The sequence below is a fragment of the Advenella sp. FME57 genome (assembly GCF_014897675.1).
Taxonomy (GTDB): Bacteria; Pseudomonadota; Gammaproteobacteria; order Burkholderiales; family Burkholderiaceae_B; genus Advenella.
Map to the genome: position 1 here is coordinate 57,672 of NZ_JABUXU010000008.1, position 163,452 is coordinate 221,123.

Annotated in this window: 138 protein-coding genes, 1 other RNA gene and 4 pseudogenes (1 of these 143 cut by a window edge); 98 read left to right on the top strand and 45 right to left on the bottom strand. The window is 53.7% G+C overall.

The window, feature by feature from the left end; translation table 11 throughout:
• The 5 genes from INT32_RS10865 to recR form a co-directional block, all read left to right on the top strand.
• On the top strand, nucleotides 1-361 hold the 3' portion of the coding sequence (locus INT32_RS10865; protein WP_226816902.1) for an exodeoxyribonuclease V subunit beta. Its footprint begins 2,987 nt before the window's first position; 361 of the gene's 3,348 nt are visible here — the last part of the coding sequence; its start codon lies beyond the left edge, outside the window; it ends in the stop codon at nucleotides 359-361.
• Nucleotides 362-401: 40 nt separating this feature from the next.
• Nucleotides 402-499, top strand: an RNA gene (gene ffs / locus INT32_RS10870) — signal recognition particle sRNA small type.
• 64 nt (nucleotides 500-563) lie between these two features.
• Nucleotides 564-2,921 (top strand): DNA polymerase III subunit gamma/tau, encoded by a 2,358-nt coding sequence (gene dnaX, locus INT32_RS10875; protein WP_193088754.1) that lies wholly within the window; start codon nucleotides 564-566, stop codon nucleotides 2,919-2,921.
• Between the two features lie 42 nt (nucleotides 2,922-2,963).
• The gene (locus INT32_RS10880; RefSeq protein WP_193088755.1) at nucleotides 2,964-3,290 is read left to right on the top strand and encodes a YbaB/EbfC family nucleoid-associated protein; all 327 of its coding nucleotides are present in this window, start codon (nucleotides 2,964-2,966) and stop codon (nucleotides 3,288-3,290) included.
• The gene (gene recR, locus INT32_RS10885; RefSeq protein WP_193088756.1) at nucleotides 3,290-3,901 is read left to right on the top strand and encodes a recombination mediator RecR; all 612 of its coding nucleotides are present in this window, start codon (nucleotides 3,290-3,292) and stop codon (nucleotides 3,899-3,901) included. The genes INT32_RS10880 and recR overlap by 1 nt, the downstream gene beginning before the upstream one ends.
• A 241-nt stretch (nucleotides 3,902-4,142) precedes the next feature.
• On the opposite strand, the gene tal is transcribed toward recR, so the two are convergent.
• Nucleotides 4,143-5,102 (bottom strand): transaldolase, encoded by a 960-nt coding sequence (gene tal, locus INT32_RS10890; protein ID WP_193088757.1) that lies wholly within the window; start codon nucleotides 5,100-5,102, stop codon nucleotides 4,143-4,145.
• Nucleotides 5,103-5,514: 412 nt separating this feature from the next.
• Between tal and INT32_RS10895 the strand changes: the two genes are divergently transcribed.
• The 5 genes from INT32_RS10895 (at nucleotide 5,515) to INT32_RS10915 (ending at nucleotide 12,332) form a co-directional block, all read left to right on the top strand.
• Nucleotides 5,515-6,381, top strand: a complete 867-nt coding sequence (locus tag INT32_RS10895) for a hypothetical protein (protein ID WP_193088758.1) — start codon at nucleotides 5,515-5,517, stop codon at nucleotides 6,379-6,381.
• A gap of 107 nt (nucleotides 6,382-6,488) precedes the next feature.
• Nucleotides 6,489-7,643 carry a glutamine-hydrolyzing carbamoyl-phosphate synthase small subunit gene (carA, locus tag INT32_RS10900; RefSeq protein WP_370540215.1) on the top strand — a complete coding sequence of 385 codons (1,155 nt, stop codon included), beginning with the start codon at nucleotides 6,489-6,491 and terminating at the stop codon, nucleotides 7,641-7,643.
• A 7-nt stretch (nucleotides 7,644-7,650) separates the two neighbouring features.
• Entirely contained in the window at nucleotides 7,651-10,902 is a 3,252-nt protein-coding gene (gene carB / locus INT32_RS10905; protein ID WP_193088759.1) for a carbamoyl-phosphate synthase large subunit, read from the top strand.
• 155 nt (nucleotides 10,903-11,057) lie between these two features.
• Complete coding sequence (gene bfr, locus INT32_RS10910) at nucleotides 11,058-11,522, top strand: bacterioferritin (RefSeq protein WP_193088760.1); 465 nt, start codon at nucleotides 11,058-11,060, stop codon at nucleotides 11,520-11,522.
• A 57-nt stretch (nucleotides 11,523-11,579) separates the two neighbouring features.
• Nucleotides 11,580-12,332 (top strand): SDR family oxidoreductase, encoded by a 753-nt coding sequence (locus tag INT32_RS10915; RefSeq protein ID WP_193088761.1) that lies wholly within the window; start codon nucleotides 11,580-11,582, stop codon nucleotides 12,330-12,332.
• Between the two features lie 84 nt (nucleotides 12,333-12,416).
• Here the strand turns inward: INT32_RS10915 and INT32_RS10920 are convergent, their stop codons facing one another.
• Entirely contained in the window at nucleotides 12,417-13,058 is a 642-nt protein-coding gene (locus INT32_RS10920) for a histidine phosphatase family protein (RefSeq protein ID WP_193088762.1), read from the bottom strand.
• Nucleotides 13,059-13,209: 151 nt separating this feature from the next.
• On the opposite strand from INT32_RS10920, the gene INT32_RS10925 reads away from it, so the two are divergent.
• Entirely contained in the window at nucleotides 13,210-14,571 is a 1,362-nt protein-coding gene (locus INT32_RS10925) for a solute carrier family 23 protein (protein WP_193088763.1), read from the top strand.
• Between the two features lie 255 nt (nucleotides 14,572-14,826).
• Nucleotides 14,827-15,303 (top strand): transcription elongation factor GreA, encoded by a 477-nt coding sequence (greA, locus tag INT32_RS10930; RefSeq protein ID WP_193088879.1) that lies wholly within the window; start codon nucleotides 14,827-14,829, stop codon nucleotides 15,301-15,303.
• 144 nt (nucleotides 15,304-15,447) lie between these two features.
• Here the strand turns inward: greA and INT32_RS10935 are convergent, their stop codons facing one another.
• Entirely contained in the window at nucleotides 15,448-16,038 is a 591-nt protein-coding gene (locus INT32_RS10935; protein WP_193088764.1) for a YhbY family RNA-binding protein, read from the bottom strand.
• A gap of 15 nt (nucleotides 16,039-16,053) precedes the next feature.
• On the opposite strand from INT32_RS10935, the gene INT32_RS10940 reads away from it, so the two are divergent.
• From INT32_RS10940 to INT32_RS10960, 5 genes are all read left to right on the top strand, one after another.
• Entirely contained in the window at nucleotides 16,054-16,707 is a 654-nt protein-coding gene (locus INT32_RS10940; protein ID WP_193088765.1) for an RlmE family RNA methyltransferase, read from the top strand.
• A gap of 450 nt (nucleotides 16,708-17,157) precedes the next feature.
• Complete coding sequence (gene ftsH, locus INT32_RS10945; protein ID WP_193088766.1) at nucleotides 17,158-19,065, top strand: ATP-dependent zinc metalloprotease FtsH; 1,908 nt, start codon at nucleotides 17,158-17,160, stop codon at nucleotides 19,063-19,065.
• Between the two features lie 19 nt (nucleotides 19,066-19,084).
• Nucleotides 19,085-19,936 (top strand): dihydropteroate synthase, encoded by an 852-nt coding sequence (folP, locus tag INT32_RS10950; protein ID WP_193088767.1) that lies wholly within the window; start codon nucleotides 19,085-19,087, stop codon nucleotides 19,934-19,936.
• Entirely contained in the window at nucleotides 19,926-21,266 is a 1,341-nt protein-coding gene (gene glmM / locus INT32_RS10955; RefSeq protein WP_193088768.1) for a phosphoglucosamine mutase, read from the top strand. Before folP ends, glmM begins: the two co-directional genes overlap by 11 nt.
• Nucleotides 21,267-21,419: 153 nt before the next feature.
• Nucleotides 21,420-22,184: a GNAT family N-acetyltransferase gene (locus INT32_RS10960; protein WP_193088769.1), complete on the top strand. Its 765-nt coding sequence runs from the start codon at nucleotides 21,420-21,422 to the stop codon at nucleotides 22,182-22,184.
• Between the two features lie 123 nt (nucleotides 22,185-22,307).
• Here the strand turns inward: INT32_RS10960 and INT32_RS10965 are convergent, their stop codons facing one another.
• Nucleotides 22,308-23,795 (bottom strand): Ppx/GppA phosphatase family protein, encoded by a 1,488-nt coding sequence (locus INT32_RS10965; RefSeq protein WP_193088770.1) that lies wholly within the window; start codon nucleotides 23,793-23,795, stop codon nucleotides 22,308-22,310.
• Nucleotides 23,796-23,963: 168 nt separating this feature from the next.
• Between INT32_RS10965 and ppk1 the strand changes: the two genes are divergently transcribed.
• From ppk1 to INT32_RS10995, 6 genes are all read left to right on the top strand, one after another.
• On the top strand, nucleotides 23,964-26,069 hold the full coding sequence (gene ppk1, locus INT32_RS10970; RefSeq protein ID WP_193088771.1) for a polyphosphate kinase 1: 2,106 nt from the start codon (nucleotides 23,964-23,966) through the stop codon (nucleotides 26,067-26,069).
• A 683-nt stretch (nucleotides 26,070-26,752) separates the two neighbouring features.
• Complete coding sequence (gene pstS, locus INT32_RS10975; RefSeq protein ID WP_193088772.1) at nucleotides 26,753-27,796, top strand: phosphate ABC transporter substrate-binding protein PstS; 1,044 nt, start codon at nucleotides 26,753-26,755, stop codon at nucleotides 27,794-27,796.
• A gap of 148 nt (nucleotides 27,797-27,944) precedes the next feature.
• Nucleotides 27,945-28,904 (top strand): phosphate ABC transporter permease subunit PstC, encoded by a 960-nt coding sequence (gene pstC, locus INT32_RS10980; protein WP_193088880.1) that lies wholly within the window; start codon nucleotides 27,945-27,947, stop codon nucleotides 28,902-28,904.
• Nucleotides 28,905-28,927: 23 nt separating this feature from the next.
• Nucleotides 28,928-29,812, top strand: coding sequence for a phosphate ABC transporter permease PstA (gene pstA, locus INT32_RS10985; protein WP_193088773.1), 885 nt, complete (start codon nucleotides 28,928-28,930; stop codon nucleotides 29,810-29,812).
• 41 nt (nucleotides 29,813-29,853) lie between these two features.
• A complete protein-coding gene (pstB, locus tag INT32_RS10990; protein ID WP_193088774.1) occupies nucleotides 29,854-30,630 on the top strand; it encodes a phosphate ABC transporter ATP-binding protein PstB in 777 nt (258 codons plus the stop codon).
• A gap of 448 nt (nucleotides 30,631-31,078) precedes the next feature.
• On the top strand, nucleotides 31,079-31,366 hold the full coding sequence (locus tag INT32_RS10995) for a DUF1330 domain-containing protein (protein ID WP_193088775.1): 288 nt from the start codon (nucleotides 31,079-31,081) through the stop codon (nucleotides 31,364-31,366).
• Nucleotides 31,367-31,605: 239 nt separating this feature from the next.
• Here the strand turns inward: INT32_RS10995 and cadR are convergent, their stop codons facing one another.
• The gene (gene cadR, locus INT32_RS11000) at nucleotides 31,606-32,037 is read right to left on the bottom strand and encodes a Cd(II)/Pb(II)-responsive transcriptional regulator (RefSeq protein WP_193088776.1); all 432 of its coding nucleotides are present in this window, start codon (nucleotides 32,035-32,037) and stop codon (nucleotides 31,606-31,608) included.
• An 88-nt stretch (nucleotides 32,038-32,125) separates the two neighbouring features.
• On the opposite strand from cadR, the gene INT32_RS11005 reads away from it, so the two are divergent.
• The 8 genes and pseudogenes from INT32_RS11005 (at nucleotide 32,126) to INT32_RS11035 (ending at nucleotide 43,148) form a co-directional block, all read left to right on the top strand.
• The gene (locus tag INT32_RS11005) at nucleotides 32,126-34,489 is read left to right on the top strand and encodes a cation-translocating P-type ATPase (protein ID WP_226816904.1); all 2,364 of its coding nucleotides are present in this window, start codon (nucleotides 32,126-32,128) and stop codon (nucleotides 34,487-34,489) included.
• A gap of 236 nt (nucleotides 34,490-34,725) precedes the next feature.
• Nucleotides 34,726-35,604, top strand: a complete 879-nt coding sequence (locus tag INT32_RS11010) for a TonB-dependent siderophore receptor (RefSeq protein ID WP_193088777.1) — start codon at nucleotides 34,726-34,728, stop codon at nucleotides 35,602-35,604.
• Nucleotides 35,579-36,910 carry a TonB-dependent siderophore receptor gene (locus tag INT32_RS11015; RefSeq protein WP_193088778.1) on the top strand — a complete coding sequence of 444 codons (1,332 nt, stop codon included), beginning with the start codon at nucleotides 35,579-35,581 and terminating at the stop codon, nucleotides 36,908-36,910. The genes INT32_RS11010 and INT32_RS11015 overlap by 26 nt, the downstream gene beginning before the upstream one ends.
• A gap of 19 nt (nucleotides 36,911-36,929) precedes the next feature.
• Complete coding sequence (locus INT32_RS11020) at nucleotides 36,930-38,258, top strand: lysine N(6)-hydroxylase/L-ornithine N(5)-oxygenase family protein (RefSeq protein ID WP_193088779.1); 1,329 nt, start codon at nucleotides 36,930-36,932, stop codon at nucleotides 38,256-38,258.
• Nucleotides 38,255-39,550: an MFS transporter gene (locus INT32_RS11025; RefSeq protein WP_193088780.1), complete on the top strand. Its 1,296-nt coding sequence runs from the start codon at nucleotides 38,255-38,257 to the stop codon at nucleotides 39,548-39,550. Before INT32_RS11020 ends, INT32_RS11025 begins: the two co-directional genes overlap by 4 nt.
• Nucleotides 39,486-39,983, top strand: a pseudogene (locus tag INT32_RS22150) (GNAT family N-acetyltransferase); the annotation flags it as partial. The gene INT32_RS11025 and the pseudogene INT32_RS22150, both read left to right, overlap by 65 nt.
• A gap of 93 nt (nucleotides 39,984-40,076) precedes the next feature.
• A complete protein-coding gene (locus INT32_RS11030; RefSeq protein WP_226816934.1) occupies nucleotides 40,077-41,969 on the top strand; it encodes an IucA/IucC family siderophore biosynthesis protein in 1,893 nt (630 codons plus the stop codon).
• An 18-nt stretch (nucleotides 41,970-41,987) separates the two neighbouring features.
• Nucleotides 41,988-43,148, top strand: a complete 1,161-nt coding sequence (locus INT32_RS11035; RefSeq protein WP_193088782.1) for an aromatic ring-hydroxylating dioxygenase subunit alpha — start codon at nucleotides 41,988-41,990, stop codon at nucleotides 43,146-43,148.
• Nucleotides 43,149-43,524: 376 nt separating this feature from the next.
• Here INT32_RS11035 and INT32_RS11040 read toward each other — a convergent pair whose 3' ends face one another.
• Nucleotides 43,525-43,815 carry a hypothetical protein gene (locus INT32_RS11040; protein ID WP_193088783.1) on the bottom strand — a complete coding sequence of 97 codons (291 nt, stop codon included), beginning with the start codon at nucleotides 43,813-43,815 and terminating at the stop codon, nucleotides 43,525-43,527.
• 170 nt (nucleotides 43,816-43,985) lie between these two features.
• On the opposite strand from INT32_RS11040, the gene INT32_RS11045 reads away from it, so the two are divergent.
• From INT32_RS11045 to INT32_RS11100, 12 genes are all read left to right on the top strand, one after another.
• A complete protein-coding gene (locus tag INT32_RS11045) occupies nucleotides 43,986-44,948 on the top strand; it encodes a LysR substrate-binding domain-containing protein (protein WP_226816906.1) in 963 nt (320 codons plus the stop codon).
• A gap of 189 nt (nucleotides 44,949-45,137) precedes the next feature.
• Nucleotides 45,138-46,367: a S8 family serine peptidase gene (locus tag INT32_RS11050; RefSeq protein ID WP_193088784.1), complete on the top strand. Its 1,230-nt coding sequence runs from the start codon at nucleotides 45,138-45,140 to the stop codon at nucleotides 46,365-46,367.
• Between the two features lie 32 nt (nucleotides 46,368-46,399).
• Nucleotides 46,400-46,621 (top strand): hypothetical protein, encoded by a 222-nt coding sequence (locus tag INT32_RS11055; RefSeq protein ID WP_193088785.1) that lies wholly within the window; start codon nucleotides 46,400-46,402, stop codon nucleotides 46,619-46,621.
• Between the two features lie 199 nt (nucleotides 46,622-46,820).
• Nucleotides 46,821-47,156, top strand: coding sequence for a hypothetical protein (locus INT32_RS11060; RefSeq protein ID WP_226816908.1), 336 nt, complete (start codon nucleotides 46,821-46,823; stop codon nucleotides 47,154-47,156).
• Nucleotides 47,153-47,746 carry a DUF6162 family protein gene (locus INT32_RS11065; RefSeq protein ID WP_193088786.1) on the top strand — a complete coding sequence of 198 codons (594 nt, stop codon included), beginning with the start codon at nucleotides 47,153-47,155 and terminating at the stop codon, nucleotides 47,744-47,746. The genes INT32_RS11060 and INT32_RS11065 overlap by 4 nt, the downstream gene beginning before the upstream one ends.
• A 35-nt stretch (nucleotides 47,747-47,781) precedes the next feature.
• A complete protein-coding gene (locus INT32_RS11070) occupies nucleotides 47,782-48,732 on the top strand; it encodes a metal ABC transporter solute-binding protein, Zn/Mn family (protein ID WP_226816910.1) in 951 nt (316 codons plus the stop codon).
• A complete protein-coding gene (locus INT32_RS11075; protein WP_193088787.1) occupies nucleotides 48,729-49,487 on the top strand; it encodes a metal ABC transporter ATP-binding protein in 759 nt (252 codons plus the stop codon). Before INT32_RS11070 ends, INT32_RS11075 begins: the two co-directional genes overlap by 4 nt.
• A 59-nt stretch (nucleotides 49,488-49,546) precedes the next feature.
• Complete coding sequence (locus INT32_RS11080; RefSeq protein WP_370540219.1) at nucleotides 49,547-50,383, top strand: metal ABC transporter permease; 837 nt, start codon at nucleotides 49,547-49,549, stop codon at nucleotides 50,381-50,383.
• Entirely contained in the window at nucleotides 50,380-51,405 is a 1,026-nt protein-coding gene (locus INT32_RS11085) for a metal ABC transporter solute-binding protein, Zn/Mn family (RefSeq protein WP_226816911.1), read from the top strand. The genes INT32_RS11080 and INT32_RS11085 overlap by 4 nt, the downstream gene beginning before the upstream one ends.
• 64 nt (nucleotides 51,406-51,469) lie before the next feature.
• The gene (locus INT32_RS11090) at nucleotides 51,470-52,711 is read left to right on the top strand and encodes a PepSY domain-containing protein (protein ID WP_193088789.1); all 1,242 of its coding nucleotides are present in this window, start codon (nucleotides 51,470-51,472) and stop codon (nucleotides 52,709-52,711) included.
• Nucleotides 52,708-53,247, top strand: a complete 540-nt coding sequence (locus tag INT32_RS11095; protein WP_193088790.1) for a thiamine pyrophosphate-binding protein — start codon at nucleotides 52,708-52,710, stop codon at nucleotides 53,245-53,247. The genes INT32_RS11090 and INT32_RS11095 overlap by 4 nt, the downstream gene beginning before the upstream one ends.
• A 99-nt stretch (nucleotides 53,248-53,346) precedes the next feature.
• Nucleotides 53,347-55,530, top strand: coding sequence for a TonB-dependent siderophore receptor (locus tag INT32_RS11100; RefSeq protein WP_193088791.1), 2,184 nt, complete (start codon nucleotides 53,347-53,349; stop codon nucleotides 55,528-55,530).
• A gap of 45 nt (nucleotides 55,531-55,575) precedes the next feature.
• On the opposite strand, the gene INT32_RS11105 is transcribed toward INT32_RS11100, so the two are convergent.
• From INT32_RS11105 to INT32_RS11120, 4 genes are all read right to left on the bottom strand, one after another.
• Nucleotides 55,576-56,085, bottom strand: a complete 510-nt coding sequence (locus tag INT32_RS11105) for a GNAT family N-acetyltransferase (RefSeq protein ID WP_193088792.1) — start codon at nucleotides 56,083-56,085, stop codon at nucleotides 55,576-55,578.
• Nucleotides 56,086-56,134: 49 nt separating this feature from the next.
• Complete coding sequence (locus tag INT32_RS11110) at nucleotides 56,135-56,350, bottom strand: hypothetical protein (protein ID WP_193088793.1); 216 nt, start codon at nucleotides 56,348-56,350, stop codon at nucleotides 56,135-56,137.
• Nucleotides 56,351-56,400: 50 nt separating this feature from the next.
• A complete protein-coding gene (locus INT32_RS11115; RefSeq protein ID WP_193088794.1) occupies nucleotides 56,401-57,339 on the bottom strand; it encodes an MBL fold metallo-hydrolase in 939 nt (312 codons plus the stop codon).
• Between the two features lie 355 nt (nucleotides 57,340-57,694).
• On the bottom strand, nucleotides 57,695-58,507 hold the full coding sequence (locus INT32_RS11120) for a phosphatase PAP2 family protein (protein ID WP_193088795.1): 813 nt from the start codon (nucleotides 58,505-58,507) through the stop codon (nucleotides 57,695-57,697).
• 98 nt (nucleotides 58,508-58,605) lie between these two features.
• On the opposite strand from INT32_RS11120, the gene INT32_RS11125 reads away from it, so the two are divergent.
• Nucleotides 58,606-59,052, top strand: a complete 447-nt coding sequence (locus tag INT32_RS11125; protein ID WP_193088796.1) for an Ivy family c-type lysozyme inhibitor — start codon at nucleotides 58,606-58,608, stop codon at nucleotides 59,050-59,052.
• Between the two features lie 303 nt (nucleotides 59,053-59,355).
• On the opposite strand, the gene ampC is transcribed toward INT32_RS11125, so the two are convergent.
• Together ampC and INT32_RS11135 are read right to left on the bottom strand one after the other, a co-directional pair.
• A complete protein-coding gene (gene ampC, locus INT32_RS11130; protein WP_193088886.1) occupies nucleotides 59,356-60,513 on the bottom strand; it encodes a class C beta-lactamase in 1,158 nt (385 codons plus the stop codon).
• 599 nt (nucleotides 60,514-61,112) lie between these two features.
• Complete coding sequence (locus tag INT32_RS11135; protein WP_226816915.1) at nucleotides 61,113-62,021, bottom strand: LysR family transcriptional regulator; 909 nt, start codon at nucleotides 62,019-62,021, stop codon at nucleotides 61,113-61,115.
• A gap of 157 nt (nucleotides 62,022-62,178) precedes the next feature.
• Here INT32_RS11135 and INT32_RS11140 point away from each other — a divergent pair, with 157 nt between their 5' ends.
• The 9 genes from INT32_RS11140 (at nucleotide 62,179) to INT32_RS11180 (ending at nucleotide 70,138) form a co-directional block, all read left to right on the top strand.
• Nucleotides 62,179-63,540, top strand: coding sequence for an acyclic terpene utilization AtuA family protein (locus INT32_RS11140; RefSeq protein WP_370540216.1), 1,362 nt, complete (start codon nucleotides 62,179-62,181; stop codon nucleotides 63,538-63,540).
• A 2-nt stretch (nucleotides 63,541-63,542) separates the two neighbouring features.
• Nucleotides 63,543-63,860 carry a hypothetical protein gene (locus INT32_RS11145; RefSeq protein WP_193088797.1) on the top strand — a complete coding sequence of 106 codons (318 nt, stop codon included), beginning with the start codon at nucleotides 63,543-63,545 and terminating at the stop codon, nucleotides 63,858-63,860.
• Between the two features lie 26 nt (nucleotides 63,861-63,886).
• On the top strand, nucleotides 63,887-64,804 hold the full coding sequence (locus INT32_RS11150; RefSeq protein ID WP_193088798.1) for an SMP-30/gluconolactonase/LRE family protein: 918 nt from the start codon (nucleotides 63,887-63,889) through the stop codon (nucleotides 64,802-64,804).
• 29 nt (nucleotides 64,805-64,833) lie between these two features.
• Nucleotides 64,834-65,814, top strand: a complete 981-nt coding sequence (locus INT32_RS11155; protein WP_193088799.1) for a tripartite tricarboxylate transporter substrate binding protein — start codon at nucleotides 64,834-64,836, stop codon at nucleotides 65,812-65,814.
• Nucleotides 65,815-65,821: 7 nt separating this feature from the next.
• On the top strand, nucleotides 65,822-66,907 hold the full coding sequence (locus INT32_RS11160) for an SDR family oxidoreductase (RefSeq protein ID WP_193088800.1): 1,086 nt from the start codon (nucleotides 65,822-65,824) through the stop codon (nucleotides 66,905-66,907).
• Between the two features lie 369 nt (nucleotides 66,908-67,276).
• On the top strand, nucleotides 67,277-67,591 hold the full coding sequence (locus INT32_RS11165; RefSeq protein WP_193088801.1) for a hypothetical protein: 315 nt from the start codon (nucleotides 67,277-67,279) through the stop codon (nucleotides 67,589-67,591).
• Nucleotides 67,592-68,445: 854 nt separating this feature from the next.
• Nucleotides 68,446-68,847, top strand: coding sequence for a hypothetical protein (locus tag INT32_RS11170; protein ID WP_193088802.1), 402 nt, complete (start codon nucleotides 68,446-68,448; stop codon nucleotides 68,845-68,847).
• A gap of 151 nt (nucleotides 68,848-68,998) precedes the next feature.
• Complete coding sequence (locus INT32_RS11175) at nucleotides 68,999-69,394, top strand: hypothetical protein (RefSeq protein ID WP_193088803.1); 396 nt, start codon at nucleotides 68,999-69,001, stop codon at nucleotides 69,392-69,394.
• Nucleotides 69,395-69,475: 81 nt separating this feature from the next.
• Nucleotides 69,476-70,138 carry a hypothetical protein gene (locus tag INT32_RS11180; RefSeq protein ID WP_193088804.1) on the top strand — a complete coding sequence of 221 codons (663 nt, stop codon included), beginning with the start codon at nucleotides 69,476-69,478 and terminating at the stop codon, nucleotides 70,136-70,138.
• Between the two features lie 558 nt (nucleotides 70,139-70,696).
• Here INT32_RS11180 and INT32_RS11185 read toward each other — a convergent pair.
• A complete protein-coding gene (locus INT32_RS11185; protein WP_226816917.1) occupies nucleotides 70,697-71,752 on the bottom strand; it encodes a nitronate monooxygenase family protein in 1,056 nt (351 codons plus the stop codon).
• The gene (locus INT32_RS11190; protein WP_193088805.1) at nucleotides 71,749-72,567 is read right to left on the bottom strand and encodes an IclR family transcriptional regulator; all 819 of its coding nucleotides are present in this window, start codon (nucleotides 72,565-72,567) and stop codon (nucleotides 71,749-71,751) included. The genes INT32_RS11185 and INT32_RS11190 overlap by 4 nt, the downstream gene beginning before the upstream one ends.
• A 62-nt stretch (nucleotides 72,568-72,629) precedes the next feature.
• Between INT32_RS11190 and INT32_RS11195 the strand changes: the two genes are divergently transcribed.
• The 6 genes from INT32_RS11195 to INT32_RS11220 all read left to right on the top strand — a co-directional run bounded on the left by INT32_RS11195 (nucleotide 72,630) and on the right by INT32_RS11220 (nucleotide 80,574).
• Entirely contained in the window at nucleotides 72,630-73,838 is a 1,209-nt protein-coding gene (locus INT32_RS11195; RefSeq protein WP_193088806.1) for an iron-containing alcohol dehydrogenase family protein, read from the top strand.
• A gap of 10 nt (nucleotides 73,839-73,848) precedes the next feature.
• Nucleotides 73,849-75,312, top strand: a complete 1,464-nt coding sequence (locus INT32_RS11200; protein WP_193088807.1) for an aldehyde dehydrogenase — start codon at nucleotides 73,849-73,851, stop codon at nucleotides 75,310-75,312.
• A gap of 26 nt (nucleotides 75,313-75,338) precedes the next feature.
• Nucleotides 75,339-76,304, top strand: coding sequence for a tripartite tricarboxylate transporter substrate binding protein (locus INT32_RS11205; RefSeq protein WP_193088808.1), 966 nt, complete (start codon nucleotides 75,339-75,341; stop codon nucleotides 76,302-76,304).
• Nucleotides 76,305-76,352: 48 nt separating this feature from the next.
• On the top strand, nucleotides 76,353-77,102 hold the full coding sequence (gene fabG, locus INT32_RS11210) for a 3-oxoacyl-ACP reductase FabG (protein ID WP_193088809.1): 750 nt from the start codon (nucleotides 76,353-76,355) through the stop codon (nucleotides 77,100-77,102).
• A complete protein-coding gene (locus tag INT32_RS11215) occupies nucleotides 77,099-79,747 on the top strand; it encodes an acetate--CoA ligase family protein (RefSeq protein ID WP_193088810.1) in 2,649 nt (882 codons plus the stop codon). The genes fabG and INT32_RS11215 overlap by 4 nt, the downstream gene beginning before the upstream one ends.
• An 83-nt stretch (nucleotides 79,748-79,830) precedes the next feature.
• Nucleotides 79,831-80,574 carry a citryl-CoA lyase gene (locus INT32_RS11220; protein WP_193088811.1) on the top strand — a complete coding sequence of 248 codons (744 nt, stop codon included), beginning with the start codon at nucleotides 79,831-79,833 and terminating at the stop codon, nucleotides 80,572-80,574.
• Between the two features lie 60 nt (nucleotides 80,575-80,634).
• On the opposite strand, the gene INT32_RS11225 is transcribed toward INT32_RS11220, so the two are convergent.
• The 3 genes from INT32_RS11225 to INT32_RS11235 all read right to left on the bottom strand — a co-directional run bounded on the left by INT32_RS11225 (nucleotide 80,635) and on the right by INT32_RS11235 (nucleotide 84,014).
• Nucleotides 80,635-81,846, bottom strand: a complete 1,212-nt coding sequence (locus INT32_RS11225; RefSeq protein ID WP_370540217.1) for an ABC transporter substrate-binding protein — start codon at nucleotides 81,844-81,846, stop codon at nucleotides 80,635-80,637.
• Between the two features lie 300 nt (nucleotides 81,847-82,146).
• Nucleotides 82,147-83,109, bottom strand: a complete 963-nt coding sequence (locus INT32_RS11230; RefSeq protein WP_193088812.1) for a tripartite tricarboxylate transporter substrate binding protein — start codon at nucleotides 83,107-83,109, stop codon at nucleotides 82,147-82,149.
• Nucleotides 83,106-84,014 (bottom strand): TauD/TfdA family dioxygenase, encoded by a 909-nt coding sequence (locus INT32_RS11235; RefSeq protein ID WP_193088813.1) that lies wholly within the window; start codon nucleotides 84,012-84,014, stop codon nucleotides 83,106-83,108. The genes INT32_RS11230 and INT32_RS11235 overlap by 4 nt, the downstream gene beginning before the upstream one ends.
• An 89-nt stretch (nucleotides 84,015-84,103) precedes the next feature.
• Between INT32_RS11235 and INT32_RS11240 the strand changes: the two genes are divergently transcribed.
• Nucleotides 84,104-84,922: an IclR family transcriptional regulator C-terminal domain-containing protein gene (locus tag INT32_RS11240; protein WP_193088814.1), complete on the top strand. Its 819-nt coding sequence runs from the start codon at nucleotides 84,104-84,106 to the stop codon at nucleotides 84,920-84,922.
• A 130-nt stretch (nucleotides 84,923-85,052) separates the two neighbouring features.
• Here the strand turns inward: INT32_RS11240 and INT32_RS11245 are convergent, their stop codons facing one another.
• Both INT32_RS11245 and INT32_RS11250 read right to left on the bottom strand, forming a co-directional pair.
• Nucleotides 85,053-86,030, bottom strand: a complete 978-nt coding sequence (locus tag INT32_RS11245; protein ID WP_193088815.1) for a tripartite tricarboxylate transporter substrate binding protein — start codon at nucleotides 86,028-86,030, stop codon at nucleotides 85,053-85,055.
• 26 nt (nucleotides 86,031-86,056) lie between these two features.
• Nucleotides 86,057-86,884, bottom strand: a complete 828-nt coding sequence (locus INT32_RS11250) for a MurR/RpiR family transcriptional regulator (RefSeq protein WP_226816919.1) — start codon at nucleotides 86,882-86,884, stop codon at nucleotides 86,057-86,059.
• A 146-nt stretch (nucleotides 86,885-87,030) separates the two neighbouring features.
• Between INT32_RS11250 and iolC the strand changes: the two are divergent.
• The 3 genes and pseudogenes from iolC to iolB form a co-directional block, all read left to right on the top strand.
• Nucleotides 87,031-87,978, top strand: a pseudogene (gene iolC, locus INT32_RS22375) (5-dehydro-2-deoxygluconokinase); the annotation flags it as partial.
• Nucleotides 87,979-88,035: 57 nt separating this feature from the next.
• Nucleotides 88,036-88,992 (top strand): annotated as a pseudogene (locus INT32_RS22380) (2-deoxy-5-keto-D-gluconate 6-phosphate aldolase domain-containing protein); the annotation flags it as partial.
• The gene (iolB, locus tag INT32_RS11260) at nucleotides 88,992-89,798 is read left to right on the top strand and encodes a 5-deoxy-glucuronate isomerase (protein WP_193088818.1); all 807 of its coding nucleotides are present in this window, start codon (nucleotides 88,992-88,994) and stop codon (nucleotides 89,796-89,798) included. The pseudogene INT32_RS22380 and the gene iolB, both read left to right, overlap by 1 nt.
• A 211-nt stretch (nucleotides 89,799-90,009) precedes the next feature.
• Here the strand turns inward: iolB and INT32_RS11265 are convergent, their stop codons facing one another.
• Both INT32_RS11265 and INT32_RS11270 read right to left on the bottom strand, forming a co-directional pair.
• The gene (locus tag INT32_RS11265; protein ID WP_193088819.1) at nucleotides 90,010-91,101 is read right to left on the bottom strand and encodes a mandelate racemase/muconate lactonizing enzyme family protein; all 1,092 of its coding nucleotides are present in this window, start codon (nucleotides 91,099-91,101) and stop codon (nucleotides 90,010-90,012) included.
• Nucleotides 91,101-92,072: a tripartite tricarboxylate transporter substrate binding protein gene (locus INT32_RS11270; protein WP_193088820.1), complete on the bottom strand. Its 972-nt coding sequence runs from the start codon at nucleotides 92,070-92,072 to the stop codon at nucleotides 91,101-91,103. The genes INT32_RS11265 and INT32_RS11270 overlap by 1 nt, the downstream gene beginning before the upstream one ends.
• Before the next feature lie 231 nt (nucleotides 92,073-92,303).
• Here INT32_RS11270 and INT32_RS11275 point away from each other — a divergent pair, with 231 nt between their 5' ends.
• The gene (locus INT32_RS11275) at nucleotides 92,304-93,134 is read left to right on the top strand and encodes an alpha/beta fold hydrolase (protein WP_193088821.1); all 831 of its coding nucleotides are present in this window, start codon (nucleotides 92,304-92,306) and stop codon (nucleotides 93,132-93,134) included.
• An 87-nt stretch (nucleotides 93,135-93,221) separates the two neighbouring features.
• Here INT32_RS11275 and INT32_RS11280 read toward each other — a convergent pair whose 3' ends face one another.
• A complete protein-coding gene (locus INT32_RS11280) occupies nucleotides 93,222-94,166 on the bottom strand; it encodes an aromatic alcohol reductase (RefSeq protein ID WP_193088822.1) in 945 nt (314 codons plus the stop codon).
• Between the two features lie 229 nt (nucleotides 94,167-94,395).
• Between INT32_RS11280 and INT32_RS11285 the strand changes: the two are divergent.
• A pseudogene (locus tag INT32_RS11285) lies at nucleotides 94,396-94,551 on the top strand (LysR family transcriptional regulator); the annotation flags it as partial.
• Nucleotides 94,552-94,750: 199 nt separating this feature from the next.
• A complete protein-coding gene (locus tag INT32_RS11290) occupies nucleotides 94,751-95,554 on the top strand; it encodes a LysR substrate-binding domain-containing protein (protein ID WP_193088823.1) in 804 nt (267 codons plus the stop codon).
• A 75-nt stretch (nucleotides 95,555-95,629) separates the two neighbouring features.
• Here the strand turns inward: INT32_RS11290 and INT32_RS11295 are convergent, their stop codons facing one another.
• Together INT32_RS11295 and INT32_RS11300 are read right to left on the bottom strand one after the other, a co-directional pair.
• Complete coding sequence (locus INT32_RS11295; protein WP_193088824.1) at nucleotides 95,630-96,466, bottom strand: NADPH-dependent oxidoreductase; 837 nt, start codon at nucleotides 96,464-96,466, stop codon at nucleotides 95,630-95,632.
• A gap of 49 nt (nucleotides 96,467-96,515) precedes the next feature.
• A complete protein-coding gene (locus INT32_RS11300) occupies nucleotides 96,516-97,502 on the bottom strand; it encodes a tripartite tricarboxylate transporter substrate binding protein (RefSeq protein WP_193088825.1) in 987 nt (328 codons plus the stop codon).
• A gap of 533 nt (nucleotides 97,503-98,035) precedes the next feature.
• Here INT32_RS11300 and INT32_RS11305 point away from each other — a divergent pair.
• Nucleotides 98,036-99,664 carry an amidohydrolase family protein gene (locus tag INT32_RS11305; protein WP_193088826.1) on the top strand — a complete coding sequence of 543 codons (1,629 nt, stop codon included), beginning with the start codon at nucleotides 98,036-98,038 and terminating at the stop codon, nucleotides 99,662-99,664.
• A gap of 237 nt (nucleotides 99,665-99,901) precedes the next feature.
• Here the strand turns inward: INT32_RS11305 and INT32_RS11310 are convergent, their stop codons facing one another.
• Together INT32_RS11310 and INT32_RS11315 are read right to left on the bottom strand one after the other, a co-directional pair.
• Nucleotides 99,902-101,620 carry an amidohydrolase family protein gene (locus tag INT32_RS11310; protein ID WP_193088827.1) on the bottom strand — a complete coding sequence of 573 codons (1,719 nt, stop codon included), beginning with the start codon at nucleotides 101,618-101,620 and terminating at the stop codon, nucleotides 99,902-99,904.
• Between the two features lie 13 nt (nucleotides 101,621-101,633).
• Entirely contained in the window at nucleotides 101,634-102,647 is a 1,014-nt protein-coding gene (locus tag INT32_RS11315) for a tripartite tricarboxylate transporter substrate binding protein (protein WP_193088828.1), read from the bottom strand.
• Between the two features lie 161 nt (nucleotides 102,648-102,808).
• Between INT32_RS11315 and INT32_RS11320 the strand changes: the two genes are divergently transcribed.
• The 10 genes from INT32_RS11320 (at nucleotide 102,809) to INT32_RS11365 (ending at nucleotide 115,797) form a co-directional block, all read left to right on the top strand.
• Nucleotides 102,809-103,717 carry a LysR family transcriptional regulator gene (locus INT32_RS11320; RefSeq protein WP_226816921.1) on the top strand — a complete coding sequence of 303 codons (909 nt, stop codon included), beginning with the start codon at nucleotides 102,809-102,811 and terminating at the stop codon, nucleotides 103,715-103,717.
• A gap of 188 nt (nucleotides 103,718-103,905) precedes the next feature.
• Entirely contained in the window at nucleotides 103,906-105,906 is a 2,001-nt protein-coding gene (locus INT32_RS11325; RefSeq protein WP_226816923.1) for a TonB-dependent receptor domain-containing protein, read from the top strand.
• The gene (cobN, locus tag INT32_RS11330) at nucleotides 105,906-109,835 is read left to right on the top strand and encodes a cobaltochelatase subunit CobN (RefSeq protein WP_193088829.1); all 3,930 of its coding nucleotides are present in this window, start codon (nucleotides 105,906-105,908) and stop codon (nucleotides 109,833-109,835) included. Before INT32_RS11325 ends, cobN begins: the two co-directional genes overlap by 1 nt.
• 52 nt (nucleotides 109,836-109,887) lie before the next feature.
• Nucleotides 109,888-110,397 carry a MotA/TolQ/ExbB proton channel family protein gene (locus INT32_RS11335; RefSeq protein ID WP_193088830.1) on the top strand — a complete coding sequence of 170 codons (510 nt, stop codon included), beginning with the start codon at nucleotides 109,888-109,890 and terminating at the stop codon, nucleotides 110,395-110,397.
• On the top strand, nucleotides 110,397-110,723 hold the full coding sequence (locus tag INT32_RS11340; protein WP_193088831.1) for a DUF2149 domain-containing protein: 327 nt from the start codon (nucleotides 110,397-110,399) through the stop codon (nucleotides 110,721-110,723). The genes INT32_RS11335 and INT32_RS11340 overlap by 1 nt, the downstream gene beginning before the upstream one ends.
• A 113-nt stretch (nucleotides 110,724-110,836) precedes the next feature.
• Entirely contained in the window at nucleotides 110,837-112,156 is a 1,320-nt protein-coding gene (hisD, locus tag INT32_RS11345) for a histidinol dehydrogenase (protein ID WP_193088832.1), read from the top strand.
• Nucleotides 112,153-112,920, top strand: coding sequence for an SDR family NAD(P)-dependent oxidoreductase (locus INT32_RS11350; RefSeq protein WP_193088833.1), 768 nt, complete (start codon nucleotides 112,153-112,155; stop codon nucleotides 112,918-112,920). The genes hisD and INT32_RS11350 overlap by 4 nt, the downstream gene beginning before the upstream one ends.
• On the top strand, nucleotides 112,917-113,933 hold the full coding sequence (locus tag INT32_RS11355; RefSeq protein WP_193088834.1) for a LacI family DNA-binding transcriptional regulator: 1,017 nt from the start codon (nucleotides 112,917-112,919) through the stop codon (nucleotides 113,931-113,933). Before INT32_RS11350 ends, INT32_RS11355 begins: the two co-directional genes overlap by 4 nt.
• A 67-nt stretch (nucleotides 113,934-114,000) precedes the next feature.
• Nucleotides 114,001-114,987, top strand: a complete 987-nt coding sequence (locus tag INT32_RS11360; RefSeq protein ID WP_193088835.1) for a tripartite tricarboxylate transporter substrate binding protein — start codon at nucleotides 114,001-114,003, stop codon at nucleotides 114,985-114,987.
• 24 nt (nucleotides 114,988-115,011) lie between these two features.
• Entirely contained in the window at nucleotides 115,012-115,797 is a 786-nt protein-coding gene (locus INT32_RS11365; protein WP_193088836.1) for an HpcH/HpaI aldolase/citrate lyase family protein, read from the top strand.
• A 227-nt stretch (nucleotides 115,798-116,024) separates the two neighbouring features.
• Here the strand turns inward: INT32_RS11365 and INT32_RS11370 are convergent, their stop codons facing one another.
• Both INT32_RS11370 and INT32_RS11375 read right to left on the bottom strand, forming a co-directional pair.
• Nucleotides 116,025-116,198, bottom strand: a complete 174-nt coding sequence (locus tag INT32_RS11370; RefSeq protein WP_226816924.1) for a hypothetical protein — start codon at nucleotides 116,196-116,198, stop codon at nucleotides 116,025-116,027.
• Nucleotides 116,199-116,209: 11 nt separating this feature from the next.
• Nucleotides 116,210-116,647 carry an Rrf2 family transcriptional regulator gene (locus INT32_RS11375; protein WP_193088838.1) on the bottom strand — a complete coding sequence of 146 codons (438 nt, stop codon included), beginning with the start codon at nucleotides 116,645-116,647 and terminating at the stop codon, nucleotides 116,210-116,212.
• Between the two features lie 84 nt (nucleotides 116,648-116,731).
• On the opposite strand from INT32_RS11375, the gene INT32_RS11380 reads away from it, so the two are divergent.
• Nucleotides 116,732-117,706, top strand: coding sequence for an alpha/beta fold hydrolase (locus tag INT32_RS11380; protein ID WP_193088839.1), 975 nt, complete (start codon nucleotides 116,732-116,734; stop codon nucleotides 117,704-117,706).
• Nucleotides 117,707-117,806: 100 nt separating this feature from the next.
• On the opposite strand, the gene bla is transcribed toward INT32_RS11380, so the two are convergent.
• Together bla and INT32_RS11390 are read right to left on the bottom strand one after the other, a co-directional pair.
• Nucleotides 117,807-118,640, bottom strand: a complete 834-nt coding sequence (gene bla, locus INT32_RS11385) for a class A beta-lactamase (protein WP_226816926.1) — start codon at nucleotides 118,638-118,640, stop codon at nucleotides 117,807-117,809.
• Between the two features lie 302 nt (nucleotides 118,641-118,942).
• Complete coding sequence (locus INT32_RS11390) at nucleotides 118,943-119,431, bottom strand: MarR family winged helix-turn-helix transcriptional regulator (RefSeq protein WP_193088841.1); 489 nt, start codon at nucleotides 119,429-119,431, stop codon at nucleotides 118,943-118,945.
• Nucleotides 119,432-119,475: 44 nt separating this feature from the next.
• On the opposite strand from INT32_RS11390, the gene INT32_RS11395 reads away from it, so the two are divergent.
• Nucleotides 119,476-121,017 carry an FAD-dependent oxidoreductase gene (locus tag INT32_RS11395; RefSeq protein WP_193088842.1) on the top strand — a complete coding sequence of 514 codons (1,542 nt, stop codon included), beginning with the start codon at nucleotides 119,476-119,478 and terminating at the stop codon, nucleotides 121,015-121,017.
• 77 nt (nucleotides 121,018-121,094) lie between these two features.
• Here INT32_RS11395 and INT32_RS11400 read toward each other — a convergent pair whose 3' ends face one another.
• Entirely contained in the window at nucleotides 121,095-121,952 is an 858-nt protein-coding gene (locus INT32_RS11400; protein WP_193088843.1) for a hypothetical protein, read from the bottom strand.
• A gap of 253 nt (nucleotides 121,953-122,205) precedes the next feature.
• Complete coding sequence (locus INT32_RS11405) at nucleotides 122,206-123,495, bottom strand: MFS transporter (protein ID WP_193088844.1); 1,290 nt, start codon at nucleotides 123,493-123,495, stop codon at nucleotides 122,206-122,208.
• Nucleotides 123,496-123,646: 151 nt separating this feature from the next.
• Between INT32_RS11405 and INT32_RS11410 the strand changes: the two genes are divergently transcribed.
• Together INT32_RS11410 and INT32_RS11415 are read left to right on the top strand one after the other, a co-directional pair.
• Nucleotides 123,647-124,384: a helix-turn-helix transcriptional regulator gene (locus tag INT32_RS11410; protein ID WP_193088845.1), complete on the top strand. Its 738-nt coding sequence runs from the start codon at nucleotides 123,647-123,649 to the stop codon at nucleotides 124,382-124,384.
• 253 nt (nucleotides 124,385-124,637) lie between these two features.
• Nucleotides 124,638-125,003, top strand: coding sequence for an SDR family oxidoreductase (locus INT32_RS11415; protein WP_193088893.1), 366 nt, complete (start codon nucleotides 124,638-124,640; stop codon nucleotides 125,001-125,003).
• A 91-nt stretch (nucleotides 125,004-125,094) separates the two neighbouring features.
• Here the strand turns inward: INT32_RS11415 and INT32_RS11420 are convergent, their stop codons facing one another.
• Both INT32_RS11420 and INT32_RS11425 read right to left on the bottom strand, forming a co-directional pair.
• The gene (locus INT32_RS11420; RefSeq protein WP_193088846.1) at nucleotides 125,095-125,373 is read right to left on the bottom strand and encodes a hypothetical protein; all 279 of its coding nucleotides are present in this window, start codon (nucleotides 125,371-125,373) and stop codon (nucleotides 125,095-125,097) included.
• Nucleotides 125,374-125,527: 154 nt separating this feature from the next.
• Nucleotides 125,528-127,024 carry an L-lactate permease gene (locus tag INT32_RS11425; protein WP_193088847.1) on the bottom strand — a complete coding sequence of 499 codons (1,497 nt, stop codon included), beginning with the start codon at nucleotides 127,022-127,024 and terminating at the stop codon, nucleotides 125,528-125,530.
• A 653-nt stretch (nucleotides 127,025-127,677) separates the two neighbouring features.
• On the opposite strand from INT32_RS11425, the gene INT32_RS11430 reads away from it, so the two are divergent.
• Nucleotides 127,678-128,220, top strand: a complete 543-nt coding sequence (locus tag INT32_RS11430; protein WP_193088848.1) for a helix-turn-helix domain-containing protein — start codon at nucleotides 127,678-127,680, stop codon at nucleotides 128,218-128,220.
• A 308-nt stretch (nucleotides 128,221-128,528) separates the two neighbouring features.
• Here INT32_RS11430 and INT32_RS11435 read toward each other — a convergent pair whose 3' ends face one another.
• The 3 genes from INT32_RS11435 to INT32_RS11445 all read right to left on the bottom strand — a co-directional run bounded on the left by INT32_RS11435 (nucleotide 128,529) and on the right by INT32_RS11445 (nucleotide 131,325).
• Nucleotides 128,529-129,335, bottom strand: coding sequence for an aldolase (locus tag INT32_RS11435; RefSeq protein WP_193088849.1), 807 nt, complete (start codon nucleotides 129,333-129,335; stop codon nucleotides 128,529-128,531).
• A 69-nt stretch (nucleotides 129,336-129,404) separates the two neighbouring features.
• Nucleotides 129,405-130,400 carry a tripartite tricarboxylate transporter substrate binding protein gene (locus INT32_RS11440; protein WP_193088850.1) on the bottom strand — a complete coding sequence of 332 codons (996 nt, stop codon included), beginning with the start codon at nucleotides 130,398-130,400 and terminating at the stop codon, nucleotides 129,405-129,407.
• A gap of 310 nt (nucleotides 130,401-130,710) precedes the next feature.
• Complete coding sequence (locus tag INT32_RS11445; RefSeq protein WP_193088851.1) at nucleotides 130,711-131,325, bottom strand: hemolysin III family protein; 615 nt, start codon at nucleotides 131,323-131,325, stop codon at nucleotides 130,711-130,713.
• A 962-nt stretch (nucleotides 131,326-132,287) separates the two neighbouring features.
• Here INT32_RS11445 and INT32_RS11450 point away from each other — a divergent pair.
• Nucleotides 132,288-134,492, top strand: coding sequence for an OsmC domain/YcaO domain-containing protein (locus tag INT32_RS11450; RefSeq protein ID WP_193088852.1), 2,205 nt, complete (start codon nucleotides 132,288-132,290; stop codon nucleotides 134,490-134,492).
• A gap of 176 nt (nucleotides 134,493-134,668) precedes the next feature.
• Here the strand turns inward: INT32_RS11450 and INT32_RS11455 are convergent, their stop codons facing one another.
• Genes INT32_RS11455 through INT32_RS11475 form a run of 5 tightly spaced genes read right to left on the bottom strand, consistent with a single transcriptional unit; the run spans nucleotide 134,669 to nucleotide 140,842 of the window.
• Nucleotides 134,669-135,481 carry an enoyl-CoA hydratase gene (locus INT32_RS11455; protein WP_193088853.1) on the bottom strand — a complete coding sequence of 271 codons (813 nt, stop codon included), beginning with the start codon at nucleotides 135,479-135,481 and terminating at the stop codon, nucleotides 134,669-134,671.
• Between the two features lie 2 nt (nucleotides 135,482-135,483).
• Nucleotides 135,484-136,932 carry an aldehyde dehydrogenase family protein gene (locus INT32_RS11460; protein WP_193088854.1) on the bottom strand — a complete coding sequence of 483 codons (1,449 nt, stop codon included), beginning with the start codon at nucleotides 136,930-136,932 and terminating at the stop codon, nucleotides 135,484-135,486.
• A gap of 6 nt (nucleotides 136,933-136,938) precedes the next feature.
• Nucleotides 136,939-137,733, bottom strand: a complete 795-nt coding sequence (locus tag INT32_RS11465) for an enoyl-CoA hydratase/isomerase family protein (protein WP_193088855.1) — start codon at nucleotides 137,731-137,733, stop codon at nucleotides 136,939-136,941.
• Nucleotides 137,730-139,847, bottom strand: coding sequence for an acetate--CoA ligase family protein (locus INT32_RS11470; RefSeq protein ID WP_193088856.1), 2,118 nt, complete (start codon nucleotides 139,845-139,847; stop codon nucleotides 137,730-137,732). Before INT32_RS11470 ends, INT32_RS11465 begins: the two co-directional genes overlap by 4 nt.
• A gap of 14 nt (nucleotides 139,848-139,861) precedes the next feature.
• Nucleotides 139,862-140,842, bottom strand: coding sequence for a tripartite tricarboxylate transporter substrate binding protein (locus INT32_RS11475; protein ID WP_193088857.1), 981 nt, complete (start codon nucleotides 140,840-140,842; stop codon nucleotides 139,862-139,864).
• A 105-nt stretch (nucleotides 140,843-140,947) separates the two neighbouring features.
• Between INT32_RS11475 and INT32_RS11480 the strand changes: the two genes are divergently transcribed.
• The 7 genes from INT32_RS11480 (at nucleotide 140,948) to INT32_RS11505 (ending at nucleotide 146,515) form a co-directional block, all read left to right on the top strand.
• Entirely contained in the window at nucleotides 140,948-141,859 is a 912-nt protein-coding gene (locus tag INT32_RS11480; RefSeq protein ID WP_193088858.1) for a LysR family transcriptional regulator, read from the top strand.
• Nucleotides 141,860-141,896: 37 nt separating this feature from the next.
• Nucleotides 141,897-142,022 carry a hypothetical protein gene (locus INT32_RS22280; RefSeq protein ID WP_255509702.1) on the top strand — a complete coding sequence of 42 codons (126 nt, stop codon included), beginning with the start codon at nucleotides 141,897-141,899 and terminating at the stop codon, nucleotides 142,020-142,022.
• A gap of 399 nt (nucleotides 142,023-142,421) precedes the next feature.
• Entirely contained in the window at nucleotides 142,422-143,330 is a 909-nt protein-coding gene (locus INT32_RS11485; protein ID WP_193088859.1) for a LysR substrate-binding domain-containing protein, read from the top strand.
• 358 nt (nucleotides 143,331-143,688) lie between these two features.
• Nucleotides 143,689-144,903 (top strand): CaiB/BaiF CoA-transferase family protein, encoded by a 1,215-nt coding sequence (locus INT32_RS11490; protein ID WP_193088860.1) that lies wholly within the window; start codon nucleotides 143,689-143,691, stop codon nucleotides 144,901-144,903.
• Nucleotides 144,887-145,336 (top strand): MaoC family dehydratase N-terminal domain-containing protein, encoded by a 450-nt coding sequence (locus tag INT32_RS11495; RefSeq protein WP_193088861.1) that lies wholly within the window; start codon nucleotides 144,887-144,889, stop codon nucleotides 145,334-145,336. Before INT32_RS11490 ends, INT32_RS11495 begins: the two co-directional genes overlap by 17 nt.
• 47 nt (nucleotides 145,337-145,383) lie before the next feature.
• Nucleotides 145,384-145,731, top strand: coding sequence for a MaoC family dehydratase (locus INT32_RS11500; RefSeq protein ID WP_193088862.1), 348 nt, complete (start codon nucleotides 145,384-145,386; stop codon nucleotides 145,729-145,731).
• Between the two features lie 10 nt (nucleotides 145,732-145,741).
• A complete protein-coding gene (locus tag INT32_RS11505; RefSeq protein WP_193088863.1) occupies nucleotides 145,742-146,515 on the top strand; it encodes a citryl-CoA lyase in 774 nt (257 codons plus the stop codon).
• Nucleotides 146,516-146,558: 43 nt separating this feature from the next.
• On the opposite strand, the gene INT32_RS11510 is transcribed toward INT32_RS11505, so the two are convergent.
• Complete coding sequence (locus INT32_RS11510; protein WP_193088864.1) at nucleotides 146,559-147,593, bottom strand: tripartite tricarboxylate transporter substrate binding protein; 1,035 nt, start codon at nucleotides 147,591-147,593, stop codon at nucleotides 146,559-146,561.
• Between the two features lie 330 nt (nucleotides 147,594-147,923).
• On the opposite strand from INT32_RS11510, the gene INT32_RS11515 reads away from it, so the two are divergent.
• From INT32_RS11515 to INT32_RS11540, 6 genes are all read left to right on the top strand, one after another.
• On the top strand, nucleotides 147,924-151,478 hold the full coding sequence (locus INT32_RS11515) for an ABC transporter ATP-binding protein (RefSeq protein WP_193088865.1): 3,555 nt from the start codon (nucleotides 147,924-147,926) through the stop codon (nucleotides 151,476-151,478).
• 123 nt (nucleotides 151,479-151,601) lie between these two features.
• Entirely contained in the window at nucleotides 151,602-152,243 is a 642-nt protein-coding gene (locus INT32_RS11520) for a class I SAM-dependent methyltransferase (protein WP_193088866.1), read from the top strand.
• Nucleotides 152,244-152,372: 129 nt separating this feature from the next.
• Complete coding sequence (locus tag INT32_RS11525; protein ID WP_193088867.1) at nucleotides 152,373-152,999, top strand: hypothetical protein; 627 nt, start codon at nucleotides 152,373-152,375, stop codon at nucleotides 152,997-152,999.
• 722 nt (nucleotides 153,000-153,721) lie between these two features.
• Nucleotides 153,722-154,543: a tripartite tricarboxylate transporter substrate binding protein gene (locus tag INT32_RS11530; RefSeq protein ID WP_255509703.1), complete on the top strand. Its 822-nt coding sequence runs from the start codon at nucleotides 153,722-153,724 to the stop codon at nucleotides 154,541-154,543.
• Between the two features lie 211 nt (nucleotides 154,544-154,754).
• Entirely contained in the window at nucleotides 154,755-156,359 is a 1,605-nt protein-coding gene (locus tag INT32_RS11535; RefSeq protein ID WP_193088869.1) for a thiamine pyrophosphate-binding protein, read from the top strand.
• A complete protein-coding gene (locus INT32_RS11540; RefSeq protein ID WP_193088870.1) occupies nucleotides 156,304-157,353 on the top strand; it encodes a LysR family transcriptional regulator in 1,050 nt (349 codons plus the stop codon). Before INT32_RS11535 ends, INT32_RS11540 begins: the two co-directional genes overlap by 56 nt.
• A gap of 71 nt (nucleotides 157,354-157,424) precedes the next feature.
• Here the strand turns inward: INT32_RS11540 and INT32_RS11545 are convergent, their stop codons facing one another.
• A complete protein-coding gene (locus INT32_RS11545) occupies nucleotides 157,425-157,976 on the bottom strand; it encodes an NAD(P)H-dependent oxidoreductase (RefSeq protein ID WP_193088871.1) in 552 nt (183 codons plus the stop codon).
• Nucleotides 157,977-158,094: 118 nt separating this feature from the next.
• Here INT32_RS11545 and INT32_RS11550 point away from each other — a divergent pair, with 118 nt between their 5' ends.
• Complete coding sequence (locus INT32_RS11550) at nucleotides 158,095-158,478, top strand: helix-turn-helix domain-containing protein (protein WP_226816928.1); 384 nt, start codon at nucleotides 158,095-158,097, stop codon at nucleotides 158,476-158,478.
• Between the two features lie 336 nt (nucleotides 158,479-158,814).
• Here INT32_RS11550 and INT32_RS11555 read toward each other — a convergent pair whose 3' ends face one another.
• The gene (locus INT32_RS11555) at nucleotides 158,815-160,320 is read right to left on the bottom strand and encodes a DASS family sodium-coupled anion symporter (RefSeq protein ID WP_193088872.1); all 1,506 of its coding nucleotides are present in this window, start codon (nucleotides 160,318-160,320) and stop codon (nucleotides 158,815-158,817) included.
• Nucleotides 160,321-160,820: 500 nt separating this feature from the next.
• Here INT32_RS11555 and INT32_RS11560 point away from each other — a divergent pair, with 500 nt between their 5' ends.
• Entirely contained in the window at nucleotides 160,821-163,109 is a 2,289-nt protein-coding gene (locus tag INT32_RS11560) for a nitric-oxide reductase large subunit (protein ID WP_193088873.1), read from the top strand.
• Nucleotides 163,110-163,452 lie beyond the last annotated feature (343 nt).

Sequence of the window (163,452 nt, forward strand, 5' to 3'; positions counted from 1 at the left end):
CGTTTACGCGTTGCTTAGTCGCTGCGTGGCATCGGAAAAAGGCCGCTGGCTGCTCTCGCATGATCAGGCTCGGCAGGAGTTGCCCTTGACCGGCGTGGATGGAAAACAGCTGATTGTCGACGTGGCGGTCTCCACCGAAACGGGATGGCTGGTCGTGGATTTCAAGACGGGTGTGCGGCGGGAGCACGAGCCGCAGGACGTTTTTGAGACGCGTATGAGAGACACGTATCAACTCCAGTTGCAAGGGTATTGCGAGCGCCTGTCGCAGATGGACGGGCGCGCCGCCACAGCTGTCATTTTTGCGCTGGATACCGGAGACTGGATTGAATTTGATCCGGCGCTCTTGACGCAGGCAAGGTAAATTTCCCACAAGCGGCGCGAAACTTGCTAAAATGCAAAGCGGTGGGTCCCTTCGCATGGGCCGGCGGTGAAACTGGTCAGGTCGGGAACGAAGCAGCCATAGTCGTTCAGGTTCAGTGCCGAAGTAAGGCTCACCCCCGCATTCTTGAACCAACGTCACCCCTTGTGGTGACGTTGGTTTTTTCTGGGCTACAATATTCGGTATGAGTTATCTTGTCCTTGCCCGTAAGTGGCGTCCTCGCTCCTTCGAAACGCTTGTCGGCCAGGACCATGTGGTCCGGGCGCTGACCAACGCACTCAATACTCAGCGTCTTCATCACGCCTGGCTGTTTACAGGTACCAGAGGGGTCGGCAAGACAACGCTCTCACGCATCCTGGCAAAATCACTCAATTGCGAAACCGGTATCACGTCCAAACCCTGCGGCGTATGTCGTGCCTGCGTTGAGATTGACGAAGGGCGCTTTGTCGATTATCTGGAGTTTGACGCAGCATCCAATCGCCGGGTCGAAGAAATGACGCAGCTGCTGGAGCAGGCTGTCTACGCGCCAAGTTCTGGGCGCTATAAAATTTATATGATCGACGAGGTGCACATGCTTTCCGGGCATGCGTTCAACGCCATGCTCAAAACGCTGGAAGAGCCGCCGCCGCATATCAAATTTATTCTTGCGACCACCGACCCGCAGAAAATGCCGGTTACTGTGCTGTCTCGCTGTCTTCAGTTTAACCTGAAGCAAATGCCGCCAGATGCCATAGTCTCGCACCTGAATCACGTGTTGACAGAAGAGGAAGTGGCATTTGAAGTGCCTGGCTTGCGTCAAATCGCCCAGGCCGCAGGCGGTTCCATGCGCGATGCGCTGTCGCTGACCGATCAGGCCATTGCATTTAGTGGTTCCAATATCACCGGCGATGCCGTGCGCGATATGCTTGGCACCATTGATCAGCGCTTTCTGGTCCGTCTGCTTGATTCCCTGAACCAGGGGTCGGCGCAGGGCGTACTCGACATTGCAAATGAATTATATGAACGCGGCTACTCGTTTGGTGGCGCGCTGGCCGATCTGGCTGTTCTGCTGTCGCAGATCGCAATAGAGCAGCGCCTGCCGGGCACAGCCCTTACAGAAGCGTTGTTGCAGGATGATATCGTGCGACTGGCGCGTACCTGCCACCCCGATACGCTGCAGCTGTTTTATAGCATTGCGATTCATGGGCGAAATGAACTGGCACTGTCGCCGGATGAATATGCCGGTTTTGTGATGACCTGCCTGCGCATGTTGTCTCTGGTGACATCCGAGCCGGCTCACAGCACGGCAAGCGAATGGCAGGCCGGGAATGGTCATGCGTCAGGCGGGCAAAAAACGGCTGCTGTCGTGACCGCTGCAGGGCCTGCGCCGGCGCATCACGAAGCCGTGGCTGTGTCGCCTGCGCCTGCTGCTGCGGAGCAGGGCGCACAGCAGGCGCCAGCGACAATGGGTCAGCCAGTGACTGCAAGCGCAACAGACTTGCAAAAAAAAAATCTGAATAACATGCCGATTGCGGCGGCTGCGCAGCCGCCTGAGGCCGAGTCCCAGCCGTCAGCTGCGTTGCCTGCGCAAGCGCAGCCGGCAAACCTAGCTCCCATAGCGCCAGTTGCGCCGGAAACAGCAGAGCAGGTCGTTGCCTCCGATATAAGCACACGCACAACCATCAGCAGCGACGGTGCATTACCGGTCGTTCTGGCGCCGCAGCGCGAGCCGATTGTGGTTCCACCGGTCCAGGCTGCAGAGCAGCGGGTCCAGGAGCGGCCCGCCTGGGAAGAGGATACCGCGACCGGCGCCGTGGGTACCGCATCTGCGCCCGTGGCGGATATGCCTGATTCGGCCGTTGCAGCGGTTGCGCCAGCACCCAACGGGACTGCGGCACAACCTTTTGTCAACGGCAATGGTGCTGATCACGCGCTTCCTGCAAGCGACGCAGGGCAGACTCGTGTCTCAAATTCGCCCGACGCACAGCAGATCACTGAAGAATCCGGGCCACCTGTATGGGAAGATATTCCTCCGGACTGGGATGCTGCTGGTCTGGCTGGCCAGACCGATGATGACGGCGATATTGTACCTGCCGATAATGTGGTGGTTGAGAAAGACCAGACCTGGGTTCCCAGTCATCAGGATCCGCAAGCCCGTCGGCCGCTTTCGGCCATGAATGCCCGCGAATGGGTGCAGCTGGTCGCTGAATTGCCGCTTGCCGGCTATGCTGCCGAAATGGCTCGTCGCTGTGAATGGGTGGCCCACAAACAGAATAAAATCACACTCAGAATTCCGGTCAAGGGGCAGAATGATTTGAACGCCAAGACCAAGCTAGAAACGGCGCTGACCGAATACTTCCACGAAGTAATCCGGGTCGATATGGTTTTTGGCCGTACTGGCGACGATACCCTTCATGCCGTGGAGCAGGCCGAACGTGAGGCATTGCAAAAACGGGTGGAAAAAGCTGTGCAGGAAGATGAATTTATTAATACACTGATTGCGGATCTGGGTGCGCGCGTCGTACCCGGTAGCATAGAGCCGTTCAGGCAAAAAAGCGTATGATGTCAACCGCAAATTATTGCGATTTATAGGAACTTATTCATTATGATGAAGAATCAACTGGCCGGTCTGATGAAGCAGGCCCAGCAAATGCAGGAAAACATGAAAAAGGCGCAGGATGCCCTGGCCGATGTTCTGGTCGACGGTGAGTCGGGCGGCGGCATGGTTAAAATCACCATGTCTTGCCGTCATGATGTCAAACGCGTCACCATTGATCCTGCGCTGCTTGGCGACGACAAGGACATGCTTGAAGATCTGGTTGCTGCAGCATTCAATGACGCCTTGCGCAAGGCTGAGGCAACAACACAGGAAAAAATGTCCGGCGTGACCGCTGGCATGCCCATGCCTCCAGGAATGAAATTCCCCTTCTGATGCGCGACATACTGCCTGAACCCGAGCCGCTGAGTGCACTGATCGAGGCGCTGCGTCGCCTTCCCGGCGTCGGTCAGCGCTCGGCGCGACGCATGGCCTATCATTTGTTGCAATACGATATAGCGGGCGCCGATCAGCTATCGCGCGCACTCAGCACCGCCGTAACCGACATCCGGCACTGTGCTCGCTGCAACTCATTTTCCCAGAATGACATCTGTGAAACCTGTCTGAATCCGAAGCGTAATGCCGCCCAGTTGTGCATTGTAGAGACGCCGGCCGATCAAAATATGATAGAAGCCAGCCATGGATATCAGGGTCTGTATTATGTGCTTATGGGTAGAATCGCGCCTCTTGAAGGCGTCGGGCCAGCCCAGCTGAATTTCGAAAGACTGCTCAAGCGTGCAATGGATGGCGCGGTTACGGAAGTGATCCTGGCGACCAATTTCACGGCAGAAGGGGAGACCACCGCGCATTATCTGACCGAAATTCTGCGTGAAAAAGGCCTGCAGGTCTCACGCATTGCGCGCGGCATACCCACTGGCAGTGAATTGGAATATGTTGATGCCGGCACCATCGCCTGGGCATTTATGGAGCGCCGCGGCGCGCAATAACCGGTACGGTGCCGTCCGGCGCCTCCTACCACAAAGCATCTCGTACCGCGTCGTGTCTGGTATTACAGCGTATCTCTAACCGCGTAGCGTCTCGCACGACACATCGCCCGGCACGCCGATAACGGCCCCGATAAATCGGGGCCGTTATTGTACGGCGGTTTAGAGTACGGTGCTTTATAGCATGGAGCGTTTCAGCAGGTCGCGTTTACCGCCTTTGCCATACAAGGCGCCGCGCTGCTGCCTATCCTTTTTTACGAGACGCGTCGATCAATGTATCCAGACCGATTGCATCTGCCACAAAGGTGCGTATGCCTTCACTGAGCTTTTCGGTGGCCATCGCATCTTCATTGAGCAGGAAGCGGAAGTTTTTTTCTTCCGGCGCAATGGAGTCGATGTTGGCCCTGGCTGCCATTGATTCATGCAGGTGTGCCGTGACGCTGCCGTCGGTTGTGGCCAGTTCGCCCAGCAGTTCCGGACTGATGGTCAGCAGGTCGCAGCCGGCCAGCGCCAGTACCTGCCCGACATTGCGAAAGCTCGCACCCATGATCTCGGTTTTGATGCCATGGCGACGATAGTACTGATATATCCGGGTGACCGATTGCACGCCCGGATCGTTTATTCCACTGTTATCCGCTTCTACCCAGTTGCTGGCTGCTGCCTTTTTATGCCAATCGTAAATACGCCCGACAAAGGGTGAAATCAGCGTCACCCCGGCGTCGGCGCAGACGACTGCCTGGATTAGGGAGAACAGCAGGGTCATATTGCAGGCGATCCCTTCCTTTTGCAGGATGCGCGCAGCGGCAATGCCTTCCCAGGTCGATGCGATCTTGATCAGCACACGCTTGTGATCCACACCGGCTTGATCGTACAGCTCAATAATGCGGCGCGCACGGGCCACCGTGCCTTCCGTGTCGAATGACAGGCGCGCATCCACTTCCGTGGACACCCGCCCCGGCACGATTTCAAGAATCCGTCTGCCGAATTCAACCAGAATATGATCCAGTGTATCTGCGGGCGTTGCCTCGGGGTACCTGGCAAGCGTGTTCTGCAGAATCGGACGGTAGGCGTCCTTAGACAGGGCTTTGAGGATCAGTGAAGGATTGGTGGTTGCATCGGTGGGCTTGAGCTCACGCATGCTTTCGAAGTCACCCGTATCGGCAACCACAGTTGTGAATTTTCTGAGTTGGTCAAGTTGATTCATATGGGAGGTTTCCTGCACGGCCAGTGGTAACATATTTGCCGTTTCCTGCAAACCATTGCTCCTTTCCGGCTCGATGAAAAATTGTAAATTAACGGTTGATTATTTCAAAATCTTACGGATACGTGTATATTACCCGCAATATACAGGCAAGATTCGAATACCGGTCGCCTGACACATATTGTCATCTGGTTTGGCCTGAAAAAACCGGCGGTGGGTGCCCTGCGCTGGCGGTGTCCATAGCTCCGCACCGCAAGCGACGCGGATACAAACGCGCTTGAAAATATTGTAAATGTGATTATTGCGACGGCTTGGGTCGTCCAGTTTTTTTATTCCATTCAAAACTGTACAGGAAAGGGTTAAGGGCAGAATGCTTGTCAAGTGGTGCAGGGCAATATTGCTGACGGGGCTCGCTGTGATGTCAGGTACGTATCTACCAGTCGCATCCAGCCAGATAATCTCGTTCGCAAATCCCTTCGTCGGGGTCGGATCCGCACAACAGGAAATTTCCCTGAATCCCTGTCTGCCTGAAACTGAAGTCCGCAATCAATTTGGCGCCAGTGCGGTCCTGCAATTGCAGCAGGCGGTAAAGCAGTGGCCGGCCCAATTGTGCAAGGATTCAACCGTTGCCCGTAATCTGGCTGATTGGTTTTACAACAGTTCGGCGCTGCTTGCCAAAACCGACAGGCCGTTGGTCATGGCGGACATTATCCACCACCGCACCCGGACGCTGCTTGCCTGCCGCGACCTCAGATGTCTGCGCGATAAACTGCCCTCCATGGTCGATTGGGCTAAAACCAACCTTGACCGCACGCCTGTCTACGGAATAGATGATCAGCCCATCAATGTCGAAGGCGCCTTGCTGTCCCTGCCCAGGCTGTCTCTGCGCGGCCTGGATCTGCCGTTGCCTGGTCAGCAAAAATTCTGTGGCGGTGGCGGTATTGATGATCTTCTTTTTTTCAGCACCAATCTGAAAGTATCGGGCAAGGCCTACGTGCTGGTCAAATGCAAGGCGGACAGCGGAGAGCGCAAAAGCTGGATCCTGGAGAACGACGGCGGCAAGGACTGGCGTGCCGTGGTGGATCTGCGCGCCAGTTCCATGCAGATCGGCAACTTGCGTCGTAATAATCATCCCATCATTTTCAGTTATCTGGAAGAAAATCGCGGTACGCGAGTACGGATCCTGAGCTATCAGGACAACAGCTACCGGGAAATGTTGCGCTTTCTGGTTGTAGAAGATCGCAGCAAGCTTGCGCATGCGTTCGAGGTAGAGAGCCAGTAGTTCGTTCGGTTTTCTTGCGAAATTACCCTTAAGTTTTTTCTATCGTCAAGCCTTACTCTGTATAATAGAAAGGTTTACTTATCGATACCAAATTTTCGGGGTTCTGCGTGCTCACGTCTTCCATATTCGAGGATAATCCTCAATTTCCCACCGCAATTCTGGCTCTGGCAGATGGCACGATTTTCAAGGGAATATCCATCGGGGCAAACGGCCATAGCGTGGCCGAACTGGTGTTTAATACGGCCATGACCGGATACCAGGAAATCCTTACCGATCCCAGCTATACCAACCAGCTTGTCCTGCTGACCTATCCGCATATCGGCAATACGGGTATCAACCCTGAAGATGTCGAGTCTTCAAAGGTCCATGCCGCCGGTCTGGTTGTCCGGGACTGCCCGCGACGTCTTTCCAATTTCCGTGCTACCCAGTCACTGCCCGACTATCTTAAAGAGCAGGGTGTCGTTGCCATCTCCGGCATTGATACCCGCAAACTTACCCGTCGCCTGCGCGAGGGCGGCGCCCAGGGCGCCTGCATTCTTGTCGGCGACGATGAGCAGAAGGCCATCGCCCTGGCAGCCGCCTATGCCGGCATGGCCGGGCAGGACCTGGCCAAGGTGGTCAGTCGCAGCGCACGCGAAGAATGGCGCGAAGGCACCTGGCAGCGCACCATGGGTTATACCCAGCCGCAGCAGGATCGCTTTCATGTTGTCGCTTACGACTTCGGCGTCAAATCCAATATTCTGCGTATCCTGGCTGATCTGGGCTGTCGGCTGACGGTTGTGCCTGCCCAAACGGCGGCCGCCGATGTGCTGGCCCTGAACCCCGATGGCGTTTTTCTGGCCAACGGTCCCGGCGATCCGGAACCCTGCGATTACGCCATCGAAACGGCACGCGTGGTCATGGAAAAAAGAATTCCGCTTTTTGGCATCTGCCTGGGGCATCAGATCATGGGCCTGGCGCTCAATGCGCGCACCGTCAAAATGAAAAACGGCCACCATGGCGCCAACCATCCGGTCAAGGATGTGCAAAGCGGAAGGGTATACATTACCAGCCAGAATCATGGCTTTGCCGTAGACGCAGACACATTGCCGGACAATGCCCGTGTTACCCACGTGTCCCTGTTTGACGGTTCACTGCAGGGTTTTGAACTGACTGATCGTCCTGCCTTCTGCTTCCAGGGACACCCCGAAGCCAGCCCTGGCCCGCACGATATCATCGTGCTGTTTGAAAAATTCATCCGCTCCATGAGCGAAAAAAACTAGAGATATCATGCCCAAGCGTACCGACATAAAAAGCATATTGATTATCGGCGCTGGTCCGATCATTATTGGTCAGGCCTGCGAATTTGATTATTCGGGTGCACAGGCGTGCAAAGCCCTGAAAGCCGAAGGCTATCGCACCATCCTGGTCAACAGCAACCCGGCTACCATCATGACCGATCCGGAAACCGCCGATGTGACCTATATCGAGCCGATTACCTGGAAAGCCGTCGAAAAAATCATTGAAGTGGAGCGTCCCGATGCGCTGCTGCCCACCATGGGCGGACAGACCGCGCTGAACTGCGCGCTTGATCTTGCCCATAACGGCGTACTGGAAAAATATAACGTCCAGATGATTGGCGCCAACGAGCAGGCCATTGAGAAAGCAGAAGACCGTTTGAAGTTCAAGGACGCCATGACCAGTATTGGTCTGGAATCGGCCAAGTCGGGCGTAGCCCATACGTTGGACGAAGCCTGGGACGTGCAAAAGCGCATTGCTGCAGAAGCGGGGACCAGCGGTTTCCCGGCAGTCATTCGCCCCAGCTTTACGCTGGGCGGCACAGGTGGCGGTATTGCCTATAACGCCGAAGAATTTGAAACGATTTGCCGTCGGGGTCTTGAAGCGTCGCCAACCAGCGAACTGCTGATCGAGGAATCGCTGCTGGGCTGGAAAGAATACGAGATGGAAGTGGTGCGCGACAAGGCGGACAACTGCATCATTATCTGCTCAATTGAAAACCTTGATCCCATGGGCGTGCACACCGGCGATTCGATCACCGTGGCGCCTGCACAGACCTTGACCGACAAGGAATACCAGATCATGCGGAACGCGTCTATCGCGGTGCTGCGCGAGATCGGGGTAGAGACCGGCGGCTCCAACGTTCAGTTTGCCGTCAATCCCGAAAATGGCCGCATGATCGTGATTGAAATGAACCCGCGCGTATCGCGTTCCTCGGCGCTGGCTTCCAAGGCAACGGGCTTTCCGATTGCCAAAGTGGCGGCACGCCTGGCCGTGGGCTATACGCTGGACGAATTGCAAAATGAAATTACCGGCGGCGAAACGCCCGCATCGTTTGAGCCGACCATCGATTACGTGGTCACCAAAATTCCTCGCTTTGCCTTCGAAAAATTCCCGCAGGCCGACTCCCGTCTGACGACGCAGATGAAATCGGTGGGCGAAGTCATGGCCATGGGACGCACCTTTCAGGAGTCATTCCAGAAAGCGCTGCGCGGGCTTGAAGTCGGCGTCGATGGCCTGAACCAGAAAACGCTTGATCGTGAAAAACTGCAGGTGGAGCTGGCCGAGCCGGGTCCGGAACGGATCTGGTATGTGGGCGATGCGTTTGCCCAGGGTTTCACCCTGGATGAAGTGCATTCCCTGACCAAGATTGATCCCTGGTTTCTGGAGCAGATCAAGGAAATCGTCGACATTGAACTGGAGCTTGAACAGAAAACGCTGTCCGATCTGAACGAGACCGTCATGCGCCGCCTGAAGCGTCGCGGCTTTTCTGATCGTCGGCTGGCGTTCTTGCTGGATGTATCCGAGTCCGAGGTACGCAAGGTGCGTCATCAGCTGGGCGTGCGTCCGGTCTACAAGCGGGTAGATACCTGCGCGGCCGAGTTCGCCACGAAAACAGCGTATATGTATTCCACTTACGAAGAAGAGTGCGAATCACACCCTACGGACAAAAAGAAGATCATTGTGCTGGGCGGCGGTCCGAACCGCATCGGTCAGGGGATCGAGTTTGACTATTGCTGCGTGCATGCCGCCCTGGCGCTGCGCGAAGACGGCTATGAAACCATCATGGTCAACTGCAATCCGGAAACAGTCTCGACCGATTACGATACTTCCGATCGCCTGTATTTCGAACCGCTCACGCTTGAAGACGTACTGGAAATCGTGCATCTGGAGCGCCCGGTCGGCATGATCGTGCAGTATGGCGGGCAAACCCCGCTGAAACTGGCGCGTGCACTTGAAGCCAATGGCGTTCCGATCATTGGCACCAGTCCCGAATCCATTGATGTGGCCGAAGATCGCGAGCGCTTCCAGAAGCTGCTGCAAAAACTCGGTCTGCGCCAACCGCCAAACCGGACAGCGCGCACCGAAGCGGAAGCCATTGCCCATGCGACCGAAATTGGTTACCCGTTGGTGGTGCGCCCAAGCTACGTGCTGGGCGGCCGCGCCATGGAGATTGTCCATGAACAGACCGATCTGGAACGCTATATGCGTGAAGCCGTCAAGGTCAGCAATGATTCTCCGGTGCTGCTTGATCGTTTCCTGAACGATGCAACAGAAGTGGACGTCGATTGTCTGGCCGACGACGAAGTGGTGTTCATTGGCGGTGTAATGGAACATATCGAACAGGCGGGCGTACACTCGGGCGATTCGGCCTGCAGCCTTCCTCCGTATTCGCTCTCGGCAGAGGTGATCGAGGAAATCGAGCGGCAGACCAGTCTGATGGCACGCGCGCTGAACGTGCGTGGCCTGATGAATGTACAGTTCGCCATCCAGGACGGGCAGGTCTATGTGCTGGAGGTCAATCCGCGCGCGTCTCGCACCGTGCCGTTTGTCTCGAAAGTAACCGGCTATCAGCTGGCCAAGATCGCGGCGCGTGCCATGGCCGGCAAGTCGCTGGCCGAGCAGGGTGTGACCGAGCAAGTGGTGCCGTCTTATTTCAGCGTCAAGGAAGCCGTCTTCCCGTTCGTCAAGTTCCCTGGCGTAGACACCATACTGGGTCCGGAAATGAAGTCTACCGGTGAAGTCATGGGCGTCGGACGCACTTTCGGTGAAGCCTTCGTCAAGTCCCAACTTGCTGCCGGCGTGCTTCTGCCGGAAACCGGCACTGCCTTTATCAGCGTCAAGGATCAGGATAAATCCAAGGCGGTGGAGCTGGCCCGTGGCCTGGTCAATCTGGGTTTCAAAGTAGTGGCCACACGTGGTACGGCCGCCAAACTCATTGAGGCTGGCGTACAGGCGCAGGTGGTCAATAAAGTGACTGAAGGGCGCCCGCACGTGGTCGATATGCTCAAGAACGGTGAAATTCAGCTTGTCATCAATACCGTGGAAGAGCGCCGCAATGCGATCTCCGACTCGCGCGTGATCCGCACGCAGTCGCTGGCCGATCGTGTTACCTTCTTTACCACGCTGGCCGGCGCCCGTGCGGCAATCGAAGGCATGCAATATCTGCGCGACTCCGATGGCATCCAGGTGTATTCACTACAGGATCTGCACGCCGGACTGGCTTCGGCAAAGAAGACATAAGTCGGTTGGCGGGCCGACTGGCTATTGCGTGTAGCTAATGAGAACGATTGCCATTTTTCTTCGTGAAATTTGGCAATTTTTCTTTATAGGGCATGCGCCGCGCAAACCTCTCTTAAAATAGGGTTTTACGTTTGATTCTTTCAAGGAGCAGCATAATGAAAGGCCATCCTAAAGTCATAGACTATCTGAACTTTCTGCTTTCAGGTGAACTCGCAGCACGGGACCAGTACTTCATTCACTCACGTATGTACCATGAATGGGGCTATACCAAGCTGTTCGAGCGTATCGGTCACGAAATGCAGGATGAGACGGATCACGCCGATGCGCTGATTCGTCGCATTCTTTTGCTGGAAGGCACACCCAAGATGGTATCTGCAGATATCCGGGTGGGCAAGGACGTGCCCGAAATGCTGCAACTTGACCTGGATACCGAGTTTGAAGTTCGGGACAATCTGAAAAAAGGCATCGCGCTTTGCGAAGAGTCCGGTGATTACGTAACACGTGAAATGTTGCGTGTGCAACTGGAAGATACCGAGGAAGATCACGCGCACTGGCTGGAACAGCAACTGGGCCTGATTGAACGACTCGGTCTGCAGAACTATCTTCAATCACAGCTGTAATAATTTCGATTGTAATATCACGAAATTCTAATATCACGATAGCGATTGCATACCGACATGCGTGTTTTTATTAGTGGCGCCAGTAGCGGTTTGGGCGAGGCTTTTGCCCGGTATTACGACGCCCGCGGCGCGCAACTGGGTCTTTTCGCCCGCTCGGGCGAAAAGCTGGAAGCGCTATCGTCATCGTTGTCAAAACCAGCGGCATGCTATGTTGGCGATGTACGGCATGCGGCCGATCTGCATGCTGCGGCTGCCGATTTTTTGCATAATGGTCCGGTGGATATTGTCATTGCCAATGCCGGCATCAGTGTCGGCATTCTCAATGGCATTGTCGAAGATGCCGAGGTGTTCCGGGAGATTATTGAAACCAATGTGCTGGGCATGGGGGCGACCTTCGAGCCCTTTATTCCCGGAATGCACAGCAAGGGGAGCGGCACATTAGTGGGGATCAGCAGCGTTGCCGGTATTCGGGGCCTGCCCGGCTCCAGCGCCTATAGCGCATCCAAGGCAGCCGCCACGGTATTTCTGGAAAGTTTGCGCCTTGATCTGTACGGTACCGGCGTCAAAGTCGTAACGATCGCACCTGGGTTCATCGATACACCCATGACGCAGCACAATCCTTATCCCATGCCGTTTTTGATGAAGCCCGATGCTTTTGCGCAGCGCGCAGGCCAGGCGATCGCTCTTGGCCGCCGCTATACCGTCATTCCATGGCAGATGGGTCTGGTTGCCAGGCTGATGCGCTTCATTCCCGATGCGCTCTATGACCGTATGATGAGCCGAGCCGGCCGCAAGCCTCGCCGACAATAGGCGCCATCCCGTCAGGCTCGGCCAGCCCGGCACCCATCACTGCGTGGGTGCGCCGGTAGCCGGACCAATTTTATGCTTTGAACTTTATGCCTCGGTCACCGCTTGTGGCAAATGACTTGTGTCGGCCCAGGACACAATCTGCCAGCTGTCGTCATTGGCAATGCGCAGGCGGTTGATGCTGGTATTGCGTTGGGTGAATTGACGTGGCGCATCGGGCGTCAGCTTGCCGGCAGCCCGCCACATCATGTCAATCGCGCCACCATGGCTTACGATCATGATTGTTTCGTTTCTGTGCTTTTGTGCCAGTGCGTTCAGTGTCTGCCTGATCCGTGCGTAAAAGGTCGCCAGGTCCTCAGCCTTGTGTTCGTCCTGGTCCAGTTCTATCGTCAGATTGTGATTGCGTGCCGAATCAAAGCCGGTCAGCTCTGACCAGAGCCGGCCTTCGAGAATACCGTAATTGCGTTCGCGCAGCCCTGGCAGGCGATGAATGGGCTTGTTGCATGACTGGGCATAGGGCAGGGCGGTGTGGTATGCCCGCTGCAGATCACTCGTATAAATGTGTTCGGGCGTCGCGTTGCTAAAACAGCCTTGCAGATGCGTGTTGAGCGCCTGGGCCTGGGCGATGCCGTTGGGGTTTAGCGGAATGTCGCGCCAACCCTGCAGGCGACGCTCGGCATTCCAGTCGGTTTCGCCATGGCGGATAATCCAGAAATCGGTATGTGACATAGTTGGGCTTTCGAAGGGTAGTCGGGTGAAGGACAGAAAATGAGGGATAAAGGTCTTGCTGCCGGCCGCAGTTTTGCTTGCTCTGTGCACCGGTCAGGTCGTACACTGCATATCCAGCAAAATATGACATCACATCTGAATGGGGAAAGTAATGAGTGGACCTTTTTTTCCAATCTGGCGGCGGGTTGACCGGGCCCGGGATCATCAGATTGTAGCACCCGATGAGCGCCTGTCCTGGCCGCAGACGGCGGTAATGGGTGCGCAACACGTTGTCGCCATGTTTGGCGCGACCGTGCTGGCCCCTCTGCTGATGGGTTTCGATGCCAACCTGGCCGTGCTGATGTCCGGCATCGGCACGTTGATCTTCTTCTTTTTCGTCGCTGGCCGGGTGCCCAGCTACCTGGGTTCCAGTTTTGCTTTCATCGGCGGCGTCATTTCCGTAACGGGGTATGCCGGCAGCGGCCCGAATGCCAACATCGGCGTCGCGCTGGGCGCCATTATCGTGTGCGGTTTGGTATATGCGCTGGTTGGGGTGGTGGTTTGGTACGCCAACAGCCGGGGCAATGGCTCGGCCTGGATCGAACGGCTGATGCCTCCTGTGGTTACCGGCGCCATCGTTGCCGTGATCGGCCTGAATCTGGCGCCTATTGCCGCCAAGGGTGCGATGGGTTCGGGTTCTACCTTCGAGGCGCTCATGGCCCTGATGACCATACTGTGCGTGGCCGGCGTCGCCGTTTTTACGCGCGGCATGATACAGCGCCTGCTGATTCTGCTGGGGTTGATCGCCGCTTGCGTCATTTACTGGCTGCTAACCAATGTGGCCGGTTTGGGTGCGCCGATTGACTTTTCCGGCGTGCAGGCCGCGGCCTGGTTCGGTTTGCCGACGCTGGTTGCTCCCGAGTTTACGGTATCGGCCATTTCAGTGATGGTGCCGGTCGCTGTAATTTTGATTGCTGAAAACCTGGGCCATATCCGTGCGGTCAGCGCCATGACCGGGCAAAACCTGGACCAGTATCTGGGGCGCGCTTTCGTAGGCGACGGGGTTGCCACTATGATTTCAGGCGCTGTCGGCGGCACCGGCGTGACAACCTACGCAGAAAATATCGGTGTCATGGCCGTCACCCGTATTTATTCGACACTGGTGTTTGTGGCGGCCGCATGCATTGCCATCGTCCTGGGGTTTTCACCCAAATTCGGCGCACTGATCCATGCGATTCCCGGTCCGGTGCTGGGTGGTGTTTCCATGGTGGTTTTCGGTCTGATTGCCATTGCCGGCGCCCGTATCTGGGTGGTCAATCAGGTTGATTTTGGCGATAACCGGAACCTGATCGTGGCGGCCGTCACATTGCTGATGGGCGCCGGCAACTTTACGCTGCAATTGGGCGCTTTCAAGCTCGAAGGCATCGGAACCGCCACCTTCGGCGCCATCATTTTGTATGCGTTGCTCAATTTGCGGCAGCGTTCCGCTGCCGAACCGGACCAGAGTCCGTTTGACCAGGAACAGGACCTGTAAAACTGCAATTTTTTCAATTGTTTTCAAGACTTTAGCAACATTTTTCCGAATGCTTGCATTTTGTTCAGGAATTGGAGACAATGTCATAACGATGTCCCTGGCACTAATTTAACCAGTGCCGGGGTTTATTTTTGTTTTTTCCATTCTTTTGTGCTTGCGCCAGGCATCGTTGGTCAAGTCTATAACATAACAGCACGCTCATCATCATGGCACATCATCGTGCAATGGGGGCGTTTTTACTTTTTTGAGACAGATATGGCAGGTATTCCATTAACAGCGCAAGGTGCGAAGCGCTTAGAAGAAGAATTGCACCGCTTGATCAGCGTAGAGCGCCCCGGCGTCATCCAGGCAATTGCTGAGGCACGCGCGCAGGGCGATCTGTCGGAAAATGCAGAATATGATGCAGCCCGGGAACGTCAGGGTTTTATCGAAGGCCGCATCAATGAGCTGGAGGGTCTTCTATCCAACGCGCAAATCATCGATCCGTCCAATCTGGATGTCGAAGGACGCATCGTGTTTGGTGCAACGGTCAGCATTGAAGACCTGAACTCCGGCAGTCACGTGACTTACCAGATCGTCGGTGATGCTGAATCCGATATCCGCCTGAACAGAATTTCCATTTCCAGCCCCGTTGGCAAAGCATTGATTGGCAAGGTCGAAGGCGATGTGGTCGTTGTTACTGTGCCGTCCGGCGAGAAAGAGTTTGAAATTGTCTCTGTCGAGTACAAATAAACTGCATATCGTTATGCAGCGTTCCCGGGTGTCATAGGGCACGAACCGGAATCGGTCACTCAGCGAGGCTGATATACCGATAGCAGCAAAAAAAGCCGCAGAAAATAGTCCTGCGGCTTCTTTTTTTGTCTGGCGGTAAAGCGGTTACCTGCCGCCGCGCCTGCCGGTGCGAGGCGCAGCCGTACTGCGGCGGCCGGCACGCAGCGACAGGGCGCTGCCCGCGCGTCTGGGAATGCCATGCGCGTCGCCGCCACCCGGACGCGCCACAGGGGCCCGCGCCGGCTTGCGTGCCGGTGTGCCGACCAGCTCGTCGTTTCCTCGGGCCGCCTTGCGTGGTGTTTTGCGGTCTTTCAGGGTCTTGCCTGCGGCTAGCAGCTTTTTCGGCGTATGGGGTTCATTGGGGAGTCGGCGGCTGCGTTCGACGGGTTCTTCGACTTTTTGTTCCCAACGACGGTTTTGTGAGCCGTGTCGATATAAAATAAGCGTTTTGCCGAGGTGACCAACAGCGGCACACGATAATGAATCACAGATAGTGTCGAGCATGGCAATACGCGCGGCGCGGTCATCTCCGGCAACGCGCACTTTGAGCAGACCATGCGCGGTGAGGTTCATGTCAATTTCTTTCAACACCGCGGGCGTCAGGCCCTGATCACCGATCAGGACTACCGGTTTTAGCGGATGGGCGGCAGCGCGTAGTTCGCTGCGCTCTTTTGATGTCAATTCTAGGGTAGGCATAAGGTAATCAGGGCAATGGCCAAAAAGAAATTCTCGAAAGAATGGATACATCAGCATATCAATGACCCATACGTGAAAATGGCCAAGCAGAAGGGCTATCGGGCACGGGCAGCGTTTAAGCTGATTGAGATCCTGGATTCGGAAAAACTGATGCGGAAAGGGGATATTATAGTCGACTTGGGCTCTACCCCCGGCAGTTGGTCGCAGGTTGCACGCGAAAGACTCGCTGCTGAGGGCGGAGTGTTGCAGGGCCGCGTCATTGCGCTGGACCTGCTGCCGATGGAGCCCATTGCGGGAGTTGAGTTCATTCAGGGCGATTTTCGTGACGACGCGGTGCTCGAGGCCTTAAGCGACAAGGTGGGCGAACAGCAGGTCAATCTGGTCATGTCGGATATGGCGCCGAACCTGTCTGGCGTCAGTTCTGCCGATTCTGCCCGGATCCAGCACGTATGCGAGCTGGCCATGGCGTTTTCCCTGCAGCATCTGACCCCCGACGGCGTCCTGATTGTCAAGGCATTTCACGGCAGCGGATTTTCCCAAATCGTGCAGATGTTCAAGCAGCACTTCAAACGGGTCGTCGAGCGCAAGCCCAAGGCTTCGCGCGACAAGTCTTCGGAAACCTTTTTGCTGGGGCGCGGTCTAAAGCATCCGGATAATCGCCAGTTATAGCTATTTGTCGGTCTTGCCGGCAAAGCTAACCTGGCTGGGGACTTGCGGGCATTTCCCCTCGGTTGTAAGTTACCATGCTGCTGTGCAGCCGGTGTGGCAATAAGCCCCTTTGATGGTGTAAGACGGGGTGCCAATTGGCTTTGCCCCGCAATATCAGGAAAAAAATGACAGAAAAGCGCTTGGAAACCGGGTTTTTGCCCCAACTTAGCTGTTGTGAGCCCCCGGTTGTTATGCCGGGACAACGACTTGCTGCAGTTGCCGTAACACGCCCAGATGCAGGCAAAACCGGCGCCTTTACCCGTGCAAAATCCGGAAACGGCGGGTAATGGTTTAATTTGTTTTTAAGCCGGTTGTAAAGCCTCTTTTTTTTATCAATAGGTTAGAATCATATGAACGGGGTAAAGACGCTGCTTCCAGGGTCATTTGCCATTCATCGCAGGAGTCAGATTGTTGAATAATTCTTTTTCAAAATTCGCTATCTGGGTGGTTGTAGCGCTGGTACTTTTTACAGTATTTAAGCAATACGACGGCGCAGGTCAGGTCACAGAGGGCGTGAGCTACAGTCAGTTCATGTCTGATGCCAAGCAGGGCAAGGTGTCCAGTGTTGAAATTCAGGGCAATACCCTGACGGTCACACCCAGCTCAGGCACACGGCCTTATACGCTGACTGCTCCCAACGATCTGTGGATGGTCGGCGATCTCGTGCGCGAAGGTGTGAAAGTCACCGCCAAACAGCCCGAGCAGCCTTCATTCCTGCTTAGCGCGCTCATTTCATGGTTCCCCATGCTGCTGCTTATCGGCGTGTGGTTCTTCTTCATGCGCCAGATGCAGGGCGGCGGCAAAGGCGGCGCATTCAGCTTCGGTAAATCCCGTGCCCGCATGCTCGACGAAAGCACCAACCAGATTACCTTTTCAGATGTGGCCGGTTGCGATGAGGCCAAGGAAGATGTCAGAGAACTGGTCGATTTCCTGCGCGAGCCTGTCCGCTTCCAGCGCCTGGGGGGACGTATTCCCCGTGGTGTACTGATGGTCGGCCCTCCGGGTACCGGTAAAACGCTGCTGGCCAAGGCCATTGCCGGCGAAGCCAAAGTGCCGTTCTTCAGTATTTCCGGTTCCGATTTTGTGGAAATGTTCGTGGGCGTGGGCGCATCGCGTGTGCGCGATATGTTCGAAAATGCCAAGAAACAGGCGCCTTGCATCATCTTCATCGACGAGATCGACGCCGTCGGGCGTCAGCGTGGCGCCGGTGTCGGCGGTGGCAATGATGAACGCGAGCAGACACTGAACCAGATGCTGGTTGAGATGGACGGATTCGAATCCGGCCAGAGCGTGATCGTGATCGCTGCGACCAACCGTCCCGACGTACTGGATCCGGCATTGCTGCGTCCTGGTCGTTTTGACCGCCAGGTCGTGGTCAGCCTGCCCGACGTACGTGGCCGCGAGCAGATCCTGAACGTGCATATGCGCAAGGTTCCCTTGGCTCCCAACGTCGAAGCTTCGGTCATTGCGCGTGGTACGCCCGGGTTTTCCGGTGCAGATCTGGCCAATATTGTGAACGAAGCGGCCTTGTTTGCCGCGCGTCGCAGTGGTCGTACCGTCAATATGATGGATTTCGAAAACGCCAAGGATAAGATCATCATGGGGGCAGAGCGCCGTTCCATTGTCATGCCCGAGGAAGAGCGCAAAAATACGGCTTACCACGAATCGGGTCATGCGATTGTGGCCCGGATGCTGCCTAAAACCGATCCTGTGCACAAAGTGACTATCATTCCGCGTGGTCGTGCGCTGGGCGTCACCATGCAATTGCCTGAAGGTGACCGTTACAGCATGGATAAAGAGCGTTTGCTCAATACCATTGCCGTATTGTTCGGCGGGCGTATTGCAGAAGAAATCTTCATGAACCAGATGACCACCGGTGCGTCCAATGACTTTGAACGCGCGACGGCCATCGCCCGCGATATCGTGACGCGCTACGGCATGACCGAATCACTGGGTCCCATGGTCTATGCCGAAAACGAAAATGAAGTGTTTTTGGGGCGCAGTGTCACCAAGACCACCCATGTGTCAGAGGCGACCATGCAAAAGGTTGATGCAGAAATCCGCAGCATTATCGATGAGCAGTATTTGGTGGCGCGCAAAATCATCGAGGCCAACAGCGACAAGATGCACGTCATGGCCAAGACGTTACTGGAGTGGGAAACCATCAATGCCGAGCAAATTGGCGATATCATGGCCGGGCGCCCACCGCGTCCGCCGGAAGAGTCTGAGCCAACAAGTGATTCCTCGGATACGCCACCGCCTTCATCAGGCCCTGCTCGGAAAGATCCTGGTAGCGATAAAGCAACTGTGACTGCCTGATTTTACTGCTGTATTTTTCATGAATCATTCCACATTCATTTGCGGGCGCTTTGAGCTTACACTCAAGCGCCCGCTTGTCATGGGCATCGTCAATGTGACGCCCGACTCCTTTTCCGATGGCGCTGCCCATTTCTCGGCCGATGCGGCTACTGCGCACGCGCTGGACCTGATCGGGCAGGGCGCCGATATCCTGGACATAGGTGGTGAATCCACACGCCCTGGCGCCGATGCCGTTTCCGAAGAAGAGGAGCTCAGGCGCATCATTCCAGTGATACACAATCTGCGTGATTGCGGCAAACCCATATCCGTTGACACATTCAAGCCGGCAGTGATGCGCGCGGCCCTGGAGGCCGGCGCCGATCTGATCAATGATATTTATGCCTTGCGTATGCCCCGCGCCCTTGAGGTCGTGGCAGCCCATCCCAATTGCGGGGTATGTCTGATGCATATGCAGGGTGAACCCAAAACCATGCAGGCTGCGCCACAGTACGAAAACGTGACTGACGAGGTGTACCGGTTTCTGGATGGACGCAAGGCGGTGGCGGTGGCAGCTGGTATCGCGCCCTCGCGCATCTGTCTGGATCCGGGATATGGTTTCGGTAAGACAGTGCAGCAGAATTATCAGCTTTTACGTGAACAGGACCGGCTGTCCGGTTTACACTCACCGTTATTGATCGGTCTGTCCCGTAAAACCATGATTGCATCGGTTACGGGCCGGGCCCCGCAGGATCGCGTTGCAGGCAGCATTGCCGGCGCGCTGGCTGCTGCAAATCGGGGCGCGGCTATCATACGGGTACACGATGTTGCACAAACTGCTGATGCCCTCAAAGTGTGGGCAGCCATAGAACAAGGAGACATGCATGGAGCGTAAATATTTCGGAACAGACGGGGTCCGTGGTGAAGTAGGCGGTCCGGTCATCAATGCGGAGTTCGCACTGCGGCTGGGATATGCTGCAGGCCGGGTGTTATCCAAGAATTATAAGGACAGCGCCCGTCCTAAAGTACTGATCGGCAAGGACACACGCATTTCAGGCTATATGCTGGAGTCGGCGCTGGAAGCCGGGTTGTCAGCTGCCGGAATTGATGTTTATCTGGCAGGACCCATTCCGACTCCTGCAGTGGCCTATCTGACCCGCGCACTGCGCCTGACTGCCGGTGTGGTCATCAGTGCTTCTCACAATCCCTATCCGGATAACGGGATCAAGTTTTTTTCTGGTAACGGGATGAAGCTGCCCGACGATGTTGAAATGGAAATCGAAGCAGCGCTTGGCGAGCCGGTAGGTTGCGTGGACTCGGAGCATATCGGTCGTGCCCGACGCATGCCCGACGCAGCCGGACGTTATATTGAGTTTTGCAAAAGTACGTTTCCCAATGACCTGGACCTCAAGGGTATGAAAATCGTGGTAGATGGCGCGCATGGCGCGGGCTATCACATTGCACCACATGTATTTCGCGAGTTGGGCGCTGACGTAGTGGCAATCGGTTGCAGCCCGGATGGCTTCAATATCAACCGGGACGTAGGTGCATTGCACCCCGAATCGCTTGCCGCAAAGGTAAAGGAAGTGGGCGCCCATTATGGCATCGCGCTGGATGGCGATGCTGACCGGATTCAGATGGTGGACGCCAAGGGGCGTATCTACAATGGTGACGAATTGCTTTATGCCATGGTCCGCGAGCGCATGATGCACGGCCGCGTGGCCGGCGTCGTGGGCACGCTCATGACCAACTACGGCTTTGAAAAAGTCATGCAGATCATGGGTGTGCCCTTTGAGCGGGCTAACGTGGGTGATCGATACGTGCTGGAAGCCATGCAGAGAAATGGCTGGCTCTATGGCGGCGAGAGCTCCGGCCATCTGCTGTGCCTGGACCACCATAGCACTGGTGACGGTATTATTGCTGGTTTGCAGGTGCTGACGGCACTGGTGCGTAGTGGCAAAACGCTCGCACAATTCATTTCAGATCTGAAGATGTATCCGCAGATCATGGTCAATGTTCCCTGGAAAAAAGGTGCTGACTGGAAGGCCCATGCCGGCTTGCAGGCGGCCAAAGAAGAGGTGGAACGTGAACTGGACGGCCGTGGCCGCGTGCTGATCCGCGCTTCGGGCACTGAACCCAAGCTGCGGCTGATGGTCGAAGCCGAATCCGAAGCGCTGGCCCGTCAGGGCGTGGAACGTCTGCAGGCGGTAGATCTGGCTGCGTGATTTCTCGTTGCCAGTTGTATGCAGTTTGTGCAACTGGCAATGCATTCTGTTGTAAGATTTCAAAAAATCGAAATATTACCTGTATGTGAAAAGTTTTTGTCAAATGAACCGGGTATCATGCAGCTTTACAGTAAATCTTAGGAATTGACCCGAATGCAAGAAATCATGCGGATCCAGGCAGACGAGAACGATACGTCAAGCCACAGCCTGGTCTTGGGGATTGCCACAACCGCCGAGGAAGTCGAACAGTTGCAGCGATTGCGTTACGAGGTCTATACCAACGAGATGAACGTGGTATTCCCCGGCGCAATCAACGGCGTAGACATTGAACCGTTTGACAAATGGTGTGTCCATTTGATGGTTCGGGACCTGAAAACAGATGCTGTCGTAGGCACCTACCGGATCCTGAGTCCGGAAAAGGCAGCAGAGGCCGGCGGCTATTATTCCGAGCTGGAATTCAATATTGATCAGCTGGCGGGCATCCGCCATGTGTTATGTGAGTGCGGCCGCTCATGTACGCATCCAGACTACCGCAATGGACAAGCGATCATGCTGCTCTGGAACGGTCTGGCGCGCTATCTGCTCAGCAACAATTATCGCTATATGCTCGGTTGCGCCAGCGTCAGTCTGGCCGATGGCGGCGTGCAGGCCTCCAAGGTCTGGCGTGCGGCCAAACGCGACATCGACGCGCATCCCGAGCGTCCGATTATGGTGCCCATCAACCCGTATCCGCTGGACAAGCTCACGCTCACAGATGATGCGAAAACACCGGCGCTGATCAAAGGATATCTGAAGATCGGCGCGCATATCTGCGGTGAGCCGGCCTTTGACCGGGACTTCAATTCCGCCGATTTTCCGGTCATTATCGATGTGGCCAATATCGATCCTCGATACAAAAAACACTTCGGCCTGGCCTGATACGTATACGGCACCCGTTGCCAGAGAGAGGCCTGGCAGGGTGGTGGCCCTTTGCGCCGGGCAGCCGGGGGTCAATCTGGTTTTAGTGTTTGGGTGTGGTAATGCTACGCCAGGCGCGAGGCATCAGGAAGGAATAATGTCCAGGGTAAAGCCTGCTTTTTTCCATTCGGCGGCTTCCAGCGTCAGCGTATACCGGGTCAGCGGGTGATCTTCCAGCCATTTCTTGCCTACGCGCAACATCAGTTTCTGCTTGTCAGTTTCCAGTGAAACCGGTAGTGACGTAACCGGCTGGCGGCGGCGCATGAAGACGACGGCCAGCCTCAGGCACAGGGTCAGCAGCCATTTGACGCGGCTTGGCTTCTCGGGCAGCAGTTTGTCCAGCTTGCCCTGATGGCCCAGCGTAAGGAAAGAGAGCAGCTCCTGCTCAGCTTCGGAAAAACCGGGCATGTCGGCGTTGGCCATGACGTATGCGGTGTGCTTGTGATAATTATTCTGTGAGATGCTCAGGCCGGTTTCATGCAAGTCGCAGGCCCAGCTCAGGTAGCGCCGCAGATCATCCGCCGCTGTTTCATCGGCCAGTATTGAATCAAAAAAGGCCAGCGCCTGCTTTTTCACGCGCGCGGCCTGCCGGCTGTCAATATGGTAGCGCTTCATGAATACGTCCGCGGTTTCATCACGCTTGTCATGAGAGCTGTCGCGACCCAACATATCGTACAAGACGCCGACGCGTAGCGCGCCGTCCCCCTGGAACATCTGCTTGACCTGCAGTTCACTGAAAATGGCCATCATGATGGACAGGCCTGCTGGCAGCACTTCCATGCGATCCAGTTTGAGGCCGCGCAATTCCGGCGCGTGGGCACTACCGTGGCGGATCAGCACTTTTTTCAGCTTTTGCATGCCATCCAGCGTAATGCCTTTTTCGGAAAAGCCGGATTCTTCCAGGGTCGCAACCAGCGCCTTGGCTGTGCCCGAAGAGCCAAAGGCCTCATCCCATCCCAGATGTCGATACTGTCTGGAAATGATTTCAATTTCCTTTCTTGCCGCGATTTCAGCCAGGACAAACCCTTCTTCGGTGACTTTGCCTGCGGGGAAAAAGGATTTGGTGTAGCTGACGCAGCCCATGGCGAGTGATTTCATGATCAGCGGTTCAAGCTCCCGACCAATGATAAATTCAGTGGAGCCGCCCCCGATATCGACGACAAAGCGCTGCTTGCCCGAAGGCGGCAATTCGTGAACAACGCCGGAATAAACCAGGCGGGCTTCTTCCTGCCCGGAAATGACCTCTATCGGGTAGCCCAGCGCGGCTTCCGCACGGGGCAGAAAATCAGCCACGTTGCGCGCGACGCGAAAGGTATTGGTCGCCACGGCACGTACACGGCCGGCAGGAAAGTTTTCCAACCGCTCGCCAAAGCGGGACAGTACGGCGATGGCGCGCTGGATTGCTTCTTCGTCCAGCACACGCTCGGCGTTCAGGCCTGCGGCAAGCCTGACGGTTTCCTTGAGGCGATCTGTTGCATAAATCTGTACAGAATCATCATTCTGGACAATTCTTGCAATGGACAGGCGAAAACTGTTGGAGCCCAAGTCTACGGCGGCAAGTAATTGGTCCATGGTGCATCTGATAGGTAAGGGAAACGCCATTTTAGTGAAAAAAGGCGCAACAGTGAGCGAAATAAGGGAGATCGGCAACATGATTTTTATTTGTCATTAATTTGTTATATTGTGAGAGTATAAGAACAGTTCTTTTCCAAAAGCCTAAAACACATAACAACTGCATTCATGTCCGATACCAATTCCGTCCCCGTTTCTGCTCCTCTTGCTGACTCCGTCACGCTGCTCAATCGCGAACTGTCTTTGCTAAAATTCAATGAACGGGTACTGGGCATGGCGATGAACCAGGCCAATCCTCTGCTGGAGCGCCTGCGCTACCTGTGTATTGTCAGCTCCAATCTGGACGAGTTTTTCGAAATTCGCATCTCCAGTCTGAAAGAACAGGAGCGGCAGTTTCCCAATGTGCCGGGCGACGATGGCCTGACACCTTCGGCGGCCTTCGAACTGGTGCAGCAACGCGTGCATGAACTGGTTGAGCGCCAGTATGCGCTCCTGAACAAGGATATTTTTCCCGCATTGCGCAAGCAGGGCGTATCTGTACTGGCTCCCAGGGAATACACAGAGGCCGTTTCCGCCTGGGCGCGCGATGTATTTCTCAATGAGGTGCTGCCGCTGCTTACGCCTATCGGCCTTGATCCGGCGCACCCGTTTCCGCGTGTTTATAACAAAAGCCTGAACTTTATCGTATCGCTCAGCGGCGAAGATGCCTTTGGCCGCCGTGCGTCCATTGCCATTGTGCAGGCGCCGCGCGCCTTGCCTCGTTTGCTTGAAATTCCCGAGTCGGTATGCGGGCACCGCCATTGCTATACGCTGTTGTCCTCGCTGATGCAGCAGTTTTCCGAAGAACTGTTCCCGGGCATGCAAGTCAAGGGGCTGTATCAATGGCGTGTTACGCGCAACAGCGACCTGTTTGTCGATGAAGACGAGGTGACCAATCTGCGGCAGGCATTGCAGGGGGAGCTGTCGCAGCGCAACTTCGGGGCGGCAGTTCGTTTGGAGATTTCCGAAGACACACCGGTAGAACTCGAACATTTTCTGCAGCGTGAATTTGCGCTGGGTCCCAAGGATACCTACCGCACTCACGGCAGTGTGAATATGACGCGGCTGATGCCGCTGTGCGATATTGATGCCGACCCGCAGTTGGTGTTCCCCAGCTATCGTGCCCGTCTGCCGGCCCCGTTCGATTCCATGAACGACAATCCCGCCGAAATGTTCGAGGCGATTGCGCGGGAAGATTTGTTATTGCATCATCCGTACCAGTCATTTAAACCAGTGATCGACTTTCTGACTTCGGCTGCGCTGGATCCACAGGTGGTGGCGATCAAGCAAACTATATATCGTACGGGTGAGGATTCCGAACTGATGGGACTGCTGTTGGCGGCAGCCAAGGCCGGTAAGGAAGTTACCGTCGTAGTGGAGCTGATGGCCCGCTTTGATGAACAGACCAATATCAACTGGGCGGCCAAGCTGGAAGAGGTCGGCGCACACGTCGTATATGGTGTCGTCGGCCATAAAACGCATGGCAAAATGCTGCTGGTACTGCGCAAGGAAGGCAAGAAAATTGTTCGCTACGGACATCTGGGCACCGGAAATTATCATCCGCGCACGGCAAGGCTCTATACCGATTTTGGTCTTTTGACTGCCAATCCTGATCTGACCAACGATATGGATCGGGTGTTCTCGCTGCTTACAGGCCTGGGCGCCCGTCGTCCGCTCAAACTGCTGCTGCAATCGCCGTTTACGCTGCACGATCGGGTACTCAAGATGATTCAGGCTGAGACCGAACAGGCGAAGGCTGGAAAAAAAGCAGTGATCATGGCAAAGATGAACTCTTTGCTGGAAGTCGAAGTGATCAACGCCCTGTACAAAGCCAGCCAGGCCGGCGTTCGCATTGAGCTGATTGTGCGAGGTGTGTGTGCGCTGCGCTCCGGCGTGCCCGGCCTGTCGGAAAATATTCGTGTGCGTTCTATTATCGGCCGCTTTCTGGAGCACTCGCGGGTGTTTTATTTTCACGCCGGCGGCCAGGAGCAGGTTTACCTGTCTTCCGCTGACTGGATGGCGCGCAATTTTTTCCGGCGCGTGGAAGTGGCCTTTCCTATCCTGAATCCGGTTCTGAAAAAACGGGTGATCAATGAGTCTTTTATTTTTCCGTTGAAGGACAACGTGCTGTCGTGGGAACAGAAGCCCAGTAGCGAGTACGAACGTATCAAGAATCGCCGCGAGCCCTTCAATATTCATCAGTACTTGATGAATCTGCTTGGCAAGGCCAGTTGATTACAGGTATCGCATGCGCAGGCCCCGGGCGTCGTCTCACACTCAGACCAGGCGTTCGCTACCGAATGACAGTACGGTAACGCGGGAATACGTCTGGGTTGTTGCGATCTTTGAGAATGCCACAGCTGCGTTGTGCAGGGTCGCGGCAGGGCCTAAATTGCACAGTCCCATAAGTATAGATTGGTGGGGAGATAGCGTCGGCCCTGTCCGGAAGCGGGCAAGTGACCGGTCGGAAGCGATAAGGGGGCCGGCTGTCGGCCAGCTCAATCGCGTCAACGGCGAACCCGACCCGGCGATGGCTGGATCAGGTGTCGTCAGGCAGGCCTTCCGGTATTTTTTGCGCGGCGGCCCACACAAAAAAACCACATACGAAAAGCAGACAGGTGAGGGTGAGTCAACGGCAGTTTGTAACATGACATAATATGACAGGCCCTTGCGACGTGTTGTTTGCAGTCTGCTTTTTTTAGATGATTTTGCGGTCTTTTGACACAATTTTGTCACATGAATTATTCTTTAAGCTATTGATAATAAATAATAAATATTATAAATGTAGTGTTTTCCCTGATGACGGAAAAAAACTGCCTTATATTTGTCACTATCTTGTCATATAACCGTTTTACTATACTCGGCATGGACACCAAGGTTCGTATTTTGTTACCTCTTTAACGTATTAAGGAATATACATGTTCAAACATGCACTTAAAAGCGTCTCTGTCGCCATCGCGCTGTCGACTGCGACTTTCGCCGCACATGCCGCCAACGTGACCGGTGCAGGCGCTTCTTTTCCATACCCTGTTTATGCCAAATGGGCATCCATGTACGCAGCTGAGACCGGTAATAAAATCAATTACCAATCTATCGGTTCTGGTGGCGGCCAACAACAAATTATCGCCAAGACGGTAGATTTTGGCGCGTCTGACGACCCATTGGACGAAAAGAAACTGGCTGAAAATGGTCTGTTGCAGTTTCCCGCGGTCATTGGCGGTACCGTTGCTGTCGTTAATATCGATGGCATCAAACCAGGCCAACTGAAACTGACAGGTCCTGTTCTGGCCGATATCTACCTGGGTAAAATCACCAAGTGGAACGATCAGGCGATTGCTTCCCTGAACCCTGGCGTCACTTTGCCTGACGCGGCCATTATCGTTGTCCATCGTTCAGATGGTTCAGGTACAACCTTTGGCTGGACCAACTACCTGTCCAAAGTTTCTCCCGAGTGGAAAGAAAAAGTGGGTGAAGGCAAGGCCGTCAAATGGCCGGCAGGACAGGGCGGCAAGGGTAACGAAGGCGTAGCTGCTTATGTAGGTCAGCTGAAAAACGCTATCGGTTACGTTGAGTACGCATATGCCAAGCAGAACAATCTGTCCTGGACTCAGCTGAAAAACAAAGATGGCCAATTCGTTCAGCCTGAACAGACAGCGTTTGCTGCCGCTGCAGCCAACGCCGACTGGAAAAGCGCGCCAGGCATGGGTGTAGTACTGACCGAAGAGCCAGGTGCTGATTCCTGGCCCGTAACAGCAGCAACCTTTATTTTGGTGCACAAGAAAGCCGACAAGCCAGAACAGACTAAAGCTGTCCTGTCTTTCTTTGACTGGGCATTCAAAAACGGTGCCAAAGCCGCTGCTGAAATTGACTATGTACCACTGCCAGATGCTGTAACCAAAGAAGTTCGCGCAGCATGGGCTGCCGAGATCAAAACGGCAGACGGTCAGGCGGTTTGGAAATAATCAGGTCACACGACTTGACCCTCTGAACAAAACATGGCGACTTAATCATTTAAGCCGCCATGTTTTTTACGAACACCAAGACGGGTTTACAATGAGCGTTTCGATAACGACAACAGGGGCCGAGCCTACCCGGTCCGCCATCCAGACTATGCAAAAACAACTTCCTCCGACACCGGCCAAGAGCAACGCGTTTGCCGACATGTTGTTCAAGAATGTGGCACGTTTTTTTGCCTTTTTTGTATTCATGCTACTTGCGGCCATCATGGTTTCACTGTTGTATGGAAGTCAGGAAACGCTGCTCAAGTATGGTGCGGCCTTCTTGTGGACAAATGACTGGGATCCTGTGAATGACGTTTACGGCGCGGTTGTTCCCATTATTGGTACGCTGATTACCGCGTTTGTGGCTCTTATTATCGCTGTGCCGGTATCTTTTGGCATCGCCATGTTCCTCACCGAACTGGCCCCAACCTGGCTGCGTCGCCCCCTGGGTACTGCCATCGAGCTGCTGGCGGCCATTCCGTCCATTATTTATGGCATGTGGGGTTTGTTCGTCTTTGTCCCCATCTTTCAACAATACGTCCAGCCCACGTTGATCAATGTGCTGGGCGGCGTGCCCTTTATTGGGCAGTTTTTCCAGGGCGCGCCCTTTGGTATCGGCCTGTTTACGGCCGGCCTGGTGCTGTCCATTATGGTCATTCCATATATTGCTTCGGTCATGCGTGACGTATTTGAAGTGGTTCCGCCCATGCTCAAGGAATCGGCCTATGGCCTGGGATCCACGACCTGGGAAGTCATGTGGCGCGTCGTGCTGCCTTACACAAAAACCGGCGTGATCGGCGGTATCATGCTCGGTCTTGGCAGGGCATTGGGTGAAACCATGGCCGTCACGTTTGTGATCGGTAATTCGTTTCGCCTGCCGGGCAGTGTTTTCGATCCGTCCAACTCGATCGCATCGGCCATTGCCAACGAATTCAATGAAGCCGGCGGTTTGCAGAAATCTTCCCTGATTGAATTGGGCCTGATCCTGTTCCTGATCACAACCTTGGTATTGATGGCCTCGCGCCTCATGCTGGCAAGATTGTCAGCGGCCGAAGGTAAGAAATCCTGATTGTGGGGCTCAAGAGATAAATCATGAATACAACGACTGCAACAACACCACAGGCCAATTCGGCCATCAACCCTGGCAACTGGATCTACCGTCGCCGCCATATGCGCAACAAGCTCATGCTTGCCTTATCGTCGGCAGCCCTGCTGTTCGGCCTGTTCTGGCTGGTCTGGATCCTGTTTACCTTGGCTGTGAAGGGCGGCGGTTCACTCTCATTTTCGCTATTTACCGAAAAGACACCGGGGCCCGGCGAATCCGGCGGGCTGGCCAATGCGCTGATCGGTTCCGTACTGATGTCCGGGGTTGGTACGGCTATCGGTACGCCAATTGGCATTCTGGCCGGGACCTATCTGGCTGAATATGGGCAGCGGGGCTGGCTGGCGCCGGCGACCCGCTTTTTGAATGACGTGCTGCTATCTGCGCCATCCATCGTTATCGGCCTGTTCATTTATGCCATCGTGGTTGCCACCTCGGGGCACTATTCGGGTTGGGCCGGTTCCTTTGCCCTGGCCATTCTGGTTATTCCTGTGGTGGTGCGCACCACAGACAATATGCTGGCGCTGGTGCCCAACAGCCTGCGCGAGGCCGCGTCTGCACTGGGCTGCCCGAAATGGCGCGTTATTACGCTGGTATGCTACAAAGCGGCCATGTCTGGAATCCTGACGGGCGTCTTGCTGGCCGTGGCCCGTATTGCCGGCGAGACCGCGCCGCTGTTGTTTACCGCGCTATCCAATCAGTTCACCAGCTGGAACATGAATGCGCCAATGGCCAATCTGCCGGTCGTGATCTATCAATATGCTGCCAGTCCATTCAAGGACTGGAATGAGTTGGCGTGGGCTGGTGCCACCCTCATCACATTGCTGGTGCTGGCGCTCAATATTCTCGCCCGTAACTTGTTTCGCAAACAATAGTCAGCGATCCCTAAATTAAAGTATTCGTCAGGAAGACACACATGGAAAACTTGGTTACGATTGACCAGACAAAGATTGAAGTCAAGAATCTGAACTTCTATTATGGAAAATTTCACGCCATCAAAGACGTGAACATACGGATCGCGAAAAACAAGGTAACGGCATTCATCGGCCCGTCCGGATGCGGCAAATCCACGCTGCTGCGCACCTTCAATCGCATGTATGAACTTTATCCTGGCCAGCGTGCCGAAGGTGAGATCAACATGGATGGCGAGAACCTGCTCACTTCTTCGCAGGATATTTCCCTGTTGCGTGCCAAGGTCGGCATGGTATTTCAGAAACCCACGCCTTTTCCAATGAGCATTTATGATAACGTGGCCTTTGGCGTCAAGCTGTTCGAGCGCCTGTCCAAGGCGGCCATGGATGAACGGGTCGAATGGGCCTTGACCAAAGCTGCCCTGTGGAACGAGGTAAAGGATAAACTTGGCCAAAGCGGCAACGGCCTGTCCGGTGGCCAGCAGCAGCGTCTGTGTATCGCCCGTGGTGTTGCCATCAAACCAGAAGTGTTGTTGCTTGACGAGCCATGTTCTGCGCTGGACCCGATTTCTACGGTGAAGATTGAAGAGCTGATTACCGAATTGAAAAAAGACTATACGGTCGCCATCGTGACGCACAATATGCAGCAGGCGGCACGTTGCTCCGATTACACTGCGTACATGTATTTGGGTGAAATGATGGAGTTCGGTGAAACGGAACAAATGTTCGTCAAGCCCAAGCGCAAGGAAACCGAAGACTATATTACCGGCCGCTTCGGCTAACACCGACATTGCGAGGCAGGCTGCAGCCTGCCGACTTTATCTAAGCGTGGAAAGCTGCGCCTTGCGGTATTCGATTCGTCGGATACGGCAGGGCGCAGTTTGTTTTGAACGTGACCGTTTTAGCTATTTTTGCCACAACTAAGGGTTATCCCTTACAACGCATTTTCCCATGTATTGGTAATATTTGCGGGCGCAATGTTTAAAACAATGTTTGATAATATGGATAGGTGAATCCATTGCGCCGCCCCGCCTCGTGTGGGGCGCTTTGTTTTGGCATGTGGTTCTGGTGGCACAGGCCCAAGAACCAGCAACCTTCGCCTGCTATTTATTGTTGGCGACACCTGCGCGGCCACGTTCCTTTGCGCCTTCGCGTGCCGCTAAGCAGATATAGTATTATCGGAACAGGCAGCCAGTCTTGCTCCCGATTATTCTGAGGAACATTCACACAATGGCGTACTATCTTATCGTCCGGGTAAAAGTCAACGACCCCGCAGGCTATGCAGCCTATACCGCTTTGACACCTGATATCGTCGCTGCCCATGGCGGGCGGTTTCTGGTGCGTTGTCCAGCGCCGGTCACCCTTGAGGGACCGCAAGAGCAGCAGCGCATCGTAGTGGTGGAGTTTCCTGACGAACAGCATGCCCGAGCGTTTTATGACTCTGCGCAGTACCAGGCTGCCAAAGCGATCCGCGAGCCCGTTTCAGAAGCACAGTTTCTGATGGTTCCCGGCGTCTGACATCCCGCTTTGGGTTATATCGTTCCGCTGTTTATCGGGACCAGTAACACCTGGCGAAAACAGCGGCCCGCTATGAAATACCCATGCTTGTGCGGTGTTGACAAAAGCCCTGGCATGTCATTTCTAAGTAAAAGCACCAGGGCAGGTATGCGATGCGCCTGCTCATACCCTCGTGGGCCGATTGCTGGGGCAAGCCGACAATGCCAGCCTATGCCAATCCGGGTTGGCGGCCGGCAGGCTCACAGGTGCGTGTGCCCATGCACGTGCGGATCCACCATGTCTGCGGTCTGCAGCTCCAGAAATATGCCGCAGTTTTTGACATCATGAGGGACGGTGCAGCGTTGTCGCAGCGAGGCCAGTTGTGCTTTTAACTGGCTCAGTTCCCGGATGCGCGTTTCTACGTGTTCAATATGGGCGTCAATTGACTGGTTGACTGGCTGGCAATCGTCCGGTGTCTCGTCGTGCGCCTGCAACAGGGTGCGGATTTCGTCGTGGGACATATCCAGAATCCGACAGTTTCGGATAAAACGCAGGCGCTGCACATGTTCATTATCATAATGCCGGTAATTGCCCTCTGTTCTGACGGGCGCGGGCAGCAGGCCGGCTTTTTCATAAAAGCGGATGGTCTCTGGGGTACACCCCTGCAAGCGGGCCAATTCTCCGATTTTCATCTTTTTTCCTGTCCTGTTCAATAATGCCTTGACTCTAAAGTTACTTCAAGGTTTTAAATGCCATTATACGATGAATTGGAGTAGAAGCATGTCAGAGCAGCAAACCCGTGTTACCGCCATCCGAATCGAGCAAATGGACTGCCCGACAGAAGAGCGGCTATTGCGCAAGGCGCTGGAGAAAAAGCCAGGGGTAACCGGCCTTCGTTTTAATCTCATGTCCCGTGTCCTGTCTGTGACGCATGATCCGGCCATACTGGATGAGGTTATGCAGGCGATCCGCAAGATCGGCTTTACGCCGGAGCTGCACGACGGCAAGCCCGCGTCTGCCAGGGTGGCGGGCAAAACTGGCTGCTGCGGGCATTCACATGATACGGCAGGCGGCCAGATAGCCCAGGGTACACCGCACAGTCATGGAGAAGGCGGCGCACACGATGTGCATGGTCATCATCAGCACAAACATGATCACGGCGCCGACGGGCACGATCAGGCGCAGCACGCTCATGGACGGGCGCGCAGCGCCCAGCTGGCGCAACCGGAAGGCGAAGAGGTCTCTCCCAATATTGCCGGCGGCATCCTGCCTGCCTGGTGGCATCTTGCGTTGGGCGGGGTGCTGGCGCTAGCGTCTGAGCTGGTCCACTGGTTCGATGGGCCAATCTGGCTGACCATTGTCTGTGCTATTGCTGCAGTTGCCCTGTCTGGCACGGCAACCTACCGCAAGGGCCTGGTTGCGCTGCGTTATGGCGATTTGAACATCAATGCGCTCATGAGTATTGCCGTTACCTGCGCCTTGCTGATCGGGCAGTGGCCTGAAGCGGCAATGGTCATGGTGTTGTTTACGCTGTCTGAATGGATCGAGGCAAAATCCCTGGATAGAACGCGTGCGGCTGTAGCCGGACTGATGAACCTGGCGCCTGAAACGGTGATGGTACAAATCAACGGACAATGGCTGAAGCGGGAAGTCGCGCAAGTGGCGGTCGGTAGCCTTGTGCGTATCGCGCCGGGCGAGCGTATCGGACTGGATGGTCGTATCGTTCGCGGCATGACAACGGTGAATCAGGCGCCTATTACCGGAGAAAGCGTGCCGGTAGACAAACAGCTGGGCGACACAGTATTTGCGGGTACAGTCAACGAAGCTGGCGAAATTGAAATCGATGTGACTGCGGCAGCCGATAGCACAACGCTGGCCCGCATCATCAACCAGATTGAAGAAGCCCAGGCGGTAAAAGCGCCGACGCAGCGTTTTGTTGATACGTTCTCGCGCTATTACACGCCCGCCGTAGTGGTATTGGCCGTTCTGCTTGCGGTTATTCCGCCGCTCTTTTTTGGCGGGGCCTGGCTGGCCTGGATTTATCAGGCATTAGTCGTGCTGATTATTGCCTGCCCGTGCGCCCTGGTCATCTCGACACCGGTAACCGTGGTCAGTGGATTGACCGCAGCAGCCCGCATGGGGATCCTGATCAAAGGTGGCGTGTATCTGGAGCAGGGACATCGCATGCGTTGGCTGGCGCTGGACAAAACCGGTACGATCACGCAAGGTCAGCCGGTGCAGACAGGCATGACGCCGCTTGACCCGGACCAATCCATAGGCGAGCTGCAGCGCATTGCGGTGAGTCTTGCCGCGCGCTCCGATCATCCTGTTTCCAGGGCCATCGCGCAGGCGCCCGAGGCCGCTGCCGTGTCGGCCATGACAGTAGGTGATTTCGTCGCCGTGGCCGGGCGGGGCGTGCAAGGCGTTATTGATGATGAACGCTGGTACTTGGGCAGTGCCGTGTGGGCGCAGGAACTGGGCCTCATGACCGCTGCGGTACAGGACAGCGTGACGGCAGCACAAAACAGTGGTCAAAGCGTTGTGCTGCTGATGAACACGCGTGCTGCTTGCGTGTTGTTTACCGCCGCCGACAAAATCAAGGACAGCAGTGTCAACGCGATCGAGCAATTGCACCAGTTGGGAGTCAAGACCGTGATGCTGTCGGGCGATCATCAATCTGTTGTCGAGGCCATCGCCAAAACCAGCGGGGTGACGCAAGCGCAGGCGCAGTTGCTGCCGCAGGAAAAACAGCAAGTGGTACAGAAACTGCAAAAAGGAGGCCACGCTGTTGTCGGCATGGTCGGAGACGGCATGAATGACGCTCCGGCGCTAGCGCAAGCTGATATCGGATTCGCGATGGGCGCAATGGGTTCCGATACGGCAATCGAGACGGCGGACGTGGCGCTGATGGATGACAATCTGCTCAAAATCCCCGCATTCCTCAGGCTATCGCGCACCACGCGGCGTGTGCTGGTGCAGAACATCAGCCTGGCCCTTGGCATCAAGGCGGTATTTTTGGTGCTTGTTCTGCTGGGACTGGGCTCTATGTGGCTTGCCGTCTTTGCCGATGTCGGAGCCAGCCTGCTGGTGGTGGCCAATGGACTGCGTCTATTGCGGGTGGGACCAAAGCTTGCAGGGCAGTAGTTGGCGCCGGACCGCTCACATCGAATAATCGAAAAAAAATGAGTCAATAGCAACAAAACATGCCCGGGACAGGAGAGCGCGTTCGCTACGGTCGCCAGCCCCGGCGCATGGTCATTCACAATATTTCAATTGTCATAAATTATGGGATCCAGCAAGCGACCATTAACATTTAATTGCAAATATAAATAGAAATCGTTATCATTTGGCTTTAACATCAAAAGATAACGAGGACTTTTATGGCGGTTTCATCGATGTATTTTGGTCAGAGTGGCGGCAAGTTTACCCCCAATATTCTGTTGGTTTCTATCCTGGGAGCGCTTGCCGTGCCGGCAGGGGCAGTTGCACAGACGGCAGCCACATCGGCCAGTGGGGCCTCCTCCGTGGCAACTTTACAGGCGATCAAAGCAGTAACTGCAGACGATGCAACCAGCGAGGGCACAGGGCTGTATAGCGTTCCGGTGGCAACAAGTGCCACACGCCTGCCGTTGTCGCCGCGCGAGACGCCGCAAACAATCAATGTGGTAACACGCACGCAAATGGACGATTTCCGGCTGAATAACGCGACGTCTTTGCTCTCTGCTGTCCCTGGCGTGTTTGTGCAGCAGGTGGAAACGGATCGCAACTACTACATCATCCGAGGTTATGACGTTACCAATTTTCAGATAGACGGCGTGGGAATGCCGTTTTCCACTGAAGAGCAGATCGGCGACCTGGACATGGCCTTTTATGATCGGGTCGAAGTGCTCAAGGGGGCCAATGGCCTGTTGTCCAACACCGGTAACCCGTCAGGAACCGTCAATTTCATACGCAAACGTCCCAAGCGCGAATTTTCCGCCAACGCGGGTTTATCGTACAGTTCCTTTGCCACGCGTCGGCTCGATGTTGACATATCCTCGCCACTGAACAGTAGCGGATCGGTACGCGGCCGGCTCGTTGGTGCCTATCAGAAAGGCAATTCTCATCTTGATCGCTACGGCCTGGAAAAACGCATGTTGGGTGTGATTGTGGACGCAGACCTGAGTGACCGCACGACGTTGACGCTGGGGCACACCTATCAGAGGAACAAATCGAAATCACCCATGTGGGGCTTTGTCGCTCTACTATACCGACGGTAGTGCGATTGATTACGATGTATCGGATAGCTACGCACCGGACTGGGCATATTGGAATACCACGGACCAAACCAGCTTTGCTGAATTGAACCACGATTGGGGTGGCGGCTGGAAGACCAAAGGCACATTGACCTATCGGAAGATCACGCAGGATGCCGAGCAGTTTCTGGCCTATGGTGTGCCGGACCGTACGACCGGCTTGGGGCTCTCTACCTATCCAACAAAATATGACCGCTACGAGAAGCAATGGATCGGAGACATCAGCACGACCGGAAAATATACATTAGGTGGTCGCCAACACGATGTCATGTTCGGAGTCAACGCCAATCGCAGTAAAAACTATATGACATCGCTGGAAGCGGATGTGGGCGTTCCGTTACCGTCTTTGTCCGTCTGGGACAGGCAATTTCCACGTCCTGATTTTGCTAATGGTACGGAAACCTTTTCCGATTTTACGGTTCGTAAAACCACGGCGTTTGCGGCAACACGCTTGAATCTGCATGATGATTTCAAGGTGATTGCCGGTCTTAACTACACCCGGGCAACCAGCACAGGTGAACACTACGGTGAGCCTCGTGAATACAAGCGCAATAAACTGTCTCCCTACCTTGGCCTGATCTATGATCTGAATGACAATTACTCTGTTTATGCCAGTTATACCGGTATCTTCAATCCGCAGTCTCAGGTGGATATAAACGGTCAGATTCTGCCGGCCATTGAGGGCAAAAACTATGAGATCGGCCTCAAGGGTGAATCTACGGACGGAAAAATCAATGGTAGCATCGCCCTGTTCCGCGCAGAGCAGGACAATACTGCAGAATACGATACCTTTCTGGACGGCCTGAGCCGTTACAAAGCAGTGAACTCGCGCTCTGCCGGCTTTGAGCTGGCGTTGCAGGGTGAAGTGATGCCTGGCCTGCAGGTCAGCGCCGGTTATACCCATTTTTTCTCGATCAAGGATGAAGATGGTAAGGCCGTGCGCGAATTCGTCCCCAAGAATTCCTTTACCGTAGCCGCTTCATATGCCGTGCCTGCAGTACAGGGGCTGAAAGTAGGGGGCGCTGTGCGCTGGCAATCGGAGACGCGTCGTTTGCAGGGTCAGACAGCGGCCGGAGACGACATCTATCTGAAACAAAAATCGTATGCCGTGACTGACCTGATGGCCAGTTACGAAGTCAACAAGAATGTCACGGTAGGGGTTAACGTCAAGAACGTGTTTGACAAGAAATACCTGACCTCCACGCAATGGGAGCAGGGCTTTTATGCCCCTTCGCGCTCGGTCGGCATGAATGTTCAATTAAAGTACTAAAGAATCAAGGTAGCAGATAATGAAGGGCAGCCAAGCGGCAGACACAATTTACGATGTACTTGGGGTAGGCCTGGGGCCCTTCAATCTGGGGCTGGCATGTCTGATGGCGCCAGTGGAAAATCTTACCGCGGTGTTTCTGGAGCGCAAAAGCGCGTTCAGCTGGCACGATGGCATGATGATTCCGGGCACGACGTTGCAGAATAACTTCATGGCGGACCTGGTTACGCTGGCAGATCCGACAAGCCCCTTCACTTATCTGAATTACTGCAAGCAACAGGGAAAAATCTACCGCTATTATTTTCGGGAGAATTTTTATCTGACCCGGCAGGAGTACAACCGCTATTGCCAGTGGGCCGCGTCACAACTGGATAGTGTCCATTACGAACGGCACGTTACCGCGCTGGCGTATGACGATGCCGATCAATGTTATGTGGCCACGGTAACCGATTTGTGCAATCAATGCCAGTTGCAATATCGTGCACGCCGGCTGGTGGTCGGTATCGGTAGCATGCCCAGTCTGCCCGCCTGCGTTGGCGAAGATTATTTGTCGGCGCACACCGGCCAGTATCTGCGGCAAAAAGCCAGATTGCAGAAAGCCCGCAGAATTACCGTGATCGGCAGCGGCCAGAGCGGCGCCGAAATTTATTATGATTTGCTCCACGATATGGAACAGCACGATTACGAGCTGTACTGGATCACGCGTTCTTCCCGTTTCTTTCAGATGGAAACCGGCAAGCTCACGCTTGAACTGATTACGCCGGACTATGCCGAGCATTTTTACAAGCTGGACGAGCAACAAAAGCATAGGACACTGCAGGATCAGGTCAGCATTTTCAATGGCATCAATACCAGCCTGATCGAGCAGATTTATGACGAGCTGGATGAAAAGTCGCCAGACAGTGCCCGTCGGACACACTTGTACACCAATATGGCACTCACCCAATGCAGCCGCCGGGGCAGCGACACGGAACTGGTATTCGATCATTGCCAGACCGGCGAGCGGTACCGCTTCATGACAGACGAAATCGTGTTTGCTACCGGCTATTGTTACCGTATTCCCGATTTTATGCAGGGGATTGCTGATCGACTCAGTCTGACCAGACAGGGGCGCTATCGCCTGGCCCAAGACTATGCCGCAGACGTCAATGGTGACGAAGTCTATATCCAGAATGCGGGCTTTGATAGTCACGGCCTGACCAATCCGGATCTGGGATTAAATTGCTTTCGCAATGCCTGCATTATCAATGCGATTATGAAGCGGGAAGTGTATGCGATCGATACCGGCACGACATTCCAGGCGTTCACGCCGCAAGAGAACAGCCAGTTTGCACAGTTGAGCGACCAATGACCATACGCCTTGCCATCATCATTATGTCCGCACTGGGCATGATGAGCGACACCGTGCTTATCGGATTTTATCCGCAATTTTTTGACATGCGCTATGGCAATACCGATCAGGTGCACACCGGGATGTATGTGGCAGCTATTTCGATTGCTGTCATGTGTACGCTGCCGATCTGGGTGCGGGTAGCCAAACGGTTCGAGCCCATGTCGCTTATTGGTTTTACCCAGTGCGTAGCGGGCCTGCTGTGCCTGTCGGCCATCTGGGCTGAAACGCTGACGCAATACTGGGTTTTGACCATGCTCATGTTCATGTTCAAAAGCAGTTATCTGCTGATGTTTCCGTACCTGATGCGCATCGTCAATAGCGACGAACACAGCCGGACCATCGCGCTGCTCTCTGTTGTTGTGCACATATCGGGCATCCTGGCCGCTGCCTCGGGCGGCTACATATTGCAGCACCTGGGAGCGAGCGCGGCGCTGGTCCTGATGGCTGCCGGCGATTTCGGACAAATGGCCATCACGCTGTGGCTGAACCGCTCGGGGAAAATCATCAAGGTTAACAGCCGGCAGCAAATCAGTGCACAGGACATCAAGGATACGGCAGCCATCGTCGCTGATGATGCGACGGCACCCGCGCCGGTAGCAACACGTCGCGGATTCTCGCATTTGACCAAAGGGATCCTGACACTGAGCCTGATTATGTTTGTGTTTGATTTTAGTGCCTATCTGATACGGCCGTTCTTCTCTGAATACTGGATCTATGCAACGGCACACAAGGACCAGACGCTGGCAGGATTGATTTTTGCCATTCCAGGACTGGCGGCGGTGGTTGCCCTGATTGTCAAACATCGGCTGAGCGCGACGGCGACGCAGCGCAATGAAAATCTGTCCTGGAATTTGCTGTTGTCACTGGTCGGCCTGTACCTGCAGTCGATCCCGTCCGACATTGCAATTGTGATCGGGCGTTGTATGTATGGCTGGGGGCTGTTTCAGATTGCGGTCAAACTGGAAGTCAGCCTGTTTAGCATCAGCCGCAAGGAAGACTATGCGCATCACTTCAGTATCACCAATTTTTTCCAGAACCTGGGCGTGCTTATTTCCTCCTGGTGCGCAGGTTATATCGTCAGTCTGATCAGCCATCAGGCCGTGTTCCTGATTGCCGCTGCCGGCATTGCGCTGACATGGCTGGCCAATAAGCTGACGCTGAATCTGGACCATATCAAGACAGCTGGTGTCCCGCAGGGCGCCGATACAGACAGGAGCAGCGAAATTGAACTGGAATCCCGGCGCGTTTGAGATTCGGGAACTTGTTCCCGAGCAGGATGTACCCGTATTTCATCCGTGGTTTGACCTGGAATACGCCAGCTACTGGGACATGGCAGACATGACCCGGCAGCAAGTATTGGCGTTCTACAAGGCGCAGCAGGCCAGCCCGCATGAGTGGGCCTGGGTTGGTACGCAGCGCGGACAGATTTGTTTTCTGCTCGAATGCTATGACCCGCAGCATCACGATATTGCCCGGCATTACCAGGTGGAGCCTGGCGACATCGGCATGCATTTTTTTGTGGCGCCGGCAACCGAGAAGCGTCATGGCTATACGCTCGATGTCATGCGGCATGTCATGCATTACCTGTTTCATCAGGTTGGTGCGCGACGGGTCGTGGTTGAACCCGACAGCCGCAATGACAAGGTAAGGGCGCTTAATCGCAAGGCCGGATTCGCAGAGGTCGGTCTCATTGCCCTTAAAACCAAGCAGGCCATGCTGTCTATTGCCACCAGGCCAGCCTTCGACGCAACCCTATCACTTTCAGGAACTACTAAGATGAGCCATTATCCCGTACCGCCAGCGCAACAGCATTTGCGCCATCTCGAGCCCGAGAGCTGGAAACATGTCAATCGTCATCTGGTTGCCAAAGCCATTGCCGAATTTTCTCATGAACAGATTTTGACGCCTGCGCGCAGTGACGCGCCTCATGACGCTCGTCATGCGGCCCATGACGATAGCCTGCAGGACTATGTACTGGTGTCCGACGATGGGCAAACGCAATACAAGTACCTGGCTCGTCCCATGATGTTACGGCACTGGCATATTTCAGAACCGTCGGTCACCCGTATCTGCAATGGCCAGACACTCGAACCTGACGCCTTGTCGTTTATTATCGACTTTAAGGAAACGCTGGCCATACCTGCTGACAAACTGCCGGTGTATCTCGATGAAATAAGCAGTACGTTGTATGGCGCAGCGTACAAGCGATGCCACCAGTCACTGGACAGCAAGGATCTGTTGCATGCAGACTACCAGCAGATAGAAGCGGCCATGACCGAGGGGCATCCGGGTTTTGTTGCCAATAACGGTCGCATTGGTTTTAATGTGTTCGATTATGAAAGCTATACGCCGGAAACCGGCAATCGCTTCACGCTGGTATGGCTGGCGGTACATCGCAACCATGCTCATTTCGCGTCACTCTCCACGCTGGAATATGACAGTTTTGTTCGCCAGGAACTGGGGTCGCAACGGGTGGCTGACTATCGCGCGCAGGTGCAGGCACTGGGGCTTGACCCCGATCATTATCTGTTCATGCCTACGCATCCATGGCAGTGGTTCAATCGTTTGAGTATTGCGTTTGCCGCAGACATTGCACAACGCAACATTGTGTACCTGGGTATTGGCCAGGATACGTATCAGGCGCAGCAATCGATCCGCACCTATTTCAATCACACGGATCAAGACAAATGCTATGTAAAAACCTCCCTGTCCATCCTTAACATGGGCTTTATGCGTGGTCTGTCTCCTTATTACATGGCAGGTACGCCGGCAATCAACGAATGGCTCAAGCAACTGATTGGCAATGATGCTTTTTTACGCCAGAACGGTTTTGATATCCTCCAGGAAGTGGCCTCTATCGGCTACACCAATCGCTATTACGAGGCCGCACTGAAGAAGGACAGCCCTTACAAAAAAATGCTGTCTGTGTTATGGCGTGAAAGCCCGGCCGCCAAAGTGCAGAAAACAGAACGGCTGATGACCATGGCATCGTTGCTGCATCGTGACCGCGACGGACAGGCGCTGTTGCCACTGATGATTGAGCAGTCCGGCTTGTCTGGCAGTCAATGGCTAAGCCGCTATTTCGACGCTTTCCTGGTGCCTGTGGTGCATTGTTTCTATGCCTATGAGCTGGTGTTCATGCCGCATGGCGAGAATCTGATCATGGTCATGGACCACAGTAATGTGCCGCAGCGCTGCATCATGAAGGACATTGCCGAAGAGAGCGCGATTCTGGATCAGGACTTCGACATTCCGGAGCATATCGCCCGGCTCAAGGTAAGCGTGCCGGAAGACTACAAAATATTGGGAATATTCATCGATATTTTTGATGGCGTGTTCAGGCATATGAGCGACATCCTGCACAGCAGTGGCTGCTGCAACGAAGAACAGTTCTGGATGCTGGCTGCGCTGTCCGTCAAACGGTATCAGCAGGCGCATCCGGCGTTGGCCGACAAATTCGGTCGCTACGACTTCTTTGCAGATGATTTCAGACACTCATGCCTGAACCGCCTGCAATTGAAAAACAATCTGCAGATGGTGGATCTGTCGGACACGGCCGGCAGCCTGACCATGGCCGAGAACCTGCCCAATCCCGTCGCACGCTTTCGCGCGCTGTCTGTGGCCGAGCTGGAGGCCTCAAACCTGATGCCGCAGCCCGAACCCGCCTGATCTTTCCGGAGAATTCGTATGGACCTTGCAGACATTCCGAAGCTGGCTTCTCCACTGCCTGTCAGTGCCTATTTTGATCAGGCGGTATATGAGCAGGAGCAGAAGCACATTTTCCGTTGCTGCCCGCTTTATGCGGGGCATGAAAACAGCGTGCCAGAAGTGCAGGACTGGTACGCGCTGCCACAGGAAAACGGCGGGCGGGTATTGGTACACAACGCCGATGGCATCAAACTGATGTCCAATGTGTGCCGCCACCGCCAGGCATTGATGCTGGGCAGCTACAGCACCAACTGCGAGCTGACCGAACATCGCGGTTCGCTGGGACAGACCGGCGGCAATATTGTCTGCCCGATCCATGCCTGGACCTATCGTGCGGATGGCGAGCTTCTATCGGCGCCGCAGTTTGAAATTCGTCAGTGCAAAAAGCTGGAGTCCTCTCCCTTGCTGAACATGAGCGGTTTTTTGTTTGAGCATCCTTCCGGTCTGCCGCACGATATTCACACGCTGTTTGATGAACTGGGGCATGATCTTTCCCATTACCGGCTTGATCATGTAGAAACGCATAGCTGCCCATGCAACTGGAAAACTTTTATCGAAATCTACAATGACGATTATCATATCGGGCCGTTTCACCCGGGGCTAGGCAAATATGTGGAATGCGATGCCCTGCGCTGGGCTTATGGCAACTGGTATTGCAAGCAGACGGTTGGCGCCGAACAGACTCTGCAAAAGGGCGGTACACCGGTATATCGGGAATGGGAACGCCTGCTCAAAGAGTACATGGGCGATGAAACGCCTCAGTTCGGCGCAATCTGGATCGCTATTTATCCCACGCTAATGATTGAACTGTTCCCGCATGCGCTGGTGGTGTCGTCGCTGTTTCCCAAAGGTCCCGGGGAAACGCTTAATCTGATTGAATTTTATTATCCCGACGATGTATTGGCGTTCAGCCCGGAACTGGCCGAGTACCATCGCAAGGCCTATATGGAGACGGCCGAAGAGGATGACGAAATCGCGGTCAGAATAGATGAAGGACGTCGTGCGCTGTATTTGCGGGATCGCAATGACCACGGCCCCTATCAGATTCCGCTGGAAGAGGGGATGGCGCAATTTCATGCCTGGTATCGCACCATGATGAATATGGATAGCACACAACACCCAGTGCCGGGCACCTTCTGATACGGATTTGCAATAACGACATTTGCAATTGTTTCACCTGCTGCGTGATTATCGATAAACGCCCCGGCAATAGGTACATGTTTATTTTGCGATACAAGACATGTTGGGCCTTCAATGTGGTGTCCGACCCACGGTGTTGTGTTGGCAGCACGGCCGGCCTGCTGACCTCATTGCGCCAAACGCCGCCGCGCACCGCTGCGAGCAATGTGCTTGTCGCAAGGTGAAGAGGTGCCCGATCACCTCAGGCTGCAGGGTAGCGGTTGTTATGCCGGCGTTGCAGGCGTTCAATGCGACCATCGGCGGCTCGATGTAACGGCCGCCGCAACAGCATTGATGTGTTGCGGCGACGTCTGCGCGAAGCCATCCTGTCCAGCCTTTACCATTTTTTAGTGATGTCCAATATGCCATCGTTGCGCTGGCGGCGGCTGACTTCGTCTATGACCCATCTGGGGGCGCCGATATCTGCCAGCACATGCGAGTCCAGATGCTGGATCTGGCTGACCGCCGTTGACCAGGGGTCATCTTGATTGACTGCGTCGGGCAGGGCGGTCAATGCTCGGCGCCCTGCTTTGGAACGTAATGTCGCGAACAGTCTGCGAAGCCGGCTATCGCCTTTGGCGGTGCAGGCAAGGCTGGGGCAGGAAGGGGTCTGGATAGCAGTATTCATGATCTTTCCTTAAGCTCGATGTGTAGATAAGCATTGCTGGAAGCAGCACACTTATGGTAAGTTTAACCATCCATTTGACCGAATAAAATCAATGATTTTTAACTAGATTGGTCATTTTTTCTTACCAATCGTCTCTGGTGCAAGCAGAGACCTTACCCATTGTGAACGTGATGGCCAGAATCCCCTTAAATACGCTTCCCGCCTTTCGTACCGTAGCTGAGCTACAAAATCTGCGTGCCGCTGCAGAAGTGCTGCACCTGACACATAGCGCGGTCAGCCAGCAGATCCGCCAGTTGGAAAGCACGCTGGGGTTTGCACTGTTTGAACGCCAGGGCCGCAGGATCGTACTCAATGCAGCAGGCGCTACATTTTTGTGTTCCGTGCAGTCGGCGATGATTCAGCTTGAGGACGGGCTGCAATTGGCCAGGCTGGCTTCGGACAGCGTAGAGAAAAAACTGCGCATTTCGGTGGTGCCGTCGTTTGCGCAGCGCTGGTTGTTGCCGCGACTGGAGCGCTGGCGGGAACGCCATCCGGATATAGCACTTGAAATAACGGCATCTCAGCAAATTGTTGATCTGCAACGCGACGGATTCCATGCTGCGGTACGCGAGGGTATGGGGCCGTGGCAAGGCGTCGTGGCTGACCGTCTTTTTGAAGATCCCATGCCGCTGATTGTGGTCGGTTGCGCCGTGGATGCGCGCCGGCTTGTCGGCGCACCGCCCGCTGCCTTTCTCAAGGAACCGTTGCTGGGCGATCGAGGCGCCTGGCAGGCCTGGTTTGCTGCGGCCGGCTTGCAAGTGCCGTTCAATACCGTAGCCGAGTTCAACGATATGGGACTGATGCTGCAGGCTGCAGAACAGGGGCTGGGGCTGACGCTGGCGCGAGAGCTGCTTGCTGCAGATGCAATTCGCAATGGCAAGCTGATTCGCTTGTCACCGATCTCGGTCGCTTACGACACGGCGCATGCCATTCACCTTGTATACCGCCCGGCATTGCGCGACTGGCCTGCGTTAGCTGCCTTGCGCACCTGGATTACCGAGGAACTGGCTGCCTCGCGTGCGACCTTGTTGCAGGACGCGCGTAGCGAACAGGGCGGTGGCAATAGCCGGACAACGAATCAAAATGGCATGTGAGAAAATGCCAAGTGAAATTTTCGCGCTGCTGTAGTAAGCTGTATTGAACACGGAATATCGCACGGATCTGCTGAGTGCCGCGGGTGCCTGTACTGTTGGTGGTGCCGCGCCAACTGACGGCTGATCGAACTGGCGGCTTGCCAGGGTCTTGTTGATTATCCGACTGCTTTGTTAAAGAAGGAGAACAGTATGGCTGAATCTGCGAACACGACCGGCCGCTATATTGTGCTGTTACGGCACGGGCGAACTGAAGACGGAATACGGGATTTACAGCGCATTACCGGCGCTTCCATTGTCAAATCCGAAAACACGACCGACCGGCAATACACTACGCTGGAACTGAACTGTGCAATTGTTTTTGATCATATTGGTGCCGCCCTGATCCGTTGCGAAGTAGCCGCTGGCAATGCGATACAAACGGCCTCGCAACAGGCGCAGAGCAATATTCTGATGATTGAACCCGAGCGTAGCGTGCGTGCAATCGCGATACCGTCGAACCTGCCTGCGGGCACTGCACAAGGCGATTCCGATGCACAGGCAACTTGGGGCGTACGCGCCTGCGGTGTCGATCATTCAGACTACACCGGCAAGGGTATCCGTCTGGCTGTTCTGGACACCGGCCTGGACGTGCAGCATCAGGATTTTGCGCAGCGGCAGATCGAGTCGCGTTCCTTCGTGAGCGGTGCCCAGGTTCAGGATGAAAACGGCCATGGCACGCATTGCGCCGGTATTGCTGCGGGGATCCTGAAGCCGGTTGCCGGCCCTCGTTATGGCGTGGCCGGGCAAGCACAACTGTACATCGGCAAAGTGCTGGGCAATGACGGCAGCGGCGGCGACGGGAGTGTGCTCGATGGCATTGATTGGGCAGTGGGTGAGGGCTGCGAGATTATTTCCCTGTCACTGGGCAGTCCCGCCAAGGAAGGAGACAGTTATTCACAAATTTTCGAAGAAGTAGCAAAGCGCGCTTTGGCCGCCGGCACATTGATTATTGCTGCCGCAGGCAATGAAAGCCAACGACCCGACTACATCGCGCCGGTCTCGCATCCGGCCAATTGTCCATCCATTGTCGCGGTGGCTGCCATTGACGAGCATATGGCGGTAGCCCCCTTTTCCAGCGGGGGCGTGCAAAATGACGGCGGGCAAGTGGACATTGCGGCGCCGGGCGTCGATGTGCTTTCGTCATGGCCGAGTCCGGAAAATTACAATACCATCAGCGGAACCAGCATGGCCACGCCGTTCGTTGCCGGGGTGGCTGCGCTGTTTGCCCAGTCCGATCCTGCTGCCAGGGGCAGCATATTGCGGGATCGCATAGTGCAAAATGCACGCCCATTGCCATTACCACAGCGCGATGTAGGACGCGGACTGGTTCAGGCGCCCGGACATCCGGCCGCAGTCAATGGCCAGGGCATGGGCTCGTAAATGCGCCGATGAAAAACATTCAGGAGAGGGCGATGGTACGCATTACTTTGACGGTGTTGGTCAAGGAGACCTATCGGAATCGCTTTTCTGTGGTTGTGGAAGACTGTCGCCGGCAAGGCATGGTCGTAGAACGGGAAATGACCGCCCTGGGCCTGTTCTCGGGCAATATCGAGGCTGAAAAAGTGACTGAACTGCGTGCTGTAGAGGGCGTGGCTGCCGTGGAGGCAGACAGACCTATGCGGCCGTACTGCTAAACAGGCGGACTGCACCAGCACCGACGATAGCGCGTTGAGCTTCATTTGTTGTAAAAAGGTACGCTATTTAATAGAAATGACAATGAGAATAGTTTACATTAACTACTAATTCAGTTACAGTACCGCGACATAACATTGTTTTATATCGTCCGTCGCACGATCCTCAGATCCGCGTCGTCTCACCGGCATTTTTCCCCCTATGAAATCTTCACACAGCACACGGTCTGCCTTCCTGACCGGCGTTTTTTTTCTTTCTGCTCTGGCAGCTACATCGGCCTGGGCTCATAACCCGGTCGCTTCCTGCAAGGCGGTAGGTGCAGACAAAGTACTGTGCAAAGGCGGGTTCTCCGACGGTTCGGCGGCGCCGGGTGTCACGCTGGATGTCATCTCCTATGATGAAAAAATGCTGCTTCCGGGGAAATTGTCCCCGGAGTCCACCCTGGAATTCAAGAAGCCGGAGCAGGAGTTTTACATTCTGTTCGACGCGGGCCCGGGCCACGTGGTAGAGATCGACCAGAGCGAGATCACGCAATGACGGTACAGGCCATTCGGCCTGCCGGTGCGGGACATGAAACGGGCGCGGTTCTGGCGGTGTGCGCAGGTATTGTGCTGCTTGCTACGCTGACAATCGTGTTGCGAACCACAAGTGCACCGGTGTCGCAGATACAGACAGACCAGATAGATGCACGCCACGGCTTGACTGCGGCGGAGCAGGGCGTGTACGCCGATCTGCTGGTTGCTGCCGAGGAGGTCGGTTTCGCGCAGACGCCGCCTCAGGTCAGCGATCTGGCCGAGCAGATGATTCCACCCTTTGTGGTGGACGCCTCCACGGGACGGCGTGGTGGTCACGACTGGCACATGAAGCAGGAAGGCCAGGTGGTTGCCTATATCGGCGTCACGCAAGCCCCAACGACTGCGGGCTCAATGTTGTTGCGGGTGACGCACTCACCAGGCGCCGCTAGTTATGCCAAGGAGCAAGACAGCCCGGCTCAGGTCTGGCTGTACAAAACGACAGATGCGGCGGCGCAGGTTCCCGCTGCCCTGAACCCGGACAGCCTGACACAGGAAGGCTGGCAGCAGATTGTCTCGCAATTTGACGCCGGCGCTACTCGCCACCAACACTAGTGCAGCAGCACTCAACCTCTTTTTTCTCAACACTCATGATGTCTTTTTTGCTGTCTGTTTTTGCCGGTCGGGTTCGCGCCTTGTCTTTTTTTTGCGGCTCAGTGATATTGCTGAGCGTCTGCAGCGTTGCCGGCGCCAAGGTGTTGCGCATCGGCGTGACCTTGCATCCCTATTATAGCTACGTCGCCAATATTGTCGGTGACAGGGCGCAAGTGGTTCCGCTTATTCCCGCAGGCTTCAATCCGCATGCGTATGAACCCCGGGCTGAAGATATCAAGCGCATCAATGACTTGGACGTGATTGTGGTCAACGGGATCGGCCACGATGATTTTGCCGATCGCATGATCCAGGCTAGTGACAACGCCAAGGTGCCACTGATCGAAGCCAACGCCAATGTGCCCTTGCTGGCAGCGACGGGGTCAGCTGCCCGTGCCGGTAGCGGCGCCTCATCAGGAAAGATTGTGAACCCTCACACCTTTCTGTCGGTAACCGGTTCCATCGCCCAGGTCAACACCATTGCGCGTGAATTGGCGAAGATGGACCCGGACAATGCCCAGGCGTACCGGGAAAATGCCCGCAAGTACACGAAAAAGCTGCGGACCTTGCGTGCGCAGGCATTGCAGCGTTTGGCCAGTGTGCCTGCTGGCGTAATGCGCGTGGCCACAATTCACGGGGCCTATGATTATCTGTTGCGCGAATTCGGGCTGGAAGTGACGGCAGTGGTTGAACCTGCACATGGGATTGAACCCAGTCCGGCCCAGCTTAAGGGCACGATTGACCAGTTGAAGAAGCTGGATGTGAATGTGATTTTTTCAGAAATGGATTTTCCGTCAACGTATGTGGATACGATTCGCAACGAGACCGGTGTTCGTCTTTATCCCTTGACGCATATTTCCTATGGCCAATACTCGGCCGACAAGCTGGAGACCGAGACGGCCAAGAACCTGGATACCGTAGTGCGGGCAATGCAGGAGTCCGGCAAATGACAGGCCCGTGCGTCGACATGCGCCAGGTCCGGCTCTCGCTTGGGCAGACCCGGATTCTGCATAATATTGATCTTCATGTGCAGGCGGGCAGTATTCATGCGCTGATCGGCCCGAACGGCGCGGGTAAAAGCTCGCTTATCAAAACCCTGATGGGGCAAATGCCGCATCAGGGCGCATTGACGCTGACCTGGCCTGCACAGCCGGGCGTGATCGGATATGTGCCACAGGCACTGGAATTTGATCGGACCCTGCCCATGACGGTCAACGATTTCATGGGTGTCATGACACAGCGCCGACCAGCATTTTTCGGATTGTCCTCGCGCAATACCCATGCCATTGACGACGCCCTGTTGCGCGTTGGCATGCACAACAAGCGCAAGCGGCGCATGGGCGCACTCTCAGGCGGCGAGCGCCAGCGTATCATGCTGGCGCAGGCGCTCATTCCAGCCCCGTCGCTGCTGGTGCTGGATGAACCCATGGCGGCACTGGATGAAGCCGGCGTTGCCGTATTTGAAGATCTGCTTGGCTACTGGCGTAACAGCGGCGTTACCGTGCTGTGGGTAGAGCATGATCTTGATGCCGTCAGGCGCCTGGCCGACCAGGTCACCGGTCTGAACCACCGGGTTGTGTTTGAGGGTGAGCCTGCCAAGGTATTGTCGACCGAACAGTTGCTGGTCCTGTTTTCCGCTCATCCGCGCATGGATGCTCACCTGGCGGCGCCCGTGTCGCCTGCCCAAGCCAGGGTGGCGGCATGATCTTTGATACGATTCGCACGCTGCTGCAGCAATGGGCTCAGGACGGGGTGCTTCCGCAAATGTTTACGTATGGTTTCGTGGTCAATGCCTTTATGGCCGGCTTGATCATCGGGCCATTGCTGGGCGGACTGGGCACACTGGTTGTGGTCAAGCGATTTGCCTTTTTCTCCGAAGCGGTAGGGCATGCCGCCATGACTGGCGTGGCCATCGGGATTCTTGTCGGTGAACCCTACACCGGTCCATATGGGAGTCTATTCGGGTTCTGTCTGTTATTCGGTATTTTGCTCAATTATCTGCGCAACCGTACCGGTCTGGCCTCGGATACCTTGATCGGTGTTTTTCTATCAATTTCACTGGCATTGGGTGGCAGCTTGCTGCTGTTGCTGGCAGGCAAGATCAATATTCATATTCTGGAAAACGTCTTGTTCGGTTCGGTACTGACGGTCACCTCGCAAGACCTGCTGGTGCTCAGTGTCATCGGGTTGCTGACCGCATGCCTGGCGCTGTTCAATTACAACCATCTGATTCTGTCCAGCTTCAATGTACAGCTGGCAGCGGTACGCAAAGTGCGCACGACACTGATGGACTATCTGTTTGTTGTGCTGGTCACGCTGGTGACCGTTGCGGCGGTCAAGGTCATTGGTGCAATCCTGGTTGGTGCATTGCTGGTTATTCCTGCGGCCACAGCAAGAATTCTGGCGCAATCGATGCGCGGCTTTTTCTGGCTGTCAATTGCGATCGCGATTGTCAGTACCCTGGCAGGTATTCTTCTGCCGATCCAGTTCGCTTTACCGGTACCCTCGGGCGCAGCCATCATCCTGGTTGCCGGTAGCGTGTTTATTCTCTCGGCGCTGGCCAGGGGATTTATCCCTGCATTGAAAGGAACAACGGCATGAAGCCGATTGCTGTCTCTCCCCCCTATTTTTTCCAGATACGACTGGCGCTGCTGACGCTATGCATGGCAACGGCGCTGGCCAATCCATCGCTGGCCCAGGATGAAGTTAAGACGCGCAGCCGTAGTGCTGCAGACGCTGCGACTCAAGGCAATTTGGCTTCTGGCATGGCCCCTGGTGCTGCGGCCTCGGCTGCGCAGAACCGGCAGGCAACAACCGTTGTGGCAGCGCATCCGGTTGTCTACGGGCTACTTCAGGCCCTGACGCAAGGTAGCGGTATCGTGCCGGGTCGGGCAACGCCCGCCAATTTGCCGGCATCCCGCCATTACTCCTATTTGTCGGGCCGTGGCGCGAAATCTTTTGATCGCGTCGTGCGAAATGCAGATGCGGTTGTTCATCTGCGTTCTATCTGGCCGGATGACCCGCTTTATCCGCAGGCACGAAAACACAATATTCGGGTCATTGAAATTGATGCCGCCAATCCCGTGGACCATGGTCTGCCTGGTATTGCCTCCACTGCAGACACTAACTCCGCAGCAGACTATCCCTGGCTCAATCCGGTAAATATGGGGCGGATGGCCGACATTATTGCATCTGACATTCAGCGGCTTGAACCGGGTGCCAAGGACAAAGTAGAGGCGAATTTGGCGACATTGCGCCAGCGCCTGATTGCCCTGAACGCCCAGGTGGAGTCTGCACTACTTGATGCACCGAATCTGTCTGTCGTTGTGTTGTCACCGCGGCTGCACTCGCTGGCCGGTGCCTTCAATCTTGATGTCGTGCCGGTGACCGCACAGGTCGACTGGGACGCGCAGGCGCTGGCCGCGCTGGGTAAAGTCATCAGGGACAATGGCGTGCATGCAGTTCTGCTGCACGAAGCCGCAAGCCCTGATGTGGCCGCCGCGATTACCGGCGCGGGCGCCAAACCGGTGATTGTGGAAACCGATGGCGACGACCCGGCGGCGGTGCTGGAAGCGGCAGGCAAGCGCCTGGTACAGGCACTGGTTGCCGGCAACCCGGGCTGATGTGGAACAGGCAAATTATGTTGATGACATCTGAATTGTTGATCATAGGCGAGGTTAGGTAAGCATGGTCAAGAAAAAATCCAAAGCCAAGCTCTGGTTCCTTATTCACAGCTGGCTGGCATTGCCGATCTGGGGCTTTATCTTTTTCATTTGCCTGACCGGCAGTATTGCGACGGTCAGCCAGGAAATCGAGTGGTTGGCCAGCCCGATGGTGCGGGCCAACCCGCCAGCCGGCAACCCCAGAATGCTGACCTATGATGAGGTTTTGGCGCGCGTTGAGCAGGCCCATCCGGGATCGGTGGTCAACTCCATACGCCGGCCGGTCAAATCGCAGTTTGCCCTGACGGTCAATACCAGTTATCAGGATGGCAAGTCTGGCAGGTTGTATGTCAATCCCTACACGGGCGAGATCCAGGGCCAGATTTCCGGCTTTGATTTCAGGCAATTCGTGCGGGCATTGCACGGCTGGCTGCTGGTGCCATTTACCAACGGCTTTGCCTGGGGCTGGTATGCCGTCTCATTGCTGGGCATTCCCATGCTGATTTCCCTGATTACCGGTCTGGTGGTATACAAGCGATTCTGGCGTGGCTACGTCAAGCCCCGGCTGCGTCTCGGCCAGGGCGCGCGCATTTTCTGGGGGGACTTTCACAGACTGGCCGGTATCTGGTCTGTGCCGTTCATTGCCATTATCAGTGTGACAGCCATCTGGTTCCTGATTGAAGCCGTTTTGTTCGACAACAGTATTTCCATTTCGACGGCGCCGCCGCCTGCCATGGTGCAACGCCAGGATGTCCCCACGCGCACGGACGGATCGTCCCGGAGCCTGTTGCTGTCGCCCGATCAGGCCGTGGCAAAGGCCAAAGGGCATTTTCCGGACATGCAGGCCGAATCCATTTTTCTGCCGGCCAATGCCTATAGCCACTATACGGTGACAGGGCGCAGCAGCTATCCGCTCATTCTTGAGCGAGCATCGGTCAATCCGTATACAGGCAATGTGGATTCCTCACGCACTGTGTCGGATTATTCCGGCCTGGAACTGGTGACCGAGTCCATGCGCCCGCTGCACACCGGGGATTTTGCCGGGCTCTGGCTCAAACTGGTGTATTTCTTCTTTGGTCTTTTGCTGACCATGATGGTTCTGTCAGGGATGTTGATCTGGACCAAACGAACGGCAAAGGAAACGGCCGGCATGCTTCGTGAACACCGCCAGTCACGCCGGCAAAATACGGCTGTGAGCCATGGGGGAAAACCGTCGCCAGCGGCAGCGGGCGCACGCTTTATGAAAACAGAAAAGGGCGCATCATGAATAGTCAGGCTCAGGCAATCCGGTCCGGGTCATGGACGGGCATCAAGGTTTGGTGGTATCGCTGGCGTTTTCACCTGAGTGTTCTGGCCATTTTGATCCCGCTGTGTTTCGTACCGCGTTATATAAAAGACCAGGCACTGTTCTCGGGTGATCTGGGACTGGGCGTACACGATCTGGGCACCAAAAAAGTGGGCCCTTGGGAAGTGCATATGGCTGAGTTCGATGCCATGGCGCCACGACGGGATGGCACAGCTGGTTTTGTAAAAACTTTTTCGGTGTCCCTGTGCGAGTCATGCCGCAGTGCAGTCCGTGCAGTCTACCTGCGTGTAGGCAAGCCGCGCAGCCTGCGCACCGCGGGCGCCATTGGTTTTGGCAGTGTTTACAACATGCAAATTGGTGTACTGATTCCCAAAGATACGCTGCCGGATGCGCAATTATGGCTTACCGCCGAAGGCTGGGACGGGTCATCGTATTCGACCTCATTCCCGCTGGCCGAGGCCTCGCCGATCACCTTAAAATGGCTCGGCCAGCGCTGACCCACTTATGACATTTGTCATACGACCGTCTTATTTTTGCCTCAAATAGCACTGTATTGAACACCATTGCAGATTCAATCATTGGACTTACGCCGGATTATGAAAACAACCTCACGCCACGCCCCTTCATTGCTTATGCGCGCCTTGCCGCTGGCGCTCTGTGCATCTACCGCTGCGGTACATGCACAAACCGTTTCAGCGCCTGCCGCAGCTGAAGCAACCCGGCTCGAAGCGATCAACGCGACCGACGAGAACGTATCGGTGTCGGTACCTACGCCGGTGACCTATGCCGGCGGCCAGGTCGCGACGGGCGGCCAGGCCGGCATTCTTGGCAATGCGGACAATATGAGTTCGCCGTATATTATCAACAGCTATACCTCGAAATTGATTGAAGATCAGCAAGCGCGTACTTTAGGGGAAGCAATCAAGAATGATCCTACCGTGCAGGTTGGCAACGGTTATGGGAATTTTGCCGAAACCTTTGTGATACGGGGCTTTCCGCTGAACAACGACGATCTTGCCTTCAACGGACTATATGGTATTTTGCCGCGCCAGGTACTGCCGACAGAAATGATCGAGCGTGTGGAAATTTTCAAGGGTGCCAGTGCCTTTCTTAATGGGGCGTCTCCCGGCGGCAGTGGCCTGGGCGGTTTGATCAACATCCAGCCAAAGCGCGGCACCGATGAGCCGCTGACTCGGCTCAATGTCGACTATACCGGACGGGGGCAAGTGGGCGGCGGTGTGGATATCGGTCGTCGCTGGGGTGATGCCGGCCAGTTCGGGATCCGGCTGAACGCCGCCCATCGCGATGGACAAATGTCCACCAGGGATGCCGATGCCAGGACGTCCGTACTTACGCTTGGGCTGGATTATCGTGGTGAGCGGTTGCGCGCGTCGCTGGATGTGGGCTATCAGAATGTTCGCTTCGATCAGGCCCGCCCGACCATCACGCTGACCGGGGACGGCGTGCCTGATGCGCCGTCCACCAGCGTCAATTACGCGCAGCCCTGGGCCTGGTCGAAATTGCAAAGCACCTATGCCGTTGCCCGGGTTGAATACGATCTGAGTGAAAACTGGATGGCCTACGCCGCCATTGGCACCAGTCGCGACAAAGAAGACGGCCTCTACTCAGGGGCCAAGGTGAACGGCGATGGCATCGGTGCACACAGTCCGTTGCGCACGCCCTATGAGCGCGATACCGTGACCGGCGAAGTGGGGTTGCGGGGACGGTTTGTGACCGGTTCTGTGGGGCACCAGGTGAATCTGGGTGTATCGGCGTTGCGTTCGAGTAATCACAGCGCCTATCAATTGTTCGCCAGTCAGGATCGGGATATCTTCAATCCGATAGACTCTCCATATCCGGACCGGGTAACGTTATCGGGCGGCGATATTGATAATCCCGGCAAAGTGGACCGCTCTATTCTACGCAGTATTGCCTTGTCCGACACATTATCGTTTCTGGACGAACGCATTCTGGTCACGCTGGGCGTGCGCCACCAGAACCTTCGCTATACGGCCTATGATTACACGGGAGCGGCGTCGTCCGACTATGACAAATCAATTATTACGCCGTTCGCAGGCATCGTCTTCAAGCCACTGAACAACGTATCGCTCTATGCCAATTACATTGAGGGCTTGACGCGGGGCGAGACGGCGCCGCTTACAGCAAACAACCGTAATGAAGTCTTCAAGCCGGCACGTACCAAGCAGATAGAGGCCGGCATCAAAGTTGATATGGGCGATTACGGTGCCAGTCTGGCGGCCTTTCAGCTTGAAAAGCCAGAGTTCTATCTGGACAGTGAAACCCAGATTTTTGGTGCTGCTGGCCAACAGCGCAATCGGGGTGTCGAGCTTAGTATCTATGGCCAGCCAGCAGAAGGTGTCAGGCTTATTGGCGGTGTCACGTTCATGAATGCACGTTTGCAGAAAACCCAGGATGGCCTCAATGATGGCAATCATGCGCCGGGCGTACCCCGAGTGCAGGCGACCATGGGTGCCGAATGGGATCCTGCCTTTGCGCCTGGCCTGACACTGCAGGGCTATGTAACCCGTCGCAGCAAGCAGTATGTCAACAAGGAAAACGAGGGCACTATTGCTGCGTGGACACGTGTGGATCTGGGCGCACGATACACGACGAACCTGGCAGGAAAAGACACGACCTTCCGTTTCGGGGTCGATAATGTGTTCAATAAACGTTATTGGGCAACAGTTGCGCCACAGTTCGGTCAGCTCACGGCAGGCAATGGCCGAACCGTGAAAGCGTCTGTATCGCTGTCGTTCTAGGCTCGCTTATTGTTGTTTGAATAATGCGCCGATCTCGCGCGTTATTCAAACGGGGCTTTTGCCGGCGAAGCGGACCATGAGCAGTTCGTCGCTATAGCCTGTTTCGTCCTTGAGGGATCTGGGCTCTTTGCCGTAGATTTCAAAGCCGGCCTCCTGATACAACTTAAGTGCCGGGGTGTTTGCCGCAGTCGCGGACAGGGTCACCTGCTCGTAATGTTGGTCGGCATACGCAAGAAGTCGGGTCAGCAATGCCTGTGCAATGCCCTGGCCTCGAACGTGTGATGCAACGAAGACGCCCCAGACGAAACCTTTATGTTGCTCGCGAACACCAAGCCAGGGTGCCAGGCCGGCAGTACCGACGATAGCGCCATCTTTGCGCGCGGCCCACACCTTGCTGGTGCGCAGGCGGTCGCGAAAAAATGCCAGCGGTTGCGCTGATTCGGCGGCATGGCTGGAGCCAAAAGCCTGCGGCGCGCTTTGCAATGCGGCCAGGCGAAACTGGCGAAAGGCAGCGGCATCGTCAGCATTGAGTATTGCTATTTCAAATGGAAGCATATTTCATATGTGAAGGAAAAGGTGTTTCTTGCCGATAATACTTCAAATTTCAAATGTGCTTGAGATGTGCTTGATAGATGTTCGTACCTTTGGCCGCAAGGCCGTGCCGGGGACCGGATAGATTGCTGGCAACCGCTTCATGCAGCCACCCGTTCGCTGTGGCGCTGGCAAACACAATGGCTATAAAGTTGCCAAGCGCGGGCCCCCGGTCTTTGGCAAGATCGGCGACGCCCATATCTTCGTGCGCCAGCGCTGCCCGTATCACGGTTGCAATGGCCGTCGGCGGCCAGCTAACTGCACGCGATTGTGCAGCGGTCAGAGCGTATTGAGGGGGATTTTCAGGTAGCGTACGCCATTGTGTTCCGGCTCCGGCAGCTTGCCGCCACGTACGTTCACCTGTATGGACGGCAATAGCAGTTTTGGCGTGGAAAGGGTCGCATCGCGCTGGGTGCGCATCGCCACAAATTCGGATTCGGATATGCCTTCATGCACATGAATATTCTGCTTGCGTTCTGCTTCGATGGTGGTTTCCCATGCAAATTCATCCCGGCCCGGTGCCTTGTAGTCATGGCACATAAATACCCGCGCGTAGCCTGGCAAGCGAAGCAGGCGTTGAATCGAGCGATAAAGGGTGCGCGCGTCACCTCCGGGAAAATCACAGCGGGCCGTCCCGTAATCGGGCATGAACAAGGTATCGCCGGCAAATACGCAATCGCCGATAATATAGGTCAGGCAGGCTGGCGTATGGCCCGGAACGTGCAGCACTGTGGCAGGCAGGCTGCCAATCTGGAAAGTCTCGCCGTCGTCGAACAGATGATCAAAGTCGTCCGCGTTGCCGCGTTGCGCACCTTGGGTGTTGTATATGTTCGCAAACGCGCGCTGAACCTGGCCAATGTGCTTGCCTATGGCCAATTGCCCGCCCAACTGCGCGGCCAGAATCGGCGCGGCCGACAGATGGTCGGCATGTGCATGCGTTTCCAGCAGCCATTGCACTTGCAATTGATGTGACCGGACGTAATCAATGATCGGCTGCACCGATGTGGCTGAGGTTCTGCCCGAGGCGGCATCGTAATCCAGTACGCTGTCGATCACCGCGCACTGCGAATCATTGGGCGCATGTACAACATAGCTGATCGTGTTGGTCGCTTCGTCAAAAAAGCTCTTAACGACAGGGATGCGCATGGGGTGATGACGAGTGTCGGCTATTTGCTGCGCTGCCTGATGGCACGCCGGATCGTGAGAGACGTCTGACATAGTGGGCTCCGGGTTACAGGGTGAAAATAGTATTTAATTACTTAAAGTAATAAACATATATTCAAACATCATAACAAAATGCCGCGTAAACGTCACGCGGATCCGATGCCGGGGTGATCGACAGACAAAATGATGGGCGCAACAACAAGTCGGCAGGTGGCTCTTGCCTGGTGGATGATCGGTTATGCGTCCCGGACAATGCCAGCCGAACCGGGTTTTCTACCAGGTACGCACTGGTACGCCAGGAGCGCGATGTGAAGTGCGTTTACCATTTTGCGCTTGCAGCCGCTTTACGCCCGAACGCCTGATGGGTTCAAGCCGACGATGCCGTGGTGGTGACGGGTCCTGGTGGTCCCTATGGTGTATTGGTAGCAGCTGGCGGCGGGATATTGCCTGGTGCTTGATTGGATACGGCAGGTGGCATATAGCGTTGCATGCTTACGTGCCTGCCATGCCAGACATGGATACTGCCTACTATCAGTAGCGTTGCTACAATTGGAATCAGAAAAGCGCCAGCAGTCAAACGATGCGTTTTGCCCGCGTAGTAACGCGCGCCAGCGATACATAGAATTAGCGTACTGACCAGAAGGCCGCCAAGCACATCTGAAAACCAGTGTGCGCCAAGATAGATGCGCGAGACCGCGATGAGCAGCGCGAATCCCATTGCACAGCAAACGGTGAGGATGCGGGCAGCCCGTTTTTCAATGCAGGGATAAATCAGAATGCAAAGCAAACCATACAGCACAATATTGCCTGTTGTATGACCACTGGGAAAGGAATAGGCACTCCAGCCGGAGTACATCATGTCTCCTGGCCGGGTCCGCACTATTGCTGCCTTGATGGCGGTATTAATAACCGCGGCGCTGATGATTGTCAGCACCCAGTAACCGGCCGTGCGCCAGGATTTCCGGACCAGTAGCCAGAGTGCGACAACGCCGACGATGATGGTCACCATGAACGTATCGCCCAGCTGCGTTATCGCAATCAATATATCGTCCAGCCACGGTGTACGCAAGAGCTGCAACTGCCGGTAAATAGCCTGGTCGGCGGCGAACAGCCGGCCATCAATGCGCACATTGATTAGAATCAGTAGAAACAGGGCACAGGCCAGTGCAGCAAGATAATAGGGCCAGTAAGAGCGGTTTCGGATTATTGTATACGGTGACATGCAATATAGCTTTGAGGTAGATGACAAACCGAGGCTTGTCGATAGGAAGCGACTGAAGATAAAATCATACCTGTTTCAACCGCTTAACAGGGTACAGTATGCGTCATTCCAAATTCAAATCTTTTTTGCTTGCAACATTGGGCAGTGTTGTTTTTGCCGGCCAGGTTTACGCTGCCGACGTCTATCCGGCCGACCTGGTAAAACAGGAGCCTCGGGTAGCCAGTGCGTTTGCGGGCCTGACAAAAACCATTGTCGCCAAGCACGCATGGGTGCGTGACTTTGGTGTGACAACGCCCGTTGAAGAAACAACGCTTAACAACGAAAGCTATGTGCGGCTGTCGGGTTGCAAACCGCATGATTGTCCATCAGAAAAATATGTGGTGCTCGTTTCTAGAAAGAACAACCATGCCGTGGGTGCGTTTTTAACGAACCAGCAAGCGGCTGCGGGCGCTTTATCTGACAGCACAATTCAATGGCTTGGGCAACCCACCGATGAACAGGTAGCCGTGCTGGCTGCAGCGTTGTTTCCAGCTGCTGACAATTAAGCCATTTTATCCGGCTGCTAACAATCAGACCATTGCGCTTGTGCAGCCAGCCTGCGCAACCCATATTGCAGCGATACATGCAGCGATACATCATGGCGCACTTGACACTGCAATGTTGTGGTCAATGGCAAACGGGTTTGGATTGCCATTGTCTGGGTTCCCATCGTTTGGATTGGTATTGGTGATGCTATCATTGGTTTGCAGCCATTGCATGGTGTTCAGGCCACGACTGCGCTCCCGGAGTGCTTGGCGCTCTCGCCAAGAACTCGCAAAGACACCGCTGAGCGCCCATTCAGAATCCGTTCAGAATTCGCTCAAAATCCGATACGCGATTGCCAACCGGTCTGCAACCGGATAGTTTTTATTGGCCAGGATCACAATCCCAAGCTTGCGTGCCGGCACGAAGGCTACATAGGCGCCAAATCCATTGGTGGATCCCGTTTTGTTTATCCATACATCGTCACGCGGCGCCACGGGCGGCACCAGCGCTTTTACCGGCTGCGGCTTAAGTGCAAAATCGGCAGCATTGCCGTGCAGTAAAGACTCGAGTGTCACGGGGTATGGATATTGCTCCCAGATCAGATCCTGCGTCATTGCTGCGGTCTGGAAATAACCGGTGTGCGTGTTTGTTACCGCTGCCTGCAAATGCTCATCCAGGTTTGTCATGTGCATATTGCTTTTGAGAAACCGCACCATATCTGCACTGGTGGATTTTGCACCGTAAGCCTCTGCCCACAGAACTGCCTTGCTTACCCGCGCTGGCGTGTCCTGTTTGGTGTAGCCCTGCGCGTAATCGGCCACCTTATGTTCGGGAATGTCGATATAAGTGTTGGTCAGTCCCAGACCTGCGTATATCTGTTTTTCCATCAAGGGTATGAAATCCTGGCCCATCGCCTTTGCCGTAATTAGCCCCAGCATGCCAATGCCCGGATTGCTATAGGTTCTTTGCGTCCCTTTTTCAAACGGTGGTTTCCATTGATGTAGATAGGACATCAGTTGCTCATTGTTTCTGATCTGTTCGGGCACTTGTAGCGGAAAGCCGCCGGGCGTATGGGTGCCCAGTTGCATCAGGCTGACGGAACCAAATGCGGTTTTCTGCATTTGCGGCAGATGGGTCGCTACCGTGTCGGTCAGCTTCAAATGCCCTGTGGCCTGTGCATAGCTTGCCAGTGTCGCCGTAAAGGTTTTACTGATCGAACCCAGTTCAAAAAGGGTGGAGGAAGTCACAGTGCTTGCGGTTTGTCGGGAGGCAACACCATAATTGAACAGATAGGTGTTCCCCTGCGCAATCACGCCAACGGCCATACCGGGAATGCCGTGCTTTTTCATCACAGGCATAACCGATGCGTCTACCCGTTGTTTTATAGTGTTCTGGTCTTGCGCGGCGTAACCGGCCGTCGAGGTTATGACGCCTGTTATCAAGGTCAGGGCAGCCAGCAGTGGGGTCAAAGGAGTGTTCATGGGCGAAGGATAAAAGTGGATGAAAATAGGAATGTCTCGTATTGTCGCTCGTGCGCTTATGGCTGATAAGCCTGGATTGGTAACAAAATGCGAGGACGGGCAGGTTGCGATGTCTCGTCGGGCACGCGTGCCAGGCTGCAGGGCAAGCAGTTCGGGTCGGATCATTATATTTCGAAACGAATGTCAGCTTATTTCAGATCAAGGAATTTCCAGTCTCAGCCAAGTAGACTTAGCGTTGTACGAATGTTTATTCACCTATCTATCGTACGTGTTCCCTGGTCAGAAATGGCCAGGTTTTTTTTCGCCAGTCGTCTGGATCAAAGGAGAAGGGGGGTGTTTGAATCGTCTGGTTTCAACCGGTTCCTACGCAGTCGTAGTCGGTAACAGACGAACAGGCAGGCTGGGCGATCTGCGGACTGCTATCCTGTAAAAAAATAAATCCGATGCCAAGTCAATTGAGTGTCTCCAAAATTGCGCCTGAAGTTCATTGAGGCCAGCCTGGTGGGAAAGCAGACGATGCGTAATATTCTCATTCAGTTCTGCCGGACAAGTTGTTTGCAATTTAAGTACGATTGTTGATCTGGCTGGTCAAGTGATCCTCATTTAACATCTCGTCCCTTCCAACTGTCCTTCACCAAGTTATAAAAATGCGTGGCTGCAGCAGGCAAAGATTTATTCTTTCTCGACAAAATGCCAATTTCCCGCGTAGCGGCTGGCGAGCGTAGAGGAACGCTTTGCAACTGACTTGTATCCATGAGACGCAATGCCAATTTGGGGACGGCAGCAATGCCTGCCCCAGCCGCAACCATTGCCCCCACTACAGAAATATTATCGATAACGTAATGAGCGTTCGGAACTGACTTGGCCAAGATGTCATCGGTCACGTGTCGGATGCTGCTAATCGGACCGCTTGAAACAAACGGGCGGTTATTAAACACTTTCCAATCCACAATTTTCATACTGGCTAGCGGATCGCTCTTCGGGCATATCAATACGAATGGATCGGTAAGTAGTGGCATGAACGACAGACCTGCTACAGACGAAGTTTGTTCAATAGAAAATCCCATGTGAGCGATACCTTCTGACACTGCCTGCGCGACTTGTCCAGCGGAAGCAGCCCGAACAACAAGGCGTACTTGCGGGTGTGTTTGTTGGAATGTTTGCGCTGCCTGCGGAAGGATTGCCGCAGCTACAGAAGGAAGGGCCCAAATATTGACGACACCTCGACGACCCGTGATGAATTCAGAAAGATCACTCAATGAGTCCTGAAACTCCGAAATCACCCGCGTAGCAATAGGCACTAATTCGGCGCCAGCATCAGTTAATGTCACCCGATGCTTGTCCCGATCAAAAAGCGTTGTATTTAGCTTGCTTTCCGCCCCTTGTATTCTTCTGCTGAGTGCCGGCTGTGACACATTCGCTTTCTCGGCCGCTATACGAAAACTGAGGTTGTCGGCCACGAGTAGAACGGCCTCTAGCTCTGGGATCGTCAATCGGATATTTGTCATGGTGATGCAGTATTGTTATTGCCGAAATAGAAATATATCACTTTCCGTATCAAATTATGCAAGCTATAGTTGGTTTTTGACGCAAGCTGACACCAGGATGGCAGGCCAGCGGCGCATCAAATTGCAAAGATCGTGTCGTAATATCCGGAGATGAAGCGTGAGTGATGAACAGCACAGGGGGCTACGTATAGGCGTAGGTGCAGGCATGGCCGATGATCGCATCGGACCCGCTCTTGAATTGCTCAAACGTTGTCAACTTGACTACCTGGTATGTGAGTGCCTGGCAGAACGTACCATCGCGCGTGAAACGCTTGCCCGCCAGCATGATAGTAGTAAAGGCTTCAATCCCATGCTGGAAGAACGCATGCATAACTTTCTGCCTTTATGTCATGAGCATGGTGTGCGCCTGGTCTCGAACATGGGTGCTGCCAATCCGGTTGGCGCTGCAAAGGCGGCGCTTGACATTGGTAAAGGGCATGGTTGGAAGGATCTTAAATGTGCTGCGGTTGTCGGAGATGATGTCCTGGATCAGGTACGGGTCCACCCCGAGCTACAGCTGAACGATTGCCAACTTCCCTTGGAGGAAATACTCCCAAAATTAGCTTCGGCAAACGCATACCTGGGGGCGGATATCGTACGTGATGGGCTGGCAACCGGTGCGCATGTCGTCATGACGGGACGTGTTGCAGACCCATCTCTGTTTCTGGGAGTGGCCATGCACCATCACGGTTGGTTGGATGATGATCTGCCCCGGCTGGCAGCGGGAACCATCATGGGACATCTCCTGGAATGCTCAGCTCAAATAACGGGTGGTTATTTTGCAGATCCTGGCAAAAAAGACGTGCCTCGGCTGGCTGAATTAGCTTACCCCTATGCTGACCTTTCCAGTGATGGTGAACTATTTATCTCCAAGCCAGAAGGCTCGGGCGGGCGGTTGGACAGAATGACGTGCACCGAACAAGCTTTGTACGAAATACATGATCCGAATGCGTACATTACCCCCGACTGCGTACTCAGCTTGCAAGACTTGAATTTCGAAGAGATCACCCAGGATCGTGTAGCAGTACGAGGCGCGCGTGCGCGACCGCGTACCGATACCTATAAAGCGGTAGTAGGGTATTTTGATGGCTGGATTGGCGTGGGCGAAGTTTCATACGCAGGCATCAACGCCATCGCACGGGCTCGGCTTGCCGCAGACATCGTTCAGGAGCGTTTCAATCTTGATGGCGGTGTTGCTAACGAGCTTCAGATCGACCTGATTGGCATCACGAGCCTGCACGGCTCATCCCCACACGCGCCAGCCAGCGACCCCTATGAGGTCCGACTGCGCATCGCTGCCCGATGTCCGGACAAGAAGAGCGCCATGCTCCTGGGAGAGCACGTCAGGCAATTGAACATGCAAGGCCCGTTTGGTGCGGGCGGGCCGGTTAATTTTGGCGCAAAAGAGATCATTGCCGTGGACTCTGTATTGATTCCCCGGTCGTGGGTCAATCCTCACGTTGTCGTGATAGGAGAATAACGATGGCAATACGCGTCTATGATCTCGCTCACGCACGCTCTGGCGACAAGGGGAACACATTGAACGTGGCGGTAATTGCTTACGACGATGAATCGTGGAGGATTTTGCGCAAAGAATTGACTGAGGAGAGGGTAATGCAAGCATACATGCATCTGGGCGCCAAATCGGTCGTTCGCTATGAAGTCGACAGTCTAAAGGCGCTCAATTTTGTTATCCACGACGTTCTGGCAGGTGGCGTGACACGGTCACTGCGTATAGACCCGCATGGTAAATCTCTCAGCGCGCTGGTTCTTGGCATAGTATTGCCGGCAGCTATCTGACAATCTTCACCGTTTAAAGGATTCTCATGTATCCGCCAGCAGAAAACCTCCCTACAGAAGTATTCGCCAGACTGCCGAAATCATTCTATCTGAGCGATTCGTCGTCCACTTGGCTTGAGGCGCGTCATGTAAAAATGCACTCTTTTCTCGAAGGGCCCTCGTTTGATCGCTCAGGCAACTTGTGGTGTGTCGATCTGGCACATAGCCGCATCTTGCGGGTGGACCCCAAAGGCGAATTTGAAGTTGTGCTCCAGTACGATGGTGAGCCCAATGGCCTGAAGATTCATCGCGACGGGCGCATCTTCGTTGCTGACCATTTGCATGGCCTCATGATACTTGAGCCAGATGCCGGAACGATCAAGCCCTATCTACAGCACGTGATGCGTGAAGGACTTAAAGGCCTGAATGATCTCTTTTTTGCGTCCAACGGCGATCTATATTTTACTGACCAGGGTGAAAGCGCGCTCAATAACCCTACCGGCCGTGTATTCAGGCTGCGCGCGGATGGAAAATCGGTGGAGTTACTGATGGACCGTCTGGCCGGGCCGAATGGTCTCGTAATGAACAAAGCGGAGAATGTTCTTTATGTGGCGATCACGCATGACAACGCGGTCTATGCCTTACGGATAGAACCAGACGGCAGTATGAAGAAGGCCAGTAGGTATATCCAGCTTTCGGGAAGTACTGCCGGTCCCGATGGCCTGGCTATTGATGAGGCCGGCAATCTGGCGGTCGTTCACGCTCAAGCAGGAACGGTATGGCTATTTAGCCCCCTAGGCGAGCCGCTGTATCGCATTCGATCATGCGCAGGACTACGCACGACTAACGTAGCCTTCGGGGGCGAAGATGGGCGCACGTTGTATATCACCGAAGCAGAACAAGGGGTCATTCTTTGTGCCCAACTGCCGCACCCTGGCATACCTATGTATTCCCATAAAAGCTAGAAAAATCTGCACTCGAAGGAGACACAAGTATGAAGTTTTTCAATCTTATTGCTGCCGCAACCATAGGTCTGAGTACTATTACTGCCACGTCGGTCCAGGCAGCTGATCCCGCATATCCGTCCAAGCCGATTCGCTTGATCGCGACGTATGGTCCGGGGAGTTCCATTGATATCATTGCCCGAATTTTTGCGCAATCGCTATCAGAACAAATGGGACAATCCGTCATTGTCGAGAATAAGCCAGGGGCAGGAGGCGATCTGGGGACTGACTTTGTCGCCAAATCACCCGCTGACGGATATACGATCGGATTTGCTTCGGCAGGGCCAATCACCGTCAATCCGAATGCTCGCGAAAAAATGCCCTACGACGCTACGAAGGATCTCGCACCTGTCGCTTTGGTAGGAACTGGTCCAAACGTGATTCTTGCCAATCCGTCACTTCCAGTGAAAAACCTGCAGGAGCTTGTTAGCTATATAAAGGCCAATCCGAACAAGGTCGCGTACGGATCAGCAGGCATCGGGACAAGCAATCATATTGCGGGAGAGCTCTTCCAGCATGAATCCAAGACGAAAATCCTACACGTTCCATACAAGGGGAATAGTGAAGCAATCACAGATGCAATAGGCGGGCGTATTCAGGTGGTGATCAGCGGTGTGCCACCCATTCTTTCTTTCGTCAAATCAGGGCAGCTCAGAGCGCTGGCGGTTGCCGATACAAAACGGTCTGAATTGTTGCCACAGGTGCCAACGGTGAGCGAAGCGGGCCTGCCTGGTTCAGAGAGTGTAGCCTGGTATGGCATTGTGGCACCTGCAGCTACACCGGAAACCGTTCTGCAGCGCCTGAACGAAGAATTTTCCAAAGCCGCAAATAAGCCTGAAGTGAAATCAAAACTTCGCAGCATGGGCATCGTTGCTCAATCGATCAGTCGCGAGGATTTTGGCAAACTTATGGCAGACGAATATGCGAGGTTTAAAGTATTGTTTTCACAAATCAACCTTCAAATGGATTGATCAATCAATGTCACGCACAATTGTCATAACAGGCGCGAGCGGATTGGTTGGCTCGGCAACCATCGACTCATTTTTGAATGCAGACTGGGATGTCATTTCTGTCTCTCGGCGGCGCCCCGAAGTGTTCAGTGATAAGAAATTTACGCATCTTTCCGTGGACCTGCAGGACCCAGAGGCATGTAATGCCAGTTTTGGTTCGCTGTCTCAAGTCACGCATGTTGCATACACCGCCGTTTACGAAAAACCAGGATTGATTGCCGGATGGACCGACCCAGAGCAAATGTCAACAAACCTGACTATGTTGAAAAATGTCATCACGCCGCTGAGTAAAGCTGCCACCCTCCAGCATGTTTCACTGCTGCAGGGTACGAAGGCCTACGGAGCGCATCTGCACCCGATCAGAGTTCCCGCGCGTGAGCGGGAATTGCGTGACGATCATCCCAACTCTTACTGGTTTCAGGAAGACTATATCCGAGAAAAATCGGCAGAGCTGGGATTTGGCTGGACTATCTTTCGCCCAACTATCGTACTTGGACCAAATGTTGGGGTTGCCATGAATACAATCCCCGTGATCGGAATCTACGCTTCATTGTGTCGCGAGCTAGGAAGGCCATTTTCTTATCCGGGCCACATTTGCTATCCACGAGAAGCGGTTGACGTGCGGTTAATTGGTGATGCAATTGTGTGGGCGGCCAACAATCCCAACGCCTGGGGAGAGCATTACAATCTGACAAACGGCGAGGTCTTCAGTTGGCGCGATTTGTGGCCAACACTTGCGGACTATTTTAAAGTTGATCTTGGACCGGATGTCCCACTTCGGCTCTCGGACTATTTGCCAGATCAAGAGGACCTGTGGGCTAAAATTGTGACTAAGTACGGACTCAGACCGATGAGCTTGAGTGATATTCTTGGACAATCACATTTCTCAGCAGATGCGCGGTTCGGTTATGGTTTGACAGAACTGCCATCGCCCACCTTTGTCAGCACGGTGAAGATCAAACAGGCCGGATTCACCCAAACCTACGATACTGAGCAGTGCGTAAAACATTGGCTAAATGTGTTAATGGATAGGAAAATTATTCCGACGCCATAATCATGTGAATGCAGAGATGAGCAAATACTACGTTTTGGTAAACGTGGCCCGATCGCAGATTTTGGATTTGCCGTCAGTTTATTTCGTATGAATAAAAATGTATTTTGAAACCAAAACGCAAAATTTATTTATAAAAATTCGGCATCTGAAAGAGAAAGTGCAGAAGTTGGGGACATCTGTAGTTCACCACTGGGGCTAGCGAAACCTGGCTGGAAACCACCGCTGCACGCCGCTGTGTATTTTCAATGATACGTTTACGTTGACATAAAAGAGCGATAGTAACAGCCGAGAACCATGTTCAGATTCGCTTTAAATTGCGATTGAATTTTTATAAAAAAAACCTCACGCAAGAATTTGGCGAGGTGATTTTTGGAAATATCACTGGGTGCATTATTAGAATTTCTTTGCCCAGAGCGAACAGCGCTTATTTTTAAAATATTGTCGTCTGTTCGCGATTCGAATATTACACCTGTATCTAAAAATTTCAACATAACGTTTTCCCCAATGCCTGCGCCGAAAGCGGTGCATGCAACCGTATTCGGCAACCTGCACCGGAAGCATTTGACAGAATCGGGTAAAAGGACGGTGAGCGAAAAGTCGCCATTGGCTATTTCCAGCCCACGCTTTTGTGCTTTGCGATTATTGACTCCGTCTCAAACTGTCGTTGTTTTTTTATTCAAATGATGACTACACCAACTTGCCGCCGTTGTATTGAGATTCGACATGATACGAATTAGCAACAGCTTCGTATGGTATTTCGCGAATATAAAAATGGCTCTTTCATCGTGATGCTCAAGGCAATCTGTTTTTCTATTGCAAATGCAAAAAATGAGAACAAAAAATCAGAGGCCAAAAGAGATGATTGGGTTGTTATATTTGTGGATTGGAAGCGCGAATTATGTCGAGTTCCCGAGCCTTGGATTTTTACATGTCATTGCAACCATATTGCTGCGCAAGCATATGCAATGGGCTCCATTTTTTACTGTATTAATATTATTAATATTTTATATTAAGTTACAAATAGCAATATTATTTTTTAAAATATATTGCATACGTAAAATAAAACGCGCACACTCTGCATCGTGGTTCAATTAATAATTATTATGAAATATAAAAATTGAGACTTAACAGCAATAGCGTTCAGGATGAATTGTTTAAAAAATAAATATTTATATGTAATTGATATTAAACAATTATTTTAATAACACGCTTTACTGGCCTATTATCTCACGATCCAATATTTCCGATAATACAAAGAACGCGCTGGCCTTATTAAACAGGCTTGCGTCAATAAAACAATTAAAACCAGGTAACTAATTAATTCTTATATATTACCAAAATTAATTATCGTAAATAAATATTTGTAACGTCATTGGTTGTCTGGTCGCAGGTTTCGGGCCGGATAAATCGGCGGTCTCTATCAATCTTCAATACGCGTATTGCGTGGATCAACAGAGAAATTGCTGCTTTATTTGATCTGAAAAACCGGACATGAGGTCCGGAACTTTAATGCTATCTATCCTTTAAGGAGCAGCAAAATGAAAAAACTACTATTAATCTCTGCATCTGCTTTGGTAATGGCTTCAAGCGGCGTATACGCTGCGACTCTGACTGGTGGTTTTTATGGTGTGGGCGGTACGGCAGGCAGTACCGCCGGCGGTGGTTCCAGTGCGACCGGCAGCCAGGGTTCAATTCTGGCAGGCGCAGCGACCAACGCGTCGGCAGCTCAGAACCAGACTATGTCAGGTGCACAGGTCACAGGCGGTTTTGGGGGTGTCACGACAATTACAGAAGGCAATTCGTTGTCAACACAAACCAATACCGGCGGTGCGCTGGGCCTGGCTGGTCAGACATCTAATGCGGGAGCAGGGGGCACATTCGGGTCAGGTGCCACTGGCAATTTTGGCACCATTGGCGGCTTTCTTAGCTTCGTACCGTAATATCTCTTGATTCGGCAATAACTCAAAGTAACCGGGCCTTGTTCAGATCAATGCCGACGCGTTGACAGTACTTAGCGGGTCGCAGTAGAACATTGACCTGGTTACCCAACAGAGCATATGCCAGTTAAGACCGCAACTCAAGGAGTTGAAAATGAAAAAACTATTATTGTTATCAGCGCTGGTGATTGCGTCGACGGCCGTTTCGGCACAAACCATAACAATTGGCGCGTTTGCCACCAGTGGGGGCGCAGGTAGTACAGCCAGTGGCGGCTCGTCGGTAGCCGGCAGTCAGGGCTCGCTTGGCACCTCGGCCGCCGGCAATACCTCTGCTGCATCCAATCAAACGGGGTCTGCTGCGCAGGTAGTGGGCGGGCCCGGCGGCGTGACAACGCAAACCGCCGGACAATCTGTTTCTTCGCAAACCAATTCCGGGTTTTCTCTCGGATTTGCGGGACAGACATCCAATGCGGTTGCCGGTGGTGCCTTTACATCCGGAGCGAGTGGCACCTTTGGAACGATCGGCTCCTTTGTTCACTGGACACCTTAAAGCGGGCGCCGATCGCATAAGCACGTAATCAACGAAAACATCTTCTCGGGGAGGGCGCGCTCTCTCCGTAAGGGAATTGCCATGAAAATGATACTTGTCGTTACCCTTGGGTTGCTGCTGTCACCTCCGGTGTTTGCCCAATCAGCGGGCGCTATCTCGGGTTCAAATTCAAATGCCAATAGCGGGTCAAACGCCAATTCGAATCAGTCTGCCGACTCCGGTGCGGCTGCGGTCGTTGACCTGACCTTTGGCGGCTCCGAGCAAAGACGTACACAGACGGTCCACACAACCCCAAATGTATATGCACCGCCCAGTATGTTTGGCGGCGTGAACAACTGCGGTCAGTCGAGCACATTTGGTATTGGTGCGACCGGTTTTGGTATCGGTGGTTCGCTGGCCGGTGAGTCGGAAGCGTGTAATGCGCGTGAAGATACCAGTATTGCGTACAAGTTGGGATACAAAGATGTGGCGGACATGCGTTTTTTCTGTTTCGGTGAAGACGTGAACCGCAAAGCCTATGAGTCCACTGGTCGAAGTTGTCCGAACTATGCAACGGCGAAAGGGCTTCCGGAACGTCCGGTGGCGGCCGCTGATAACAGTAGGATCAATAACAGTCAGAGCCAGCGCAATACCAACCGTGTCGTTGCGACGACGCCGGTCATAAGTCCGGTTGTTTATGTGGACAGCCCAAGGCTGCAGCCCCAGAGTACGCAGGATCTTCGCGTATTTTACGGTTCGAATTGACAGCGCCATCTTGGCATTGCAAAAAAATTATCGGACCAACTGCAAATGAGGCTGAAATATGTTTGCTATCCAAAGCCCGGTTGCTTTGAGCTATGGTTCGGGCAGCCAGCGGGAAAAACAAGGCGTCGTCGCCATTGATAATGGCATATGACGGCGCCCTGTAGCTTGCCGGGTGGTCATTGTGTTTTTAATGCGTGATATTGTGACCGGCCAGAAAAATGTCGAACAGGCCAGGGCGCACTACGGCAAGAAATTTCTGAACTAGCGCCGGGAAAAGCACGCACCGTACATGAAAAAATTACGGTTTGAGCCGAACCGAGAAAACGCCATGGATCCTGGTGAAGTCATATTGTCCCAAAAACGATCTTGAGCGGGCAGTGGAAGAAGGCGAGCAGGTCGGCGGGTAAGGTCGCTGATATAGAAGGGAGTCAAATGTGGGCTGCTTGTGAATCGGCTATAAATTAAGCAACGCGCAGTCTCGGGATTAATTGCATTTGCTGCTGGATCACAGGTCCAACTACTGTCCGTATTGACCACGACGTTGCAACCGGCGACAGTTCACCTATTACACATGTATTGAAATCGGCCGATTGCATCCATCAGCTGCTGCTGTAATCGGCTAACAATACAGGCCACGGACTCGACCGAGTGTGCAAAACCCACCGCCGGTCCCATTGACAGCATGCCTTCTTCGTGTTCTCCCTGTCCGTAGGCCAGTGCTTTTGTGCGCACACCACTGATTAACTCCCCGAAATCAGCATACTCACGTGCGCCGGCTTGTTCCATGGCAGCGACCTTGCGGGCATTGTTATTGTTAATGACTCGCCAGGTGTCGCCCAAGGACCCAAGAACCGTACAGGTGCCGTGCTGGTCCGTGGCGGCCACGCGTTGCTTGTATGCCTGGTGTGCTGGTGTTTCGTGCGCTAGCGTGAAAATACTGCCCATGACCACGGCATCGGCGCCCAAGGCAAGTGCAGCTGCAATTTGCCGTCCGTGGCCAATACCCCCGCCCAACGCTAGTGGAATGTGCAACTTCTCAAGCGCATATGCACCATTCAAAAACGTTGGCAACTGGTTGCTGCCGGGGTGGCCGCCTTCTTCCATGCCAACCAGGGTTACCGCGTCTACGCCAAGATTCTGTGCGGCAACAGCGTGGCGTACATGGGCACATTTATGAATCACGATCGAATTGGTTTGTCGCAATTGAGGCAATAGCGATGTTGGTGGCAGCCCCGCTGTTTCGAAAATACGCACGCCTTCCTCAAGAGCAATGCGTAAACGCTCAAGCACGACGTCATTGTTCTGCATACGACGCGATAGCGTCAGATTGACTCCGAAGGGCATGCCACCAGTCAAGTGACGACATGTCTGCAGTTCCTGACGGAATCGCTCATTAGAATTTGAGCTGCGCGCCGTGATAAATCCCATGCCACCGGCGTTGACCATTGCGGCGACCAAGTTTGCATCGGAAAGCCACATCATGCCACCCAGAAGGAAAGGCCATTGGATACCGAGCAATGTGGTTATGCGTGTCGGATATTGATCCGGGATATTCGCATTGCAATGAAGAATGTCAATGTCTGTTGCGCTATCAGCTCTTGCGTCCATGTTCATATATCTTTTCCTAATAGCAGAACAGGGTGCAACTCACGGGCCAGTTGGCTGATCAGGGGGCCGACTTCTTCGAGCATGAGCGGGGTGGGCAGCAGGGAGCTGGGTCCGCCGCAGCTGACCACAAGCCGCTCGCCATCGGGAAGTTTGATCCCCGAGGCCACGGTATTGATCTGGTATATGGGCCGCTCGTGATAGACAAAACCACGCTCAGGATAGCGTGCCAGCGCCTGTTTCATTGCCTTGAATTCGGAGGCATCTGCCAGCTTGCCACTGCTCTGGGCTTCGGTCAGCAGTTGGTCGCGCACCTCGGGATTGCAGTTTGCCAGATATGCCCAGCCAATCGCGCTGTGAAACAAGGGGATACGCGAACCTACACGCAGATTCATCAACAGCGGTGAATTGCCCTGGCAGCGCAGCAGATAGACAATACTATTGCCCTCCCGTCGGCCCAGAGCAACGGCCACTTGATAGCGGTCGGCAATCGCCTGCAGCATGGGTCGGACGACCTCCAGCGCATCCTGGCCCGCCAATGCCGCAGCGCCTAACGCAATCGCAGCTGTTCCCAATTGCAACTTGTCCTTACCCGGGACGTTCGTGAGAAACCCGGTTTTCTGCAATGTATAGCATAGTCGCCATACAGTGGGTTGCGCTAACCCGGTCATTTGGGCGATGTCCGTTGTTCCCAGCATCCTTTGCTCAGCATCAAAACATTGCAATATTTCCAGGCCTCGTGCCAGCGCAGTGACGAACTGCCTGTCAGGTGTGTCGGATGTCATTGCATTTTCATCGTCTTTTGGATTGGGGCGTCTTGACATGAATATCCTCTTTCATTATGATAATTCAATTAGCAAATTAATAATTCGCACTGCAAATTATAATGGAAATGATGGAAGACATCAATACCCGCTCTGCGGTTCTTCAAATCAGCGGCGCCGTATCATGGCCAGGCAACTGCTATTGGGGGCCGTCCGCGGTACGGCAAGTAATCGAGGCCGCCGAATCCAGGCTGCGCCGTCCGCTTGTCATCACCGACCCGGGTGCATGGCGTGCCAGTAGCGCTGTTGTGCAGGCGGCGCTTGCCGCAAGGTCAATACAGGATTGGCAGGTATTCGAAGGGGTGGTGGCCAACCCATCGCTGGCCGAGGTACGAGAAGCATTGCGTATGGCGCGACATTCCGGTTGTGTCAGTATTATCGCCGTGGGTGGAGGCAGTGTTATTGACGTTGCCAAAGTCGTGTTTGGATGTCTTTGCAGTGGCCTGGAGCCTGAAGAGCTGGCGGCACCTCGCGGCCAGGCATGGCTTGATGGTCCTGTTCGGCCTGATGCGCCGTTATTGCTTGCCATTCCCACGACCTCGGGCACGGGTAGCGAGAGTAGCTCAGCGGCGCTGATTCAGGGCGATGACGGGCGCAAGCATATGTACCGTTCTTTGCGAACCCGTCCCGCGTTGGTCGCGCTACAACCTGACCTTACCTTGAACCTGCCAATGCGGCCGACTGCGCAAGGCGGATTCGACGCGTTGCTGCATGCACTGGGTGCGCTGGTCAATACCGATTGCAACCCGATTGGTAAAGCCATCGCCTTGCACGCCCTGCATGCCTGCATGCAAGCCTTACCCTTGGTGCTCGAAAAACCGGAAAATCTGGCTGCGCGTACAGAGATGCAGATGGGGGCATATCTTGCAGGTGTGGCAATCGGCATCAGCAAAGTAGACGCCGTCCATGCCATGTGTACACCGCTGGAGTCGGTCGCAGACATGGCGCATGCCGAAGTGCTGGCCCCTGTCTTTCGCGTGGTGTCGCGCTACACCGTGCAGACGCATGCCAGCGTTTACGCCAATACCGTTAGGCATTTGAATATTGCTGGTACGGGCGATGATCATAGGGGCGCGCAGGCGCTGATCGAGCGGATCGAACAGTTGGCGCGACAGGCCAATCTCTCTCTTTATCTGACCAATTTGCAATTGTCCGAACAGCAGGCCGGTCAACTGGCGACCCAGGCTGTGCAAAGCGCATCCATGCCGCTTAACCCTCGCCGTCTCACCCACGAAGAAATCAAATCACTGTACCTGCAAATGGGCAATTAAGGATCCTGTCATGAATGTTATTGATTCCAAACCATACGAGATGCTCGTCGACGGGCGCTGGCAAGCCGGCCGGGACGGGCTGGTCTTTGACACACTCAACCCGGCCACAGCAAAACCCCTTGCCCAGGTATATCAGGCAGACGCGGCTGACGTGGATGCAGCCGTACAGGCAGCCCACAACGCATTCGAACATGACTGGCGCAGGACCACGCCGGCCGAACGCGGCCGATTGCTAAGACGCCTGGCGGCGCTTTTTGATCGTGATCGGGAAAAACTCGCGTGGATAGAGACATTGAACGTTGGCAAGCCCATTACGCATTCGCTCGAATCGCTCAAGGCCATGCCGTCTTCACTGGAGTACTTTGCGGGCATGATTCCTGCCGTGCGCGGCGAAACGATCGCCGTGGGAAACAGCGATGTCCTCAATTACACCATTCGGGAGCCGCTGGGCGTTTGTGCGCTGATTATGCCGTGGAACTACCCGATGACGCTGACGATCAACAAACTGGGGCCTGCGCTGGCAGCCGGCAATACCATCGTGCTCAAGCCGTCCGAGGTCACGCCGCTGTCGACCCTGGCGCTGGCGCGGCTGTTCGAGGAAGCGGGCTTCCCGCCTGGCGTTGTCAATGTGGTCAATGGCCTAGGGGCGACCGTAGGCGAACAATTGGTCACGCATCCGCTCGTGTCCAGAGTGTCGTTCACAGGCGGAACCGTCACCGGTGCCCGCATTCTCGCTTCCACCGCAAACGACTTGAAGCGGGTCACGCTGGAACTGGGTGGCAAGTCGCCACTGATCGTGTTTGAAGATGCCGCGCTGGACAAGGCTGTTGCTGTCGCAGCGGGAGACATCATCAAGAATTCCGGCCAGGTATGTATTGCCTGCACACGCATACTTGTGCAGGAAACGATACTTGATGATTTTCTTGATCGTCTGCAAAAGCGCCTGCGAGCAGTGCGGGTTGGCACGCCTGGAGCGCCCGATACCGAAATGGGACCGCTGGTCAGCGCAGCGCAAAAGCAGCGTGTCGAGCACTACATTCGGCTTGCGACAGAAGAGGGGGCCAAGCCCGCTTCTTTTGGCGACATCGCTCTGGACGAGAACACGGCATCCGGCTTTTTTGTGCCGCCCACGTTGCTGTTGCAATCGGGCGCGCAAATGCAATCGGCACAGGATGAAATCTTCGGACCGGTGCAGTCCGTCATCACGTTCAAGGATGAAGACGATGCCTTGCGTATTGCCAATCACTCGCGCTATGGACTGGCAGCCGTGGTCTTCACGCGGGATGGCGGACGGGCATTGAGAATGGCAAGGGGTCTGCAATCGGGAAGCGTTGCCATTAATACCGGCGTGCGCACGTCCTTCGATGCGCCTTTTGGCGGCTATAAGCTTTCCGGCATCGGCAAGGAGCGTGGACTGGAAGCCATTTATGAAAACACGCAGTTAAAGAACGTCAAATATGACATGAGTGTTTGAGCAGTTAATAATCCAAGGAGGAAGTGATGAAAATGTTTATGAAAGTGGCACTGGGAGTGGCCGCATGTTCGCTGGCAACAAGCGCGATGGCACAGTGGCCTGAAAGGCCCGTTCGCATGGTTATCGGTTTTGCCCCGGGAGTCGCGTCTGATATCGCATTTAAAATGGTGCAGGACGTGCTGGCAGAAAAACTGGGCCAGCCCGTGGTGCCCGATTATAAGGCGGGGGCCAACGGTAATATCGCCAACAACGCCGTCGCTACGGCTGCACCCGATGGATACACCGCCCTGTGGGCCAATGTGGGGCCGCTTGCTGTCAATACCTATTTGTACAAAAACGTCAAAACCGATCCCGGCGACGTGTTCGCGCCGGTGACGCAATTGACAGACTCGCCGCTGATCGTGGTCGTTCCCAAAAAATCGCCCTATAAAAACATGCAGGACTTGATTGCCGGTATCAGGAAGGACCAGGAAAAGCTGACATTCGGCTCAGCGGGCCAGGGCAGCTCCATGCATATCGCAGGAACCTCGCTAGCGCTTGCGTTGGACGCGAAACTGACACACGTGCCGTACAAGGGCAGTGCGCCTGCGCTTCAGGATTTGATCGCCGGCCGGCTGACGTTCATGGTCGACAGCCGCTCAACCACCGCCCCCTTTATCGAGAATGGAACCTTGCGCGCACTGGCCATCAGCAGCAGCAAGCGCGCGCCGGATGTTCCTGATATACCGACAGTGGCAGAGTCTGGCGTACCCGGCTTTAACGTGACAACGTGGCAAGCCGTCGTGATGCCAAAAGGTACGCCGCAGCCCATCATCGACAAGTTTTCCAAGGCACTGCGCGAGACGCTGCAAACCTCTGTGGTGCGCGAGCGGTTTGCCCGCGTGTACACGCCGCTAGTCGGCAGTACGCCGCAGGAATTTGACCGATTCTGGGCCAACGAACGGACTGAAGCCAAAACGCTTGTGGAAAAAGCCAAGCTTCAAATTGAATGAGAATGACATGACCGAAATTGAAATCAGACTTTGGATGGAAAACTGAATATGGATCTGGGATTGAAAGACAGCACCGCTTTGATAACAGGCGGCGCCGGCACACTGGGCCTGGCAATGGCAACGCGTTTTCTTCAGGAGGGTTGCAATGTCGTGGTATGCGATGCCAGCCAGCCGTCGATTGACAATGCCTGCCAACAGCTTGCTGCCTTCGAGGGACGCGTGCTTGGCGTACTTGCTGATGTGACGGACAAGAATGCGGTGGATCAGGCCGTGCAACAGGCTACGGATAGGTGGAAAAAAATTGATGTGCTCGTCAACAACGCCGGCTTTGCACGTGACCGCTACCTGACCAAAATGTCTGAGGAAGACTGGCATGCGGTTCTGGACGTCACCCTGCAAGGGGCATTCCATTGCACCCGTGCCGTATTGCCGATGATGATGGATAACCGATATGGCCGGGTTATTAACATCGCATCGCGTGCGCATCTTGGCAATCCCGGGCAGACCAATTATTCAGCTGCAAAAGCCGGCTTGATCGGCTTCACCCGTTCGCTGGCGCTGGAATCTGGCAAATTCGGCATCACCGCCAACGCCGTGGCGCCGGGGGTCATCTCTACGCCTCGCATGCGACAACGCCCGGACTATCAGGAGTTGACCGAGCGCGCCAAATCCAATACGCCGGTCGCCCGTCTGGGCGATCCGGCCGATGTGGCCGCAACCGTCGCTTTTCTGGCTTCCCGTCTGGCCGGGTTTACCACCGGCGAAACCGTCCATGTGACAGGGGGACGTTACGCATGAGCACGCCATTCGATCTGAACGAGCATTTGAGCCGCCGCCTTTATTTTGATGATATCGATGAGGGGCAGAGCTGGATCAGTCCGCGTCGCACCGTGACCGAAGCGGATGTGGTTCAGTTCGCGGGTCTCTCGGGTGATTTCAACGCCTTGCACACGGATGCAGTTTATGCGCAAGAGCATCCTTTTGGGCAGCGCGCTGCCCACGGCATGCTGACGTTGGCCATCGCCTCCGGGCTGACCACGCGCATGCCTGTTTATCGGCTGATGGATGGCGCCCGGTACGCGCTGGTCGAATTGCGATGCCAATGGCGCAAACCGGTGTTTATCGGCGATACGATTCATGTGGAGTTGCGCATCGGCAAAAAAACCGAATCGCTGAAGCGGCCGGGAACTGGCAGAGTCTTGATGCATCGCATTATCAAAAATCAGCATGGTGAGGTCGTGGCCGACACAGAATGGACGACGCATGATGACATGCAGGAAGGAGGGCGCATGAGCGCAGGAATATCACAGTTGAAAGTCGACCAATTGAAATCGAATACTGCTTTTGACAGCCTGGCCGGGCTGATAAAGCCTCGTTCCGTGATGATTGTCGGCGCATCCACTACCGCAGGCACGCTGGGTCACACCACAGTGCAGAATCTGATTGAACACTCGGATTTCGATGGAGACGTGTTCCTGGTGAACCCCCGAGGCGGACAGTGGCAGGACCTGCCCTTGTACAGATCAATCGACGACGTACCAGCACAGAAAATCGATGTGGCGCTGTTGCTGGTCCCGGCAGATTCGGCGCTTGCTACATTGGAGGCGTGTGCCGCTAAAGCGGTGCGCTATGCCATTGTGTTTACCGGCGGTTTTGCAGAACTGGGCGAAACGGGGCGTCAAGCCGAACAGCAGATGCTGGCGCTTGCCGCGCGTACCGGGATGCGGCTGTATGGTCCCAATTGCGCCGGCATGACCATATTGTCGCCACGTCTTGGGCTGACCTTTTCGACCGAATTCCGCAATGACGGTCGTAATAATAAACTCTCGCGTATCGGCCTTGTCACGCAAGGTGGCGGTCTTGGGCGATCATTGATGCAGGGTAATGAACGTGGGGTGTGTTTTTCCCGCTGGTTCTCGACCGGTAACGAGCTTGACCTGGATAATGCTGACTTTATCCAATGGCTGGCTCAGGATCCCGGGACGGATATCATCTGCACGGTCATCGAAGGCATCAAGGACGGAGAGCGCTTTGTCGCTGCCGCGCAGGCAGCCAGCCGGGCAGGCAAGCCGCTGATCGCCCTGAAAGTTGGTCGTTCTGATTTTGGCAAGAAGGCGGCGCAGTCGCATACGGCATCGCTGGCGGGCGATGATGTCGTTAATGATGCGGTGTTCTCCCAATATGGCGTCATCCGGGTCGATGATCTGGATGAAATGCTTGATGTAGCAAGCTTGCTTTCGCGCGTAGGAGTTCAGGGCTTGAAGCGTCTGTGTGTTTATTCATCTTCAGGCGGAGCCGGAGTACTGTCCGCAGACAAAGTGGGTGAAGCAGGATTAACCATGGCGTCTCTGGACGAATCGACAGTGGCGGAAATGGCAAAACACGCGCCATCATATGCCGCCTTGACTAATCCGGTTGATTTGACGACCAAGGCCCTGGTCGATCCACAGCTTGCCAGCAAATGCCTGTTGCCGCTTTTCAATGATCCTGGCGTGGATGCGGTGCTGTACCCGATCACCTCTAACTACGCTGCCAGCACGGAAGGCATGGTGCGCAATATGCTTGAGGTGGCAAGACAGGCAAGGAAAGCGTTCGTACCCGTCTGGATGAGCAGCCGTCGTGGCCAAGCTCATGATTTACTGGTCGCCGAAGGCTTTGCGCCCGTCTATAGCCTGCGCAATGCCATGCAGGCGCTCAAACGCATCAATTGGTATGCCGAATGGACAGAGCGTAACGACGGCCGGCGCGACGCACCGGCGGATTCGCATGAAAAAGCTTGCGCCGGGCCATTGCCGTGCAACGAGACCCAGGCCAAAGCGCTGATAATGCAATCCGGAGTACGTTCTCCGAAGGAGCTGCAAGTCCACACTGCCGACGAGGCGGCCATGCAGGCCAAAGCCATTGGTTTTCCGGTAGCGCTGAAAATTGTGGCCGATGGCGTGCTGCACAAAAGCGAAATTGGCGGCGTGCAATTGAACCTGTGGGATGAGGCGCAGGTGCGCCAGGCTTTTGAGCAGATTATGGCTGCAGCGTGTGCGCACAACGTACCAGACAACAATATTCGTGGAGTACTTGTTTCCGAGATGATCACCGATGGCGTTGAAATGCTGGTTGGCATTCACCGCGATGCGGTCTTCGGGCCGATTCTGAGCATTGGTGCGGGCGGCGTCTGGGTGGAAGTGGAGGCTGATGTGGCGCGCTGCCGTCTGCCGGCCGATCGTGCTCTGCTGGACGGTATCCTGGATTCTACGCGGGTAGCAAGACGTCTGGCCAGTCATCGCGGTCTGCCTGCGCGTGATCGATCAGCGCTGCTCGACGCCACGCAGCACCTTGTCGCGCTGTTTCTAAGCCTGGGAGACCGGGTACAGTCGCTTGAAGTCAATCCACTGGTGGTGTTGAACAACGGTCATGGAGTCGTCGCGCTGGATGCGGTGATTGAATAATACTTTGCCTGCCTGTAAATGTTTTCGTTTGATGCGCGGCATTCAGATGCGGGGACAAAATTGCTTAACGAGGGAGCTTTTCGATGTTTAACAGTCAAATTGGCGGCGGCGACGCCCATTCTATCTCGGTCCGTGGCCACGACCTGGTCAATGATCTTTTCAATCGTGATTTTATTGATGTGCTGGCGCTGGAACTGCTGGGGCAGTTTCCAACGCCTGAGCTCAAACGTATGCTCAACCTGTTTTTGGTCAGTGCGACGGACCACGGGCTGACCCCCAGCGCACTGTCGGCACGCCTGACTTTGCATGGTGCGCCCGAATCCATGCAAGGGGCGCTGGCCGCCGGGCTTCTGGGCGCCGGTTCACGCTTTCTGGGCGTGATTGAATATTCAGCACGATTTTTGCGCGATGCGCTACCGCAGCAAGACAGTTACACCGACGAGGAACTGCGGCATTTTGCACAGGAGTGTGTAAAAGCCAATAAGGCAGTCAAACGCAAGATTCCGGGCGTGGGGCATCCCATCCACGTAGACGGCGACCCCAGGTGCGAGAGGATGTTTGAGATCGCCAGGGACTGCGGCTTTTACGGCAACTATTCGCGTTTTGCCGTCGAGCTGGCCGCCGCCGCCGCGCGTCAGTCGGGGCGAAAAATTCCCCTGAACGCTACGGGTGCAAAAGGCGCGATTGTGCTGGATATGGGGTTGACACCGGAGTTGGGCAAGGCACTTACGATGATTGGGCGTTCAGTGGGACTTATGGCCCACATTATCGAGGAGCAGCAACATCCTATTGGGCAAAAGGTTTGGGACATGGCTTCTGGCGCATAGGACCGGAAGGTACAGGGTGCTGATCGCCCTGTACGGTGTCATTGTAAGAACTGCGCGGGCTTAGCTTTTCTTGACCCGCGGGCAGGCGCTGTCAGCCAGCGATACGAACGCTTCATCTCCAGGTATCGTGGAGAGTACTTTATAGTAGTCATAGGGTGCCTTTGATTCCTGCGGCGTTTTCACTTGCACCAGCGCCAGATCCATAATGACGCGCCCGTCTTCAGGCCGTACCCGCGCGTTCTTGATTAGCTTTGAGCTAATGGGCAAGTCACTCATTGCCTTGGCTACCTTGTCGCCATCGAACGTGGCTGCCGCCTTGACGGCGTTCAGATAGTGGTTCACGCTCACATAGGTTAATGCCTGCACAACCGACGGAGCGCGGTTAAAGCCACTTTTCTGCTGCCAGCGCTTGGCCCAGGCGCGTGTATCTTCATCGGTATCCCAATAAAAGGCCGTAGGAAATACCAAGCCTTTGGCCACATCCAACCCCATGCCATCTACATCGTTGATAAAAGTGAGAAAGGTGGCCAGTTTTTGTTTACCCGCTGTCAGGCCAAACTCCTGTGACTGCTTGGCCAGATTCACCAGATCGCCTCCTGCGCTGGCAAGGCCGATAATATCTGCACCGGACGATTGTGCTTGCAGCAAAAAGGAAGAAAAATCCAACGCCCCTAATGGGTGACGAACACTACCCAGAACCTTGCCGCCTTCCTGGCTGATAAATTGGCTGGCGTTTTTCTCCAGCGTTTTGCCAAAAATATAGTCGGTGGTGACGAAATACCATGATTTTGCGCCGGCCTGGACATTGCTGCGAACCACAGCCTTGGCCAGCGCATAGGTGTCGGGGGCCCATTGCGTGGTGGTCTCAGCGCATTGTGCGCCGGCGAAATCTGCAGCAAAGCCACCGCTGATTAGTGCAGTTTTATTCTTTTCCCGGGCAATCGCGGCCGCGGCCAGCCCGGTAGAACTGGCGCCGCCATCGACTACAGCAACCAGATTTTTGGTATCAAACCAACTGCGCACGAGTTGTCCGGCAACATCGACCTTATTTTGGGTATCGCCACCGATCACTTCAATCTTTTTGCCCAAAACTTCGCCGCCGAAATCCTCGACGGCCATCTTGGCGGCTACTTCGGAGCCCAGGCCGCCAAGATCGGCGTATATGCCGGAGCGGTCGTTTGATACGCCAATCCGCACAGTGGAATTGTCTGCTGCTGCGGCACTCATGACACATGTACTGAGCAGGGCTGTAAATAGAATGTTGAGTTTCACTGCAGTCTCCGTCACCAAGGTTGTTATATTTGAATCGGCCATTATTCCCGGTCGCTTACGTGAGTGTCAATCGGGGTTTTTCACGGCTATCAGGTGTGTTCAAATCATGGATCGGGTGTGTGGTATGGTCGACTCGGATCAGGCATTCCAGCTGACGCACTGTGTTATCCCGCATTGTGCCTTGATCGGAGTGGCTTTATTTGAACGGCGTCATGGTGCAGGATCGCTAATGCCTGCGCGCCGGTAGAAGCCCGGTCATGCGCAGGCGGGTCATATTGCCGATTGCTTATAACGTATGGACTAGTTAATAGTCACCCCCGTCAATTTCACTAACTCGTGCCATTTTTTTATTTCATTGTGTTGGTAATCTTGAAGGTCTTTGTCAGTTCCTCCGACAGGGGCCATGCCTATTTGCGCTGATATCTGTTTGATTTTTTCGCTTTTTAACACCTCGTTGGCCGTCTTGTTAATTGTGTCGATTATATTTTGCGGGGTTTCGCCAGGTGCAAACATGGCAAACCAGACAACCAATTGGTGTTTATCTAATCCATATTCCGCGATGGTCGGGGTGTCAGGCGAAAAAGCGGCCCGCTCAGCCGTTGTTACGGCGAGTGCTTTAACGGCACTGGCGGAAATTTGTGGTGCAGACGGCCCAACGTTTTCAAAAGCATAGGTAATTCTGCCGCTGATCAAGTCGGTCATCATGCTTCCTACATTACTGTATAGCACGGTCGCGACGTCGACGTCAGCCATTTGCTTTAAAAGCTCCACCCATACTCTGGCGGTGGTGTTGCTGGCGCCAAAGTTCAATTGCCCGGGATTTTGTCTGGCAAAGGCGATGAGCTCATGGACGTCTTTAGGCTGTGTGTCTTTATTGGCGATAAGAACCATGGGCAGTCTACCCATTAACGCGACGGGCGAAAAATCCTTGACAGGATCGTAAGTGAGGCTTTTGTACAGACTCGGATTGGCTGCCATGGGGCCATTTGTTCCCATCAAAAGTGTGTAGCCGTCAGGATTGCTACGTGCGACATAGGAGGCGCCAATGGCGCCGCCGGCCCCGGGTTTGTTGTCCACCGTCACACTCTGGCCCCATTTTTCACTTAATGCCTGGGCCATCGCGCGGGCCAGCGTATCCGTTGCAGAACCAGCACCAAAAGGAACAACAATATTGACCGGCTTGTCGGGGTAGGCGGCAAAGGCCGTGGTACAGCCCAGACCCATGGTTATGGCAAATGCCATATGTTTAAAAAAATTTGTCATGCGGTCACCTCTCTGGAATGATCAATTTGTTCAACACTTGGGCCTATATCCTGTACGGTAGCCCGTCTCATGGATCGACGATATTTTTCATCAAACCCGGCTCCCCGATGCATGGTGCAGCGGTTATCCCACATCACCAGATCGTGAGTACGCCATCGATGTCGATATAGGAACTGAGGTTGCGTAGCAAATGCGATGAGTTCATCCACCAACGCTTTGCTGTCTGTATCCGACATGTCTTCGATCTTGCTAATGTGCGAGGCAAGGTACAGCGAGTGCCGATCGGTATTTCGATGGTGGCGTACCAGCACTTGTGGCACGGGAGGTTGAAGCGTGCGCCAATGATCCGGGATGCCTTCCACATCAAACCCTGTCAGACCTCTTGAGTGAAAGTAGTCATGAATAGCCACAAGCGGCAGAAGGCGCTGCTGCATGCTTTCATCCAGCGCATCCCACGCAGCGCGCATATCGGCAAACTCCGTTGCGCCGCCCACCGGGGGGATTTCCTGGGCCGAAAGCAGCGATACGCTTGCCGGCGTTCGTTTAAAGGAGCTGTCGGTATGCCATAACTGATTGCTGATATTTATCAATCTCCTGATATCACCGTTGTCCAGAATGCGGCCTGTTTCATCAAGGTTCGAAATGTCAGATAGTTCGGTATGTCCAAGTCGGCGAGGCTTGTTGGTGCTATATATTGAAGCGCCGACAGAGACTTCGAGATCACCAAACAGTTTTGCGATACCCAGCTGTTCGGCCTCAGTCAGCGGCTGGTCGGGGAAAATCAAAACCGCGAATTCATCCAGATGCTTGCGTAATGCTTGCTGTTCTCCGATAGCCAAGGGTGTCGAAAGATCGATATTCGTTACTTCTGCCACAAATTGTGCACTTACAGGCGTCAGTTCCATTGCTCTGTTCCTCCTGATTTGATCAGAATTGTATTGACACGCTCATACAAAGCGATCTATTATTTCGATAGTAGAAATATATTTCGCATATGGAAATTATTATGCCAGAAAATAGCCATCTAACCACTTCGGGTTTACCCAAGGGGAGTGATCAGTTTGTAGAGGCCTTTGCTCGGGGATTGTCTGTCATCAAGGCGTTTGGGCCTAACCATCAATTTCTTACGCTCAGCGAGGTGGCGCAGCGTACCGGGCTGACAGCAGCAGGTGCGCGCAGGCTGCTTTACACCTTGATTACATTGGAATATGCACGTGTTGATAATCGCAAATTCAGCCTGACGCCTGCCGTGTTGGAGTTGGGCTATGCATACCTGGCAGCACTTCCGTTATGCGACCTGGCTCGGGTGGCGGTCGATGAGTACATGGAGAAAACAGGGGAAATTTGTACCGTATCAGTCATTGATCGCAACGAGATTGTGTATGTTGCGCGCGCTGAAATGCCAAGTCCGCTGTCCCGGCGTCTGGGCGTGGGGGAAAGGCTTCCCGCCCATGCGACCTCAAGTGGGCAGGTATTATTGGCCAGTATGGGAAGTGATAGTCTTGACGCATATCTGGCGCAGGCGCCGTTCGAGCGCTTTACCAAATTTACAATTATTGAAGCTACGCCGCTGAAGAAAGCGATCAATCATGCGGGCAAACAAGGATATGCCTTGGCGAATCAGCAGTTGGAGCTGGGCATTTGCGGTTTGGCCGTGCCGATCAGGGATGACAGGAACAAAATAGTGGCGGCGCTGACAACCAGTCTTAATCTGGCACGTCATGAGTATGAGTCGATACTGGAAAAATTTTTACCGATCATGCAGCAAACCGCAAAGAACATCAGCCGAGGACTTGGCCATCAATTGACTTAATGGCTGGCATGACTTGGGTCGATCGCCGATCGTGTTACGGAACAAGCCAGCGCCGCCGAAAGGCTTGACTGACTTATCCACGATCTTCCCAGGTGTATCTATTGGTTTTATATGGCGGTTGCGGGATTATTTAATTTGCAAGTTTAATTTCTGCATCACGGATGAGTTTCCCCCAGGAGTCATGCTCGGATCGGGCGAAGCTGTCCAATTGCTGCTGACTCATTGGCATGGGCTGGATCCCAATTTCAGAGAATTTTTTCTGGATTGTGTCTGAAGTAAGTGCATCATTGAGCGCTTTGTTCAGAATGTCCAGTTTGTTCTTTGGTAGGCCTTTCGGTCCCACAAGGCTTTGCCAGGCGTAGGCTTCGAAACCTTTGATGCCTGCTTCATCAAAGGTGGGCACGTCGGGCAAGATGTCCAGTCGCTCTGGTGTCGCGACGGCCAGCACTTTCATTTTCTTTGCCTGAATCATGGAAATGGAGGGGGGCAAATCGACGAATATTGAATTGACCTGACCACTGACAAGATCCTGCACTGCCGGTGCTGAGCCTTTGTATGGTACATGTAACAGATTCAGTTTCTGCTTGTGGTTGAATAATTCAAGTGCCATATGTAAGGGTGAGCCATGGCCCGACGAAGCTGATGTGATCTTACCCGGTTCCTTGTTTACCATGTCTACGAACTGAGACAGGTTATTGGCTGGAAAAGAATTGTTTACCGCCAGAACAATAGGCATTTTTCCAAGACCTCCGATAAAAGAAAAGTCTTTCATCGCGTCATAGGTAAGCGATTTATATAAAGCAGGATTGAACGCCAGTGTTCCGGAATCAACCGTGCCAATGGTATAGCCATCTGGCGTAGCACGAGCAATTGCTGTGGCGCCAATAATGCTTGCTGCACCGGGTTTATTGTCAATCACGATTGTTTGTTTCAGGGCTTTACCCATTTCCGTGGCCAAGTGTCGTGCCATGACGTCTGTTGTGCCGCCTGCGCTGTACGGTACGATCCAGCGGATTGGCTTATTGGGAAAGGTTTCGGCCTGGGATTGAGCGGAAAACAGCAGCGTAAAGCCTATTGCTACGGACTTGATTAATTGGATTTTTTTCATCTTGGTCTCCTTTTTTAACGAGGTAATTATTTGACTTGCTCAGTTGTTTCCAGTTTGTAGGCAAGAGATAAAAACAGAATTTGTGCCAAACACGTAGTTGCCGTCAGCGTTCTGAAGGATAGGGTCTGGTTATCTGTAGAACACAGCAGAAGATTTGTGAAATGACTGATGGGAGATAAGGCACTGTCGCTGATAAGTACGATTTTTGCACCTGAGTCTTTTGCGTGACGAAGACAATTTTGGGTTTCTCCTGCATATGGTGCAAAGCTGATGGCAAGTAATACATCCTCGCTATTCATCGTCCGCATGTATTGTTCCGGAACTCCGCCAAGCCCGTTGAGAAAAACGACTTCCCGTTCAAGATTCTGTAATGCATAGACCAGATAGGAAGCGATAGGCAGCGATCGTCCCATGCCTGCAATATAGATTTTTCGTGCCTGAGCAAGCGCTGTAGCAGAGTCGTTCAGTATGGTCTGATCCAGACTACCCTGCAGATCCTCCAGGCTTTTTATTCCGCTGGAGACCAGTTTGTCGGTCAATGTCAGGGAATCATGGGCGTTGTCATCGGAAAGTTCCTTGCGGATGCGTTCCCGATATTGTTGATGCTTGGGAATAACGGTGAGCAATTGGTCCGTAAAAACAGACTGCATGTCACTATAGCCCTTGAAACCAAAACGCTGGGCGAAACGAACGACAGCCGAGGATTGCACAGCACAGGCCTGGGCAATGTCCTGTACCCGCAATACAGGAATTTCATCCTGATGGCTTTCGACAAAGGTGGCAATCACCTTGAGTTGCTTTGGCAAATCGTTGTACTGACTGACCAACGCGTTCAAAAATTTTTCCGCAGTCATTGAGAGTTTATGTAGTGTGGTTAGGTTGTATTGTAATGCAATTGGAATAATAATTCTATTAATTTAAAAAATAGAAATATTGTTGCATTTTTCGCCAGATGTCGCTAAAGTGGCGCTTCAGCTTCCATTGGCAGGTTTAAAGAAAAATGACCGTAAACAAGCATCTTCGTTTTCAGGAAAATAGAGATTTTGACGTGATCTGTCTGGGACGGCTAGCCGTAGATTTATATGCGGAACAAATCGGTGCCAAACTTGAGGATGTTCATTCATTTGCCAAGTACCTCGGAGGTTCTTCAGGCAATATCGCATTTGGAACAGCCCGTTTAGGCTTAAAGTCATCCATGCTGACCAGAGTGGGTGACGATCATATGGGCCGATTCCTGACACAAACACTGGAAAATGAAGGATGCGACACCAGTCACGTGCGCGTCGATCCACACAGGTTGACTGCTTTGGTGCTGTTGGGCATTAAAGACAGGGACACGTTCCCTTTGGTTTTTTATCGTGAAAATTGTGCAGACATGGCCGTTTCAGAAGCAGATTTTTCGGAAAGTTATATTGCGTCTTCAAGATCACTGCTCATTACCGGAACCCATTTATCCAATCCAGATGTATTGCGTACCAGTCAGATAGCGCTGAAGTATGCTCGAAAGCATGATGTTAAAACGGTACTCGATATCGATTATCGTCCCGTATTATGGGGTCTGACGGGCCAAGCAGATGGGGAAACCCGGTATATCGCAAGTGAAGCCGTATCGGCAAAACTGCAGCAAGTGCTGGGTGAATTTGATTTGATCGTTGGCACAGAAGAAGAAATCCAGATTGCCGGTGGTGCCTCTGATATCGTTGACGCACTCAAGGCTATTCGCCGGGTGACCGCAGCGACTATTGTGCTTAAAAGGGGGGCTGATGGTTGCAATGTTTTTGAACATGAAATACCAGATCAATTCCCACCTGTTTATCCGACATTCAAAGTGGAAGTATTTAATGTGCTGGGGGCAGGTGATGCCTTCATGTCAGGATTGCTCAAGGGATGGATTGATGGGGACAACTGGGAACAAACATGTCGTCTGGCCAATGCTTGTGGTGCACTCGTTGTATCCAGACATGGATGCGCACCGGCGATGCCAACGCTTGCTGAACTGGATTACTTTTTTTCGCGAGACAGGAGCAGGGAAAACCTGGAAAAAGACGAACTGTTGCACAGATTGCATCGAGTCTCCCGCAAGCGTAAGGAACTGAAGAATATTTTTGTTTTTGCATTTGATCATCGCAGCCAACTGATTGAGTTGGCCGACCAAGTCGGTGTTGATCAGAAGAAAATATCAGCATTGAAATCGCTGTTTGTTCAAGCCGTCAGTGAGTCTGAACAGAAATACCGCCACTGTCTCGGGCCAAATGATGCAATAGGTATTCTCGCTGACGAGCGATTAGGACAGGATGCGCTTAATGAAGCGACTGGACGCGGCTGGTGGATCGGACGGCCAGTAGAGTTGCCGGGGTCCATGCCTATCGAGTTCGAATACGGACGTAGCGTCGGCTCGAATCTAAGCCACTGGCCGAACGAGCATATTGTCAAATGCCTTGTTTATTACGACGTCGATCAACCGACATCGATGAGAGATGAGCAGGAAGCACAGATGCTGTCGCTCTATCAGGCTACGCAGAGCAGTGGTCATGACTTGCTGCTGGAAATCATTCCGCCAAAAGATGAGACCAAAAGCCGGGATGAGCAAATTATCCGTGCCATCGATCGCTTATACGAAATTGGTATTCTGCCAGACTGGTGGAAAATTGAAGCCCTGTCTTCGGGTGGTTGGCAAATGCTGGACGAGCTCGTTAAGAGGACAGATCCGTTTTGCAAGGGTGTTGTTCTGCTTGGACTGGCAGCGCCGCTGGCAACGATTGCGAAGAGTTTTGATGTGGCAGCCAAATGGTCTTTGTGCAAGGGCTTCACTGTGGGGCGATCGATCTTTCATGAACCTAGCAAAGCCTGGCTGGAAGAATCAATCAACGATGACCAGTTAAAAGATTTGGTACGGGAAAATTTCGAATTTCTGTTTGAGGCCTGGCTTGCTGCCAGATCGGGACAAGAAGGGGAACGTTAATGACATTGAAAGTGAAAGCAAGTATTGATACCCTGGTGGCGGATGTGCCAATGGGCGCGAGCGGACTGACTTATGTCGGCTTTCAGGCGTATCGGTTCGATGAGCCGCAAACCAGGGTATTTCGCAGTGAGGCCAATGAACTGTGTCTCGTTATTCTCAGTGGTAAGGCGTCGCTGCAGGTCAAAGGGCCGGATGGCACTTATCAATGGGACGATTTGGGTGACCGTATTTCGGTTTTCGAGGAAAAGTCCCCTTATGCCGCATACATTGCTCCGTATTCAGAAGTGCTGGTAACAGCACAGCGTGGTTGTGAGCTGGGGGTTGCGACGGCTCCTGGAAACAATGGGCAATATCCTTCCCGGCTGATTCGGCCAGAAAGCATGAAAAGGTCTAGTCGTGGGCAAGGAAGTAATACACGGCATGTATGCGATATCCTTCCTGAAACCGAACCGGCTCATAGCCTGTTGGTTGTCGAAGTCATCACGCCACCGGGAAATTCTTCAAGCTATCCGCCTCACAAGCATGACCGTGATGCCATTCCGAAAGAAAGCGCATTGGAAGAAACGTATTACCACAGACTGAACCCACCCCAGGGTTTCGCATTCCAGCGGGTATATACGGACAATCGTGATATTGATGAGGCGATCTGTGTTGAGAACCATGATGTCGTCAAGGTTCCCAAAGGCTATCATCCTGTAGTAGTACCGCATGGTTATACATCATATTATTTGAATGTAATGGCCGGACCTAAAAGAGTGTGGCATTTTCATAATGATCCTGAACATGAATGGATGCTAAAGGGTTGAGCCATAAAATCGTTCAGAAAATTCCCGATCTTTCTCAACGAAATGGCCATGTTGTCGATTTATATGGCGCGTTGCCGGTTTCGCATACATTCGAAGTCGTGCCGGGTTTAGGGCATGAGGGCCCGCGTATCTTGCGCTCGCCGGCCGGGTTGCGTTGGATTTTCGATGTACGCAAGGCGGCGCGTTAACCGGGCGTCAGACGCGCGCCTGTTTAATCCGGTCTGAACGAGATGCCTGCCAGGTCCAGCACGGTGTCAGTCAGTGGCGGATCCGGCAGGTGGATCGCGCCGCCTTCAAGCCAAAGGGCATGCTTCAGCGGGCTGGCCGTCAGGCCGAGATAGAAGGTCTGTTCGGCAGGAAAAGCATCGAGTCCGACGGGGCAACTGGCGGCCCATTGCAGATTGATCAGGGTGCCAAGCGCACTTTCTGCATAAATGCCGACTGTGGTTTTTGCACCGTGTTGGGCAGCCCGCTGGCGGATGCGCTGTGCTTCACCCATGCCGATTCGCCCAGGCTTGGTGCTCAGCGCCAGGGCGCCTGCCTGTAAAAAACGTTCCGCATCCTGTTCAGTGGTACAGGCGCGATCAATCAAAATCGGCAGTGGCGACTGCCGTTGCAACGATTCAAATAATGATAACGATTCGAGCGGGCAGGGGTCCTCGACGTATTGAACGCCGCAAGCAGCTAATTGTTCCAGATAGTGCGGCGTTTCGGCGGGCGTGTATTGGCTGTTGGCATCCACCACATACCGGCAGTGGGCTGGCAGGGCGTCGTGTAAGGCGCGAAGCACCGCGAGGTCGGTCTTAACACCTTGTCCGCCCTTGACTTTAAAACTGCAGAGGCCATGGCGCGTGTATTGCTCCAGGGCTTGCGCCACCATTCGCGCGGGGGATTGCCGGGTCAGTGTCCAGGCAACGTCAATCTTGGATTGTCCCTGCGTAAAGCGCCAGCATGGCTGTTGATGGGCCGCCGCGCGCAGCAGCAGGGCGGCGGTTTCGATCATGCCCTTGGCGAGCCGGTTTTCGGGAATGGGCGCAAGCGACCGGGCCACGGCCTGAGCGTCACTCAAGTCGGTGCCGGCCAATTGCGGTATCAGTATGTCATCAAAGGCGGCCTGCAGCATGGCGGGCGATACCCCAGACCAGGTCGCCTTGAGTGTGCCTTCGGCATAGCCGGCCTGTCCCTGTTCGTTGCGCAATGTTAGCAAGGCGTACACGCCTTCATTTTCGACCGCGTTGGCCCAACGGATGGTGTGAACGTACGGGATACGGTAAAAGCGCAGCGACCAATCGGCTAACTTCATCAGTTGGTCCTGATTTGGGCGGATTTGACAAGTTTTCCCCAAACCTGCATTTCCTGCTCGACATGGGTCTTGAAGGCATCCCCGGTCGTGCCAAGCATTTCGACGCCTTCGGAAGTGAACGTGTCGGAAAATGTCTTGTTGCGAATGATTTTATTGAACGCGCTGTTCAGTTTTTGAACAATTGCTTTTGGCGTTCCGGCGGGCGCCAGATATCCCCACCAGCCTTGCGCATCATAGCCGGGCACGGTTTCTTGAACCGTGGACACTTCGGGCAGCGATGACATGCGGTTCTTGCCGGTGGTGGCGAGCGCCTTGACGCGCCCGGGCTTCAGGTAAGCCATCGAGCCGGGATAGGTGCCGAAGGTTACGTGAACCTGTCCGCTGGCAACATCGTTCAAGCCTTGTGCCAGGCCCTTGTATGGGATATGCATGATGTCGGTCCCCGTCAGCTCTTTGAGCATTTCACCCATCAGGTGCGCCGAGCTGCCATTACCGGTGGAGGCATAGACGTATTTACCTGGTTCCTCTTTTACAAGTGAAATAAATTCGGCCACGTTATTTGCCGGCAGTTTTGGCGTGGCGATCATCACATAGGAAGATGTGGCGGCCAGCGTGATGAACTCAAAACTCTTGAGCGGATCAAACGGGAGTTTCTTGACCAATGAAGGAAGGATCGAGTGAGCTGCTGCGGCTTGCAGCAATGTGTAGCCATCCGGATCGGCTCGCGCGACAAACTCGGTGCCAATCGCCGTGCCGGCGCCGGGCTTGTTTTCCACAATGACGGTCTGCTTGAGTTCCTCACCGAGGTATTGCGCCATGCGACGAGCCAGAATGTCATTGATCGCGCCTGGCGTATACGGCACGATGATGCGAATGGTGCGATTCGGGTAATTGTCGGCGGTTTGCGCCTGGGCTGAAAAAACCGCGCCGACGGTCAGGGCGAGCAAGGCGAATGGACGAATTTTTTTCATATTTTGTCTCCTCTTCAGAGGTTTTTGTGGTTCTTGTGAACCGTTTGGTTTGGTTTCAATAAGAAACTATATATTTTGAATTTAAAACCATATAGTTTCTTTTATCAACTATAATTCAGTTGCAATCAACTTTCAACTGGTATTTATATGGTTTCATAAAGAAACTATAGATAGATGTATAAAGAAACTAATAATTGGCAAGAATTCGATTTAAATCACAAGTGAATATTCATGAATGTTTCGACTTTCAATACATACCAGACCATCCATAAAACCGCGACGCGTTGTGAAGAAAACGATGGTCGGCCACAAGCAATCTCCATTGCCTATTGGGTGCGGGGAAAAGGGCCGCTTATTGTCATGTTGCCGTCGCTGGGACGGGACGTGGAAGACTTCGAGCCTGTTTCGGCGCTCCTGGCTGAGGCTGGCTATCGTGTCGCCTGCCCGAGCCCGCGGGGCATTGGAGCAAGCACTGGGCGCATGGATAAGCTGACACTGCATGATTTCGGTCGTGATGTCGTGTCGGTGATCGACGCCGAAGGCGGGGAGCCGGCCTTTGTTGCGGGACATGCTTTCGGCAATTGGACGGCCCGCATTGTCGCCGTTGACCGTCCGGATCTTGTCCGCGCGGTGATTATTCTGGCTGCCGGGCCGCGCGTGGTAGCGCAAGGACCAGGCGCTGGCCTGTCGCATTGCATGGATCAAAGCCTGGATGTATCTGTGCGACTGGACTGGATCAAAAAGGTGTTTTTTGCCGAAGCGAGCGATGCGTCCGTTTGGCTGGATGGATGGTATCCTGAAGCAGCCAATGCCCATCGCGCCGCCAAGGCGGCAACACCTATCGACAACTGGTGGGGAGCAGGCAATGCCAGGATCCTGGATGTCCGGGCGCTGGATGATGCCTTCGCGCCGCAAGAAGCTGGTTGGCAACTAAGCCAGGATCTGGGAACGCAACGGGTAACGACAGTAGCGATCGCCAATGCAGGTCACGCCTTGCTGCCGGAACAGCCGGTGGCCGTCGCAGAGGCGATTAAAGCGTATCTCAAGGATTTTCAGGATTGAATGTAGTCGTTGCAGAAAAATTCGCACTTACAACGCATTGCTCCCAAACAGTCGCGTCCTCTACTCCTTTGAGACAGCAGACCTGTGCTAGCCCACTCTCGCCTTGTGCGCTAATAGCCAGGTTTTGACGTCGGTTGTCGGGATGCCTTTTTGGGCGTTGTAGGTCGTGGCCTTGTCCCACCACATCCCGTCGCCGAGCGCGAATGCCACTCTATACCGAGCCATGACGTCCTCGGGACGCCGTGCAAGATCGATGCTGAGTTTTTCTTTTGTCAACAGGTCGCGCTTAAAAGTGCGCTCCGTAACTTCCTCCACGATTGTAGCTAGCTGGCTGTACGAAACTGTGTCGCTGGCTACAAAGACTACCTGGTTCATAATCCTGGGGTGCTCAAGCAGGATTTCGGTAGTTAGACGGCCAATATCGTCAGGCGTTGTTACGGTAACTTTTGTTTCCCAGCTACCCAAACCGCGTACGATGCCTCTTTCAAAATCAATTAGACCTGTTGTTGGTTCAAACAGGAAACTTGTGAACATGCCGGTTGAAACAATCACCCATTCGGTTTTCGATTGGGACCGTAGTATGTTCCTGACGTCGTATTGTTCATCGAACACTGGCTGGCCGCTGCCTTTGCCGATGACGTCATAGTCCACGCCAAACTGCCAGGGAAAATAGCGACGGACGCCGGCGGCAAGAACGGCTTCGGTCAGTTTGATTTGGGTGCCCGGCCCGGCGACGAATCCGGTGCAATTGATCACAGTATGAAATTGACCGAACACCTGGATGAGATCTTCAACGGCGCTGTTCATAAGATCGAATGGCAGCAAACGTGCACCCATGGCACGCAGTTCTCCGTACTTCTGTGCTTGTCCCTGTGTAGGGTGATCCAATGACTGCGGAGATACCAGCACGGCAAGCGGGCAGCCGGCATTTTTCTGGCGTGGGGCAAGATAGCGCAAGATAGCCATTCCCAGTTCTCCTGCGCCTAACACTAAAATATTGTCCATGTTGACGTTCTCAGGCAGCTCGTTCATAAGATAGATGTCCTTTATGGTTTAGGATGATTGTTGCAGTTTTCTTGCATAATATGCTGGCAGTGCATTCAGCATGAGGGAAGGGGTTGCGGCAAAGTAGTAATTCTGAGTATAGGTGGTGTGTGTTCGATTCGTAAGCCCCATTTAATTGCTTTCAAAATTGCAAAAAATGGGATAATGAAGCAACTTATAAGCTTAGCGGAGGACGCCGGTGGATAGAATTCGGGTCATGCAGATATTTTGTCGTGTTGTCGAATCTCACAGTTTTGCGGGTGCGGCAATGAGCCTGTCAATACCTCGTTCCACAGTAAGCAGGGCAATTCAAGACCTGGAAGCTTTTCTTGGCGTCAAACTATTGCAACGCACGACACGAACGCTCAGCCTCACACCCGATGGCAGTCTTTACTACGATCACTGTATTGCAACGCACGACACGAACGCTCAGCCTCACACCCGATGGCAGTCTTTACTACGATCACTGCATTGCAACGCACGACACGAACGCTCAGCCTCACACCCGATGGCAGTCTTTACTACGATCACTCTATTGCAACGCACGACACGAACGCTCAGCCTCACACCCGATGGCAGTCTTTACTACGATCACTGTATTGCAACGCACGACACGAACGCTCAGCCTCACACCCGATGGCAGTCTTTACTACGATCACTGCCAACATGTACTGAACGAGGTTCAGCGGATGGAAGCAAATTTATCGGGCAACGCACTCAAGCCTCGGGGTCGGTTACGAATTGGCATGACGTCGTCCTTTGCACGATTGGTTGTTTTACCCGCTATAAAGACGTTTCAGGCTAGCTATCCCGAGATTGATGTAGTACTGACACTTGGCGACCGGCCTGTAGAGTTGATACAGGAGGGAGTCGACTGTGTAGTACGGGCCGGCATACCAACGTTTTCGGCGTTGTTGGTGGCGCGCAAGATAGGTAGTTTCGAATGGCTGATTTGCGCCTCCCCTGACTATCTACAACAATACGGCGCACCGCGCTCACTGGAGGACCTGGCACATCACCAAGTGATCGAATTTCATTCAGGGCTCACGGGCAGGGCGCAGAATTGGCGCTTTGTCTTGAATGACGAGGAGCGCGAAGTCGGTGTAAAAGGATCTCTCGCTGTGAACGATACCGATGCCTACGTGACATGTGCTCTTGAGGGGCTTGGATTGATACGCATTGCCAGCTTTCTTGCAGTACAACACCTGCGTGCCGGCCGCCTGGCTCAGGTCCTTGAACAGTACAAGGCCCCGTCAGTTCCTCTGTCAGTCATTTATCCTCAAAACCGGCATTTGTCTTCGGCGGTGCGAGCTTTCGTCCATTGGGTTGGCGAACGCGTGCACAACGTGGCAGCAGACTGGGATTGGCGTCCCTGAGTCTTCCTAGGAAATTGGCATGATTATCCGCGCTATTTGACCGTCTCCACATACATGCCGTCCCTTTGCCTGGCCTTAGCGCAGTTCAAATCCCAGATTATTAAGCGCTTCAACCAGACGATGCCGTCCTGCCATCGCGTCCGGGCCGCGAACACGATTCAAGGAATGCAGATCCCAAGGGCCGCTGTTTTTCATGCCCTGCGTCGCGTAAAACTCTGCCATGGTTGCGTTATAGCTTTGCGTCGAGGCATTAAGGGCAGATGCATCATACTTCTCCTTATGAAGGACTGCAGCCTGAGCAAGGCGTGGTTTGATCGACGCGGGCCTGAGTACATCCGGATAGCCAATACACATGCCAAAGGTTGCGAACGCATAATCAGGTAAACCAAGCTCCTTGGCGACTTCCTCTGGATGATTGCGCATCCCACCGATATAGACGACCCCAAGACCCATGGATTCGGCCGCGAGTGCGGCATTCTGCGCGGCAAGCGCTGAATCGATAGTTGCAACCAGGAACGTTTCCAAATGATCAAGACTGGCATGAGGCACACCGCGCTTGAGGCCCAGGGATTTCAGTCGTGACAGATCGGCCACCCAGACAAGAAACAGCGGGCAGCGCCGAATGTGTTCCTGGTTTCCTGCCAGTTGGGCCAGCCGCTCCTTGCGCGCTGGATCCTGCACCGCCACCACACTCCATGTCTGCAAATTGGAGGAAGACGATGCAGATTGTGCAGCAGCAACAAGCAGTTCGAGCGTATTGGGTTTCAGCACTTCGTCGGTATATGCACGGACGGAGCGGTGGTTGAGTATGGTCTCGATCGTTGTGTTCAATTCTTCTGAGACGAACGATGCTTTCTGATAACGTGCATATACGAGGTCTTGCGGAGCACTGGAGCTTATGGAATGGTTCATGAATTTTTTACTCATAGATTTAACGTGATAGCTGGTTTTGGAATAGTAATTAATCAACCTTGATTCCAAGCTGACGGATCAATGGAGTCCACCTGTCCATCTCACTTCGTATGAAAGCGTCCAGCTCTTGAGGCGTGGAACTGACCAGTTCCATGGCTGAAAGTCGATCGCCCAACCCGGGAAGGGCCACAATCCGGCGAATTTCGGCATTCAGTTTCGCAACGATGTCAGGTGGTGTGCCCGCTGGCGCCAGCAGGCCAAGCCATTCTGTCGTAACCACATCTATCCCTTGTTCCTTGAATGTAGGAATATTGGGCATGGAAGGGTAACGTTTCTCGGAAGAAATACCCAGAGGCTTGACCTTCTTGCTTGTATATTGCTCCCACGCCTGGCCTACCGTCGCGAAGGTCATGGGTATATGACCTGCCATTGTGTCCATAAGAGCCGGGGTACCGCCTTTGTAGACAACATGTTGAATGTCTATGCCTGTATTCTGTTTCAGCAGTTCGGCGGTCAAATGCGTCATAGACCCGGTCCCGGCAGATCCGAAGCTGATGACATTCGGCTGGCGTTTGGCCAACGCAACCAGTTCGGTCAGATTATTGGCTTCAAATCCCGGATTGGCGTAGGCCACGATAGGCGTGCGAGCCATCAGACTGATGGGCTGAAAATCCTGTAGCGTGTCATAGGGCATCGTTGAGCGCATGGCCGGGTTGGTCGTGTGATTGCTGACCGAAATGATGAGCGTATAACCGTCTGCCGGCGATCGGGCCAGCGCGGTCGTTCCGATCAAGGTGGATGCGCCGGGTCGCAACTCAACCAGTACCGGTTGCCCCCAATGCTCCTGCATTTTCTGGCCGATCGCGCGTGCAAACGTGTCTACCGGCCCGCCCGCCGCAAAGGGTACGATGATCTTGATTGGCTTTTCCGGATACTTGTCAGCAGCCGAATTAGCGAATGAGGTACTGGCAATACACAAGCCGATTGTCGTGGCAACCGACAGCAAGCGCGTCCGTCGTCTAAGGTTTACCTTCATCTCCGTGTCCTTTGAAAGGTTGTTGTGTTTCGTGTCGCAAAAACCATTGCATCCGCTGTCTTTATTGATCGCATTATATCGGCCTACGTTTCTCAATATAACGCCTTAGTATTTCGATATTCGAAACACTGTTTTTCCCCTGCGCATTGTCGGGAGGCAGCATAATCCACCAGAGCGTTGATGCCATTGATGGAGAAATTTTATTTAAATACACGGATTGCACTTCGTTCATAAACCGAAGAATTATTATTCTTCCAATCTGCTCACTGTTGCATTCAATTAATAAAAAAAGATCCCGGATTGAAAAAAACCTATAATAATTATCACAATCGAAATAAATCGATTGTTAGAGGGGACTTCATATTGAGAACGCCAATATGAAGCAGGGCATCTGCGGTATACGTCGCGCAGAGAAGCGTCAACGCCTGGTATCCGGCCCATCTGGCCATAGCGATCAACAGGGCGTCTGTTCATAATGCATACCGGGTTTTACCTTGTAAACCAGTCTAGGCCATTAATTAAAAGGAATGAACTTGAATAATTTTGGAAAAATTATCGCCGGCTTCGCGGTCTGTTTCGCATCATCGACGGCGGTCGCGCAAGGCGCAAGTACCGAAAAAGTGGATGTGGTTATTGAAAACGGATTTGTGTTCGATGGTACTGGCGCACCGTGGGTTAAGGCAGACGTGGCCATCACGGGCGATCGCATCCAGGCGGTCGGCAATCTGCGGAATGTGAGTGCAGCCCGGCGGATCGACGCTACCGGCCTTTATGTGTCGCCGGGTTTCATCGATCCTCATACTCATGCCGGCGATGGTCTGGTAAAAAGTGATTTGGCTGGCGCGGAACCGCTTTTGGTCCAGGGGCTGACAACCGTCATGATCAATCCTGACGGCGGTAGCGCGCAAGAGGTCGATCCCGTTGACATTGCAGGTCAGCGTGAAGTGCTTCTCGGGCATGGCGTGGGGATCAATGTGATTCAACTTGTGCCGCACGGGATGGTTCGGCGTGCGGTAATGGGTGACGTGGATAAGCACGCAAGTGCGGAACAGCTGGATAAAATGCGCGATTTGGTTCGCAAGGGGATGCAGGACGGGGCTTTCGGGATGTCCAGCGGACTTTTTTATGTGCCGGGATCGTTTGCTGATATTTCCGAGGTCGTGGAACTTGGTAAGGTGGTTGGGGAGTATGGCGGTGTCTATACCAGTCATATCCGGGATGAAAGCGACTATTCGATCGGACTGATTCCGTCTGTCGACGAGGTCATCAAGGTCGCCCGGGAAGCCAAGATTCCCGGGATCGTGACCCATGTCAAAGCATTGGGACCCAGAGTTTGGGGCTTCTCCGAGGCGATCACGCAACGGATCGAACAGGCTCGTGCGCAAGGCGTGGAGATGTGGGTCGATCAGTATCCCTACGATGCTTCCAGTACAAGCCTTTCGGCCGCACTCATTCCCCGCTGGGCAATGGCAGGCGGGACGTCGAAAATGCTGGAAAACGTCAAGGACGCCAAGGTTCTGGAAAAAATACGGCCGGAAATCGAGAACAACCTGGCCCGTCGCGGTGGTGCGGACCACATTCAGCTAACCACTTTCGGTCCGGATACTTCTTTGGAAGGGCGGAAATTAAGCGACATCGCTGACAAACGCGGCAAACATGCCATCGATGCCACGATCGAACTACTGAATGAAGCAAATGGAAAAATCAATATTGTTTCTTTCAATATGCTCGACAGCGATATTGAGTCATTTATGAACAAGCCTTGGCGCATGACATCGTCGGACGGCAGTCTGGTGGCCATGGGTAAGGGAGTGCCACACCCACGCGCCTATGGGGCATTTCCACGGATGATTGCCAAATATTCACGAGACGATAAGGTGGTTCCGCTGGCGACAGCCATTCACTCCATGACGGGACTTCCGGCCACTGTGCATCGTATGAAGGACCGAGGTTTTCTCTTCGAGAAGATGTATGCCGATATCGCTATTTTTGATCTTAAGGAAATCCAGGATACCGCGACATTCGACAAACCGCATCAACTGGCCAAGGGCATGAAGTATGTTTTTGTTAATGGACAGTTGGCGATTGATGATGGTAAGTACAATGACAACCGCAATGGACGGGTGCTGAATCGCAAAGGTGAGGATTTTGGCAGGAAGTAGGCGTACAGGCCTATTGCATTGAAACCTTCGCCTGTGCAAGTCACCAGCGCAGTTGCAAAAGTATCGACCAGCGAGAGTGCAGCGACTCTCGCTGGTCGACTTCAGGAACATCCAGGGTTTCGACGCTAAAGGTAAGTGCCAACCGAAGCAGGGTAAGGACTAACTGCAACTGCGGTGGTCAATATCCGGACGAACGCGGCGCTATAAAGCGCCGCACCTGATTTCATCAAACTCACATCACGGACGATGCCCGCCCCGGCGTCCGCGCAATAGCTGTCCCGGCAGGTCGCCCGTTGGCCTGCCGTTCTCGAATGTCGTTTGTCCATTGACAAGCGTTGCCACATAGCCATCTGCCCGTTGCACCAGACGTCTTCCGCCGGCGGGCAGGTCGTAGGCCATTTCCGGTCCGTACAGACGAATGGCGTCGGGATCGATAATATTGATATCCGCTTTATGCCCTTCGACCAGCAGGCCACGATCATGCAAGCCATAAACGCGGGCGGTGTCTGAGGTTTGCCGTTTGACAACCCATTCCAGCGGCAATTGCGGCCCTCGCTTGCGGTCTCGCGCCCAATAGCTCAGCATAAACGTGGGCATGCTGACGTCGCAGATATAGCCGCAATGCGCGCCGCCATCCGAGAGGCTGTTCACGGTATTTTCGTGCAGTAGCAACTGGTGCAGATGATCCAGATTTTCATAAGAGTAGTTGAAAGATGGGAAATACAGAATGGCTTTGCCGTCATTTTCGAGCATCATGTCATAAATGATCTCAAGGGCAGGATGACCGCTGCGAGCAGCGATGGCAGCGACGCTTTCCTCTGGCAATGGTTCATAGTCCGGATTATCGCCCAGCGGGTAAATCTTGGAGAATGTACTGAACAGGCGCTCAGCACGACGGTCACGCAAACCGGCCTGTTCATTCATGATTTTGCGTCGAATCTCCGGTTTGCGCAGTGCGGCGATCAACTGATCGGGCGGCAGATGTTGCATGGCCTGGAATGTCGGATGTGCGATGAAAGGGTGCAAGGTACTCTGCCATGAAAACAGGATACCTAATGGCCTGCCGCTAATGCCGCCCATCAGCGGGATTTTTTCGTCCCGGGCCTCATCCAGACTCTCTGCGATTCGCTTCCATACATCCGGAGCGCCGTCAGTCTGCTGCAAATTAAAAAGCACGGGCAAATTGTTATGACGTGCGAGCGCTTTCAGCCATGGCATTTCCTGCTCCATGGCGGGGTGATTTCCCGTCATCTGAAAAACGCCATAGCCCAGCTCGCCCATCATAGTACCCAGGGCCATCAGTTCGTCTTCCGTGGCAAAGGTGCCAGGTGGATACTTGCGTTCGTCATATTTGTGCAGGAACGTGCGTGCGGTGGAAAAACCAACGGCGCCGGCTTCGAGCGCTTCGCGCAAAATATCCCGCATGGCGATCAGATCTGCCGGCGATGCCTCATCATGGTGTATCGCCCGGTCTCCCATCGTATAAGTCCGAAGTGCAGAATGAGGCACCTGTGCACCGATATCCAGTGCCTTCGGACTTCTGTCGAGCGCATCCAGGTATTCCGGAAATGTTTCCCAGTCCCAGCGAATGCCCTCGGATAACACCGATCCCGGGATATCTTCGACTCCCTCCATGACCTTGATCAGCCAGTCACGGCGTTCGGCTTTCACAGGCGCAAAGCCGACGCCACAGTTGCCCATGATCGCGGTAGTCACACCATGCCAGGTGGAAGGGCTCAGATAAGGATCCCAGGTTGCCTGCCCATCATAATGGGTGTGAATATCAATCCATCCGGGCGTCACCAGACAGCCTTGTGCCTCAATGACGCGCGCTGCATTCGATCCTTTTCCGCCGACGTTTACGATTTTTCCATCGCGAATACTTAAATCGCCTGTGTATGTGGCAGCGCCGGTTCCGTCAACCAGGGTACCGCCACGGATCAAGATGTCATCCATATGTATTCTCCAATCATTCAATTTTGATACCGGCGCTACGAATTACTTCGCCCCATCGTTCATAATCCTTGCGCACGATGTCGGCATACGCTTTCGGGCCGGCACCACTGACTTCGTTTCCGTTGGACTCGATCATTTTTACGATCCCTGGCGACTGAAGAGCCTTGCGAAACACGGTTGCGATTTTTTCAGCGAGTTCCGGTTTCAGATTTCCCGGAGCGAATAGCCCTTGCCAGCCAACAATATCCAGGCCTGGCAAACCTTGCTCCCCGAGTGTGGGCAGGTCCGGTAGCACCGCCAAACGCTTATCGGTCGCCGGTCCAAGCAGCTTCACTTTTCCTGCCTTCCAGTTCTGGACTGCGGTGGATGTGCCGTCAAAATAGACATCTACTTCGCCTGCGAGCAAAGCGCGGCTTGCATCTGCCGTTCCTTTATAGGGTACGTGCACGATGTCTATTCCTGCTGCTTTTTTTAGAATTTCACCGTTCAGATGTGACGTTGACCCGATACTGTATGATCCGAAATTGAGCTTGCCCGGGTTTTTCCTGGCGTAGTCGAGCATTTCCTGCGTGGTGTCGAAAGGCGCATCTTTATTGGCTTCCAGCACTGTCGCAGAGCGAACGACCTGGATAACGGGCGTGAAATCCTTGAACGGGTCATACGGCAGTTTTTCGAACAAATGCGGGTTTTGGGTATGCGTGACAACAATGGTGTATAGCAGGGTATAGCCGTCGGATCGGGCGTTGGCCACTTGCTGGGCACCGATAAGCGTTCCTGCGCCGGCTTTGTTGTCAATGACCACTGGACTGCCGGTTTGTTCAGTGACTTTTTGTCCCAACATGCGGGCCAGGGCGTCAGAGCCCGAGCCTGCGGGAAAGGGTACGACAATTGTGATAGGTTTTTCCGCTACTGGCCAGTTGTCGGTATCTGCCGAGTGAACTGGCAAAGATACACAGGAAAGAACTGCGCTCGACAAAAATGCTGCCGAAAGCTTGAGCAGCGAGGAAATCTGCTTCTCCTTTTTCATTTATGTCTCCTTTTTTCATTATCGATATATAAATAAATTGAGGCGGCGATTTATTAGTAAGAGTAGCTTCCACCTCCAACTGCAACTTCTTTGCACTTTAGTCTTGCATGCGTTTAAAATCAAATGCATATTTACGCCGATCTCCATGAGAAAAACTCATAATGCTTAGTTTACGGGCTCTTAATCATTTTTCTGTCCTGGCATCCGAGAGCAGCTATTCTCGGGCTGCTGCACGATTGCACATTACACAGTCAGCGTTAAGTCGCAGCATTCAAATGCTGGAAAACGAAGTGGGGTTCAAGCTTTTGGACCGGTCACAAGCGGGAATTCTGTTGACCAAATCAGGAGAGTCGGTTCTGCTTCGTGCGCACCGAATTCTTGCAGAGGCCGCGGCGCTGGAACATGAAAATAACATGATCAAGGGGCTCGATTCCGGCGAGGTGTCATTTGGCGTTGGCGTGTTCCCCGCGGCGTGCTTTCTGTCGCCGCTGCTTACCCAACTGGCCCGCGATTACCCCGGGTTCAATGTGCAGGTCGAGATTGACAGCTGGAAGCGGTTGCATCAAATGCTGGATACCGACAGACTGGATTTCGTGGTGGCGATTACGCATAGCCTGCCCCCATCTGACGGTTTCACGGTTCGGCCTTTGCCGGCGCAACATGGGGGGCTGTTTGTTCGTGCCAATCATCCCTTGCTGGCGTTGAAGCGGTCAGCACTTAGAAACGCTTTAGCTGATTATCGTATTGCGGCCACCCATCTACCACCGCGCGCTCGGGCACAGTTGGCGGCAACCTACCGCATCGCCAATCCCGATGAACTGCCTATGGCCCTGCAGTGCAATAGTGTGGAAGCGTTGCGCAGCGTCGCCCTCAATAGCGATGTTGTCTTGTTTTGCATGCAGGAAGCAATTAGGCAGGAACTTAGATCAGGTCATTTGGTACAGTTGCCTCTTTCCTATACCACAAAATCGGCGCTTACCAGCGGCATTATTCATTCGACGCGACGCAGTTTGTCACCGGCCGCAACGTGTGTGATAGCGCTGATCGAAGAGCATATGGCGGCGTTGTAGCAAGGCTGCAGTAATCGTCGTTGTGGCCCTGGTTGTCCCCATTATTCTCAATTCGCGCTGACTGTAAGGCAAAATCGTTCTGGCTCTTTTTGATGTTATGTTATAACATAACGATTTTTCACTTCGACGTCGATATGAAGCCGGTGTTTTGGCTTTGACTCGATAGTGATATGAAAACCGGATTTGATATGAGTGATGGAAGGAAGCTAGCGGCCAGCTTGATTGCGCTGGTAGTCGGGAGCCCAGGAGCCCAAGCTCAGGCCCAGCTTATGGAAGATGGACGACAAAAAGAAACACAATCGGTTGTTTCAGCGTCGGGTAATGGTTATGTGAAGACTTTGCCAACTATTGTCGTCACTGCGACCGCCAATGAAAGAGTTACCGGCAATGTGCCTGCCAGTATGACGGTTGTCGGGGGCGACCAATTACGCCGGCGCCCTGTGAATGATCTGGCAGATGCGCTCAGAGGCGCTGTTGGAATTAGCCTGGAAGACGTGGGTCAGGGCCGCAGGGGCATTTCGATTCGGGGTATGAGCGGGGAGCATACCCTGATGCTGGTAGACGGACAGCGGATCAGCTCATCATCCTCTGCCATCGCGCACTCGGATATGGAACTGGGCTGGGTGCCGGCCGAGGCCATCGATCGGCTTGAAGTCGTGCGCGGGACAATGTCTTCGCTGTACGGTTCGGAAGCCCTTGGCGGCGTTGTGAACGTCATTACCCGTTCAGCTACCGACCATTGGATCGGCTCTTTGAGCAGCTATGCATTGGCCACTGATCATGGCCTGGGCGGTAATCAATATAAAAACGGATTTTACATTGCCGGGCCGCTGGTACCGGGCCGCCTGGGCCTGAGTGCCTGGGGTGAATTCAGGCGGCGCAATATGTTGCGCGATGCTTCCAACACGACATTGAGCGCTCTGGACCGCCAGCGCGCCGTGACCGGGCATCTTGGCCTGAGCTGGACGCCAGACGCACGTCAGCGCATCGACGTGTCGGTGGACGCGACCAACGAGGATCAGGCGGGTGTATATGGCGGGAGCCGCGATATCCCGTATCAATCAGAGAATGAAATACAACGTCGCCGTTATGCCTTCTCTCACACAGGGGAGTGGGACTGGGGGAGCACCCGGGCCAAGTTGTATCGCAGCACACTTGACCGGCAGATATGGCGCAGCGACGGCGGTCAGGCAAGTGGTCCCAATCGTTTCGTCGATACTGTCTTTGATACTCAAGCAAGTTTTCCGCTCAATTCCATTCATCGATTGACCATAGGCGGGCAGTTCAGGCGGGAAAGCCTGGAAGATCCAAATGTGAATCGCATCGGAAAAAAAGCGCAAAATCATTATGCGCTTTTCGTGCAGGACGAGATGACGCTTGCCGACCGCTGGGAACTGGTGCTGGGTAGTCGTTTTGACCGACACGAGCAGTTCGGGTGGGAGATCAGCCCTCGTGCGTATTTGCTTTTTCATCCTGTAGAAGGCCTGACCCTGAAGGCCGGAGTCGGACGCGGATTCAAGGCGCCAACGCTCAAGCAGTTGTCTGCCGAGTTCGAATCATGGGCAGCGATGGGCGGGCGGGGCGTTATCCGGGGTAATCCCGATTTGCAACCGGAAACCAATCTTTCCTATGAGCTGGGTGCGGCCTATGAGGCTGACACATGGTCGGCCGGCGCAACCTTTTTTCACAATAACGTACGCAACCTGATTGATACCGTCAGACAGCCGACCTGTTTTGCCCCCGGTCGCGTTTGTCTGGCATACGAAAATGTTGCCAGGGTTCGCCTGCAAGGTGTGGAATTAACGGGAGGTGCGGATCTTTCCGCGCGCTGGAGACTGGATGCCAATTATACCTACCTGGATGCTCGCGATCAGATCACAGGGGAACCGATGCCCGATCGTTCCCGGCATCGCGCCAATGCCACTTTGGCCTGGAAACCGCTGGCGTCCTTGTCTACACGTATGCAACTCGAGTATATCGGCGCGCAGTTTCGCTCAGACAAGGAAGGCAAACGTCCCGGCTATGCACTGTTGCATTGGTATATGGATTACGCCTTGAGCCGCAACGTCACTGTACAGGTTGGAGTGGAAAACCTGACCGATAAGCGCCTGGCCAATGATTATATTGGCCTGTACAGTCGGGCAGACGAGGGGCGGCGCTACTTTGTCGGAATGCGGGTGCAGTTCTGATGCGATTGTCTCGATTGATTTGGGGCATTTGCTCTTGCCTGATCATTGGCTTGGTTGGCGTGGCGCCTGTCTGCGTGTCTGCCGGTCCTGTGGTGCAAGTGCTGCACAATAGTTTTGTCTCGGTAGAAAAGTTTCGGCACTTGCAGACTATTGCTGGAAGGCACGGTCTGCAGCTGAAGCATTTCAATGTCGACACGGCGTCGCCACAGGCGCTAAGCGCAGCCGTCGCCAGTGGAGTATTCACCGTGCTGGACACCCCCAGGCCAGGTGACAGATCAATGGTCGAGCAGCGGCTGGCCCAGGCAGAGCAGCAACAAAAGCGTGGCGGCGCTCCTCGCCTGACCGTTGGTGGCGGCCGGCCAGCCTGGACAGGCCTGGAGTCTCCCGTAGGCAGCGCATTGGCCGGGCTCTATGCCGCGGGTGGGCAACCCAATTACGGACGTTTTTTCGCACTGGTCAGGTCAATTCATGAAGGCCTTGCGCCATCCCGTGACTTGCTGGCACCGCCTGAAAAGCTTCCTGCTACAGGCTTTTATCATCCGCAAGCTTCGCGGGTCTTCGACAATGTACATTCCTATCTGAATTGGCATGCATCTGCGTTTTCTCCCTCGGGGCCGAATTCCATTGGCCGGGTGGCATTTTTTATATCCAGGCACACGGTGACAGACTTCGTGACCGGCGAAGTGGATGAATTGATTCGTCGCAGTGAGACTGCCGGCTTGTTGCCTATCGTTTTCTGGGCCGATGCAGATGACCCGAAAGGATTGCAAGCGGCGCTGCAGAACGCTGCGGTGGATGTGTTGGTCAACTTGACTCATATGCGAGGCGGCGCCCAGCGCACGCGCGATTTCAAAGCGTTGAATGTTCCGGTAATCCAGACGCTGCGTTTTCGCGAAGGTGAGGCACTGGACTGGCCTGGCGCACCTAGCGGTGTCAATGCGCGTACTGCCGCTGTTTTCCTTGCCGGGCCGGAAGGATGGGGCGTCAGTGACCCGCAGGTGCTGTCTGCCGCGACAGCAGGGGTAGACAAGCTGCTGCCGCAACAAGCGCAGGCATTGATTGGTAAACTGCGAAGCCTGGTCACCTTGCGACATACTCCTGCTGCAGACAAGCGGCTCGCTTTGCTGTTCTGGAATTACCCGAAGGGTGAAAAAAACCTGGGTGCATCCAATCTAAATCTGCCTCGCAGTATTGTTTCTATTCAGGCCGCATTGGCGGGGCAAGGTTATGACATGGGCGAGCCCGTGAGCGAAAAAGAGGTCATCTACAAAGGTCAACGCATGCTGGGCGCCCTGTACGGTAGCGTATCGCTGGACGAACTAATGGCAGAAGATCTGGCTGCACTGTATCCGCTGTCTGCCTATGAAAACTGGCTCTCTGGTTTGCCGGATGAGCGGCAGAAACAACTGCGCCATCACGGCTTGCCTAGCGACCATCGCACGATACGAGAAATCAACGGTCAACGTCACTTCGTCATTCCAAGGTGGAAGATCGGACATCTGCTGGTCATGCCGCAGATGCCGCGCCATGCCGACGCGGCTAAGCACTACCATGACACCGCCAGCGTACCCGATCACCTCTATATGGCTGCTTATCTATATTTGCAGCAACAATACGCTGCCCATGCACTCATTCACCTGGGCACACATGGTTCCCAGGAATGGCTGCCTGGCAAGGATCGCGGGTTGGCTGCCAGCGATTATCCCTGGATGGCAGTGGGCAGCATGCCAGTGTTCTATCCCTATATTCAGGATAACGTTGGCGAAGCGATCCAGGCCAAGCGGCGCGGGCGGGCTGTGATTATCAGTCACCAGACGCCGCCCTTTGCGCCTGCCGGGCTATACGATCAACTGCGCGATCTGCACCACCTGATTCATGAATATCAGCAGCTTGACGAGGGAATGGTCCGTGAACGAGTGGCGTTGCGTATCCGGGAGGCGGCATTTGCGGCGAATCTGCATCGGGATCTCGGTTGGAATAATCTGCAAGCCGAACGTGATTTTCCCGGTTTTCTTCAGGCCGTACATAACCAGTTGCATGAACTGGCACGTACGGCAACGCCGCTGGGATTGCATACCTTTGGGCAGCCCGCAAGCGACGAGCACCGGGCCAGCACCATTGTGCAGCAGCTTGGAGAACCATTCTATGCGGCCCTGGGTATTGATAGGGAAGAGCTGTTTGTCGAAGATCACGAGCAGCTGAAAAATAATCCAGCCTATCTCGCCTTACATCAACTACTAAAGCCAACCAGTAGCAGTGTTCTGCCTGACCGTATTGCTGATTTTGCCGATCGTGCCAGGGCGAACGATCGGCGTTTACGCGACACGCAGGAAAATGATGCGTTAATTGCTGGACTGGCGGGCGGTTTTATTGAACCGGGCGCCGGTGGCGACCCCGTTCGCAACCCCGATGTAATGAGCGGCCGCAATTTATACGCCTTTGAGGCCGATAAAATTCCCGCGAGAGCAGCCTATGATTCAGCTGCGATGGCTTACGAACAGCTTGTTCAGGCATTCCGATCCGAACATGATGGGCAGTGGCCGCGCAAGCTTGCGTTTAGCCTATGGTCATCCGAGGCGATCCGCCACCTAGGGATCACTGAGGCTCAGATTCTGCATGCGCTTGGCCTGCGTCCGGTCTGGGATACGGCAGGACGGGTCACAGCGCTGGATATTATCCCTGCCAGGGAACTGGGTCGCCCACGAACGGACGTCGTGATTCAGGTTACTGGCGTGTATCGTGACCAATTCGACAGTTTCATGCGACTGCTTGACGACGCTCTGGCCCGCTTGGCCACACTGGAAGAACCTGATAATCCGATTGTGGCCAACAACCAACGGATTGCCGCTCTGTTGCGCCAGCAGGGCATGCCATCGGATCAGGCCGCCGCTGCAGCCCGATATCGTATTTTTGGTAACGCTCCCGGACAGTACGGTACGGGGGTGTCCGATCTGGCCCTACGATCTACCGAATGGAAAGATGATGGTGAACTGGCCCAGCGTTTTCTTGCGAGCAGCAGGCACGTATATGGCAGGGGGCAATGGGGTGCCAGCTTATCGAAAACGAATCTGCTGGCCGAACAACTGCGCGGTACGCAGGCGGCGATTATGTCTCGGTCTTCGAATCTTCATGGTGTGCTCTCAACAGACCATCCATTTGAGTTCCTGGGAGGTTTATCGGCGGCGGTACGACACATTGACGGTCAGGCTCCGCAATTGCTGATTTCCGATTTGCGTGACGGCCGGGTAAACACAACCGGATTGGCGCGTTTTCTAGGCAATGAGCTGCGCGCACGTTATTTAAATCCGCAATGGATTGAATCCATGCAGCAGGAAGGTTACGCCGGCACGCTGCAGGTGCTCAATGTTACTAATAACTTGTTTGGCTGGCAGGCCATGGATCCGGCGTCAGTGCGTGACGATCAATGGCAGGCCATGTTCGACACCTATGTGAACGACACGCGAGAACTGGGTACACGCGACTGGTTCGAGCAGCACAATCCTACGGCGCAGGCGCAGATACTCGAACGGATGGCCGAAGCCATGCGCAAGGGTTACTGGAATGCATCCGAGCAAACGCGGCGTGACCTGGTCCGGCGCTGGCAGCAACTGGCTGAGCAGTTCGACGTACACACCGGCGCCGAGGCGACGCGCCGCTACATTGCTGATGTTGCTCAGGGCTTTGGTTTGACTTCAGGCGCAGCGCCCGACATGGATGCAGGGCTTACCCAAGACCAATCGCCGGATAGTCAGGGATCGACTGAGCAGGAACTACAAGCTGTGCATGGGCAGATTCTGGAGCGTGTGGAGGTTCAAGCCGAACCTTCTCCGGAAACGCCACTGGTTTTACTCCTGCTGCTATTTGTAGCGGTGACGGGCGGCGTCCGACAGTGGTGGGCCGGCCGTCACACACACATCACACAGATTTGACCCGAGCTCATTCCCGTTTTTCCGATCAAGCCCTATAACCCGAGACAACCTTATGGATTTTTTTGCCGATATCGAACACGTGCTTTACGCAGTCTCCCGCGTTTTTCTTATGCCGGTACTGTTTCTCATTGTCTTGTCTCTGCTGTATGCGGTGGGGATGCTGGGGGCGTTTTTGGTTGAAGGCTGGCAAAGGCGCCGGCAGGCAAGCGCCGATAGGCTGCTGAAACAGGCCAGACACTATCTACAGCGCCAGGCAATATCTTCTGGTGATCTGGAACTCTATATCCTGAAACAGCTGGAATGGCTGCGAATTGTGTCGCGCACGGCACCGATGCTGGGCCTTATTGCCACCATGATTCCGATGGGGCCTGCATTGCTGGCGCTGGGCAATGGCGATGCGACGGAAGTCGGCAAAAATATGGTGGCCGCGTTCTCGGCTGTTATTCTCGCGCTGCTGGCTGCCAGCCTTTGTTTTTTCATCCTCACCATACGCCGCCGTTGGCTGCTGCAGGATTTGCATCGGGCTGAACGTACCCTGTTATTGCAAGAGGAGTCGGCGTAATGCGTTTCCTTGAAGACGACGACACCGACCCCATGCTGTCGGTCGTCAATCTTATTGACCTGTTTCTTGTCATCATTGGGCTGCTGATGATTGTGATCGCACAGAATCCGCTGGGTCCATTAGCCCGGGAGAACGTGGTGGTGGTAGAGAACCCGGGTCAAGCTGACATGCGCATTACGGTCAAAGAGGGCACGGAACTGACACGTTACGAATCCAGTGGCAAGGTTGGTGAAGGACAGGGGGCACGCGCGGGCGTGACCTATCGTTTAGATGACGGCCGGATGATATACGTGCCGGAAAGTGGGGCTAAAGAACTCATTCAGTAGCATCTGAACGGCCAAATCAGTTAGGGTATACCCCTATTTGCATACCTATGCAAGAAATTGAACATAGCACAACTTCAATTTTATTCACAGCTAACGCCTGAGACTACACCACTATGATCCACTATCTGAAACGAGGCCGCTCGGCCGAAGTCAAAACCGACGATGACGCCAAAGTGCGCGCCACAGTCGAAGAAATTATTCGCCGTATTGAGCAGGACGGTGATGAAGCTGTCCGTGAATACAGCCGTAAGTTCGACAACTGGGATCCGAGCGACTTTCGCTTGTCTCGTGACCAGATCACTGCAGCACGCAAGCAACTGTCTGCACGCGAAATCGAAGATATTGCGTTCGCCCAGAAACAGGTTCGCAATTTCGCGCAGATCCAGCGAGATTCCATGAAAGATGTGGAAGTGGAGACTTATCCGGGCGTCGTTTTAGGTCATAAGCACATCCCGATGAATGCGGTGGGCTGTTATATTCCCGGCGGCAAGTACCCGTTGCTGGCATCGGCCCACATGAGTGTGCTCACCGCAAAGGTGGCAGGCGTCAAGCGTATCGTTTCTACGGCGCCGCCGTATCAGGGCAAGCCGCATCCTGCCATTGTTACTGCGATGGACATGGCAGGCGCCGACGAAATTCTGGTGCTCGGCGGCGTGCAGGCCGTTGTTGCCATGGCCGTTGGTACACCCAGTGTTGCTCCTGTGGATATGCTAGTCGGTCCTGGCAACATGTTCGTTGCCGAGGCAAAGCGCCAGTTGTACGGTCGCGTAGGCATTGACCTTTTTGCGGGGCCTACCGAGACGCTGGTCATTGCCGATGACAGTGTGGACGGCCAGCTGTGCGCCGTCGATCTGCTGGGTCAGGCTGAACATGGCCCCACATCGCCCGCTGTATTGTTGACAACTAGCGAAAAGCTGGCCCGCGACACGATGGCCGAGATCGAGCGCCAACTGACGATATTGCCCACCGCAGCCATTGCCAAGAAAAGCTGGGAGGATTGTGGTGAAGTCATTGTCTGCGATACCGATGAAGAAATGCTTCGCGTTGCCGATGAGCTGGCTTTTGAACATGTGCAGGTCATGACGCACGATGTCGATTATTTCTTGAACAACATGACAAATTACGGGGCGCTGTTTTTGGGCCCGCGTACAAATGTGAGTTTTGGCGACAAGGTCATCGGCACCAACCATACGTTGCCGACCAACCGCAATGCACGCTATACGGGCGGGTTGTGGGTCGGTAAGTTTTTGAAGACCTGCACGTATCAACGCGTGCTCACTGATGCGGCCAGCGTCACCATGGGTGAATACTGTTCCCGATTATGCCATATGGAAAACTTCGCAGGTCACGGCGAACAGGCGAATATTCGGGTACGGCGTTATGGCAATCGTCCCGATTTGCCTTGGTATGAACCGGTAAAGGATCAGGCATGATCGAACTGCCCAAAAGCCCGAGTTTTCGGCTGGACGGCAAACGCGCACTGATAACAGGTGGCAGCAGCGGCATCGGGCTGGCTGCGGCCACCGCGTTAGGCCGCGCTGGCGCCCATGTAACACTGGCGGCGCGCCGGGCAGCCGAACTTGAAAGCGCGTGTACAGCCTTGCGTGACAGCCAAGTCTCGTGTGATTTCGTGGTATTGGACGTGACACGATCGGCAGATGTTGACGCTGCCGTTGCGGATGCATCGCCATACGACATTCTTGTTAACAACGCGGGGATGAACCGACCTGTGTCTCTGGTCGAACAGAGCGATAACGACATTGATGACGTATTTGACCTGAACGTAAAGGCGGCGTTCTATACCAGCCGGGCAGTGGCACGTAAACTGCTGGCGGCCAAGCGCTCCGGCTCCATTATCAACATTTCATCGCAGATGGGCCATGTAGGAAGTGCGCGACGGGTGTTGTATTGTGCGAGCAAGCATGCCATGGAAGGCATGACCAAAGCGCTGGCATGGGAATTGGGGGCAAATGGTATCCGGGTAAATTCGATCTGCCCCACCTTTATTGAAACGCCTATGACCGCAGCGATGTTTGACGAGCCTGGCTTTAAGCAGTGGGTTTGCGAGCGAATTGCGCTGGGCCGTCTGGGTCGGGTCGATGAGGTTATGGGGGCAGTGGTATTTCTGGCCAGCAGTGCGTCCAGCCTGATGACAGGCAGCGCCCTGATGCTGGATGGAGGATGGACCGCAGCATGAAGACCGCACCACGCGCGCAAGATGTGGCTGATCTGGCGCAAGTATCGCAATCGGCGGTCAGCCGCACGTTCACACCAGGGGCCAGCGTATCCGAAAGCACGCGTAACAAGGTGCTGGCAGCCGCGCAGCGCCTGGGCTACCGGCCAAATGCCCTGGCCCGCAGTCTGATCACGCGGCAAAGCCGCATCGTGGCACTGGTGATGAGCTATCTGGAGAACCAGTTTTATCCATTGGTCATTGAAAAGCTGTCCCAGAAGCTGCAAAAGCAGGGTTATCACGTACTGATGTTCATTGCAGATATTGACGAGGGCGCCGACGGGGTTTTGGCCGATATCCTACAATACCAGGTCGAGGGCATCGTCATGGCGTCAACTATGTTGTCACCGACATTGGCCAAAAGTTGCTCGGACTTGGGGGTGCCCGTCGTGCAGTTCAACCGCATCTCGGATTTGGGCGGACTGACACGCTACGCGACCAGTTCAGTGACGTCGGACAATGCGGCTGGCGGTCGGCTGGCTGCTGAACTGTTAGTGGCAAGGGGCTACAAACGAATCGCGTTTCTGGCAGGACTGGAGGATTCATCAACCAGCCTGGAACGTGAGCGTGGCTTTAAGCAGGCGCTGGCCAACTTGGGGACAGGCGTGTCTTATCGCGATACGGGCCACTACAGTTTTCACGGGGCTCAAGAGGCCATGCGACGTCTGTTTGCCCATGCCGATCGTCCTGATGCGGTGTTTGTCGCCAACGATCACATGGCTATCGCAGCCATGGACGTGTTGCGCCAGGAATTTTGCTTGCGCGTACCCGAAGACGTGGGTGTGATCGGTTTTGACGATGTTCCCCAGGCGTCCTGGGGGGCGTACCAACTGACCACCGTCTATCAGAGGGTAGAACCCATGGTAGACGCTACGGTTGAGCTTTTGCTCGAGCAGATGCGTGGTGAAGTGCGAGCGCGTGAGATCGTGGTTCCGTGTATGTTGGTGGAAAGAAAAACAGTCAGGCCCGCGACATAGCGGACAACTAATTAAATTTTAAGTCGCGGGTAATTTAGCCCGTGACCAGGAAAATGGAGATTGTAATATGAAAAAACGAAACCTGTTCTCAGGTGTATTATGCGCAGCCGCGCTGCTGGCTATCGGCCCAATCGCGCACGCGCAAAGCGCCACCAAATGGCCTGAAAAACCCGTGAGATACATCGTGCCTTTTTCACCGGGTGGCGTATCTGATGGGGTGGCGCGATTGCTGGCTGAGCAATTGTCCAAACAACTCGGACAGAGCATGATCATTGAGAACAAGCCCGGTGTATCCGGCATCCTGGGCACGCAAACCGTAGCGCGGTCTGCACCAGACGGCTACACGATCATGGGGGGCACAATTACCACGCACGCAGTCAATCCGTTTTTTGTGAAATCCTTAAGTTACGACCCCGTCAAGGACTTTACACCCGTCGCCCTTGTCGGAATGGTCAGCAACGCGTTGGTTGTGCGTGCAGATAGCCCCTACAATAGTGTGCAGGATGTGATCGATGCTGCGCGCAACAAACCTGGCGCATTAAACTACGGGACGGCCGGACCGGGTACGTCGCAACACCTTTCTGGTCAGTTATTCCAGTCCATCACCAAGACCTCATTGCAACAGATTTCTTACAAGGGCGGATCGCAGGCAATGGTGGATCTGATAGGTGGCCAGATCGATCTGATTTTCGAAACAGTGGCGGCGGCCCGGCCGATGATAGATTCCAAGCGCGTCAAAGTATTGGGTGTGACTTCGGCCACGGCACTGGCGGATCTGCCCGGCGTAAAACCACTAGCCGAGCTTGGCGTGCCCGGCTTTGAAATGCAGTCGTGGCAGGGTGTTTTTGCCCCTGCAGGCACGCCGCAAGCGATCGTTGACAAACTGGCACGTGAAGTCGCGATCGCAGTTAAGATGCCTGAATTTGGCGCAAAGCTGCGGCAGTTGGGTGTAGAGCCCGATGGTCGCGGCAGCAAGGAATTTGGGGCTTTTCAGACTGCTGAAGTTCAAAAGTGGCACAAGGTCGTCCAAGAGGCAGGCATAAAGGCCAACTGATAAGACAGAGAAAGGGAAACAGGTATGACAGAGTCTCATTATTCGCTGGACGGCCGATTGCCGGCGTTGCTGCGCGGACAGCAGCGTGTGCGCGGTTTATTTAACGGGCTGCCCAGCCCTGCAATCGTCGAGATGTGCGGTTACGCAGGATTTGATTTTATTATCATCGACAATGAACACGGCAGCGCCGATCTGGGCGTGACCGAGAATATGCTGCGGGCCGCACGCGCCAGCGGCATTATCCCGGTTGTGCGGTGTTTCGCTCACGACTTGCCACGTGTATTGGACATGGGGGCCAGTGCGGTGCAAATTCCCATGGTGGAGTCGGTCGAGCAGGCGCGGGAATTGGCCGCGCGCGTGTTTTATCCGCCCAAGGGCATACGAGGCAGTGCATTCAGTACACGAGCAGCAGGATACGGGGCGTTTAGCGGTGCTGGTCACACGCAGCGCAGTAACGAGGGCATCAGTCTGATCGTGATGTTAGAAACGCCCCAGGCGATCGCGCAGGCGTACGATATCGCAAGTGTAGAAGGCGTCGATGCCGTGTTTATCGGCCCGAATGATCTGGCGCATGCCATGGGGCATGGCAGCGACTGGAACGCGCCGCCAGTGCAGCAGGCAATCCGGCAAGGGCTGGCAGCCATAACGAGCGCCGGCAAGTGTCCGGGCATCATTGCGCTGACACCTGAAGATGAAGAGAAGTATGCAGCACTGGGTGCCAGGTATTTCGCCAATGTAAGTACTGCCTTGATAACCCGTGCGTTCAAACAGGCGGCCAGCAAGGGAGACGAAGCGGCACTACGCTATTGAGTCGCACGTTCCCGTTCTGCACACGAGCCAGTCGTATTATCCTAACTATACCGGGACTCATTAGACGGGCACGGCGAGTTTCTGACACCCGGACGTGTGTCGGCAGGCGTACGTAGTGTTGGTTCGGTGGTGTCAATATGCGCTGACTGAGCAACAGGGCACCGTCGCTCCGCTATAAGCATCGCGTGTGACAGCACCGCAGGTGTTCAATTGCATTGAATACCCCTTTAGCCGGGCTTTACCCCGCCGATCGGCGGTTCTGCGTCTAGCGCGTCGGCAAACTTTCGCATGGATTTGACGAACGCATCAAGCTCGTCTTTGCTCCAGTCCTTGAAGATCGCATTGGCCATGCGTTCTCGTGCAGTGTCGATGCTTATGATTGTCGCCAAAGCGGCTGCCATGCCGGTGAGATTTACTTCTTCCGATTACGCCACTCTGGTGGTGCCGCGTCGTTCGCAATGTCTGAAAGTCGTTTTTCGCCGAACAATTGTAGCAACATATTTTCTGCGGAAATCGATGTCTCTTTAATGTGTCGATTCACCGCCGCCTCTACGGGGCAAGAGGGTTTGTCATGCACCGGGCCGAACACAAATGGCGCGGTATATCCAATGGCATCGTAGACATCTCTCATCGTAAGTTCATTGAGATCACATGCGAGCGTCCAGCCACCGCCCGGACCACCGGTCGACTTTACATGGCCAGACTCACGAAGCACAGCCATGGTGCGTCGAACTACGACAGGGTTCGTTTGAAGCATTTGTGCAATCGTATCTGAGGTGGTTGAGCCCCCGCGAAGATGCATATGGATCAGAATGTGCAGAAGTCGAGCGAGTCTGGTATCGCGTTGCATGAGTCGAAGCCTGAATATTCGTAACTTTTTATGTTACGCTATTTGGACGTTTTTGTGTAAATTTAACCCTTTGCCAGAGCAACCATGAACACATATCGTCAAACATTTATTGCCGCTAACGGAATCCGTCTGCACGTCGCAGAACAGGGTGAAGGTCCCTTGGTTATTCTCTGTCACGGTTTTCCAGAGACATCGCATGCTTGGAGGCACCAACTGGCGGCATTAGCTGACGCGGGCTACCACGCAATCGCTCCAGATTTGCGGGGCTATGGAGCTAGTGAATGTCCATCAGCGATCGGACAATACACGTCCTTGGATATCGTGAGTGACCTTGTCGCGTTGATCGATGCCTTGGGAGAGCGCGATGCCGTGGTGGTGGGGAACGATTGGGGTGCAACCATTGCCTGGCAAGCGGCGTTGCTTCGACCAGACCGTTTTCGCGCTGTCGCTGCCCTCGGGGTGCCGATGATGGGTAGGGCGCCAATGGCACCGAGTCGACTCTTTCCGCAGACGGACCAGGTGTGGTTCTACACGCATTATTTCTCTGAGCCTGGGTTAGCCGAAAGCGAACTTGAGCGTAACGTTGGCGCAACATTGCGCAAAATCTATTTTTCCGCCTCCGGTGACATTGGTGTCCGTGACCACGATACGCCCAATCCCTTTGGGCTTATACCGCGAAATGGAGGAATTCTTGATTCTTTGAGTGATCCGCCCGTGATGCCCGCATGGCTTGCTTCCGGCGATCTGGAAAAATTTGTACAAGCATTCAGTATTTCTGGTTTTCGCGGGGGGTTGAACTACTATCGCAACCTTGACCGCAATTGGGAAGTGCAAGCTGCATTTGAGGGTTTGCTCGTTCAGGTTCCCGCCCTTTATCTTGTCGGCGAACGCGACACCGGTCTGGCAATCCCCGGCATGCAGCAAATCATTGACGCCATGCCCCAGCTTGTGCCAAACCTGCATGAATCTCGGTTGATTCCGGGAGCCGGGCATTGGTTACAGCAAGAGAGGCCGGATTGCGTTAACGCTGCTTTGATTAAGTTTCTTGGCCAGCTTTAATGAGCCAGGCGGATACTTGATGTCTCCGCAAGGAATGATGGCCAATGATTGTTGGCGCAATTCGACGACTGAGTATGTTTTCATATATTGATGCGGGGTTTTACATCTTTGCGACAATTTCCCCCACTTTTGCCAACACCGCCTTGTGTACTGTGCTGTTTACTTTGTCGTTTGTGTAATAGGCGGCTACTAATAGCGGCTCGCGTTGGGGCGGCGTGATAATGGCGATGTCATTGCTCGTATCGCTGGCCGCTCCTGTTTTGTCGCCGATACGCCAGTTTGCTGGCAGTCCGGCTTTTAATGCCTGGGAGCCGGTCTGGTTCATCTCAAACATGCGTACCAGTCGTGCGCGAGACTCTGAGGACAATGCTCCGCCCAGTAAAATTTTTTTCATATTCTCGAGCATTGATTCCGGCGTGGTGGTATCCTCGTCGCCTTGCTGGATACCATTAAGTGGCTCAATATGGTCCAGTCGTGTTTTGGTGTCGCCAAGGTTGCGAGCGTAAGCGGTTAGGGCGGCAGGACCGCCGAGTGTGTCAAGTAGTAGGTTGGCTGCGGTGTTGTCGCTCATGATCATTGTGGCTTCGCACAGTTCCAGTACGCTCATGCCTGGCTGTCCGACATTGAGACCGGCTACGGGAGCCCACTGAACAATCGCGGATTTGTCAAATGTGATTCGTTGCTCCAGCAATTCTTTACCGTTATCCACTCGCTTCAATACTGCTGCCGTCAACAGCAGCTTGAACGTGCTACAGATCAGGAAGCGCTCGTCGCTGCGATGAGCAACCCGAGTTCCATTCGCTGTGTCATGAATTGCTACGCCCAGTCTGCCACCGTAATCGCGTTCCAGCACAGTTAACAGCGCTGCCGTCTTTTCCTCGTTTTGTGCAAAAGAAAAAGCGGGTTGCAACAAATAAGCGGCGGTTCCGTACATCGCGCCAGCCAGTAAACGTCTTCTATTCATAAATGTATTTCAATTGTGAGGGGGAGAAAGTGGCAGAATAAATTTTGATGCTCGAGTGATCTTTTGATGACTGATAGGGTACTACACGATTGTATGGAACTAAACTTATGCATATCGTGCGTGTCTCTCATTTTTTGTCTCTCGGTTCCATTGAAGTCCACTCCATGTTTACTCGTCAGACTACCCAATGGCGTATTCAGATTAGGCAGCGGCAGCGACCCTTTCCCACTGGCCGTTCTTTGAATAACCCAGCCAGGTGACCGAGTCTGATCTCAAGAACCGCCCAGCGTCGCTTCTTCCAGGGCGTCGGCAAACTTTCGCATTGATTTGACGAACGCATCAAGTTCGTCTTTGCTCCAGTCTTTGAAGACCTCATCGGCCATGCGTTCCCGTGCAGCGTCGATGCGGTCTGTCATTGCCTTACCTTCTGCAGAGATGACCGCCTCGCGCACCCGCCGATCCAGGGAATTTGCCCGGCGCTTGACGAGTCCGAGACTTTCGAGCCTGGCAACCTGGCGGCTGATGGTGGTGTAGTCGCGTCCCGACCGGTCGGCCAGATCCACCACGCCGATCGGCCCCAGTCGTTCGACCATCACGAGTACCGAGAACAACGCCCGATCCAGCCGGATTCCGGCTTGTTCGATCATCTTTTCGTCGTTCCGTGGGCGGTTCAGCACACTGAGGATGCTGATCAATGATCCATGAACGGATTTCATTTGCTCTGATATATGTGTATCTTGCACATTTTTTCTAAATGACATAATATAACTCCTATTGAGTGCATATTACACATATTGGAGCGACCATGACAAGTCAATTGACTACAGATGTATTAATTTGCGGGGCAGGAACAGCAGGCCTGACATTGGCCATCGACCTTGCACGTCGCGGTGTATCGTTCCGGCTGATCGAAAAGGGGGCGACGCCGTTTGCCGGGTCACGCGGCAAAGGCATACAGCCCAGAACCCAAGAGGTGTTCGAGGATCTTGGTATTCTGGACAAAGTTGTGGCCCGTGGCGGCTACTATCCCCGGCAGCGCCTTCGTCGCGACGATGGCAGCTATGTTGAATCAGCGCTGTCAGTACCAGATGAAGCGTCGCCGGCCGAGCCCTATCAGCAACCGCTTATGCTCCCGCAGTTTCTGACCGAGCAAATCATGCGTGAGCGCTTAAATGAGCTTGGCTACCAGGTGCAGTTCGGTTGCGAGCTGCTCGGCTTCGAACAAGATGCCGATGGCGTCACGGCAAATCTTTCAGGACCAACGGGCCCGCAGACTGTTCGCGCTCGCTACCTCGTGGGCGCCGACGGCGGACGCAGCTTCGTGAGAAAAACACTTGGCATAGGCTTTCCGGGCAAGACGCTGGACGTGCGTGCGATTGTGGCCGACGTGACGCTTACTGGCCTGGATCGAGATGCCTGGCACCTCTTTAACGACGGCGATATGCAGCGGATGGTCGCCATATGCCCGCTGGCCGGCACCGATCTTTTCCAGATCCAGGCGCCGATCTTGCCTGATGAGCAGGCAGACCTGTCGGCTCAGGGGCTGAGCACATTGGTCGCCAGACGAACGGGGCGCGCGGATATCATCGTGCATGCCGTGTCCTGGGCGTCGGATTATCAGATGAGTGCACGGCTGGCAGAGCGCTATCGTGTGGACCGGGTATTTCTGGTCGGCGATGCTGCCCATGTACATCCGCCCACCGGCGGACAAGGGCTTAACACAAGTGTGCAGGATGCCTACAACCTGGGCTGGAAGCTGGCGGCCGCGCTGCGGGATGCGCCCGACGACCTTCTTGATAGCTACGAGGCAGAGCGCCGTCCGGTGGCAGAAACCGTGCTAGGCCTTTCGACGCGGCTACTCAAGGATCAGAAGCCAGGTGGAATGCGCCGCGGACGCGAGACACGTCAATTGGATATCGGTTACCTGGAGTCGCCGCTGGCAATCGAACTGCCGCAGCGCAAAAGGGGCATCCGGGCAGGGGGGCGTGCGCCCGACGCTCCGATTCGCGGCGCAGCAGGCCAGCCATCGCGACTGTTCCAGCTGTTTAAAGGCGGGCATTGGACGTTATTGGTCCAGGCAGAACGACAGCAGATGCCAGGATCAAGAGCGGGAATGCATGTTCACACGATCGGCCCGAAGGGCGACGTGATCGACGCCTGGGGACACATTCGCGATGCTTATGACCTGGGGCCAGGCGAGTGTGCGCTTATCCGTCCGGACGGATATGTGGGGGCGATTGTTGCTACAGACAGAATCGCTGAGCTCGACGTGTACCTGGAACGAATGGGAGTGGGCAACTTGCAGCAGCCACGCCATAGACGGCAATCTCTATTACAATTGCAATAGGAGCCATGAGTGACCATTGACGTTTTACCTAAAGAGGCTGCCGGTGACACGAGGTAGCTTGACTTGAGATTGTCATGTCAGTGAAATACGAGTCCAAGCACGTTTGTTAGTCGAGCAACTTCTTCGTCATCACGATAGACCCGCGTAACGCTTTCCAGTTGAGGGAAATTGTCCTCTGTTATTTCTACATTGAATCGTAAAACCGTATCGGCTCCAACTAGTTTTTCTGCAGACAGGCGAGTGTTTTGTACGTGAAAACGCACATTTTCACCAAATTTACTCTTCAATAATTCGCCGGTTACCTGAAACGCTGTTTGTGAAATAATGGCCACTGGCCAACACGGATACAGGGAAAAGTGTCCTGCACATTGCATTGGGGAGAGCGGCCCAGCGTCGGCATCAAGCCCAGCCTCGTGAAAATCCAAATTGTGAAGGGCAATTGAGTGTTGATAAGGAGAATCTGTCGGAGGAAGATGGTATTCGCTTACATAGTGCTTGAAGTTACGCTTAAACAACGCGGGTGAAAGAATGACATAATCACATATGAGTTCCGCTACCGCTTCGCTGCCCCAAGCCTGAGCCGATACCTGTAAAGTTCGCCTGTCGATATTTATCATTTGGGCGCTAGCATAATAAATATCATGACTTGATATTTCATTCATGGATTTGCGGGTGAAATGTGCTTTGGTAGCCAAGTAATATGCTTCCGGCCCATCGTGCAACGCGACTGCTGTACAGCTACCCAGGATAGCCAAATGTCGTCCTAACTCACCGGCGGTAACGGGCCCGGCCTCATACATCAAAGGCTGCTCTGCGGCAAAGTTACCCACCAGCGAATTTTCGTCTTGCCACAGCCGTTCAAAGGCAAAATATGGCCTTTGTATATTTATGCGTTGGGAAACCTCATTCACATCAAAATATTCACGCTGTTGCATTTTGTTCCTACGAGTTCAGGTTCATAAATTGCACACATCCATACGGAAGGCTTTACATAAATTACTATCAAGTATGGCGAGGAATTTTCACAATATCCGAGAGTGTGGTGTAGTTCCTAAAAATATTTCATTTGGCATATTTAAAATACCATACCAAAGCTAAATATTTCTTACTATTCGAACTCTTTTCCTTAAGTATCGTGTAAAAGCAACATATTTAAATGGGGTGTCGACGCTCCAAATCCACGCGTTGCTATGCGTTGTCTGCTACGCGAATCGTTGCGCGAGGCCCACGATATGCAAGATACGCCGCTGCGGCCAGGATCTGTATGCCAATGGCTGCGGCAAAGAATGCGCCTTGCACGCCACCTGGGTAATCATGAGTATTACTTTGCAGCAGGCCAAAGACGGCAGGTGCGAAAGCATAGGTTCCCTGGGCAATGGCTACAGTCAGGGCTACAACTCTGGGCACATCCTCAGGGGCAAAATCCGATTGTGCAACCAGCGGGGGAATAGAGGTGGCATTGCCAATACCGGAACCAAACAGCATGACGCCAAGGGTAAGAAGCCAGACATTGTCTGCGCCAAAAAGAAGCAACGTTGCCGTTCCAAACGCCTGAATCAAATAACCCCCAGCGGCAACGGTACGTCGGTTTCCAAGTTGTTGAACTGCCCGCGCGGCTATAGCGCGGCCACCAATGGCGCAAGCAGTTCCCAGCCCCATGAGCCATCCCATTTGCTGGGCCCCAACCACAGGGGAAAAAATATTGAATAGATGAGCCAGCAAACCGATCTGTGCAAACAGACCAATTGCCATACCCGCAGACAGTGTGATGAAGGCCCAATTGCGCCAAAGTGCGGGGCCTGGCAGCGTCTGGCCGCGACTGGGTTCGAGATGCCGGACTTGAGTTGTGCCAGAACCGTTACCATCTGGCACCTGCCCGGTGTTTTCTGGTGTTTTAGTGAAAACATAGCGGGCCAGCAGCAATACGATAATAATGACCATCACGCCCACGATGCTTGCAGCGCCGGCGAAACCCATCCCGCCAATCAATGCCACCCATAAGGGTGAGAAAATAACTCCTCCGACGCTGGCGCCGTTATAGGCTTTGCTTAAAGCAGCAGGACGATTCTTGTGATACCAGGCAGCAACAATCGTATTGACCGCGACAGCCCCCATCGTTACCCATCCGAGGCCGGTGAGCGTGGCCGCCAAAAACAGCTGCCACGGCTCCTGCACAGTGGACCAGCCAACGACGCCAATAGCGGTAAGGACGGCTCCGCATACCGTCGTTGCGGGTAAACCAGCCCTGGCATATAAACGAGGCAGATTGAGGATCACCAGTGTGCCGACAAGAAAATGCAAGGTGACTGCCAGTGAAATAAGACTCAAGGACCAGTTCGTACGCTGTGCCACTTCTGCTAGATAAATCGGCGGGCCGTAGAACCCGACACCCCAGCCCAAAATAGCCAGCAGGAAGGCAGCACGTATAACCCAAACACCAAAAAACGTCGACGTTTGTTTAGTCTGAGAAGCGCCCATGTAGATTGTCCTTGAGTGTGGAAAATACCGAGTTTGTGTTGAGAGAATACAAGTACATTATGGCGATGAAGGGCGCCAATTGCTACGGCGCAGACCGTACCATGGCATGGGATAACTTTGTTAAAATCATGATATGTTCCAGGAGTAGACCATGGTCAGTATTGCTTCCATTGCCCAAACAGCATCGTTGATTGGTGATCTTGCCCGCGCCAGCATGCTTGCTGCACTGATGGATGGGCGTGCTCTGACCGCAACCGAGCTGTCCCGTATTGCCGGTATTGCGCCGCAAACAGCAAGCGGGCACCTCACGCGGCTGGTCGAAGCTGGCCTGCTCGTCAGGGAACGCCAAGGCCGGCACCGTTATCACCGCCTGGCCTCGCCGGCGGTTGCTCACATGATCGAAAGCATTATGTCTCTGTCAGTTGATCCGGATACGCAAGGTGCCCGGGTGCGCTGTGTCGGCCCTGTGACTGGTCCGCGCGACAAGGCCCTGCGCTATGCGCGTACATGCTACGATCATCTGGCAGGCCAATTGGCGGTTGAAATGACTGACCACCTCATTGACTCTGGGTGCATTGAGCTATCAGGCGATGGTGGCTTATTGACCGATCAGGGCGACAGATTCCTGCGATCACTGGGGGTTGACCTGGATTCTGCTCGTCATCGTGCGTCAAGCCGCGGAACAGGGCGCATGTTCTGTCGTCCTTGTCTGGACTGGAGTGCAAGGCGCTTTCATATTGGGGGTGCGCTCGGGGCTGCAATATGTCAATGTTATCTGGACAAGGGTTGGATTCGGCGTGCTGCGGGCAGTCGCGCTGTTACAGTGACACCGCACGGTCAGCAAGCGATTCGGGAGGCATTTTCCCTGACGACAGTCGGCCTTTTCTAGAAAAATCAGACAACATAGTCGCAACAGGGCGTAAAGGCGCGGTGATCCGGTGTGTCGCTTCACTTTCTTTTTTGCTGGACGTTAGTATTCCTGAACAGATTTACGCGCCGATCAAGGTCGAGGACGAGATTAACGCACAACAAGGCCATCAAGAAACAGGCCAACGAGGTGAGTGGTACGTAACTTGGGCGAACTGTCCTGTTCCACAGCCAGGGAGATTGCAATTGCGACGTAGACTAAAGCCTTGCCGCTTATGACGGCAGGCGGTAGCGTAGTCCTGCCAGGATCGGTAGCGGGAAGCAAGGGGCTGCCCAGCCTGTCGATTTACAGCGCCACGAAGGCAGCGATTCGCTCACTGGCACGAACCTGGACCACTGACCTCAAAAACCGGGGTATTCGTGTTAACGCGGTTTCACCAGGCATGATCCTCACTCCGGCAATGGAGTCTTACATGCGAGACAACGCAGGCGCGCAAGAGGCATTGACGCAAATGATCCCGTTTGGGCGCCTCGGCCAGGCGCAGGACGTTGCCAAGGCGGTGCTGTTCCTGGCCTCAAGCGACAGTAGCTACGTTGCGGGCGAGGAGTTTTTCATCGATGGCGGCGTCAGGGCTGTCTGACCGTTGCCGGACGTTACGCAGGCCACAACCGCAGGCCATACCCGCAAGCCATACCGGTTGCTGATCCGCGCTGTTTGTCGGCAACGCGACTTTAATTTTTCAAGCGAAAGCTCGATACATAGTTGTCGCACATCGGCCGGGCCGTTTTTGCTGCCTTGATCGGATCATCGCACATGACGTTGAATACACTATCAGCTGTTTTCGATAGCCGCATGACAATTGCGCGTGATGAACCTTCGAAGGCCGCAAGCACCACCTCTTCAGGTCCTTCCTGTCTGACTTCAATGGCAGGCGCCGTCGCTTCCAGGTTGGCTGCTGTACGTGTAATAAAATCGCGCAAGTTCAGGTCTTTTTGTCTTGCGGTACGCACGGTCTCAATCGTGCCATACTTTTTTTTTATCCGTATAGCGTCCACGCCGATCCAGTACGCCCGCTTATTCTGAGTCGTGGTCGCTGTTTAATATGATCAGGCGGGATGGGGACTATTCACTGCCTCACGAAACTGTAAGCTGATTTAGACCGCTCTAGTTCAGTGTGCCAACGGCAATGATCGACATAGCGAACCCAATGAGCAAGACCATGGCGACCAGCGCAAACGGGAAGAGTGTCATATAGGCTCCCTTTTCCTGCCCTCGACCACCGGCAAGGCTTGCTGCAATGGACATTCTTATCGGGGAGAAGAAGCCGAGTGACGTACCTGATACGTGCTGAAGTGCAGCGACTGCAGGTACGCTCAATCCTGCTTGTACTGCCAATGCAACTTGAGGCGGCAGAAAGAGGCTGTTTGCAGGATTTCCGCTATTGGTCAGGACACCGAACATGCCGGAGAGTATTGGCGTGATCAAAATGGCTTCTTCACTGAGTGCGTTGAACGTGGCAGTGGCAAACTGGCCAGATATGCCTGACGCTGCCAGTACTTCGGCCATCATGGAAAATAAAAAAACAGTGAGGACGGCATGTTGACCAGTGAACCAGGCTGATTTGGCCTCTTTCTTAAGAAAATGAGTTTGCTTTCGAACGATCGCGGTCAACAGAGCGCCGCCGATCAGCCAAGTGCCGGCATGAAGAAGCGGAGACCAAGCGGGCAGGTTGTCAAATGGCGCTATGCGTCCCAGCGTGGTCAGGGTGTTTTTCAATACAGGTACCAGGCGCGTTACTGCGAGGCCGCCAATAAGAATGATATACGGCGATATTTTAAGTGCAATGCGCCAGGCCTCGTTCCTGGCAGGGCGAACATCAAGCAGGTACCTAATGACGATCAACGGCCCATAAGCGGCCAGCAGCGCGGTTTCGGGTCCCAAATACCTGGTGGCGACCAAAAGCAATACCATGCCCGTAGCCACCCACAACAATTCCCGAAAACCTTCCCACACTGACGACCCAATGCCCGCTTTGCGGGCAGTTTTCCAAAACAGGCTAAGCCAGACTAACATCAGAAGACTCACCGGTATGGCCACATACATGCTCAATTGGGTTGAAGGCAGATTTGCATAGGCCGCGGCCAGTAGGGTACCGCTGGCCATTGCACCCCAGGGAATAAGCGACTGGCTAAGCAGGGCGAAAATGATCAAGTGCAGCGGTGCGAAGCCCAAATGACGAAGGAGCATTATTGTGCCCAGCATTCCGACGCCGAATCCGGTGGCCGCTTCCGCGAAAGGTCCAATCAGAAAACAGGCAAAAAAGACAAGTCTGCGTTTCGCAATGGACGTCATTGCAACTGGTTTTGTTGTCGACCGCAATTGGGTTGCCCCGGCGTGCTGTCTGGCCTTGAAGCCGCTAGCAGCAACTTGCCAGAATAGCAATCCACCCAGGATGTAGGGGGCAATCACGACGCCTATCCAGAGTCCGCGTAGTAAGGCCTGCGTAAGCTGTGCCGCATCGAAGGGGCCGGGGCCATAGAAGATGGCCACTGGAATGGCGGTGCCCAGACCCAGTACTGAGGCGACCGTCGCATTTGCCCGGCCACTGACAATTGCAGCAAGTACGATTAGAGCTGGTAACGACCATATGAAATAGGTCATCTAGCCCTCATTTTTCATCAGATATGGTTTGCTGACAGGATATGCATCTGACATATCTTCTCCTCGTATGCTGCTTGAAATATACTATTCGGAATTAAAAATAGCTATTCTGGTTATGGAGCCCGACGAATGGCCTATTCGTGGCCCTGTGCTTGGCAAAACACGATACGCGTAAGGTGCGGAATAAATAGTGCGAAAAACAATAAAGAACATTGCGAACTTGTTAATTATCCCAATTGTGGCGCTGTTGCGTGTCGTAGTGGTCTCTTAAAATGCTAAAACAATTACTTTCAGCGCAATCGAAATAGCAATATGATAAAAACGATTTTTTCATAAAGGTGAAATTGTCTATAATTTTTAAAGCAGGGCAAGTTTGAGGCCAAGAAGGCTTTGTAAAATGCTTTATTTAAATGCACAAGCGCTAAGTGTAATCAACATCGACATCCAATTTGGAATAAACTTTCATAAGTAGTCTTCGTTATTGTGAGAATTCCAATTTTTATTGAACACATTTGATTTTCCTGCAGGGGACATACAATCAGTCTGGGATGCATCCAGGTAGATGAGGCGCCGCAGCAGGCCATTTTCTTTATATAACCATAAACATCTAGGCAGGGCGAAGCTATAAGCCCTTTCATTTGAGAAGACTTACTTTGATTAATCTCAAACTTTTAAGAAGACAGCACGGATACACGCTTGAGCAGATCGCTCAACGTACCGGGCTAACGCGAAGCTACCTTTCCAAGGTGGAGCGCGGTTTATCTACGCCTTCCATTGAGTCGGCACTGCGCATCGCGCAAGTACTTGGAGTGCAAGTAGATCGTCTTTTTGGTAACAATTCTGACGAGAAAACTATTACGATTACGAGATCAGAAAAAATAAAAGCTGACAATCTCAACGGGTCAATGGCTCTGGTTTCTGGCCTTACTTCAGGTCGCATTTTGAGGGCATTTGTGATACACCCCAGCAGCAAAGGCAGTCGTGGTAGGGTCATGAGCCACCATGAGGGGGAAGAGATCTTATACGTTTTGGAAGGTAAGATTGAACTGAACATAGCTCGCCGTAAAGAAGTGCTGTCAAAGGGAGATTGTGCTCATTTTGATTCCACATTTCCGCATAAATTAGTCTCGATAAGCGAGCGTCCTAGCATGGTCCTCGTAGTCATTGCATCGAGCGAAAATGACGCTGCAGGGTAGAAGAAAAATTTAATGTTTCTGCTCTTTCCAGCAGACTCGAAACTTTTTTACTTCTTAAGCGCTTACCGCGCTGCAACTGCTAAGGCTGCTGCCGCAACGCCAAAATAAGCTTGTAATGCTGTGCGAGTGTCACTTCCCCGAATAGATCTTCGATGGAAATGACGAACGTGTTGCTAGATCAAATATGATTCAATGCATCCATATGGCATATCGTTGTTTGGCACGGCTGTTGTCGTGCGCGATCGCTATGAAAAACAAATAGAATTACAGATCATTTAGAGTGACTACTAATATGCGCGTTAATCGGTCTATCTGGACCGGCTCGATAAACAGTCTGCATTTCTTGAGTCTTTCAGACTTCTGCGGGCATAATAGTCAAAAGCGACTGAGTTTCTTTTTGGCCTTAAGATCCAATCATGCGCTTCCTTGCCTAGTTCGTGATCCATTGGTTTGATGTCACCCGCGGCAGCTGCAAGCAAGTGCATGTGTGCAGCTCTTTCAAACGCGATGCCAAGCAGACAGGCTTCCTCGATAGTAGATGCTGCAATCAACAAACCGTGATGTGAGAGCATCAGTGCACGTTTGTTACCCAGTGACCTGGAGATAAGTTCACCTTCTTCGTTGCCAACAGGAACGCCAGGCCATTTATCAACAAAGGCAACATCATCGTATAAAATACAGTTGTCCATATGCGATATTTCAAGTGGTTTTTCAAGCATGCTCAATGCTGCGGTATAACGCGCATGGGTATGTACAATGCAATTTACGTCAGGGCGCGCCCGGTATACCCAGGAATGAAAACGATTCGCCGGATTGGCCATGCCATGTCCCGCAAGAACGTTTAGATGTTCATCGACAACAAGTAAATTGTCTTCCGATATTTCGTCAAATCCAAGTCCGAGCTGTTGGGTAAAATAAGTACCCTCACTATCGGCCCGTGCAGTAATTTGGCCTGCAAGTCCCGAATCGTGGCCATTATCAAAGAGGATCCGACACGTTAAGGCCAGCTTCTGGCGATCGGTATATTTTGTATCGGCAAGCGTGTCGTCCATTTGAGCGCTGGATTGCTCAATCAATGTTTGCTTGTCCAGTTCAAAGCTGTTTTGTTGATTCATAAGTAACTCCCTGTTTCGCTGGAAAACTGCTTCCATAGGATCATCTTGAAAGAAATATAGCGCATTCGACTAATCCAGTTTGGCTTCGGACGCGTCAATGATTTTTTTCCACTTTTCAGATTCCGCTTGAACATGTAATACATAGTTTTCGCTGCCTGCCGCAAGTGGTTCAATACCTAGTTCGCTTAATCTTTCCTTAACCTGCGGGTTCCGCAGAACGTTACTGATTGCCTGAGACAGGATGCTGACCCTGTCTGCAGGCATATCTTCAGGGCCTACAATTGCGTTCCACGAGCCCACCACAAAAGCTGGAATTCCTTGTTCTTTTCCGGTAGGAAGATCTGGGACTGTGCTATTGGGCTGGTCATCAGCCAGTGCGATTAATCTTAACTTTCCCGCTTTGGCTTGCGGTACGATCACGGAAATGGCATCGAGTACGACCTGCACCTGGCCACCCATCGCAGCGTTGATTGCCTCTGCGCCGCTTTTGAATGGCACATGGGTTATCTGCATTTTGGCTTCCTGATTCAAGAGCTCCATTCCCAAATGAGGTGAACTGCCAACTCCAGCAGAGCCATAGTTCAGTTTGTGAGGGTTTTTCTGAGCATAATCGATCAGATCCGATAAGTTCTTAACCTGTGGCACATTCGAGACCCCAAGAACGTAGGGTGAATTGCTAATTAAAGATACTGGTTCAAAGGCAGCCGGATCATAGTTTAACTTTTTGTAAAGCATCTTGTTTACTACTTGGGTTCCGACTGTACCAAGTAATAACGTATATCCGTCAGGTTTTGCACGTGCTACTGTTTGAGCTGCAATCGTTCCGCCGGCACCAGGCTTGTTTTCGATGACAATAGTCTGATTAAGTTCCTCTCCCAGTTTTTGGCCTATCAGGCGGGCAACCACATCTGTGATACCCCCGGCGCCAAAGGGGACGACGAGTCGAATGGAGTGATCTGGGTATGCTGCTTGTGCAAAGGAGGTGAGAGAAGTGCCGATTGAAAATAGCATTAGTAACATAATGCGTGTTCTGGATGCTCTTTTCGGAATTTGCAATGCCGACATAATGGTTCCCTTGGTTAGAGGATAGGTTGGCATAGTATGACACAAGTGTTATATATGACACAAGTGTCATTGGCTAATATTGCATTGACGCCCGATTGAATGTCCGCGTGGTGTTACTGGAATATGTCCAAATGAAGTCGCATGGAATAAGCGCCCAGCTTGGTTGATTTATAAATTTGGGCTGACTATATATTAAGCGGCGTTAATCGAAAAAATCTATTTCCTGATATCAGAATTTCCGTTGCCGTATTTAAAATAATAGAGCTGACCGGGATCCCATCGTCTTGTACCGTAAAGTCGATCTATGGAACTAAAGCACGTAGAATCTAATTGAAAAGTAGTGGCATATGGCGCCGCCCAGGACAAACAAATGCCAGGTGCCATGAGCATGGCGAAATTGCCATCTGTTGGAATAGAAAAGCGTCCCTATTGTGTAGAGCATTGCGCCGATCAAAAGAAATGACAATGAACCGATGCTAAAAAATTGCCATTCGCGTAGAACTGAAATGACACCAATCCAGCCGAGAGCGAGATAAATCCATATTGAAGGTGCAACGCCATGTGCTGCACGGATTTGTTGATAAATACCCAGGATGGATAGCGTCCATATTAGAGAAAGTAAAAGCCACGATTGGTAGTTCATACCTGCTCTGAGAATGAATGGGGTGACTGTGCCTGCGATTACAAAGTAAATGGAGCAGTGGTCGAGTCGTTCCCACATTGCCTTACGTGGCTCACGTGTACCATGGTAAATGGAAGATGTGATGAAAAGTAACGTTACGGTTGTTGAAAAAACGAAAACACCAGCGATCCTATATGGATCTCCTTTGTTGATAACGTTATTCAACAAGTGTACTGATCCACTCAACATGACGAACAGTCCGGCAAGATGGCTCAGACAATTAAATCGTTCACCCGGATACATAATTTACTTTTGCTGTGAAGGTGGTTTTGGGCCGCAAATCGGTAAGTCGAGTTGATTCACAGGGGTTTCTTTATGCCGTTTATACTGGAGTTGTAATGTTCTGGCCGACTATGCTCAGTAATGAATCAAAAGGTTATTCTAATCTTCTTTTGATCTTATGATTTGCTTGATCCCCTTTTATAAAGCCTGAATCGTTAGGAAAAATGACGATTTTTTGCAACATCTGTCCCGTTCAGAGCCGACGCGCGTGCAGCAGCGCGTGAAACAATTACGCAGCAGCGTAAGCCAGAGGAGCCAAATGACATATTGAGTTGGTAAGTCGCGCAGTACGCACGATTTACCAAAATCATACAAATAGAAGGAGGTTTGAATAATGGATGCCCAACTTAAATGCACTCCTGGCGTATGTTTACTGTTGGCTCCTGGCCTGGTAAACGCTCCCAAGGTTTGCCTGTCCTTTTGTGGAAATGCGGAGTCGTTTGATGGCATCTATATGAAGAAATGAAGCCGGGGCGGGTCGCCGCGCCATGGTCTTCCCATTAAATTATTAATATTAAAAATTAAATGACTGGTTTCATCCTGGTTTTATTATCCACCGTATAGGCCGCAAGAGCAGAAAATGCCAACCACGCAAATTAGGTAAGACTTTCCATGATAGGGCCTTATAATGTTGAATTAATTGAATTTTTAAGAAAAACGCGCTGCCGGATAGCCCTTCAGACTATGCATCACGGGTATCTGAGCCCGATAGTCCTAGATAGGTAACCTCAATTCGACGGTTTGTTGCGCTTCACGCCGCGTTGACAATTATTCGAAAACCGCAAAAAGCAACACTTCAGTCAGTTCTTGTACGCTGCCGCGGTATGCGATTTACCAGTGCTCGCAGTTCACTCCTGTCATTCGGCCCTGTACACAAAGAAATCCGGACAGGCTCTTTTTAGCTCCATTTTTAGAATTCCCTCATGGAAATTAAAGTCAACTTTCTCGACAAGCTACGCCTTGAAGCCAAATTCGATGATTTCACGGTTGTGGCCGATCAGCCGATCCGCTATAAGGGCGATGGCTCGGCGCCTGGTCCTTTCGATTATTTTCTGGCCTCGTCGGCCTTGTGTGCAGCTTACTTTGTAAAGTTGTACTGTGTAACCCGAAATATTCCTACAGAAAATATTCGCCTGTCGCAGAATAATATTGTGGATCCGGAAAACCGGTACCAGCAGATTTTCAAGATTCAGGTGGAATTGCCCTCGGATATTTCAGAGGCGGACCGCCGGGGTATCCTGCGCTCTATTGAGCGTTGTACGGTGAAAAAAGTCGTGCAAACCGGACCCGAGTTTGTCATTGAAGAGGTGGAGAACCTGGATGCCGATGCTCAGTCCTTGCTGACATTGAAGCCCGCGTCTGACGCCAGTACCTTTATTGCGGGCAAAGATCTGCCGCTGGAGCAAACCATCGCCAATATGTCGGGCATTTTGGCTGGTCTGGGTATCAAAATTGAAATCGCCTCATGGCGCAATATTGTTCCCAATGTGTGGTCGCTGCATATTCGCGATGCGCACTCGCCCATGTGTTTTACCAATGGCAAGGGAGCGACCAAAGAAAGCGCGCTGGCCTCAGCGTTGGGGGAGTATATCGAGCGCCTCAATTGCAACCATTTCTACGCCGGTTCCTTTTGGGGCGAAGACATCGCCGACGCGCCGTTTGTGCATTACCCGAACGAGCGCTGGTTCCAGCCTGGCCCCGCGGATGCCTTGCCCGCTGACATTCTGGATGCATATTGCCTGCAAATTTATAACCCTGATGGTGAGCTGCGTGGCTCGCATCTGTGCGACACCAACTCGGGCAATATGTCGCGCGGTATCTGTTCGCTGCCGTTCGTGCGGCAGTCAGACGGCAATGTAGTGTATTTTCCGTCTAACCTGGTCGAGAACCTGTATGTCAGCAATGGCATGAGTGCCGGCAACACGCTGGTAGAAGCGCAGGTGCAGTGCCTGTCCGAAATTTTCGAACGAGCGGTAAAGCGGGAAATTCTGGAAGGCGAAATCGCACTGCCGGATGTGCCGCAAGAAGTGCTGGCGAAATACCCTGGCATTCTGGCCGGGATTCAGGCATTGGAAGAGCAGGGCTTTCCGGTGCTGGTAAAGGATGCGTCGCTGGGAGGAACCTACCCGGTGATGTGCGTTACCCTGATGAACCCGCGCACAGGAGGCGTGTTTGCCTCATTCGGCGCGCATCCAAGCTTTGAGGTGGCGCTGGAACGCAGTCTCACGGAATTGCTGCAGGGACGCAGTATCGAAGGCCTGAACGATTTACCCAAGCCCACCTTTGTCAGCGAAGTTGTGACGGAATCCAATAATTTTGTCGAACACTTCATTGATTCCAGTGGTGTGGTGTCGTGGCGATTTTTCAGCGCCAGGGCGGATTTTGAGTTTATTGAATGGGATTTTTCCGGCCAGGGTGAAAACGCCAATGCCCAGGAAGCAGCAACCTTGTTCGGTATTCTCGAAGGCATGGGCAAAGAGGCCTACATGGCGGTCTATGACCAGCTGGGCGCCATTGCCTGCCGGATTCTGGTGCCTGGTTATTCGGAAGTTTACCCGGTCGATGATGTGATCTGGGATAACACAAACAAAGCGCTCTTGTTCCGCACTGATATTTTGAACCTGCATCGCCTGGACAATGGCGCGCTGGCCGCACTGCTTGAACGGCTGGAGAACAACGACCTGGATGAATACGCTGATATTGCCACATTGATTGGTATCGAGTTTGATGAAAATACGGACTGGGGACAGCTCACCGTTCTGGAGTTGAAGCTGCTGATTAATCTGGCCTTGCAGCAATTTGAAGCGGCGCAGGAGCTGACTGGCGCGTTTCTGCAGTACAACGACAATACGGTTGAGCGCGGATTGTTCTACCAGGCTTTGAATGTGGTGCTGGAAGTGCTGCTTGATGACGAGCTGGAACTGGACGACTACGCCGTCAATTTCCGCAGAATGTTCGGCAACACCCGGATGGACGCAGTAATGGGATCAGTGGACGGCAGCGTCCGCTTCTTTGGACTCACGCCAACCAGTATGAAACTGGAGGGGCTCGATAGACATCACCGGCGGATCGACAGTTATAAGAAACTGCATAAGGCACGGGCCCAGGCCGCGGTGGCCGTTAATTAGGGTGGGCGAGTCAGGGTTTGGTGATGATGCCTTCATTTCCAGTGGGCAGGTATGATAGATATGCTTTGGCTTGATTTGGATAAATTGCATATACCTGACTTGTCGCAATCATTTGGATTACGGTCTCGTGAGGCAAAGTCCGCTGGAAATTCGGTGAGTTATCTATGGCTGTTGGGTCAATGTCCTTGAAAGCGAGCGGGACGCCGCTCGATGAAATGTGCGATGCCTTCCTTGAAATCTTCACTTTGCAAACTCATGACCATCTCGGTGTTGGCTTGTGATACCGCTTCTCCCAGAGTCTGAAATGGCGCTTCCCACAGTTGCTGTTTCATGATGCGCACTGACCGTGGCGACACCTCGTTGCCAAGGCGGTGCGCAAGCTGCCGGGCTGCGTCCGGCAGAGAATCGGCGGAAACAACATGATGGACCAGGCCCATTTGCAGCGCTTCCTGGGCATCGATTTTGCGTGAGGTCAGCAGCAAGTCCGTCGCATGAGCATGGCCGACAATGCGCGGGAGTATCCAGGCGATGCCATGTTCGGCAATCAGGCCGCGCTGGGCAAAGGCGGTTGCGAATACCGCCTTGTCCGCAGCGATCCGAAAATCGCTGTAGAGCGCCATGATCAGTCCGAGTCCGGCTGCCGCGCCATTGATGGCGCTGATAATGGGTTTGGGGGCGGCAGGGAAATAGGAATAACGTGTCTGGTAGTCTGCGCGGCGATTCATGTCGTAGGGACGCATCCACTCTTCAGCCCGGATGTCTTCGGGAGGCAGCACTTCCAGTTCGTCCATGTCCATGCCTGCACAAAACGCACGTCCCGCGCCGGTCAGTATGATGGCGCGCACGGCGTCGTCACGCCCAGCAGTTTCGATGGCTGAACGTAATTCTGCCTCCATGACTTTGGTCAACGCGTTCATGCGTTCCGGCCGGTTCAGCGTGATTGTGGCAATTGCGTCGTCGACGGCGTAGTTCAATGTTTCGTATGTCATAGTCAGGATATGTATTCAGAGAGTGATTCGGTGAAGGGGGTGGGAAGCTGGATGGCGACCGGTTCAAGAAACTCTTGTATTCCGTGACACCCGTTTTCACGTCCGATGCCGGATTTTCCGAAACCTCCGAAAGGCGCAGAGGGATTGAATGGTGCACCATTGATGTCCACCTGGCCTGCGCGAATGCGGCGGGCCACATCCAGTGTGTCGGGCGTGACAGGGCCCCAGACAGTGCCGGCCAACCCGTATTCGGTGCCATTGGCCAGAGCGATGCCATCTTCGATATCGTCATAGCACATGATGCACAGGACCGGGCCGAACACTTCTTCCATTGCGATTGTCATTGCGGGCGTGACGTCCGATAGCACAGTCGCGGGAATGAAAAAACCATGATCAGGAACGGACTGTTCATCTCCCACGGAACGTGCGCCTGCGGCTACGGCGCTATCGATCATAGCCTGCACTTTTTCGCGTTGGTTCGCAGAAACCAGGGGGCCGAGCCGCGTTGCTGCGTCTGCCGGGTCTCCCATGCGATAGCCGCCAATGCGTTCTCGCACAATCTGTTCGACTTCTGGAAGCGCATTGCGTTGCACCAGCAGGCGCGTCATGGATGAACAGGTTTGCCCAGAGTTGAGCATGCAACTGGCCAGAGTGGCTTTGACGGCTGTCGGCAGGTCGGCGCCGGGCAGCACGAGTGCGGCCGATTTGCCGCCCAGTTCCAGGGCCATGCGCTTGATCTGGCTACCAGCGATGGCTGCGATATGACTACCTGCACGCGTGGAACCGGTAAAGGAAACCATGTCGATACCGGGATGGGAGATCAGCATCTCACCGATATCCGGGCCGGTGCCATATACCAGGTTGAACACGCCAGGCGGTAAGTCGGCCTGTTGGATCGCTTCGGCCAACAGGGCAGCGCTGGTCGGTGCGATTTCTGAGGGTTTCAGAACGACCGTGCAGCCGGCCAGCAGCGCCGGCGCAACCTTGCCGGTGATTTGGTGCAAAGGATAGTTCCAAGGTGTAATGCAGGCCACCACGCCCACCGGGACATGCTGTACCAGGGAATGACCCATGCGCGTTTCCCAAATCATGTCAGCGGCAATATCGGCATAGCTATTCCACGCAGCAGCGGGCGCGTCCACCTGGATACGTGCAGCTAACTTGCGTGGCATCCCCACTTCGCGGGAGATTGCTGTGGTCAGCGCTTCGGCCTTTTCCGCCAGCGCGGCAGCCACCCGACGCACTGCCGCGATGCGTTCGGCCAGGGGCGTGGCGGACCAGCCGATCCATGCTGCGCGTGCAGCTGCAACCGCGCGGTGTACATCGTCATGAGAGGCAGAACGATAACTGGCAAAAATGTCTTCAGTAAAACTATCCGTGACGGGGAGTTCCTGCTCGCCGCTTGCGGTTGTCATGACGCCGTCTATGAATAAGTGAGTCTGTTTGTGCATGGGTAGTTAATCCTTGTGGAGGCGGGCCGATGTGGATGAAGCGCGTCGGGAGATAAACGCGCGCATGACCTGCTGTGGTTCCCCGGTTGCATAGCATTCAAGTTGATAGCGGATGCCTGCGCTGCACGCCTCGTTAAAGTCTGGCTGTGTGCGCTCCCTGAAGCGCTGCTTGGTTAAGCGAATAGCGGTGCGCGGCAATGCAGCCAGCTTGGCTGCCCGTTCCAGGGCACGAGGTAATACCTGATCGGCAGATACCAGGTCGTTGACGAGCCCGAGTGTATGCGCCCGTTCGCCCGTGATCAGTTCTCCGCTCAGCGAGAGTTCCTGGTTGAGCGAATGGCCAATTTGTAATGACATCAGATATGAACCGACAATACTCGCCAGTCCGGCCTTGACTTCGGGCTGTCCCATGCGTAGCGCTGGATGGGCTACCCGCAAGTCGCACATCAGGGCGATCTGAAAGCCGGCACCAACGGCGGTACCATTGAGTGCCGCAACAATTGGCTTTGTCATGTCGCGTACAGCCTGGTACATGGCGTGCTGGCGATTGAGCCAGTCAGCAAGATTGCCAGTGTCGATCGTGGCCGCCTCATCCAGGTCCTGACCTGCGCAGAAGGCTCGCTCGCCGGTGCCTGTCAGCACGATGGCGCGGACAGCATCGTCAGCCTCGAGCGCATATAGTGTGTCCTTCAGCGCTGTGCGCAACGAGGCATCCACGGCGTTCATGCCGGCCGGGCGATTAAGGCGAACGACGGCAATCTCGTCGATATAGTCTGTCAGTACGGTACTTTGAGGGGTCATGCCTGCTCCTTGCAACGTTCGATGACGGCATCGACGGCCCAGCCTGCGCTGCCCGTATCGCCGACAATCAGCGGGTTCAGATCGATGGATGTAATGTCGTGCGATTGAGATGCGGCCAGGCGAGCGAGCGCCACAGCTGTATGCGCCACAGTGTCGAGGTCGATGGGTGCCTCGCCGCGTACGCCGGCCAGAATCGGCGCGATGCGAAGTGTGTGCAGCTTGGCGATAACGTCATCTTCCGAAAACGGGTGCAGCAGTACAACGAAGTCGCGCAGGGCTTCTACATATTTGCCGCCATCGCCGATCATCACGATGGTGCCAAAGACTGGATCCTGCCGAACGCCCAGCGCAAACTCACGTCGTCCCGAAACGCGCCTGGCGACAATAACGCCATCGTACGGGACCTGCAGGGCGGCAACACGCTGCGCGCACTGTTTCCATGCTTCGATGATTTGCTGTTCACTGTCCAGGCCAATAAATACCAATCCATGTTCGGATTTGTGCGGAATGTGGGCAGAACAGGCTTTCATCACAACGTCCTGTCCCAGCGCACGCCAGGCGGTGACGGCTTCATCCGCATTCCGGCACAGTACATACGGCACTGTTGGAATATCCGCTTTTGTCAGTACGGCCAGGCTTTCGTCTTCGCTCAGGAACTGAGTCGTCCAGTCCGGAAGGGCGAGGATTGATGCTGCCGATACTTCCAGCTGGTCGCGTGCCGATGCCTGTCGCATCAGGATGCCATGGCGGCTCCACTGGTGCAGTGCATTGATGGCATCTGTTTCGTGCGCATACACGGGTACGCCGGCTTCGCGAAAAACCTGGCGCACCGACGCCTGGGGCGCAGACACCACGGCTGGTTTACCTGTATTGGCTGCAAACGTGGCGGTATCGGTTGCCATGCCCTGCACGTCATAGCCAGGGCCGGCCACGGGCACGCCGATAAGAAACATATCTGCCTGCGGATCGGTAGCCAGGGTATTGAGCGTAGCGGCATACATGCCGCTTTGGGTCATCAGCGAGGCTGTCAGATCTACCGGATTTTGTGCGGTGGCAAAGCTGGGCATAATGTCAGCCAGGCTGCGCACCACCGCAGGGTCCAATTCCGTTAGCGGAAGATTCAGGGTTTCGGCTGCATCCGCGCACAGCACCCCGACCGCGCCGCTGTGGCTCATGACAACCAGGCTGTCTGCGGGCCGGGGCGGCGTTGTCAGATAAAGTTCAACGGCGTTGACCAGTCCGTGCACATCGGCGGCACGCCAGATGCCGTGGCGTTCGAAAAAGGAATCCACGACGACATCATCGTTGACCATCGCGCCTGTGTGCGAGGCCGCGGCCTTCGCACCTTGCACGCTGCGTCCGGCCTTCAGGGCAATGACCGCTGCACCGCGCGAGATGGCCAGTCGGGCCGTTTCGGCCAGCATGGCGGGATCCGTCAGCGATTCGATATACAACAGGATGACCCGGATTGCAGGATCGACCGCGGCTGCCAACGCTAATTCGCACACCGAGGCATCAGCATCATTGCCAGAGGCAATCAGATAGCGTACGCCCACACCGCGTTCACGCAGCATGGCGTAGGGCATGACGCTGGCTGCGCCGCTCTGGCTGATAATGGCAACCGGCCCGTCTTCGGGCTCGATTTCCATGAACATAGTGCTGAAGTTCATTACTGCGCCGGTTTGGAAATTGGCCACGCCTTGCGCGTTGGGGCCCACCAGCCGCACGCCCAGTCGGCGAGCCTGTTCTACCAGTGCGGTTTGCCGCTGGACTCCCGCGCTGCCTGTTTCGCCAAAGCCCGAGCTCATCACTATGACGCATGTAATTCCTTGCTCAGCGCATTGTTCTATGACATCCGAAACGGCATCCTGGCCGACTGCGACGATGGCGACATCCGGTATCTCCGGCAGTTCATCGAGCGATGCAAATGCCTGCATACCCTGTATTATCTTGCGTCTTGGATTAATCGGATACACCGCGCCGGAAAATCCGAAGCGTTTAAGGTAATGCAGAGGGCGACCACCCACTTTGTTGGGGTCTTCCGTGGCGCCGATCACTGCGATGCTGCGTGGAGCCAGGGCGTTTCTCAGGCCAGGATCAGGAGAGAATATCATGGATGCTACTCGTATCAATTCAGGCTCGCGCCGGAGTTCTTGACGACTGGCGCCCATTTGGCGGTGTCGCTTTTAATCAGGTCGGCAAACTCTGCAGGTGTGGTGCTTTGCGCAGCGGCGCCGTCCCTTTGCATGCGCGATTTCATGTCCTCTGTTGCCATGATGGCTGCAATTTCACGCTGCAGTCGGTTCACGATGACCTCGGGCGTGCCATGTGGAGCAAGCACGCCATACCAGATGGTGACGTCAAAGCCGTCGAGCCCGGCTTGCTGGGCAGTGGGTACATCAGGCAACAGTGTTGAGCGCTTTGGACCGGTTACCGCGAGCGCGGTCACCTTGCTGGCGGAAATATTCTGGGTCTGCTGCGCAATGGTGTCGAACATCATTGAAATGCGACCGGCCAGCAGGTCAACGAGTGCAGGTGCCGAGCCTTTGTATGGAATGTGACTGATCCGGATGCCGGCGGAGGTGCGAAACAGCTCGCCCGACAGGTGATTGGAACTGCCATTGCCCGCTGATCCATAAGTGAGTTCGTCCGGCTTTGTCTTGGCCAGCTTCACCAGATCACTAAGTGTCTTTACGGGCAGTTGGGGGTTGACGACCAGTACATTCATCGTTGTCGCCATCAGGCTGACGGGCGAGAAATCCTTGATCGGATCGTAACGCAAGTTGGCGTAAAGGCTCGGATTGATCGCCATGGTGCCGGTCGTGCCAAAAAACAGGGTATATCCGTCTGCTTTGGAACGAGCCACCAGTTCCGCAGCGATGCTGCCACCGGCACCACCACGGTTGTCGACAACCACTTGCTGGCCAAGACGATCGCCCAGCTTTCGCGCCAGGATACGTGCCATGGCATCGGTGGGGCCACCCGCAGAAAAGGGCACAACCAGGTTGACCGGGCGGGTGGGATACGAGGATTCCTGCGCATTCACAACAGATGAGGCCAGCAGGGAAGTGGCGGCAAACGCCGCAGTAAGGCAGTGTGTGAGTTTCAAGTTTGTCTCCATATTTGTTCTACGTTAATGAAGACAAGCTTACCCACAATTGAGATATATATAAATACAAAGTTTATAATTTCAGCTTTCCATTTAAGTGAAATCATGAATCTCAAGCAACTGAACACTTTCCTGTTGGTGGCGGATATGCAGTCGTTGTCTCGTGCAGCGATCGCATCGGACATGGCGCAGTCGCTGGTCAGCCGTCAGATTGCCATGCTGGAAAAAGAGTGGAGCAAGCGCCTGTTTGACAGAACCGGCCGGGGCATGGTGTTGTCCGATTTTGGGCGACGCATGTATCCCGAAGTCAAGCGCATCATTGATCAGGTCGAGCAGCTCGACGCCACCGCTCATCAGGCGGCTGGCATATTGACGGGGACAGTGCATATCGGCGTCCTGCCTTCGCTGGCACGGCAATTATTGCCGCTTTTGCTGGCAGATATCCGTGCGTGCGCGCCCCAGCTTCGTCTGCATGTGACGGAGGGCTTTAGTGGCTCCCTTGATGAACAGCTTGCGTCGGGGCGCCTGGATATGATCGTGGTCAATCGCTATGGTTCGTCCGCATCGCGCGGGGAGGATGTGCTTGGCAAGCTAGATACCTTCCTAGTCGGCAAGGCCGGCCTGCCAGAACTTGCGGCCGAAAGCCTGCCTTTTCATTCCCTTGACGGCATTCCGTTGGTATTGCCAGCGGTACCCAATGGCTTGCGAGCAACGCTGGATGTATTGTCTCGTCGCCACGATACCAGGCTGAACATTGTCATGGAGGTGGAAACCGCTACGGCGATGAAAGACGTAGCTGCCGGTGGCCATGCCTTTACGCTATTGCCTCTGACTGCAGTGGCGCAGGAAGTAGCCGCCGGAGAGCTGAGCGCCTGTCTGATCATCAGCCCGGGGATACGCAGAACGATTGCATTGAGTGTGACTCGCCAGCGTCCGTTGTCCGAAGGAGCCAGGCTTGTATCGTCCAGGGTCAGATTGCTAGCGTCAGATCTATTGACCGATTCAAGCGTGGTCTAAATATGAATATAAGGTACTGCTCTGGTTATAGCTGATCATGATCCCCATCATTACGGCCTGTGCGCTGTCTCCCGACGACGGCAAGGGCCTGGCGGGCGACAAGTCGTGGTACGAAGAGTGCAACGTGATGCGCGAGGATCGGGTTCGTGTCCGGCTGCGCTAACGGTCCAAGCGGCTTGGCGATGCCGATTGGCAGGAAGGCTATTTCAGCGCGGGCGATCTGATGATGGTGTCGGTACTGCTCAGGCTGCAGTCCACAGGCATCGTGAGAGACTATCCAAATTTGGCCGTCTATGTGGCGCGCGGCGAGGCGCGGCCTGCGTACCAGCGAGCGTTCGGCGACTAATTGGCGATATTTCTTGCCGCGTCGATAAGCTCCGGCACGCACCCAAGCACTCTTTCCGGCGTTAGCGTAACGCCTCGGCTATCGCGGTACGGCAGTTAAGAAAAACGGCATGCACAAACAGCAAACCTTCGGCAGTACGGATATAAGTAATATCAATTATTGCCGAGTGCTCATTCTGCAGTTATAGTCAAATTTTCATTTGATTGGGAGCGCCATATGAATCGTCGTTCATTGCCGCTGAACGCTTTGCGCGCTTTTGAGTCAGTGGGACGTCATCGCAGCTTTAGCCTTGCGGCCAATGAGCTTGGGGTGACGCATGGTGCCGTTAGCCGTCAAATTGGCATGTTGGAGTCAATGTTGAGGCTACGCCTGTTTCGCCGCAGCCAGCCAATTGAGCTGACTGACGAAGGAGAGGATCTTTTCTCTGGCGTAGCGCCTGCGTTTGACCGCTTGTCTACTGCTGTGGATAGTTTAATGAGTCCTGGCGGCCAGACAATATTGGTCAATGCTCCGCCGACGTTCACGATGAAATGGCTTATTCCCCGGCTATCGGTTTTTCAGCACCGGCACAGTAAAGCAGAGGTCAGATTGACTGCCAGCACGACCGGTATAGATTCGCTTAAGTTGAGTGATTTCGATGTTGTTATACGAAGGCTTCCTAAATCGGCATCGGATCTGCATGCGAATTCCTTCCTGTCCGGCAAACTCGTGGCTGTATGCGCTCCCGAACGGCTTGAGGTCTGTCCTGTATTGTGTGCCGAGGATATTAAAAAGCATCGTCTTATGGAGGCCAAGAGTAACGTGCACGCATGGTCGCAGTGGTTTGAGCAAGCACGCATCGAGAAACCACCTTCGGCCGATTTTTTGCGATTTGACGAAATGTTTTTTGTGGTGCAAGCGGCATTAGAGGGCTTGGGCGTTGCGCTAGTTCCTCTATCGCTCGTAGCCGACGATCTGGCGGCGGAGAATCTGGTCCTAGCATTTGATGGGCCGGATGTCAGCGCTGCTGATTACGCTTATGTAGTGACTCCGCGCGGTCACAACCGCCCTTTGCTCAACGAGTTTTGTTCATGGCTGTCCGAAGAGGGCGGGGCGTCCAATCAATTTTCGGACACGGTTATATGAATTTTCTTCAACGGCGCCTATACGCTTGAACTACCCAACAGGTTGCAATATTAACGCCTGCCCGCCCTGACGAATTTAGCGGCGCCCACCTCGCGCATGTTCACATACTGATTGTCTTTCCAGAGCAATATAATCTCCAGCCACTTTGGTAATTGAAGGTGGAGAATCTCTTTGCCTCGGAATGCACTTCTATCTCGTCGAAAATTGTGACCTTGGTTCTGCAAGCAAGCCTGATATGTTGTGAGATTAATGCACATCTTTCGATTTTTAGTCGATTTACGATGACCACAGTTACGTGCATCATAAGAACACTTCACACGTTGTGTGCCACAAAAAAACTAACATCGTCGGAGTTTATATGCTAAGTGGTTTTCGAGTGCTGGACTTTACCTGGGTGCTGGGCGGGCCATTCGCCAGTCAATTGCTTGCCCAGCTTGGAGCGGAAGTGATAAAGGTAGAACCTTTGGAGGGAGACCTTTCACGCAGGGTATCCAGTCATTCAACGGTGTTTGAAGGAGATTCTGGATTTTTTCTTTCCGTGAACCGAGGTAAGTCCAGTATAGCGCTGGATTTGAAATCTGAACAAGGCCGGGAAGTACTTTATGACCTTGTGCGGGAGTCCGATGCCATTATTTACGGCTTCGCCCCTGACGTGCCGAAACGCCTAGGTCTGGACAAGAAATCATTACTGGCCGTCAACCCTAAAATTGCGATAGGGCAATTAATCGGTCTTCATGACAAAGGTCCTTTTGCCAAAGCGCCCGCTTTTGATCTGGTGGTGCAAGCCATGAGCGGAGTGATGAGCATTACGGGCAACAAAGATTCCAAGCCCGTGCGGCTTGGCTATCAGGCCGCTGACCTTACTGGTGGTTTGTATCTGGCGCTGGGATGTGTGGGTCTGATGCTCAAGGCGTTGAAATCGGGCATCGGTGACCTTCTTCAGGTGTCGCTGCTCGATTGCCAACTGGCCATGCTGACATGGCAGGCGCAGAACTATTTTATTTCAGATGTGGTCCCCAAAGCCAATGGTGCCCGTCATCCAGTCATTGCGCCCAGTGACATATACCCCTGTGCGGATGAGCAGTTTATTGCCCTGTCTCCGACTGGTCAGCAGTTCTGGGAGTCGTTCTGCGAAGCCATTGGACGCGAAGATCTGGCAAATGATTCCAGATTTGATCATCCGGTTCGTCGTATTGAGAACGTGGAAAGCCTGACACAAGAGTTGAACCAGGTTTTCCAGGCCAGGAAGGCCTCCGACTGGGCGGCGCATTTATTTGAGCAAAGAGTGCCGGCGGCGCTAGTAAACAATATTGAGCAGGCTACATCTCAACCCTTGGTGCATGAACGCAACATGGTTGAAGAGCTGATTCATCCCAGGACGCAGGCGACGCTTCGCTTTCTTGGCAATCCTTTCAAGTTCGAAGGGGCAGAGTCCACTTCTTATCCACCGGCCTTCGGGGAGCATACGCGCAAAATTCTATCGCAAGTTTGCGGGTATGAAGCGCGTCTTATAGATCAACTTATAAAAGCCAATGTTATTTTTCAAGGAGATGTGAATGACCAGACCGAGTGATGTGAAGCCAAGGGAAGGGGAGCTACCTGGTGCGTTATATAAGGATTGGGTGATAGGTCAGGAGTTTGATGCGTTGCCTTTCACGATCACGCAGGATATAGTGCAGGAGTACATATCTGCGGTGAGTGCCGATGCTGATAACTATGTTGTTGACGGACGGCAGGCTGCGCCACCTAACGTCGTGCTGGTGTACATGATGGCGGTGATGTATCGAAAATATCCGCCGCAACAAGGAGGCATCATGATTGGAAATACGATCCAATTCCATCACCCTATCTGGGCCGATGAAGAAACCAGGGTGGTGGGTACCGGTCGCGTGACCGATAAGTACGAACGTAAGGGGCTGAAGTATATAAAGTACGACGTCGAATTCAAGACCCCAGATGGAGAGTTGTTGGTAGCAGTAAACCATACCTCTGCATTCCCGAATTGAGTGAAATCGTTAATCAATAGTGTGTAATCGATTTAAGGTGACAGAAAATGGATAATCAAGAACTGCAAAAAACCGTAAAACAGACGCAAACGCTGTTTGATAACTATGGAATTCTCAATGGCGATAATGATATTTTGCATTATGACGACGCCTATGCCAAAGAGCGAGGATTTCGTGGGACGCTGGGGCATGGCCTGATGTACACAGCATATGTTTGTGATCTTGCTGTGAAGAAATTTGGCCGCGATTGGCATTACAAAGGCAGGCTAACGGTGAAGTATGTAAGAGGCGTCTGCCCTGGCGATGATTTGGTGACCACAATTGCCGAGGACAATCAGGTGCATTGCAAGACGCAATTTGATACGACACTTGTTGGTTCTGTTGGTTTGGCCTGAGGTTACGAACTTGAAACCCTCTGCAACCCAGCCATATACGCGTACTGGCGCCTCGTTTACCAAAGATGTCAAAGTGCGCGGCCGAGACCTCGTCAACGATTTGATGGGGGTCGCAAGCTTTACGCAAATGTTGTATTTTCTGACCTGCGACCGTATGCCCACACCGGCCCAGTGCAAGGTGCTGGACGCGTGTCTGGTGACTCTGATGGAGCATGGGTTGACTCCTTCAGCGGTCGTTACGCGGTTGATGGCCATGAGCGTTCCAGAAGAGCCTCAGGTAGCCATTTCTTCGGGGTTACTGGCGATCGGCAGTGTTTATGCTGGCACCACGGAGCAATGTGCAACGCTGTTGTTGGGTATTGAACAGCGGGTAAAAGACGCAGAAAACGTCGATGTGGTATTGCAGGAGCTCGTCGGGCGCTATAAACAAGAAAAGCGCGCTTTTCCTGGCTTCGGCCATGGCACACATCAGCCTGATGACCCTCGCGCGCTAAAGCTGTTCAAGATTGCGTCCGAATTAGGTTGTACTAACGGGTACGTGCGACTAATTCAACGCCTGGGCAACGAGGTGGACAAACAATATGGCCGTCATATAACGATCAACGCCACCGGTGCGATTGCTGCCCTTTTGTTGGAAATTGATATTCCAGTCGCCGCCATAAGGGGTTATTCCGTGGTGTCGCGAGCAGGGGGCCTGGTAGGCCATTACCTTGAAGAGCTCGAAACCCCATCCGGAAAAGCAATATGGGCGGCAGCGAAGCAGGCCGTCCCCTATCGTGAATAGGCTACGAGTCTATCTGGTTTACCGACGAGCTGGTTTTTCGTGATCACTTCTGCCCTTTTTTAGGTGGAACTTGTGATTGAGCGGTTGCTATGCCCGCGCGTTTGATAACGGCCCGCCATTTTTTTTTATCAGATTCAATAAGATCGGAGAACGCTTGAGGTGAGCTGCCAATTGCTTCGCCGCCAATGGTTGTCATGATTTTTTTCTTGACCATGGGGTCAACGACAATGTCATGTATCGTGGAGCTTAAACGGTTTATGATTTTTGGCGGAGTGCCGGCAGGCGCGACAAGTCCATACCATACCGATGCTTCGTAACCTGGAAGGTTGCCGGCTTCTGCCACAGTCGGGATTTCAGGGTGACCGGAAAGGCGTTGTTTTGATGTTACGCCAAGAATCCGAACTTTTCCCGTCTCAGAAAAAGGAAGCAGGTCATTGCCGAAAACGACTTGAATAATGCCAGACGAAAGATCGGTGTTACGCGCTGATGTAGCTTTATATGGTATTTGGACCATTTTGATATTGGCCATATCATTAAACAGCTCTCCGGCCAGATGCGATGAGGTACCGTTTCCTGAGGATCCATAGTTCAGTTTACCTGGCTTCTGTTTTGCCATATTTATAAGATCTTGTACTGAAGTGACAGGTAGATTGACATTGGTGCCAAGAAAGAAGGGCGTTGAAGCAACAACGGTAATCGGTGCGAAATCCTTAATGGGGTCATATTGGAGTTTGGGCATGATGGTTGGATTGATAGACAAGGTGGTAACCGTTACCATCAGGATCGTGTATCCATCAGCAGGTGCTCGGGAAACATGTTCGGCGGCAAGTGCCGTACTCGCTCCTGGGCGGTTTTCAACCACTATTGGCTGCCCAAGCTTAGTCCCAAGTTGCTCTGCCACGATGCGAGAGAGGGTGTCGGCCGCCCCGCCTGCTGCATGTGCTGATACCAGCCGAATGGGTTTGACTGGATAATCTTGCCCATGAACAATCCCTGAGTTGGTAGCCAAAATGACGGCTACGGCTAACATAGGGAAGTTCGAAATGACTCGGTTGGGCGCTTGATTTTGATTTTTCATTGTCTCCTATTCTCCAGTGAAGCGGCTGCATGTTTTAATAACAGCGCTGATTTTCCATATATCGTGGGCTTTATTAGTCAATAGTTATGGTAGGGAGTACCAGGGGGAGCTGCAAACGAATTTTATGCAGTGACTTGTTAGTTTTTTGCATACGAAGATTTGACGTTCTTTCGGTAGACTTCATTGCCGTACCGATCAGGTACGCAAGAATTGTTTCTCATATTGATGCACCTGTCGAAGTTAACCGTGGTTACATAATGTCCAGCCGAAGGCAATCAATTGTCTTCGGCCTGCTCTGTCAGTAAGATATCGTGATGTGAAGGAGTGGCTATGTACTTTGACTATCGCCTGTGGCTGATGACCGCCGGCTTGCGCACCCGCATGATCGGTGGGGTAATGCTGGGCCTGTTGGCCTTGCTGGCGGGTATCGCCCGTTACGTTTTCCTGGGTCAGTTATTGTCCCGCGTGTTCGATCAGCAGCCCTGGCAGCAATGGTTGGCGCCGGCGTTGTATGCGGTTGCCATGGTGCTGCTGCGTGCCTGGCTCGATCATCTGCGTACGGTCGAGGCTAACCGGTCCGCAGCCAGGATTCAGCTTACTTTGCGTGCAGGTCTATATGATCGCATTGTCGATCTGGGGCCAGCCTGGCTTGGTAGCCAGCGTACGGGCGGCATCATGTTGAGTGTCATCGATGGTGTCGAGCAATTGCAGACCTTTTTTGGCCGCTATTTGCCCCAGGTCGCCATTTCGCTCATTGCCCCAATTGCTATCTTTGCTGTTATTGCGTTCTGGGACGTGCCAACGGCCTCAGTACTGCTTGTCGCGGCGCTTTTCTCGTTGCTGGCTCCTGCTGCCGTGCATGCCCTGGACCGACGTGCCAGCCGCGAGCGCGCGCAGGCACTCAGAGCGTTCGGAGAAGATTTTCTGGACGCCATGCAGGGCTTGCCTACGCTCAAAGCATTTGGTCAAGGCAAAAGTTTTGGTCTGCGGCTGGCTGAGCGGGCACGCCATTTGTCAGACAAGACATTCTGGGTGCTGTCGGTTAGCGTACTCACGCGAGGCATGAGCGACCTGGGTGTTGCCATGGGAGCTGCGATTGCCATCGCGCTGGGCGCTACCCGCGTGGTGCAGGGCGAGATGAGCCTGGAAGCGCTTCTTATTGTCTTGATGGCGGGTACCGAAATTTTTCGTCCGCTGCGCGACCTGCGGTCAGTACTGCATCAGGGCATGCTTGGGCAGTCGGCTGCGGCCAGTATTCATGAGCTTAACGATGCGCGTCGCGTTAAGACAGCATCCGAGCGGGCAATGTCACCGACTGATCTGGAGCCGCATATTCGATTTGATAATGTGACATTCGCGTATCAACCAGAGAGAATCGCACACCGTGACCTGAACTTCGAAATAGCTGCTGGCGAGCGTATCGGTGTAGTCGGGCCAAGTGGCGCGGGTAAATCCACCCTAGTTCGATTGCTCTTGCGCGAAGTGACGCCGCAGAGTGGGCACATATTCTTGGGTGGCTATGACGTCCGCGATCTTTCCGAAGAGGCATTGCTATCGCGCATTGCGCTGGTTAGTCAGGACATCACCTTATTCCACGGTACCCTGAACGAGAATATACGGTTAGGCCGCCCCGATGCGACGCCAGAACAGGTGCGCGCGGCCGCCCGATCCGCCAATATCGACGCATTCATTATGACTTTACCTGACGGTTACGAGACGCAGGTGGGTGATCGTGGACTGCAACTGTCTGGCGGGCAGCGGCAGCGTGTTGGTATTGCCCGTGCGTTGTTGCGGGACGCGCCGATTCTCATTCTGGACGAGGCGCTGTCATCGGTCGATTCACAGAACGAGTTTCTGATCCAGGAAGCGCTGGACCGGCTTATGGCGGGAAGAACGACGCTGATTCTGGCGCACCGTCTGGCCAGTGTGATTAATGCCGATAGAATCCTGGTGCTGGAACAGGGGCGGATTGTTGAGTCCGGATCCCACAAGGCATTGATGCAGCAAGAGGGGCTGTACTATCGATTGATGCGGGAGCAGACCAGTGTCAGCCAGATCTCGGAAGAGGCCGATACGCAAGCTGACCCGGTAGCGCCACCAAACCGTGCCAGTAGTCCCAAACCACGGTCGCTGGAGGAGGACGCGGCCCGGGTGGGGTGGCCAGATGTACTGGCTACGCTGCTCTCGGTGGTCAAGCCCTGGCGTCTGACGCTGATTGCAACCATCTTGCTCGGCGTGGCACGGGTCGCCGCTTTTATCGGCGTGGGCGCGCTGAGTGCACTTGTTGTAGCCGCGCTGCGCAATGGCCAGCCAACGCAGACGCTGATCATTGCGTTGCTGGTCGTCGCTCCGCTGGCTGCGTTATTTCACTGGCTGGAATCATGGCTGGCGCACGCAATGGCCTATAAACTGCTGGCCAATATGCGCATCGATTTGTACGACAAGCTCGAGCAGCTTGCGCCAGCGTATCTGCTGGAACGACGCTCGGGGGATCTGGTATCCCTCGCCACGCAGGATGTGGAAATGATCGAATACTTCTATGCACATACCATCGCGCCAGCGATTGTATCGGTACTTGTGCCTGCCACCGTATTGGGATTCCTGGCAATTTATAGCTGGCCGGTGGCGCTGGCCTTGCTGCCTTTTCTTGCCTATGCGCTGTTGTCTCCGGTGCGCAGCAGACAACGGATTGATGCCCTCGGAGAACAGGCTCGTCAGTCCCTTGGCCAAATGAGTGCGCACCTGACAGATACCATTCAGGGGATGGCCGATCTGACCGCATTCCAGGCAACGGCACGCCGGCGCAAGCAGTTTTTGGATATTGCCCAATCATACAGCCGCCAAAGGCAGGCCATTTTGAATGATTTATCGGCGCAAAGCGCCTGGTTCGAGTTGGCGATGGGGTTGGGCGGATTGGCGGTTGCCGTGACCGGTGCCTTGCTGGCCAATGCCGGCGCGCTTGATCCGACCATGGTCCCATTGTTGGTGCTCGTGGCGGTCGCAACTTTTCTTCCTGTATCCGAAATATCACAGGTAAGCCGCCAGTTGGCTGATACCGTGGCCGCCAGTCGACGGCTGCATGTGGTGCATCAAGAGCCCGTTCCTGTCAGGAACGGGCCGGCCCGGCTCGTGCCAACACCGCAAGGACTGTCGATCGACTTCGATAAGGTGGGCTTTCGGTATACGCCGGTCTCGCGCCTTACTCTGGATGCGCTTTCTTTTTCCTTGCCGCCTGGTACGACGACTGCGCTGGTAGGGGCTTCCGGAGCAGGCAAAAGCACAATTGCCAATCTGCTGTTGCGTTTTTGGGATGTCAGCGCGGGAGCGATTCGCATCGGCGGCACTGACATTCGTCAACCCGAGCTGGATAGCCTGAGAGAGCATGTCGCCCTGGTCACACAGGACACCTATTTATTCAACGACACGCTGGCTGCAAACATCAGGCTTGCTCGCCCTGATGCAAGTGAAGCAGAGGTACGCAACGCACTGGCGTCTGCGGCACTATCAGGATTTGTCGCATCGCTGCCGCAAGGCCTGGACACGCTTGTTGGTGAACGTGGCACGCAGTTGTCGGGAGGACAACGACAACGTATTGCCATCGCACGTGCCTTTTTGAAGAACGCGCCCATTTTGATACTGGATGAGGCAACCTCGCATTTGGATAGTCTGAGTGAAATGCAGGTACGGGATGCGCTGACTTTGCTGATGCGTGAGCGTACCACCCTGATCATTGCACACCGGCTGTCGACCATTCGCGAGGCAGATCAGATCCTGGTTCTGGATGATGGAAAACTGGTTGAGCAGGGGACGCATGATGCATTGCTTACCCAGTATGGAGCTTATGCACGCTTGATCCAGCACCAGGAGCAGGGTATTGCCGGGTGATGCGGGTTGCAGCTTGGTAATGTTTGTTCCATCGTTATATGCAAGCACAGATCAGTGTGTTGACTATTGTCATAGATAATACTGTTCACGCTTGGTGATTTGTTACGAAATCAAGGATAGCGTATGTCAAAGGAAAATAGCAGCCAGCTTCAATCCCACTGGAATGCTGTCTATCGGGACAAGGGTCCCGATACCGTCAGTTGGTATCGTCCCCATCTGAGTCTTTCCATGGAATTGTTGCAGAAAGGGCGATTGGCTAACGATAGTCGCTTTGTCGACGTCGGGGCAGGGGCGTCTACGCTGGTCGACGATGTTTTGGCTTTCGGTGTGCGAGATGTTACTGTGGTAGATTTATCCGATGAAGCACTGGATATCTCAAAGAGCCGCATGGGCGCCGACTCGTTGCAAGTAAGGTGGATTGTTGGCGATATAACTACGCTTGAATTGCCTGAAGGCCAATACACGCATTGGCATGACCGTGCCGTGTTTCATTTTCTGACGGATTCCAAAGATGTGCAATCGTATGTCAAGACCGTAGAGCATGCTGTATGTCCGGGAGGATACGTGGTGATCGCAGGCTTTGCTCATGACGGTCCGGAGCGTTGCTCTGGTCTTGGCGTTGCTCGTCGTTCGGCACAGCAGCTTTCCGACATTTTCAGCAAGCAGTTCACCTTAATTACATCGAAATTGGAGCTTCATACCACACCTGACGCAAAGGCTTCGCAGGCATTTATTTATGTCCTTTTGCAAAAGAATAAAGTCTAGGAATTTGCCGTGTGTGCTAGTTCGATTGTTGGCCAGGTCCGGAGATGGTCTGCACTACGAGCAAATTGATAAGGCGCAGCACATTTTGGGCACTATAGGGTGGTGCGGCAAGACCTTTAAGGAGGCCTGATGACCAACAGTCCGGACATCTCTGTCCAGATTCTGTACAAGTGGGACGAAGCCAGCATGCAGACTGCGAACTTGCGGCCTGGCAATTGCACAGCGGCGTTGCTTACCTGGACGGTTCTGCCGCTCCCGATTGACGAAAGCGTTCCAGTGCCCATTATGCGGGCAGTTACAGAAACCGCGACAACAAGCGGCACGCTCGCCTTTCGGCTGTTTTTTAATGTAGACCATCCAGATGGTCTCACGGTGCATCCTGCGCCCCGGGCCTGGTTTGGAAGGCGACTCGTGGAGGGCTTGCTCTATTGCTGGCCTGCGAATATTGCGACTGCAACAACTCCCGATGCCGCAACTGAAATTTTTTTTCAGAATTGGCATTTGCAAGACCAAGCTGCACTGATACAGCGTAATGACACCCTTTCTCACGAGAGCATGGACCGCTTAAGACGCGCGCGAGACTGGCGCCGCCACGAATTTCCAGCAGATGCGCGGGTTTTGATTGCACCGGCGGTCGATGGAGAGGGCGTTCTGTTCGTAGCTGCGGATATGCACGAGCTTGAGAGTGCTGTGCGTGCGGTAACCGATAGGCTAAGAGTTGCGGGGGTAGTGGTCACCACCGAGCATCGGGGCTAGGGGAGGAGCTATTTGTAAACAGTCTGACTCATGTCCACCTGCAAAAGAATAAAGTCTAGTTGAACGTGTTGTGTGCTAGCGCTATGGTCTGCCAGCTAGAGCCAACACACCTCGAATTGGCCCATTCTGACTTTGATTCGCAGTAAATATCACCGAGTCGCACATTATACGATTCAGGTTGTCAAGACGATGTTCCCGCACTGTTGACTGGGTTTCCGAGTCTCGATGAGTATCGAATACTTCATCCAGTGAATATGTCCTGTCGATATCAGGTTGCTATGTAACTGACGCAATACCTTGCGCGGTGAAGTCCTGCGTAGGAATATCCGGGGCACGATGCCAACTGACGTCGTCGTGGTTCACGAAAAACGATTATTTAAAATTTAACTTTAATGAGTGAAATTATTTTTGCTTTTACTTTGCCCTGTCTTTAAACAATAATAAACAGTATCAAAAGGTGACAACATTGCCGTCGGCCATTTTTAATGACAGCGCCTTTTGCTTGGATCCGGATTTATTTATTTCAAAAGTAATTCAAGGAGAAGGCAAAGATGTACAACGCAAGGAACGTGTTTACGCGACTTATTTTTCGTAGTATCGCAGCCTGTACAAGCTGTTTTCTAATTGGCGCCACGGCGTTTGCGGGCGACTGGCCAAACCAGCCAGTACGCCTGATCTCTCCTTTTCCCGCAGGCGGGACTGCAGATATTCTGTCCCGATCATTGGGCCTGGAGCTTAGTGAGCAATGGAAGCAGACGATTGTAGTGGAAAATAAGGTTGGTGCGGGTGGCGCGGTCGCCGCATCACAGGTGGCTAGAGCCCGGCCAGATGGGTACACCATGCTGATGGTTTCCGGGAGCATGCTCACGGTAAATCCCAATCTATACAAGGATCTTCCTTATCGTGTCAGCGATTTCAAGAATGTCAGCATCGTCTCCATTGGCCCGTTTGTTGTGGCAGCAAACAAAAAGGTCCCCGCCAATAATCTTGTAGAACTGCTCTCTTATATCCGGCAGAATAAATCGGGCGTCAATTTCGGATCGTCCGGCGTCGGGAGCCAGACGCATATGGCATCCGAAATGTTGATGCATTTGACAGGCAGCAAGATGACGCATATCCCTTACAGTGGTGAAACGCTGGCGTTGACAGACCTGATTGCCGGGCAGATTCAGGTGGTAACAGGAAATCTGGCTGCACTCATGCCTTTTATAAAGTCTGGTGACGTAAAGGCAATTGCGGTGACCAGCAGCGAACGATCAGCTGCACTTACTGACGTTCCAACGGTAAAAGAGCAGCTTGATAAAGAATTCGATGCCCAGGGGTGGTTTGGTGTGGTAGTCCCTAAAGGTACGCCAGACAATATCGTGGAAAAGATGGAGCAAGGCATCAAAACGGCAATGGTTTCTGAACGCATGAAGAAAAAATTTCAGGACCTTGGTCTGACCGCAGCAGAACAGGGACACGCGTATATGACGCAAAAGATCACGAATGAATTGGCATCCTGGAAAACAATTATCGCAGAGCAGAAAATCAATCCAAAGTGATTCTGTCAGCAATGATAAATCTCAAACTTGATAGCAATGCGACTTAAACGGGGTAATCGCTGATGGCACAATGAACAAAGCATGAGAAATAGAAGAGGGCAGGCGCCTTGATATCGTATATGCGAGAAACGATATTTCAGGGGTTCGGGTTTTAAGATGGCCAGCCACCGCTGGGCTGCCACCGTTTAATTTTATGAAGGTAACTGTTTTTATGCTAGGTGCTCATCTTGTTACAGACGCATTGCAACGCGCAGGTGTCAAAACCATATTCAGTCTTTCAGGCAATCAGATTATGCCCATCTACGATGCCTGCATTGATGCAGGCATCCGCATTGTCCATGTACGTCACGAAGCGGCTGCAGTGTATATGGCCGACGCGTGGGCGCAACTGACCGGTGAGATCGGCGTTGCGCTGGTCACTGCCGCGCCGGGCATTACCAATTGTCTGTCACCGGTGTTCTCAGCCCGCCTGGCTGAAAGTCCCATCTTGCTGCTCTCGGGGGATTCTCCTATTTCGCAGGATGGCATGGGTGCATTCCAGGAATTGGACCAGACTGAGGTGACAAAAAAGCTTGTAAAAAAATCCTCGCGATTAAGTCACGCCCAAGAGATAGATCAAGACATTACATCGGCAATTTCTTTGGCATTATCGGGCCGACCTGGTCCTGTGCACATTGCGATGCCGTTTGATCTGTTGCAGGAAGAAGTCGATATTGACAAAGTAAAGCGCGGGCAAGCACCCGCCCGGGTCAGCAAGCCCTTGTCGCAGGCTGATGCTCAGGAAATCATGGAGCGGATTGCCAGAGCAGAACGGCCATTGGTGCTGGTCGGTCCGATGAACAATGCGAGCCGTGCTCCAGATTTGAGAAAGGACGCTACTGACGTTCTGCAATCGCCTATTATTGCCATGGAGAGCCCCCGCGGCCTGCGGGATCCGTCTCTTGGGCATTTTCCTCAGGTCCTGAAGAAAGCGGACCTGGTCGTTCTGGTTGGCAAAACACTAGACTTCACTCTGGACTTTGGCCGTTCTGCTGGCATGCATCCGGAAGCGGATATCATTGTTATAGACCCCGATGAAACAATGATCGAGCGTGCCCAAAACCTATTGGGAACGCGTTTGTACAAACACGCGATAGCCGATTCGGATGCCGCATTACGCGGGCTGAGTGATTGCACCTATCCCCACAAACGCGACGCGTGGTTACAGGAGGTCGATCGCGCCATTGCAAACAGGGCGCTGAAGTCGCCATCTGAAGAGAACGCTACCAATCCCGGACCACAATCGATATGCCAGGCCGTACAGAAAATATTGGATGAGGCTGCAGACCCCATTCTGATATCTGATGGTGGTGAGTTTGGCCAATGGGTGCAGGCATTTTGCCAGGCGCCGACCCGGATTATCAACGGCCTGTCAGGTGCGATTGGCGGCGCCTTATGTTATGCAGTGGCTGCGAGTATCGCCCGACCCAATGCCACGATCATTGCCATGATGGGTGACGGGACGGTGGGCTTTCATAGTACGGAGTTTGAAACAGCGGCCAGGGAAAATGCTTCGTTTATTGCAGTCGTTGGAAACGATTCGCGCTGGAATGCAGAGTATATGATCCAATTGCGTGAATACGGCCCTGACAGGCTGTACGGATGTACATTGAACGACTCCGCCCGCTATGATTTGCTGGCGTCTGCCCTTGGCGCAAAAGGCGCTTATGCAGAGCAGGCGGATCAATTGGAGGAGATACTTAAGAAAGCGGTCAATAACCATGGCGCGACCTGCATCAATATCAGGATGGAAGGAAAAGCGGCGCCTGTGTTTTGAGCCGGATGGGGCGGCAACGACAAAGCGTTTCTATACCGGTTTGCCTGAGTCTGAATTGATCATGGCGATATGCGTTAAGAAAAGACGGCTTGGGCACCTGCGCATTATTACAACGCTTGCAAAAGTAGGGCGTGTCAGCCGTGTAGCAGAGCTTTTCAACGTAACGCAACCGGCTATTTCTAAGCAGTTAGGTGAGCTAGAGCATTTGCTGGGTGCCCCAGTCGTTGTGCGTTCCGGTCGGCGTGTCGTGTTGACTCCCACCGGGGAGGTATTGCTGAAATACGGGCGACAAGTCCTTTACAATTTGGAGGCCGCACAGCGTGAACTCGAGCAATTGAGGGAAGGAGGCGTTGGGCACTTGAAAATAGGCGCTGTGGCGACGACCATGCCCACCCAAGTGGCAAAAGCCGTCGTACGCTTGCGCCAACGGGCCCCCGCGCTCACCATTACACTGACGGAAGCCACCACCGATACGCTTTTTCCCGCGATACGGGATGGAAACTTGGATATTGTGATTTCGCGCACCCGTATCGACAGAACCATGGAAGAGTTCGGGTCATTGGAAGAGCGTTTGATTAGCAAGGATCCGCTGGTAATCGTGTGTTCCAGCTTGCATCAATTAGCAGGGCGCAAGTCATTGCGTTGGGTTGACCTTTCGCCCTATACGTGGATTCTCCCACCAGACGGTTCGGCCATTCACGACGGTCTAATGCGTTTATATAAAAAACACTCACTGCGGCCGGGTGTGGGCACGATAACTGCGAACTCTATTGCTGTCTTGCCAACACTTTTGGCTAATAGCCAACTTTTAGGCTTGATGCCGCGCGCGTATGTTGTCGACTTGGTCGACAGAACATTACTCGCGATACTGCCTTTGACCTTCTCGCGAACAGCGCAAGAAGTGCGTGCAGTGTGGCGGCGTGAAAATGAAAACCCGGCGGTCCGCCTTTTGCTGCAAAGCTTAAGTGGGGAATTGGGTATTGAAAGTGCATAACAGGGAACGTCTATTCCACTACTCGATGCAGGCAACGGCGGTCTTTTCTACCGGCCAGGTTGCATCCTGCGCTAGCCGGCTTCGGCAAGATAAGCGAGGTAATCCGCGGTACCTTGGCGTAACGCCGGCTGGTTAAATTGATAGTCTTCGCCCGGTTCATCTTCGAAGCCGTACATGGCAAAAAACGGCTGGTAATCGGCGCCAACGTAATTGGCGGTAATTTCGAACGGTCTGAGAATGTCTTCCAGGCGGTACTGGTAGCGACCCTGGGGTGAATAGTCATGTTCCCGCACGCCAGCAGATACGGCCAGCGCCAGCTTGCGACCGCGCATTTTGTGCCCACTTTTCGAACCATAGGCCCAGCCATAGATAAAAACATCGTCCAGCCATTTTTTCAACAAAGGCGGGCAATTGAACCAGAACACAGGAAATTGCAAGACAACCTTGTCATGCGCTTCGATCAGCGCTTGCTCGCCGGCGACGTCAAATTGCCAGTCGGGGTACGTGCCGTAAAGGTCGTGGACAGTGTACTGGTCTGGCTGTTTCTTTAACGCTTCGATCCAGGCTTTGTTGACCTGCGAATTTTCCAAATTGGGGTGGGCGACAACGATCAATGTTTTCATTTCGAATGATCCATATTGAGTGGTGACGCTACTATGATATAGATTATGGAAAAAAAATAAAGTACGCACAATTAAGTTATATACTTACCTAAATGATAGTATAAACATGGATAACATAATGAATGCAAAACTACCAGCTCCCAAAGAGCAGCCCAGTTGCTTTGCCATGGAAATTCCCCTGGAAGAGACAGGCTTTGGCTACACGCTGGCGCGGATTAGCGGAAAGTACAAGATGACGATCATGTACTGGCTTTCGGAATACAAGCCGGTCTTGAGGTTCAACGAACTGCAGCGTTGCATCGGAACGATTTCCTACAAGACGCTGAGCAGCACGCTCAAGGAAATGGAGCATGATGGGCTGGTCATCCGCAAGGAATATCCGCAAATTCCGCCAAAAGTCGAGTACAGCCTTTCGCAGCGAGGGCAGTCCCTGCTGCCTGTGATCAATCTGATGTGCACTTGGGGCGAGGTGCAACTGGCGCAACAAAACGCCAATGCATAGGAATCGCTTGCTCAGGGATATCAGTAAAGGATCGTCGCGTGAACAAGTCTGTTCATTTCATCTGGGTGCTGCATGGCTTTTCCGTGACAAACTCTTTTAGATCGAGCAATGGGCTATGGTCGCAGGATCACTTTTTATTCCTGGGTAAACTAAGACAAGCGTTCGTAAACATGGTTCCTGTAATGCCTATTGTGGCGTAATTCTGGTCCAGACACTTGTATTTTAAAAATCAGCGATCAGCACTGCTGTAGGAGCCATAAAATTGAACGTGTGAAGTGTCACTTGGGCTTGCCCGATTGGCACAATCTTCGCCATATGCTCTTTCATGTTCGTGAGTCACCACAACCCAAGCACCTTCCACCACGCGATCCCAATCGTTGCGTAAATTGCGAGCTCGATAATACACATTATAAAGCCCACTCGCCACCACGTCCCAAGCGCAACGTACCCGCTGCCGAAAATGATCGGTGAAGTACCCGTTGCATAATGGGTCAAGGTCATCATTATCGTAGAGCCTGCAACCATCATCAGCAAGAACGGCACCAGATAATCTGGAGGCACCAATGCCACGCCCACCGTTAGGAAGGCCAACATCATGGCGCTGATGTGCGCGGTTGTACTTGCAAAGAAGTAATGTGAGAATACAAACAGCAGTACGAGCAGTACGGCAGCCCATTCCCAACCCATTCCCGCCGAAGCGATCCCGTTTCTCAACATACTGGAGAACCACGCAATGACGCCGGTCTTGTTGAGCTGTTCTGCCATCATCACCAACGCGCCGAACCAAATCAGCGTATCCCATGCGCTTTTCTCGGAAAGTACGTCATCCCAATCAATTGTGCCAGTGATGATCAGGATGAAAAGACCTAAAAACGCCACGACCGTCGGGTCGAGCGTGTAAGCCGGGCCCAAGATCAACGCAGGAACATTCGCCCAAAGTAGAAGCAGGACGCCAAAAGTACCTAACATTATCTTTTCCCCTCCAGAAATCGGCCCCATGCTTTGGCGCTCATCGCGTGCGTACTCGATCGCATGAGGTGTAGACTTGATTTGCGCAGGTGCCAGCAACGACACCAACAGAGGCATCAGCAGAAGGCAGGCTAATCCGGGCACCAGCATGCAAAGAGCCCATGTCGTCCAGGAAAGATGAAAACTTTGATTCGTCACTTGCGCAACGAAGTTTACGACAAGCGGATTGGGTGCAGTCGCGGTGATGAACATGCCTGAAGTGATCGTGTTTGCATGCATGTTTACCAGCGCCAGATAAGTGCCGATCTTACGCTCGGTACCTTTAGCTGGGTCCGAATCGAATGCGGCCGCTATCGATTTCATGATGGGGTGGACGATACCTCCGCCGCGAGCTGTGTTGCTGGGCGTAAATGGCGCAAGCACCAGTTCACAAATCGTGAGTCCATAGCCGATACCAAGGGTTCTACTTCCCAGGACTGAAATAAAGAAAAGGCCAATGCGTTTGCCTAGGCCTGTTTTTTTTAAACCGCGCGATATGAGTATCGCCACTACAATTAACCATATTAAAGGGTTGGCGAAACTAGATAACGCATCTGTGATGGCTCCTTTGGAAGACGTAGATGTGACCTGCGTGAGCGCGACGATGGTCATCGACATCATTGCCATCACTCCGATCGGCATCACCTTGAGAACTATTGCCAAAATTGTTGTTAAGAAAATCGCCACCAATGTCCAGGCTTTAGTGGTCAGTCCCTCTGGCACCGGCAGCAGTAGCATGAGCAGTAGAAAAGTTGCAGCTACCAGCGCCGGAACCAGTCTGAATGGTACATTTTCCTTGAAATAGATAAGTGCAGCTTTTAGTGAAGCAGACATAATGAATCCCTTGCTGGGTAGACTTCGAACTAAGCACGCCTGTGGCAAATCGGATGCCAATACAGTCATTAGGCACTTGTCACGATAACATCCAAACAAGGGTGAATTTCAATATATCACTGCGCTTGCGTTAGGAAAAAATACTTACTGGTCATGCATCGGGAGATGCCTACTACGATGAGACGATATGTCGACTTTGAATTTGTTGATTCAATATTGGTAAATGCGGTGGAGAGATTTCTTAACGCTCTGCACCGGTTCATGCAATGCTAACGGTTTACCGGTATCAGTGTTAGACTGGTATCAATCTCAATGCGATTGCACACACTCATCTGTTTGTTTAGCTCATCGCTAACGCATTATCGCGCTGCTCCATGTACTGTGCTTTTGACCTCTACTGCGCAGCCAGCTGTATGTGTTAGAAAAATATCCTGCGCGACGATGGTCAATGCCATTGGGTTCAGTGGCCGGAATATAAACATCCGGCATGAGAGAAAAACATGAATAGCACCAGGAAACTGTGGGTTTATTTAGCGGCCCTCCTCATCGCTTCCTTCGGTACTCTACTGTGGACGGGTGGTGAAATCTACCGGGAATCGCCTCCTATGCCCGAGCAAGTGGTGTCGACCGACGCTCAGGTGATTTACACGCGCTCCGATATCGAGTTGGGTCGCCAAGTCTGGCAGTCCATGGGCGGGATGCAACTCGGATCGATTTGGGGTCACGGCTCCTATGTCGCACCGGACTGGAGTGCAGACTGGCTGCACCGGGAGGCGTTAGGCGTATTAGACCTGTGGGCGCAGCGCGAGGTTGGCGTGGCCAGCTACACGGCATTGTCTGAGGAACAGCAAACCCTGTTTCAGGCCCGGCTACAGACGAGAATTCGAGACAATACCTACGATCTCTCAAGTAAGACTATCACACTCAATAGTGATCGTACCGCCGCCATATTGCTCGTTGCCGCCCATTATCAAAGCCTGTTTGGCAACGACCCGGCCACGGCCGAGCTGCGCGAAGCCTACGCGATGAAGAACAATACCGTACCGGACGCCGTGCACCGACGCGCGCTTACCGCCTTTTTTTGGTGGACCGCGTGGGCTACCGTCACCGAGCGACCCGGAAGCAACATTACTTACACCAATAACTGGCCCAATGAGCCGCTAGTTGGCAACAATCCGCCAGCAAGCTTGTTCTTGTGGTCGGCGTTTAGCGTGATATTGCTTCTCGCAGGCATTGCTCTGCTTGGCTGGCACCATGCTGTGACCACAGGACGTCATCAGAAGCCGCATGAATTGCCTCTTACTGATCCAATGTTGCAGGTGGTCGTTACGCCGTCAATGAAGGCGACAGCGAAGTACTTTTGGGTCCTGCTTGGGATGTTCCTTCTTCAAATCCTGCTTGGCTCTCTCACGGCTCACTACCAGATCGAAGGTCAAGAGCAATACGGATTTAACCTGTCGGATATTCTCCCGTACTCGATCACCCGCACCTGGCATACCCAGTTAGCGATTCTCTGGATTGCAACGGCCTGGCTGGCGACCGGCCTTTATATGGGGCCGGCCATTTCGGGCCACGAACCAAAATATCAGCGACTTGGAGTGAACCTGCTCTTTAGCTGTCTATTGATAATCATCGTTGGCGCGTTCACCGGGCAATGGTTCGCGGTGATGCAGAAGCTCGGACTGGAGCATAATTTCTGGTTTGGTCACCAAGGTTGGGAATACATTGATATCGGTCGCTTCTGGCAATGGTTCTTCTTTATAGGCTTGATGCTGTGGTTGGTGCTGGTCGGACGTGCCTTATGGCCCGCGCTGCGGACTGATTCGGAGTCGCGATCGCTCGTGGCCTTGCTGTTCCTGTCGACCGTAGCGATCGGACTGTTTTACGCCGCAGCATTGGTGCCGGGTGAACATAGTCACCTTTCAGAAGTTGAATACTGGCGTTGGTGGCTGGTGCATCTATGGGTCGAAGGCTTCTTCGAGGTCTTCGCCACTGCAGTGCTCGCCATCCTTTTCACGCGCCTGGGTCTATTGCCGGTCAAGATTGCGACCGTTGCAGTGCTTTTCGCCACTATAGTGTTTATGGCTGGCGGTGTACTTGGAACCTTGCACCATCTGTATTTTAGTGGGACGCCAGTGACGGTGATCGTGCTCGGCGCCAGCTTCTCCGCGCTTGAAGTCGTGCCGCTGGCCTATATCGGTTTCGAGGCTTATGAGCGATATAGACAAGGTCATGCGACGCCGTGGATGATGCGCTATCGTTGGCCCGTCATGTTTTTCCTGGCTGTCGCCTTCTGGAACATCGTCGGGGCTGGTTTACTAGGCTTTCTGATCAACCCGCCGCTGTCGCTGTATTACATGCAGGGGCTAAATTTGACGCCGCTGCATGCGCACACCGCGCTTTTCGGCGTGTACGGCATGCTCGGTATTGGACTCGTATTGTTCTGCTTGCGCGGCCTAAAGCCGGACCTGGTTTGGCCTGAGCGGCTACTGGCGACAAGTTTCTGGTCGTTCAATATCGGTTTGGCCTTGATGGCTGCGCTGACCCTGCTGCCAATCGGCACCCTGCAACTGATAGCGGCGATTGATAAAGGATACTGGTATGCGCGTTCGGCTGAGTTTATGCAGCAGCCCATAATCAGCTTTCTCGTGTGGATGCGCGTCCCGGGCGACATCATCTTCAGTGTTGGCGCAATAACACTCATGTGGTTCGTGCTCGGGTTGTGGCTCAGGCCACGTCGAGGACCGGCTATCCTGTCTTCAGAGCACAGTCGGGGAGAGGAAGTTTAAGAGATGGCCAACTGATATTGTTTTGCATGACAACTTATTAAACCGCATCTCTAAGTTGGGGCGAGTCTTGCGAATGTAAACATTTGTGAGAGTGTCGACCCTATCCATTATTCAGGTCAGTAAAAGATGTGATATATGAAAATCTTATGACAAATTCATAAACACAATCATCGGCGAAGTTAGCATTACTGCTGATGATTAGAATTTTTCCATGGAGCTTATTCTATGAAATCGTTGTTACGTTACTTATTGTTTTCCGTTTTGCTGGCAGTCGGACAAATTTCCTATTGTAACTACCCCGTAAAATAATACAGATTACTCGTAGAATTTCTTTTAAGCTAAA

What these genes read in the sequence shown, in the direction of transcription:
- dnaX (WP_193088754.1), top strand. Translation starts at nt 564, where the DNA reads ATGAGTTATCTTGTCCTTGCCCGTAAGTGGCGTCCTCGCTCCTTCGAA.
- INT32_RS10880 (WP_193088755.1), top strand. Translation starts at nt 2,964, where the DNA reads ATGATGAAGAATCAACTGGCCGGTCTGATGAAGCAGGCCCAGCAAATG.
- recR (WP_193088756.1), top strand. Translation starts at nt 3,290, where the DNA reads ATGCGCGACATACTGCCTGAACCCGAGCCGCTGAGTGCACTGATCGAG.
- tal (WP_193088757.1), bottom strand. Translation starts at nt 5,102, where the DNA reads ATGAATCAACTTGACCAACTCAGAAAATTCACAACTGTGGTTGCCGAT.
- carB (WP_193088759.1), top strand. Translation starts at nt 7,651, where the DNA reads ATGCCCAAGCGTACCGACATAAAAAGCATATTGATTATCGGCGCTGGT.
- bfr (WP_193088760.1), top strand. Translation starts at nt 11,058, where the DNA reads ATGAAAGGCCATCCTAAAGTCATAGACTATCTGAACTTTCTGCTTTCA.
- INT32_RS10915 (WP_193088761.1), top strand. Translation starts at nt 11,580, where the DNA reads ATGCGTGTTTTTATTAGTGGCGCCAGTAGCGGTTTGGGCGAGGCTTTT.
- INT32_RS10920 (WP_193088762.1), bottom strand. Translation starts at nt 13,058, where the DNA reads ATGTCACATACCGATTTCTGGATTATCCGCCATGGCGAAACCGACTGG.
- INT32_RS10925 (WP_193088763.1), top strand. Translation starts at nt 13,210, where the DNA reads ATGAGTGGACCTTTTTTTCCAATCTGGCGGCGGGTTGACCGGGCCCGG.
- greA (WP_193088879.1), top strand. Translation starts at nt 14,827, where the DNA reads ATGGCAGGTATTCCATTAACAGCGCAAGGTGCGAAGCGCTTAGAAGAA.
- INT32_RS10935 (WP_193088764.1), bottom strand. Translation starts at nt 16,038, where the DNA reads ATGCCTACCCTAGAATTGACATCAAAAGAGCGCAGCGAACTACGCGCT.
- INT32_RS10940 (WP_193088765.1), top strand. Translation starts at nt 16,054, where the DNA reads ATGGCCAAAAAGAAATTCTCGAAAGAATGGATACATCAGCATATCAAT.
- folP (WP_193088767.1), top strand. Translation starts at nt 19,085, where the DNA reads ATGAATCATTCCACATTCATTTGCGGGCGCTTTGAGCTTACACTCAAG.
- glmM (WP_193088768.1), top strand. Translation starts at nt 19,926, where the DNA reads ATGGAGCGTAAATATTTCGGAACAGACGGGGTCCGTGGTGAAGTAGGC.
- INT32_RS10960 (WP_193088769.1), top strand. Translation starts at nt 21,420, where the DNA reads ATGCAAGAAATCATGCGGATCCAGGCAGACGAGAACGATACGTCAAGC.
- INT32_RS10965 (WP_193088770.1), bottom strand. Translation starts at nt 23,795, where the DNA reads ATGGACCAATTACTTGCCGCCGTAGACTTGGGCTCCAACAGTTTTCGC.
- ppk1 (WP_193088771.1), top strand. Translation starts at nt 23,964, where the DNA reads ATGTCCGATACCAATTCCGTCCCCGTTTCTGCTCCTCTTGCTGACTCC.
- pstS (WP_193088772.1), top strand. Translation starts at nt 26,753, where the DNA reads ATGTTCAAACATGCACTTAAAAGCGTCTCTGTCGCCATCGCGCTGTCG.
- pstC (WP_193088880.1), top strand. Translation starts at nt 27,945, where the DNA reads ATGCAAAAACAACTTCCTCCGACACCGGCCAAGAGCAACGCGTTTGCC.
- pstA (WP_193088773.1), top strand. Translation starts at nt 28,928, where the DNA reads ATGAATACAACGACTGCAACAACACCACAGGCCAATTCGGCCATCAAC.
- pstB (WP_193088774.1), top strand. Translation starts at nt 29,854, where the DNA reads ATGGAAAACTTGGTTACGATTGACCAGACAAAGATTGAAGTCAAGAAT.
- INT32_RS10995 (WP_193088775.1), top strand. Translation starts at nt 31,079, where the DNA reads ATGGCGTACTATCTTATCGTCCGGGTAAAAGTCAACGACCCCGCAGGC.
- cadR (WP_193088776.1), bottom strand. Translation starts at nt 32,037, where the DNA reads ATGAAAATCGGAGAATTGGCCCGCTTGCAGGGGTGTACCCCAGAGACC.
- INT32_RS11005 (WP_226816904.1), top strand. Translation starts at nt 32,126, where the DNA reads ATGTCAGAGCAGCAAACCCGTGTTACCGCCATCCGAATCGAGCAAATG.
- INT32_RS11010 (WP_193088777.1), top strand. Translation starts at nt 34,726, where the DNA reads ATGGCGGTTTCATCGATGTATTTTGGTCAGAGTGGCGGCAAGTTTACC.
- INT32_RS11020 (WP_193088779.1), top strand. Translation starts at nt 36,930, where the DNA reads ATGAAGGGCAGCCAAGCGGCAGACACAATTTACGATGTACTTGGGGTA.
- INT32_RS11025 (WP_193088780.1), top strand. Translation starts at nt 38,255, where the DNA reads ATGACCATACGCCTTGCCATCATCATTATGTCCGCACTGGGCATGATG.
- INT32_RS11030 (WP_226816934.1), top strand. Translation starts at nt 40,077, where the DNA reads ATGAGCCATTATCCCGTACCGCCAGCGCAACAGCATTTGCGCCATCTC.
- INT32_RS11035 (WP_193088782.1), top strand. Translation starts at nt 41,988, where the DNA reads ATGGACCTTGCAGACATTCCGAAGCTGGCTTCTCCACTGCCTGTCAGT.
- INT32_RS11040 (WP_193088783.1), bottom strand. Translation starts at nt 43,815, where the DNA reads ATGAATACTGCTATCCAGACCCCTTCCTGCCCCAGCCTTGCCTGCACC.
- INT32_RS11045 (WP_226816906.1), top strand. Translation starts at nt 43,986, where the DNA reads ATGGCCAGAATCCCCTTAAATACGCTTCCCGCCTTTCGTACCGTAGCT.
- INT32_RS11050 (WP_193088784.1), top strand. Translation starts at nt 45,138, where the DNA reads ATGGCTGAATCTGCGAACACGACCGGCCGCTATATTGTGCTGTTACGG.
- INT32_RS11055 (WP_193088785.1), top strand. Translation starts at nt 46,400, where the DNA reads ATGGTACGCATTACTTTGACGGTGTTGGTCAAGGAGACCTATCGGAAT.
- INT32_RS11060 (WP_226816908.1), top strand. Translation starts at nt 46,821, where the DNA reads ATGAAATCTTCACACAGCACACGGTCTGCCTTCCTGACCGGCGTTTTT.
- INT32_RS11065 (WP_193088786.1), top strand. Translation starts at nt 47,153, where the DNA reads ATGACGGTACAGGCCATTCGGCCTGCCGGTGCGGGACATGAAACGGGC.
- INT32_RS11070 (WP_226816910.1), top strand. Translation starts at nt 47,782, where the DNA reads ATGATGTCTTTTTTGCTGTCTGTTTTTGCCGGTCGGGTTCGCGCCTTG.
- INT32_RS11075 (WP_193088787.1), top strand. Translation starts at nt 48,729, where the DNA reads ATGACAGGCCCGTGCGTCGACATGCGCCAGGTCCGGCTCTCGCTTGGG.
- INT32_RS11080 (WP_370540219.1), top strand. Translation starts at nt 49,547, where the DNA reads ATGTTTACGTATGGTTTCGTGGTCAATGCCTTTATGGCCGGCTTGATC.
- INT32_RS11085 (WP_226816911.1), top strand. Translation starts at nt 50,380, where the DNA reads ATGAAGCCGATTGCTGTCTCTCCCCCCTATTTTTTCCAGATACGACTG.
- INT32_RS11090 (WP_193088789.1), top strand. Translation starts at nt 51,470, where the DNA reads ATGGTCAAGAAAAAATCCAAAGCCAAGCTCTGGTTCCTTATTCACAGC.
- INT32_RS11095 (WP_193088790.1), top strand. Translation starts at nt 52,708, where the DNA reads ATGAATAGTCAGGCTCAGGCAATCCGGTCCGGGTCATGGACGGGCATC.
- INT32_RS11100 (WP_193088791.1), top strand. Translation starts at nt 53,347, where the DNA reads ATGAAAACAACCTCACGCCACGCCCCTTCATTGCTTATGCGCGCCTTG.
- INT32_RS11105 (WP_193088792.1), bottom strand. Translation starts at nt 56,085, where the DNA reads ATGCTTCCATTTGAAATAGCAATACTCAATGCTGACGATGCCGCTGCC.
- INT32_RS11115 (WP_193088794.1), bottom strand. Translation starts at nt 57,339, where the DNA reads ATGTCAGACGTCTCTCACGATCCGGCGTGCCATCAGGCAGCGCAGCAA.
- INT32_RS11120 (WP_193088795.1), bottom strand. Translation starts at nt 58,507, where the DNA reads ATGTCACCGTATACAATAATCCGAAACCGCTCTTACTGGCCCTATTAT.
- INT32_RS11125 (WP_193088796.1), top strand. Translation starts at nt 58,606, where the DNA reads ATGCGTCATTCCAAATTCAAATCTTTTTTGCTTGCAACATTGGGCAGT.
- ampC (WP_193088886.1), bottom strand. Translation starts at nt 60,513, where the DNA reads ATGAACACTCCTTTGACCCCACTGCTGGCTGCCCTGACCTTGATAACA.
- INT32_RS11135 (WP_226816915.1), bottom strand. Translation starts at nt 62,021, where the DNA reads ATGACAAATATCCGATTGACGATCCCAGAGCTAGAGGCCGTTCTACTC.
- INT32_RS11145 (WP_193088797.1), top strand. Translation starts at nt 63,543, where the DNA reads ATGGCAATACGCGTCTATGATCTCGCTCACGCACGCTCTGGCGACAAG.
- INT32_RS11150 (WP_193088798.1), top strand. Translation starts at nt 63,887, where the DNA reads ATGTATCCGCCAGCAGAAAACCTCCCTACAGAAGTATTCGCCAGACTG.
- INT32_RS11155 (WP_193088799.1), top strand. Translation starts at nt 64,834, where the DNA reads ATGAAGTTTTTCAATCTTATTGCTGCCGCAACCATAGGTCTGAGTACT.
- INT32_RS11160 (WP_193088800.1), top strand. Translation starts at nt 65,822, where the DNA reads ATGTCACGCACAATTGTCATAACAGGCGCGAGCGGATTGGTTGGCTCG.
- INT32_RS11170 (WP_193088802.1), top strand. Translation starts at nt 68,446, where the DNA reads ATGAAAAAACTACTATTAATCTCTGCATCTGCTTTGGTAATGGCTTCA.
- INT32_RS11175 (WP_193088803.1), top strand. Translation starts at nt 68,999, where the DNA reads ATGAAAAAACTATTATTGTTATCAGCGCTGGTGATTGCGTCGACGGCC.
- INT32_RS11180 (WP_193088804.1), top strand. Translation starts at nt 69,476, where the DNA reads ATGAAAATGATACTTGTCGTTACCCTTGGGTTGCTGCTGTCACCTCCG.
- INT32_RS11185 (WP_226816917.1), bottom strand. Translation starts at nt 71,752, where the DNA reads ATGAACATGGACGCAAGAGCTGATAGCGCAACAGACATTGACATTCTT.
- INT32_RS11190 (WP_193088805.1), bottom strand. Translation starts at nt 72,567, where the DNA reads ATGTCAAGACGCCCCAATCCAAAAGACGATGAAAATGCAATGACATCC.
- INT32_RS11195 (WP_193088806.1), top strand. Translation starts at nt 72,630, where the DNA reads ATGGAAATGATGGAAGACATCAATACCCGCTCTGCGGTTCTTCAAATC.
- INT32_RS11200 (WP_193088807.1), top strand. Translation starts at nt 73,849, where the DNA reads ATGAATGTTATTGATTCCAAACCATACGAGATGCTCGTCGACGGGCGC.
- INT32_RS11205 (WP_193088808.1), top strand. Translation starts at nt 75,339, where the DNA reads ATGAAAATGTTTATGAAAGTGGCACTGGGAGTGGCCGCATGTTCGCTG.
- fabG (WP_193088809.1), top strand. Translation starts at nt 76,353, where the DNA reads ATGGATCTGGGATTGAAAGACAGCACCGCTTTGATAACAGGCGGCGCC.
- INT32_RS11215 (WP_193088810.1), top strand. Translation starts at nt 77,099, where the DNA reads ATGAGCACGCCATTCGATCTGAACGAGCATTTGAGCCGCCGCCTTTAT.
- INT32_RS11220 (WP_193088811.1), top strand. Translation starts at nt 79,831, where the DNA reads ATGTTTAACAGTCAAATTGGCGGCGGCGACGCCCATTCTATCTCGGTC.
- INT32_RS11230 (WP_193088812.1), bottom strand. Translation starts at nt 83,109, where the DNA reads ATGACAAATTTTTTTAAACATATGGCATTTGCCATAACCATGGGTCTG.
- INT32_RS11235 (WP_193088813.1), bottom strand. Translation starts at nt 84,014, where the DNA reads ATGGAACTGACGCCTGTAAGTGCACAATTTGTGGCAGAAGTAACGAAT.
- INT32_RS11240 (WP_193088814.1), top strand. Translation starts at nt 84,104, where the DNA reads ATGGAAATTATTATGCCAGAAAATAGCCATCTAACCACTTCGGGTTTA.
- INT32_RS11245 (WP_193088815.1), bottom strand. Translation starts at nt 86,030, where the DNA reads ATGAAAAAAATCCAATTAATCAAGTCCGTAGCAATAGGCTTTACGCTG.
- INT32_RS11250 (WP_226816919.1), bottom strand. Translation starts at nt 86,884, where the DNA reads ATGACTGCGGAAAAATTTTTGAACGCGTTGGTCAGTCAGTACAACGAT.
- iolB (WP_193088818.1), top strand. Translation starts at nt 88,992, where the DNA reads ATGACATTGAAAGTGAAAGCAAGTATTGATACCCTGGTGGCGGATGTG.
- INT32_RS11265 (WP_193088819.1), bottom strand. Translation starts at nt 91,101, where the DNA reads ATGAAGTTAGCCGATTGGTCGCTGCGCTTTTACCGTATCCCGTACGTT.
- INT32_RS11270 (WP_193088820.1), bottom strand. Translation starts at nt 92,072, where the DNA reads ATGAAAAAAATTCGTCCATTCGCCTTGCTCGCCCTGACCGTCGGCGCG.
- INT32_RS11275 (WP_193088821.1), top strand. Translation starts at nt 92,304, where the DNA reads ATGAATGTTTCGACTTTCAATACATACCAGACCATCCATAAAACCGCG.
- INT32_RS11280 (WP_193088822.1), bottom strand. Translation starts at nt 94,166, where the DNA reads ATGAACGAGCTGCCTGAGAACGTCAACATGGACAATATTTTAGTGTTA.
- INT32_RS11290 (WP_193088823.1), top strand. Translation starts at nt 94,751, where the DNA reads ATGGCAGTCTTTACTACGATCACTGTATTGCAACGCACGACACGAACG.
- INT32_RS11295 (WP_193088824.1), bottom strand. Translation starts at nt 96,466, where the DNA reads ATGAACCATTCCATAAGCTCCAGTGCTCCGCAAGACCTCGTATATGCA.
- INT32_RS11300 (WP_193088825.1), bottom strand. Translation starts at nt 97,502, where the DNA reads ATGAAGGTAAACCTTAGACGACGGACGCGCTTGCTGTCGGTTGCCACG.
- INT32_RS11310 (WP_193088827.1), bottom strand. Translation starts at nt 101,620, where the DNA reads ATGGATGACATCTTGATCCGTGGCGGTACCCTGGTTGACGGAACCGGC.
- INT32_RS11315 (WP_193088828.1), bottom strand. Translation starts at nt 102,647, where the DNA reads ATGAAAAAGGAGAAGCAGATTTCCTCGCTGCTCAAGCTTTCGGCAGCA.
- INT32_RS11320 (WP_226816921.1), top strand. Translation starts at nt 102,809, where the DNA reads ATGCTTAGTTTACGGGCTCTTAATCATTTTTCTGTCCTGGCATCCGAG.
- INT32_RS11325 (WP_226816923.1), top strand. Translation starts at nt 103,906, where the DNA reads ATGAGTGATGGAAGGAAGCTAGCGGCCAGCTTGATTGCGCTGGTAGTC.
- cobN (WP_193088829.1), top strand. Translation starts at nt 105,906, where the DNA reads ATGCGATTGTCTCGATTGATTTGGGGCATTTGCTCTTGCCTGATCATT.
- INT32_RS11335 (WP_193088830.1), top strand. Translation starts at nt 109,888, where the DNA reads ATGGATTTTTTTGCCGATATCGAACACGTGCTTTACGCAGTCTCCCGC.
- INT32_RS11340 (WP_193088831.1), top strand. Translation starts at nt 110,397, where the DNA reads ATGCGTTTCCTTGAAGACGACGACACCGACCCCATGCTGTCGGTCGTC.
- hisD (WP_193088832.1), top strand. Translation starts at nt 110,837, where the DNA reads ATGATCCACTATCTGAAACGAGGCCGCTCGGCCGAAGTCAAAACCGAC.
- INT32_RS11350 (WP_193088833.1), top strand. Translation starts at nt 112,153, where the DNA reads ATGATCGAACTGCCCAAAAGCCCGAGTTTTCGGCTGGACGGCAAACGC.
- INT32_RS11355 (WP_193088834.1), top strand. Translation starts at nt 112,917, where the DNA reads ATGAAGACCGCACCACGCGCGCAAGATGTGGCTGATCTGGCGCAAGTA.
- INT32_RS11360 (WP_193088835.1), top strand. Translation starts at nt 114,001, where the DNA reads ATGAAAAAACGAAACCTGTTCTCAGGTGTATTATGCGCAGCCGCGCTG.
- INT32_RS11365 (WP_193088836.1), top strand. Translation starts at nt 115,012, where the DNA reads ATGACAGAGTCTCATTATTCGCTGGACGGCCGATTGCCGGCGTTGCTG.
- INT32_RS11370 (WP_226816924.1), bottom strand. Translation starts at nt 116,198, where the DNA reads ATGGCAGCCGCTTTGGCGACAATCATAAGCATCGACACTGCACGAGAA.
- INT32_RS11375 (WP_193088838.1), bottom strand. Translation starts at nt 116,647, where the DNA reads ATGCAACGCGATACCAGACTCGCTCGACTTCTGCACATTCTGATCCAT.
- INT32_RS11380 (WP_193088839.1), top strand. Translation starts at nt 116,732, where the DNA reads ATGAACACATATCGTCAAACATTTATTGCCGCTAACGGAATCCGTCTG.
- bla (WP_226816926.1), bottom strand. Translation starts at nt 118,640, where the DNA reads ATGTACGGAACCGCCGCTTATTTGTTGCAACCCGCTTTTTCTTTTGCA.
- INT32_RS11390 (WP_193088841.1), bottom strand. Translation starts at nt 119,431, where the DNA reads ATGTCATTTAGAAAAAATGTGCAAGATACACATATATCAGAGCAAATG.
- INT32_RS11395 (WP_193088842.1), top strand. Translation starts at nt 119,476, where the DNA reads ATGACAAGTCAATTGACTACAGATGTATTAATTTGCGGGGCAGGAACA.
- INT32_RS11400 (WP_193088843.1), bottom strand. Translation starts at nt 121,952, where the DNA reads ATGCAACAGCGTGAATATTTTGATGTGAATGAGGTTTCCCAACGCATA.
- INT32_RS11405 (WP_193088844.1), bottom strand. Translation starts at nt 123,495, where the DNA reads ATGGGCGCTTCTCAGACTAAACAAACGTCGACGTTTTTTGGTGTTTGG.
- INT32_RS11410 (WP_193088845.1), top strand. Translation starts at nt 123,647, where the DNA reads ATGGTCAGTATTGCTTCCATTGCCCAAACAGCATCGTTGATTGGTGAT.
- INT32_RS11415 (WP_193088893.1), top strand. Translation starts at nt 124,638, where the DNA reads ATGACGGCAGGCGGTAGCGTAGTCCTGCCAGGATCGGTAGCGGGAAGC.
- INT32_RS11425 (WP_193088847.1), bottom strand. Translation starts at nt 127,024, where the DNA reads ATGACCTATTTCATATGGTCGTTACCAGCTCTAATCGTACTTGCTGCA.
- INT32_RS11435 (WP_193088849.1), bottom strand. Translation starts at nt 129,335, where the DNA reads ATGAATCAACAAAACAGCTTTGAACTGGACAAGCAAACATTGATTGAG.
- INT32_RS11440 (WP_193088850.1), bottom strand. Translation starts at nt 130,400, where the DNA reads ATGTCGGCATTGCAAATTCCGAAAAGAGCATCCAGAACACGCATTATG.
- INT32_RS11445 (WP_193088851.1), bottom strand. Translation starts at nt 131,325, where the DNA reads ATGTATCCGGGTGAACGATTTAATTGTCTGAGCCATCTTGCCGGACTG.
- INT32_RS11450 (WP_193088852.1), top strand. Translation starts at nt 132,288, where the DNA reads ATGGAAATTAAAGTCAACTTTCTCGACAAGCTACGCCTTGAAGCCAAA.
- INT32_RS11455 (WP_193088853.1), bottom strand. Translation starts at nt 135,481, where the DNA reads ATGACATACGAAACATTGAACTACGCCGTCGACGACGCAATTGCCACA.
- INT32_RS11460 (WP_193088854.1), bottom strand. Translation starts at nt 136,932, where the DNA reads ATGCACAAACAGACTCACTTATTCATAGACGGCGTCATGACAACCGCA.
- INT32_RS11465 (WP_193088855.1), bottom strand. Translation starts at nt 137,733, where the DNA reads ATGACCCCTCAAAGTACCGTACTGACAGACTATATCGACGAGATTGCC.
- INT32_RS11470 (WP_193088856.1), bottom strand. Translation starts at nt 139,847, where the DNA reads ATGATATTCTCTCCTGATCCTGGCCTGAGAAACGCCCTGGCTCCACGC.
- INT32_RS11480 (WP_193088858.1), top strand. Translation starts at nt 140,948, where the DNA reads ATGAATCTCAAGCAACTGAACACTTTCCTGTTGGTGGCGGATATGCAG.
- INT32_RS22280 (WP_255509702.1), top strand. Translation starts at nt 141,897, where the DNA reads ATGATCCCCATCATTACGGCCTGTGCGCTGTCTCCCGACGACGGCAAG.
- INT32_RS11485 (WP_193088859.1), top strand. Translation starts at nt 142,422, where the DNA reads ATGAATCGTCGTTCATTGCCGCTGAACGCTTTGCGCGCTTTTGAGTCA.
- INT32_RS11490 (WP_193088860.1), top strand. Translation starts at nt 143,689, where the DNA reads ATGCTAAGTGGTTTTCGAGTGCTGGACTTTACCTGGGTGCTGGGCGGG.
- INT32_RS11495 (WP_193088861.1), top strand. Translation starts at nt 144,887, where the DNA reads ATGACCAGACCGAGTGATGTGAAGCCAAGGGAAGGGGAGCTACCTGGT.
- INT32_RS11500 (WP_193088862.1), top strand. Translation starts at nt 145,384, where the DNA reads ATGGATAATCAAGAACTGCAAAAAACCGTAAAACAGACGCAAACGCTG.
- INT32_RS11510 (WP_193088864.1), bottom strand. Translation starts at nt 147,593, where the DNA reads ATGAAAAATCAAAATCAAGCGCCCAACCGAGTCATTTCGAACTTCCCT.
- INT32_RS11515 (WP_193088865.1), top strand. Translation starts at nt 147,924, where the DNA reads ATGTACTTTGACTATCGCCTGTGGCTGATGACCGCCGGCTTGCGCACC.
- INT32_RS11520 (WP_193088866.1), top strand. Translation starts at nt 151,602, where the DNA reads ATGTCAAAGGAAAATAGCAGCCAGCTTCAATCCCACTGGAATGCTGTC.
- INT32_RS11525 (WP_193088867.1), top strand. Translation starts at nt 152,373, where the DNA reads ATGACCAACAGTCCGGACATCTCTGTCCAGATTCTGTACAAGTGGGAC.
- INT32_RS11535 (WP_193088869.1), top strand. Translation starts at nt 154,755, where the DNA reads ATGCTAGGTGCTCATCTTGTTACAGACGCATTGCAACGCGCAGGTGTC.
- INT32_RS11540 (WP_193088870.1), top strand. Translation starts at nt 156,304, where the DNA reads ATGGCGCGACCTGCATCAATATCAGGATGGAAGGAAAAGCGGCGCCTG.
- INT32_RS11545 (WP_193088871.1), bottom strand. Translation starts at nt 157,976, where the DNA reads ATGAAAACATTGATCGTTGTCGCCCACCCCAATTTGGAAAATTCGCAG.
- INT32_RS11550 (WP_226816928.1), top strand. Translation starts at nt 158,095, where the DNA reads ATGAATGCAAAACTACCAGCTCCCAAAGAGCAGCCCAGTTGCTTTGCC.
- INT32_RS11555 (WP_193088872.1), bottom strand. Translation starts at nt 160,320, where the DNA reads ATGTCTGCTTCACTAAAAGCTGCACTTATCTATTTCAAGGAAAATGTA.
- INT32_RS11560 (WP_193088873.1), top strand. Translation starts at nt 160,821, where the DNA reads ATGAATAGCACCAGGAAACTGTGGGTTTATTTAGCGGCCCTCCTCATC.